The following is a 226,634-nucleotide window of genomic DNA, read 5'->3' on the forward strand; positions in this document are numbered from 1 at the left end:
ACCGACTACGCCAAGGAAACCGCTGAACTGACCCGCACGCAGATCCTGCAGCAGGCCGGTACCGCGATGCTGGCCCAGGCCAACCAGTCGCCGTCCAGCGTGATGAGCCTGCTGCAGGGCTGATCCCCCGCACCGGTTCAGGCAGTACAGAAAGGCCGCCTTCGGGCGGCCTTTCTGCGTCTGTGACCGCGGCCGGCGTCCAGCGCCCCCCCCGGCTGGCACAGGCCTTGCAGCGGCGCATGCATCGGCGCACGCATGTGCGCTCAAGCTTCCATTCCGGCGGCCGATAGCCATTGCAACGGCAGTGGCTTCGCCCGCCCACAGCACAAGGACTTCTCATGGCCATCGGCACCATCGGTACCGGTCTCGACATCCCCACCCTGGTTGCGCAGCTGGTTGCCAAGGAGCGCGAGCCGCAGGAAAACCAGATCAACGCGCTGGGCACGGCGGCGACCTCGAAGCTGTCGGCCATCAGCACCATCAAGAGTGGCCTGTCCAATCTGCAGACCGCGCTGGCCGCTTTGGTCAAGAGTGCCGACAACCCCGGCTACAAGACCACCCTGGGCACCGATGTCACCTTCACCGCCGCCGTCGATACCGGCGACAACGCCACCAGCCCGGTGGCCGGCACCCACCAGGTGCAGGTGCAGCAGCTGGCACAGAACCAGAAGCTCAGCTCCAAGGCATTCGACAAGGATGCGGCGATCGGCGGCGGTAAATTGACGATCGGCTACGGCGACACCAGCCTGGACGTGGACATTGCCGCCGACAGCAAGCTGGCCGACGTGGCCAAGGCGATCAACAAGGCCTCCGGCGGCAAGGGCGTGGTCGCCTCGGTGGTGACCGCCGACGATGGCCAGCACCTGGTACTGACCGCGGTGGATTCCGGCGAAGCCGGCGCGATCACGGTCACCCCGTCCGGCGGCAACGGCACCCTGGATGACCTGGCTTACGACGGCACCGCCTCCTCGAAGATGGAAGTGATGGTGGAAGCCAAGGACGCGATCGTGATCGTGGACGGCTTCACCCGTACCTCCAGCTCCAACACCATTTCCGACCTGGTGCCGGGCGTCACGCTCACGCTGACCAAGGCCAACCCGGACGTGAAGCAGACCCTGACCGTCGGCCGCGACAACAGCGCGCTGAAGGCCAACCTGACCGCCTTCGTGACTGCCTACAACGCGATCAACACGCAGCTGAAGTCCGCCACCGCCTACAACAGCACGACCAATACGGCCTCGGCACTGACTGGCGATGCCATGGTGCGTGGCCTGCAGCAGCAGCTACGCGGGCAGCTGAGCCCCAACGTGAATGAACTGAAGGCGCTGGGCATCACCCTGGCCACCGACGGCACCTTGACGCTGGACAGCACCAAACTGGACGCGGCCATCGCCAAGGACCCCGAATCGGTCGCCAACATGTTCGGCGCCGACGGCAAGGTCGGCAAGTCGATGACCGACATGCTGAAGAGCAACCTGGACGCCACCACCGGCACCATCACCCAGCGCACCAACACGCTGAACAAGCAGATCAAGGATCTGGAAAAGCGCCTGGACGATCTGGATGCGCGCATGGAACAGGTGTCCACCCGCTACACCAAGCAGTTCACCTCGATGGAGTCGCTGGTCAGCCAGATGCAGACCACCAGCGACTACCTGACCCAGCAGCTGGCCAAGAAGACCAGCAGCTGAACCCGCACGGCGGCGCTCAAGTTTGGCGCCGCCGGCGCCGATACAAACAGCAACACAATGCAGGGCCCGTGGCGGGCCCTGATGCCACCGACAGGCCATGCGCCGGGTGGCCAACCAGGAGACTCATTCAATGTACGGTTCCAGCCGTCAGTACGCAGAGCAGTACCGCAAGGTCGGGGTGAACACCGCCGTGTCCGACGCCGACCCGCACAAGTTGGTTGCACTGCTGCTGACCGGAGCGTGCGAACGCATCCGCCTGGCCGAAGCCTGCATCGAGCGCAACGACCAGGCGCGCAAGGGCAAGGCCATCGGCGAGGCCTGCGCCATCGTCGGCCACCTCAATGGTTCGCTGGACCATGAGGCCGGCGGCGAGATCGCCGGCAATCTGTCGGCGCTGTACGACTACGTGCAGCAGCGCCTGACCGAAGCCAACCTGCACAACGATGTGGTGGCCCTGCAGGAAGCCCTGCAGCTGCTGACCGAGATCGACGCGGCCTGGAATGCGATTCCGCAGGACCAGCGCCAGCGCGCCGCCGGGGCTCCTGCCTGATGGACGCCGTGCTTGCCCCGCTGCACGCCGAACTGGACGCCCTAGACGCTGCGCTGACCACCGTTTCGGGCGAAGACTGCGCCGCGCTGCTGGGCCAGTACGATGCCAACCTGCGCAAGGCCATGGACGTGCACGGTGCGATCCTGGGCGCCGATGCGCTGCAGGGCCTGCTGCAGCACCAGCACGACCTGAGCGCGCGCATGCGCCTGCTGCGCGATGAAGCGGCCAGCCACCTGCAGCAGGGCCGCACCTCCCTTCGCGCAGCCCATGCATACCTGCAGGCAGAATCGCTGGCATGACCCTGCTGCCGACCACCTCGCTGCACCACCCGGCCGAAAGCGAGCTGTTCGACGAAACGCTCAGCTGCGAACTGGCCCTGCCTGCCGAGTACCAGGCCGGCAGCGCGCTGGGCCGTACCGGCAATGCCGAAGCCCTGCTGCGCAGCCTGGCCCTGGTGGAAGACAGCAGAGTTGACGAGCACGAGGAGCGCAGCGAAGCCACCCTGCAGCTGCAGCGCCTGGAAGCCAAGCTGGACCTGACCATGGTGCTGCTGGGCCGGCTGGTGCGCCAGCAGGGCCACGACCTGCCCCTGCGCCCGGTACGCTGGTCGCGCCGCGGCATCCGCCTGCAGCTGGGCCCGCGCAGCGGCGCCAGCCCGGGCCAGGCCGGCGTCGTCCGCCTGCAGCCCAGCGACTGGCTGCCCGACCATATCGACCTGCCGGTGGAAGTGGTGGCCGAAGCCGCCGACGGCAGCGGCGGCCACTTCCTGTGGCTGCGCTTCAGTCATCTGGGCGATGGCCTGGAAATGGCCATGGAACGCCACCTTTTCCGTCTACACCGTCGACAGGTTGCCGAAGCGCGCCGGGCGCGCTGAACGCCGTCACCGTAGTGCGTGGCCGACGGGCCTTGGCGGGCCCGTTCAGCTAAGTTAAGGTGGACTCCCCTCACGGACCTGCTGCGTGCCTGTGCGAGTTCTCATCGTCGACGATCACACTCTGGTTCGCGCCGGCCTGGCGCGGCTGTTGCAGGGGTTTGCCGACGTGCAGCTGGTGGCCGAAGCGAGCAACGCCGAACAGGCGCTGCAACTGGCCCTGCAGCATGCACCTGACGTGGTGCTGATGGATCTTTCCCTGCCCGGCCGCACCGGCCTGGAAGCGCTGAGCGACATCCGCCTGCGCGCACCCGGCACCCGGGTGGTGATGATGACCATGCATGACGACGCCGCCCATGTGCGCGATGCACTGGACCGCGGCGCCGTGGGTTTCGTGGTGAAGGATGCCGCGCCGCAGGAACTGGAACTGGCCCTGCGTGCCGCCCATGCCGGCCAGGTGTTCCTGAGCCCGCAGATCTCGGCCAAGATGCTGGCGCCCATGCTGGGCCGCGAAAAGCCCACCGGCATTGCCGCGCTGTCGCCGCGCCAGCGCGAGATCCTGCGGCAGATCGGCAAGGGCGAAAGCAACAAGGAAATCGCCGCCGACCTGGGCATCAGCGTGAAGACGGTGGAGACCCATCGCGCGCGCATGATGGAATCGCTGGGCTGCCGCCGCGCCAACGATCTGCTGCTGCTGGCCGCCCGCCACCAGCACGAGTTGGAATGATCGTCCGCCGGAAACCCCGCGCATTGCGCGTTGGTCGACCAACGGTCGACCCTACCGACCCGGGCCCTGCATCGGCGACGACTTCCCGTCACCCCGACAGACCCTGACAGGTTTCCGTACAGCCCGACCCACCTTTGCCCGGCTTTGCTCACCAGCAATCAACGATTTAGCCGCGGCCATCGTCAACTTCCCGCGCTTTCGTAGGGATTTCCCCTACAGCGTGTCGGGAACTCAACCAAGCGCCTCAGGAACCCCCCGATTCCGGACCTGCCGGATCAAAAGCAAGATGTGTTCCACAAGGCGCCGGGGAGCGGTGCCGGGGAACCACGATGAAGGCTGCACTCTCGACCCAGCTGGGCCAACAACTACACCTGACGCCGCAGCTGCTGCAGTCGATCCGCCTGCTGCAGCTCGATGGCCTGCACCTGGAACAGGAAATCCAGCGCCTGCTCGATTCCAATCCGCTGCTGGAAATCGAAGAAGCCGAGGCACCCGTTGCCGACGCCAGCGATGCCACCGCCACCACCCTGGAAACGGCGGCCTTCGATGAGCTGCCCGAATCGTCCATGTGGGACGTGGCCGGCACCAGCTGGCAGGACGGCGACGATGACCGCATGGCGCGCATTGCCGCCGGCGAATCCAGCGACCCGCAGCTGCGCGTGCTGCAGCGCCTGGCACTGGACCTGGACGACCGTGGCCTGGCCATCGCCGCGTTCTGGCTGGAACACTGCGATGACGCCGGCTACCTGCAGGCCCCGCTGGCCCAGCTGCACCTGCTGGCCAGCGCCCAGTTCGATGTCGACGCCGCAGGCGTGGAAGCCATCCGCCAGCAGCTGCTGCACGGCGAACCGGCCGGCATGGCCGCGCAGGACCTGCGCGAATGCCTGCTGGCCCAGCTGTACAGCCTGCAGGGTCTGGTACCGGGCCGGCACCTGGCCGGGCGCATCCTGGAAGGTGCGCTCGACGCCCTGGCCGCCCACGACTACCTGGCCCTGGCCCGCCAGCACGACGCTGAAGTGGACGACGTGCGTGAAGCGGTGCGCCTGATCCTGTCCCTGCAGCCGCGCCCGGGCGACAGCCTGCAGACCGACAGCAACGTGGCCGTGGTACCGGACGTGGTGGCCTGGCATACCGACGAGCAGTGGAAGGTGGCGTTGAACCCGGCCACCAGCCGCCGCGTGTCGATCAACAGCCAGTACGAACAGGCCCTGGCCGATACCGCCGATGCCGCCCCTGCCCTGCGCGAAATGCTGCAGGAAGCCCGCTGGTTCAGCCGCGGCCTGTCCATGCGCTACGACACCCTGCTGCGCACCGCGCGGGTGATCGTCGAACGCCAGGCCGCCTTCCTGGTCCGTGGCGACGAAGCCATGGCACCGCTGACCCTGAAGGAAGTGGCCGAAGAAATTGGTATGCACGAATCCACCGTTTCGCGCATCACCACCGGCAAGTACCTGCAGACCCCGCGCGGCACCTTCGAATTGAAGCACTTCTTCGCCGTGCGCCTGGAAGGTGCCAGCGTGTCCGGGCAGGCCGTGAAAGCCATGGTGCGCCGCCTGATCGACGCCGAGCCGGCCGGCCGCCCGCTGGCCGACGAGGCCATCGCCGGCCTGCTGTCGCGACAGGGGGTGAACATTGCCCGCCGAACCGTCGCAAAATACCGCGAACAACTGGATATCGCTCCGGCCCGCGAACGGCGCCGGATCAGCGCCAGGCAACCCCAGCTGGCCCGGGTGGGCTGAAAAGGATGTTGGACATGAACAAGCTCACAGTGCTGCTGGTCGATGACCATGAAGGTTTCATCAACGCCGCCATGCGTCATTTCCGCAAGATCGACTGGCTGCAGATCGTTGGCAGCGCCGGCAACGGCCTGGAAGCGATCGAGCGCTCGGAAAGCCTGCGCCCGCAGGTGGTGCTGATGGATCTGGCCATGCCGGAAATGGGCGGCCTGCAGGCCACCCGCCTGATCAAATCGCAGGATGATGCCCCGTACATCGTGATTGCCAGCCACTTCGACGACGTCGAGCACCGCGAACACGCGCTGCGCGCCGGCGCCGACAACTTCGTCAGCAAGCTGTCCTATATCCAGGAAGTCATGCCGATCCTGGAAGGCCTCAGGGAGGATAGATCGTGAGCGAATCGCGCATCCTGGTACTGGACAACGATGCCGTGCGCGCCGAGCGCACCGTTGCCCTGCTGGAATTCATGGATTTCAACCCGCGCTGGGTCTCCGACGCGGCCGATTTCGACCTGGGCCGCCAGCGCCAGAACGACTGGATGGCGGTGATCGTCGGCAGCCTGGACGAAAGCCCGGCCAGCACCGCGCTGTACGCGTGGCTTGGTGGCAGCAGCCTGCCGCCGCCGGTGCTGCTGGCCGATGGCGATGCCGCCACGTTCGCCCACCAGCATGGCCTGCACGAAGCCAACATCTGGCCGCTGGAAGCACCGCTGCGCCACGCGCAGATGGAAGCCCTGCTGCGACGTGCCAGCCTGAAGCGGCTGGATGCCGAGCACCAGGCCGGCGCCGTGCAGGACCAGGGCCCGACCGGCACCGGCCCGGCAGTGACCACCCTGCGCACCATGATCGAACAGGTGGCCGCCTTCGACACCACCGTGCTGGTGCTGGGCGAATCGGGCACCGGCAAGGAAGTCGTCTCGCGCGCCATCCACCAGCGCTCGCCGCGCCGTGACGGCCCGTTCGTTGCGATCAACTGTGGCGCCATTCCGGCCGACCTGCTGGAAAGCGAACTATTCGGTCACGAAAAGGGCGCCTTCACCGGCGCACTGACCGCGCGCAAGGGCCGTTTCGAAATGGCCGAGGGCGGCACCCTGCTGCTGGACGAAATCGGCGACATGAGCCTGCCGATGCAGGTGAAGCTGCTGCGCGTGCTGCAGGAACGCAGCTTCGAACGCGTGGGCGGCAACCAGACCATCCGCTGCAACGTGCGCGTGGTCGCCGCGACCCATCGGGATCTGGAAAGCCGCATTGCCGAAGGCAAGTTCCGCGAGGATCTGTTCTACCGCCTGAACGTGTTCCCGATCGACGTACCGGCCCTGCGCGAACGCCGCGAAGACCTGCCCGCGCTGGTGGAAACCATCGCCGCGCAGCTGGCCCGCACCGGCCGTGGCGAAGTGCGCTTCACCCCCGAGGCCCTGCAGGCGCTGGCCGGCTACGAATGGCCGGGCAACGTGCGCGAACTGACCAACCTGGTCGAGCGCCTGGCCGTGCTGCACCCGGGTGGCTCGGTGCGCGTGCAGGACCTGCCGGCCCGCTACCGTGGCGACGCCGCGCTGGCCCCGGTGGCGCCCGCCCCTGCCCCTACGCCGGTGGCCAGCAGCGAAGACCGCCTGGACCTGCGCAGCTTCTCCTTCCACACCCCCGGCAGCGGCGGCCAGCCGGCGCTGGAACACGGCATCGCAGTGAACCGCGCCAACGCCCCGGCGGCCCTGCCCGACGACGGCCTGGACCTGCGCAACCACATGGCCAGCATCGAACTGGGCCTGATCAACGAAGCCCTGGAACGCACCCAGGGCGTGGTTGCCCACGCCGCCCAACTGCTGGGCCTGCGCCGCACCACCCTGGTGGAAAAGCTGCGCAAGTACGGCATCGAACGCGAGCAGGCCGAACTGGCCGGCTGAACCGCGCCACCAGCATGAAGGGGGCACGAACGCCTGGGCTCGCCCGGGCGTTGGTGTTTTGGGCCCCTGGGCTCACATCCCCTTGCTGCGGAGCGGGATCTGAGCCCATTGCTTTTGCACGTTTTCCTAGAGACAACACCGCCGCAGTGCGGAGCATGGCGAGGACACCCCCAAGGAGGTTCCACCATGCATCGCCTTGCCCTGCTCGCCACCCTGCTCTGCCCGGCCCTGGCCACCGCGGCCAACTGCACGCTACCTGTCACGCTGGACCAGCGCCACTTCACCAACCTCAGCGATCCGTTGTATGCGCCGGACAATCCGAACGCCGGACGCATGGTGCAGGTCAGCTTCACCGGCAACCAGTACGTGCTGGATATCCTCGGCACCGACCTGCGCATCGGCGGCAGCTACCGCTACCAGCGCCTGGCCCCGCATATCGCGGAGATCCAGATGAGCGAAAGCCACCCGGCCGGCCCCGCACGCTACACCCTGCTGCTGACCTGCCTGAGCGACCGCCAGGGCCGCTTCATCTACACCCAGCACGACGGCCCCATCGCGCCGCGCCAGCGCCAGAATTCCGGCCACTGGACCCTGCAGCCGTAGGCCAGAAAACCGACGCCGGTTAAATGGCGCCTTCAATGGGGTCAGAGCCCGTTGCGTTGCAACGGGATCCGACCCCGTGCCGACCAACGGTCGGCACCCACCATCAGTAGCAGGTTTCAACAGATCGCGGCCACCTGTCGCCGGACCCAGCCCGCCACGCCACGGATAGCCCGATTTTGACGTTGACGTTGACGTTGATTCGGCGGGTGCAGGGCGCAGCCCTGCCAGCACACACACACCAGACCCTCACGTCACTGAATCGAAAACCGGTTTCGGCACGGCACTTGCACCTGCTCCAGCAGACAACCCCATCCCTGTTTCTGGAACCGTTGCAGATGTCCCACTCCGTCACTTCGATCCTTTCGCAGATCCGCTCCTATCAGACCCAGATGGGACAGCCGGCGCTCAACCCGCTGGGCGAAACGCCGCGCAGCAACGCCCTGCCGGGCACGGTGCTGGACGCGCCGCAGGCCCAGCCGGCCAGCTTCACCGAAACCCTGCGTGGTGCGATTGCCGGCGTCAACGATGCGCAGCAGAAGTCCGGCGCCCTCGCCAAGGCCTTTGAAATGGGCGACCCCAGCGCCGACCTGGCCAAGGTGATGGTCGCCTCGCAGCAGTCCCAGATCGCCTTCCGCGCCACCGTGGAAGTCCGCAACCGTCTCGTCCAGGCCTACCAGGACGTGATGAACATGCCGCTGTAAGGAACATTGACGCATGGCACTGACGCTCTCCAAGGACAGCCTGAACGCCGAGAAGGCCGGGCAATGGTTCGACCGCCTGCAGAGTCTGCAGATCACCCGTCGGCTGGGCCTGATGGCGATGATCGCGGTGGCGGTGGCGGCAGGCCTGTCCGTGTTCTTCTGGTCACAGAAGCCGGGCATGGTCCCGCTGTACACCGGCCTGGACCAGAAGGCGACCGCTGAGGCGACCGACCTGCTGCGCGCCGCGCAGATTCCGTTCGCGCTCGATCCGGCCACCGGTGGCATCACCGTCCCGGAAAAGAACCTGCACGACGCCCGCCTGAAGCTGGCCGGCTCCGGCCTGACCGACAGTGGCAAGCTCGGCTTCGAGCTGATGGAACGCGACCCGGGCTTCGGCGTCAGCCAGTTCGTGGAAAGCGCGCGCTACCAGCACGCGCTGGAAACCGAGCTGTCGCGCACCATCAACACGCTGCGCCCGGTACGTGATTCACGCGTGCATCTGGCCATTCCCAAGCCCAGCGCCTTCACCCGCCAGCGTGACGTGGCCAGCGCCTCGGTCACCCTGGAACTGCGGGGCGGCCAGCAGCTGGAACGCAGCCAGGTGGACGCCATCGTGCACATGGTCGCGGCCAGCATTCCGGACCTGGCGCCGGAACGGGTGACCGTGGTCGACCAGAGCGGGCGCATGCTCAGCATCACCGACCCGAACAGCGAGGCGGCGGTCAACGCCGCGCAGTTCGAGCAGGTGCGGCGCCAGGAAACCTCGTTCAACCAGCGCATCCGCGAGCTGCTGGAGCCGATGACCGGCCCCGGCCGCGTCAACCCGGAAGTGAGCGTGGACATGGACTTCTCGGTGACCGAGGAAGCCCGTGAGCTCTACAACGGTGAACCGCAGAAGCTGCGCAGCGAGCAGATGAGCGAGAACACCAGCAGCACGCCGGGTCCGCAGGGCGTGCCGGGTGCCACCAGCAACAGTCCGCCGGGCCAGCAGGCCGCGCCGGCCACCGCGCAGACCCCGACCGAAAGCAGCAAGAACGCCACCCGCAACTACGAGCTGGACCGCACCCTGCAGCACACCCGCCAGCCGGCCGGCCGCATCAAGCGCGTGTCGGTGGCGGTGCTGGTGGACAACGTGCCGCGCGCCGGCGCCAACGGCAAGATGAGCCCGCAGCCGCTGTCGGCCGCCGAACTGACCCGCGTCGAGGCGCTGGTCAAGCAGGCCGTCGGCTTCAACGCCGAGCGTGGCGACACCGTGTCGGTGATGAATGCCCCGTTCGTGCGCGAGACCACGCCCGAACAAGGCCCGGCCTGGTGGGAGCTGCCGTGGGTGCACGATGCCGGCCGCATGCTGCTGGGCGCGGTGGTGGTGCTGGCGCTGCTGTTCGGCGTGCTGCGTCCGGCGCTGCGCGCGATCACCGGCCAGAGCAGGAAGGCAGACGAGCAGGCGCTGGAGCCGCATACGGCGGATGTGCAGCTGGTCGATGACGATGGCATTGCGCTGCCAGCGCTGGGCACCGACCGGGCAAGCCTGGGCGGACCGGATGCGCTCGCACTGCCGGTGGATTCATATGAGGAACGACTGCGGATGGCGCGTGAAGCCGTGAAGACCGACTCCAAGCGCGTGGCCCAGGTGGTCAAAGGCTGGGTGGCCAATGACTGAGGCACAACTGACCGGAGTACAGCGCGCGGCCGTGCTGCTGCTTTCGCTGGGTGAGCTGGATGCGGCCGAAGTGCTGCGCCACATGGAACCCAAGGAAGTACAGAAGATCGGCATCGCCATGGCCACCATGACCGACATCACCCGCGAGCAGGTGGAGCGGGTGATGGACCAGTTCGGCCAGGAACTGGGCTCGAAGACCTCGCTGGGCGTGGGCTCGGATGACTACATCCGCAACATGCTGGTGCAGGCGCTGGGCAGCGAGAAGGCCGGCAACCTGATCGACCGCATCCTGCTCGGCCGCAACACCACCGGCCTGGACGCGCTGAAGTGGATGGACCCGCGTGCAGTGGCCGACCTGGTGCGCAACGAGCACCCGCAGATCATCGCCATCGTGATGGCGCACCTGGAAACCGACCAGGCCGCCGACGCGCTGAAGCTGCTGCCGGACCGTACCCGCGTGGATGTGCTGCTGCGCATCGCCACCCTCGACGGTATTCCGCCGAACGCGCTCAATGAACTCAACGAGATCATGGAGCGCCAGTTCGCCGGCAACCAGAACCTGAAGTCGTCGAACATCGGCGGCGTGCAGTGCGCGGCCAACATCCTGAACTTCATGGACAGCGGCCAGGACCAGGCAATCCTGGGCGAAATCGCGCGCATCGATGCGCCGTTGAGCAACCGCATCCAGGACCTGATGTTCGTGTTCGACGACCTGGTCGACCTGGACGATCGCGAGATGCAGCTGGTGCTGCGCGAGGTGAGCGGCGAGCGCCTGGGCCTGGCCCTGCGCGGCGCCGACATCAAGGTGCGCGACAAGATCACCCGCAACATGTCGCAGCGCGCGGCCGAGATCCTGCTGGAGGACATGGAAGCCCGCGGCCCGGTGCGCCTGTCCGACGTGGAAGGCGCACAGCGCGAGATCCTGGCGATCGTCAAGCGCATGGCCGATGAAGGCACCGTCACCATCGGTGGCAGCGCGGAGGCCATGCTGTGAGCAACGTCGTGCGCTGGCTTGCCCCGGACCTGCTGGCCCAGCCCGAACCGGTACTGGAGCAGGAGGGTGCGTTCGAACTCACCGAGCCGGATCCGGAACACGATCCGGAGCCGCCGCTGCAGCTGCCGACCCTTGAAGAGATCCAGGCGATCCAGGACAGCGCCGAGAAGGAAGGGTTCGAACAGGGCCATGCCGACGGCTACGGCCAGGGCCAGGCCGAAGTACGTCGCCTCGCCGCGCAGATCGAAGGGATCCTGGACAACTTCAGCCGGCCGCTGGTGCGGCTGGAGAACGAAGTGGTCGGTGCACTCGGCGAACTGGCGGTGCGCATCGCCGGCGCACTGGTCGGCCGCGCCTACGAAGCCGAGCCGGCACTGCTGGCGCAGCTGGTCGGCGAAGCGATCGACGCCGTGGGCGGCAGCACCCGCGAGGTTGAAGTGCGGCTGCACCCGGATGACATCGCTGCCCTCGCCCCGCTGCTGAACCTTTCACCGGTGCAGCGCCTGGTACCGGATACCAGCCTCAGCCGTGGCGACCTGCGCGTGCACGCCGAAGCCGTGCGCATCGACGGCACCCTGGAAGCCCGCCTGCGCGGGGCCCTGGATGCGGTGATCCGCCAGACCGGAGCCACCGCATGAGCGTCGGACCGCAAACCACTCCGCCGCCGGCCGACTGGGCCGTAGCCCGCAACCTGCGCCTGGCGCGGCGCCTGGATGGCCTGCGCGTGGACACCGCGCATGGTCGTGGCCTGATCCGCGAGGGCGTGTTGCGCCGTGCGGTCGGGCTCACCCTGGAGGCGGTCGGCTGCGAAGCGCCGCTGGGTGCCAGCTGCAAGGTGGAAGTGGTCGATGGTGGCTGGGTCGACGCCGAAGTGGTCGGCTTCGCCGGCGAGCGCACCTACCTGATGCCCAGCGCCGAACTGCATGGCCTGCTGCCCAATGCCCGGGTGGTGCCATCGGCGCGCCGGGGCGGCGTGGAAGTGGGCGAAGGCCTGCTCGGCCGCGTCATCGACAGCGACGGCGTGCCGCTGGATGGCAAGGGCCCGATCCGCGCCGAAGGCCATGTTGGCATGGCCGGCGTGTCGATCAATCCGCTGGCGCGTGAACCGATCACCCAGCCGCTGGACGTGGGCGTGCGCGCGATCAACGCGCTGCTGCCGATCGGCCGCGGCCAGCGTGTCGGCCTGTTCGCCGGCTCCGGCGTCGGCAAGTCGACGCTGCTGGGCATGATGACCCGCTACACCGCCGCCGACGTGATCGTGGTCGGCCTGATCGGTGAACGCGGCCGCGAAGTGCGCGATTTCGTCGAGACCACGCTGGGCGAGGAAGGCCTGCGCCGCGCCGTGGTGGTCGCCAGCCCTGCCGACCGGCCGCCGCTGGCGCGTCTGCATGGTGCCTACCGCTCCACCGCCATTGCCGAGTGGTTCCGCGACCAGGGCCTGAACGTGCTGCTGCTGATGGACTCGCTGACCCGCTTCGCCCAGGCGCAGCGCGAGATCGGCCTGTCGGTCGGCGAACCGCCGACCACCCGCGGCTATCCGCCGTCGGTGTTCGCCAAGCTGCCGGCACTGGTCGAACGCGCCGGCAATGGCGCCAAGGGCCGTGGCTCGATCACCGCGTTCTACACGGTGCTGACCGAAGGCGATGATCCGCAGGATCCGATCGCCGATGCCGCGCGCGCGATCCTCGACGGCCACATCCTGCTCTCGCGCCGCGTGGCCGACAGCGGCTTGTACCCGGCCATCGACGTCGAGTCGTCGGTCAGCCGCGTGGTCACGGAAATCGCCGACGAACCGTGGCGCCTGCGCATCCGCAAGTTGAAGCGACTGGTCTCGGCCTATTCGGCCAACCGGGACCTGATCGCGATCGGTGCTTACCAGCGCGGCAACGACGCGGCCACCGACGAAGCCCTGGAACGCTGGCCGGAAATCATGGAGTTCCTCGGCCAGGACGTTGCCAAGGCCGCAGATCTCCCTCACAGCCAGGCGGCGCTGCAGCGCCTGGTGGAACAAGAGAGTTAAGCCATGAATCAGTCCAAGCGCATTGATCCCCTGCTCAAGCGGGCCCAGGAACACGAGGACGCGGTTGCCCGCGACCTGGCCGAACGCCAGCGCGTGCTCGATACCCATCTATCGCGACTGGACGAACTGCGCCGCTACGCCGAGGAGTACGCCAACGCTCAGATGGCCGCCACCAGCCCGGCGCAGCTGCTGAACCGACGCGCTTTCCTCGACCGGTTGGACAGTGCCGTTGAACAGCAGCAGGCCACGGTCAATGGCAACCGCGAAAAGGTGGAAGCCGAGCGCGCCCGGCTGATCCTGGCCAGCCGTGACAAGGCCGTGCTGGAACAGCTTGCCGCCAGCTACCGGGCGCAGGAAAAAGTGGTGACCGACCGCCGCGACCAGCGCGAGATGGACGATATCGGTGCGCGCCGCGCGCGCCTGGTCCAGGCCGAAGACCAGGACGGCACCGAGCAGGGAGGTCGCTCGTGATGCCCTCCCCACTCGCCGGCAGTGCCAACCCTGTCACGCCGGCCACCAGCAACAGTGCGGCGCGCGGCCCGCGCAGCGAAGGCGGAAAGGACTTCAGCCAGCTGCTGCAGGACGGCGCGCCCTCTGCACCCGCCCCTGCCGGCAGCGCCACCACGCCGTCGCCATCCACGTCGAGCCAGCCGTCGACCACAGACAGCAGTGGCCAGGCACCAGGCGAACGCAGCGACGCCGAAGCGGTAACCGCTGAAGCGCCGCCGCTGCCGCCCGTTGCCGTGACCCCGGCTGCACCCGCTACCGACAAGGACAAGCCCGCCGCGACCGAAGACGCCCCTTGGCCGCCGCTCGGTCTGGCCGGCCTGGTGCTGGCGATGCCGACGCCCGTGGATGCGGCCGCTGCCCTGCCGACCACCGCTGCACCGTCGCAGGCCAGCGACGGCAGCGCACTGCCCGTTGCCCCTGCCGCGAACCCGGCACTGCCTGCAACCGCGCCAGCAGCGGCCACCGCAGCCGCAGCGACGGCCGACGGCAAACCGGCGGCGACCAGCGCGGACGATGCCAGCGCGCTGCCACTGCCGGAGATGATCCTGCCCGGCAAGCGCAGCGAGCGCGGCGAAGGCAGCGACGTGGCTGTCCTCGGCGACCGCGCCAGTGCACCACTGCTGCATGCACCGGCGGGGGCCGCCGTACAGGACCTGAAGGCGGCGCTCGCCACCGGCAACGCGATCTTCAATGGCGAACCCACACCGAAGCCCGTGCTGGGTGACGACGGCTTCGACCAGGCCATCGGCGCACGCCTGGGCTGGCTGGCCGACCAGAAAATCGGCCACGCCCACATCCGCCTGAGCCCGGACGACATGGGCCCGGTGGATGTTCGCCTGCAGTTGAACGGCGACAAGGTGCATGCCAGCTTCAGCAGCCCGCACGTGGACGTGCGACAGGCTCTGGAAAGCAGCCTGCCGCGCCTGCGCGAGCTGCTGGGCGAACAGGGCTTCCAGCTGGCACACGCTGATGTTGGCCACCAGGCCCCGGGGGGCGACGGCAATGCGTCGGGAGCATCTGGCAACGGTGGGACCGCCGGTGACGGAGAACCGTCGCCGGGCGACACCAACGTGTCGTCCGCACAGCTGATCCGCCAGCGCGGGTTGCTGGACGCCTACGCCTGACAGGCGTGCCAACCAAGGTTGGCACCCACCAGAGCGGGGCGGTTGGCACCCACCAGGGCGATGCGGTTGGCACCGGCCAGTATCGCGTTGGTGGGTGCGGAGCTTGCTCCGCACGGCCCCACCGCCCCCCGACGGAATTCCGTCGCACCCCTCTGCCCCGCCTTCGGCACACCCCTTGCATATCCCGGTGAAGCAACCCTCAGGAGCTTCACCCCGTGGCCGCAGCCGCTGACAAAACCAAGAAGACCGCCGAGAAGGACAAGGCCGCCAAGCCGCGCAGTCCGATCCTGATCACCGCGCTGGTGGCCGTACTGGCCGCCGCTGCCGCCGGTGGCGGCGTCTGGTTCTTCACCCAGTCCAAGCACGAAGACAAGGCCGCGCAGGCCCCGAAGAAGACCACGACCCCGGCACCGGCCCAGTATTTCGCGCTGGACCCGGCCTTCGTGGTCAACCTCAACGGCCCGGTCGACGGCCCGCGCTACCTGCAGCTGGAAGTGCAGCTGATGACCCGCGACCCGGCTGCGCTGGAAGCGATCAAGACCCATGCACCCGCCATCCGCGCACGCCTGCTGATGCTGTTCTCGCAGGTCAGCCCGGACCAGATCGCCGATGTCGCCGGCAAGCAGAAGCTGCAGGCTGCGTCGCTGGCCGAAGTGCAGAAAGTGCTCAAGGCCGAGACCGGCAGCAATGGTGCCGACGACCTGCTGTTCACCAGCTTCGTGACCCAGTAAGGGCCCACCGATGAATGATCTGTTGTCCCAGGACGAGATCGATGCCCTGCTCCACGGCGTGGACAGTGGCGCGGTCGAAACCGATCCGGAACCGCCGTCAGGCGAAGCGCGCTCGTACGACTTCGCCAGCCAGGACCGCATCATCCGCGGTCGCATGCCGACCCTGGAAATGGTCCACGAGCGTTTCGCGCGCCTGTGGCGGATCGGCCTGTTCAACCTGATCCGCCGCTCGGCCGAGCTGTCGGTGCGCGGCATCGAGCTGATCAAGTTCAACGACTACATGCACTCGCTGTATGTGCCGACCAACCTGAACCTGATCCGCTTCAAACCGCTGCGCGGTACCGGCCTGATCGTGTTCGAGCCGACCCTGGTGTTCGCCATCGTCGACAACTTCTTCGGTGGCGACGGGCGCTACCCCACCCGCATCGAAGGCCGCGAGTTCACCGCCACCGAAATGCGGGTGATCCACCTGCTGCTGAAGCAGACCTTCGCCGACCTGCGCGAGGCCTGGGCACCGGTGATGGACGTCGACTTCGAGTACATCAACTCGGAGATCAACCCGCACTTCGCCAACATCGTGACGCCACGCGAATACGTCGTGGTGTGCCGCCTGCACGTCGAACTCGATGGCGGCGGTGGCGACATCCACGTCACCCTGCCGTATTCGATGCTGGAGCCGATCCGCGAGCTGCTCGACGCAGGCATCCAGAGCGACCGCAACGACCGCGACGAGAGCTGGGGCAAGACCCTGCGTGAACAGCTCAACATCGCCGAAGTCACCCTGTCCAGCGTACTGGCCAGCAAGCGCATGACCCTGCGTGACCTGACCCAGCTGAAGGTCGGCGACATCCTGCCGATCGAGCTGAGCCCGCAGGTGCCGGTGTGCGTGGAGAACATCCCGGTGTTCACCGGCGAGTTCGGCATCGCCAACGGCATGAACGCCGTGAAGATCACCGCTACCCATCCGCCGGGCACCCGCCCGCGCGTACCCGTCATCCAGGAAGACCCGCAATGAACGATATCGACGCCCTCGAACCCACTCCGGCCCAGTTCAGCAGCCTGCAGGCCGATGAGGCGAACGGCCCGGACCTGAACCTGGACGTGATCCTCGACGTACCGGTGACGCTGTCGCTGGAAGTCGGTCGCGCGCGCCTGCCGATCCGCAACCTGCTGCAGCTCAACCAGGGTTCGGTGGTGGAACTGGAACGTGGTGCCGGCGAGTCGCTGGATGTGTTCGTCAACGGCACCCTGATCGCCCATGGCGAAGTGGTGGTGATCAATGACCGCTTCGGCGTGCGCCTGACCGATGTGGTCAGCCCGAGCGAGCGGATCCGGAGACTGCGTTGAGCCTGCTGGCCTCCACCCTGCTGGCGGTCGGCAAGACCGCCGCTCCGGCCGGACCGCAGATCGGCCAGCACGCAGCCGCCGCACCGAGCCTGTTCGGCGCGGTGCTGGCGCTGCTGGCAGTGCTGGCGCTGGTCATCGGCCTCGGCTGGCTGCTCAAGCGCCTGCCCGGCAGTGGTTTCCGCCCGGCCGAAGGCATGAAGGTGGTGGCCAGCCTGAGTGTCGGTGCCAAGGAGCGCGTGGTGGTGGTCGAGGTCAACGGCCAGCAGCTGCTGCTGGGCGTCACCGCCGGCGGCATCAACACCCTGCACACCCTGCCCGAACCGCTGCCGCCGCCCGCGCCCGTGCGCGTGCCGGACTTCAAGAATCTTCCGAGTTTCGCCCAGCTGCTGCAGCAGCGGCTGCGCAAGGACCCCTGACATGCGTGTCACCCGTACCCGTCTTGCCACCCTGATGCCGTGGCTGCTGATGCTCGCCCTGTGCCTGTTGCCGGCACTGGCCTTCGCTGCACCCGGCGCACCGACCACGCCACTGCCGGACATCAACGTCGGCAAGATCGGTGGTGCGCCGGTCAGCCTGCCGCTGCAGACCCTGCTGCTGATGACGGCGATCACCCTGATCCCGTCGATGTTGCTGGTGCTGACCTCGTTCACCCGCATCATCATCGTGCTGGGCCTGCTGCGCCAGGCGCTGGGTACTGGGCAGACGCCGTCCAACCAGGTGCTGCTGGGCCTGGCCCTGTTCCTCACCGCGATGGTGATGATGCCGACCTGGGACAAGGCCTGGAGCACCGGCATGGCGCCGTACCTCAACGGCGAGATCGACTTCCAGACCGCCTGGACGCTGACCACCACGCCGTTGCGCGGCTTCATGCTGGCGCAGATCCGGGAGACCGACCTGATGACCTTCGCCGGCATCGCCGGGCACGGCACCTACGCCAGCCCCGACGCGATCCCGTTCCCGGTACTGGTCGCATCGTTCGTCACCAGCGAACTGAAGACCGCCTTCGAAATCGGCTTCCTGATCTTCATCCCGTTCGTGATCATCGACCTGGTCGTGGCCAGCGTGCTGATGTCGATGGGCATGATGATGCTGTCGCCGATGCTGGTGTCGGCACCGTTCAAGATCCTGCTGTTCGTGCTGGTGGATGGCTGGGTGCTGACCGTGGGTACGTTGGCGGCGAGCTTCAATCCGGCGTGATTGAGAGGTAGTCGGGCATGGCTCGGCTCTACAGAAGCACAGTCGAGCGCGGCTCGACTCCACACAAGCAGATGGACCCCGAATGTCTCCCGAACTTGCCTTGACCGAACTGCGTGGCGGCCTGATCACCGTGTTGTGGGTGGCCGGCCCTCTGCTGCTCACCGTGCTGGTGGTGGGCGTGGTGGTGGGCGTGGTGCAGGCCGCGACCCAGCTCAACGAACCGACCATCGCCTTCGTTGCCAAGGCGGCGGCACTGACCGCGGTGCTGTTCGCGCTGGGCAGCCTGCTGATCGGCCACCTGGTTGAATTCACCACGCTGCTGTTCCAGCGCATTCCACACCTGATCGGCTAGGACACGCGCCTCGATGGACGCCGCCACCCAGATGGCTGCCGACGGCCTGCAGGCCTTCGGCATGATCGGCACCGTGCTGTGGACCATGCTGCGCATCGGCGCGGTGGCCATGGCCATGCCCATGGTCGGCACCCGTGCGGTGCCGGCACGGATCCGCGTGATCCTGGCCGGTACCCTTGCCATCGCGTTGGCACCGCTGCTGCCGCCGGTTCCGGACTGGACCGGCTTCGATGCTGCCACCGTACTGACCATCGCCCGCGAGCTGGCCATCGGCGTGTCCATCGGCTTCCTGCTCCGGCTGGTGTTCGAGGCCGGCGCGATGGCCGGCGAACTGATCGCCCAGGGCACCGGCCTGGCCTTCGCGCAGATGAGCGACCCGCTTCGTGGTGGCACCTCCGGCGTGATCGGGCAGTGGTTCTACCTGCTGTTCGGCCTGCTGTTCTTCACCGCCAACGGCCATCTGGCGCTGATCTCGCTGGTGGTGGACAGCTACCGGGCGCTGCCGATCGGCGCCCCGCTGCCGGACCCGCACGCCTTCTTCAGCATCGCTCCGACCTTCCTGCTGACCGTGCTGCGCGGCGCACTGACCCTGGCCATTCCACTGACCGTGGCGATGCTGGCGGTGAACCTGGCCTTCGGCGTGCTGGCGCGTGCTGCCCCGGCACTGAATCCGATCCAGCTGGGCCTGCCGGTCTCACTGCTGCTGGGCCTGTTCCTGCTGGCCCTGCTGGCCGGGGAAATGGGTCCGCCGGTACAGCGCCTGTTCGATGCCGCCTTCCAGGCTGCGGACGCGGTCACACACTGACCCGATCATCACGTTTTACTGCTTGCCCTTCCCCCGGGTCTGCGCGCTAGAGTGAATGCGCGGCAACCGGGGGGATGCCGCACGTGGCCGCCGCCCTGCGTCGGCCTGCCTCATGCATGCCCCACCGTGGTTTCCGTCGACAGGCAGGTCCGGGAGACTGACGAATGCTGGTAGGCACGTACAACCCGTGGCTGGTGGCGATCTCGTTGCTGGTTGCCGTGATGGCGTCATACACCGCGCTGGCGATGGCCGGGCGCACGGTCACCGCACCCGGCAAGGGCGCGGCCTGGTGGTGGCGCCTCGGTGGTGGCTTCGCCATGGGCCTGGGTATCTGGTCGATGCACTTCATCGGCATGCTCGCCTTCGACCTGCCCATTCCGCTCGGCTACGACCTGCCGATCACCCTGCTCTCCCTGGCCCTGGCCATCGCCTCATCGGTGTTCGCGCTGTGGCTGGTTTCGCTGCGCACCCTGCCGCACCCACGCCTGGCCGGCGGGGCATTGCTGATGGGTACCGGCATTGCCGGCATGCACTACGTCGGCATGGCGGCGATGCGCATGCAACCCGGCATCGACTATGACCCGGGCTGGCTGCTGTTCTCGCTGATCGTGGCGGTCGCCGCCTCATGGACTGCGTTGTACGTAGCCTTCCGCCTGCGCGCGCAGCGCACCCGTGTCGGCGACCGGCTGGCAGCCGCTGGCCTGCTCGGGCTGGCCATCGTTGGCATGCACTACACCGGCATGGCCGCCGCACGCTTTCCGGAAGGCAGCATCTGCGGCGCGGCGGTCGGCGATGGCCTGCAGAACGAGTGGCTGGCGATGCTGGTAGTGGTGCTGACGGTCGCGATCCTCGCGGTGGTGCTGGTGGTGTCCTGGCTGGACCAGCGGGTGGAGGCGCAGCTGCTACGACTGCGCAATTCCATGCTGAGCACTTCGTTGACCGATGCGCAGCAGGAACTGACCCAGGCCGCACTGCATGATCCGCTCACCCGCCTGCCCAACCGCCTGCTGTTGCAGCGCCGCATCGTGCAGGCACTGGCCGAGGCCGAACAGGGCGGCAGCCGCTTCGCGGTGATGTTCATGGACCTGGACGGCTTCAAGCAGGTCAACGATGCCTATGGCCACCAGGCGGGTGACGCATTGCTGGTGGCGGTGGCCGAGCGCACCCGCCAGCTGCTGCGCCCGCATGACATGCTGGCGCGCCTGGGCGGCGATGAGTTCGTGCTGGTGGTGCGCATCGAGCACGATGAGGATCTGCCAACCCTCGCCCGGCGCATCCTGCAGGCGGTCGGCAGTGGACCGCTGCTGCCGGACAACGAACTGCAGGTAACCGCCAGCATCGGCGTGGCGATCTGCCCGGATCACGCCGCCAGCGAGCGGCAGCTGATGGCCTTTGCCGACGCGGCGATGTACCAGGCCAAGGAATCCGGGCGCAACGCCTTCGTGCTGTTCGCCGACTGGATGAATGACAGCGCCGAACAACAATTCCGGCTGCTGGCCGACCTGCGCCGGGCCATCGGCAGCGAGCAGCTGTTCCTGCACTACCAGCCCAAGATCCGCGTGGCCACGCAGAAGGTGGCCGGTGCCGAAGCATTGATCCGCTGGCACCACCCGGAGCATGGCCTGATTCCGCCCGATCGGTTCATCCGCCTGGCCGAGCGCAGCGGTGCCATCAACGATATCGGGCGCTGGGCACTGGACCAGGCCTGCCTGCAGCTGCGGCGCTGGCACGATGCCGGTCACGAAGGCTGGTCGATGTCCGTGAACCTGTCGCCGGTGCAGTTCAGTTCGCCGCACCTGCTGCAGGATGTGCGCGCGGTGATCGAACGCCACAACATCGCCCCGCGCCACCTGGTGCTGGAAATCACCGAAAGCACGGTGATGCGCGATACCGACACCAGCCTGCGCCTGCTGCAGGCGCTGTCGGCGCTGGGCGTAGGCATCTCCATCGATGACTTCGGCACCGGCTATTCCAGCCTGCTGTACCTGAAGCGGCTGCCAGCCACCGAGATCAAGATCGACCATGCGTTCGTGCGCGACCTGGAACACAGTGCAGAGGACGTGGTGATCGTCTCGGCGATCGTGGCGCTGGGCCATGCGCTGGACATGGACATCGTCGCCGAGGGCGTGGAGACCGCCGCCCAGCGCGCCTACCTGGAGCGCCTGGGCTGCGACTACCTGCAGGGCTACCTGCTGGGACGGCCGGTCGATGCGGCGCGCTTCATGCAGCTGCACGACCTGCCCCGGCCGCGGGTGGAACTGGCGCAGAGCCCGCCGCCCAGCGACAACGCGCCCCGGTAGCGCCGAGCCTGCGCTCGGCTCCCGCCGGACACGGCCCGGCGCTACCATTGGTTGGCCTTCGGTAGATCCACGCCATGCGTGGATGCGCCGTTCCACCCTCATCCAAGGAAGCGCCCGTGGCCCTACGCACCACTCTTGCTGGCCTGTTGCTGGCCCTTGCTGTCGGCCACGCCAACGCCGCTGATCTGCCGTGGTCATTGCCAGCCGATGCTTCCCCGGCCCAGGTCGACGCTGCCCTGCAGGCCCTTGGCAAGGGCATGCTGAAGTCGCCCAGCCTGACCGATGCACAGCGCGGCCACGCGTTGGTGGCGGCGGGCCAGACGGCCGAAGCGCGGCGATCGATCCAGCAGGCACGCGCATCGCTTGCAAGCGACGGTGATACCGCAGCAGTGCAACGCTGGGTACCGATGCTGCTGCTCGTCACCGCCGGCGAGCAGGACGCAGCGGAGTATGCGCGCGCCTTCCACGCCACCTTCGCCGCCCTCGACGACGTTGCCGCGGTGCAGGCCGGTGCCGCACTCTCGGTTGAGCCAGCCCCGGTGCGCGCCCAGCTGGAGCAGGCCGTCGCGGCACAGGCGGGGGCGACGACCATTGCCGAGGCTGTCGCCCTGGAACTGCTGCGCCTGCGGGCGGCACTGCGTGCGCAGACCCTGGCCGCTGCCCTGGCCCCTCCGCTGGTCGCGGCGGAAGAGCAGCGCCGCTTCGCCATCGACGACGCATTGCGCATCCCCGTTGGCGATGGCGTCGTGCTGTCGGCGCAGCTGGCCCGCCCTCGCGCCGCATCGGTGCCCCTGCCTGCGGCCATGCTGTTCACCATCTACACCGATCCACCCAAGAACCGGCAGAAGATGCTGCTGGCCGCCGCGCATGGCTACGCCGGCATCGTGGTCGATGCGCGCGGCAAGGGCCAGGGCAGCGGCACCATCGCCCCCTACGAGCATGACGGCGCGGACGCCAACGCGGCCATCGACTGGATCAGCCGCCAGCCATGGAGCGATGGCCGGGTGGCCATGTATGGCGGCAGCTACGAGGGCTTTACTGCCTGGGCGGCGGCGCGCCATCACCATCCCGCATTGAAGACCATCGTGCCCTACGTTGCCGCCATCCCCGGCCAGGGCCTGCCGATGGAGAACAACGTGTTCCTGAGTGCCAACTACGGTTGGGCGTTCTATGTGGCCAATGACCCGATGCTGGACAACGACACCTACAACCAGAACGAACGCTGGTCACAGCTGCCCCGCCGCTGGTATGCCTCCGGCCGCCCTTACCGGCAGATCGACCAGATCGACGGCACGCCCAACCCCTGGCTGCAGCGCTGGCTCGATCACCCGACGTACGATGCCTACTGGCAGTCGATGGTTCCCTATGGCGACCAGTTCGACGACATCCGCATCCCGGTGCTGACCATCACCGGGTACTACGACGACGGCCAGATCTCGGCACTGCAGTACTTCAAGGACCACCTGCGGCACCGCCCCGATGCCGACCATGCCCTGCTGATCGGCCCCTACGACCACCGCGGTGCGCAGTCGGCGCTCAAGCCGATGCAGCTACGTGGCCATGAGCTGGATCCTGTCGCGCAGTTCGACACGCCCGCACTGACCTTCCAGTGGCTGGACCATATGCTGCGCGGCGCCCCTCGCCCGGCGCTGGTGCCTGACCGCGTGAACTACCAGCTGATGGGCGCCAATCGCTGGGGGCATGCGGCAACACTGGACGCCGCCGCGGGTGCCCACCGCCGCTACCACCTGTCGGCTGCACCCGCTTCGCCCGATGGCTACCACCGCCTGCAGGAACAGCCGCCAGCGCCGGGCCAGCTGGGGCAGACCGTGAACATGGCCGACCGCAACGAAATGCGGCACGGCTACTACCCGTTCCCCATCGTCGCAGCACAGGATGAAGCCGACACCGCGCTGGCCTATGTCTCGGAACCCTTCACCGGCCCCATGGACCTGGTAGGCAGCTTCTCCGGAGACCTGAAGGTACGGATCAACAAGCGCGACTTCGATTTCACCGTCACCCTGTACGAGCTGATGGCCGATGGACACCGGATGCAGCTGTCCTATTACATGGGCCGGGCCAGCCACGTGCGTGACCCGGGTACGCGCCAGTTGCTGCAGCCCGGCCAATGGACCCACCTGCCCTTCGATCGCACGCGCATGGTCGCCCGCCGCCTGGCTGCCGGCAGCCGCCTGCTGGTGAAGGTGGATGTGCTGAAGGACGCCATGCACCAGGTCAACCACGGCAGCGGCCGCGATGTCAGCGACGAATCGGCCGCTGATGGGGGCACCCCGCTGCAGGTGGATTGGCACAGCGACAGTGTTCTGACGATTCCCCTGCGCCCCGCCAGCGACTCCCTACAGTAGATCCATACCATGCGTGGATAGGCAACGGCCCATCACGGAACACTTCTTGCACGCACCCCGGCATCCCCTGCCGCAGTGCCCGTGATGTCCGAGAACGAATCCGCCGGCGAAAAGACCGAACAACCTACCGAAAAACGCCTGCGCGACGCCCGTGAACAAGGCAACCTGCCGCGCTCGCGCGAACTTGGCACCGCCGCCGTGTTCGGTGCCGGCGTGCTGGCGGTGATGGCCATGAGCGGCTCGATCGGCCGTGGCGCCAGTGCCTGGATGAAGCACGCGCTCAGCCCGGAACAGGGCCTGCGGCAGAACCCGAAGGAACTGTTCGGCCACTTCGGCGACCTGCTGCTGCAGTTCATGCTGGTGATCGCACCGCTGGTGCTGGTCTGCCTGCTGGCCAGCTTCGTCGCCCCGTTGGTGATGGGCGGCCTGCGCTGGTCGCAGAAGGCGTTGCTGCCCGACATCAACCGCATGAACCCGATGAGCGGGCTCAAGCGCCTGTATGGCCCGGAGGCGATTGCCGAATTCACCAAATCGCTGCTGCGCGTGGCCTTCGTCGGCGTCGCCGCAGGGCTGGTGGTCTGGACCGGCTTCGACACCCTGCGCGGGCTGATCCACCACCCGCTGGAAACCGCCATCACCGATGGCCTGGGCTTCACCCTGCGCCTGCTGCTGGCCACCGCCGGCGCGATGCTGGTGCTGGCCGCCATCGATGCGCCCTACCAGCGCTGGAACTGGATGCGCAAGCTGAAGATGACCCGTGAAGAGCTGCGCCGGGAAATGAAGGAGAGCGAGGGCAGCCCCGAGGTGAAGGGCCGCATCCGCCAGCTGCAGCAGCAGATGGCCAACCGTCGGATGATGGAAGCGGTACCCACCGCCGACGTGGTGGTGGTCAACCCGACGCACTACGCGGTGGCCCTGAAGTACGAGGGTGGGACCATGAATGCTCCCACCGTGGTCGCCCTGGGCGTGGACGAAACCGCCCTGCGCATCCGTGAGGTCGCCGACGGCAACAAGGTCGCGATCGTCTCCGCCCCGCCTTTGGCACGCGCCTTGTATCGGGAAGGCCAACTCGGAAAGGAAATCCCCGTGAGACTGTATTCGGCCGTCGCCCAGGTCCTGTCCTACGTCTACCAGCTGCGCGCCTGGCGCACTGGCCCGATGCCGGACGCCCCGCACATCCAGGTGGATGAATTCGGCAAGGGGGGCCGCCCGTGAGCGCCCAGCCCTCCGCCGGCTTCAACACCCGCCGTGCCCTGGAAATGATCCGCCAGGGCCTTGGCGCGCCGCTGATCGTGCTGGCCCTGCTGGCCATGGTCGTGGTGCCGCTGGCCGCGCCGGTGCTCGATGCGCTGTTCACCTTCAACATCGCCATCTCGCTGATGGTGCTGCTGGCGGTGGTCTACGTGAAGCGCCCGCTGGACTTCACCATCTTCCCGATCGTGCTGCTGATCACCACCATGCTGCGGCTGGCGCTGAACGTGGCCTCCACCCGCGTGATCCTGCTCAACGGCCAGAACGGCCACGACGCCGCCGGCAAGGTCATCGCCGCCTTCGGCGAATTCGTGATCGGCGGCAACTATGCGGTCGGCATCGTGGTGTTCGCGATCCTGACCATCATCAACTTCGTGGTCATCACCAAGGGCGCCGGCCGCGTTTCGGAAGTGACCGCGCGCTTCATCCTCGACGCGATGCCCGGCAAGCAGATGGCGATCGACGCCGACCTCAACGCCGGTTTGCTGACGCGTGAAGAAGCCAAGCTGCGCCGCGAGGAAGTGCGCGAGGAAGCCGACTTCTACGGCGCGATGGACGGCGCCAGCAAGTTCATCCGCGGTGACGCCATCGCCGGCATCCTGATCCTGTTCATCAACATGCTCGGCGGCCTGGCCGTGGGCGTGTTGCAGCATGGCATGCCGTTCGGCGAAGCCGCTGCCACCTACACCCTGCTGTCCATCGGTGACGGCCTGGTGGCGCAGCTGCCGGCCCTGCTGGTCTCCAGCGCGGTGGCGATGCTGGTGACCCGCGCCTCGCGCTCGCAGGACATGGCCCAGGCGATGACCGGCCAGGTGTTCGGCCAGTACCGCGCGCTGGCGATCACCGCCGGCATCATCGGCGTGGTCGGCCTGGTGCCGGGCATGCCCAACGTCGCTTTCCTGACGCTGGCCGCTATCCTCGGCTTCATCGCCTGGAAGGTCTACCGCAAGGGCAAGGCCGCAGCCACCGACCCGGCAGCCGCCGGCAATGACGCGGCCGCACTCAACGCACTCGGCCGCCCGGCGGCACCTGCGCCGACCGCCGAACTGAGCTGGGACGAGCTGCGCCCGGTCGATCCGCTGGGCCTTGAGGTCGGCTACCGGCTGATCCCGCTGGTGGACAGCAACCAGGGCGGCGAACTGATGGCGCGCATCAAGGGCGTGCGCCGCAAGCTGACCCAGGACGTCGGCTTCCTGATTCCCTCGGTGCACATCCGCGACAACCTGGAACTGCCGGCCAACGGCTACCGCGTGCTGGTGCATGGCGTGCCAGTGGCCACCGCCGAGATCCACCCGGACCGCGAACTGGCGCTGGACCCGGGCAGCGCGCTGGGCACCCTGGAGGGCATTGCCGGCAAGGATCCCGCGTTCGGCCTGGATGCCACCTGGATCCAGCCGCACCAGCGTGCCCAGGCTGAAACGCTGGGCTACACCGTGGTCGACCCGGCCACCGTGGTGGCCACCCACCTCTCGCACCTGATCCGCGAACATGCGCCGGAACTGCTCGGCCACGAGGAAGTGCAGCACCTGCTGGCCAACCTGGCCAAGAGCGCGCCCAAGCTCGTCGAAGATCTGACGCCGAAGGCGCTGCCGCTGTCGGCAGTGGTGCGCGTGCTGCAGAACCTGCTGGTCGAGCGCATCCCGATCCGACAGCTGCGCAAGATCGCCGAAGCGCTGGTCGAACACGCGCCCAGCAGCCAGGACCCGGCGGTGCTGACCGCTGCCGTGCGCACCGCGCTGGGCCGCTTCATCGTGCAGGAGATCGCCGGAATGTCGGCGGAGCTGCCGGTGTTCACCCTCAACCCGCAATTGGAACGTGTCTTGCAGGAGTCCACGCAGGGCAACGGCGCCGCGCTGGAACCCGGACTCGCAGAGCGACTGCACCAGAGCCTGGCCGAATGTGTCAGCAAGCAGGAAGCGCGAAACGAGCCGGCGGTCGTGCTGGTACCGGGCCCGGTGCGCGCCGCGCTGGCGCGCCTGGTCCGCCACAGCGTTCCGTCGTTGTCGGTCCTGGCCTACAGCGAGGTGCCGGAGGACAAGCGCCTGAAGCTGGTCGGAACGATCAGCTGACGCCGCCCACCGATGCGCCAGAAAACAGACACCACCTTCGAACCAACGCAACAGACAGATACCAAGGGGAACCCGCACCGTGCAGACCACCGACCACCCGAGTTCTCCGACCGCCACCCCGCCGTCTTCGTCCCGTGACCACAGCATGAAAATCAAACGATTCGTCGCCGCCGACATGCGCTCGGCCATGAACCTGGTGCGCAAGGAACATGGTCCTGACGCCGTGATCCTGTCCAACCGCCGGATCGAGGAAGGCGTCGAGATCGTCGCCGCGGCCAACTACGACGAGAGCGCCGTGCAGCGTGCACTGGAAGCCTCGCGCCGTGATGTCGCACCGCCGCCGGCTCCCAAGCCGCGCACCGCTGCTGACGCGGTGATCGCCGCGGTCACCCGCCGCCGCAGCGCTGCCCCGGCGCCGGAGCCGGTGGCCGCCACCACCTCGGCCGTGGCCGCCCTCGCCCGTGCGGCCGTGGGTGCCACCGGCCGCACCTTGGACAGCGCCGACGAGATCGTGCCGACCCGCGGCAGCACCGGCTTCGCAGCCACCCTGGCGCGCGCCGCCGTCAACGAACCGGCGCTGCCCGAACAGATCTTCGCCCCGTTCGCCGAGGCCATCGTCGCACCGGGCCCGGCCGTCACCGCGCCGGCCAACCGCGCCCGCTTCCAGCTCGACCCGCCGCACGACACGCATCACGAAAGCGTGCCCCCCGCCGTGCAGCCGCCGCCGCTGCCGGGCGCTGCCATGGCCGATGTCCAGCCTGACATCGCCGCCAGCGAAACGGCAGCGCTCGAAGCCGCCGGCGAAGCCAGCCCGGCCCCCATGCTGGCCCCGGCACCGACGCTGACCGTGGTTGCCCAGGACGACGCCGAGATCCGCCAGCTGCGCCAGGAAGTGGCCGGCATGCGCCAGGTGATCGAGCGCGAGATGAACCGCTTCACCGACGAGCGCCTGCGTGGCAGCCCGGTGCGCGCCACCGCGCTGGACCTGATGGACGAGTACGGTTTCGACGCCGGGCTGGCCCGCGACGTGGCCATGCAGATCCCGCTGGAGACCGAAGCCCATCGTGGCCGCGGCCTGATGCTGGGGCTGATCTCGCGCAAGCTGCCGATCGCCCCGGTCGACCCGCTGGAAGAAGGCGGCGTGATCGCCCTGGTCGGCCCGACCGGCGCCGGCAAGACCACCACCATCGCCAAGCTGGCCTCGCGCTTCGCCGAGAAGCATGCGCCGCGCGATGTGGCCCTGGTGACCACCGACACCACCCGCATCGGCGCCCGCGAGCAGCTGTACGGCTACGGCCGCCAGCTCGGCATCGCGGTGCACGAGGCCAACAGCGGCACCGACCTGGACCAGCTGCTGGAACGCCTGAAGGACTACAAGCTGGTGCTGATCGACACCGCCGGCCTGGGCCCGCGCGACCGCGCGCTGGCCGCGCAGCTGCAGTGGCTGCGCGCCGCCCGCCAGGTACGCACCCTGCTGGTGCTGCCGGCCAACACCAGCTTCGGCGACATGGACGAGGTGGTCCGCCGCTTCGGCGCCGCCAACCTGCAGGGCCTGGTGCTGAGCAAGCTGGACGAGACCGGCCGCTTCGGCAACGCCCTGTCAGTGGCCGTGGACCACGCCCTCCCGATCAACTGGGTGACCGATGGCCAGGACGTTCCGGAGGACCTGCACCGGGCCAGTGCGGCCAATCTCGTACTTCGCCTTGAAGATTTGCGCCGCGCGGCCGATATGCCCTGCAACCCGGAGTTGAACCATGCCGTCGCGTGAGTACGCCAAGCTGACCAAGACCTTCCCGCTGTCGGCCACCCGCAGCGAGCCGCTCGGCCCTGTGCGCACCATTGCCGTCACTGGCGGCAAGGGCGGCGTGGGCAAGACGAATGTGTCCGCCAACCTGGCGGTGGCACTGGCCGGGATGGGCAAGCGCACGCTGCTGCTGGACGCCGACCTGGGCCTGGCCAACATCGACGTGATCCTGGGGCTGAACCCGACCTTCACGCTGGCCGACCTGGTCGCCGGCCGCTGCTCGCTGGACGACGTCATCGTCGAAGGCCCGAACGGCGTGCTGGTGGTGCCGGCCGCGTCCGGCCGCCGGCACATGGCCGAGCTGGCCCCGGCCGAGCACGTCGGCCTGGTCAACGTGTTCTCCGAGCTGGAACGCGAACTGGACATCATGGTGGTGGACACCGCCGCAGGCATCACCGACGGCGTGCTGACCTTCTGCCAGGCCGCGCAGGACACCGTGGTGGTGGTCTGTGACGAGCCGGCCTCGATCACCGACGCCTACGCGCTGATCAAGGTGCTGTCGCGCGAACGCGGCGTGGACCGCATCCAGGTAGTGGCCAACATGGTGCGCGACCCCAACGAGGGCCGCGTGCTGTACGAAAAGCTGACCCGCGTGTGCGAGAAGTTCCTCGCCGATGTCTCGCTGAACTACCTGGGCTGCGTGCCGCAGGACGACTGGCTGCGCCTGTCGGTGCAGCGCCAGCAGCCGGTGGTGAAGGCCTACCCGTCCAGCCCGGCCGCGCTGGCGATCACCGAGATCGCGCGTCGCACCGCACGCTGGCAGGCGCCGACCGAACCGCGTGGCGGCGTCGAGTTCTTCCTCGAGCGCATCCTCAAGCAGCGCGGGGTGGCCGCATGAAAGGCGCAGCCCAGTACAGGGAAGTCCAGCGCTCGGCGGCCAACGAGGTCATCGCCCAGCATTCGGACCTGGTGCGGCGCATCGCCCACCACCTGGCCGCCCGGTTGCCGGCCAGCGTTGAAGTGGACGACCTGATCCAGGCCGGCATGATGGGCCTGATCGAAGCGTCGCGCAGCTACGACGCCGACCAGGGCGCCTCGTTCGAGACCTATGCCTCGATCCGCATCCGCGGTTCGATGATCGACGAGATCCGCCGTGGCGACTGGGTGCCGCGCTCGGTGCACCGCCGTGCACGCGATGCCGCCGCCACCATCCGCCGCCTGGAACAGAGCAGCGGCCGCGCCGCCAGCGCCACCGAAGTGGCCGCAGCGATGGAGATGCCGCTGCCCGAATACCTGCGGTTGATGGAAGACGCCGCCCGTGGCCAGGTGCTGAGCCTGGAGTCGCGCATCGAGGACCAGGGCGAGCTGGACACCGTCGCCCAGGGCGGCCCGACCCCGCAGCAGGTACTGGAGCGTGGTGAGTTCGGCCGCGAGCTGGGCAAGGCCATCGGCCACCTGCCCGAGCGCGAACAGCTGGTGCTCTCGCTCTACTACGAGCAGGAACTGAACCTGAAGGAGATCGGCGCGGTGCTCGGCGTGAGCGAGTCGCGGGTCTGCCAGATCCACGGCCAGGCGGTGCTGCGCCTGCGTGGCCGGCTCAAGATTTTCGAGGCGGCGGACGCCGGCCTGGAAGAATGAACATGCCCGAGGCGGCTGCCCCCGGCCGCCCGGAATGAACAACAAAGGAACTCTGCTTTGAACAAGAACATGCGCATCCTGATCGTCGATGACTTCTCGACCATGCGTCGGATCGTCAAGAACCTGCTGGGCGATCTGGGCTTCACCAATACCGCCGAAGCCGAGGACGGGCATGCCGCGCTGTCGCTGCTGCAGAGCCAGCCGTTCGATTTCGTGGTCACCGACTGGAACATGCCGGTGATGACCGGCATCGAGCTGCTGAAGGCGATCCGTGCCGATGCCAAGCTGAAGACCCTGCCAGTGCTGATGGTCACCGCCGAAGCCAAGCGCGAACAGATCATCGAAGCCGCCCAGAACGGCGTGAACGGCTACATCATCAAGCCGTTCACTGCGCAGACGCTGGAAGAGAAGCTCGGCAAGATCTTCGAACGCCTGGCGGCCAGCGCCTGATGGATACCACGGTCGACAAGAGCGCCCTCTCCCTGCGCCTGCAGGAAGCCCTGGACGCACTCGAGTCCGGTGACGAGGCCGCCTGGCGGCAGCGCATCGACGGACTGGTCGCGCTGCGTACGCAGCCGATGATGAGCGGCCTCTCGCGGCTGGCCCGCGAGCTGGGGCAGGCACTGGGTGAGCTGCCGACCGTGCCCAGCGAGGCCGGTGAGCTGGACGACGCCTGCGCACGCCTGGACCACGTGGTGGCAATGACCGAACAGGCCACGCACCGCACCCTGGACCTGGCCGAGGAATGCCGCAGCCTGACCGAACAGCTGCGTGCTGAAGGCCTGCAGCCGGGCCAGGACGCGCAGCTCGAGCGCATCCGCCACAACCTGACCGAGATCGCCCTGACCCAGAGCTACCAGGACCTGACCGGGCAGATCATCCGTCGCGTGGTCGGCATCGTCCGCCGCGTGCACGAGGGCTTCGGCGCACTCGGCCTGCCGCCGGAACAGCATCGCACCGACCCGGAACTGGCCGGGCCGGCACTGAAGGGACTGGACCGCCACGCGGTCTCGCAGAACGACGCCGACGACCTGTTGTCGGATCTGGGGCTGTAAGCATGAGCGCGGTATCCGACGACATCACTGCCGATTTCATCATCGAGGCACAGGAAATCCTGGATCGCCTGGGCGAACAGCTGGTGTCGCTGGAGCAGGCACCGCAGGACACCGAGCAGCTCAACGCCGTGTTCCGTGGATACCACACGCTCAAGGGCGGTGCCGGCTTCCTTGGCGTTACCGCGATGGTCGAACTGTGCCACGCCGCTGAAGAGGCCCTGGGCATCGCGCGTGCCGGGCAGGCGGTGCTGCAGGCCCACCACTTCGACGCCGCCCAGCAATCGCTGGACTACCTGCAGTCGATGCTGGACGCCGTGTCCTCCGGCACCGAGCCAGGCTATGCGCCGCCGGACCTGATCGCGCAGTTCGACATGAACGGTGGCACTGCCGCGCCGGTCGCTGCGGCCGCCCCTGCGGCAGCTGGCAGCGACCTGATCACCGACGACGAATTCGAGGCCCTGCTCGACCAGCTGCATGGCGGCAACGCACCGACCGCGGTCGCGCCGGCCAGGAAGGCCGACGACGGCCTGATCAGCGAAGACGAGTTCGAAGCGCTGCTGGACCAGCTGCACGGCGGCGCTGCGCCAGGCGCGAAGCCTGCTGCCACCGTCGCGGCGGCACCTGCCGCTGCACCGCGCCCAGCGCCCGTACCGGCGCCCGCCGCCAAGCCGGCGCCCAAGCCGATGGCCGAGGCCGAGCACACCGTGCGCGTGGACACCAAGCGCCTGGATGCGATCGTCAACCTGATCGGCGAACTGGTGCTTTCCCGCAACCGCCTGAAGACCCTGCGTGCACGCCTGCGCGACGAGGAGCTGGACCGCGCCGTATCGACGCTGGACATCGCCACTGCCCGCCTGCAGTCGGCGGTGATGCGTACCCGCATGCAGCCGGTGGGCAAGGTGTTCTCGCGCTTCCCCAAGGTCGCCCGCGACGTCGCCCGCTCGCTGAAGAAGGAAGTGGACCTGGAGCTGGTCGGCGCCGAAACCGAACTCGACCGCAACCTGGTCGAAGCACTGGCCGATCCGCTGGTGCACCTGGTCCGCAACGCCATCGACCATGGCGTGGAAATGCCCGACCTGCGCGAAGCACAAGGCAAGCCGCGGATGGGCCATGTACGCCTGTCGGCGCAGCAGGAAGGCGACTACGTCAGCATCGAGGTGCAGGACGATGGCGCCGGCATCGACCCGGAGAAGCTGCGCGCGAAGGCGCGTGAGAAAGGCCTGATCGATCCGGAAGCCGCCGCCCGCCTGAGCAGCGAGGAATGCCTGCACCTGGTGTTCCTGCCCGGCTTCTCGACCAAGCAGCAGGTCACCGACATCTCCGGCCGTGGCGTCGGCATGGACGTGGTGCAGTCGCGCATCCGCGAACTGAGCGGCCAGATCCAGATCCAGTCGGAACTGGGTCGTGGCAGCCGCTTCCTGATCCGCGTGCCGCTCACCCTCGCGATCCTGCCGACCCTGCTGGTGCAGGCCGGCGAGGACGTCTACGCGCTACCGCTGGCACGCGTGATGGAAGTGCTGCACGCGCCGCGCACCTCGCTGGGCTGGTTCGATGGCCGCGCCGTGCTTGATCGCCGCTCGCACACCCTGCCGCTGGTCGACCTGCGCCAGTGGCTGGATGTGACGCCGGCCGCGTCAACCCTGCTGACCATCGTGGTGCTGCAGGCCGGCGAAGCGCGCTTCGGCCTGGTCGTGGACCAGGTGCGCGGGCGCGAGGAAGTGGTCATCAAGCCACTGCCAAAAGCCCTGCGCGGCCTGCGCGGTTATGCCGGTGCAACGTTGATCGGCGATGGTCGCATGGCACTGATCCTGGACGTGGACGGCATACGCTGAACGCCGCCGGGCATGGCCCGGCGACCCGAAAACTGTGACTACCGTCTGTACGCATTCTCCCGGTGTCTCAAGTCCCATTCATACAAGCCGATACCGGAACCATGGATAGACTCAGCCTCATTGGACTCTTTCTCGCCCTGGCCTCGCTGGTCGGTGGCAGCATCCTCAAGGGCGCTGGCCTGGCGTCGTTGTGGTCGCCTGCGGCGTTCGTGATCGTCATCGTCGGTACCGTTGCCGCGATCCTGCTTCACACCTCGCCGGCGGTGTTCAAGCATGCGTTCAAGATCGTGCGCTGGGTCGTGCGCCCGCCGCACAGCGATCGCCGCGAACTGATCCAGCAGATCGTCGAGTGGAGCAACATCGCCCGCCGCCAGGGCCTGCTGGGCCTGGAATCGCAGGTGGAAGCGCAGCAGGACCCGTTCCTGCGCAAGGGCCTGCAGCTGCTGGTGGACGGCGTTGAACCCGAATCGATGCGTCACATGCTGGAGATCGAACTGGGCAGCCAGGAGCACCAGGACCAGGCCGGCGCCAAGGTCTTCGAAGCGATGGGCATCTACGCGCCCACGCTCGGCATCATCGGTGCCGTTCTCGGCCTGATCGCGGTGATGAAGAACCTGGCCGACCCGAGCAAACTCGGCCACGGCATCGCCGCCGCGTTCACCGCCACCATCTACGGCATCGCCTCGGCCAACCTGCTGTTCCTGCCGATCGCCGCCAAGCTCAAGAGCGTGATCTCGCACAACACCCGCGACCGCGAAATGGTCATTGAAGGCCTGATTTCGATCGCCCAGGGCGAGAACCCGCGCAACATCGAAACCAACCTCTCCGGCTTCCTGCACTGACATGGCCCGCCGCAAGCACCACGAAGAGCACGCCAACCATGAAGCATGGGCGATCCCCTATGCCGACCTGATGACGTTGCTGCTCGCCTTCTTCGTGGTCATGTACGCGATCTCCTCGGTCAACGAGGGCAAGTACCGGATCATGGCCGACGCGCTCACCGATGCCTTCGGCGGCGCACCGCGCACCATCAATCCGGTGCAGGTGGGTAACAAGCAGGTGCAGGGTGGCGGCTGGGACAGCCCCTCGGTGATCAAGTCCGGCACCAAGATCGGCCCCTCCGCGCCCGCGCCGTCGCACGACCCGACCCTGCTGCCGTCGATGGCCTCGCAGATGCGCATGCCGGTCTCCGTGCACAACCAGGAACAGATCGCCCGTGCCGAGCGCCAGCTCAACAGCATCGCCGACCGCCTCACCGCCGCGCTGGCACCGCTGATCGACCGCGGCATGATCAGCGTGCGCCGCACCGAGTTGTGGATCGAAGTGGAGATCAACAGCGACATCCTGTTCCCCACCGGCTCGGCCGCGCTGGACGTGCATGCACGGCAGACGCTGGCCAGCCTGGCCGAGGTGCTGCGCGACGTGCCCAACAGCGTGCGCGTGGAAGGCCATACCGACAACGTGCCGATCGCCACCGCCACCTTCCCTTCGAACTGGGAACTGTCGGCCGGACGCGCCGCCAGCGTGGTGCACCTGTTCGCCGACCAGGGCGTGCAGCCATCACGGCTGGCGATGGTTGGCTATGGCCAGTTCCGTCCGCGCGAAGAGAACGACAGCGCGCAGGGGCGCAACCGCAACCGCCGGGTGATGGTCATCATTCTGGCCGACACCTCGCATTCGGTGGATCCGCTTGGCCAGCGCCTCAATGCGGCCACCGGCGCCGTCGACGACAACACCACCGAACAAGCCGCCGCAACTCCGGCTACCGCCCCCACCTCCCCCATCGCACCGGTGAAGTTGCCGCCGGTGCCGGCTGGCAGCCGCGTCGGCGCCGCCGTTCCCCCGGCAATGAAGGAGTAAACCGATGCGCATCTGGGCAGTCGCCAACCAGAAGGGCGGAGTCGGCAAGACCACCACCACCCTCGCCCTCGGCCGCGGCCTGGCCGCGCTTGGCCATCGCGTGCTGCTGATCGACCTCGATCCGCATGCCTCGCTCAGCCGCGCCTTCGGCGTGCCGGTGGATCCGCCGCCGGCGGGCGTGCTGGAACTGTTCGGCGCCCCGCCGGCCGATCTTTCCAGCCTGTGCCATGCCAGCAGCATCCACGGCCTGGACTACGTCTGCGCGCAGTCGGCGCTGGCCACGCTGGAGCGCCGCAGCGCCAACCAGCCCGGCCTCGGCCTGGCCCTGCAGAACGCACTGGCGCGTCACCAGGGCCAGCACGACTACATCCTGCTGGACTGTGCCCCCACCCTTGGCCTGTTGATGATCAACGCACTGGCCGCTGCCGACCGCCTGATCATTCCCACCCAGGCCGAGCCGCTGGCCCTGCATGGCCTGGACGGCATGGTCCGCACCGGCGAGATGGTCGAGCGCTCGCGCCGCCGCCCGCTGCCGATCTCGATCCTGCCGACCCTGTTCGACCGCCGCACCCGCGCCGGCAACGAGTCGCTGCGCACGATGCAGGATCGCCATGGCACCCGCGTGTGGGAAGACGCCATCCCGATCGACACCCGCATCAGCAATGCCGCAGGCCTGACCCTGCCCAGCGTTGGTGAGGACTACCCGGGCCGCGGCCTGGCCGCCTATCGCCGCGCACTGAACTGGATCCTCGTTGAGGATGCCCGTGCCCTGGAGCAGGCCGCATGAACAGCACCGGCGTACTGGACGACTACCTGGACGAACTGCTGGGCGAAGCGATCGCCCCGGCGGCCGTCGTGCTGCCAACGCCGGACAGCGCCGCCCCGGCTCCGGACAGCACATCGGAACCGGAACGCGAGCCGACCTGGGATGACCTGCCGGCCGAGGTGATCTACGAAACCGACACCGTTGCCGCGGGGCCTGCCGTGGACAACGCCGCGCTCGAAGCCGCCTTCGAGGCGGCCACAACGGCCGAGCGCGAACCCACCTGGGACGATCTGCCCGCCGAAGTGATCTATGAGACGGGCACTGTTGCCGCTGCCCCGGCACAGGACGAGGCAGCACTGGAAGCCGCCTTCGAGGCCGCCGCAATGCCGGTCGCCGCTCCCGAGCGCGAACCGACCTGGGATGACCTGCCTGACGAGGTGATCCACGAGACGACCCCGGCCCAGGCCGGCCCGGAGCCCACCTGGGACGACCTGCCCGACGAAGTGATCTACGAGACCGACGCGGCCGACAGCCATCAGCTCGCCCACACTGACAGCCCCGGTCTGCAGGCTGCGTTCGAAGCCGCTGCGGGTGGCGAGGATGTCCCCACGCCGCCACCGGCCGTGGTTCCGCCCCCGGCACCGCGCGCTGCACCCGCGCCCGCCCCGGTCGCGCGTGCTGCCGCCGCGCCGCCGCCCCGCGTTGCCCTGGATGCCCCGGCCACCAACCGTCCCGGTACCTGGCAGGAGCTGCAGGCGCAGGCGCACCAGCCCGCCAGCAGCCCGCACCCGCAGAACCGCCGCGCCGGCGAGCGCACCTCGCGCTGGCTGCGCCTGCGCTGCGGGACCCAGGCCTATGCGCTGGAACTGCTGAAAGTGCAGGAAGTGGTGTTGCCGGTGCCACTGCTGCCGTTGCGTGGCACGGCACCGGCGATGCTCGGGATCATGAACCTGCGTGGCCAGGTGGTGCCGGTGATGGACCTCGGCCTGCACCTCGGCGCCGCAGCGGCAGAAGACGATGCCCAGACCCGCATCGTGGTGCTGGAAGAGGACGGCGAGACCATCGGCCTGCGCGTGTCGGCAGTGGAAGATGTCGCCAACCTCACCGATTCACAGATCGAACCCCCGGATACCGCCCGCATCTGCCAGATCTCCAATGATCTGTTCCGCGGCGTCGCCCGGGTCAGCCAGCGCCCGATGATCCTGCTGGACGCCACACGGCTGCTGAGTTGATCTGGAAAAAAGGGGACGGAGGGGATTAAGTCGCAAGTGGCTCGGCGCTTTGCGCCGAAGCGGTGCCTGTCGGGGACGCAAGGAGTTGATCCGTTGGATCAACACCTTGCGTCCCCACTGCGCGGTCGCCGTTGCCGAGGGGGCTGCAGTAGAGCCAGGTCGCTTGCGACTTGATCCCCGCCGTCCCCTTTTCAGCTGCGACCGCATCGACGCACCGCGTCGATTCCTCTAAAGAACCCCGCCGGGGTGCCGTTATGGATCACGGAACCGTTTGTCCGGAGCAACGATGAGCACTGTCGAACTGGGTGAGGATCTCGGCATCGAGAGCAGCACCGAGCTCAAGAACCGCCTCGCCCCGCTGGTGGCGCAGGCAGGCGAGCTGACCCTGGATGCAAGCCAGGTCGCCCGCATCCACACGGCCGCCGTGCAGGTGCTGTGTGCATTCGTGCAGGCCCGCCGCGATGCAGGCCTGGGCACCGGCTTCCACGGTTGCACCGCAACCTTCCGTGACGCCGCACGCCTGCTGGGCGTCACCCAGGCCCTGGGCCTGGACGTAACCCATGACAACCTGAAATCTGTGGAGAACGCTGCATGAGCGCACGTATCTTGGTGGTGGACGATTCGGCGTCGATGCGCCAGATGGTTTCCTTCGCCCTCACCTCGGCCGGTTTTGCCGTCGAAGAAGCCGAAGACGGCGCGGTCGCGCTGGGTCGCGCCAAGGGCCAGCGCTTCAACGCGGTGGTCACCGACGTCAACATGCCGAACATGGACGGCATCGCGCTGATCCGCGAACTGCGCCAGCTGCCGGACTACAAGTTCACCCCGCTGCTGATGCTGACCACCGAATCGGCCGCCGACAAGAAGTCCGAAGGCAAGGCCGCCGGTGCCACCGGTTGGCTGGTCAAGCCGTTCAATCCGGAACAGCTGGTCGCCACCGTGCAGAAAGTGCTGGGCTGATCGCCCCGCACCGCTCCCCTTCTTCGCTTCCGGACCACCACTGCCATGAGCATGGACCTGCAACGCTTCCACGCCACCTTCTTCGAGGAGAGCCGCGAAGGCCTCGACGCGATGGAGGCTGGCCTGCTGGCCCTGGAATCGGGGCAGCAGGACGCGGAGATCATCAATTCGGTGTTCCGCGCCGCCCACTCGATCAAGGGCGGCGCCGGCACCTTCGGCTTCGATGCCATCGCCGGCCTGACCCACGTGCTGGAAACGCTGCTCGATGAGCTGCGTGCCGGCAAGCGGGCCCTGGAAGGCCATGCCGTCGATGCCATGCTGTCCTCGGTGGATGTACTGCGCGCCCTGCTGCGCGAAGCCGAACATGGCCAGGCCGCAGACCCCGCTGCGGTCGCCGCAGTGAAGGCGCGCCTCGAAGCCGTTCTCTCCGGCCAGGCCGCACCAAGCGCGCCGGCCGCTACCGCAGCCAAGGTGGACGATACGCCGGAAGCCTGGCAGATCGGGTTCACTCCGGCGCCCTCGCTGTTCATGAGCGGCAACGACCCGTTGCGCATCATCCGCGAACTGGAACACCTCGGCTCGCTGCAGGTGGCCGCGCGCATGGAACGCCTGCCGGGGTTCGCCCAGCTCGACCCGCTCGAGGCCCACCTGGCGTGGGACCTGGGCCTGGTCGGCAAGGTGCCGCGCAGCAAGATCGAAGACACCTTCGCCTGGGTACTGGACGACTGCGAGCTGGACATCCGTCCGGCAGCGCCGCCGAGCCTGGCAACCCAGGCGCCCGTTGCTGCATCCCCTTCCACACCTGCTGCCGTCGTGCCGGCAGCGCCTGCTGCGCCTGCCGCCGGCGGTGCTGCCACCCAGGAAGCCGAAACGTCGATCCGCGTCAGCGTCGACAAGGTCGATGCGCTGATCAACCTCGTCGGCGAACTGGTCATCACCCAGGCCATGCTCAAGCAGGTCTCGCACGCGCTGGACCCGGTCCACGCCGAGAGCCTGTTCGCCGGCCTGGACCAGCTGGAACGCAACACTCGCGATCTGCAGGAAGCGGTGATCGGCGTGCGCATGCTGCCGGTCGACGCGGTGTTCCGCCGCTTCCCGCGCCTGGTCCGCGACCTGTCCAGCCGCCTCGGCAAGCAGGTGCGCCTGCGCACCGTCGGCGAGGGCACCGAGCTGGACAAGGGGCTGATCGAGAAGATCGCCGATCCACTGGTGCACCTGGTGCGCAACTCGATCGACCACGGCCTGGAAATGCCCGACGTGCGTCGCGGCGCGGGCAAGGACGAAACCGGCACGATCACCCTGGCCGCTTCGCACCAGGGCGGCCATATCGTCATTGAAGTGAGCGACGACGGCCGCGGCCTGGATCGCGCCAAGATCCTGGCCAAGGCCACCGAACGCGGCCTGGCCGTACCGGACAACCCGACCGATTCGCAGGTCTGGGACCTGATCTTCCAGCCAGGCTTCTCCACTGCCGATGCGGTCACCGACCTGTCCGGGCGTGGCGTCGGCATGGACGTGGTTCGCCGCAACATCCAGGCACTGGGCGGTGAGGTCCAGATCGAAAGCAGCCTGGGTACTGGCACCCGCACGCTGATCCGCCTGCCGCTGACCCTGGCCATCCTCGACGGCATGACCGTGGCGGTTGCCGGCGAAACCCTGATCCTGCCGCTGGCCTATGTGCTTGAGGCGTTGCAGCCGCAGGCCGAGGACATCCGCAGCATGGCCGGCGAAGGCCGCGTGCTGCGCGTACGTGGCGAGTACCTGCCGATCCTCTCGCTGAGCGAGTACTACGGCTACGGCAACCGCGCGCCGGGCAGTGAATCGCTGGTGGTCGTGGTCGAAGGCGATGGCCAGAAGATCGCACTGGAAGTGGATGAACTGGTCGGCCAGCAGCAGGTGGTGGTGAAGAACATCGAGAACAACTACCGCCGTATCGGCGGGGTGTCCGGTGCCACCATCCTTGGCGACGGCCGCGTCGCGTTGATCGTCGACATCGGCGGACTGGTGCGCTCGTTGCGGATGCCGCAGGCCGCCTGATCCACGCTGCATGCGTGTACTGGACCGCCGCCCTTCGGGGCGGCGGTTTTTGTTTGTGCGCGCTCTGCCAAGGGGGGCGCATTCCTTTCCGCAGGAAAGAGCTCTGACCCCATCCCTTCTGTGAACTCCGTCGCCATGATGGTTGCGGGCGCAACTACTTCATCCAAGCGAAAGCACGCCGCTGCAACGCTTTCGCGCTGTCATCCCTACGCAACCGAATGTGATCTGCGTCCATAAAGTCCACGCGAACGGCGCCGTTATTTCGCAATGACGGTCGTCACCGAACCCCACCGGGCACCCCCGTTCGCTCTGCAACCACTCCCGAACCGGCGCACAGACGCCGGCACTCTGCCCACCTGGAGCACCCTGCATGAAGTGGTTCCAAGATCTGCCCATCGCCCGCAAGCTGGCCGTGGGGTTCACCCTCACCACCTTGATGACCCTGATCCTCGGCGCCTTCGCACTGCTGCGCCTGAGCGAAGCCAACGCGCAGTTGCGCGAGATGGCTGGCAACGACATCCCCTCGGTCCAGCACCTGGGCGAGGCGCGCTCGCAGCTGGGAGAATTCCGCACCTATGAACTTGCACAGCTGAGCATGCTCGACCAGCCGGAGAAGGTCGCCGACTACAACAAGCGCATGGACGACACCGCCAAGGCCGTGCATGACGAGCTGGCCGCGTACTCGGCGCTGCCGGCGCTGGCCAAGGAGCGTGAACTCTATCGCGCGGCCAGCGCACAGCTGGACCGCTACTTCGCCGCCAACAAGGCGATGCGCGACGCCGTGGCCGCCGGTGATGGCGCTCGGGCCCAGCAGATCTCCGACGAGCAGTCGCGCCCGGCGCGTCGCGACCTGTTCGCTGCGATGAAGGCCCTGGGCACCCACATCGCCGGCCAGATGGACGGCAAGATCGCCGACGCCAACGCCACCCATCGCAACAGCATGATCGCGATCATCAGCTGCATCGTGCTGCTTTCGTTGGTGGCCGCCGCACTGGCCACCGTCATCTCGCGCGCCGTCACTGGCCCGCTGGGCAAGGCCGTGCATGCCATCCAGGCGGTTGCCCGCGGCGACCTCAGCGTCAGCACCCAGGCCACCAGCAAGGACGAAGCCGGCAAGATGCTGGCCGCCACCGCCGAGATGACCGCAATGCTGCGCCGCTTCAGCGAGCAGACCCAGTTGATGGCACAGATGCACGCTGGGCCGGACATCAGCCACCGCATCCCGGAGGATTTCCCGGGTGTGTATGGCCAGCTGGCCAGCGGCATCAACACGGTGATCTTCGAACACCTCGATGCGATCGTCGATGCCATTGAAGTACTCAACCAGTACGCCACCGGCAACCTCGCCCCGGACGCCCGCCGCCTGCCCGGCAGCCGCGCGATCCTGCACGAGTCGATGGACGCGGCCAAGGCCAGCCTGCTGGCCATCAACACGCAGATCCAGCAGCTGGCCTCGGCCGCCGCCGCCGGCGACTTCAGCCAGCGCGGCGATGCGCAGCGTTTCGATCACGATTTCCGCGTGATGATCGAGCAGCTCAACAGCATGATGCAGGTGGCCGACGGCAACCTCGGCCAGCTCTCGCAGCTGCTGCAGTCGATCGCCGCCGGCGACCTGACCGCACGCATGGACGGCCAGTTCAACGGCGTGTTCGCGCGCATGCGTGACGACGCCAACACCACCGTCGCACAGCTGACCCAGATCGTCGGCCAGATCCAGGCCAGTGCCTCCAGCATCACCTTGGCCGCTGGCGAGATCGCGTCCGGCAACAGCGACCTGTCGCGCCGTACCGAGCAGCAGGCCGCCAACCTGGAAGAGACCGCCGCCTCGATGGAGGAACTGACCTCCACCGTGCGCCAGAACGCCGAGCACGCCCGCCAGGCCAACCAGCTCGCCATCGGCGCGCATGGCGTCGCTTCGCAGGGCGGCGAGGTGGTCGGCCAGGTGGTCACCACCATGTCGGCCATCGAAGCCTCGTCGAAGAAGATCGCCGAGATCATCTCTGTCATCGACGGCATCGCGTTCCAGACCAACATCCTGGCGCTGAACGCCGCAGTGGAAGCCGCGCGTGCCGGCGAGCAGGGCCGTGGTTTCGCCGTGGTCGCCAGCGAAGTGCGTACGCTCGCCCAGCGTTCGGCTGCGGCGGCCAAGGAAATCAAGGGCCTGATCGATGATTCGGTCGGCAAGGTCGCCGAAGGCTCCAGCCTGGTCCACCAGGCCGGCAGCACCATGGGCGAGATCGTCGCCTCGGTGCAGCGCGTGACCGACATCATGGCCGAGATCTCCGCCGCTTCGCAGGAACAGTCGGCCGGCATCGAGCAGGTCAACCAGACCGTGGTGCAGATGGACGAGACCACCCAGCAGAACGCCGCGCTGGTGGAGGAAGCGACTGCTGCGGCACGCGCCATGGAAGACCAGGCCGTGCAGCTGGGCGAAGCCGTCGCGCGCTTCCGGCTGGCATCGCAGGGCGTCGCCGCTGCGCCGGCACGGTTGGCCAATGCACCGCAGCCACGTCAGGTCGCGGCCGCCCTGCCCGTCACCAAGGCAGCACCGACACGGCCGCTGCGGGCGTCGGCCGCCCAGCCGGCGCTGGCTGCCGAGGGTGATTGGCAGGAGTTCTGACCCCACGCAGAAAGCATCCGCCCATGGGGTGGATGCACCAGCGTGGCGGGCCACGGGGTCAGATCCCTTTCCCACCGGAAAGGGATCTGACCCCTTATGCATGGAAAGTGATGCAAATCTCACTTCATAATCCAATGAAGAGGCCGATATCCCCATCGAGCCTGCGCCAACGCGTGCTGGCGCCCGCCCCTGATCACAGACTCCATGTCCGACGGCCACGACACTGAACTGCATGATGTCCACGCGGCCGACGCCGCGGACGAACGCTTCCTGGTCCGCAACCCCCGCCAGCTGCGGCAGCTGCTGCGCTCGCTGATCGACCAGCGATCACTGATCAACGCGCATATCGACGGCCGGGATCGTTCCTTCCCGACCGCCCTGCTTGATCTCGACGAGGACGAAGACTACCTGCTGCTCGACGGCAGCCCGCAGGAGGCATCGAACCGTGCCGCCGAGCAGGCCGACCACCTGCTCTGCTTCGCCCAGCTTGAACGTGTCCTTGTGCGGTTCCGCCTGCACGAACTGCAGCGCGTGGACAACGATGGCCACGTCGCCTTCCGCGCCCCGTTGCCGGACGAACTGGTGCATCTGCAGCGCCGTGAGCTGTACCGGCTGGAGACCCCGGTCACCGACTCGCCGCATCTGCTGCTGCCACCCGGCGAAGCACGTGCCGAAGCGCTGTCGATGCGGGTGGTGGACATCAGCGGTGGCGGCCTGGCCGTAGTGGTTCCCAACGACTGCGCCGTATTCGGCCTGCAGAAGCGCTACCCGGCGCAGCTGTCGCTGCCCGATGGCCCCGACCTGGACATCGAACTGGTGGTCTGCAACCTGCTGCCACAGCGACAGCCCAATGGCATCGAGGTCAAGCGCGTGGGAATGCGCTTTGACAGCCTGCCGCGCGGCGGCGACAGCGCCATCCAGCGCTACATCTTCCGCATCGACCGCCAGCGCAAGGCGCGCCGCAACGGCGAGCTCTGAGGCCCGTTCGACCGTTCGTGCCGGCCGGCGGCCGGCAACCCGCATGATGCCGTCGCCGGCCAGCGGCCGGCACTACCGATCTTCGGCGGATCCACGCCATATGCGCGTGCCGGCCGCGCCGCGGTAGATCCCCGCCATGCGTGGATGCCTCTCCCCCGGCACCTAAAGTCCCCCCACGCGGGGCCGATATCGAGCCTGACACCGGGACTTCCGGCAGAACCAGGACCCCTCGATGAACGACAAGACCAGCTCCGCCGCCAGCGCCGGTGGCGAATTCCTCAGCTTCACCCTCGGCGCCGAGCACTACGGCGTGGACATCCTCAAGGTGCAGGAGATCCGTGGCTACGATGCGGTCACCCGCGTGCCGGACGCCCCGGACTACATCAAGGGTGTGATCAACCTGCGCGGCACCATCGTGCCGGTCATCGACCTGCGCTTGAAGCTGCGCCTGGACAACGCCCGCTACGACGCTTTCACCGTGATGATCGTGCTCAACGTCGAAGACCGCGTGGTCGGCATCGTGGTCGACAGCGTGTCGGACGTGATCCCGCTGTCGGCCGAGCAGATCCGCCCGACCCCGGAGTTCGGCGCTGCAGTCGACACCCGCTTCATCTCCGGCATCGGCACCCACGACGACCGCATGCTGATCCTGCTGGACATCGAGACCCTGCTCGACAGCGCCGACATGGGCCAGGCCTCCCTCGCCGAAGACGCTGCCGCCTGATCCATCGGACCTGCTTCACGTTCTGGTCACAAAACCCTTCAGTTCCCCCCAGCAGTGCCGATAGGGGGACAGAAGCCGGTCGCGCAGGAGCGCGCGGAACCGGAACGACCATCACCATCCCCGGAGATACACCTCGATGAAGTCCCTGCTTGCGTTCGTTTCGGCCGCTGTCCTGGCCACCACCGCTTCCTCCGCGTTCGCCCAGGCGGCCGACATGATCCCGCCGGAACTGGCCCCGCGTTCGGTCGGCAAGGACGGCATGGTCTGTGGCAAGGTCGAAAAGGCCCGCTACGCCGAAGGTTCCGAAGGCCAGCCGACCTTCCTGTACATGGGCGGTGCCTTCCCGCGCCACACCTTCTCGGCCCGCATCGCCGGCGAGAACCGCGGCAAGTTCTCCTTCCCGCTGGAAACCCTGGAAGGCAAGACCGTGTGCGTGATCGGCAAGATCCAGCGCGACGCCTCGCGCGCGGAAATCGAAGTCAGCTCGCCGGCGGGCCTGAAGCTGGCCAACATCAAGTAATCCGCTGTCCGTCGAACCACGCCGGAGCTTGTGCCGGCGTGGTTTCTGCTGCAACCGGGCCCGACGCCCGGACGCGTCTGCCTTAGGAGATCGCAACGCCCATGCCGTGGATCAACAACCTGAAACTGATGCCGAAGCTGCTGTTGACCTTCGGCGTCCTCCTGCTGGTGATGCTGCTGCAGGGCATCGTCGCCTATCGCGGACTGCATTCGCTGAACAACGTCACCACCGAGTTGGCGGGTTCGCGCATGGAAAGCATCCGCATGGCCGGCGAGATGCGCGGCATGCTGGGCGAGTACCGCAATGCTGCCTACCAGCAGCTGATCCGCGCCAGCGATGACGTCAAGTCCGACGCGCGCAAGCAGGCCGTCGACCTGCGCACCAGCATGGACACGTCGATCAAGGAATACCCGAAGCTGGTCGACAACGCGCAGCAGAAGAAGCTGTTCGATACCTTCGCCAAGGAATGGAAGGACGCCCTGGCCTCCTACGACAGCGTCACCGAGATGCTGGAGCTGGACCTGCCGGACGATGCCATCGATACCTTCGTGGGCGAGACCCGCACCAAGCACCGCAAGGCTGCATCCGCGCTGGAAGCGCTGATCGCCGAAGACAACCGCCTCGCCCGCGCCTCGCGCGAAGAGGCCGCGTCCACCTATTCCGCCTCCGCCGTGCTGACCGTGATCGCCCTGCTGGGCGGCGCCGCGCTCGGCCTGGTGCTGGTCTGGCTGTTCGCGCGCGCCCTGGTCGGCAGCGTGCGTGGCGCCGTGTCGGTTGCCAACGACGTGGCCGGTGGCAAGCTCGATGGCCACATCGACGTCAGCCGCCAGGATGAAGTGGGCGAACTGATGCAGGCCATGCAGCGGATGCAGCGCGACCTGCGCGAACGCATCGAAACCGACCAGGCCGTTGCCCGCGAGAACCTGCGCATCCGCACCGCGCTGGACTACAGCTCGACCGGTGTCTACCTGACCGATACCAGCAACACCATCGTCTACAGCAACCGCGCCCTGCAGCAGACCCTCAGCCAGTACCAGGATGAAGTCCGCCGCGACCTGCCGGACTTCGACGCCCAGGCCTCGTTGATCGGCAAGCCGGTCACCGTGCTGGAACACCGCGGCGAGATGGACCAGACGCTGTTGGGCAACCTGAAGGCCCACGGCGTCGCCCGTCGCCCGATGCAGTACGGCGATGCCCAGTTCGCGCAGGTGGTGTCGACCATCCGCAACGAAGGCGGCGACACCGTCGGCTACGTGGTGGAATGGCGCGACCGCACCCAGGAAGCACTGGTCGAAGCCGAAGTGGCGCGCGTGATCGCCCAGGCCGCCGCCGGCGACCTGTCCGGCCGCATCGACGCCAGCGACAAGGAAGGCTTCTTCCTGCAGCTGGCCCAGCAGATCAACGGCCTGCTGGACGCCAACGCCGGCAGCATCGAACAGATCTCCGGCCTGCTTGCCGCGCTGTCGCAGGGTGACCTGACCGTGCGCATGCACGGCGACTACCAGGGCGTGTTCGCCCGCATGCGCGACGACGCCAACGCCACCGCCGCGCAGCTGAGTGAAATCGTCACCCGCATCAAGCAGTCCAGCCGCGCGATCAGCTCGGCCGCCGGTGAGATCGCCTCGGGCAACAGTGACCTGTCGCGCCGTACCGAGCAGCAGGCCGCCAACCTGGAAGAGACCGCCGCCTCGATGGAGGAACTGACCTCCACCGTGCGCCAGAACGCCGAGCACGCCCGCCAGGCCAACCAGCTCGCCATCGGCGCGCACGGCGTCGCTTCGCAGGGCGGCGAGGTGGTCGGCCAGGTGGTCACCACCATGTCCGCCATCGAAGCCTCGTCGAAGAAGATCGCCGAGATCATCAGCGTCATCGACGGCATCGCTTTCCAGACCAACATCCTGGCGCTGAACGCCGCAGTGGAAGCCGCGCGTGCCGGTGAACAGGGCCGTGGTTTCGCCGTGGTCGCCAGCGAAGTGCGTACCCTCGCCCAGCGTTCGGCCGCTGCCGCCAAGGAGATCAAGGGCCTGATCGACGATTCGGTCGGCAAGGTCAACGACGGCTCGGCGCTGGTGCACAAGGCCGGCGCGACCATGGGCGAGATCGTCGCCTCGGTGCAGCGCGTGACCGACATCATGGCCGAGATCTCCGCCGCTTCGCAGGAACAGAGCGCCGGCATCGAGCAGGTCAACCAGACCGTGGTGCAGATGGACGAAACCACCCAGCAGAATGCCGCGCTGGTGGAAGAAGCCACTGCTGCCGCGCGTGCGATGGAAGAACAGGCTGGTCAGCTCAGCGAAGCGGTGTCGATCTTCGTGGTGGACGAAGCCGAGGTCGTCGCCGCCCCGCGCGTCACCGCCCCGGCGCCGCGCGCCGCTGCACCGGCTGCCCCGTCCCCGGCTGCCCCGCCGGCCCGCCGCACGGCGGGTGGTCGCCCGATGGCCACCGAACTGGCCGACGGAGACTGGCAGGAGTTCTGAGGCCTGCCTGACCTGACGCACGAGAACGCCCTGGCCCTGCGCTGGGGCGTTTTTGTTTACGGGGTATCTGGATATCCAGCCAACGGCGAAGCCCCTCGGGATGGTCGGTCGAAGCGCTGGGTTACTGAGGGTTGGCCGCGAGGGTGGGCTGCGCAGGGGCCGCTGCAAGTACGTCCATGTAAGCTCGGTCGCCGCATCCATGCGGCTCACGCCCCTGCGCAACCCACCCTCCCGGCCACGGACAGTTTCCGTGCGCGTCCACCCCGGATTGAAGAAAGAAGAGCAAAAAACAAAAGCCAGGTCACTTCCGGGGTCAGATCCGTTTTCCGCAGGAAAACGGATCTGACCCCTCTTTCCACTTGGAAACCCAACGCTCTTTCCGTCCGACACCGAAATGCCGAGAGGGCTGGGCCGGGGTGGGTAGGCAGGACCGTTGGCGCCATGGATGGCGCCATCGAGCCCCCACGAACGGATTTACGGCGCGTCCTGCCTGCCCACCCCGGCCCAGCCACTTACTGACAATCCAGCGCCGACCCACCGCTGTTGCTGTTGCTGTTGCTGTTGCTGTTGCTGATGCTGTTGCCGTTGCCGTTGCCTCAGAAGCCTGCCGCAGGCAGCGCCGCAGCCGCCGCTGCAAGAAAACCTGAATACGTTCGGACACCGCACCTCAATCCCCCGCCCCAGCGGCCGATAACGGGGTTGTCACGGCGTATCCCGCCGCTGACCGGCTCGGCGCCGCCCGCCCGTTTCGACTTGGTCCTGCTCGATGAATCTCCTGCATCGCTGGCAACACTACTTCAGCAATCTCTCCGTCCGGCGCAAGCTCAACCTGCTGACGCTGCTCATCGCGCTCGGCGTGATCGCGCTCTCGGTGATCGCCGCCCGCATGCAGTACCTGGACCTCACCGAGACCCGCAAGACCGCGCTGAAGACCCAGGTCGAACTCAGCTACGGCATCCTCCAGCACTACCACCGCCTGGCCGGCACCGGCGAACTCAGCGAGGACGCCGCGAAGAGCGCCGCGTTGCAGGCCCTGGAAGTGATGCGCGCCGAGAACGATACGTACTACTTCAACATCTACGACACCGGCTACCGCCTGCTGATGCACCCGTTCCGCAAGGACCTGGTCGGCAAGGACATGAAGGACTTCCGCACCGACGACGGCGTGCGCATCTATTACGACCAGGTCGAAGCGGCCAAGGCCGGCGGTGGCTTCGTCAACTATCGATGGGCCAAGCCGGGCAGCAAGGGCGAGGTCGAGAAGGTCGCCTACGCCGGCCTGTTCGCGCCGTGGAACTGGGTGGTCAGCAGCGGCGTCTACATGGACGACGTGCAGCGGCAGGCGCTGGTGTTCACCGCCATCATGGCGATCTCCGGTGGTGTGCTGGTGCTGATCGTGCTGGCCCTGAGCTGGGTCATCGGCAACCGTATCGCGCGCCCGCTGAAGCAGGCTACTGCCGTCGCCGAAGGCATCGCCAATGGCAAGCTGGACAGCCATATCGGCCCGCAGCCGCATGACGAACCCGGTCGCCTGCTGGAGGCCATGTCCGGCATGCAGCAGCAGCTGCATGCGGTCATCGGCCGCCAGCGCGAAATGGCCCGCCGTCACGATGCCGGCGAACTGAGTTATCGCATCGACGCCAGTGTCTTCCCCGGCGAGTACGGGCTGATGGTGCAGGAGACCAACACCCTGGTCGGCAGCCATGTGCAGACCCTGCATGACGTGCTGGACGTGGTACAGCAGTACGCAGTCGGCGACCTGAGCCGCGACATCGCCCGCTACCCCGGCGAAAAGGCGGCGATGACCACCACCGTCGACACCGTCAAGGCCAACCTCGGCCGCATCAATGCCGAGATCAAGCAGCTGGCCAGTGCCGCTGCCGCCGGCGACTTCAGCCAGCGCGGTGATGCGCAGCGCTTTGATCACGATTTCCGCCTGATGCTGGAAAACCTCAACGCAATGATGGCGGTCAGCGATGACAACCTCGGCAAGCTCTCGCAGTTGCTGTCGGCCATCGCCGAAGGCGACCTGACCGCACGCATGCACGGCGACTATCAGGGCGTGTTCGCACGCATGCGCGACGACGCCAACACCACCGTTACGCAGCTGACCCAGATCGTTGGCCAGATCCAGGCCAGTGCCTCCAGCATCACCCTCGCCGCTGGCGAGATCGCGTCCGGCAACAGCGACCTGTCGCGCCGTACCGAGCAGCAGGCCGCCAACCTGGAAGAGACCGCCGCCTCGATGGAGGAACTGACCTCCACCGTGCGCCAGAACGCCGAGCACGCCCGCCAGGCCAACCAGCTCGCCATCGGCGCGCACGGTGTCGCTTCGCAGGGCGGCGAGGTGGTCGGCCAGGTGGTCACCACCATGTCGGCCATCGAAGCCTCGTCGAAGAAGATCGCCGAGATCATCAGCGTCATCGACGGCATCGCGTTCCAGACCAACATCCTGGCGCTGAACGCCGCAGTGGAAGCCGCGCGTGCCGGCGAGCAGGGCCGCGGTTTCGCCGTGGTCGCCAGCGAAGTGCGTACGCTCGCCCAGCGTTCGGCTGCGGCGGCCAAGGAGATCAAGGGCCTGATCGATGATTCGGTCGGCAAGGTCGCCGAAGGCTCCAGCCTGGTGCACCAGGCCGGCAGCACCATGGGCGAGATCGTCGCCTCGGTGCAGCGCGTGACCGACATCATGGCCGAGATCTCCGCCGCCTCGCAGGAACAGTCGGCCGGCATCGAGCAGGTCAACCAGACCGTGGTGCAGATGGACGAGACCACCCAGCAGAATGCTGCACTGGTGGAAGAAGCCACCGCCGCCGCACGTGCGATGGAAGACCAGGCCGCGCAGCTGGCCGACGCCGTGGCGATCTTCCGCCTCGACAACCAGGTCTCGGCCGCGGTGAAGGCTGTCGCCGAACGCGTGGAACCGGCGCGCATCACCACCGTGGCACGTCCGCAGCCGACCAGCACGCCCACGCCGGTACGTCGCAGCAGCAACGCCAGCACCTTCGCCGCCAGCGACAGCGACTGGCAGGAATTCTGAGACCCACCCGCGGCGGCTTCGGCCGCCGCCTCTGCCGATGGACACGTCCCCCGTGCAAAGTCCTACTCCCATCGTCACCGGCCCGCGCGAGTTCGAGTTCGCCGACCGTGATTTCCGCCGCGTCTGCGACCTGATCTACCAGCGCGTGGGCATCGCCCTCGCACCGGCCAAGCGCGACATGGTCTATGGCCGCCTGTCGCGCCGCCTGCGCACGCTGGGCATGCGCAGCTTCCAGCAGTACCTGGACCATCTTGAGCAGGAAGACGGTGACGAGTGGCAGGCCTTCACCAACGCACTGACCACCAACCTGACCTCGTTCTTCCGCGAGCCGCACCACTTCGACAAGCTGCGCGAAGAGCTGCAGCAGCGTTCCAGCCGTTCGCCGCTGCTGCTGTGGTCGTGCGCGGCGTCCACCGGTGAGGAACCCTATTCGATGGCGATCACCGCCTGCGAAGCCTTCGGTACGCTGAAGCCGCCGGTGCGCATCGTCGCTACCGACGTCGATACCCAGGTACTGGCCACCGCCGGCCGCGGCGTCTACAACATTGACCGTGTCGCCAATCTCGACCCGGACCTGCGCCGCCGCTACTTCCAGCGTGGCAGCGGTCCCAACGAGGGCCAGTGCCGCGTGCTGCCGGCGCTGCGCGAGCTGATCGAGTTCCGTCCACTGAACCTGCTCGCCCCGCGCTACGACGTCGGCGGCCCGTTCGACGCGCTGTTCTGCCGCAATGTGATGATCTACTTCGACAAGCCGACCCAGCGCGCCATCCTCGGCCGCCTGGTGCAGCACCTGGCCGACGATGGCCTGCTCTACACCGGACACTCGGAGAACTACCTGCACGCCGCCGACCTGATCCAGCCCTGCGGGCGCACCCTGTACCGCCGCGCGGCAAAGGCCGGCGCATGAACGCCTCACTGCGTACCGACGACGTGATGCGCTACCAGGATGCGCGCTTCCAGACCCTTGCCGCCAAGCTGCTGCCCACCCAGTACCTGGTGGTCGATGACACCACCGCGCTGACCACCACCCTGGGTTCGTGCGTGGCCGCCTGCCTGCGCGACCCGGTGCTGAAGATCGGCGGCATGAACCACTTCCTGCTGCCGGAGGGCAACGCTGGCGACGGCGCGCCCGCGCGTTACGGCAGCTATGCGATGGAACTGCTGATCAACGACATGCTCAAGCGCGGCGCGCACCGCAAGCGCATCGAGGCCAAGGTGTTCGGCGGCGCCAACGTACTGAAGGGCTTCACCAGCAATCCGGTCGGTACCCGTAACGCCGAGTTCGTGCGCCAGTACCTGCAGGCCGAGCATATTCCGATCATCGCCGAGGACCTGTGCGGCATCCATCCGCGCAAGATCTGGTTCTTCGCCGACACCGGCCGCGTGGTGGTGCAGCGCCTGCCGCATGCCCACGAAGCCGAAGTGGCTGCCACCGAATCGGCAGTGCGTGCGCGCCTGTCCAAGGCCCCGGTCACCGGTGGCGTGGAGTTGTTCGAATGACCCTGACCGGCAACGCCCCCTGCCGGGTCCTGATCGTCGACGACTCCGCCGTCGTGCGCCAGATGCTCACGGAAATCCTGTCCAGCGATCCGGCCATCGACGTGGTCGGCACCGCTGCCGACCCGCTGCTGGCGCGCGAGAAGATCAAGCGTCTGGCCCCGGACGTGATCACGCTGGACGTGGAAATGCCACGCATGGACGGCCTCGCCTTCCTGGAAAACCTGATGCGGCTGCACCCACTGCCTGTGGTGATGATTTCCTCGTTGACCGAGCGCGGCGCCGATACCACGCTGCAGGCACTGGCACTGGGCGCCGTGGACTTCGTCTCCAAGCCCAAGCTGGACGTCGCACGCGGCCTGCAGGGCTACGCCGACGAGATCATCGCCAAGGTGAAGATGGCGGCGCGCTCGCGGGTGCGCCCGCTGGTGCGTGCTGCCGCTCCGAAACTCCTGCTGGAAGCAGCTCCTGCAATGCGCCCGGCTGCACCGCAGTTCCGCACCACCGACCGCCTGATCGCGATTGGTTCTTCGGCCGGCGGCACCGAGGCGCTGCGCGTGGTGCTGGAAGGCATGCCGGCCGATGCGCCTGCCGTGGTGATGACCCAGCACCTGCCTGCCAGCTTCAGCAGCGCCTTCGCCGAACGCCTGGACCGGCATTCCGCGATGGCCGTGCGTGAGGCCAGCGACGGCGAGGCAGTGCTGCCTGGCCATGCCAACCTGCCACCGGGCGGCAAGCACCTGCGGATCATCCGCGACGGTGCGCGCTGGCGCTGCCGCGTCGATGATGGCCCTGCGGTGAACCGTCACAAGCCCGCGGTGGACGTGCTGTTCCGTTCGGTCGCGCAGAGCGCGGGCGGCAACGCCATCGGCGCCATCCTCACCGGCATGGGTGACGATGGCGCGCGCGGCCTGCTGGAAATGCGCCAGGCCGGCGCGCCGACGCTGGTCCAGGATGAAGCCACCAGCGTGGTCTGGGGCATGCCCGGCGCTGCCTTCAAACTGGGAGCGGCCGAAGAACAGGTGCCATTGGAACGGATCGCCGAACGACTGTTGGCGCTCGCCCGCGGCTGATCGTCCGCGGCATCGCACCGCCTGATTTCCTCTTTCAGATGCCGGCCCCGGAAGGGCCGGCACGGCTGTCGTGTTTTCCAAGGAGTTTGACCATGGCCCTGCGTCTCTTCCGTTACCAACCGTCACTGCTGGCGGCCGCTCTGCTGGCTCCGCTGGCAGCTACCGCTGCCGGCGTGCCGGCACCGCCGCAGGCCACCCCGGGCCTTCCCGCCGCCCCCGTCGCGAAGGGCACCGCCTGGACCGATCGCGTCCACATCCAGAGTGGTCCGGATACCGCATCGAAGCGCCTCCACGCACCCGACGTGGCGTTGCGCATCGTCACCCCCGATGACAGCGAGTCGCTCACGCCAAAGGGCCTCGCACTGCTCTTCAGCGGCAATGAGCCGGACTACTTCCGGCGCAACACCCTGCCCGGCAGCATCGTCGAGAGCCAGGCCAGCCCCGCCACCACGCTGATGCCCAACGTAGCCAGGGCGCTGGTGGGTGGCTACTTCAGCTATGCGCCTGACGCGCTGCCCAACCAGAGCAGCACCCTGCGTTTCAGTGCAGACACCTGGGCGCTGGTGCACCAGGGCAACACGCGGAAGGATCCCCTTTACCGCCTCAACCACGTCAGCACCATCGAGCAACGCCGTGCCGATGGCACCCTGGCTGAAATCATCAGATGCAGTGACAGCGACGACCGGGCGACCCTGGGCGAGTGGCAGGCCAATGACTACGCCAGGCTCAAGATTGCCGCCCAGGTGATCACGATGAAGTGCACCGAGCAGCTCATCAAGCGAATTCCGGCGATGTACCCTCGCCCGCTTGCTGCTGAAGATCTCACGGCCTACGCAGGCGGTGCCGTGCCGCCGGCACGGGTGCGCATCTATGCCAGCCTGGGGCGGACCACCACCCTGTACACCGACGCCGCCTGCCGCGAGGACTACCGCGACAGGATCGACGTCAAGTACAACAACGCCGGTGACAAGGGCGTGCTCGGCATCCCCGCCACGGAAACCCTGCGCAGCAAGGAGAACGAGCGGTTCTCCATGCTCAGCTACCAGGAGTACGAAGTCGCCGGCGGCAAGCCGCTGATCGTCGAAGCGCGCTTCGACGCATCAAGCCGCATGTACTGCGACGGGCAGTTGTCGGGTCAGTTCGTGGCCAGGCCCGGACAGGACTACGAAGTGGAAATGGAAGTGGCCGACAAGATGTGCCGCCTGCATCTGCGCCAGGTACACGCCGATGGCAGCACGACGCCACAGGTCGCACGCAAGACCCCCAGCACCTGTGAGGGCACGCGTGCGCCGGTGCGCATTGAACCGCGGCAGGACATGCAGGTCCTGCTGTTCAGCCCAGGCCAGCTGCAGATCCAGGATGCCCGTCAGGGCAGCGCACCGGAACGGTTGACCGACGACGCGGGCAGCACCGAGGCACTGCGGAAGATGCTGCAGCAGGCCAGCAGCAATCCCGGCACACGCCTGTGCGTGGTGGTACCGGCTACCGATTACAGCAGCGCCCTTCACGATGCCGTGCGCGAACGCGTACTGGACGCACCGCAGGTATTGCCCAGCCTGTGGGAAGAGGCGGCCACGGTGAACAGTCGCCGCAGTGCCGCCGCCGATGCTCCGGTCGACATCGCCGCTGCGATCGCCCATTGCAATGCGTTCCCGATCAGGGAGTTCGCGCCGCGCTGAGCAATCGCTCCCCTACCTTCGGCCTTCGCCGGGCATCAACCACCAGAGCGCGCACAGCGCCTCATTTTCGTTTCCCCAAGGAGTACTACCGTGGCATTACGCCCAACCTGCCTCACCGCCGCGATCGCGGCCACCCTGCTGCTGGCGCCGTCGGCCTACGCCAACGACGAAGCACCCACACCCACGCCTGCCGTGGATTCCGCAGTCACCAGCGGGTCAACGCTCGATCCAGCAACGGGTGCGGCGACCGCGCCAGACGCGGCGCACGCCCCCACCGCGGCCGATCCGGGCATCGGGAATGTCACAGCCGCCGTGGCACCTCCTGTTGACTACAGCAGCCTGCAGCACATCAAGGTCACTTCCGGACTGGGTGCAGGCCCCAACGGCAATCGCGTGGGCGATCACGTGCTGCGCCTGGTGATGCGTGCCGACACCGCTGCCGTCACCGCGGCCAAGGTCGGCCTGTCTGCTCTGGCGTTCGTCACTGGCGTGGGTGACATCGGCACCAGCAACAGCTTCAGCAAGAACAACGTCCGTGGCGAGGACATCAACTCTGTGCCCAGCCCGGCCTTCGGCGCATTGCCCGGCATGATCCGCGAGCAGCTGGCACTCTATTTCGCGGCCCACCCCGGCGCCATTCCCAGCGACGAGCGCACCGTGGAAGCCAGCGCCGGCCAGTGGTCGCTGGTGTACCAGAAGCTCAGCGATGCAGAGACCCCCTACGAGCTGCGCCACGATGTAACCATCGGCTTCCCGGTGGTGCGCAAGCTGTTCCGCAGCGCCAGTGGCGGCCAGGGCGTGCACTGCCGGGACGAAGCACGGATTGCCCCGCTGCAGGAATGGCAGGCGGACGACTATGCGAAGGCCAAGGCGGCGTCGCGTGAGTTCGCCGAGGCCTGCATCGCGCGTTTCGTGGCTGAGCTGCCCCGCCTGTTCCCCGACCATGGCGCTCTGCCGCAGCCTGCGGTGGAAGCCGAGCTTCCGGCGGAAACGCCGGCCGTGACCGAGGAAGCGGCGGCCGTTACCCAGGCCTGAACCTGGGTACGCCCCCAAACGAAGAACCCCCGGCTCTCACCGGGGGTTCTTCGTTTCAACGGCGTGCCGGCCAGCGGCCGGCACTACCGCATCAGGCAGCGACCGTGTTGGCCACGTCCTGGTATTCCTCGATCTGGTCGAAGTTCATGTAGCGGTAGATCTCCGCACCATTGGCGTTGATCACGCCGATGTCCGCCATGTACTCTTCCTTGGTCGGGATGCGGCCCAGACGCGAGCAGATCGCGGCCAGTTCGGCCGAACCCAGGTACACGTTGGTGTTGCGGCCCAGGCGGTTCGGGAAGTTGCGGGTCGAGGTCGACATCGCGGTGGAGCCTTCGCGGATCTGCGCCTGGTTGCCCATGCACAGCGAGCAGCCCGGCATTTCCATGCGGGCGCCGGTGGCGCCGAAGGTGCCGTACACGCCTTCCTTGGTCAGCTCCGAGGCGTCCATCTTGGTCGGCGGGGCCACCCACAGGCGGGTCGGCAGGTCACGCTTGCCTTCCAGCAGCTTGGCAGCGGCACGGAAGTGACCGATGTTGGTCATGCACGAACCGATGAACACTTCGTCGATCTTGGCGCCAGCGACTTCGGACAGGGTCTTCACGTCGTCCGGATCGTTCGGGCAGGCCACGATCGGCTCCTGGATGTCGGCCAGGTCGATCTCGATGACGGCGGCGTACTCGGCGTCGGCATCCGGCTCCAGCAGCTGCGGGTTGGCCAGCCACGCCTCCATCTTCTCGATGCGACGCTGCAGCGAACGCGGATCCTGGTAGCCCTCGGCAATCATCCACTTCAGCAGCGTGATGTTGCTGGTCAGGTACTCGATGATCGGTTCCTTGTTCAGGCGCACCGAGCAACCGGCCGCCGAACGCTCGGCCGAGGCGTCGGACAGTTCGAACGCCTGTTCGACCTTCAGCTCCGGCAGGCCTTCGATTTCCAGGATGCGGCCGGAGAAGATGTTCTTCTTGCCAGCCTTGGCCACGGTCAGCAGGCCCGACTTGATCGCGTACAGCGGGATTGCGTTGACCAGGTCACGCAGGGTCACGCCCGGCTGCATCTTGCCCTTGAAGCGCACCAGCACCGACTCCGGCATGTCCAGCGGCATCACGCCGGTGGCCGCAGCGAAGGCGACCAGGCCCGAACCGGCCGGGAACGAAATGCCCACCGGGAAGCGGGTGTGCGAGTCACCACCGGTACCCACGGTGTCAGGCAGCAGCATGCGGTTGAGCCAGCTATGGATCACGCCGTCGCCCGGGCGCAGCGAAACGCCGCCACGGGTGGAGATGAACTCCGGCAGGGTGTGGTGGGTCTTCACGTCCACCGGCTTCGGGTAGGCGGCGGTGTGGCAGAACGACTGCATCACCAGATCGGCCGAGAAGCCCAGGCAGGCCAGGTCCTTCAGCTCGTCACGGGTCATCGGGCCGGTGGTGTCCTGAGAGCCGACCGAGGTCATCTTCGGTTCGCAGTAGGTGCCCGGGCGCATGCCCTGGCCTTCCGGCAGGCCACAGGCGCGGCCGACCATCTTCTGTGCCAGCGAGAAGCCCTTGCCGGTGTCGGCCGGCTGCACCGGCAGGCGGAACAGGTTGGTCGGGGCCAGGCCCAGCGCTTCGCGCGCCTTGCCGGTCAGGCCACGGCCGATGATCAGCGGAATGCGGCCACCGGCACGCACTTCGTCGAACAGCACTTCGGACTTGACCTGGAACTCGGCGATCACTTCACCGTTCTTCAGCGCCTTGCCTTCGTACGGACGCAGCTCGACCACATCGCCGTGCTCCATCTTCGACACGTCCAGCTCGATCGGCAGTGCGCCGGCATCTTCCATGGTGTTGTAGAAGATCGGGGCGATCTTCGAACCCAGGCAGACGCCACCGGCGCGCTTGTTCGGGATGAACGGAATGTCATCACCGGTCCACCACAGCACGCTGTTGGTGGCCGACTTGCGCGAGGAGCCGGTACCGACCACGTCGCCGACATAGGCAACCAGGTGGCCCTTGTCCTTCAGGTCGAGGATCTGCTGGATCGGGCCGCGCTTGCCGTCTTCTTCCGGGGTGAACGGCGCGTCGTCGCGCTTGTTCTTCAGCATCGCCAGGGCGTGCATCGGGATGTCCGGGCGGGTGGTCGCATCCGGTGCCGGCGACAGGTCGTCGGTGTTGGTCTCGCCAGGCACCTTGAACACGGTGACGGTCAGGCTCTGCGGCACTTCCGGGTTGCTGGTGAACCACTCGGCATCGGCCCAGCTCTGCAGCACGGCCTGGGCGTTGGCGTTGCCGGCCTTGGCCTTTTCCTGCACGTCGTGGAACGCGTCGAACACCAGCAGGGTCTTCTTCAGGCCATTGGCAGCAATGGTGCCGACGCTGGTGTCGTCCAGCAGCTGCACCAGCGGCGCAACGTTGTAACCGCCGAGCATGGTGCCCAGCAGTTCGGTGGCGCGCTCGCGGCTGATCAGCGGGTTCTGCTCGCTGCCCAGCGCGATCGCGGCCAGGTACGAGGCCTTGACCTTGGCTGCGTCATCGACGCCGGCCGGCACGCGGTGGGTCAGCAGGTCGAGCAGGAACTCGGCCTCGCCCTGCGGCGGGTTCTTCAGCAGTTCGATGACATCGGCCGTCTGCTGCGCGCTCAGCGGCAGCGGCGGGATGCCAAGCGCAGCGCGCTCGGCGACGTGGTGGCGGTAGGCTTCCAACATGACAACTCCCGGGTAATGCGTAGGTTGAAATAACAAAGTGGGCTCAGGCTTGCGGCACGATCAGCTTCAGGCCCTTGAAGTAGTCGCGGTAAAACGTGTCGTTCCAGGTGATCAGGCCGTCGCACTGCAGCAGTGCGTGGGCGCCGACCATGAATTCGTCCAGGCTGCGGCGGCTGCCGCCGCGCTGGCGATGACGGCGGTGCATCTCGCCGGCGCGCAGTGCCGACTTGGCTTCCATCGGGTTGAAATGCACGCCCATCTCTTCCAGCGCTTCGAGCACTTCGGCACCGCCGCGCAGCGATGCGCAGACTTCGGCCAACGTTGCGCCACAGACCACCACGCGGCCGCCGACCAGGCTCTGCCGCAGGATGGCTTCCACCGCATCGGCCTGCGGACCATTGCTGAGCAGCTCGACCAGAACTGGTGAATCGACGGCGATCATCACCGCTTACTCCTCGTCACGCACCGCGCGCACCGCCGCGTCGGACGATTCGAAGCCGTCCAGCGCGAACTTGCCGCGCGCCCGTGAGATGGCATCGTCAACACTCTTGCGCAGGATGATGCGGCTGCCGTCCAGCTCGACCTTCAGCAGCGTGCCCTTGGTCAGGCCGAGGGCATCACGCACCGCCTTGGGCAGGGTGATCTGTCCGCGTTCAGCGACGGTGGCTTCCATGGGGGGTACGCCTCAAAAAGTATGCATGAATTATACATACTCGCGGCATCTGGAACAAACCCGCCCAATCCGTGACCGCGATCCTGCGCTGGTCGCATCCGGGGGTTAGACTGGCTCCGCAGCGACCTGCTGCGGCCCCGGGCTGGACGCACCGCGTGCCGCCCGCACCTACCCGCCATAAAAGGATGTTCCATGCGCGCCTTGACCCTTGCCCTGATGCTGGCTGCCCCGCTGGCCCTTTCGACGACGGCAGCCCACGCCAATCCGTTCGGCGCCTACACCACCGGCGTCGAGATCACCCAACAGCAGATGGACACCCTGGAAGTCGGCAAGACCAGCCAGGACCAGGTCCGTGAGAAGTTCGGCGCACCCGGCCGCCGCGAACAGCTGGGCGACACGCAGGTCTGGTACTACGACTACGTGAAGATCAAGACCTTCGGCAAGAACATCCAGGAAGCGACCGTCCTGGAATTCAACAAGCAGGGTGTGCTGACGGCCAAGTCCAAGAGCAACGCTGTTGGCAAGACCGGCAATCCGCTGCTGGATGCCGCCAACGGCAAGTAAGTCCTGCTCGACACGCACTTCCGGACGGGGCGCCCATGGGCGTCCCGTCTGCGTTCGGGCCAGCGGGCGACGACCGCACGCGCTGACACGAAGGCTACACACACCGCTGTAACCTTGCGTTCCAAGCCAGCCGGGTCATTGCCGGGCGCTGGATCGCCGATACTGGGCAGGATCCGGGGCCGGAATGCCACCGGCGACCGCAAGCAGGCCCCTGCACGCATGGGCCAGAGCAAGCCATCCGCAAGAAGGAGTTACCCCGCATGAGCGATTCGTTCTCCACCCGCAGCCAGCTGAACGTCGGCGGCAAGACCTACGACTACTTCAGCCTGCCCACGCTGGGCCAGCGCTTCGATATCTCCCACCTGCCCTACTCGATGAAGATCCTGCTGGAGAATCTGCTCCGGCACGAGGACGGCGGCATCACCGTCGGCAAGGACCACATCGAAGCCGTGGCCCGCTGGAATCCGGCGGCCGAACCGGATACCGAGATCGCCTTCATGCCGGCGCGCGTGGTCCTGCAGGATTTCACCGGCGTGCCCTGCGTGGTCGACCTGGCCGCGATGCGCGATGCGGTGGTCAAGCTCGGCGGCTCGCCGGAGCAGATCAACCCGCAGATTCCCTCCGAACTGGTCATCGACCACTCGGTGCAGGTCGATGTGTTCGGCAAGCCGGACGCACTGGACCTCAACGGCAAGATCGAATTCCAGCGCAACCAGGAACGCTACGGCTTCCTGCGCTGGGGCCAGAAGGCCTTCGACAACTTCAAGGTGGTGCCGCCGAACACCGGCATCGTCCACCAGGTGAACCTGGAGAACCTCGCCCGCGTGGTGATGACCGCGGACAAGGATGGCAAGGCCGTGGCCTACCCCGATACCGTGTTCGGTACCGACAGCCACACCACGATGATCAACGGCATCGGCGTGCTGGGCTGGGGCGTTGGCGGCATCGAAGCGGAGGCCGCCATGCTCGGCCAGCCATCGTCGATGCTGATCCCGCAGGTGGTCGGCTTCAAGCTGACCGGCAAGCTGCCCGAGGGTGCCACCGCCACCGACCTGGTGCTGACCGTCACCCAGATGCTGCGCAAGCTGGGCGTCGTCGGCAAGTTCGTCGAGTTCTACGGTGACGGCCTGCAGCACCTGCCGCTGGCCGACCGCGCCACCATCGGCAACATGGCCCCGGAATACGGCGCCACCTGTGGCATCTTCCCGATCGACGCCGAGTCGCTGAACTACCTGCGCCTGTCCGGCCGCAGCGAAGAGCAGATCAACCTGGTCGAGGCCTACGCCAAGGCGCAGGGCCTGTGGCACGAGCCGGGCAGCCCGCACGCCCAGTACAGCACCACGCTGGAACTGGACATGGGCACGGTGAAGCCGTCGCTGGCCGGCCCGAAGCGCCCGCAGGACCGCGTGCTTCTGGAAGACGTGCAGAAGAACTACCGTGAAGCCCTGGTCGGCATGACCGCCAACCGTGACAAGCGCAGCGACGACGTCTCCTCGTTCGTCAACGAAGGCGGCGGCGCCGCGGTCGGCAACGAGCAGCTGGCCAAGGGCTTCGCCGACATCGAGATCGAAGGCCGCAAGGTCCGCCTGAAGGACGGCGCGGTGGTCATCGCTGCCATCACTTCGTGTACCAATACCTCCAACCCGGCGGTGATGATCGGCGCCGGCCTGCTGGCCCGCAATGCGGCCGCCAAGGGCCTGAACCGCCAGCCGTGGGTGAAGACCTCGCTCGGGCCGGGCTCGCGTGTCGTCACCGACTACCTGGAAAAGGCCGGTGTGCTGAAGGAGCTGGAAAAGATCGGCTTCTACGTGGTCGGCTACGGCTGCACCACCTGCATCGGCAACTCCGGCCCGCTGCCGACCGAAGTCAGCGCCGGCATCGCCACCGGCGACCTGGTGGTCACCTCGGTGCTGTCGGGCAATCGCAACTTCGAGGGCCGCGTGCACCCCGAAGTGAAGATGAACTACCTGGCCAGCCCGCCGCTGGTGGTGGCCTACGCCATCGCCGGCACCACCGACATCGACCTGACCACCCAGCCGCTGGGTACCGGCAGCGATGGCCAGCCGGTGTTCCTGCGCGACATCTGGCCGAGCAACAAGGAAATCGGCGACGTCATCGCCGCCACCATCGGGCCGGAGATGTTCAAGCAGAACTACGCCGACGTGTTCAAGGGTGATACCCGCTGGAACACCATCGCCTCGCCGGACGGCAACCTGTACGCGTGGAGCGATGCCTCCACCTACATCAAGAACCCGCCCTACTTCGATGGCATGACCATGCAGACCGGCAGCATCGACGACGTGCATGGTGCGCGCGTGATGGGCCTGTTCGGCGATTCGATCACCACCGACCACATCTCCCCGGCCGGCAACATCAAGAAGGACTCGCCCGCGGGCCGCTTCCTGCAGGAACGTGGCGTGCAGCCGGCCGACTTCAACAGCTACGGCAGCCGCCGCGGCAATGATGACGTGATGGTGCGCGGCACCTTCGCCAACATCCGCATCAAGAACCTGATGTTCGGTGGCGAGGAAGGCGGCAACACCCTGTACTACCCGGCCGGTGGCGGCCAGCCGGAAAAGCTGGCGATCTACGATGCGGCCATGAAGTACAAGGCCGACAAGGTGCCGCTGGTGGTGCTGGCCGGCAAGGAATACGGTACCGGCTCGTCGCGTGACTGGGCTGCAAAGGGCACCCTGCTGTTGGGGGTGAAGGCGGTCATCGCCGAGAGCTTCGAGCGCATCCACCGCTCCAACCTGGTCGGCATGGGCGTGCTGCCGCTGCAGTTCCGCAATGGCGAGAACGCGCAGAGCCTGGGCCTGGACGGCTCGGAAGTGATCGACATCACCGGCCTGCAGGACGGTGCCAGCAAGCGCGCCACGGTCACCGCGACCAAGGCCGACGGCACCAAGAAGAGCTTCGAGGTTTCGGTGATGCTGCTGACCCCGAAGGAAGTCGAGTACTTCCGTCATGGCGGCCTGCTGCAGTACGTGCTGCGCCAGTTGGCCAGCAAGTAACGTTCCGCTCTCGGTAGAGTCGACTGCTGGTCGACTACCCAACAAAAGGGCCGGATCCTCGCGGATCCGGCCCTTCCTGTTTCTCTGCAGACAGGCATGGCCTGGCTCTACCGCATCTCCGGCGGCACCGGGATGGGCGCCAGGTGCGCGCTCAGCGGCGCGGCGCGTCCGGGTCGGTGCGCAGCGCCTTCAGCAGGCCCCACATGTAGAACGCCAGGGTGAACGAGAATGGCAGGCCGCACAGCACCACCGCCGTCTGCATTGCGCTGAAATTGCCGGCCAGCAGCAGCCCGACGCTGGCCACGGTGATGCCGACGGCCCAGAACACGCGCAGCCAGATCGGCGCGTCATGACCGTCTTCCACGCCATCGTCAACGCGACGGGTACACAGGTTGGCGATCATCAGCGTGCCCGAATCGACCGGGGTCAGGAACAGCACGAAGCCGATCACCACCGCGGCACCGGCCACGTACGGCGCGGCGGGCAGGTATTCCAGCAGCTTGAACAGCGTCATCGCCGCATCGTGCTGGGCCACGTCACCCAGGATCGCCTGGCCATGGTTGAGCACCAGGTCGATGGCGGTGTTGCCGAAGATCGACAGCCACGCCAGGGTGAAGCCGAGCGGGATCAGTAGCACGCCCATGATCACTTCGCGGATGGTGCGGCCACGCGAGATGCGTGCCACGAAAAGGCCGACGAACGGCGCCCAGGCGATCCACCAGGCCCAGTAGAACAGCGTCCACGAGCCCATCCACTCACGGCCCTTCGGGTCGTTGAGGTACATGTCGAAACTCTTGCGCACGAACGCACCGAGGTAATCGCCGGTGTTCTGGATCAGGCCATCGAACAGGTGCAGGGTCGGGCCGGTGACCAGCACGAACAGCAGCAGGCCGCACAGCAGGCGCACGTTGAGGTTGGACAACCAGGCAATGCCCTTCTCCACACCGGCGACCACGCCGATGGTGGCCACCACCATCATCACCAGCACGATCGCCACCAGCACCTGCGGCGTATCCGGGATGTGGAACAGGTAGACCAGGCCGGACTGCACCACCAGCGCGCCGATGCCGAGGTTGGTGACCATCGAGATCAGCGTGGCGAGGATGCCGAAGCCATCGACCATGTCGCCGATGCGACCATGGATGCGCTCACCGAAGATCGGGTACAGCGCCGAGCGCAGCGCCAGCGGCAGGTCACGGCGGTAGGCGAAATAGCCCAGTGCCACGCCGACCAGCGCATACAGCGCCCAGCCGTGCAGGCCCCAGTGCAGGAAGGTCAGCACCATCGCCTCGCGGCCGGCGGCCACGGTGCCGCCGGGTTGCCCGGGCGGATGCAGGAAGTGGTCCAGCGGCTCGTAGGCGCCGTAGTACAGCAGCGCGATGCCGATGCCGGCCGAGAACAGCATCGAGACCCAGGCGACGTAGCCGAAGGCCGGCGATTCCTCGTTGTGACCCAGGCGGATGCGGCCATACGGCGAGAACGCCAGCCACAGCACGAAGCCCAGGCACAGCACGATCAGCAGCATGTACCACCAGCCGAACGCGGCCGACACCTCGGCCTGCGCCCATTGCAGCCAGTGCTCGCTGCCTTCGGGATAGAGAACGGTGAGCAGCCCGAGGATGCCGATCGACACCGAGGAGCTGAAGAAGACAAAACGGTTCAAGCGCAGGGGCGAACGCTTGGGATGAGCCAGGGAAGACATGGGGTCGTCTCATCAAGTCCGAGGGAGCACATGGGCGGGGCCGGACCGGTAAACCGGGCCCATGGCGTGGGGCGCGAGCGCATCCTAGGGTTTATTGATTGAACGTTCAATCAATAAAAAGCATAATGGCGGGCAGCCCGATCCTTCGGGTCGCAATCCGTGGAGAGACAATGCCGAAGAAAGGCGTGGAACCGGTACGGCGCGAACAGCTGATCCGGGCCACTTTCCAGACCATCGACGAGATCGGCATGGCCGATGCGACCGTCGCCACCATCGCGAAGAAGGCAGGGCTGTCCAGCGGCATCGTCGCCCACTACTTCGGCGACAAGGACGGCCTGCTCAATGCTGCAATGCGGCAGATCCTGCGCGAGCTGAAGGACGCGGTCGCCCGCTACCGCGCCGACGCCAGCGACGACCCACGCGAGCAGCTGCGCGCCATCGTCGACGGCAACTTCGACGACAGCCAGATCAACGGCACCGCGATGCGCGTCTGGCTCACCTTCTGGGCCGCGAGCATGCACCAGCCGGAACTGGCCCGGCTGCAGCGCGCCAACGACCAGCGCCTGTTCTCCAACCTGTGCCACCAGTTCAACCGCCTGCTGCCCCACCCGCAGGCCCGCCTGGCCGCCCGCGGGCTGGCCGCGATGATCGATGGCCTGTGGCTGCGCGGCAGCCTGGTCGGCGGCCAGTTCAACGCCGAGAAGTCCCGGCGCATCGCTTACGGCTACATCGACTTCCAGTTGCAGGCTGTCGCGCTATAAGCGCTCCAGCACCCGCCCCCTTCCAAGGAGTACGCCCCATGACCACCCTGCCCGCCCAACAGCTCTACATCCACGGCCAGCGCGTCGATGCCACCAGCGGCAAGACCTTCAAGACCGTCAATCCGGCCACCGGTGAGGTGATCGCCGAAGTGCAGGTTGCCAGCCAGGCCGACGTCGAGCGTGCCGTGCAGAGCGCGTCCGAAGGCCAGAAGGTGTGGGCCGCGATGACCGCGATGGAGCGCTCGCGCATCCTGCGCCGCGCCGTTGAGATCCTGCGTGAGCGCAACGACGAGCTGGCCCACCTGGAAACCCTGGACACCGGCAAGGCGCTGGCCGAAACCACCACCGTGGACATCGTCACCGGCGCCGACGTGGTCGAGTACTACGCCGGCCTGGCCACCGCCATCGAAGGCATCCAGCTGCCGCTGCGCGAATCGAGCTTCTTCTACACCCGTCGCGAGCCGCTGGGCGTGGTCGCCGGCATCGGCGCCTGGAACTACCCGATCCAGATCGCCATGTGGAAGTCGGCCCCGGCGCTGGCTGCCGGCAACGCGATGGTGTTCAAGCCCTCCGAAGTGACCCCGCTGACCGCGATCCGGCTGGCCGAGATCTACACCGAAGCCGGCGTGCCGGCTGGCGTGTTCAACGTCGTGCAGGGCCCGGGCCGCGAGATCGGCCAGTGGCTGACCGAGCACCCGGTGATCGAGAAGATTTCCTTCACCGGCGGCGTCGCCACCGGCAAGAAGGTCATGGCCAGCGCCGCGTCCTCCTCACTGAAGGAAGTGACCATGGAGCTGGGCGGCAAGTCGCCGCTGGTGATCTGCGATGACGCCGACCTGGACCGCGCCGCCGACATCGCGGTGATGGCCAACTTCTTCAGCTCCGGCCAGGTCTGCACCAACGGCACCCGCGTGTTCGTGCCGCGCAGCATGCTCGCCGCGTTCGAGGCCGCCGTTGTCGAGCGCGTCAAGCGCATCCGCATCGGCGACCCGATGGCCGCCGAAACCAACTTCGGCCCGCTGACCAGCTTCCCGCACATGGAAAACGTGCTGCGCTACATCGAAAGCGGCAAGGCCGAAGGCGCCCGCCTGCTGACCGGCGGTGGCCGTGCCACCGAAGGCGCGCTGGCCAATGGCGCCTACGTTCTGCCGACCGTGTTCTCCGACTGCCGCGATGACATGACCATCGTCAAGGAAGAGATCTTCGGGCCGGTCATGAGCATCCTCGCCTACGACGACGAAGACGAAGTGGTGCGTCGCGCCAACGACACCACCTTCGGTCTGGCCGCCGGCGTGGTCAGCAAGGACATCAGCCGCGCCCACCGCATCATCCACCGCCTGGAAGCCGGCATCTGCTGGATCAATACGTGGGGTGAGTCTCCGGCCGAAATGCCGGTCGGTGGCTACAAGGAATCCGGCGTCGGCCGCGAGAACGGCATTTCCACCCTCGGCCACTACACCCGCATCAAGTCGGTGCAGGTGGAACTGGGCGACTACGCCAGCGTGTTCTGACCGGCGCGCCCCGAGCGCGCACCCTCGTCCGGCCACCGCGCCGATCCGACATTCCGCCGGGACGCCTGCACGCAGCGCGCCCCGGCCTGCAGGAGACACCCATGAGCACCCACAACGAGTACGACTACATCATCATCGGCGCCGGTTCGGCCGGCAACGTGCTGGCTACCCGCCTCACCGAAGATGCCGATGTCAGCGTGCTGCTGCTGGAAGCCGGTGGCCCGGACTACCGGCTCGACTTCCGTACCCAGATGCCGGCGGCACTGGCCTTCCCGCTGCAGGGCAAGCGCTACAACTGGGCGTACAAGACCGATCCCGAGCCCTTCATGAACAACCGCCGCATGGACTGCGGCCGCGGCAAGGGCCTGGGCGGCTCGTCGCTGATCAACGGCATGTGCTACATCCGCGGCAACGCGATGGATTACGACAACTGGGCCAGCATGCCGGGCCTGGAAGACTGGACCTACCTGGACTGCCTGCCATACTTCCGCAAGGCGGAAACCCGTGACATCGGCCCCAATGACTACCACGGTGGCGACGGCCCGCTGCGCGTGACCACGCCGAAGGCCGGTAACAACGAGCTGTTCGCTGCGATGGTCGAAGCCGGCGTACAGGCCGGCTACCCGCGCACCGACGACCTCAACGGCTACCAGCAGGAAGGCTTCGGCCCGATGGACCGCACGGTGACCCCGAAGGGCCGTCGCTCCAGCACCGCCCGTGGTTACCTGGACCTGGCCAAGCCGCGCCCGAACCTGACCATCGTCACCCACGCGCTTACCGACCGCATCCTGTTCTCGGGCAAGCGTGCGGTGGGCGTGCAGTGGCTGCGCAACGACCAGCCGCAGCGTGCCACCGCGCGCCGCGAAGTACTGCTGTGTGGCGGCGCCATCGCCTCGCCGCAGATCCTGCAGCGTTCGGGCGTCGGCCCGGCCGACCTGCTGCGCAGCCTGGACATCGACCTGGTGCACCACCTGCCGGGCGTCGGCGCCAACCTGCAGGACCACCTGGAGATGTACCTGCAGTACGAGTGCAAGAAGCCGGTCTCGCTGGCACCGGCACTGAAGCTGTACAACCAGCCGGCCATCGGCGCCGAGTGGCTGTTCCTGGGCACCGGCATCGGCGCCAGCAACCAGTTCGAGGCCGGCGGCTTCATCCGCAGCGACGCCGAATTCGACTGGCCGAACCTGCAGTACCACTTCCTGCCGGTGGCGATCAATTACAACGGCTCCAACCCGATCAAGGCGCACAGCTTCCAGATGCACGTCGGTTCGATGCGCTCGCCCAGCCGCGGCCGCATCCACGTGCGTTCGAAGGATCCGCGCGAACATCCGAGCATCCTCTTCAACTACATGTCGCATGAGCAGGACTGGCGCGAGTTCCGCGCGGCGATCCGCATCACCCGCGAGATCTTCGCGCAGCCGGCGCTGGCACCGTACAGCGGCCGCGAGATTTCCCCGGGCAGCGCGCTGCAGACCGATGCGCAGATCGATGCGTTCGTCCGCGAACATGCCGAGACCGCCTACCACCCGTCGTGCTCGAACAAGATGGGCCACGCCGATGACCCGATGGCGGTGGTCGACGGCCAGGGCCGCGTGCACGGGCTGGAAGGCCTGCGCATCGTCGATGCCTCGATCATGCCGCAGGTGGTGACCGGCAACCTCAACGCGCCGACCATCATGATGGCCGAGAAGCTGGCCGACGTGATCCGCGGCCGCACCCCGCTGGCCCGCAGCACCGCGCCGTACTACAAGGCCAACGGTGCACCGGTGCGCAAGCAGGACTGACGCAAGCGCCCCGCTTGGCGACACGGTCGTGCCGGCCGCTGGCCGGCATCCACCGGAATCCCGATCGAGCGCAGATGCCGGCCAGCGGCCGGCACGACCAAGCAAAGAGGCCCTTCGGGGCCTCTTCGCGTTTTCCCTACGGCGGGGTATGCTGCAATGAACGGCCATTGTCGCTACGCTCAGGGCCGGAACCTAATACATCACGATTCCTGGAGGGGGAATATGAGTCTGGATCGTCCCTGGCTGCAGAGCTATCCGAAAGGCGTTCCCGCCGAAATCGACATCAACGAGTTCCATTCGGTAGCTTCGGTCTTCGACGCTTCCGTCGCGAAATTCCGCGACCGTCCGGCCTACTCCAGCTTCGGCAAAGTGCTCACCTACGGTGAGACCGATGCGCTGGTCACCCAGTTCGCCGCCTACCTGCTGGGTGAGCTCAAGCTCAAGAAGGGTGACCGCGTCGCCCTGATGATGCCCAACTGCCTGCAGTACCCGGTGGCCACCTTCGGCGTGTTGCGCGCCGGACTGACCGTGGTCAACGTCAACCCGCTGTACACCGCGCGCGAACTCAAGCACCAGCTGGTCGACGCGGGCGTCAGTGCGCTGGTGGTGGTCGACAACTTCGGCGACACCGTCGAACAGGTCATCGCCGATACGCCGGTCAAGCACGTGGTCACCACCGGCCTGGGCGACCTGCTCGGCGCCAAGGGCGCGATCGTCAACTTCGTGCTGAAGTACGTCAAGAAGATGGTGCCCAACTACCACATCAAGGGCGCCGTCCGCTTCAGGCAGGCGCTCAAGCTGGGCAGCCGCCACGCGCTTCCGAAGGTCGAGATCGACCACGACGACATCGCTTTCCTGCAGTACACCGGCGGTACCACCGGCGTGGCCAAGGGCGCGATGCTGACCAACCGCAACCTGATTGCCAACATGCAGCAGGCGTCGGCGTGGCTGTCCACCTCGGGCATCGAGCCGGGCAAGGAAGTGATCATCACTGCCTTGCCGCTGTACCACATCTTCGCGTTGACCGCGAACGGCCTGGTCTTCATGAAGTTCGGTGGCTGCAACCACCTGATCACCAACCCGCGCGACATGAAGGGCTTCGTCAAGGAGCTCAAGGGCACCCGTTTCACCGCCATCACCGGCGTCAACACGCTGTTCAACGGCCTGCTCAACACGCCCGGCTTCGACGAGATCGACTTCTCTTCGGTCAAGTTCACCCTCGGCGGCGGCATGGCGGTACAACGTGCCGTGGCCGAACGCTGGAAGAAGGTTACCGGGGTGACCCTGGTCGAAGCCTATGGCCTGACCGAGACCTCGCCGGCGGCCTGCATCAACCCGCTCACCCTGCCCGAGTACAACGGCGCCATCGGCCTGCCGATCCCGTCCACCGATGCGTGCATCAAGGACGACAACGGCAACATCCTGGCGCTGGGCGAAGTGGGCGAGCTGTGCATCAAGGGCCCGCAGGTGATGAAGGGCTACTGGCAGCGCCCGGAGGAAACCGCCACAGCCATCGACGCCGACGGCTGGCTGCACACCGGCGACATGGCGAAGATGGACGAACAGGGCTTCTTCTACATCGTCGACCGCAAGAAGGACATGATCCTGGTGTCCGGCTTCAACGTGTACCCGAACGAGGTCGAGGACGTCATCGCGATGATGCCCGGCGTGTTGGAAGTGGCTGCGGTCGGTGTCCCGGACGAGAAGTCCGGCGAGGTCGTGAAGGTCGTGATCGTGAAGAAGGACCCGAACCTGACCGCGGAAATGGTCAAGGAACATGCCCGGGCCAACCTGACCGGTTACAAGCACCCCAGAATCGTAGAATTCCGAAAGGAGCTGCCGAAGACCAACGTCGGCAAGATTCTCCGTCGCGAGCTGCGTGATACGCCCGCCCAGTAAGGGTTTCCGGGCAACACGACAGTACAGGGGACCCCGCCGGAGACGGCGGGGTCTTTTTATTGCCGGAACATGGCCGGCCCGGCGCTTGCGGGCGGTTCACGACGGGTGCATAGAATCAGTCGCCGCCGCATGTTCAGCTCGCCCCCTCACTCCTCTCCGTCCGCTCTGCGGTTGGCCGGACGGTCATACGGAGAACTCCCATGTCTGCAGTACGCCCCATCATTACCCGCCCCTCGCAGCACCCTACCCTGCGTATCACCGAAGAACCCGAGCGGGATGTTTACTGGATCCATATGCACGCCAACCTGGTCAACCAGCCAGGCCGGCCGTGCTTCGCCTCGCGCCTGGTCGATGACATCGTCGACTACCAGCGCGAACTGGGCGATCGCCTCAGCGCCTCGCACGCTCTGTCACCCCATGTCGTACTTGCCTCGGACAGCGACGTGTTCAACCTGGGCGGCGATCTCGAACTGTTCTGCCGCCTGATCCGCGAAGGCGACCGTGCCCGCCTGCTCGACTATGCCCAGCGCTGCGTGCGCGGCGTGCATGCCTTCCATGCTGGCCTGGGCACCCGTGCCCACAGCATCGCCCTGGTCCAGGGAAACGCACTGGGGGGCGGCTTCGAGGCCGCACTGAGCTGCCACACCATCGTCGCCGAGGAAGGCGTGTTGATGGGCCTGCCGGAGGTGCTGTTCGACCTGTTCCCCGGCATGGGTGCCTACTCCTTCCTGTGCCAGCGGATCAGTCCGCGGCTGGCGGAGAAGATCATGCTGGAAGGCAACCTCTACACCGCCAGCCAGCTGAAGGAAATGGGCCTGGTCGACATCGTGGTGCCGGTGGGCGAAGGTGTTGCCGCAGTCGAACAGGTGATCAAGGAAAGCCGACGCATCCCACACGCCTGGGCGGCGATGCGTGAGGTCAACGAGATCGCCACCATGGTGCCGCTGCATGAAATGATGCGGATCACCGAGATCTGGGTAGACACTGCGATGCAGCTCGGCGAGAAGTCCCTGCGCACCATGGATCGGCTGGTACGGGCGCAGGCCCGGCGCAATGGCGACCCGGCCTGATCGTCTGGCGGGTCAGGACGGGCTGCGCTCGCTGTCGTCGCGGTGCGGTGCCCCCGCACTTCGGGCAGCCAACGCATTCCTGCCGTTGCGCAGAGCGGTCGCCAGGTTGCCGAGGCGGGAGCTCCATTCACCCTTCAGCTGCCAGTCCGCCATGCGCATGATTTCGCCACTGGAGGCGGCAACCTGGACAAGCCCCAGGTTGCTTGCCACGCCGCGCAGCGCGTGGGCGTGCTCGCGGAAATCCTCCCAGGCCTGGCGCTCGCCGCAGCCCTGGAGCTGGCCCATGCTCGCGTCGACGTCCGCCAGGCACTGGTCGATGAACTTGCGTTCGAAGCCATCGCCCATGCCCAGCGACGCCAGCTCGTCCAGCACCGCGGTATCGAGCACGCCATCGCCGACCGGCAATGCAGGCACCGACTGGATGCCGGGCTCGGCGCGGGTGTTGGCGGCGACATCGGCCAGCACTTCCAGCAGGCGGGTGGCCACCACGGGCTTGGCAAGGAAGGCGCGGGCGCCGGCCTGCTCGCAACGCAGGATGGACTCGGGGGTGACGTCTGCGCTCAGCACCATGACCGGAACGTAAGGCATGCCGCTGGCCTGCATCACCCGCAACTGCTTGAGCAGATCCAGTCCGCTCATGCCGGGCATGTGCAGGTCGACGATCGCTGCGTCGTAACTGGCCTGCTCCAACGCATCGAGCACTTCGGCGCCGCCGTTGACGCAGGTGACCTTGTGGCCGGCCTTCTCCAGCAGCCGCTGCAGCACCATGCGGTTGGCCTCGTGGTCGTCGGCGACCAGAACCCGCAGGCTCCGCACCCGTGCGCGATGGCGCAGGAAGGGATTGGAAAACGCGATGACATTGCCGGCTTCAGCCACCTCGGACGGAACCGCCGGGGCTGATGAGGTGTCTGCGACGTCCAGCGTGATCTCGACCCAGAACACGCTGCCGCGCGGGCTGTTCGGCGCATAGCCGACCTGCCCGCCCATCGACTCGACCAGGCCCTTGGCAATGGCGGTGCCCAGACCGGTGCCTTCATGGCGACGGGCCAGGCCGACATCGCCCTGCTCGAACGCATTGAACAGGCGTCCGCGCAACGCCACCGGCACGCCGATGCCGGTATCGACGATCTCGAATCGCAGGCGCATCCGCTCGCTGCCCAGCGCATCGGGGCTGGACACGCGCAGGTGCACGTAGCCACTGTCGGTGAACTTGACCGCGTTGCCCATCAGGTTCAGCAGGATCTGCTGCAGATGCCCGGCATCCCCGAGCAGGCGCGGCGGCACGTTGTCGTCCACCTGCACGCGATAATCCAGCGATTTGGAGCGGGTCTGCGGGGTCAGGATCAGGTTGATCGCCTGCAGCACGTCGGCCAGCGCGAACTCGTGCCACTCCACGCGCACCTTGCCAGCTTCGATCGCGGAGATGTCCAGCACCTCTTCCACCAGCGCCAGCAGGCTGCGGGTCGAGGCCTGGATGGTGTTCAGGCACTCGCGCTGTTCGTCGTCCAGGCGGGTGGTGGCCAGCACTTCGGTCATGCCGGCCAGCCCGTTCAACGGCGTGCGGAACTCATGGCTCATGTTGGCCAGGAAGCGGCTCTTGGCTTCGTTGGCCTGGCGCGCCTCGGCCACCGCCCGGGTCAAGGCATGCAGCAGCGAATCGAAGTACAGCGGAATCGCACCCAGGCCCAGCAACAGGCCCCAGCCCAGATAATCGTGGCCGCGCCAGTACGGCGACAGCATCACCGTGCACAGGAAGGCCAGGCAGCCCATGGCCGTGGCCACGCGCAGGTAGGTGCTGCCGTAGCGCATGCCGTTGCCGATCGTCACCCACAGCATCACCGCATACAGCGGTGCGGCCGGCTCGCCCTGGATGGTCATGATCCAGGCCATGCAGGTGTAATCGGTCAGCATGCCGATCACCCGGCGCACATGCGACACGCCCGGATTGACCAGGATCGCGGTCAGCAGGCCGGCGGAAATGGTCAGCTCGAAGGCGAGGATCAGCCACGTCGCCGTCAGCGCCTCACCGCCGCCGCTCAGCGAGCGCCAGCCGAGATAGCTGATGAACAGTGCCGTGATGATGATGCGGATCAGGTTCTGCGCGTGCTCGCTGTCCTCGCGCCCGGACAGGCGCTGCTTGAAGCGGGCCAACAGCGAGCGCTTGTCGGATCCAGCGGCGGGAATCGTATCCATGGTTGGATGTCGCATCCTTCGGCGCAGCAGGGAGGAGCAGCACAACGGTACTGCCAGCAACCCCAACCACAGGGAAATGGCCAGCCCCAGGTTGGCCTGCCAATAGGGAGTCAACAGCACGGTAGTGCCGAAACTGATCATCGCCAGCACGATGACAGCGGTCAGGTAACGCGGCCCGAAGCGCAGGCCGTTGCCCACCGTGACCCACATCACCACCGCATACACCCACGCCAGCGGCTCACCCATCTGGATCATGCCGATCGCGATCAGGCCGTAATCGGCCAGCATCCCGGCCACCCGCCGCGGGTCCGAGCGCTGCGGCTTCCACAGCAGCCAGCCGAACAACAGCAGCGACAGGCCCAGCCCGGTCAACGCCGTTGCCAGCGCGCCCTGGTACTGATCCAGCCGGTGCAGGCGGGCGCCGGACAACAGAACATAGACCAGGATCAGCGAGATCAGCACCACCCGCACGATCGCCTGGCCATGTTCCGAATCCGGACGCTGCGCCAGCCGACGCCTCACGCGTGCGAACAGGTCCTGCATGTCACCCACCCGGTCGCGTCGATGCCGTCGAGTGCTGGGCGCAGATATCCATCAACTGCTGGTGGCCGCGCATCAGCGCATCCACGCAACGCGGATCGAACAGTCGCCCACGCTGGGCGTACAGATAAGCCAGAGTGGCTTCCATGGTCCATGCTTCCTTGTACGGACGGGGCGAGATCAGCGCATCGAAGACGTCGGCGACAGCAACGATCCGCGCTTCCAGCGGGATCGCTTCGCCGACCAGGCCGTCGGGATAGCCGCTGCCGTCATAGCGCTCGTGATGGCGCAGCGCGATGAGCGCGCCCACCTGGATGAAACGGTTCTGGCTGCCACTGAGCAGCTCGTGGCCGATGCGTGGGTGCCGGCGCATGATCGCCAGCTCCTCGTCATTGAGCTTGCCCTGCTTGAGCAGCACCGCGTCGGGAATGGCGATCTTGCCCATGTCATGCAGCGGTGCCGCCATCTCGATCAGGCGCACGTCGTCTTCGGGCAGGCCAAGCTGCTCGGCGATCAGCCCCGCAACGCGCGCCATGCGTTCGAGATAGGCACTGGTGCCGGCATCACGGAACTCGATCGCCCGCGCCAATCGCGACAGGGTCTCGCGTTCGCGTTCCTCGACCTCGTGCATGCTGGCCAGCAGGCGCTGCTCCAGCGACAACGCCCGCTGCTTCACGTTCTCGGTCTGCTGGCGCAGCTGCAGCAGGTTGTAGCAGCGCGCGCGCAGTTCGCGCGGGCGGATCGGCTTGACCAGGAAGTCGATGACCCCCGCTTCCAGCGCCGCCTGGCGGATCGGCTCGTCGCCGACCACGGTGATCAGGATCACCGGGATATCGCGGTGCTTGGGCAGGCGCCGGAATCGACGGGCGAACTCCAGCCCGTCCATCTCCGGCATGCGGTAATCGAGCAGCAGCAGGTCGACCGGGTGCGCCTCGCACCAGGCCAATGCGGTCAGCGGATCACCGAAGTCATACACGCTCAGTTCCGGCGCGATGTCTTCGATGACGTGACGCAGCATCGTCCGCGCGGACGTCTGGTCGTCAACAATGACGATGTTCAACGCGTACTCCGCCTGGTTTCTCGACCATGCTGGATCATCAGCAGGCGAGGATACCCTGCTGCTGCGAACGCTCGCACCCTGCATCGGCCCGACTCCCGTGTCATGCGTCCCGGTTCATGATCGTCATCACATTGTGAAGCGGACTCTCCACAATGCGCACTCCCCCTGGCGCCGATCAAGCCATAACAGACGTCAAGGTAGTGCATTAACGATACGCCGAGCGCGGGAGGCGTCAATCGCGCCGTCTCATTTCGGGACGGCGCGCACAAACGGGAGTCAAAAAGACGACTTACTGCTCCGGACGCATGTACGGGAACAGCAGCACGTCACGGATCGAGCTGCTGCCGGTCAGAAGCATCACCAGGCGATCAACGCCGATGCCGAGGCCGCCGGTCGGGGCCATGCCGTACTCCAGCGCACGGATGTAGTCGGCGTCGTAATGCATCGCCTCGTCGTCGCCGCCTTCCTTCGCGGCCACCTGGGCCTGGAAACGCTGGGCCTGGTCTTCCGGGTCGTTCAGTTCGGAGAAGCCGTTGGCCAGCTCCTTGCCGTTGACGAACAGCTCGAAGCGATCCGTGTAGCCCGGGTCGTTGTCATTGGCACGGGCCAGCGGCGAGACCTCGACCGGATGGTCGGTGATGAAGGTCGGCTGGATCAGGGTGTGCTCGACCGTGGCCTCGAAGATCTCCAGCAACAGCTTGCCCCAGCCGTAGGACGGCTTGACGCGGATGTTCAAGCGCTCGCAATGGCGCAGCAGCGCATCGCGGTCAGTGCAATCAGCGGCCGAGATTTCCGGGTTGTGGTGGCGCACTGCCTCATCCATGCGCCAGCGGCGGAACGCCGGGCCCAGGTCGATCTTCGCGCCGTCCCATTCCACTTCGGTGCCACCGTTCACGGCCTTGGCCACATCACGGATCACACCCTCGGTCAGGTCCATGATTTCGTTGTACGTGGCATAGGCCTCGTACAGTTCCATCATGGTGAATTCCGGATTGTGGCGGGTGCTGACGCCTTCATTGCGGAAGTTGCGGTTGATCTCGTACACACGCTCCAGGCCACCCACGGTCAGGCGCTTGAGGTACAGCTCCGGCGCCACGCGCAGGTACAGGTCCAGGTCCAGCGCGTTGTGATGGGTGGTGAACGGCTTGGCCGCCGCGCCGCCGGGGATGTAATGCATCATCGGCGTCTCGACTTCCAGGAAGTCGCGGTTGTCCAGCCACGCGCGCATGGCGCGGATGATCTTCGAGCGCTTGATGAACACTGCGCGCGATTCCGGGGTCACGATCAGATCGACGTAACGCTGGCGGTAGCGCTGCTCGACGTCGGCCAGGCCGTGCCACTTGTCCGGCAGCGGGCGCAGCGACTTGGTCAGCAGGCGGATCGACTCGGCCTTGACCGACAGTTCGCCGGTCTTGGTACGGGTCAGGCCGCCTTCGACGGCGATGATGTCGCCCACGTCCCAGCCCTTGAAGGCCGTGTAGGCATCGCCCAGCACCGCGCCCTGCAGGAACAGCTGGATGCGGCCGGACTCGTCCTGGATCTGCGCGAAGCTGGCCTTGCCCATGATGCGCTTGGCCATCAGGCGGCCGGCCATCTTCACCTGGCGGCCGTTGCCTTCCAGCGCCTCGGCGGTCCAGGTCTCGGCATCGGCGAATTCTTCCTGCAGGCGGCCGGCGAAGTCCTCGCGACGGAAGTCGTTCGGGTACGCGATGCCCTGCCCACGCAGCGTTTTGAGTTTCTCGCGGCGCTCGGCGATCAACTTGTTTTCGTCAACGGGGGGGGTATCGGTAGCTTCGCTCATGGATCTGCGGGAATCGTGTAGTGAGGGGGGATGTTGCACCCGGCACAGCCGGTTGCCCAGCATACCAAAACCGCCCTGCCCCGGCCTTGGGCCGGGCCCGCCCAGATGGCCGCCAACCTTGGTTGGCGGTCCGTGTGTCGACCAAGGTCGACACCTACCGGATTCCGGGGAACGACGCCCCGGTAGTCGCCAACCTTGGTTGGCGCTCGTCCCGGCGTCAACCGTTCCCAGGGAACGCCTGCCGCAGCTCGTCCACCAGCACCCGCTGGTTCTCCGAATAGTCCACCGGCACCGACACCAGGTGCACCCCGCCCTCGTTGAAGGCCGCCTCCAGCGTCGGGATGAACTGCTCGATGGCGGGCACCTCGTGGCCCTTGCAGCCGTAGGCTTCCGCGTACTTCACGAAATCCGGGTTGCTGAAGGTCATGCCGTAGTCGGTGAAGCCATCTACCGCCTGCTTCCAGCGGATCATGCCGTAGGCGCCGTCGTTGAGGATCAGCACCACCAGGTTCAGGCCCAGCCGACGCGCGGTCTCCAGCTCCTGGCTGTTCATCATGAACCCGCCATCGCCGCACACCGCCAGCACCCGCCGCTGCGGGTACAGGATCGAAGCCATGATCGCCGACGGCAGGCCCGCGCCCATGGTCGCCAACGCATTGTCCAGCAGCAGCGTATTGGCCACCTGGGTGCGGTAATTGCGCGCGAACCAGATCTTGTACATGCCGTTGTCCAGCGCCACGATGCCGTCCGGCGGCATCACCTGGCGCACGTCGTGCACCAGCCGCTGAGGCGTGAATCCAGCCTCCTCGGCTCGGTCAGCCAGATGTTCCAGAATGGTCGCGCGCAGCGGCAGCAGCGCGTCAGCGTTCGGCACCGCGCCTTCGATACGATCGGCCAACTGGGTCAGCGAACGACCGATGTCACCGATCACTTCCACCTGGGGGAAGTACACCTGCTCCACGGCCGCCTGCGAGTAGCCGATATGGATCACGGTCGGCCCACCCGGGCGCATCACGAACGGCGGCTTCTCGGTGACCTCGTGGCCGATGGTCACGATCACGTCGGCCTGGTCGATCGCCATGTGCACGTAATCGCGCTCGGTCAGCGCCGCGGTGCCCATGTACAGGCCCGAACCACCGGCCACCGCGCCCTTGCCCATCTGCGTGGTGAAGAACGGAATGCCGGCGCGCAACACGAACGCCGACAGCGCTTCGCTGGACTGCGGCCGCGACGCCGCCGAGGCGATCATCAGCAGGGGGCGCTTGGCGTTGCGGATGATCTCCGCCGCCCGATCCAGCGCCTCCGGACTGGCAATGGGACGATCCACCGCGTGCGGCGGAATCAGCGCCACGCCCTCGACCTCATCGGCGGCGATATCTTCGGGCAGCTCCAGCAGCACCGGGCCCGGGCGCTCTTCCTGGGCGACACGGAACGCCTCGCGGACGATGGTCGGGATGGTGCGCGCCGAGACGATCTGACGCGCCAGCTTGGTCAGCGGCTTCATCGTGCTGACGATGTCGACGATCTGGAAGCGCGCCTGCTTGCTGGCGACGATGCCCTTCTGCCCGGTGATCATGATGACCGGCCATGCGCCAAGCAGCGCATACGCGGCGCCGGTGGTGAAATTCAGCGCGCCGGGGCCGAGCGTGGCCAGGCACACGCCCGGCTTGCCGGTCAGGCGGCCATAGGTGGCCGCCATGAACACCGCCGCCTGCTCGTGGCGGGTGATGACCAGCTCGATGCTGGAATGACGCAGCGACTCGACCACGTCGAGATTTTCTTCGCCGGGAATGCCGAAAATGCGCTCGACGCCTTCGTTCTCAAGTGCGGCGACAAGCAGATCTGAACCCTTGGACATTGGAATGCCGTCCTTTTCGCTGGACTGATGGTGGATCGTTGCAGGGAGGATGGAAGCTGCGCGTCAACGCTTGTCGAACCACACCGTCTGCGCGTTGACGAATTCGCGGATGCCGAAGTGCGAGAGCTCACGGCCGAAGCCGCTCTTCTTCACGCCGCCGATCGGCACGCGCGGATCGGACGCAGAGAAGCCGTTGACGAATACACCGCCGGTCTGCAGCCGGCGCGCCAGCTGCATCGCACGGGCGCGGTCGCCACTCCACAGGTTGCCGCTGAGGCCGAACTCGCTCTGGTTGGCCAGTTCCACCGCATGGTCGGCGTCGCGGGCGCGGCTGATCGAGGCCACCGGCCCGAACGTTTCGGTGTCGAAGGCCTGCATGCCCGGCTCAACCCCGGCCAGCACGGTGGGTGCATAGAACGCACCCGGACGATCCAGCTGGTGCCCGCCGACCAGCAGCTGCGCACCGGCGTCGACCGAAGCGCGTACCTGCGCGTCGAGCTGCTCCAGCAGATCCTGGCGCGCCATCGGGCCGATGCGGTTTGCCGGGTCACGGCCGTCGCCAATGGTCAGTGCCTGCACCTTCCGGCAGAACTGCGCCACGAAACGATCGTAGACCGCGTCTTCGACGATGATGCGCTTGCCGGCGATGCAGACCTGCCCGGTGTTCTGGAAGCGCGAGGCCACCGCCGCATCGACGGCCGCATCAAGATCGGCATCGGCCAGGACGATGAACGGATCGGAACCGCCCAGTTCCAGCACCACCTTCTTCAGCGCCTGCCCGGCCTGGGCAGCAATGCTGCGGCCGGCGGCCACACTTCCGGTCAGGGTCACCGCCGCGATGCGGTCATCGGCGATCGCGCGGCTGGTGCCCTCGCGGCTGATGTTGGCCGCGATGAAGGTGCCCTCCGGCAAGCCGGCATCGCGCCATGCGGCGTCGAGCAGCTGCGCGGTACCGACGATGTTCTCGGCCGGCTTCAGCAGGAAGCCGTTGCCGCCCATCAGGATCGGCACCGCCGCGCGCATCACCTGCCAGTACGGGAAGTTCCACGGCATGATGCCCAGCACCACGCCCAGCGGCAGGTAGGACACGTAAGCCTTGTCGTCGGGCACCTGGGTCGGTTCGTCGCGCAGGAACTGCGCACCGTTGTCGGCGTACCAGTCGCACAGCACAGCACACTTCTCGATTTCGGCCAGCGCTTCGGCCTGGACCTTGCCCATTTCGGCGGTAGCCAGCGCGGCCAGCTTTTCACGGTCACGGCGTAGTACCGCGGCCATCGCACGCAGTACGTCTGCGCGCTGTTCGAGGTTCTTGACGCTCCAGGCCGCAAAGCCGACCTGGCCGCGATCCAGGATTGTTTCCAGCTCGGCGTCGGTGGCGAAGGGATGGCTGGCGATCTGCTGGCCGGTGGCCGGATCGCGGGAAATGGCGGTGGTGGGGGCAGCGGACATGCAGGGCTCCTGTTGTCTCGACAACGGGCGGTGGCCCGTCTCCTGCACAGGAATGTGGACCCGAATGGCGGAGGCAACAAGGCGTCTGCTTATCCTGTGACCTGCACTTACCTGCCTGAATGGGGTTTTCGGCAGGGCTGCGCCCTGCACCCGCTACGATCCAGAGCAACAGCAACAGCAACAGCAACAGCAGAAGCTGGTTTCCTGAGGGATGGCGGGGTGGGTCCGGTTGCGGGAGACGCCGTAAACCCTTCCATGGGGGCTTGGCCGCGGCATCCATGCCGCGGACACTCCCGCAACCGGACCCATCCCGCCTTCGACAGAGTTCTGCGATCTGTCGGGACGGCGCTCTGCGTCGCTGTTGGTGGGTGTCGACCTTGGTCGACACAGTAGATCCACGCCATGCGTGGATGACTCATTCGATATCTGAGAGAAAAATCGTGTCGACCAAGGTCGACACCTACCAACAGCCGCGCGGAACAAAGCCGCAGTTGCCAACAACCGCGCGAAATCTGTCTGAGGTGGGGTGGTGTGGGTTGGCAGGACCGTTGGCGCCATGGATGGCGCCATCGAGCCCCCATGGACGGGTTTACGGCGTGTCCTGTCAACCCACACCACCCCGCCATCCCTCGGATAGTCCGCTGTTGCTGTTGCCGTTGCTGTCGCTTCGGCCTCTGCGGGTGCAGGGCGCAGCCCTGCCGAACACCCCCCTACTTCCGCGGCAGGTAGGTCACCAGGGAAAGGTCATGCCGGCTCTCCGGCACCAGCGCCACGTACTGCAGGTCCAGCAACCCGCGCGTAGGGTGGTTCAGCTTCTTCGCCCCTTCATCGAACCGGCGCACATCGTGCTCCGGCCACCACTGGCGGAACTCCTCGCTGTGCGCCGAGATGTCCTCGACCAGCGCCAGGAACGGCGCCTTGTCTGGCGCCTGCGCCATCGCCGCGCGGAAGCCTGCCAGCAGGCCGCGGGTCATTTCTTCCCAATTGAGGATCAGCGTGCGGTACGGCGGGTACAGGAACATCAGCCGCAGCGTATTGCGCTCGTGCGGCGCCAGCTGGCTGTAGTCCACGAACAGATCGGCGATGGCCGGGTTCCAGGCCAGGATGTCGAAGCGGGTGTTGCGCACGTACGCCGGGATCGGCTGCATCGCCTCCACCAGCTGGCGCAGGCCGTCGGTCACACTCTCGTCCGGTGATTCCAGCGGCACGCCGTAGCCGGACAGCGCGAAGGCATAGGCGCGTTCGTCGTCGCTCATGCGCAGCACCTGTGCCAGGCGCTCAAGCACTTCGGGAGAGGCGCGCACTTCACGACCCTGCTCGATCCAGGTGTACCAGCTCACGCTGACCCCGATCGCCAGCGCCACTTCCTCGCGCTTCAGGCCCGGGGTGCGCCGCCGCCCGGCCGGCAGGCCGAGCGTGGCGGGGTCGACACGGGCGCGGCACGCCTTGAGGAAGCCGCCGAGTTCCTTGCGTTCACTTTCGCTGCGCATCATCGCTACCGCCGTACCCGTTGTAGCGTCGAGCCATGCTCGACGCATCTGCTACTGCGCCAACAGCAGCCGAGCATGGGCTCGGCTCTACCGGAAGCGTGATCAGCCACCCTCGGCGTTGCGCACGAGGGTGACGACATCCGCGCAGGCGCGCCGATCAGGCATCGACGCGCTTGGAGCCCACGGCCAGGCCGGCCTTCAGGCTGGCCTCGACGAACTCGTCCAGATCGCCGTCCAGCACCTTCTGCGTATCCGAACGTTCGATGCCGGTACGCAGGTCCTTGATGCGGCTCTGGTCGAGCACGTAATTGCGGATCTGGCTGCCCCAGCCGATGTCGGACTTGGTCGCTTCCACGGCGTCCTTTTCGGCGTTGCGCTTCTGGATCTCCAGCTCGTACAGCTTGGCGGCCAGCATCTTCATCGCGTTGTCGCGGTTCTGGTGCTGGCTGCGGCCGGTCTGGCAGGCCACGACGATGTTGGTCGGGATGTGGGTGATGCGCACCGCCGACTCGGTCTTGTTGACGTGCTGGCCACCGGCACCCGACGAACGGTACACGTCGGTACGCAGGTCGGCCGGATTGATGGTGATGTCGATGTTGTCATCGATTTCCGGCGACACGAACACCGAGGTGAAGCTGGTGTGGCGGCGGTTGTCCGAGTCGAACGGCGACTTGCGCACCAGGCGGTGCACACCGGTCTCGGTCTTCAGCCAGCCATAGGCATAGTCGCCTTCCACGCGCAGCGTGGCCGACTTGATGCCAGCAACGTCGCCGCCGGAGACTTCCATCAGCTCGGTCTTCCACCCACGCGATTCACACCAGCGCAGGTACATGCGCAGCAGGATCTCGGCCCAGTCCTGGGCTTCGGTACCACCGGCACCGGCCTGGATGTCGACGAACGCGGCCGCATTGTCCATCTCGCCGGAGAACATGCGCTGGAACTCCAGCTTCTCCACGTGCGCCTGGTGCTTGTCGAGGTCGGCGACCACCGCCAGTGCGGTGTCCTCGTCCTGCTCGGACTCGGCCAGCTCGAGCAGTTCGGTGGCGTCGTTCAGGCCATCCAGCACCGAGGCGATGCCGCCCACGGTCTTTTCCAGGCTGGAACGTTCGCGGCCCAGGTTCTGGGCGTACTCGGCGTTGTTCCAGACGTCGGGGCTTTCCAGCTCCCGCGTTACTTCTTCAAGACGCTCTTTCTTGGCGTCGTAGTCAAAGATACCCCCGAAGCGACAGCACGCGATCGGTCAGATCGGTGATGCGCTGGCGGACAGGATTCAGTTCGATCATGTCGGCGGTTATGCATTCAAAAGATGACTGCCAATGATACCGCAGGCCGGGGGCGCCCGGAATGAGGGACCAGGCCTGCCGCTGGGAGCCAACCACTGGTAGACCCGCCTCTGTAGAGTCGACTGTCAGTCGACTGCTTTTCATTCAGGTTGCGGTGGAGCCCGCGCTGCGCGCGATAGTCGACCAACAGTCGACTCTACCCGCGCCCGCGCCGCCCAGCGCCTGCCGCAGGACCGGCAGCTGGCGCCGGCTGCAGGGCACTTTGGCTCCATCGGCCATGTGCAGCAGGGCCTCGCCGCCATCCAGCGGCTCGATCGAGCGCAACTGGCCGCGATTGATCAGCCAGCTGCGGTGCGGGCGCAGGAACTCGCCCGGGTCCAGCCGCTGCTCCAGCACCGCCATGGTGATGCGCAGCGGGTAGTCGTGGCCGCGTACCCGCAAGTTCACGTAGTTCCCCGCCGCCTGGGCGTACTCCACGTCTGCCGTGGCCACCAGGAACTCCTTGCCCAGCTTGCGCACCAGGAAGTGCTGGGGGCGCTCGACCGGTTCCACCGGCGGGCCGACGTCGGGCTCGGCCAGCAGGCGCGCCTCGCCCTGCCTGCGCCGGCCGAACCAGCTGGCGAAGTGCTCCAGCGCGACGAAAATCGCGAACGTGCGCACATCCTTCAGGTATTCATACGCAAAACGCTCCAACCAGCCGGCATCATCCTGGTAGCGGTAGCCCAGCGACGCGTAGGCCAGGTGCCGCAGCAGCATCATCCCCACCACATGCAGCAACGACCAGCCGACGCTGGCCAGCAGATACAGCGGCAACCGCCGCTTCCAGGTATCGGCATGCAGCGGCCAGCGCTCACAGCTCCACCACAGCAACGGCAGGGTCAACAGGATCAGGCCGAGGCTGCTGAACTCCCAGATCAAGGGTTCCCACAAGCCGAGATCAGCGCCGCGGCGACTGGCATCCATAACATCGACCAACGCGTTGGCCACCGCCGAGGCCGACAGGATTGCCGCCCATACCAGCAGTCGGGTTGAAATGCGCCAGCGCGGTGGTCGGCCCTGGGTCATTGCTGCATCCATGTCGTTGCGGTGCTCCAGCCTGCCTCAAGGGACCAAGGGTAGCGGCTCCATTGGTCCCACCACCCCCGCCATTGGTCACTGCGTCGGTTCCAGCGGCCCCTTGCCGGTCGCCGCACGGACCGGACGGCGTCACCTTGGCTCGACTCTCCGGCACACCACCACCATGACCCGACGCTACGACATCGACGCCCTGCGCGTGTTCGCCTTCGCCCTGCTGATCCTCTACCACACCGCCATGGCCTACGTGGACGACTGGGGCTTTCACCTCAAGAGCGTGCATACCGCCGAATGGCTGCAGTGGCCGATGCTGTTCGTCAACCGCTGGCGGATGTCGCTGCTGTTCCTGATCTCGGGTATCGCCATCGCGCTGATGCGGCCGGAAGGCAGGTTGCTGCGCTTCGCCGGCCTGCGCACCTGGCGGCTGCTGCTGCCGCTGCTGTTCGGCATGTTCGTGATCGTGCCGATCCAACCCTACTGCGAAGGCGTAGCCAACGGCCACGTGGCACCCGGCTTCGGCCACTTCCTGCTGCGCTATTGGCAGGTGCGGCCGTGGCCGGAAGGGAGCTTTGCCGGTTGGCAGTACGGCATCACCTGGAACCATCTGTGGTACCTGGCGTATCTCTGGAACTACACGCTGGCCCTGGCCCTTTTGATGCCGTTGCTGGGAACGGCGGTGGTGCGCCGCGCGGTGGCGTTCTGCGCAGCATCGCCGATGCTGCTGATCGGCCTTCCGTCCGCCCTGCTGCTGGCCTGGGTGATCTGGCTGGAGCCGATCTACCCGTCCACCAATGCCCTGCTCAGCGACTGGTACCAGCACGCGAAGTACGCAACCGTATTCCTGGCCGGCTACCTGCTGGGTCGTGAGCCGGTGTTCTGGCAGCGCGTGGTCGCCCTGCGCCGCACCACGCTGTGGCTGGCGCTTGCTGCCGTTGGCTGGTATCTGGGGTTGCGCATCCTCGGCCAGGTGCTGCCCGCCGACTCACCGCTGCGGCAATGGCCCGAACCGTTCTGGGACCTGCAGGGCCGGGCCAGCCAGTCGCTGTACGTCTGGACCGCGCTGCTGAGCATCCTCGGCTGGGGCAAAGTCTTCCTCGACCGCCCGTTCCGCTGGCTGCCGTACTGCACCGAGGCGATCTATCCCTGGTACATGCTGCACCAGAGCCTGATCATCGCCCTGCTGTTCTGGCTCAAGCCGTTGCAACTGGGTCCTTGGCTGGAGCCGTCGCTACTGCTGGGCGGCACCGTCGGCGGCTGCATGCTGATCCACGAACTGCTGATCCGACGCTCCCGCTGGCTGCGGCCCCTGTTCGGCCTGAAGGCCGATCCGCTATCGTCACCGGCGGTACGCGCCGCCACGGCGCGATGAGGACAACGGATGTTCCAGACCCACTGGCACCTGTGGCTGCAGCAGACCTTCGACGGCGGCTGGATGCTGGCGCTGATGCAGTTCATCAGCCTGCTCGGCTACGAAATGGCCTACACCGCGCTGATCCTGCTCTGCGCGTTCGGCGCACGATTGCGCGCCGGCCTGTGCGTGATGCTGGCGGTACTGATGATGGCCTGCGCCACCCACGCGATCAAGCAGGGTGCCGCCCTGCCCCGCCCATCGGACGTGGATGCACGCGTGCTGGACAAAGGGGTGCCGTCGCATCCGTTCGTGGTCGATGGCGGAGGGCACACGTTCTGGTCCCTGCCTGATTCCCGGGCCACCGCGATGCTGCGCGCGCAGCCCGATGCCGACTATGGCTTCAACAGTGGCCACGTCGGCGTAGCCACCGCCGCCGGCGTGGGCCTGCTGCTGGCGTTCGGCATCCGCCGCCGCTGGCTGCGCTGGGCATTGGCGTTCGGTTGGCCACTGCTGATGGCGGTGTCACGGATGTACCTGGGCCGGCATTTCCTGGCCGACGTGCTGGCCGGCTGGCTGGTCGGCATCGGTGTTGCGTTGCTGGCGTGGCAGTTGATGCCAGGCATGCGCTCAAACCAGCGTTGGCAGCTGCCGGTCCTGCCGGGGCTGGGCGTGCTGATGGCCTGGGCGGCGGTAACCACCCGCTTCGTTCCGGTGGGTGAAGCCGGTCGACTGCTCGCACTGGGCCTGCTGGTGGCGTGGCTGCAATGGCGTGGCTGGCCGAAGGACCCGCAGGGTATCGTGCAGCGGATATTGCGCGTGTTGGGCGTGGTGCTGATCTACCTGCTGGCGCGGCCGTTGATCGACTGGCTTGCCGGAACTGCGGCGCTGCCGGAGGTACCGGCGACCGAGCTGCTGTGGCAGACCGTGGGCACGCTGTTGATCCTCGGCGGCGGCGTGGCGCTGACGCGGTGGATTCCGCGCCAGCGCCTTCCAGCAGTCGAAGACGTGCGGTAGATCCACGCCATGCGCGGACAGGCCCTTCCCCGGCTGTGCAGCCGCCGGGCATGGCCCGGCACTACCGCACCTCGAATTCGCCCACCAGCACGGTTTCGGCGCGATCCTTCAACCGCATCGTGACCATCTGGTCCTTTTGCTTCGACGTGCCCCAGTGGGTGGTCAGGCGCAGCATCAGCGTCGTCGCCCCGGTCACCAGCTGCTGGCGGCTGCCGAAGTAGTTCGCCTCCACCTTGTACTTGCCCGGCTTGGCATTGCGTAGCGAGAACTGCTCGGGACCATAGCCGCCGGTGAAGTCCTGCGACATCTGCCCGCCCTGGTAGGTCAGGCGGTTGCCGTAGTAGGCGCGCTCGCCGTTCGGGTCGGTCACCCACAGGTCCATGTCGCTGTTGTCGGCGTCCCACGACAGCACCACGCGCAGGTCCAGTGGCATTGCCTGCAGCAGGCGCGGGTCGATGCTGGTGGTATCCAGCCGGGGCGTGCTGCGGGCCACCAGGTTGGTCAGTTCATCCAATGCGATCAGGGCGATGCCATCGAAGCGGCTGTCCCACGGCCGCACCACCACCTGGTACAGCGGCGCCAGCGCCTGCTGCGGCTTGCCGGCCGCTGCCAGTGCCAGGCCCAAGTCGCGGAAGCTCTGCGGCTCTTCCTGGCCCATCGCCAGCACCTGCTCGAACACCGGCACCGCCAGTGCGGGGGCATCAGCCTGCATCAGCCGGTAACCGAGCACGCGCAGCAGGTGCCGGTTGTCCAGGTCCATCTCGGCCAGGTTCGACAGCACACGCAGTGCCAGGTCGCGCTGACCCTGCTCCAGCAGCAGGTCGGCTACGTCGAGGAAGAACGCGCTGCTGTCGGCATGCGCATCGCGCTCGGCCAGGTAGCGGTCATACAGTTGCGACGCCGGGCCCTGGCGCAGGCGCCGGGCGATGGCCGAATCCGACTGCCAGGCCGCCAGCTGGATACCGAGCTCGCCCTCGTTGGCGGCAGCGGGCGCAGCGACACGACCACCAGTGACCGTGATTGAATCCAGGGCCTTGTTCGATGCAGGCGCCGAGCGACGTGCACGCGCGCTGCTGGCTTCCATGCGCTGCTCGGCGGCGGCGGCCAGCGGTGCCGGGGCGGGCGGTGCCGCAGGGGCCGGCGCGGCGAGCATTGCCACCGGCGCCGATTCCATCGCGTAGTCCGCCGAGGCCACTTCCAGCGCCCCGCCCTTCGCCTGCGGCGGCACACCCTTCGGCCAGCTGCGGCTCCACCACTGCTGGCGCTCCTTCCAGCGTGCCGCCACTTCATCCATGCGCTCGCGATCAGCAGCGGCGCGATCTCTTACCTGCACTGCAAACCTGGCGTCGTACCCGGCGCGCAGCGTGCCCGAAGGGCGGATCGCATAGCGCAGGTAGTCCTCCAACGTCTCCAGCACGATCAGCGAGGTGTCCGGGCCGACCAGGCCAAACTGCTGCGACAGCCGCTGCATCGCCTCGCGGTTGCCACGGCGGTCGGCGGCCAGCTGCTGCAGGCGCGCCTGCGCCCACAAGCCCGCCAGCAGTTCTCCGTCGTTGCTCTTCTGCGTGGCGGGCAGCGCCTGCCATTCGCCGCCACCCACGCGCACCCGCATCGGCACACTGTCGGCCGCCAGTCGTGCATGCAGCCACAACCAGCCCTGGGCTTCACTGCGACGATCGATCACCACGTCCTGCACGCCGCGCCCTGCATCGACCTGCACATCCAGCGGCGACGACAGCAGCTCGCGCGCCGCCGCATCAACATCCTCGCCCAGCGCAACGAAGCGGCCGCCACGCGCTTCGGTCCAACCACGCAGTCGCACGGCATCGGTGCGCGCACCGGCGCTGCTGACCGCAAACAGGCGTTGATCCGGCGCCATCGCCGGCAGCTGTTCCGGCCCGTAGGTCAACAGCCCATCGCTGACCAGCAGGTACTCCTTCACGCCCGGCTGCGACTGCCACTGCGCCAGCGCGCTGGCACCGTCCGGGCGCACCGCCTGCAGTGCTGCGCGCAGCTCGTTCCAGTTACCGGCGCGGATGCGGAAGCGACGCACCGGTTCAGCGCGATCACGCAGCACGGTCAAGGCCACGGTGCCGTCACCCAGCGCTGCGAAATAGCGATCCAGCAGGGCGAACTCACGCGTGCGATCGCGCTGCCCCGCCGAACCGGAGCCGTCCCAAAGCAGGCCGATCTCGCTGGGCAACGTGCGGGGTGTACTGCTGGCCGCCACCGGCAGCTGTGCCAACAGGTAGTGCCCATCCTGCCAGGGCGCCACCTGCACCTGTGCGTGGCGGGCTGCCGGCAGGTTCCACTGGAGTTGCTTCGGCAGCTGCGCACCCTTGCCCTGCCACTGCAGCTGGCCCGCGCTGATGCGGAATGGCGCAGTACCTGCGGTGGCCGCGTCGGGAGCATGCACCTTCAGTTCAACCGAGGCTGCACCGGCGGCGAACTGCAGCGGCAGCGTCCACTGCCAGCTTTGGCCGGCGAAGGCCAGCGGTTCGCGGATCACCAGCTGCACACGCCGACTGCCACCGGCCGGCAGCGGGTAGACGCGCAGGCGGAACTGGTTGCCGGCGGTCTGTTCCAGCAGGCCCGGATCGACACCACGGCGGGCGATTTCCTCGAACACCTGGCGGCCGCGGTCCTTGGCCACCGGCACCGCGTCACGCATCTCGCCGTTGATATCCAGCGCGAAGCCGGTGATCTGCTGGCCATCAGCCAGCGGGAACTGCAGCTCACCCTCCAGCACACGACGGTTCGGGTTGTGGAATTCCAAGGTGATCCGGGTCTGGGCAACGCCGGCCTGGACCTCGCCTTCGATGCGGGCGTGTCGCAGTTGGACCGCCTGCTCGGCAGCCGGGGCAATCAGCAACGGCGTGCTGGCCTGCGGCCGGGAGATCGGCGGCGACTGCGCGCCAGCGGGCCAGGCCGCAAGGGCCAGCAACAACACAGTGCAGCAACGGGCGAAGACCATGACAGGACTCCAGTGGGATCGTGGATCGTTGAACGCACCAGCAACCGTAACGGGGTTGGCGGGCCCCCAAAAAGGGGACGGAGGGGATTAAGTCGCAATTGGCAAACAAGGCAAAAGCGGCTTAATCCCCTCCGTCCCCTTTTTTTAGGCGGGCAGGCAGTGTTCGATGATCAGCTGGATGGCGCTGCCGCCACGGTAGTCATCGCAGGCCAGTCGGTAGGCCAGGTGGACGTGACGTGATGGCGCGTTGCCGTGCCAGCCGCCGAAATGAATGGCGTTGATCGTGCCGGGTACGCCCGGCAGGCGCAGTTCCAGCTTGAGGTGGCGTTCCTTCAGTACTCGCCAGTTGGCCACTTCGAAGTGGCCGTCGAACAGTGGCTCGGGGAAACCCTGGCCCCACGGCCCGGCCAGGCGCAGCGCATCGGCGTGGCGATGGTCCAGCTCATCCGCCGCCAGTTCGCCGTCACTGAGCACCTGCTGCTGCAGTGCGGCCGGATCGAGCATCTCCAGCACCACGGCGACGAAGGCGGCCTTGAAGTCATCGACGTGATCCAGCCGCATGCTCAGCCCGGCCGCCATGGCATGCCCACCGAAGCGCTCGATCAGGCCCGGATGGCGCGCATCGACCAACGCCAGCGCGTCACGGATGTGCAGGCCGGGAATGGAGCGCGCCGAGCCACGCAGGGTGTCGGCGCCCGGTTCGGCCGGGGCAAAGGCGATCACCGGGCGATGCAGGCGATCCTTCATCTTCGAAGCGACCAGGCCGACCACACCGGGATGCCAGTCGGCATCGAACAGGCAGGCCGCGACCGGTCGCTGACCGGCCATGTCCAGCACCACGCGGGTCAAGGCCTGCTCGGCGTCGTCAGTCATCGACTGCTGGACGGCGCGCCGTTCCGAGTTGATCTGCTCCAGCGTCTGCGCGATCTCCCGCGCCTGGCGCGGGTCTTCGGTCAGCAACAGCGCGATGCCCAGCGCCATGTCTTCCAGCCGGCCCGCCGCGTTCAGGCGTGGGCCGAGTGCGAAGCCGATGTCGGTGGCGGTCAGCCGCGCCGCGTCACGGCCGCTGGCTTCGATCAGCGCTCGCAGACCGACGCAGCCCTGCCCCGCGCGCAGACGGCGCAGGCCCGCGCTGACCAGTGCCCGGTTGTTCGGATCCAGCGCCACCAGGTCGGCGACGGTGCCGACCGCCACCAGGTCCAGCAGCGTGGTCAGGTCCGGCCCCTTGCCATCGGCGAAGACGCCGGCCTCGCGCATGTGACGGCGCAGCGCCATCAGCACGTAGAAGATCACACCGACGCCGGCCAGCGACTTGCTGGGGAACGCATCACCGTCGAGATTGGGATCGACGATGACATCGGCCGGCGGCAGCTGCGGCCCGGGAAGGTGATGGTCGGTGACCAGCACCTGCCAGCCCCGCGCCTTGGCCGCGATCACGCCCGCATGGCAGGCGATGCCGTGGTCGACCGTGACCAGCAGGTCCGGCTGCAGCGCGGCCAGCTCCTCCACCAGAGAAGGTGACAGGCCGTAGCCGTGCACCATGCGGTTCGGCACCGCGTGGAAGACGTGTTGCGCGCCGAGCATGCGCAGGCCACGCACGCCGACCGCACAGGCGGTGGCGCCATCGCAATCGAAATCGCCGACCACCAGGATGCGCTTGTCGTTGGCGATGGCCTCGATCAGCAGACCCACCGCATCATCGATGCCGGTCAGCAGCTCCGGCGCGTGGAGGCTGCCCAGCTTCGGCAGTGCCAGCTCTGGCGTACCGGCGCCGCGGCTGGCATAGAGTCGCGCCAGCAGTGGCAGCGTGCCGTCTGGCCAGCTGCCGGGTACGACCGCATCGCGGCGGCGGATCATCGGCGTATCAGAGGACGGCTGCGCAGCATCGGCGGCAAGGGACATCGGCATCGCCGGGTTGCGGAAGACATCCCCATGATAGCGCGGGGTCGGATCTCTCTGCCCGCAGGAGGCTCCACCCCGATCGCTGGCATTTGGAATCTGCCAGCCTATCTTCCATGCTTGTCGGCCCGGAAATGGACTTCAACGCATGCATCGTACGCTCCTTCCCGCGCTGCTGGGCCTCGCCCTGGCCCCGGCCACCCACGCCGCCACGCCCGAACCGAAGGCCGGCGTGCAGTTCCAACACAACGACTGGTCGCTGGCCTGTGACAACACCGGCACCTGCCGCGCCGCCGGCTACAGTCCGGAACAACCCGGCAATCTGCTCAGCCTGATGCTGGAACGCGTGGGCGGCCCGGGTACGAAGGTGCTCGCGCGGCTGCGCAACGGCGAGGATGGCGAAAGCGCGACGCCGACCGGGGCGCTGCGCCTGCGCCTGAACGGCAAGGACCTGGGCCCGGTGCGCGACACCGGCGACGGAGATCAAGTACTGCTGCAGCAGGGACAGACCGATGCGCTGGTCGCCGCGCTGCCGCGCCACGCACGCATCGACATCATCGACGGCAAGGGCAAGGCGTGGCCGATCTCCGACAGCGGTGCAGCGGCCGTACTGCTGAAGATGGACGAGGCCCAGGGCCGGCTGGGCACACCCGGTGCGCTGGTGCGGCGTGGCGACAAGCCCGAAGCGAGCGTGCCTGCGGCGTTGCCGGTGCCAGTGATCATGCGCGGCACGCTGATGGCACCGCGCGCCTCGGACGCGGCACTGGCGAACGCACCGGGCCTGCGCAAGGCACTGATCGCCAGCCTGCCGAAGCCGGATGAGTGCGGCCGCCTGAGCGAGGGTGGGACAGACGAGATCGAGATCCAGCGACTGGACGCCCAGCATGTACTGGCAAGCACCAGCTGCTTCATGGGTGCCTACAACTTCAGCAGCGGCTACTGGGTAGTGCAGGACAAGGCGCCGTACCAGGCGAAGTTCGTGACCTCCAACGCGGAGGACTTTGATCGCGATGACGCGACGCTGCGCGGGCGCTTCCGTGGGCGCGGCATCGGTGACTGCTTCTCCGGCCACGACTGGGCCTGGGATGGTGCGCGATTCGTGAAGAGCGGCGAGTTCACCACCGGGCAGTGCCGCGGCGTGGCGGGAGGGCATTGGCAGCTGCCGACCGTGGTCAGCACGGTGAGGTGATTGTTTGCAGGGCTGCGCCCTGCACCTGCCGAAGCAACATCCGAAGCAACAGCAACAGCGGGGAGTCCGTGGGTTGGCGGGGCGGTGTCGGATTGCGGGGACGCCGCAAGTACGTCCCTGTAGGCTTGGCAGCCGCATCCATGCGGCTGACACCCCGCAATCCGACACCGCCCCACCTTCGACAGGTTCACGCCGCTGCTGGTAGGTGTCGACCTTGGTCGACACATCTTTCAGATATCGATAGACAAAATGGGGTCAGAGCCGTTTTCCCTAGGAAAACGGATCCGACCCCGCTCGGCCGAGGCCCCGATCAGTCGTGAAGCTGGCGCGGCTTCTTCCAGAACTGCCAGCGCTGTCCGCGATCCAGCTGGAACTGCAGGCCGTCCTCGAAATCCAGCACCAGCCGCTGCAGCTCGCCGCGCTTCAGCGCGGCCAGCAGCGGACGGATCGCATCGTTGCCGAGCTGCTGCAGCGAGCGCAGCTGGCGCAGATCAACCAGTGCATCCACCGCCTGCTCGCCATCCACGGCTACGCCAGCCGCAAGAGCCAGGCCCTGCAGCAGCGCATCGCGGCTGCGCACCTGCGCATGCGGCGTGCTGACCGATACCGGCATCACGCCACCACCCCAGAACCACAGCGAATTGATCGGCTGTTGTCCCTGCGCGGCGCGCTGCTGGTTCCAGGAATGGTTGTGCAGCAGTACCTGCGCTTCGGTCATCAGCGCCCGCCAACGGCGGCCGACCTCGCCTTCCGGCAGGTGCGAGAACAGGTCATCGCCCAGCACCTCGTCCGGACTGTCGAAGTCCGGCAGGGCCAGGTCGATCGGCAGGCGCAGGTACCAGCGCGAAGGGTCCGGTGCGTCGAGCACGAATCCGGCATCGGCGAACAACGGCTGCAGCACCGGCAGCAGGGCCAGGCAGTCGGCCAGGGTCGGTCGCAGCGTTTCGCCGTAGGCCATCATCCGCGCGCCATGCATGTCCGGCACCATGCAGGCCGGATCGGCACGCAGCCAGCTGGCGCCAGCGGCATCGCCGACGTCGCGCTGGCGGGTCAACGCGGCCACCGGCCATTGCGGCGCGGCGACCGTGAAATGGCGCGTCAGCTGCGCGCGTTCACCCGGTGCGACCTGCACCGTCGTGGCGCGGCCAAGCGCGCGCGCCACATCGTCCGGCAGCGCAGCCGCGGCAAAGCGGCTGCGTGCCGGCAACAGCAGGGTCGCCGTTGCCACCGGGTCAGTCCACGTAGCTGACGCTGACGATCTCGTACTCGCGCTGGCCGGCCGGGGCGTCGATCACGATCGAATCACCTTCCAGCTTGCCGATCATCGCGCGCGCCACCGGCGAGGAAATCGCGATCAGGCCCTGCTTGATGTCCGCCTCCAGGTCACCGACGATCTGGTACTTCTTCTCTTCGTCGGTTTCCACGTCGGCCAGCGTCACGCTGGCGCCGAACACCACCTTGGAGCCGGCATTGAGCTTGCTCACGTCGATGATCTCGGCGTGCGACAGCTCGCCTTCGAGCTGCTTGATGCGGCCTTCGATGAAGCCCTGTTCCTCGCGCGCGGCGTGGTACTCGGCATTCTCCTTCAGGTCGCCATGCTCACGCGCTTCGGCGATGGCGGCGATCACCTTGGGGCGCTTGACCGACTTCAGGTGATCCAGTTCGTCGCGCAGCTTCTGCGCGCCCTTCATCGTGATGGGGGCTCTCATGCATTCAACTCCTTGTGCAGCTCCTGCAGCGACCAGACGGGGCCGGTGCCGCGGAATTCCAGTGAATCCACCAGCGCCTTGGCGCCGGCAATGGTGGTCGAGTAGGTGACGCGATGCTGCAGCGCCTCGCGACGGATCGAGAACGAGTCGTTGATCGCCGAACGACCTTCGGTCGTGTTGACGATGTAGACGATCTCGCCGTTCTTGATCGAGTCGACGATGTGCGGACGGCCTTCGACCACCTTGTTGATGATCTCGCAGTCCATGCCGTGCTGCTGCAGCCACGCGGCGGTGCCACGGGTCGCGACCAGGCTGTAGCCACGCGCCAGCAGCGCCTTGGCCACCGGCAGCACGCGCTTCTTGTCCGGATCGCGGACCGAAACGAAGGCCTTGCCGACCGGCGGTGCCTTGATGCCACCGGCTTCCTGCGCACGCGCGAAGGCGGCGTTGAAGCTGCGGCCCACGCCCATCACCTCACCGGTGGAGCGCATCTCCGGCCCGAGGATCGGGTCGACGCCCTGGAACTTGGCGAACGGGAAGATCGCTTCCTTCACCGAGTAATAGTCCGGCACGATTTCCTTGGTCGCGCCCTGCTCGGCCAGGCTCTTGCCGGCCATGCAGCGCGCCGCGATCTTGGCCAGCGGCATGCCGGTGGCCTTGGACACGAACGGCACGGTGCGCGAGGCACGCGGGTTCACTTCCAGCAGGTAGATGGTGTCGGCACCTTCATCGCTGGTCTGGATCGCGAACTGGGTGTTCATCAGGCCCACCACGTTCAGGGCCTTGGCCAGCTCCACCACCTGGCGGCGCAGTTCGGCCTGGGTTTCAGCCGACAGCGAGTACGGCGGCAGCGAGCAGGAGGAATCGCCCGAGTGCACGCCGGCTTCTTCGATGTGCTCCATCACGCCACCGATCAGGACGTTGCCCTCCTTGTCGGCGATGATGTCGACGTCGCACTCCACGGCGTTGTCGAGAAAGCGGTCCAGCAGCACCGGCGAATCGTTGGACACCTTCACCGCGTCGCGCACGTAGCGGGCCAGGTCGGCTTCGCCGTAGACGATTTCCATCGCACGGCCGCCCAGCACGTAGCTCGGGCGCACCACCAGCGGGTAGCCGATCTCGCGGGCCAGCAGCAGCGCTTCCTGGTCGTTGCGGGCGATGCGGTTCGGCGGCTGCTTCAGGCCCAGCTTGTCGACCAGCTGCTGGAAGCGCTCGCGGTCCTCGGCCAGGTCGATCGAATCCGGGCTGGTACCGATCACCGGCACGCCGTTGGCTTCCAGCGCGCGCGCCAGCTTCAGCGGGGTCTGGCCGCCGTACTGCACGATCACGCCCTTCGGCTGTTCCAGCTCGACGATTTCCAGCACGTCTTCCAGGGTCAGCGGTTCGAAGTACAGGCGATCGGAGGTGTCGTAGTCGGTCGACACGGTTTCCGGGTTGCAGTTGACCATGATGGTTTCATAGCCATCCTCGCGCAGCGCCAGTGCCGCGTGCACGCAGCAGTAGTCGAACTCGATGCCCTGGCCGATGCGGTTCGGGCCACCGCCCAGGATCATGATCTTGTCGCGGTTGCTCGGCGCGGCCTCGCACTCGTCCTCGTAGGTCGAGTAGAGGTAGGCGGTACCGGTGGAGAATTCACCGGCACAGGAGTCCACGCGCTTGTAGACCGGGCGCACCTTGTGCGCACGACGCAGCGCGCGGATGGCGGCTTCGTTGGTGCCGGTCAGCTGCGCCAGGCGGGCGTCGGAGAAGCCGGCGCGCTTCAGCTTGCGCAGGCGTGCAGCGTCCAGCGCGTCGATGCCACCCGCGGCGACGTCAGCTTCGGCAGCGATGATTTCCTCGATCTGGTCCAGGAACCAGTGATCGATGAACGACAGCGCGTAGATCTCTTCCACGCTCATGCCGGCGCGGAATGCATCGGCGACGAAGAACAGGCGCTCCGGACCCGGTGCCTTCAGTTCGCGGCGCAGGGTCTGCAGGTCGTCTTCGTTGCCCAGGTCCAGGCCGGTCGGGTCGAAGCCGACCTTGCCGGTTTCCAGGCCACGCAGGGCCTTCTGCACCGACTCCTGGAAGGTGCGGCCCATCGCCATCACCTCACCCACCGACTTCATCTGGGTGGTCAGGCGGGCGTCGGCGGCCGGGAACTTCTCGAAGGCGAAGCGCGGGATCTTGGTGACGACGTAATCGATGGACGGCTCGAACGAGGCCGGGGTCAGGCCGCCGGTGATCTCGTTCTTCAGTTCGTCCAGGGTGTAACCCACGGCGAGCTTGGCGGCGACCTTGGCGATCGGGAAGCCGGTGGCCTTGGAGGCCAGCGCCGAGGAACGCGACACGCGCGGATTCATCTCGATGACGACCACGCGGCCGGTCTTCGGGTTGATGCCGAACTGCACGTTCGAGCCACCGGTATCGACGCCGATCTTGCGCAGCACGGCGATGGAGGCATCGCGCAGGCGCTGGTATTCCTTGTCGGTCAGGGTCTGCGCCGGGGCCACGGTGATCGAGTCACCGGTGTGCACGCCCATCGGGTCGAGGTTTTCGATCGAGCAGACGATGATGCAGTTGTCCGCGGTATCGCGGACCACTTCCATCTCGAACTCCTTCCAGCCCAGCACCGACTCTTCCACCAGCACTTCGGTGGTCGGCGACAGTTCCAGGCCACGGCTGACGATCTCGACCAGCTCTTCGCGGTTGTACGCGATGCCGCCACCGCTGCCGCCCAGGGTGAAGCTGGGGCGGATGATGGTCGGGTAGCCAACGCGGGTCTGGATCTCCAGCGCTTCGTCCAGGGTGTGGGCGACGGCGGCGGTCGGGCATTCCAGGCCGATCTCACCCATGGCCACGCGGAACAGCTCGCGGTCTTCGGCCATGCGGATCGCTTCGCGCTTGGCGCCGATCAGTTCGACGTTGTACTTCTCCAGCACGCCGTTGTCGGCCAGGTCCAGCGCGCAGTTCAGCGCGGTCTGGCCACCCATGGTCGGCAGCAGCGCATCGGGCTTTTCCTTGGCGATGATCTTCTCGACCGTCTGCCAGTTGATCGGCTCGATGTAGACGGCGTCGGCCATCTCCGGGTCGGTCATGATCGTGGCCGGGTTGCTGTTGACCAGCACCACGCGGTAACCCTCGTCACGCAGGGCCTTGCAGGCCTGGGCGCCGGAGTAGTCGAACTCGCAGGCCTGGCCGATGACGATCGGGCCAGCACCGATGATGAGGATGGTCTTGAGGTCAGTGCGCTTGGGCATTTTCTTCTCTAAGTCAGTACAGCGTGACAAGGGGGAGTGATCGCACGCTGTCGATCAGGAATCTTGAACCGCAGCGCCGCGCCAGGGGCAGCAGCGATGCGGGGTTTACGGTCCATCGCGACGCCACCGGGGGGCCGGCGGCGTACTGATCACGCCTTGGCCTGCTCCATCAGCACCACGAAGCGGTCGAACAGCGGGCCGACATCGGTCGGGCCCGGCGACGCTTCCGGATGGCCCTGGAACGAGAACGCCGGCACGTCGGTGCGGGCCACGCCCTGGTTGGTGCCATCGAACAGCGAGCGGTGGGTCACGCGCAGGGTCGGCGGCAGGGTCGCTTCATCGATCGCGAAGCCGTGGTTCTGCGAGGTGATCATCACCCGGCCGCTGTCCAGGTCCTGCACCGGGTGGTTGGCACCGTGGTGGCCGTGGCCCATCTTCATGGTCTGCGCGCCCGAGGCCAGGCCCAGCAGCTGGTGGCCAAGGCAGATGCCGAAGGTCGGGATCTTCACGTCGATGAAGGTCTTGATCGCTTCGATGGCGTAGTCGCACGGTTCCGGGTCACCCGGGCCGTTGGACAGGAACACGCCATCCGGCTTCAGCGCCAGCACTTCGGCGGCCGGGGTCTGTGCCGGCACCACGGTCACTTCGCAGCCGCGCTCGGCCAGCATGCGCAGGATGTTGGTCTTCACGCCGAAATCGTAGGCCACGACCTTGTACTTGGCCGGCACGCTGACGAAGGCATTGGCATCCAGGTCCAGCTGGCCCTCGGTCCAGGTGTAGGTCTTCTCGGTAGTGACGACCTTGGCCAGATCCATGCCCTTCAGCCCCGGGAACTTGCGGGCGGCTTCCAGTGCCTTTTCCACGTCGATGTCGCCGGCCATCAGCGCACCGTTCTGCGCGCCCTTCTCGCGCAGGATGCGGGTCAGCTTGCGGGTGTCGATGCCGGCGATGGCAACCACGCCACGCTGGATCAGCCAGTCCTGCAGCGACACCTGGCTGCGCCAGTTGCTGGGGCGACGCGGAACATCGCGCACGATCAGGCCGGCCGACCACACCTTGGACGCTTCATTGTCCTGGTCGGTCATGCCGGTGTTGCCGATATGCGGATAGGTCAGCGTGACCATCTGCCGGGCGTAGGACGGGTCGGTCAGCACTTCCTGGTAGCCGGTCATGGCGGTGTTGAACACCACCTCACCGACGGACAGGCCGGGCGCGCCTACGGATTCGCCCTCGAATACGGTGCCGTCTTCGAGGACGAGGATTGCGGCTTGGGTCACGGGAATCTCACTTTGGCTACCGAGGGGGCTGCCGAAGTCACGCCTGCGCTTCACGGAAATCCGGTTGCAAAAAAGCGCGGACGTGCGGTCTGGGACCGGTCCGGCTTTCGTGATTCGGCGAGTGCGAATTGTAGCGCTGCCGGGGCGCTCGCGCCAGCGGTTATCGCGCTTCATGAACGGGCGATTGCGCATTCATTTCAATCCGGCGGCGTATGCGGGCCGGAGGTGGGGTCGGATCCTTTCCCGAATCGGAAAGGCTCTGACCCCAGGCGCCCTCGGATGGGGTCAGAGCCCTTTCCGCAGGAAAGGGATCCGACCCCAGGAATCAGCCCGCCTTACTGCAGCAGGTCCCGTACCCGGTAGCTGCCCGGGGCGCGGCCCTGCAGCTGGCGGGCGGCGAACAGGGCGCCGCGGGCGAAAATGTCGCGGTTGGTGGCCCGATGCACCAGCTCGATGCGCTCGCCCAGACCGGTGAACTGCACCAGGTGCTCGCCCACGATGTCACCGGCACGCAGGCTGGCGTAGTGCGGCTCTGCCCCGCCCCGCTGCGCGGCCGCGCCCAGGGTCAGTGCAGTGCCCGACGGCGCGTCCTTCTTCTGGGTGTGGTGCGATTCGACGATGTCACAGTCCCAGCCGGCCAGCGCCTGCGCCGCGCGCTCGACCAGCTCGTCCAGCACCGCCACGCCCAGGCTGAAGTTCGAGGCCCAGACCAGCGGGATCCTCGCCGCCGCCGCCTCCAGCGCCTGGCGCTGCGTGCTGGAGATGCCGGTAGTGCCCGAGACCAGCCCCGCACCACGTTCCACGCACAGTGCCAGCATCGGGTCGAAACCCTCCGGCAGGCTGAAGTCGATCGCCACGTCGAATGCCGGCGCACCGGGCAGCTCGCTGGCCGCGAAGAACGGTACGCCATCGACCACGCGCTGGGCCGGCGCACGACCCGTCACCGCAGCGGCGATCTGCAGGGTTTCGGGATGTTCGGCGGCCAGCCGCAGCAGGGCCTGGCCCATGCGCCCGGAGGCACCGTGGATGAGCAATCGCAGGGGAGTCTGGTTCATGCCTGCAGGCTAGCGGCAGCACGCCCGCTCCGGCAAGCGCCATCGCTGCTACGCTGCATGCCCTTTCATGCAATGGATGGCAGTTCCCTCATGCAGATCAGTGAACAGCTGGTGCTTGTCACCGGTGCCGGGCGCGGACTTGGCCAGCACATCGCCCGCGCCTTCGCCGCGCAGGGCGCGCGCGTCATCATCAACTACCACCGAAGCGAAGGCGCTGCACGTGCTCTGGCTGCCGAGCTGGGCGGACAGGCGATCGCGCTGCCGGCCGATGTCACTGAGCGCGCCGAGGTCGATGCAATGCTGCAGCACGCCCTCGCCCACTTCGGCCAGGGCGTCACCACCGTAGTCAACAACGCACTGGCAGCGTTCTCGTTCAATGGTGATGCCCGCGACGGCGCCGCCGACATCGGCTGGCCGGCGTTCCAGGCGCAGTTCGAGGGCAGCGTGCGCGGCGCGCTGAACACCGTGCAGGCCGCCCTGCCCGGCATGCAGGCCCGTCGCTTCGGTCGGGTGATCAACATCGGCACCAACCTGTTCCAGAATCCGGTGGTGCCCTATCACGACTACACCGCCGCCAAGGCCGCACTGCTGTCGCTGACCCGTACCCTGGCCGGCGACCTCGGCCCGCATGGCATCACCGTGAACATGTTGTCGGGCGGCCTGCTGCGCACCACCGATGCCAGCGCCGCCACCCCGGAAGCAGTGTTCGACTACATCGCCGCCAACACGCCACTGCGCAGCGTCACCACGCCGGCCGAGTTCGCCGATGCCGCGCTGTTCTTCGCCAGCCCCTGGTCGCGCGCGGTGACCGGTCAGAACCTGGTGGTCGATGGCGGGCTGGTGCGGGACTGAGTCGATGCGCATCTCCGAAGTCAGCCGCCTGACCGGCGCCAGTGCCAAGGCCATCCGCCTGTACGAGGCGCGCGGACTGCTGCCGCCGGTGCCACGCCTGAACCGCTATCGCGACTACAGCGAACAGGACGTGGCCTGGGTGCAGCTGATCCGCCAGGCACTGGGGCTGGGCATCACCCTGGCCGCGATCTCACGCCTGCAGGGCCGCGATGGACGGCTCGACTGGCCAGCGGTACTGGCCTTGCTGGAGGAGCAGCGCGGCCGCATTGCCGACGAGCGGATGCGGCTGGCACAGGTCGAGCGCGACCTGCAGCTGGTCAGCGACGAACTGCAGCAGTGGCTGCACTCCGGCAGCGGCGACTGCATCCTGGAACCCAGCGGCTGCACCACCCCGGTTTGACTCTGCCCCTGGGGCAGACCCCAACCTCGCGCACTTTCCATTGCGCGAGGTTGCCGTGTCCCGTTCCATCCTGATCCTGCTGGGCCATCCTGACCGTGACAGCCTGTGCGGCGCCCTCGCCCAGCGCTATGCCACCGCCGCCGAGAATGCTGGCCACCGGGTGCGCCTGATCGCGCTGGGTGACCTCCAGTTCGACCCGGTACTGCGCCACGGCTACCGTCAGATCCAGCCGCTGGAAGCCGACCTGCAGGACGCCGCGGAAGCGATCGAGGCCTGCGATCACCTGGTGCTGGTCTACCCCACCTGGTGGGGCGCGATGCCGGCACTGCTGAAGGGCTTCTTCGATCGCGTGCTGCTGCCGGGGTACGCCTTCCGCTACCGGCGCGATTCGGTGTGGTGGGACCGGCTGCTGGCCGGGCGCAGCGCGCGGGTGATCACCACGCTGGATACGCCGCCCTGGTACTACCGCTGGATCTACCGCGACCCGGGCGTCGCCCAGATCCGCGCCACCATCCTGCAGTTCTGCGGCATCCACCCGGTGCGTGTCAGCCGCCTTGGCGCCGTACGCAGCAGTACACCGGCACAACGCAGCAAGTGGCTGGCGCTGGCGGCGGACCTGGGCTCACGCGCCTGGTAGATCCACGCCATGCGTGGATGAAATGCTGGCCAGTGTTCCGCGTGTCGCGTTTGCCAATTGACCGCCAGGCACCGCACCTCAAGGCTGTGGCCCCCTGTTCCGGCCCGGGCAAAGCCCATGAAATCCTCGACTGTCTTCAGCAAGTGCGCCAGGAAGACCGGCTTTGCCGGGACCACGACTACCCGCTACCGCTTGCTGGATGACGCCCTCCTTGTCGTGAATCACCAGCGTGCCAGCGAAAGCCGGGGTTTCTATGTGAATGCTGGACTCTACTTTCCAGAGCTGCTCAAGCATCCCCTCGCACCTGACGATCTTGAAACGGCTTTCAGGTACCGCTCCAGCATTCCCACGCCCCACGTCGACTGGCGGATTGAAGAGACACCAGGCCTGCGCCGGGCCTTCATCCAGCAGGATCTTGAAGACCTGCTGCAGGCTGGTAACCGCGACGGACTGAAAGGCCTGCTGCTCGATGCCCTTGCCGACGTGGCCGGCTTCGCGGCAACCCATGGGAACCGGGAATCGGTGCGGCGATTGAATCGGGATGGACGCTTCCGGGCGATCATCCGCAGAGAGGTCTGAACCCCGGAAGCGTGCGAACCAAGGTTCGCACCCACCAGCGCAGGAGAAGCAGCGTCAGTGCCGCTTCGGCGGAGTCGGCCCGCAACTGTCGCAACCGCCACAGGCACCGCCACTTCCGCTCGCCGGTGGCGCGACCTTCCGCCCCAGCGCCTGCAGCCAGGCGGCGCGACCGGGCTTCAGCAGGGCCAGCGCCAACGCCCCGCGCAGCTTGCGCACGGTACCGGGGAACTGCTTCTTCAGCACCACCCAGGCACTGACCAGCACGGCCACCGCGATGATCAGGTACTGGATCAGCAGCCCGGCATCCATCAGCCGCCTCCCAGCGCCCTGGTCACCTGGTAGGTGATCAGCGCGGCCACGTAGGCCGCCGCGAACAGGTAGAACGCAGCGAAGCCCATCTGTTTCCATGAGTTGGTCTCGCGCTTGATGGTGGCCAGCGTCGAGATGCACATCGGGGCGTAGATGTACCAGACCAGCAGCGACAGTGCGGTGGCCAGCGACCAGCCATCGCTGATCAGCGGGGTCAGTGCCTGGCTGGCGGCATCGTCATCGGCTGCCGACAGCGCATACACGGTGGCCAGCGAAGACACCGCCACCTCACGCGCGGCCAGGCCCGGGATCAGCGCGATGCAGATCTGCCAGTTGAAGCCCAGCGGCGCGAAGAACACAGCCATTGCATGGCCGATCTGGCCGGCGTAGCTGTAATCGATCGCGGGCATGGTGGCCCCCGCCGGTGCTGCCGGGAACGACAACAGCACCCACAGCAGGATGGTCAGCGCCAGGATGATGCCGCCAACGCGCTTGAGGAAGATCATGCCGCGCTCGTACAGGCCGACCGCCAGGTCACGCACGTGCGGCAGGCGGTACGACGGCAGTTCCAGCATCAGCGGATGCTCGCTCTTGTCGCGGCGCCACTTCTTCATGATCCACGACATCGCCAGCGCGCTGAGGATGCCGGCCGCGTACAGGCCGAACAGCACCAGGCCCTGCTGGTTGAACACGCCCCATACCGTCTTCTGCGGAATGAACGCACCGATCAGCAGCGCGTACACCGGCAGGCGTGCGGAACAGGTCATCAGCGGCGCCACCAGGATCGTGGCCAGGCGGTCACGCGGGTCCTGGATGCTGCGCGTGGACATGATGCCCGGCACCGCGCAGGCGAAGCTGGACAGCAGCGGGATGAACGAGCGGCCGGACAGCCCGGCGGCGGCCATCATGCGGTCGAGCAGGAACGCCGCACGCGGCAGGTAGCCGGATTCCTCCAGCACCAGGATGAAGAAGAACAGGATCAGGATCTGCGGCAGGAACACCACCACGCCACCGACACCGGCGATGATGCCGTCGGTCAGCAGGCTGGCCAGCGGGCCTTCCGGCAGCACGCTGCCGACGAAGGCGCCGAGCCAGGCGAAACCGGCCTCGATGGCGTCCATCAGCGGCGTCGCCCAGGCGTACACCGCCTGGAAGATCAGGAACATCACCACCGCCAGGCTGATCAGCCCGAACACCGGGTGCAGCAGCCAGCGGTCCAGCGCGTCGTCGATCTTCGCGGTCCGCGCCGGCATGCGCACGGCCACCGACAGGATCTCGCGCACCTTGGCGTGGTAATCGAGCCCACCTTCCGGGCCCGGCACCGGTGCATCCAGGTGCGGGACCATCGCATCCAGGCGTTCGACCAGAGCCTTGGCGCCCTGCTTGCGCACCGCCACGGTCTCCACTACCGGCACGCCCAGCTCGCGCTCCAGCGCGGCCACGTCCACCTGGATGCCACGGCGCTGGGCCGCATCAACCATGTTCAGCGCCACCACCATCGGCTTGCCCAGCTCGCGCAGTTCCAGCGCGAAGCGCAGGTGCAGGCGCAGGTTGGTGGCGTCGATCACGCACAGCAGCACATCCGGCGCAGCTTCGCCCGGGTAGAAGCCCCGGCACAGGTCACGGGTGATCGCCTCGTCCAGGCTGGCCGGATGCAGGCTGTAGGCGCCCGGAAGGTCGAGTACCGCGAACTCGCGGCCGGACGGCGCACGCAGACGGCCTTCCTTGCGCTCGACGGTGACGCCGGTGTAGTTGGCAACCTTCTGCCGGCTGCCGGTCAGCTGGTTGAACAGTGCGGTCTTGCCGCTGTTGGGGTTACCAACCAGCGCAACGCGCAGGGGGGCGGTAGTGGCAGTAGCAGTCATGCGCGTCGTTCCTGGCTGGCGGCGTCGACCACGACCCGCTTGGCTTCACTGATCCGCAGCGCGAAACGGGTGAACCCGACCTGCACCAGCAGCGGCTCTCCCCCCACCGGACCCTTGGCCACCAGGCGCACTTCCTCGCCCTTCACGAAACCCAGCTCGCGCAGGCGACGGGCGATGGCATCGTTGGCATGCAGGTCCTGCACGGACTCGACCACGGCCGAGGTGTGCAGCGGCAGTTCGGACAGCGTCATCTAGCGTGTTCTCTGCTGGATGTAAATGGTTCTCGATTCTAACATTCCCGCGTCGCGTCATGGCCCATGACCAATGGCCCGCTATGATCCATACAGGTATGGAGTGACCCTGGAATCCCATGAACGATGCTTTGCAGATCGAGCGCAGCGGCGCCGTCCTCACCCTCTGGCTGAACCGGCCGGAGCTGCACAACGCCTTTGACGCCGGGCTGATCGCCCGGCTGACCGCCGCACTGGAGGCCGCCGGCCACGATGCTTCGGTGCGCGCGGTGGTGCTGGCCGGCCACGGCGCCTCCTTCTCGGCCGGTGCCGACATGCAGTGGATGCGCGGCATGGCGGCGGCCAGCGAAGCCGATAACCGCGAGGACTCGCTGGCCCTGGCCCGGCTGATGCGCACCCTGGACGAGCTGCCCAAGCCGACCCTGGCCCGGGTCCATGGCGCGGCCTTCGGCGGCGGCGTCGGCCTGGTCGCCTGCTGCGACATCGCCATCGCCAGCACCTCGGCCCGCTTCGGCTTGACCGAAAGCCGCCTCGGCCTGCTGCCGGCGGTGATCTCGCCCTATGTGATCGAAGCCATCGGCCCGCGCCAGGCCCGTCGCTGGTTCGCCACCGGCGAGCATTTCGACGCCGACACCGCGCTGCGCATCGGCCTGGTCCACCAGCTGGTCGAGCCCGAACGCCTGGACGAGGCCGTGCAACGCCAGCTGGCCCTGCTCGACAAGGCCGGCCCGATCGCCTCGTCCACCGCCAAGCAACTGGTCCGCCAGGTCCGCGACAGCCATGACCGCGACACCCTGGATCGCGATAATGCCGCCCTGATCGCGCGCCTGCGGGTGTCGGCCGAGGGCCAGGAAGGCCTGGGCGCCTTCCTCGACAAGCGCGCCCCCCATTGGGTCACGGAAGCCTGAACATGCTCGATCATCTTGGTTTGACCAGCGCCGACCTGGCGCGCAGCAAGGCCTTCTTCCTGCAGGCACTGGCGCCACTGCAGATCGGCGTGGTGATGGAAGTGACCGCCGAACAGACCGGCGCGCATGACCACATCGGCTTCGGCAGCGACGGCAAGCCGTTCTTCTGGCTTGGCAATGGCGGCACCGCCAGCCATGGCGTGCATGTGGCCTTCGCCTGCGCCAGCCGCGACCAGGTGGACGCCTTCCATGCCGCCGCCCTCGCCGCCGGTGGCCGCGACAACGGCGCCCCGGGCCTGCGCTCGTGGTATCACCCGGACTACTACGGCGCCTTCGTGCTGGACCCGGATGGCAACAACATCGAGGCGGTCTGCCACCGCCCTGCCAATGGGGCAACCGCATGAGCGACTACGTCCGCATCGTCGAGGTCGGGCCGCGTGACGGCCTGCAGAACGAGAAGCAGTCGGTCTCCACCGGCGACAAGATCGAACTGATCAACCGTCTGTCGGCCACCGGGCTGCGCAGCATCGAGGCGACCAGCTTCGTCAGCCCGAAGTGGATCCCGCAGCTGGCCGATGCCGCCGAGGTCTACGCCGGCATCCAGCGCCGGCCCGGCATCCACTACCCGGTACTGGTGCCGAACGAACAAGGCTACGACCACGCCCGTGCGGTGGGCGCGGAGGAAGTGGCGGTGTTCACCGCCGCGTCCGAGGCGTTCAACCGCACCAATACCAATGCCGGCATCGATGAATCGCTGGCGCGCTTCGAGCCGATCCTGCGCCGTGCCGCCGCCGATGGCGTGCGCGTGCGCGGCTACGTCTCCACCGTGCTCGGCTGCCCCTACCAGGGCGAAGTGCCGCTGGCTGATGTGGTGCGCGTTGCACGCGCCCTGCACCAGATGGGCTGTTACGAAATCTCGCTGGGCGACACCATCGGCGTCGGCACCCCACGCAAGGCACGGGCGATGCTGCAGGCGGTCGCTGCCGAGATTCCGATGGAAGCACTGGCCGTGCACTTCCACGACACCTACGGCCAGGCCATCGCCAACATCGCCACCTGCCTGGAAGCAGGCGTGCGCGTGGTCGACAGTGCGGTGTCGGGTGCCGGTGGCTGCCCGTATGCCAAGGGCGCCAGCGGCAACGTCGCCAGCGAAGACGTGGTCTACCTGCTGCAGGGCCTCGGCCTGGACAGCGGCGTGGACCTGCCGGCACTGGCCGAGACCGGCCGCTGGCTGGCCGGCCTGCTCGGCCGCGCCACCGCCAGCCGCACCGGGCAGGCGCTGGCCGCCGCCGGTTGACCGCCGCGCTGCGCCGCCCCGCAAAGGCGGCGCAGTGCACAACAGCGGCGGTCGCGGCTTCCGTTAGAATCGGCGGTTCTCGAACCTGCAGGACCGTTCAATGCAGCTGTCTTCCGTACGTGCCGTGATCACTGGCGGCGTCTCCGGCCTCGGCCTGGCCGTGGCCCAGCACCTCGTCGCCCAGGGCGGCAAGGTGGCCCTGTTCGACCTCAACGACGACAAGGGCGCTGCCGCCATTGCCGGGCTGGGTGCCGACAAGGCCCGCTATTTCAACGTCAACGTCAGCGATGAGGCGGCGGTGACCGCGGCCATCGACCAGGCCCACGATTTCCTCGGCGGCCTGAACGTGGCGATGAACTGCGCCGGCATCCTGGGCGCCGGCCGCGTGCTGGGCAAGGAAGGCCCGATGCCGCTGGCCGGCTTCCAGGGCACGGTGATGGTGAACCTGGTCGGCAGCTTCAACGTGGCCAAGGCCGCGGCCAACCGCATGCAGCACAACGAAGCGGGCACTGACGGCGAGCGCGGCGTGATCATCAACACCGCCAGCATCGCCGCCTATGAAGGCCAGATCGGCCAGGCCGCGTATGCCGCCAGCAAGGGTGGCGTGGTCTCGATGACGCTGCCGATGGCACGCGAACTGTCGCGCTTCGGCATCCGCGTCAATACGATTGCTCCGGGCGTGTTCTGGACGCCGATGGTCGACGGCATGCCCGAAGCCGTGCAGCAGTCGCTGGCCGCCTCGATTCCGTTCCCGTCGCGCCTGGGCAAGCCGGAAGACTTCGCCAGCCTGGTCGGCTTCATCCTCGGCAACACCTACCTCAACGGCGAGACCATCCGCCTGGACGGCGCTACCCGCCTCGCTCCGAAGTGATTCCCCCCGGGCGCCGGGACGGCGCCCTCCCCCAACGACCTAGATCACCATGAAAGCCAACGACATCAAGAAGGGCAACGTCGTCGAGTACAACAACGGCGTGTACCAGATCCGCGACATCGAGCGCAGCTCGCCGCAGGGTCGCGGCGGCAACGTCCGCTTCCGCTTCATCATGTACAGCGTGCCGGGCGGCAACAAGCTCGATGCCAGCTTCGATGCCGACGACAACCTGGTCGAGGTCGAACTGCTGCGCCGCCAGTCCACCTATTCGTACAAGGACGGCGACGCGTTCGTGTTCCTCGATGACGAGGACTACACCCCCTACACCCTGGACGCGGACGTGATCGGCGACGACGCTGGCTACATCACCGATGGCCTGACCGGCATCTACGTGCAGGTGATCGACGAGCAGCCGGTGGCGATCCAGCTGCCGGCCTCGGTGGTGCTGGAAGTGATCGAGACGCCGCCGGAACTGAAGGGTGGCACCGCCACCAAGCGCCCGAAGCCGGCCAAGCTCAACACCGGCATCGAGATCATGGTGCCGGAGTACATCGTCAACGGCGAACGCGTGCTGGTGAACACCGCCACCGGCGAATTCGCGGGCCGTGCCGACTAATCGCCTCGCGCTGATCGGCTGCCTGTCCCTGCCTGCGGCGCATTCGCCGCAGGCAGGCCATCGGATGTAGCAGTCGTGTAGCACCGAGCCCACGCTCGGCTGCTGTGCGTTGGACAGGGACTGCAGCCGAGCGTGGCTCGGCTCTACAGGTAGCTTACGGCTGCTTCGCGCCGAAATTGCCGCAGCCGTGGTACTGGCGGGTGCCGATGGTCAGGTTCACCTTGGCATCGAACGCCTCGCCACTCATGTCGTCCTGGCAGGTCATGCGCTGGAAGCTGAGCTTGACGTCGGTGCCATCGGACGCCTTGCCACTCCAGCCGTCAGCACCTGCGGTGGGCTGGGCGACATCGAAACGACGCTCACCGTAATCCACTTCCACCTGCAGGCCCGGCGTGTCGCCGTCGACAACCGCCAGCCAGCCCGGCTCATTGCCGGTGGCACGGAACGCGGCATTGCCGGCGCTGCCATCGCCTTCAGTGGCTTCGACCGCATGGCACTCGCGATCGGCTTCGCCCTTCAGGCTCAACAGGCCGTCATCGCTGCCCTTGGTCCAGAAGCTGTTGCCCTTGCCATCGCCGTACTTGGCACCCGACGCCGCACGCTCGGAGCTCATGGCGAAGGTGCGTTCGCCGATCACCACCGTGGCCGCATCCTCGCCATTGAAGGTCGCGCGCACGCTCAGATCACCACACTGGTACGTGGTCTCGCTGCCACCTTCGGTGCTGGCGCTCGGCTGCGGCGCGGCAGGCGGGGCGTCATTGCCGCCTGCGGCGGGCGGCTGGGCCGGCTGGCACGCGGCCAGCACCAACCCGAGGGAGGCTGCCAACAGACTGGGAACTACACGCATGGCTCGACTCCTTGTCGACACTACAGAGAGGCTCGACCCTACCACCTGTCGGTGAGCGGGGCCTGAAAGCGGCCTGACCGCACTCATGCGGCCAGTACCGCCATCGACAACAGCTGCGCGCCGCTTTCGCCGGAACTGCAGGTCCACACCCGCAGCAGGCGCAGTTTCAGCTCGCGCTCCCGGCCCTGCCCGCGCACCGACAAGCGCACGTCGCTGGACAACAATGCCAGGCGTCCGCACAGCAGCGTTTCCACCGCGTACGACTGCAGGCTGCGCACCTGCAGGTTTCCGGCCAGCCAGTCGCCCAGCCAAGGCAGGTCGAGCAAGCGCCCGCCCTGCCCGTCCATCATGAACAATGCCGGCGATACCAGCGCAGTCAGCGCATCGTGGTCGTCATCCAGCAATGCCTGCCGCAGGCGCTGTTCCAGCGCTGCCAACTGCCGCTCATGCAGGTCTTCAACGATGTCCCGTTCCATCCACGGATCCTTCCGGCATCGGCCGGCGCCTGCGCAGGCGTTGCGCGATCCACTGCCGCGTGCCCTGCACCACTACATAGAAGACCGGCACGAAGAACACCGCCAGCACCGTCGCACTGACCATGCCGCCGAACACACCGGTTCCAATCGCCTGCTGGGTTTCCTTCGACGCGCCCTGCGCCAGCATCAGTGGCACCACGCCCAGCGCGAATGCCAACGAGGTCATCACGATCGGCCGCAGGCGCAGCCGCGCCGCCTCCAACGCCGCTTCAACCAGGCCGCGACCCTGCTGCTGCAGCTGGCGCGCGAACTCGACGATGAGGATCGCGTTCTTCGCCGACAGCCCGATCACGGTGATCATGCCGACCTTGAAGAACACGTCGTTGGGCATGCCCCGCAACAGCACCGCAGCAACCGCACCGAGCAGGCCCAGCGGCACCACCAGCATCACCGCCAGCGGGATCGACCAGCTCTCGTACAGTGCCGCCAGCACCAGGAACACCACCAGCATCGACAACAGCAGCAACCACGGCGCCTGCGCACCGGACTCCCGCTCCTGCAGCGACTGGCTGGTCCACTGCAGGGCAAAACCGGACGGCAGCTTCTCCGCCAACCGCTCCATCTCCGCCATGGCCTGGCCGGTCGACACGCCGGAGGCCGGTGCGCCGGACAGGTTCAGCGCCGGGAAGCCGAGATAGCGCTGCAGCTGCAGCGGCGCCTCGGTCCAGTGCGGCGTCACCAGCTCCGACAACGCCACCATGCCGCCTTCGCTGTTGCGCACGTACAGCTTCAGCACGTCCTCCAGCTCCATCCGGTGGGGTGCATCGGCCTGCAGGATCACCTGCTGCAGCCGCCCCTTGTTGGGGAAGTCGTTGACGTACTGCGAGCCCATCGCCGCCGACAGCGTGCTGCTGATCTGCTCGAACCCCACGCCCATCGCCTCGGCCTTGGCGCGATCGATGTCCAGCCGCACGCTGGTACCTGCCGGCAGGCCATCGGCATGCACCTCCGACAGCAGCGGACTGGCCTCGGCCAGCTTCAGCAGCTGCTGCAGGGCCGCACGCAGTTCGGCCTGGCTCTGCCCGGTGCGCGCCTGCAGCGCCAGCGAGAAGCCGGACGAACGGCCCAGGCTGTCGATCGCCGGCGGCATCACGCTCATCACCTCGCCCTCGGCAATCGTCGCCATCGCCTTCTGCGCGGCCTCCACTTCGCCGGCCGCGGTGGCCCCTGCACGCTCGCCCCAGTCCTTCAGCATCGTGTAGGTCAGCGCCGCGCTCGGGCCGGAACCGGAGAAGCTGTAGCCGAGGATCGACTGGTTGGAGCCGATGCCCGGGCGTGACGCCACGTGCCGTTCGTAGGCTTCGACCACGGCCAGCGTGCGTTCGGCGGTGGCTTCGGCCGGCAGCTGGATCGAGGTCATGAAGTAGCCCTGGTCCTCTTCCGGCAGGAAGGCGCCCGGCAGCCAGTGCAGGCCCAGCAGCAGCGCCGCCACCAGCGCGGCGAACACGCCCATCACCCGCCCGCTCCGCTGCAGCACCGACGCCACGCCACGCTGGTAGCGCCCGGTCATCTTCTCGAAGCCACGATTGAAGGCGCCGAACAGACCGCCCCGACCATGGTGGCCATGGGTGTTCGGGCGCAGCAGGGTCGCGCACAGCGCCGGCGTCAGGCTCAATGCCAGCAGCGCCGAGAACAGGATCGACACCGCCATCGCCACGGTGAACTGGCGGTAGATCGCGCCCACCGAGCCGCTGGCCAGCGCCATCGGAATGAACACCGCAGTCAGCACCAGGGTGATGCCGATCACCGCACCGGTCAGTTCGCGCATCGCCTTGATGGTGGCCTCGCGCGGCGGCAGGTCTTCCTCGGCCATGATCCGTTCCACGCCCTCGACCACCACGATGGCGTCGTCGACGATGATGCCGATTGCCAGCACCATGCCGAACATGGTCAGCACATTGATCGAGAAGCCCAGCGCCAGCATCACCGCGAAGGTGCCCAGCAACGCGATCGGTGCGACCAGTGCCGGAATCAGCGTGTAGCGCCAGTTCTGCAGAAACAGGTACATCACTGCGAACACCAGCAGCATCGCCTCCAGCAGCGTCTGCACCACCTTCTGGATCGAGATCTTGACGAACGGTGCGGTGTCGAACGGAATGCTCGCCTCCACGCCGCGCGGCAGCAGCGGCGCCAGTTCGGCCATGCGCTCACGCACCGCCGACGCGGTACGCACCGCGTTCGCGCCAGGACGCAGCTGCACGCCGGCGGCGGTGGCCGGATGGCCATCCTCGCGGGTGCCCCAAGCATAGCTCTGCGCGCCCAGTTCAACGCGGGCGACATCGCCCAGCACCACCCGCGAGCCGTCGGCCCCGGCGCGCAGCACGATGGCAGCGAACTGCTCCGGCGTGGACAGCTGGCCATCGGCACTCAGCGGCACGGTGATGCGCTGGCCCGGAACACCCGGAGAATCGCCGATGCGCCCCGGCGAGATCTCCAGGTTCTGCTGCTCGATGGCAGCGGCCACGTCACCCATGGTCAGCCCATAGCCGGTCAACCGGGTCGGGTCCAGCCACACGCGCATCGCCTGCTCGGCACCGAACAGCTGCACGCGGCCGACGCCATCGATGCGGCGCAGCTCCTCGATGATGTTGCGCGCCATGAAGTCGCCCAGTGCGGCCTCGCTGACGCTGGCATCCGGCGAACGCAGGCCGACCAGCATCAGGAAGCCGGAATCGGCGGCCTCCACGAACAGGCCGTTCTGGCGCACGCTGCGCGGCAGGCGCGGCTCGATCGCCTTGATCCGGTTCTGCACGTCCACCTGCGCCAGCTCCGGGTTGGTGCCCGGCTTGAAGGTGGCGGTGATCGAGGCTTCGCCGGACGTGTCCACCGAAGACTCGAAGTACAGCAGGTGCTTGACGCTGGACAGCTCGCGCTCGATCAGGCCGACCACCGCGTCATTCAGCGTCTGCGGGCTCGCACCCGGGTAACTGGCGTAGATGCTGACGCTGGGCGGGGCAACCGCCGGATAGCGCTCCACCGCCAGCCGCGGGATCGCCAGCACACCGGCCAGGATGATGAAGATCGCCAGCACCCAGGCGAACACCGGGCGATCGATGAAGAAACGTGCCATGTTGGATTTTCCTGGAGGGACCGGCCCGGTAGAGGCTCAGCCCTTGCTGCCGGCCTGCACCGCGCCGGCGCTGGCGACCGGCATCTGCCAATCGCGCGCATCGACCACCACGCCTTCCTGCAGGCGTTCCTGGCCTTCGACCACCACCTTTTCGCCCGCCTTCAGGCCGGTGCGCACCAGCCATTGGCGATCGACACTACCGTCCACTTCCAGCGTGCGGATCACCGCCTTGCCATCGCCACCGATCACCCAGGCATAGGCCTGGCCACCGGCACTGCGCAGCACGGCCTGCTGTGGCACGGTCAGTGCGCTGGCCGGCGCACCCCGCGGCACCTTCGCGCGCACGTACATGCCGGGCAGCAGCTGGCGCTGCGGGTTGTCGACCAGGATGCGCAGGATCACATCACCGGTGCGCGCATCGACATTGATACCGGAGAACAGCATCTGGCCACGTTCGGGCAGCGGCTTGCCGGCCGCACCGATGATCGTCACCGGCAGCTCGCCGCCACCGGCACTGCGTTGCAGCGACTCGAGCTGCGCCGCTGGCTGGCGCACATCGACGTAGACCTGGTCGATCTGCTGCACCACCGCCATCGGCTCGGCATCGGCCACGCCGACCAGTGCACCTTCGGTCACCAGCGCCTGGTCGATGCGGCCGGCAATCGGCGCGCTGACCGTGGCATAGCGCAGATCGAGCTGGCGACGCGCCAGGATCGCGCGCGCTTCGTTCACCGCGGCACGGGCCTGTTCGTACTCGGCACTGGCATCGTCGCGGTGCTGCTGGCTGACCGCCTGCGCGGCCGCCAGCGCATGCAGGCGCTGCGACTGCACGCGGCTGCGGCCCAGGGCTGCCTCACTGCGCTGCAGCGCGGCCAGTGCCGAGTCGACATCGGCACGGAACGCCGCCGGATCGATCTGGAACAGGGCCTGGCCGGCGCGCACTTCCGCACCCTGCTCAAACAGCCGGCGCTGCACGATGCCGCCCACCTGGGCACGGATCTGTGCGGTGCGTACGGCGGCCACGCGGCCGGGCAGTTCGTCATCGCGCTGCACGACCTGCGGGCCGACAGTGACCACGCTGACGCGCGGTGCCGCTTCGGGCGTGGCTTCGGGGGCGGAGCAGGCCGTCATGGCCAGGGCGAGGGCCGCGATCAACGCGACCGGAGTCCTGAAGGTTCTCATTGCTGTGCACAATGCCGCGCGGGCGGCTGATAGGTTCTGAAGCGTGCAGTCTGCGGGGCGATGATGGGGTTTCGATGGAGGAACTGTGGAGATACGATGGAGGCAAGCACCTTAAGGCCCCGCCCCTGCATGCATGCCTCCCCTGCCCTCGCCGCCCTCGTCCTGATCGTCGAGGATGAGGCCGAGATCGCCGATATTCTTACCGCCTACCTGGAACGCGAAGGACTACGCACCCTGCGTGCCGCCGATGGCCACAGTGCACTGGACCTGCACCGCAGCGCCCGCCCCGACCTGGTCCTGCTCGACGTACAACTGCCGCGGCTGGATGGCTGGAGCGTACTGACCCAGCTACGCCAGCGCGGCGAAACGCCGGTGATCATGCTGACCGCGCTGGACCAGGACCTGGACAAGCTGACTGCGCTGCGCATGGGCGCCGACGACTACGTGGTCAAGCCGTTCAATCCAGCCGAAGTGGCAGCGCGCGCGCGCGCCGTGCTGCGGCGTACGCTGCGTGGCTCGCGCGTGGACGCACCGACCGCACTGCGCGCGGGCCCGTTGCTGATCGACTCGGCCACCCATGCCGTGCATGTGGAAGGCGACGGCTACAGCCACGAAGTGCTGCTCACCCTCACCGAGTTCAAGCTGCTGCACTGCATGGCGCTGGCGCCGACCCGCATCTTCAGCCGCAGCGAACTGATGCACGAATGCCTGCCGGAAAGCGAGGCGCTGGAGCGCACGGTCGACAGCCATGTCAGCAAGCTGCGCCGCAAGCTGGATGAAGTGGGCATGGTCAATGTTCCGGCCAGCGTGCGCGGTGTCGGCTACCGGTTGATGGCCGACCGCTGATGGCCCGCCTGCGCCGCTCCGGGCTCAGTCGCCACATCATCGTCTCGATGTCGCTGATGGTGATCGGCGTCATCGTGATGATGATCCTGTCATCGTGGCTGCTGTACGCGGTGCTGGTCGAGTTCTTCCCCGGCAGTGCCGAAGAGCCGGAAAGCTGGCTGCCGACCGGGCCGGAGCTGGCATGGATGGTCGGGGTGATCCTGACCGGCCTGGCACTGGCCATCGCCGCCTCGTTCCGCCTTGCCCACCGCATCCTGTCGCCCTTGAATTCGCTGGTCGACAGCGTGCGCGCGCTTGCCGGCGGCGACCTCGGTGCGCGCGCCAGCGCCCAGGAAAACTCGCCCGGCGAAGTGGCCACCCTGGTCGAGGATTTCAATGCGATGGCGCGCCGCCTGCAGCACATGGAGAGCGAGCGCGCGATGTGGCATGCGGCCATTGCCCATGAACTGCGGACTCCGGTGACGATCCTGCGTGGTCGCCTGCAGGGGCTGGCCGAGGGCGTGTTCCAGCCAGACGAATCCCAGTTCCGCAGCCTGCTGGCACAGGTCGAAGGCCTCTCACGCCTGATCGAGGATCTGCGCGTGTTGAGCCTGTCCGACAACGCGCGGTTGGACGTACGCCGCGCGCGCACCGACGTGGTGGCCGAAGTGCATTCGGTGATGACCCTGGTCGACCCGCAGTTCCGCGCCGCCGGCTTCGTGCTGGAGCTGGAAACCAGCCGCGAGGAACACAACGCGCACTGTGACCCGACACGCTTGCGCCAGGCCCTGCTGGCACTGCTGGAGAATGCGCGCCGCTACGCCAGCCCGGGCAAGGTGCGGATTGCCGTGCACGACACGCCCGGACACGTGCAGGTGGCGATCGAGGACGAAGGCCCGGGCATCGACCCGGAACTTCACACCGACATCTTCACTCCGTTCATGCGCGCCGACGGCTCGCGCTCCCGCCAGGGCGGCGGCAGCGGGCTGGGCCTGGCGGTGGTCAAGGCCATCGCCGATGCACATGGCGGCCGCGTCTACTGCACGCCCGGCAGCGCCGGCGGCAGCCGCTTCGTCATCGAGCTTCCGCGCCAGTAGCGGGCGTGGCTGCCTGTTCCCGCAGGCGTGCGCCGAGCGCGGCGAGGTTGGCATCGATCGCATCCATCTCGTTGCGCTGGCCCGCCGGCAACTGCTGGCGCAGCTGCACGCGCAGCGCCTGCCACGCCGGCACCGCCTGCGCACTGGCGGTGGCCACGACCTCGGACAACAGCGCCTGCTCATCGGCAAGCGGCAACCCGTAGCCATCGTCGACCAGCAGCGTACCCGGGCGCAGCCATTGCCCACCCTGCTCCAGCAGCTGGCGCAGGCCGCGCGTCTCGGCACTGTCCGGTGCCGCCAGCAGGCGCCGTTTCAGCACATCGCGCGCGCGCAGTTCGGCGCGGCGTTGCGCAGCCTGTTCCAGCAGCAGCAGCCCGGCGCTGGCACGCAGGTCACCCTGCAGCAGCCAGGGCGCACGCTGCTGTGCGGGCAGCTTCAGCCAGGCGCGCACATCGCGCACCGGCAGCCCCAGCTGTGAGCTCGCCACCGCGAACAACTGCTGATAGTGATCGCGCGCCGAGGCAAAGTAGTAGCCCTGCGCCTGCGCTGCATTGCGGTCCGTCAGCACCTGCTCGTCCAGCACATGCAGCCGGGACAGCCGACGCTTCAACCCGCGCGGACTCAGCTGGGCCAGCCCGGCCTCCCCCAGGCGCGGCACGCCCGCCTGCAGCAGCTTTGCGGTTTCCACCGCGCAGTTGTTGCTGACGAAGTAATAGCGCCCGTCGTAGCTCCAGTGCACCTGTGCAGTGCGCTCGAGCAGGCCGGCGATCTCGCCGGGCGACAACTGCAACGGCAGCGACTGCAACCCACGCAGTTCCACCTTGGTGTACTCGTCCACCACCTGCTGCAGCGGCAGCACGAACAGCCGCGAGGGATAGCCGCCGGTCAGGCCACGCCAGTTGGAAATCTGCACATCACCCACGAATGCGCGGAACGACAGCACGCGGTGGTGCTCCAGGTCCAGGCGGCAGTCCGGCCCCGGCGCACGGCCCGGCCGGCAGATCACCAGCCGCAGCATGCTGTGCCCCCAGCGGCTCATCAGCTGCGCACTGCCTTCGGCGAACAGGTAGTCCACGGCGTAGACGCGCGAAGGATCGAGCTGCAGCAGCGATGCCGCACCCTCTTCCGATTCGGCCTGCAGCAATGGCAACGTGGCCGCGCAGTGCGACTGCGGCAGCGATGGCGGGGTTCCGAAATGGGCCTGGTACCACTGCGCCAGCGCCGGGCGCCGGCAGGCAAACTCGCTGTCGAGCACGAAATGCTCGGCGTTCACTGCCAGGTACTCGGCCGGATCCTTCAGTTCATAGGCATCCGGACTACGGTCACGGAAGTCGTTGCCACCACGGCCGAGATGCCAGGGCTTGCGCTGCCATCCGGCCAGGTCGCGCCAGCGCGCACTGCGCGACCAGTTCGCGCCGCTACGGTCTGCAACATGGGTCAGTTCATGCACCAGCGCGCTGCGTCGTGCACGGCGTGCGCCGGGCACGGCATCATCCAGCAGCTCGCGACGCAGGTCGATGCGGCCGGCGAAAGCGCGACCGTGCACATCGGCCGGCAGGTGGTCGCTCCAGCGCACCTGCACGTGTGCTGGCAGTGAGCGCAGCAGGCCATCTGGCAGCAGGGACTGCACGTCGGCCAGGGTCTGCATCGCCACCTGCTGCTGTGCAGGGCTCAGCCCTTCCGGATCCAGGCGCAGGTCGCTGCTGGCATGTGCGGCCGGAACGGCCAGCAGTAGAGCCAGGCCATGCCTGGCTGCGTTCCGTGCAGATGTCATGGCGTTGCCAGCCAGCGGCCGGCACTACCCGGGATCAACGCGCCAGCAGCGCGCGGGCCAGTTCCAGGTCGCTCTGCTGCTGCGCGGCAGCGCTCTGCTCACGCAGGTGGACCAGCGCGGCCTGCAGGCGGGCGCCACGGATCTGGCCGTCGCTGGCGATGAACGCGGCGGCATCGTCGCGTGCGGCCTGCACCACCTTGTCGTCGCCCGAGCTGCTGGCCGAAGAGCCCGACGATGCACCGGTGGCGGAACCGGCCGAGGTGCCGGCGAAGCTGGAAGCGAAGCCGGCCAGCGGCAGGGACAGCAGGGCGAGCAGCAGAAGCGGACGGGTCATCGGTTCGAAGCCGGTTGTGAGGATGCGTGGAGCGTAACGGGTGCGTGAAGGATTTGCCCGGCTCAAACGTCGAACAGCTTGCCGGGATTCAGCCGCGCTTGGGGATCGAACGCACGTTTGACCGCCTTCATCAGGGCGATCTCGGCCGGGCCGCGGGTGCTGTCCAGGTAGCCCTTCTTGACCAGGCCGATGCCGTGTTCAGCCGAGATGCTGCCATCGAACCGGGCCAGCACCTGCGCCAGCAGCTTGGTCACATGCTCGCACTGCGCCACGAAATCGGCGTCGCTGGTGTCATCGGGCTTGAGCACGTTGATGTGCAGGTTGCCGTCACCGATATGACCGAACCACACCACATCGAAGTGCGGGTAGGCCTGCCCGATCAATGCCTGGGTCTCGGCCAGGAACGCCGGCATCGCCGAGATCCGCACCGAGACGTCGTTCTTGTAGGGCTTGTAGCGCGCCAGCGATTCGGTGATGCCTTCGCGCAGGCGCCACAACTGGGCGGCCTGGGCATCGCTGGCACTGATCACGCCGTCGCTGACCCAGCCGTTGCCCATGCAGTCCTCGAAGGCCGCCATCGCCGCCGCTTCCTGCGCTTCGTCGTTGGCGGCGAACTCGGTGACCACGTAATACGGGTGCACCTCGTCGAACGGTGCCTGCGCACCATGCGCCAGCACGTGCTCCAGCGCGCGATCAGTGAAGAATTCGAAGGCCTGCAGCTGCAGCCGTGCGCGGAACGCGGCGAATACCTGCATCAGCACTTCGAAGCTGGGCAGCGCCAGCAGCATCACGTTGCTGGCCGGCGGCGGATCGGTCAGCTTCACCGTCGCTTCGACGATCACGCCCAGCGTGCCTTCCGAACCGATCAGCAGCTGGCGGAAGTCATAGCCGCTGGAGTTCTTGATCAGGCCCTTGTTGAGCTCCAGCAACTCGCCACTGGCGGTGACCACCTTCAGCCCGGCGATCCACTCGCGGGTGTTGCCGTAACGGATCACGCGGATGCCACCGGCATTGGTGGCGATGTTGCCGCCGATCGTGCAGGAACCACGCGCGGCGAAATCCACCGGGTAGATCAGGCCGTGGTCCAGCGCGGCGTTGTGCACGGCTTCCAGCGGCATGCCGGCCTGCACCACCAGGGTGCGATCGACCGCGTCGTAGGCCAGCGCCTTGTTCATCCGTTCCAGGCTGAGCACCAGCTCGCCGTTGGCAGCCACCGCGCCACCGGAGAGGCCGGTACGGCCGCCGGACGGCACCACGGCCACGCCCTCGCCTGCACTCCAGCGCATCACCGCCTGCACTTCCTCGACCGTGGCCGGCAGTGCGATCGCCAGCGGCGCCGGCGTCCAGCGCCGGGTCCAGTCGCGCCCGTAGTGCTCCAGGTCGGCCGGGTCGGTCTTCAGCTTCAGGCCGGGACAGGCCTGCTGCAGCGAGGCAATGCGGGAATCGGTCATGACGGTCCAGCGCGGGGCGTGAAGAACGGGCAAGCGTGCCAGCGGCACGCGCCAGCGTCCAGCCCCGCCGCGCTGCAGATAGCTACGGATGCAACCAATTGCGCACTGCACCATGGGCGCTTCGATCTGGCATAGTGGTCAGCCCCTGTCCCACTGGCCGTGTCGCCCCATGTCGCCGAAGAAGACCTCGTTCCCCAAGCAGGATATCCGCGTGCTGTTGCTGGAGGGGGTCAGCCAGACCGCCGTGGAGGTGTTCAGCGCCGCCGGCTACAGCCAGATCGAGGCGCACACCAAGGCGCTGCCCGAGGACGAACTGAAGGCGCGCATCGCCGAGGCGCACATCGTCGGCATCCGCTCGCGCACCCAGCTCAGCGCCGAGGTGCTGGCCGAGGCCAAGCGCCTGATCGCGGTGGGCTGCTTCTGCATCGGCACCAACCAGGTCGACCTGGACGCGGCCGAGCTGGCCGGCATCCCGGTGTTCAACGCGCCCTATTCCAACACCCGCAGCGTGGCCGAGCTGGTCATTGCCGAGGCGATCATGCTGACCCGTGGCATTCCGCAGAAGAATGCCGAGTGCCATCGCGGCGGCTGGTCGAAGTCGGCCAGCGGCAGCCATGAGGTGCGTGGCAAGACCCTGGGCATCATCGGCTATGGCCACATCGGCACCCAGGTCGGCGTGCTGGCCGAATCGCTGGGCATGCAGGTGATCTTCCACGACGTGGAAACCAAGCTGGCGCTGGGCAATGCGCGTGCTGCGGCCAGCCTGGACGACCTGCTGGCCCGCGCCGACATCGTCACCCTGCATGTGCCGGAGACCCCGGCCACGCAGTGGATGATCGGCAGCACCGAGCTGGCGAAGATGCGCAAGGGCGCGCACCTGATCAACGCCGCGCGCGGCACCGTGGTCGACATCGATGCGCTGGACGCGGCGCTGGCCAGCGGCCACGTCGGTGGCGCCGCGCTGGACGTGTTCCCGGTCGAGCCGAAGGGCAATGGCGATATCTTCGAATCGCCGCTGACCCGCCACGACAATGTGATCCTGACCCCGCACGTGGGCGGCAGCACGCTGGAGGCGCAGGACAACATCGGCGTGGAGGTGGCGGCCAAGCTGGTGCGCTACAGCGACAACGGCAGCACCCTGTCGGCGGTCAACTTCCCGGAAGTGACCCTGCCCGAACACGAAGACAGCCTGCGCCTGCTGCACATCCACCAGAACGTGCCGGGCGTGCTGTCCAAGGTCAACGAGATCTTCTCGCGACACAACGTCAACATCGACGGCCAGTTCCTGCGCACCGACCCGAAGGTGGGCTACGTGGTGATCGACATCACCGCCAGCGAGGCACAGGCCGCCGCCGTGCGCGACGAACTGGCCGCGATTCCGGGCACGCTGCGGACGCGCATCCTGTATTGAAAAAAGGGGACGGAGGGGATTAAGTCGTTTGCGGCACATGCGCTATAAACGACTTAATCCCCTCCGTCCCCTTTTTACCTCAACGTGCCAGCCAGCGTCGCGCCATGCGCTGCATGGACTCGTCCGATTCCGGATCGGACACGACTTCGGTCACCGGCCGCCATGCCAGGTCAAGTGACTCCTCGCTGAGCACGAAGGCTTCGCCACCCAGCGCGCGGATTACGAAACGCACGTCGTAGTGCCAGTGCCCCGGCACGTCCTTGCGCTCCGGGATCCAGTGCTTGTCCAGATCGAAGATCGCCGGGTCTTCCAGCACCAGGCCGCTCAGGCCCGACTCCTCTTCGGCCTCCTTCAGCGCCACCTGGGCCAGGTCACGGTCGCCGTCGGCGTGGCCGCCCAGCTGCAGCCAGCGTTGCAGCTTGCGGTGGTGGGTCAGCAGCAGGCGCTGGCCATCGGCACTGACCAGCCAGCAGCTGGCGGTGAAGTGGCCGGCCAGGCGCTCGCGGCGGAACGGATCTTCCGGATCGTCCAGCAATGTGCCGAATTCGGCAGCCAGTGCGTCGTGGGCAGGCTCACGGCGGGCATAGTCCCGCAGCAGGCCACGCAAGCGATCGTCAAGCACGGCAAGGGTTTCGGCGGTCTGGCGCATGAATGGGGGCGGTCTGGAAAAATACTGCTCATTATCGCCGTTCATTGTTGCGATTGCGCTTGTGCGTTGGCTTCAGCTTTGGCTAAGGTACAGCGGGCCGTTCGCGCGGCCTTCACCATTCCAGGGTTGCCGGCAACGTATCGGCGGCCCACCCCATCCGATCACTAGGAAGTACTGCATGCTGAAAGCTCTGTTGAGGGTCAAGCCGGTTGAACCGGCCGGGCACGTCGATGCCGGCGAACCCATCGAAGGCAGCCTGGACGGCGAAGCCACGCTGAAACGGACCCTCACGGCTAAACACCTCATCCTGCTTGGCGTGGGTGCGGTGATCGGCGCTGGTATCTTCGTGCTGACCGGCCAGGCCGCGGCCAACCATGCCGGCCCGGCGGTGATGCTTTCGTTCGTGCTGGCCGGTTTCGCCTGTGCCCTGGCGGGCCTGTGCTACGCCGAGTTCGCGGCGATGATGCCGGTCTCCGGCAGTGCCTACTCGTACTCCTACGCCACCCTGGGCGAAGGCATGGCCTGGTTCATCGGCTGGTGCCTGGTGCTGGAGTACCTGTTCGCCTCGGCCTCGGTCGCGGTGGGCTGGTCGGCGTACCTGATCAGCTTCATCACCACCACCTTGCACATGCCGTTCCCGGACCTGCTCAGCGCCGCGCCCATCGCCTGGACCGGCAGCGAGTTCGTCTCCTCCGGCAAGCTGTTCAACCTGCCGGCGGTGCTGATCGTGGCGGCGGTGTCCGGCCTGCTGTACGTGGGCGTGACCCAGTCGGCCTTCGTCAACGCGATCATCGTGGCGATCAAGGTCACCGTCATCTGCCTGTTCATCGGCATCGGCGCGGCCCATATCGACCCGGCCAACTGGCAGCCGTTCATCCCGGAAAACACCGGCGTGCCGGGTGAGTTCGGCTGGAGCGGCATCTTCCGCGCGGCCACCATCGTGTTCTTCGCCTACATCGGTTTCGACGCGGTCTCCACCGCCGCCGGTGAAACCAAGGACCCACAGCGCAACATGCCGATCGGCCTGCTCGGCTCGCTGGCGGTGTGCACCATCGTCTACATCATCGTCTGTGCGGTGCTGACCGGCATGATGCCGTACCACCTGCTGGGCACCGACAAGCCGGTGGCCACCGCGCTGGAGCCCTACCCGACCCTGTCCTGGCTTAAGACGTTCGTGGAAATCGGCGCCATCGCCGGCCTGTCCTCGGTGGTGCTGGTGATGATGATGGGCCAGACCCGCATCGCTTACACCATCTCCCGCGACGGCCTGTTGCCGAAGTTCTTCGGCAAGGTCCACGCCCGCTTCCGCACCCCGTACGTCGCCACCATCGTGGTCGGCGTGATCGCTGCCGCGCTGGCCGGCCTGGTGCCGCTGAACGTGCTCGGCGAACTCGTCTCGATGGGCACCCTGCTGGCCTTCGCCACCGTCTGCGTCGGCGTGCTGGTGCTGCGCTATACCAAGCCGGACCTGCACCGCCCGTTCCGCGTGCCGATGGTGTGGATCATCTGCCCGCTCGGCGCGGCCACCTGCCTGTTCCTGTTCTGGCAGGCGTTCGTCGTGCATTGGCACCTGTTCGTTGGCTGGACCCTGCTCGGCCTGCTGATCTACCTGGGCTACGGCATCCGCAACAGCAAGCTGGCCAAGTCGCCCTGATCCGCCTACGGGCCGGCCTCGCGCCGGCCCGTCCGTTTTCCCCGCGCGCCGCCCGTGGCGCGCTTCGACAAGACCACCACACATGTTCAAGCAACTGTGGGCCACCAAGCACCCGCATGCCGCCCATGAAGACGCCAACGGCCTGAGCCTGCGCCGCCACCTCGGCCCCTGGGGCCTGACCGCCCTCGGTATCGGCGCGGTGATCGGCGGCGGCATCTTCGTCATCACCGGCCAGGCCGCCGCCAACCACGCTGGCCCGGCCATCATGCTGTCCTTCGTGCTGGCCGCGATCTGCTGCGCCTTCTGCGCACTGGCCTATGCCGAGTTCGCCTCGATGGTGCCGGTCTCCGGCAGCGCCTACACCTACACCTACGCCACCTTCGGCGAGCTCTCGGCCTGGTTCATCGGCTGGATGCTGGTGCTCGAGTACGGCGTCTCCGCCTCGGCGGTCGCGGTCAGCTGGACCGGCTATTTCCTCAGCCTGCTCAGCCAGTTCGACATCCATCTACCGGCGGCGCTGGTCAGCGCCCCACTCGATGCACAGCTGCGCCCCACCGGCGCGATCGCCAACCTGCCGGCCGCTGCGCTGGTACTGCTGCTGACCTGGCTGTGCTACGTCGGCATCAGCAAGTCCTCGGCGATGAACATGGCAATGGTCGTGCTGAAGACCGGCCTGATCCTGCTGGTCATCGTGGTCGGCTGGAAGTACGTGGACACCAGCAACTGGACGCCGTTCATTCCCGCCAACGAAGGGCCTGGCAAGTACGGCATGGAAGGCGTGCTGCGTGGCGCGGCGATGGTGTTCTTCGCCTACATCGGTTTCGAAGCGGTGTCGGTGGCGGCGCAGGAATCGAAGAATCCGCAGCGTGACATGCCGTTCGGCATGATGCTGTCGCTGGTGATCTGCACCGTGCTGTACATCGCGATGGCTGCGGTGATGACCGGCCTGGTGCCGTTCCAGCTGCTCGGCACCGACGAGCCGGTGGTGACTGCCGTGGCCGCGCATCCGCAGCTGGGCTGGCTGCGCTGGGTGGTCGAGGTCGGCGCGCTGGTCGGCCTGTCCTCGGTGGTGCTGGTGATGATCATCGGCCAGCCGCGCATCTTCATGATCATGGGCCGCGATGGCCTGCTGCCGCCGGTGTTCACCAGGATCCACCCGAAGTACCGCACTCCGCACATCAACACCGTGATCACCGGCATCGGCATCGCGCTGCTGGCGGCGCTGTTCCCGCTGGACATCCTCGGCGAGCTGACCTCGATGGGCACGCTGATCGCGTTCGCCGCAGTCTGCGCCGGCGTGCTGATCCTGCGCCGTACCCAGCCGGACCTGCCGCGCCCGTTCCGCATGCCGATGGCGTGGCTGATCTGCAGCCTGGGCGTGTTGAGCTGCCTTGCCCTGCTGTCGGCGATGACGATGCACAACTGGATGCTGATGGGGGTGTGGACGTTCGTCGGTTTCGTGATCTATTTCTGCTACGGGTTCCGGCACAGCCGCCTGCGCGCGAAATAAAGGGATTGCAGGGCCTGCGGCCCTGCACCCGCCGGAGCCGGAGCAACTTCCAGAGCAACAGCTGGGTTGAGGGTTTCGCGGGGAGGCATGGGTTAGCGGGGGACGCCGTGAATCCATCCCTGGAGGCTTGGCCGCGGCATCCATGCCGCGGACACCCCCGCGAACCCATGCCTCCCCGCCCCTGACACTTTCCCGGCACGTCCGGTAGATCCACGCCATGTGTGGATGATGGTCATTCCCAGCGACCAAGGCGCCCGACGATGATCATCTGCGGCCAAACCAGATGGTCTTCTGTATCCAGCCTGCGCCGCCCATGCAACCCATGAAGTACTCATGGTTACCGTTGACGTTGACGTCCACGGTGTAGCGCTCGGTCTTTGGCATCAGCATCGCTCTGCCCTGCAGCGCCACCGCGACTCATCCAGCGGATCAGCATGATCACTGAAGCGGGCCCATTCGGTCGCACAACCGCCGGTCAACAGCGCAAGCCCCGCAGCAACGGCCATTCGCATACACGTAGCCATCTCCATCATCACTTCTCGATTTCCGGTCGCAGCACGCGCTCGTACTTTCCGTCCACGTCGTACGTGTTCTTGTCCTGCCCCCTGCTCGTCTCCAGCCTCAACGCCTAAACGGTTCGCAGAGCCAGATCATTCTCCGCTGGCCCCTGTTGCCTCGACTCCGTTGAGCAGCAACCGGTCGAGCCCCTGTCGTCCGCTGCGCCGGCCCCGCCTAGCGGCGATTGAACCAGATGAGCTGCTGCTGCCAGCCGGCACCGGCCATGCAGGCATTGAACTCGCTGCTGCGGTCGGACGCGTTGACGTCCACGATGTAACTCTCCTCTTTCGGCATGGGTACCATGTTGTACTTGCCGTCAATGGCGCAGACTTCATCAAGCCTGCAGGGCACCTTGCGGTCTTCGTAGACGGTGCGCGTGGCCACTTCATTCCTGACCGGCCAGTGATCGTCGGCCTGCGCCCTGCAACTCGAATGGGCGGGGCCGAATGACCGCGCACCCGCATCCATCTTCACCCATTCCATCGTGCAGCCACTGCTGGCAAGCATGATGCCAATCGCCCCCATCATCCCCATCGCGCGCGCGATCATCGAAGTACTCCTTTCCTTGGCGCTCGCCGGAACTTCTGCGGCAATCCGATGATGTTTCGCGGCAAGAGGGCTGTCCACGACCGGAATCGCTTCCAGCGGGAGCGCTGCCCTCCCCATTCAGCCAGCGCTGTGCTTGCCTCGATCCAACCCCTGCGCGCCGCCTGCCAGCACACCGCTTCGCGTTGCCCACGCAACAGGCAGGAGGTCGCCGCGCGGGCCCAGCATCGGGCCGGATCACGTAAAATGCCGTCCATGGACACCACCACCTTCCCCTACGACACCGCCCGCCTGGGCGAACTGGCCCAGCTGCTGATCGACAACGTCCGCGAACTGGCCCAGGCCGGCTGGACCCCGGCCACCAGCAGCAACTTCTCCCACCGCCTGGATGACCGCCACGCCGCGATCACCGTCTCGGGCAAGGACAAGGGCCGCCTGATCGAGGACGACATCATGGTGGTGGACTTCGATGGCAAGGCCGTCGGCCGCCCGCTGCGCCCCTCCGCCGAAACCCTGCTGCACACCCAGCTGTACCGCCGCTTCCCGGAAATCGGCTGCGTACTGCACACCCATTCGCCGGTGCAGACCATTGCCTCGCGCCTGTACGCGCCGCAGGGTCATGTGCACCTGGAAGGCTACGAACTGCTGAAGGCCTTCGCCGGCAACAGCACCCACGAGATGGCCATCGACGTACCGGTGTTCGCCAACACCCAAGACATGAACGTGCTTTCGAAGCAGGTCGATGATCTGCTCGACCGCCAGAACCTGTGGGGCTACCTGATCGACGGCCACGGCCTGTACGCCTGGGGCCGTGACATGGCCGAGGCGCGGCGCCACCTGGAAGCCTTCGAATTCCTGTTCCACTGCGAACTGGAACTGCGCAGGCTGCGCGGCTGAACCCGTGCGCAGGTGCAGATGCCGATCCGGAATCTGCGCCCCGCCCCCGCCCTGCTACCCTGTCTTCCCCCCGAGACGTTCAAGCTGCCGCCATGAGCCGACTGCGCATCTACGACGACACCCGCCCCGAATCGCCGCTGCTGGACACCCAGGACGGCGCGGTCATCGCTGCCGAACTGCAGAAGATCGGCGTCACCTTCGAGCGCTGGCAGGCCACCGCGCCAGTCGCGCCGGGCGCCAGCCAGGAGGAAGTGTTCGCTGCCTACCGTGCGGACATCGACCGCCTGGTCGCCGAGCGCGGCTTCAAGAGCGTGGACGTGGCCTCGATCGCCCCGGACAACCCCAACCGCGCCGAGCTGCGGAAGAAGTTCCTCGACGAACACTTCCACAAGGAAGACGAGGTGCGCTTCTTCGTCGCAGGCTCCGGCCTGTTCACCCTGCACGTGGGCGACAAGGTCTACGAGATCGAGTGCGTGAAGGACGACCTGATCGCCGTGCCCGATGGCACCACCCACTGGTTCGACATGGGCGATGAACCGAGCTTCGTGGCGATCCGCTTCTTCACCGAGCCGGACGGCTGGGTGGGTCATTTCACCGGCACCGACATCGCGCAGAAGTTCCCCCGTTACGTACCTACCCAGGCGTCCTGATCCATGCAGCCCCGCGTCATCCTGACCGACATCGAAGGCACCACCAGCAGCATCTCGTTCGTCAAGAACGTGCTGTTCCCCTATGCCCGCAAGGCCTTGCCGGCGTTCGTCGCCGAACATGGCCAGCAGCCAGAGGTCCGCCGCTGGCTGGACGCGGTGGCTACCGAGATCGGCGGCGCCTGCCAGGACAGCCTGGTGGCCGAGACGCTGCAGGGCTGGATCGACCAGGACCGCAAGCACACCGCGCTGAAGGCGCTGCAGGGCCTGATCTGGGATGAAGGCTACCGCCGCGGCGACTACACCGCGCACTTCTACCCGGAAGTGGCGCCGGTGCTGAAGGGCTGGCACGCTGCCGGCCTGCCGCTGTACGTGTACTCCTCCGGCTCGGTGCCGGCGCAGAAGCTGTTCTTCGGTTTCAGCGATGCCGGTGACCTCAGCCCGCTGGTGTCGGGCTGGTTCGATACCGAGATCGGTGGCAAGCGCGAGGCCGACAGCTACCGCCGCATCGTGCAGGCGATCGGCGTGCCGGCCGGCGAGATCCTGTTCCTGTCGGATGTGGTGGAGGAATTGGACGCCGCCCGCGAAGCCGGCCTGCAGACCCGCCTGATCGATCGCCTGGACGATTACCCGATGCCGCGCATCGGCCAGGCCGCCAACGGCCACGAGCGGGTCGAGAACTTCCAGCAGATCCAGCTGTAAAGAAGAGAGGTGTGCGGACCAACGGTCCGCACCTACCCGTCTCCGCGTCTGGTAGATGCCAACCTTGGTTGGCATGTTCGGGGTGTGCCAACCAAGGTTGGCACCTACCAAAACAGGATGTGCCGCCCTCAACGATCAAGGTGTGCGGACCAACGGTCCACACCTGCCCGGCTCCGCGTCTGGTGGATGCCAACCTTGGTTGGCATGTTCCGGGTGTGCCAACCAAGGTTGGCACCTGCCAATGCGGGCTACGCCGCCCTCAACGATCGTTGAGGGTCTTCAGCTTCATTGCTTCGTGCAGGGCAGTCAGGTCCACCGGGCCGCGCACCGCAATGTCCCGGGTCTCGCCCGGCAGCAGGTCCAGCAGGTTGTCTTCGACCTGCACATCCAGCGAGCCGAAATCGATCCACGTCGCGCGCACGTAAGCCGCGCTTTCCAGGCGTAGACGATAGTGATCGCCTTCGATGGACAAGGTGGCCTTCAGCTTCTGCCGCGGCAACACCTGGTCTTTGGCTTCGACGAATCCGACGACCTGGCGGGCACTGACCGCCCCGTTCTGCAGCAGCTCGAACACGGCCACCGTGCGCTTCGGATCGGCACCGGCCAGCAGCTCGGCATCGCGGAAATCACCAATCGAGGTGACGCCCGCCGCCGTCAACGCCACCGCGTCCTCGCGACGACGCAGCACCTTGCCATCCACATCCATCACCCGCAGCCGCCAACGTGCGTCTGCGGCAGCGCCATCATTGATCAGGCGCACCCGCGTACTGCCCTCATCACGCAATGCCGCCAGCGTGACCGGCGCGAAGAAGCGCCGCGCGGCGTAGTGCAGCGCCTTCCAGCGACCGAAGTAGTCCACGCTGGACCATGAAGCACCCGGCCAGACGTCGTTGAGCTGCCAGTACAGCGAGCCCATCGTGTACGGCCGCGAGGCGCGATGGTGCAGCGCGGCCAGCGCGATGCCATCGGCCTGCATCACCTGGCTGAGGTAGACGAAGTCCTCGAAGTCCTTCGGCGTGCCGTAGCCCAGTTCGATGTAGTGCAGCAGGCGGCTGTTGCCCTCGCCGGCCATGAATTTCTGGTGCGCGCGGATCACCGGGCTGTCGATGCGCTGCTCGGCGCGGGTGGCAATCTGGTCCACGGTGGCCACCGACGGCCATGCCTGCAGGCCGTACTCGGACATGAAGCGCGGCGTCTCGCGCAGGTAAGCCTGCACCGGCAGCGCCGGATTGCCCCAGACCTGCCAGTAGTGCTTGTCGCCACGGGTCGAGTCGTTCGCCTTTTCGTCCAGGTCGTTACTGGGCGAGCTGGACCAGTACGGCACGCCCAGCCCCTCCTCACCCACTACCTGGCGCAGGTCATTGCCGAACAGGTCGACATAGCCCTGCCAGACCTTCTCGGCAAACGCCGGGTCGGCCGCCTTCAGGTCGCGGCCGTGGCCCCAGTCCTTCCAGGCGGTTTCTTCCTCGTTGTTGCCACACCACAGCACGATGCTGGGGTGATGGCGCAGCCGGCGCACATTGTCGCGTGCCTCGGCCACCACGCTGGCACGGAAGGCCGGATCGTAGCCCGGCTGCATGCCACCACCGAACATGAAGTCCTGCCAGACCAGCAGGCCCAGTTCGTCGGCGATGTCGAAGAAGGCATCGTCCTCGTAGTAGCCGCCCCCCCAGTTGCGCAGCATGTTCATGTTGGCGTCGCGTGCGGCGGTCAGCACCTGGCGCAGGCGCGCGGCGTCGACCCGTGCGGGGAAGGCATCGAACGGAATGACGTTGGCGCCCTTTGCGAAGATCTCCACGCCGTTGATGACGAAAGCGAAGCCCTGCCCGCCCTTGCCGTCTTCCTCGCGGCGCAGTTCAACCGTGCGCAGGCCGATACGCTGCTCGCGCACCAGCGCTGCATCGACACCATCATCCAGGCGGACCTGCACGGTGTAGCGGTCCTGTGCACCGTGGCCGGCCGGCCACCAGCGCTGCGGCTTGACCAGTTCGACCGGTACTTCGACGGCGTTCTGGCCGGGCTTCAGCAGCACCGTGCGCTGCACCTGGGCCACGCTGCGACCCTGCGGATCGCGCACATCGACATGGACCACCGCAGAACCGGCCGCCGCGCCCTGCTCCATCTCCAGCAGCACGGCCAGCTTCGCCTGCTCCGCGCTCAATGCATCGGTACGCACGGCAAGATCGGTCAGGCGGTGCGCATCCCAGGCCTGCAGGTCGACCCCGCGCCACACGCCGGCGGTGACATAGCGCGGGCCCCAGTCCCAGCCGAAGTGATAGGCCGGCTTGCGCGCGAAGTTGCCGACCATCGCGTCCTTGGGCTCATCGCCATAGGGCGAAGGATAGTTGCCGGCGATCTTGTGCGGCATCGCCTGTACACCGGGAAGCAGTGTGCGGATTGGTGAACGGAACACGATCTGCAGTTCATTGCCATTCGCGCGCAGGCGCCCGTCCACGCGCGCACGCCAGGTGCGGTGCGCGTTGTCCGCGCTCAGCAGCGGCCTGCCGTTGAGGCTGACTTCGGCATAGGTATCCAGCCCGTCGAAGCGCAGCTCGGCATTGGGCTTGGCCAGTGTCGCCGCATCCACGTCGAAGCGGGCGCGGTATTCCCAGGCAGCCAGCCCGATCCATTGCAGCTCTGCCTCAGGCGCACCGACGTACGGATCGCGGATCAGCGCGTGGGCGAGCAGGTCGGTGTGCACGCTGCCCGGCACCTTCGCCGCACGCCATTGCTGCAGGCCCGGGTGGGCTGCACCCTGCGCATCACCGGGCAGCATGCGGAATTCCCACTGTGCCTGCAGCGGGGCTGCAGTTGCCGGGAAGGCGGAGGCTGCGATCAGCAGCAGGAGCAGACGGACAACGAGGGAAAGGCGATGCACGCGGAGCTCCTGTTTTTCCGCCGGGCGTCGCCCGGCGCTACCGATTCCGGATTGCCAGGCATGGCCTGGCATTACTGCATTCAAACGATCTTCAGCGCACCACGTTCAACACTTCGTAGCACGCGCCCATGGTGTGGTAATCCACCTTGCCGGCCGGGCTCTTCTCGTCGCTGTACTTGCGGTTGTCCGCATCAAGGATGCGGAACCAGGCACCGTACTGGTGGTCGACGAAATGCTCCCACGAGTACGCCCAGATGCGCTCGTACCACTGCCAGTAGCGGTCATCACCGGTGCGCTTGGCCATCAGTGCGGCGGTGGCCAGCGTTTCGGCCTGCACCCAGAAATACTTGTCGTCGTCGCAGACGAAGCTGTCGCCACCGATCGGCGCACCGTCCATGCCCGGCTGTCGGCGCGTTTCCGGTGCGAAACCGTAGTACAAACCACCGCGCGCTTCGTCCCAGCTGCGCGCCACGGCCACATCGAACAGGTGCTGCGCGGTCGGCACCAGCCAGTCGGCCTGCACGTGGCGATCGAGGATCAGCAACAGCTTGGCCCATTCGGTCTGGTGGCCGGGCTGGAAGCCCCATGGGCGGAACAGGTGCTTGGGGTCGTCCAGGTTGTAGTCCCAGTCGATCTCCCAGTTCTCATCGTAGTGCTCCCAGACCAGCCCGCCGGCCTTGGCCGCCTGGCGGCGGGTCATGTTGTCGGCCAGCTGTAGCGCACGCTGGACATAGCGCTGCTCGCCACTGGCCTCGAACGCCGCCAGCATCGCCTCGCACATGTGCATGTTGGCGTTCTGGCCGCGATAGCCGGTGAAGTTCCACTGGCCATCGGCCTCGTCCTTGTACAGGCCGTGCTGTGGCTCCCAGAAGCGCGCTTCCAGCAGCTTCCAGGTTTCGTCCATCCACACACGCGCCTGTTCGATACCGGCCTTCAGCGCGCAACTGTAGGCCAGCAGCACGAACGCCACGCCGTAGCAGTGGTTCATGTCGTCCTCGACCTTGCCATCACGCAGGGTCCAGGCGTAGCCACCGGTGGCCGGGTTGCGGTGCACGTCCCGCAGGTAGCGCACGCCGTGCTCGACCGCCTCGCGGTACTCGGCATTGCCGAATTCGCGGTAGGCCATCGCGTAGTTGAAGACGAAGCGCGTGCTGCTCACCAGGTGGCGGTGGCTGGCATCGTAGACGCTGCCGTCATCCCGGAAGTAGTGGAAGAAGCCGCCGTCCGGATCGATGCAGCGCGGATGGTAGAACGCCATGGTATCGGCGATGTGCGCGCGCAGGAACGCGGGCGAACGGAAATCGGGCAAGGTGCTCATGCGGTAATGTCCTGGGCCTGCAGCAGCTGCTGCACTTCATCGAGCGAGGGCATCGCGGCGAACGCGCCCTTGCGGGTAACAGCCAGCGCCCCCACGGCGGCGCCGAAGCGCAGCGTGGCGGTGATCGCCTCCGGATCCTGGCAGAACGCAGCGAAACCAGCACCCGCCCCACCGCGCTCCAGCAGGCCGACCAGCACGCCACCGACGAAGGCATCGCCGGCGGCCGTGGTATCGACCGTGGCCACGCGGAAGCTGGTGACCGTGCCGTGGTTGTCGCGGGTGTACCAGTGCAGCGTGGCCGCACCATCGGTGACGATCACCCAGCGCGCCTGCGCGGCCAGCAGGCGCCGCAGCACCGTCGCCTCGCCGTCACTGCCCAGCGGCGCGGCCAGGTAGTCCAGTTCCTCGCGCGACAGCTTGACCAGATCGGCGCGTTCCAGCGCCTGCCACAGGCGCGGCGTCGGATCCTCGTTCGCCGGCCACAGCGCGGGACGCAGGTTCAGATCGAGGCTGACCACCGCTCCGGCCGCACGTGCACGGTCCATGCCGGCAAAGGTCGCCTCGGCGATGCCCGGCTCGGTCAGGCTGTTGGAGCAGACGTGGAAGCACTGCGCGCTGTCGAAGCAGGCGGCCTGGAAATCGCTGTCACGGAACAGCAGGTCGGCGGCCGGCGGGCGGTAGAAGCTGAAGCTGCGCTCGCCACTGGCGTCGAGGGCGACGAAGGCCAGCGCGGTCTTCGCCGCATCGGTACGCACGATGTAATCCGTGCCCACGCCGTGCTCGACCAGGCTGTCGGCCAGGAAGTCACCGAACATGTCACGGCCGAGCATGCCGACGAACTGGGTCTTCGCGCCCAGCCGCGCAGCGGCCACGGCAACGTTGGCCGGCGCACCGCCGGCGTACTGCAGGAACGCCCGCGGCGTATCGGCCGAGGCCGGCGGCTGCGCTAGTAGATCGATCAAAATTTCGCCGAAGCAAACGATGGAACCCATTCCGGACTCAGCCTCCCTGCGTTGCGGAAGCCGGCGTACGTGCGCCGACCAGTCCGTAGAAAATGATGTAGCCGTAGCACAGCAGCGGCAGGATGAAGCTGGCCTGCACACCGATGTGGTCGGCCAGCACGCCCTGCAGGTACGGCACCACCGCACCGCCGACGATGGCCATGATCAGCAGGCTGGAACCCTTGTTGGTCAGCGGGCCCAGGCGCTCGATGCTCAGCGCGAAGATGGTCGGGAACATGATCGAATTGAACAGGCCGATCGCCACCACCGAGTACAGCGCGATGTTGCCGGAGGTCAGCATGGTCGTGACCAGCAGCCCCACGTTGACCAGCGCGAAGATCGCCAGCAGGCGGCTGGGCGAGAAGCGCGCCAGCAGCGCCGAGCCGGCGAAGCGGCCGATCATCGCCATCGTCCAGTAGGCCGACACGTAATGCGTGGCTTCCTGCTCGCTGAAGCCGCCGATGTTGGGCATCGACAGGTAGTTGACCAGGAAGCTGCCGATCGAAACTTCGGCACCGACGTAGAAGAAGATGCCCAGCACACCCAGCAGCAGGTGGCGCTTGCGCAGCGCATCCAGGTAGCTGTGGTGGTGGCCCTGGTCGGCCTGCTCGGTGGCGTCGCTCAGTGCCGGCAGGCGGAACAGGTATACGAACAGCGCCAGCAGCACCAGCGCAACGGCCAGCCCCACGTACGGGCCCTGCACGGCCTGCGCCTCGGCGGCACGGTAGGCCAGCTGTTCGGCGGCCGGCAGTGCCGCGATGTCATCGGCACTCTTCACCGTGTTGGACAGGATCAGCATGCCGCCGAAGATCGGGGCGATGGCCGTGCCCAGCGAGTTCAGTGCCTGCGCCAGGGTCAGGCGACTGGAGCTGGTCTGCTCCGGGCCCAGCAGCGCGACGTAGGGGTTCGCAGCAACCTGCAGCACGGTGATGCCGGTGGCCAGAACGAACAGTGCGCCCAGGAAGGCGCCATACACGCGCAGCTCGGCCGCCGGCCAGAAGCCCAGCGCACCGATACCGGCAATCACCAGGCCGGCCACGATGCCCTTCTTGTAGCCCAGCGCCGCCACCAGCCGACCCGCCGGCAGCGACATCAGGAAATAGGTGCCGAAGAAGGTGAACTGCACCAGCATCGCCTTGGCGTAGTTCAGCTCGAACACCGCCTTCAGGTGCGGGATCAGGATGTCATTGAGGCAGGTCAGGAAGCCCCACATGAAGAAGATCGTGGTGACCACGGCCAGCGCCTTGCCGTTGGTGACGGCAGGTGCGTTGCCCGAAGATCCCGTTGGACGGGGCGTTGCGGAGATCGGCATGCGGTACGCGCCTCGATGCGCGGAAGGTCGTTGTTGCGTGGAAGGGGTGTATGGAATAAATCAGTTCGGTCGTGCGGCACTGCTTTCGCGGATGCGCAACTGCACCGGCGCGACCGTGCGCCGTGGCGGCGCGTCCGGTTCGTCCAGTCGTTGCAGCAGCAGCGCCGCAGCTTGCCGGCCCCGCTCGCGCGGATCGGCGGTGAGCGTGGTCAACGGCGGCACCGCCACCGCAGCCTCGGAAATATCGTCGAAGCCGGTAACGGCAAAGTCACCTCCCGGACGGATGCCCCGTGAATTCAAGCCCAGCATCAGGCCCAGCGCGACGGTGTCGTTGTAGCAGACCGCCGCACTCGGCCGATGGCCATCGGCAAACAGCTCATCGGTGCGCGCTGCGGCTTCCAGGCGGTTCGGTGCCGACTCGATCATCCAGCCCGGCGGCAGCGGCAGACCGGCCTCGGCCAGCGCCTGCTGGAAACCGGCACGGCGCTGGTGGCACGAGCTCGATGCGGCGTGGCCGCCGAAGAAGGCGATCTGGCGATGTCCGCGCTCGATCAGGTGGCGCGTGGCCAGATAGGCACCGTGCTGGTTGTCCAAGGTGAGGAAATCCCAGTCGGCCCCTTCCAGCTCGCGGTTGAACAGCAGCACGTTGGCATTGGCACCCAGTGCCTGTCGCAACTGCACGGTATCGCTGCCCTCGGCCGGCGACAGGATCAGGCCGGCGGGGGTGTGCTCCATCAACGTGGACAGCACGGCCTGCTGGCGCTCCGGCGATTCGCCAGTGCTGCCGAGCAGGGTCACGTAACCGCGTCCGCCCAGCGCCTCGTCCACGCCGGACGCGAATTCGGCGAAGAACGGGTTGGAAAGATCGTTGATCACCAGCGCGATGCTCGACGAGGTACGTCGACGCAGGTTGGCGGCAGCGCGGTTGTAGACATAGCGCTGCCGGCGCAGCTCGGCCTCGACCTTGGCACGGGTATCGACGTTGACCAGCGGGCTGCCGCGCAACACCAGCGACACGGTCGCCCGTGACACGCCGATGGCACGCGCGATGTCGGTCACCGTCACTGCCTTGCCGGCGCGCTTGCTGGGACTGCTGCCGTTGTCGTTCATCGTCTTCCCGGACTCCGCTGGAGGCTCAAGCCTAATGGATCAGGGCCGTGTCGTGCCGTGCCGTTCGCTGGGTCACCGCGAACGGCACAGTCCGGCTCAGCGCAGCTGGCTGCCCGGTGCCGCGCACCAGGACACCGGCAGGTCCTTCACCGCCGTACCCCAGCCCTGCTCCGGCGCCTTCGCGTCAAGCGCGAACTGCAGGCGCGGGCCCTGCTGCAGCTGGTTCCAGTCCAGCCAGACCGGCGCATGCGCCTGGCCATCGACCTGCACGCCCTGAACGTACTGCAGGCGGCGGCCATCGGCACCCGGCGCGTCGATGCGCAGCGTCCGGCCATTGCCCATGTCCAGTTCCACCTTGCTGAAGCGCGGGGTGTGCAGCAGGAACTGGCCGCTGCCCGGCACCGCCGGATACACGCCGATGGCGCTGAAGAGATACCAGGCCGACATCGTGCCGAGGTCGTCGTTGCCGGTCACGCCATTGGGCGCATTGGTGAACAGCTGCTGCGCGGCACGCACCACGGCCGCGGTCTTCCACGGCTGGCCGATCAGCGTGTACAGCCACGGCGAGTGCAGGTCAGGCTCGTTGTTCGGGTTGTAGCGGAACTGGTTGTAGTAGCTGTACGGCCCGACCACCCACTCCTTGCGGGCGGCATTGAGCGGATCGGCCTGCAGCGCGTCCATGGCGAAGAACGCGTCGAGGCGGCGGCCGGCCTGTTCGCGGCCCTGCATCGCTTCGACCAGCCCCGGCACGTCCTGCTGCGCCAGCCACTGGTACTGCCACGCCGTGCCCTCATGGAAACCGTGGTGCGAACGCGGACTGTAGTGGCCATCGGCCGGGGTGTACCACTGGCCATCCTCGGTGCGCGGGCGCGGGAAACCGGTGAAGCCGGTCTCGGCGTCGCGCACCTGCGGGTCCCACACCTTGCGCCAGTTGCGGCCGCGCTCACGCAGCGTCGCCGCGTCCTGCGCATGGCCGAGGCCATCGGCCATCTGCGAAAGCGCACAGTCGGCCAGTGCGTATTCCAAGGTAGCCGAACCGCCGTGGTGCGGATCGACGTCCATGCCCTTGGACGGGAACGCGCGGTCGTAGACCACATAGCCCTTGTCCAGGTAGGTCGGGTTGCCGGAACGGCCGGCCATGCGTGAGTTCAGCGGCGGCGTGCCGAAGGCATTGCGGCGCAGCGCATCCCAGGCCTGCGATTCACGGCCCTTGAGCGCACCGAAGCGCCACAGGTCGACCATGAACGGGGTGACCGGATCGCCGGTCATGATGTTGGTCTCGAAGTTGGCATAGCCCCAGCGCGGCAGCCAGCCGCCCTGCTCGTCGATCGCCAGCAGGGTACGGCCGATGTCGCGCGCCACGTCCGGGCGGGTCAGTGCCAGCCACTGGTTCTGCGCGCGGTAGGTATCCCACAGCGAGAAGTACTCGTAGTAGGTCCAGCCATCGGCACGGTGGATGCCATCGTCATAGCCGCGGTAGCGGCCGTCGGCGTCGTTGCCGGTCATCGGCTGCAGCAGCGCGTGGTAGACCGCGCTGTAGAACACGGCGCGGTCGTCGGCGGTGCCGCCCTGCACGCGCACCCGGCCCAGCTGCTCGCGCCACGACTGCTGGGACAGCGCCCGCATCCGATCGAAACCGAGCAGCGCGCCGCCCTGCATGCCTTCCGCGCGCAGGTTGGTACGCGCGCCTTCGGCATCCACATGCGATATCGCGCTGATCGCCGTTACCGACTGGCCCTTGGCGAGGTCGAAGCTGAGCCAGGCACCATTCGGCTTCTGTTCGCCTTCCATGCTGTGGCGCGCACCCGGCAGGCCGCCGCCCTCGCCCCAGGTGCCATGCGCCTTGAACGGGCGGTCGAACTCGATGCGGAACCAGGTGGTGTACTGATGGCCGCCGCAGAAACTCTTGGTCACCAGCTTGCCCTCGACCACGCGGTCGCCGACCACATCGACCACGCTGCCGATCACCGAATGGCGCTCATTGGCTTGGCCAACATTGACCAGCACGTGGCCCTCGCCCTGGCGCTGGCTGAAGGTGTAGCGCTCGGCCGCGGCACGTGTACGCGCGGTGGCCTCGGCATCGATGCCGCCGTAGCTGGTCAGGCGCACCTTGTAATAGCCGGCCTGGCCGATCTCGCCGTCATGCGTGTACGAAGCGGCATAGGTCTTGTGGTTGAAGTTCTTGGCGTCAGCAGTATCGAAATCGCCGCCCGGACCGATGCTGCCGGTGACCGGCAGGATCGACACCTGCCCGCCCTGCTCCCAGCAACCGGCGCCAGAGATGAAGGAGTGGCCGAAACCGCGGATCTTCTCGTCGTCGTAGCGCCAGCCGGAATAGTGGCTGCCGATCGGGCTGACCTGGATCAGCCCGAACGGTGCCGATGCGCCGGGGAAGGTATTGCCGTCGTCCTTGCTGCCGATGAAGGTGTTGACCTCGCGCTCCAGCGCCGCCGGAGCGGCCTGCAGCAGCATCGGCATGGCCGAAAGCGCCAGCAGACAGGCCAGGCGCGCCAGCGGGCGGGAGGACAATGGGACGGCGGGAGCGGACGGCACTGGACGCATGTCGGGTTCCTGTAGTCGATGACGCGGAGGCAGACGGCCGGGGCCGTCCGGCACCGTTCCGCTGAGCCCTGCCCTGACCTGCAGAGAGCTCCCCCTGGAATGACGCCCGACCCACCAGACCGTGGATTTAGATCGATTCAAGTAGAGCATGCGGCTTCAGCCGAATGCATTCTGCGGCGCAGCATGAGAGGGGGTGTTCGGCAGGGCTGCGCCCTGCACCTGCCGAAGCCGAAGCAACAGCAAAAGCCGACTATCCGTGGGATGGCGGGGTGGGTCCGGTTGCGGGGGACGCCGTAAACCCGTCCCTGGGGGCTTGGCCGCGGCATCCATGCCGCGGACACCCCCGCAACCGGACCCACCCCACCTTCGACAGTTTCCTGCGATCTGTCGGTAGATCCACGCCCTGCGTGGATAGCGTGGAAATGATCGAATTGTTCGTGTAGAGCCGAGCCATGCTCGGCTCAGAGCGAAGCGACCCGCTTTTGCTTTTGATCCTTTGATTCCTTTCCGTGGCTGGCACGCGCAAGGAATTATCAGGGGCCGGTCGGGATGGGCTGCGCAGGACCGTTGGCGCCATGGATGGCGCCATCGAGCCCCCAGGGATGGGTTTACGGCGTGTCCTGCGCAGCCCATCCCGACCGGCCCACTCCGATAAAGCTGCTTTTGACGACCCCCCCAGCCACGAGGGGCTCCGCCGTTGGCTGGAACCCATCATTCCACGACGGAATTGGCGCGCTGGCCCCGCTGGGCCTACCATCGGCGGTCCCCACCCCCCACCGCCCCTTCCATGTCCGCTCCCGCTTCCGCCGCACCGCGTCGCTGGTTCGTCGCCGGCGACTTCAACGGCTTCTTCGGCCTGGTCGTCGACAACCTCTCCATCCTCGGCTTCATCGCCATGGCCCTGGTCGGGATCTTCCAGTTCCCCGCCGACGTGGTGTTCGGCCGCATGTTCCCCGGCACCGCCTTCGGCGTGCTGGTCGGCAACCTGCTGTACACCCTGATGGCGCGCCGGCTGGCCGCGCGTACCGGCCGCGACGACGTCACCGCCATGCCGCTGGGCCTGGATGCACCGACCAGCATCGGCATGGCGCTGCTGGTGCTCGGCCCGGCCTTCCTCGCGTTCAAGCAGCAGGGCATGGACCCGCACGCTGCGGGCATCGCCACCTGGCAGCTTGGCATGGCCGCGCTGGTCATCATGGGCGTGCTCAAGTTCGTGCTGTCGTTCTTCGGCGAAGCGGTCACCCGCGCGCTGCCGCGAGCCGCGCTGCTGGGTTCCATCGCCGGCATCGCGCTGGTGCTGATGGGCCTGCTGCCGCTGCTGGAAACGCTGCGCTCGCCGCTGGTCGGCTTCACCACGCTGGGCCTGCTGCTGTACGTGCTGATCGCCAAGGGCAAGCTGCCGGTGCGTGGCCCGGGCGTGCTGCTGGCCTTCGTGTTCGGCACCGTGCTGTATTACGGCCTCGGCCTGGCCGGGCTGGGCGCGCCGGGCTTCCATGTACCGGAGTGGGTGCCGCCGCAGGTGGTGCTGCCGCTGCCGACACTGGGCTTCCTCGACGGCCTGCCCACCGCGATGACCTACCTGCCGCTGCTGCTGCCGTTCGGTCTGCTGATGGTGGTCGGCGGCATCAACGTGTCTGAAAGCGCGCGCGCAGCCGGCGACGACTATCGCACCCGCGACATCCTGCTGGTGGAAGCGGTAGCCACGCTGGTGGCCGGTGTCTGTGGCGGCGTGGCGCAGACCACGCCGTACATCGGCCAGCCGGCGTACAAGCACATGGGTGCGCGCAGCGGCTACACGCTGCTGACCGGCCTGTTCGTCGGCATCGGCGGCATGCTCGGCATCATCTCCGGGCTGGTGCAGTGGCTGCCGCTGGCGGTGCTGGCACCGATCATCGTGTACGTGGCCATCGATATCACCACCCAGGCCTTCCAGGCCACGCCGCGTCACCACACCGGTGCGATGGTGTTCGGTTTCCTGCCGTCGGTGGCCTACCTGCTGGCGATCAAGGCACCTGGCTGGATCGCGCCGGACCAGCTGCCGCAGCTGCTGACCAAACTGGATGGCCACGGCCTGCCCGAGCTGGCGGTGATCTTTACCCTCGGCAACGGCTTCATCATCACCTCGATGCTGTGGATTTCGGCGGTGGCGGCGATGGTCGATGGCCGCCTGCGCCGTGCCTGCGGCTTCCTGCTGGTGGCTGCGGTGCTGACCCTGTTCGGCCTGATCCACTCGGTGGATCCGCGTGGTGGCATCTATCTCCCGTGGGAGCTGGACGGCCTGGCGCGCATCATCAGCTGGCAGTTCGCTGGTGCCTACGTGGCACTGGCGTTGTTGCTGGGGTTGCTTTCGCTGCAGAAGCAGCCGGTGCAGCCGCTGGGTGAAAACAACTGACCCAACGCTAGTGCCGGCCGCTGGCCGGCATCCTCATGGGCTTCGGTCGGATCGTGCAGCTGCCGGCCAGCGGCCGGCACTACCGTTCGGCGTCCAGTTCCGGGTAGTGGCGGAAGATACCGTTGGTGTTGAACGGCAACCGCCGCTCCGAGGCCAGATAGGCGGCGATGTTCGGCCGCTTTGCCACCCGCTCCTGCAGCGCGCGCAGCAGGGGCAGGGTCGGCGCCAGTGCCTGCATCCGGCGCGGGAACATGTAGTCCAGCCCGCTCAGCAGCTGGAACAGCGACAGATCCACATAGGAATGCTCGCGCAGTGCGTGGCGGCCACCATTGGCGGCCAGCACCTGCTCGAAGTAGCCGAGGAACTTCGGCAGCCGTTCGCCACGCAGGGAGGCGGCCCGTGCCTTGGCTTCGGTCTTCTGCTCTTCGTAGTACTTCGATGCGGCAATTGGATGGTGGGTGTCGTGCACCTCGGCTACCAGATCAGCGATGGTCAGCTGCAAGTGCAGCGCCTGCACCCGCCGCGAGGCCGCCTGCGGCACCAGGTCCAGCGGCGGGCCGAGAAAATCCAGGATCGCGGCGACCTGTGCAATGACCTGGCGGCCCGCCTTCAGGAACGGCGGCGCGAAGGGCTGCGCACCTTCACTGCTGCCATCGAGAAACGGCTGCATCACCGTATCGCCGTGCACCCGCGCCATGTCGATGTAATCGACACCGGCATCCTCCAGCGCAAGCCGCACGAACTCGCCACGGCCCTGGATGCCGGTCCAGTAATACAGCGCGTACTGCATGGTGGTGCCTCCACAGTGCAAGGCGTACAGCCTCGCGCGAAGCATGCAAAGCAGGCGTGAGCGCGACACGGGTGCAGGCGAACCCCAACGGCAGCGGAACAGGCGGGGAACCCGTTGCAACCGTGGGGGTCACACCCTTTCCATGCGTGTAATACGAGGTGCTGCATCATGCAGAGCGGAAAGGCGGTCTGGCCCTGGGTGTTGGGTGTGGTGGTGATCGGTGGTGCGGGCGGCTGGTTGTTCCGCGATCAGCTGAAGCGCCTGGCAGACGGTGTTTCCGTGCCGGTGCAATCAACCCCCGCCAGTACCAGCGCGCCGCCGCAACCGCATGCGGCCGCAGAACCCGCGCCAGCACCGCCCGCGATCAAGCATCCGCTGGATACCGAGGCCGCAGCCGATCCGGCGCTGCCGAAGCTGGCTGACAGCGATACGGCCGCCTGGGGTGCATTGACCCAGTTGTTCCAGGGCGAGGGGCCACTGACCCTGCTGCTGCGCGATCATCTGATCCAGCGCCTGGTCACCCAGGTCGACAACCTGGACAAGCCCAGCGTGCCGCCGACTGCGCTGGCCGCGCGGCCGCTGCCGGGCAACCTGCAGGTCGAGCCGGGCGAGGGTGGCGAACGCATCGCCGCCAGCAACGCGGCGCGCTATGCACCCTACGTGCAGGCCTTCACCGCGCTGGACCCGGCGGCAACGTCTACCGCCTACAAGCGCTTCTATCCGCTGATCCAGCAGGCCTATGTGGACCTGGGCCGGCCCGACGGGTACTTCAACGACCGCCTGGTCGCGGTGATCGACAACCTGCTGGACACCCCGGAACTGGCCCAGTCCCCAGTGGTGCAGCGCGATGAACGCGGCCGCTACCGCTTTGTCGATCCCACCCTGCAGTCGCGCTCGATCGGGCAGAAGGCGCTGCTGCGGATGGATGCCGCCCAGGCGCGGGCGGTCAAGCAGCAGCTGCGGGCGATCCGCAGCGCGATCACCCGCTGAGCCCGTTCACCGCGTAGAACTGATCGGGATCAACGCGCCGACCACACCGGTTCCGGCATGCTGGCCGGAGCCTGACTGGCCTCGGGGTGCAGTCGCAGCCACCCTTGAAACCGGGTGGGGCAACCGCATCTTTCCAGCATCGCCGGCGCGGGCCGGCCCTGATGACCGATGAGGATTCGCAATGCGGATGGACAAGCTCACCTCGCGTTTCCAGCAGGCGCTGGCAGACGCACAGTCGTTGGCCGTGGGCCGCGACAACAGCATCATCGAACCGGTTCACCTGTTCAGCGCGTTGCTGGACCAGCAGGGTGGCAGCACGCGCCCGCTGCTGGCCCAGGCCGGGGTGAACGTGCCGGTGCTGCGCGAGCGCCTGACCGAGGCGCTGGATGCGCTGCCGAAGGTGTCCGGCCAGGCCGGCAACGTCTCGATGGGCAACGATCTGGGGCGCCTGCTGAACCAGACCGACAAGCTGGCGCAGCAGCACGGGGACGCCTTCATTGCCAGCGAGTGGTTCGTGCTGGCGGCGCTGGACGACGGCGGCACGCTGGGCATGGCGCTGCGCGCCGCCGGTGCCGACAAGACCCGCCTGCAGGCGGCCATCGACAAGCTGCGCGGCGGCGAGAACGTGCAGTCGGAGAATGCCGAGGAACAGCGCCAGGCGCTGGAGAAATACACCATCGACCTGACCGCGCGTGCCGAGAGCGGCAAGCTCGACCCGGTGATCGGCCGTGACGAGGAAATCCGCCGCACCATCCAGGTGCTGCAGCGCCGGACCAAGAACAACCCGGTGCTGATCGGCGAACCCGGCGTGGGCAAGACCGCGATCGTCGAAGGGCTGGCCCAGCGCATCATCAACGACGAAGTGCCCGAAGGCCTGCGCGGCAAGCGCGTGCTGTCGCTGGACATGGGCGCGCTGATTGCCGGGGCCAAGTTCCGCGGCGAATTCGAGGAGCGCCTGAAGGGCGTGCTCAACGACCTGGCCAAGAACGAGGGCCAGATCATCCTGTTCATCGACGAACTGCACACCATGGTCGGCGCCGGCAAGGCCGATGGCGCGATGGATGCCGGCAACATGCTGAAGCCAGCGCTGGCACGCGGCGAGCTGCACTGCATCGGCGCCACCACGCTGGACGAATACCGCAAGTACATCGAGAAGGATGCTGCGCTGGAGCGTCGCTTCCAGAAGGTGTTCGTGGGCGAGCCGTCGGTGGAGGACACCATCGCGATCCTGCGCGGCCTGAAGGAAAAGTACGCCGTGCACCACGGCGTGGAGATCACCGATCCGGCCATCGTCGCGGCTGCGACGTTGTCCAACCGCTACATCACCGACCGCCAGCTGCCGGACAAGGCCATCGACCTGATGGACGAAGCCGCCTCGCGACTGCGCATGGAGATCGACTCCAAGCCGGAAGAGCTGGACCGCCTTGAGCGCCGGGTGATCCAGCTGAAGATCCAGCGCGAGATGCTGAAGAAGGAGAAGGACGAAGCCTCGCGGCAGCGCCTGGCCGATCTGGAAAACGACATCGACGGGCTGGAGCGCGAGTTCTCCGACCTCAATGAAATCTGGAAGTCGGAGAAGGCCGCGCTGCAGGGCGCGACCAAGATCAAGGAACAGGTCGAGCAGGCCAAGCTGGAGCTGGAGGCCGCGCAGCGCCGCCAGGATTTCGCCAAGATGAGCGAGATCCAGTACGGGCTGTTGCCGCAGCTGGAAAAGCAGCTGGCCGCGGCCCAGGAGGCCGAGCACAAGGACTTCAAGCTGGTGCAGGACCGCGTGACCGACGAGGAGATTGCCGAAGTCGTATCGCGCTGGACCGGCATCCCGGTCAACAAGATGCTCGAAGGCGAGCGCGACAAGCTGTTGCGCATGGAAGAGGTGCTGCACAACCGCGTGGTCGGCCAGGAAGAAGCGATCAAGGTCGTCTCCGATGCCGTGCGCCGTTCGCGTGCGGGCCTGTCCGATCCGAATCGCCCGGCCGGCTCGTTCCTGTTCCTCGGCCCGACCGGTGTCGGCAAGACCGAGCTGTGCAAGTCGCTGGCCGAATTCCTGTTCGACAGTGCCGACGCGATGATCCGCATCGACATGAGCGAATTCATGGAGAAGCACAGCGTGGCCCGCCTGATCGGCGCGCCTCCGGGCTACGTCGGCTACGAGGAAGGTGGCTACCTGACCGAGGCCGTGCGTCGCCGTCCGTACTCGCTGATCCTGCTGGACGAAGTGGAGAAGGCGCATCCGGATGTGTTCAACATCCTGCTGCAGGTGCTGGACGATGGCCGCCTGACCGATGGACAGGGCCGCACCGTGGACTTCCGCAACACCGTCATCGTGATGACCTCGAACCTGGGCTCGCACCAGATCCAGGACATGAGCGCCGACGACAGTCCGGAGGCCTACACGCAGATGAAGGCGGCGGTGATGGGCGTGGTACAGGCGCACTTCCGTCCGGAGTTCATCAACCGCCTGGACGACATCGTGGTGTTCCACCCGCTGGACAAGCAGCAGATCAAGCAGATCGCGCGCATCCAGATGCGCGGGCTGGAGAAGCGGCTGGCCGAGCGCGGGTTGAAGCTGGCGGTCTCCGATGCGGCGTTCGACCTGCTCGGCAACGTCGGCTTCGATCCGGTCTATGGCGCGCGCCCGTTGAAGCGTGCAATCCAGTCGCAGCTGGAGAATCCGCTGGCGCAGCAGATCCTGTCCGGTGCTTTCGTCAACGGCGATACCATCGAAGTCGGAAACGACGGCGGCCGCCTGGTGTTCGCCAAAGCGTGATTCACACGGGGCGCTGCTTGGCCGCAGCGCCCCGTTTCCTGCGAAGTGGGTCGGGCCATGCCCGGCGCTCACTCAGAAGCGGTGCGTATAGCCGCTCATCAAGCCGAACTGGTTCGCCTTCTGCACGATCGGGCTGTCGGCGGCATCACCGAGCAGGCGCGTGCCTTCGGCCGAGATGTACCAGTTGCCGTTGCGGCCCACGCGGTGGCTCCACTTCAGACCGACACCGGCACTGACCAGGCCGGCCTTTGGCTTGTGCTCGGCAAAGCCGGTGCGCGCCGCCTGTTCCGGGCTGACGCCGTACCAGGTCTGCATGTAGCCGCGGTTGCCGTAGTCGGTGGACACGCTGCCGCTGACCACGCCACCGGCCAGGTCGAACAGCGGCATGCTCAGGTTCAGATGGATCTGCTGGGTGGCCAGGCCGTTCTCGGCCTTGTCCTCGTCCTTGCGGGTGAACTGCCAGGAGCCGCTCAGCACGGCTTCGCCCAGCGTATAACCAGCCGAGATGCCGACCAGGGGACGGGCATCGATATCACCCATGCCGCGCAGGAAGTCGGAACCGCCGAGCAGCGAGTCCTTTTCCTTGCGGATGCCGCTGGCGCCGACATACGCGCGCACGCGGGTGTGCTCGCCGATGGAGGTGCCCCAGCCAATGCCACTGGTGCCCAGAAACCATCCACCCGGCGAGGTGACATCAAAGGACAACGACGGCGTCGCACGATACTCCTCGCTGCCGCTGTAGCGCGGCGCCACGCCACCGCCGGCAGCGACCTCGAAGGTCCAGTGGTCATCCTTGGCGTGGGCGATCGGTGCGGCGAACAGCGGCAACAGGGCCAAGCAGAGCAGGGCGGGGGAACGGCGAAGCTGGGACATGGAAACTCTCGACAATGGGAGGAAGGCAGCACGCGCATCCGGCGAGTGCTGCAGGGTCGCTAGCGTGGCGATACGCCGGCGACCGATCCGTCCGCAGTTGTGCGGGAGTTGTAATCAACTGTAATTGCGCCCAAGGGCGTTCAGCTGGCAGCCAGCGGCCAGTGCATTTCCATGCGCGCGCCGCCCAACGTGGCGCGGCTGATGCGAAGCTCGCCGCCGTGGCGGACGGCAATGCGGCTGACGATGGCCAGCCCCAGGCCGAAGCCCCCGGTATCGCGGCTGCGGCTGTCATCCAGGCGGGTGAACGGGCGCATCACCTTCTCGCGATCGGCTTCGGCAATGCCGGGACCGTCGTCATCCACACGCAGGCAGGCGCGGCCGCTGACACCGACCAGCGAGACTTCCACCTGCGAACGCGCATGGCGCAGCGCATTGCCCACCAGATTGCTGAGTGCCAGCTGCAGCAGGCGTGGTTCGGCATCCACCCGCGGCAACGCACTGGGCTGCACGCGCAGTACCACCCCGGCACGTTCGGCATCACGGCGCGCATCGGCCAGGCAGGCCTGCAGCCAGTCATTGGCTTCGATGCGCTGCATCGGCTCGCCCTCGCTGGGATGCTCCAGCCGTTCGTAAGCCAGCAGTTCGCTGACCAGCCGGTTGAGCTCGGCCAGGTCACCGTGCAGGCCCTGCGCCAGCCGTTCGCGGCGTTCGCGGTCATCGCTGTCCTGCATCAGGTCCAGGCCGAAGGCCACGCGCGCGATCGGCGTGCGCAGCTCGTGCGAGATCGCATGGGTCAGGTCGCGCTGGCGCTGCACCAGTTCGGCCACGCGTGCCGCCATGCGGTTGGAGTGGTCGACGATGACCCGGATCTGCGAGCGTGGCGAGACCTGTGCACGTGCCTGCAGATCGCCCGAACCGATGCGGTCGGCATGCCGGCGCAGCGCTTCCAGGTCGCGCCAGAGCAGGCGCACCCACGCGTACAGGCTGGCGCCCACCAGCAGCAGGATGCTGAGGTAGGCGGCGATGGTCATGTACGTCGTCATCTGCACCGCGCCAGGCAGGCGCAGGTGCAGCCAGCGGCCATCGCTGCCCTCGATGGGCAGCAGGACCTGCTGGTATTGATCGCGCACGATGAAACCATCGGCCTTCACGGCCACCTGTTCCTGCGCGTCGAGTGCGGGAGGTTTGTCGAGCAGGGTCAGGGCGATGCCGTAGTGTGGCTGCCACTGCTGCAGGCGCTCACGCTGCTGGTCGGCATCCAGGCCGGCCAGGCCACTGCGCAGGGCGTACACCTGACCACGCACCTGCTGGACGAAGACGCGATCCTGCACGGGCGTGTAGATGCCGTCCAGGATGTGGTTGAGGAAGAACACCGACACCAGGAAGCAGGCACCCGTGATAAACCACAACCACAGGAACAGCCGCTTCATGCCGTCCAGGCCGACGGATTGAACTGGTAGCCACGGCCCCACACGGTCTTGATCCGCCGCGGTTCGCGCGCATCATCGCCGAGCTTGCGGCGCAGCTTGCCGACGCTGACATCGACACTGCGGTCCAGGCCGTCAAAGCCGATGCCGCGCACCGCCTGCAGGATCTGGTCGCGCGACAGGATCTGCCCCGGCTGGCTGGCCAGCAGCCACAGGATCTCGAATTCCGTGGTGCCCAGCTCGACCGGCTGACCGTGCAGGTGCACTTCGCGCTGCATGCGGTCGATCAGCAGTTCGCCATGCATCAGACGGCTGGGTGTGCCGGTGTTGCTGCTGCCATGGCGGCGGCGCAGCAGGGCGCGCAGGCGGGCCAGCAGCAGGCGCGGCTCGATCGGTTTGTGCACATAGTCATCGGCGCCCGATTCCAGGCCCAGCACCTGCTCGATGTCGTCTTCGCAGGCGGTCAGCATCAGGATCGGCACGTCGGAGAAACTGCGGATCTGCCGGCACACATCGATGCCGCCGAGGCCGGGCAGCATCAGGTCCAGTAGCACCAGCTCGGGCGCATGCTGGCGGCAGGCCGCGCCGGCAAGGTCACCGCGCGCCACATGCTGCACGGCGAAACCATGTTCGTGGAGATAGTCGCTGACCAGTTCGGCCAGGCGACGGTCGTCCTCCACCAACAAGACCTGGGTCGGGGTGCCGTTGGCGGTGGGTGTCCAGGGGGATGGCTGCATGCGCGTGGGGCCTCCGTGCCCGGGCAGGAGCGCCCGGCGGCGAAGCCTATCAACGCCCCGTGACCGCTGCCTGAATCGCGGCCAACCTGATAACCCCCGGTATGGACGTCATCGCCAGCAGCTTTCAGCGGCCGGCGACGGCTGGCCTATGGTGGCGGTTTCCCCGGATGGAGCCTGGCGCAATGAGCGACCCGCAGTGGCAACTGGAAACCCTGGCCGTGCACGGCGGCTACCGTCCCGACCCGACTACCCGCGCGGTGGCGGTGCCGATCTACCAGACGGTGGCGTATGCCTTCGATGACACCCAGCACGGCGCCGACCTGTTCGACCTGAAGGTACCGGGCAATATCTATACGCGCATCATGAACCCCACCACCGACGTGCTGGAGCAGCGCCTGGCCGCGCTGGAAGGCGGCATCGGTGCGCTGGCGCTGGCCTCGGGGCAGGCCGCGATCACCTATGCCATCCAGACCATTGCAGAGGCCGGCGACAACATCGTCGCCTCCAGCGCGCTGTATGGCGGCAGCCTCAACCTGCTGGCGCACACCCTGCCGCAGTACGGCATCCAGGCGCGCTTCGCCGACCCCGCCGATCCAGCGGCGTTCGCCGCGCTGATCGACGAGCGCACCAAGGCGGTGTTCGTCGAATCGATCGGCAACCCGCGTGGCAACGTCACCGACATTGCCGCCATCGCCGAGGTCGCGCATGCCGCCGGCGTGCCGCTGATCGTGGACAACACGGTGGCCACACCGTTCCTGCTGCGCCCGTTCGAGCACGGTGCCGACATTGTCGTGCACTCGCTGACCAAATACCTGGGCGGCCACGGCAACAGCCTCGGCGGCGCGATCATCGACTCCGGCCGCTTCGACTGGGCCGCGCAGCCGAAGCGTTTCGCCCGACTCAACCAGCCCGACCCCAGCTACCACGGCGTGGTCTACACCGAAGCGCTGGGGCCGGCGGCCTATATCGGCCGCGCGCGCGTGGTGCCGCTGCGCAATACCGGCGCCGCGTTGTCGCCGTTCAACGCGTTCCTGATCCTGCAGGGCATCGAGACCCTGGCCCTGCGCATGGAGCGCATCAATGCCAATGCACTGGCCGTCGCGCAGTACCTGAAGGCGCACGACAAGGTGGCCTGGGTACGCTACGCCGGGTTGGCCGACGACCCGGAGCACGCCGCCGCGCAGCGCTACCTGGGGGGACACGGCTCGGGCGTACTGACCTTCGGCCTGCCCGGCGGCCGTGAGGCGGGTGCACGTTTCCTCGATGCGCTGAAGCTGTTCACCCGCCTGGTCAACCTGGGCGATGCGAAGTCGCTGGCCACCCATCCCGCCTCGACCACCCACCGCCAGCTGGATGCAGCGGAGCTGGCCAAGGCCGGCGTCAGCGAAGACACCGTGCGGCTGTCGATCGGCATCGAGCACATCGGCGACCTGCGCGCCGACCTGGAACAGGCCCTGGCCGGCGCCTGATAGCTACGCGCTTGGTCGTCATCGCTACTGGCGATCACCACCGGCACCGCGATGCGCTACGGTGGAACTGCCTCTCCAAGGCATGGCAAGGTGGCGATCCAGATCCCCGGTCGATGCGGGTCGACCGGGGATCTTTTTTGTTTCCGGGGTCAGATCCGTTTTCCTGTGGAAAACGGATCTGACCCATGCGCCGACGTGTCGACCCAGGGCGACACCTACCAGAGCAGAACGCCGTTCCGGCAGATCGCAGGAATCTGTCGAAGGCGGGGTGGGTCCGGTTGCAGGGGCGTGAGCGCCATGGATGGCGCGACCGAGCCTCCATGGACGGATTCACGGCGTCCCCTGCAACCGGACCTACCCCGCCATCCCACGGATAGTCAGCTTTTGCCTTTGCCTTTGCTGTTGCCTTGGCAGGTGCAGGGCTGCAAGCCCTGCCGCACCCACACCCCTCACACCACCGGAATGCTGTGCTGCCCCAGATTCCGGTACGGCGGCGTGGACATGATCATCTCCGCCAGCGAATACGCCAGCTCACGTTCGGCCATCACCGTGCCATCGGCACCGTGTTCCAGCAGATGCTTCACTTCCGCATCGCTGTGTGCGCGCGCCAGCAGGGTCAGGTCCGGGTTGATCGCCCGCAGCTTGGCCAGCGCCTCACCGGCTTCCAGCGGTTGCGGAATCGCCAGCACCGCAATCTTCGCGCGCTCCGGATGGGCCTCGGCCAGCACCCGGTCGGCAGCGGCACTGCCGCGGATCGCCGCCAGGCCCTTGGCGTGCGCCTGCTCGACGTGTTCCTTGTTGTCATCGATCACCAGCACCGGCACGCCACGGTCGCGCAGCACCTGCGCCAGTTCGCTGCCCACCCGGCCATAGCCGATCACGATGGCGTGGTCATGCAGGTCGCGCGACGGGCCGATCGCTTCGGGCGGCTCGGGTACCTGCGGAGACTGCTCCTGCTTGGCCTGCCAACGGTCGAGCAGGCCGAACACCAGCGGGTTGAGCATGATTGACACCAGTGCCCCGGCCAGCACCAGCGACTGGCCTTCCTTCGGCAGGATCTGCAGCGCCACGCCTAGGCCGGCGATGATGAAGGCGAACTCGCCGATCTGCGCCAGGCTGGCCGAGATGGTCAGCGCGGTGCTGGTCGGGTGGCCGAACGCACGCACGATGAAGAACGCGGCGGCCGACTTGCCGAACATGATGATCAGCACCGTGGCCAGCACCTGCCACGGGTGCTGCACGATGATGTTGGGGTCGAACAGCATGCCGACCGACACAAAGAACAACACCGCGAACGCATCGCGCAGCGGCAGCGAATCATGCGCGGCCTTGTGGCTCAGCTCCGATTCGTTGAGCAGCATGCCGGCAAAGAACGCGCCCAGCGCGAACGAGACGCCGAACAGCATCGCCGAGCCGAACGCCACGCCCAGCGCGATCGCCAGCACGGACAGGGTGAACAGCTCACGCGAACCGGTACCGGCGATGCGTTCCAGGATCCACGGGATGACCCGGCGCCCGACCACCAGCATCACCGCCACGAACAGGCCCAGCTGCACGAAGGTCCAGCCGATGTCGGCCAGCACGCTGCCCAGCGAGTGCGATTCCTTGGCCGCGTCGGGGCCGAACACGCCGGCCATCACCGGCATCATCACCAGTGCCAGCACGCAGGCCAGGTCTTCCACGATCAGCCAGCCGACCGCGATCTTGCCGCGCATCGTCTCCAGCAGGCGGCGTTCCTCCATCGCCCGCAGCAGCACGACGGTACTTGCGGTGGCCAGCGAGAAGCCGAAGATGACGCCATGGATGGCGGGCCAGCCCATCAGCGAGGCCACGCCCCAGCCGAGCAGGGTGGCCACTGCGATCTGCCCAATGGCACCGGGAATGGCGATGGCCTTGACCGCCATCAGGTCCTTCAGCGAGAAGTGCAGGCCGACACCGAACATCAGCAGCATCACGCCCAGTTCGGCCAGCTGGTTGGCCAGCGCCTGGTCGGCGACGAAGCCGGGGGTGAACGGACCTACGCAGATGCCAGCAACCAGGTAACCGACCAGGGGAGACAAGCGGAGCTTGTTGGCCAGCGCGCCGAAGATGAAGGCGAGCCCCAGGCCAACGGCAACGATGTTGATCAGGTCGGTGTCATGGTGCATCGGCACTCGCAGAAAGCAGGGGGATACCCCGATTTTCACCGAAGCGGCCAGATACGGCAAACCCGCCGTCCACGTGCCGTGGCCGGCGGGTTTGCCCACGCATTTCTCTTCTACCCCCGCCTTCGGAGCGCCCCTTCAACAAGAAGGGGCGCTCCTCCAGACGCGGCCCGGGGTTGCCGGCCAGCGGCCGGCTCTACCCCTTACCAGGTGTACTTGATCCGCCCGTACACGTACGCGCCGTTGAAGCCGAACGGCGAGTAGTTGCTGTACGGCAGCATGCCGAAGGTCGAGTTCTGCAGGTCTTCGGTGCGGTCCGGGTACTTGTCCAGCAGGTTGTCGGCGCCCACGGTCAGGGTCCAGTTGCTGCTCGGCTTGTAGCTGGCCGAGGCATCCACCACCCATGCATCGCCGTAGGTCTGGTCGCGCAGCGCGGTGGCCGAGTTGCGCACAGTGAATTTGCCGTAGCGGGTGGCGGCCAGGCCCAGTTCCCAGTGGTCCGAACGCCAGGTGCCGCTCAGGATCGCCTTGTCGCGCGGGTAGCTGTCCTCGATGCGGCCAATTTCATCGCGACCGATCAGCGACTGGGTCAGGCCCAGCGTGCCGAACACCGGCGGGGTGCCACCGACGCGGCGCACTTCGGTGTCGTTGTAGCTGTACGCAGCGGTCAGCTCCAGGCTGCTGGCGCCGAACGGCACCGTATAGCTGGACACGAAGTCGACGCCACGTGTGCGCGTATCCAGGCCGTTGGTGAAGTAGGAGAACGCGGTCACCTGCGGCAGGCCCAGGGTGCCCAGCAGCGCGCTGGTGGCCGCGTTGGTGGTGATGCTGGACGACAATGCGATGCGGTCATCGATGTCGATCTGGTAGGCGTCGACGGTGATGTACAGGCGGTCGGCCGGCTGCAGCACCAGGCCCAGGCTGTAGGAGGTGGAGGTTTCGGCCTTCAGCGGCGAGGCGCCCAGCGCCTGCGCGGCCGGGCTGGTGGTCGGGAAGGTGCCACGCTCGACGAATACGCCATTGAGGAACTGGCTGGTGACTGCCTGGTAGCCCTGCTGCGCCAGCGACGGTGCACGGAAGCCACTGGAGGCGGTGGCCCGCAGCGCGACCTTGTCGGTGAATGCATAGCGCGCCGACAGCTTGCCGGAGAAGCGGTCGCCGAAGTCCGAGTAGTCCTCGTAGCGGCCGGTGATGCCGGCCGAGAACTTCTCGGTCAGGTCCGCTTCCAGGCCAGCATAGACCGCGTAGTTGTGGCGGTCCGCATGCACTTCATTGGTCGGGGTGAAGCCCGCGAAGCCCTGCGCGCCGCTGCCGGTGTACGAGTTCAGCTCGCCCGGGTTCTGGTCCCACTTTTCCTTGCGGTACTCACCACCGAAGGACAGCGTGACCGGGTAGGCCAGGCCCCAGTCCAGTGACTTGGTCAGGTCGGCATTGAAGATGTCCTGCTGGTACTTCAGCGTGCCGTCGTAGAACGAGCGCGGGCTGGTTGCGCCGAGGCTGTAGTTGATGCTGTTGCGGGTGTGGAAGTCGAGGGTGTTCTCGCCGTGGTTCAGGCTCAGGTCCCAGGTCCAGCCGTTGTCGGTGTTGCCCTTGACCCCGGCCACCAGCGAGCGGTCCTTCGAATACTGGTTGATCTCCGGCACGAAGCCGTCGGGGTAGGTCTGCGCCAGCAGCGCGCTCTGCCCGCTGTGGTTGCGCGAACGGTAGAACGCGAACGAGGTGATGTCGCGGTTGCTGAGCAGCGCGCTGGCGTAGCCGGTCACGTGGTCGCTGAAGTCGAAGCTGGCGTTGGCCGACGCGGCGGTGGCATCCACGCGCGGGTCGCCGACGATGAAGGTCTTCTGGCCGATGCTGGGGAAGTTGCCGGTGTTCGGGGTGGTGCCGCGGTACGGGCCGGCGCGGTTGCTCTCGTCCTGCTGGCTGATCTGGCCAGCCACGTGCACGCGACCACGGCCGTTGCCGAACTCGACGCCGGTATCGCCGGAGAGCTGGTACTTGTTGCCGTCACCGGCCGAGTACTGGCCGTAGTCCACGGCCAGGCTGCCGCCACGGCCGCTGCCCTTGAGCACGATGTTGATGACGCCTGCAATGGCGTCCGAGCCGTACTGTGCCGACGCACCGTCGCGCAGCACTTCCACGCGCTCGATGGCGGCAATCGGGATCGCATTGATGTCCACTGCCGACGAGCCACGGCCGATGCTGCCGTTGACGTTGATCATCGCCGAGGTGTGGCGGCGCTTGCCGTTGACCAGCACCAGCACCTGGTCCGGCGACAGGCCGCGCAGCTGCGCCGGGCGCACGCCACTGGTGCCGTCGGTCAAGGCCGGGCGCGGGAAGTTCAGCGAGGGCAGGGCGCGCGACAGTGCGGTGGCCAGTTCACTGGTGCCGGTGGACTGCAGCACTTCAGGGGTGATGATGTCGATCGGCGACTGCGATTCGGCGACGGTGCGGTCGGCCACGCGGGTGCCGGTGACGATCACCGTGTCCAGGGTGTTGGCGGCGGTGCCGGCCTGCTGGGCAGCGGCAACGAACGGAGAGCCACCGAGTGCGACAGCGACGGCGGCGGCGATCAGGCTGGTCTTGCGGGTCATCGGGATGGGGCTCCGGTTGGCGGGGGTGGCACCGGAATCGACATCACGGGGGTGAGGCGGACGGCGGTTGTTGCGGTGCGCAAGGCAGGAATTAACGGGATATTCAGTGCGTGTCAAATGGTTGCAACAGGAAAAAACGTTGCAGCAGCAACCATTTAGCGGCAGAGGGCAGCGGCGGGAGGTGGGGCCCGGGGGCTGCGCGGGGCCGACGAGGGAGAGAGTTGGCCTGCCGCCGCGCATCCCGGGGCGCGTCAAGTATTCGTTAACGCTAGAATTACGTCGCAGGAACAGTGCTCACCAGCACATTCCATCCGGTTATATGGACCCCTCCCCCGATGATCTCCCTTCGTAATTTCGCCTTGCGCCGCGGCGAGCGGCTGCTGTTGTCCAATGTCGACCTGACCCTGCACGCCGGTTACCGGGTGGGCGTGGTCGGCCGCAACGGTGCTGGCAAGTCCAGCCTGTTCGCGGCGGTGAAGGGCGAGCTGGAGGCCGACAAGGGTGACGTCGACCTGCCCGGCAAGGTCCGTATCGCCAGCGTGGCCCAGGAAACCCCGTCGCTGCCGGACCCGGCGCTGAGCTTTGTGCTGGGTGGGGATACCGATGTGGCTGCGGTGCTGGCTGAAGAGGCTGAAGCAACCGCGCGCGAAGACTGGGAGGCGGTGGCCAACGCGCACACGAAGATGGCCGAGATGGGGGCCTACGACGCCGAAGCGCGCGCCGGCAAGCTGCTGCACGGCCTCGGTTTCCCGGCCGAGACCCACCACCGCGCGGTGTCCTCGTTCTCCGGCGGCTGGCGCGTACGCCTGAACCTGGCCCGCGCGCTGATGATGCCCAGTGACCTGCTGCTGCTGGACGAACCGACCAACCACCTGGACCTGGACGCGGTGTACTGGCTGGAGCAGTGGCTGCTGAAGTACCCCGGCACCCTGCTGTTGATCTCGCATGACCGCGAGTTCCTCGACAACGTGGCCACCCACACCCTGCACCTGCACGGCGGCGGCGCCAAGCTCTACCCGGGCGGTTATACCGATTTCGAGCGCCAGCGCGCCGAACAGCTGCGCCAGCAACAGATCGCGCACGAGAAGGAACAGGCCGAGCGCGCCCACCTGCAGAGCTTCATCGACCGCTTCAAGGCACAGGCCAGCAAGGCCGCGCAGGCGCAGAGCCGCATGAAGCGCCTGGCCAAGCTGGCCGGCACCGAAGCAGTGCGCGCCGAGCGCGAGTTTCGCATCGAGTTCGCGCCGCCGGCCAAGCTGCCGTTCTCGCTGATCCGCCTGAACCATGTCGAGGCCGGCTACGGCAAGGACGCAGTGATCCTGCACAACGTCGGCTTCGGTCTGGAAGCGGGCCAGCGCATTGGCCTGCTCGGCCCGAACGGTGCCGGCAAGACCACCCTGGTGAAGACCCTGGTGGGCGAGCTGGCGCCGATCGTCGGCGAGCGCATGGCGCACCCGGACCTGAAGATCGGCTACTTCGCCCAGCACACGGTGGAGTCGCTGCACGAAGGCCAGTCGCCGATGGAGCACTTCCGCGAGATCGCCCCGGACGCACCGAACCAGTCGTTCCGCGACTTCCTCGGCAAGTGGAACTTCCCGGGTGACCGCGCGTTCGAGCCGGTCGATGGCTTCTCCGGTGGCGAGCGCGCACGCCTGGCGCTGGCGCTGATCGCCTGGCAGCAGCCGAACGTGCTGCTGCTGGACGAACCGACCAACCACCTTGACCTGGAAATGCGCGAAGCGCTGGCCGAAGCATTGGCCACCTTCGAAGGCGCGATCGTGATGGTCTCTCACGACCGCCATTTGATCGGCCTGGTCTGCGATACCTACTGGCGCGTGGCCGATGGCGTGGTCGAGCCGTTCGATGGCGACCTGGATGCCTACGCCGCGTGGCTGCGTACCCGCCCGCAGGCGCAGGGCACCAAGGCGCGCATGGAACAGGTGGAAGAGCCGGTGGTGGTCAAGACCGCCCCGGTGGCGCAGGTGGTGCAGAAGAAGCCGGTGAACCCGCACAAGCTGGCCGCCGCTGAAGCCAAGGTGGCCGAGCTGGAAGGTGCCCTTGCCGAGCTGGACCGCCAGCTGGCGGACCCGGCCAACTACGCCGATGCCACGCGCATGGCCGTGCTTGGCCGCGATCGCGAAACCGCCGCCGCGCAGCTGGAAAAGGCCGAAGCCGCTTGGATGGAACTGCTCGAGTCCTGACCGGTAGTGCCGGCCGCTGGCCGGCAGCGCGATGCGCCCACAACGATCAAGGGATGGCCGGCCAGCGGCCGGCACTGCCTACGCGCCCTGTGCCTGCAGCCATTCGCGGAAGCGCCTGGCCGGCTCACGTTCGGCACGCGATCGCAGCCGCGTCAGCCAGTAGCGCCCCAGCTCCAGCGTGGTGCTGAACGGCTGCAGCAGGCGACCCTCGGCCAGTTCCTGCTCGAACATGCGCAGCGGCAGCAAGGCCACACCGGCGCCACCGGCGGCCGCCATCGCGACCGTCAACGAGGAATCGAATACCGGCCCGCGCGCTTCCACGCCGCTGACCCCGGCCGCCTGCAGCCAGCGCGGCCATTCGTCGCTGCGGTAGGAACGAAGCAGCGGCAGCGTGCCCAGGTCGCGTGGCTGTTTCAGGCGCCGCGCCAGCGCCGGTGCGCACAGCGGTGCAAACGGCGCGTCGAGGATCGCCGTGCACGCCTGGCCCTGCCAGTCGCCATCACCAAAGCGGATCGCCAGGTCCAGCCCTTCTCCGGCCAGGTCGATGCGGTTGTTGTGGGTCTGCAGGCGCAGCTCGATGTCCGGGTGCGCTGCCTCGAACGCGGCCAGCCGTGGCAGCAGCCAGCCGGTGGCGAAGGTGCCGACCACGCCCAGGGTCAGCACTTCACGCTCAGGTCCGCCGGTGTAACGCGCGATGCTGGCGGAGATGCGCTCGAACGATTCGTTGAGCACCGGATACAGGGCCGCGCCTTCATCGGTGAGTGCCACGCCGCGCGGGAGGCGATGGAACAGGCGGATGCCGAGCCGGTCCTCCAGCCCACGGATCTGGTGGCTCAGTGCGGCCTGGCTGACACACAGCTCCAGCGCGGCACGGGTGAAGTTCTGGTGGCGGGCGGCGGCCTCGAAGGCGCGCAGCGCGTTCAGTGGCAGGGTAGGGTGCAGCATCGTCGAGTCGTGAGCTGGAGTGATGGATGATCCTAACCCTTCAACGGAAAATTTCGGAAAATTAAGGGGTTGAATGCGTCAGGCATTAATTTAACTAATGTCTCTCGCAGATTTTTTGCGCTGGTCGCCCCCGGTCTAGGCTTCAATAATCGAGCGGTCCCCCAGGAGAACCCGCATGCTCGCCCGTCGCCGATTCCTGCAGTTCAGTGGTGCCGCCGTGGCTTCCTCGCTTGCCTTGCCGCTGCTGGCACGTGCAGCGGGCAAGGCCACCGCCAACGCACCCACCGATGCCGCCATCACCGCCGCCAGTGATTTCGCCGCGCTGGAAAAGGCCTGCGCCGGACGCCTCGGCGTGACCCTGCTGGACACTGCCAGCGGTCGCCGCATCGGTCATCGCCAGGACGAGCGCTTCCCGATGTGCAGCACCTTCAAGAGCATGCTGGCGGCCACCGTGCTCAGCCAGGCCGAACGCATGCCGGCATTGCTGGACAGGCGCGTGCCGGTGGGCGAGGCCGATCTGCTCTCGCATGCACCGGTCACCCGCCGCCACGCCGGCAAGGACATGACCGTGCGCGACCTGTGCCGTACCACGATCATCACCAGCGACAACACCGCCGCCAACCTGCTGTTCGGCGTGGTCGGTGGCCCGCCCGCAGTGACCGCGTTCCTGCGCGCCAGCGGCGACACGGTGAGCCGCAGTGACCGGCTGGAGCCGGAGCTGAACAGCTTTGCCAAGGGCGATCCACGCGATACCACCACGCCGGCGGCGATGGCCGCGACCCTGCAGCGCGTGGTGTTGGGCGAGGTACTGCAACCGGCTTCGCGGCAGCAGCTGGCCGACTGGCTGATCGACAACGAAACCGGCGACGCCTGCCTGCGCGCGGGCCTGGGCAAGCGCTGGCGCGTGGGTGACAAGACCGGCAGCAATGGTGAAGACGCGCGCAACGACATCGCCGTGCTGTGGCCCGTAGCCGGGGGCGCCCCGTGGGTGTTGACGGCTTATCTGCAGGCACGTGCGATCAGCTACGAGCAACGCGCTAGCGTGCTGGCACAGGTGGGGCGGATTGCCGACCGGTTGATCGGATGAGGTAACCGGGGTCATTCAAACGTGGCTTGCCGGATCGGTTCGGCGCGCGCATCCTGCGCGCGTTCGAACCACACGGAAGTCCCCCATGAGCCATGAACTGATCTACCTGCTGCTGATCTTCGCGCTGCTGGTGATCCCGCGCGCGCTGCAGCGTTTCAGCCTGCCCGCGCCGCTGACCTGCCTGCTGTTCGGCATCATCGGCATGCTCTGGCTGGGCGACCAGGCCCACGATGCGGTGATCGGCCTGCTGGCCACGCTGGGCATTTCCTCGCTGTTCCTGTTCGCCGGCCTGGAAGTGGACCTGCAGGCGCTGCGCCGTGGCATGTGGCCGCTGCTGGCGCACCTGGTGATCCGTACCGGCACGCTGTTCGGCGTGGGCTGGCTGGCCTGGCGCTATGCGGGGCTGCCGTGGCAGGCCGCCGGGCTGTTGGCGCTGGCGCTGCTGACGCCGTCCACGGGCTTCATCATGGACTCGCTGTCGCGGCTGGGCCTCAGCGAAGACGAGCGGTTCTGGGTGACCAGCAAGGCCATCGCCGGTGAACTGCTGGCGCTGGCGGCGTTGTTCATCGTGCTGCAGGCCGGTGACCCAGGGCACATGGCGTTGTCCAGCCTGGCACTGCTGGCGATGATGATCGGCCTGCCGCTGCTGTTCATCGCGCTGGGCCGCTGGGTGGCACCGCACGCGCCGGGCTCGGAATTCTCGCTGCTGGTGATGGTCGGCATGGTGGCGGCCTACATCACCTACCTGCTGGGCGTGTACTACCTGGTTGGCGCGTTCATCGCCGGCCTGGTCGCGCGCCTGCTGCACCAGCGCATGCCGCTGCTGGCCTCGCACGAGAACCTGCACGCGCTGCGCCTGTTCGCCTCGTTCTTCGTGCCGTTCTACTTCTTCAACGCCGGCACCAAGGTGCCCGCCGAAGCGCTGAGCTTCGAGGCGCTGGGGCTGGGCATCGTGATCACCCTGGTGGTGCTGCCGCTGCGCATCGGCGTGGTCTGGCTGCAGCGCCGGGTGATGTTCGGCGAGAGCTTCCGCAGCAGCCTGCGGGTCTCGCTGGCGCTGGCACCGACGCTGATCTTCACCCTGGTGCTGGCGGCGATCATGCGTGAGCGCTTCCAGATTCCGGCGGTGCTGTTCGGTGCGCTGCTGCTGTACGCGGCGCTGACCACGCTGTTGCCGTCGCTGGTGTTCCGTACACCGTTTGACGTTGATCCGGTGGAGCAGGAGCCGGCCGGCGAGGGCGAGGCCGCACCGGTGGCGGCGACCGAAGCACTGCCGGCAGCACCGTCTGCCGAGCGCTGAGCGGGACTGGCGCGCGGTTTGCGCCCATCGTCCATGGCCGTTAGGGTTGGGGCATGAGACCGATTGCCGTTGCCACTACCGCCGCCCTCCTGCTCAGCCTCGCTGCGTGCACGCAGCGCTCCGATACGGTCGCCCATGACCTGGCGACCGCACCGGCCGATGCGTTCATGGCCGCCATCGCCGCACATTGCGGCCAGGCCTACGTCGGCAAGGTGGTGGAGGACACGCCTGCACCGACCGCCAAGGATCCGTTCGCCGGGCAGCGCCTGGTCATGCATGTGCGCGGCTGCGCCGACCCGGCGCATGAGCTGCGCATTCCGTTCCATGTCGGTGATGACCACTCGCGAACCTGGGTGCTGACCCGCACGCCGAACGGGCTGCGCCTGAAACACGACCATCGCCACGAAGACGGCAGCCCCGACGCAATCACCCTGTACGGTGGCGACAGCACGCCGCCGGGCACCGCCGAGCGCCAGCAGTTCCCGGCCGATGCCGATTCGGTGGCGATGTTCCGCCGTGCCGACATGCTGGCTTCCACGCACAACACCTGGGCGATGGAGATCGATCCGGACCAGACGTTCGTCTACGAACTGACGCGCCCGGACGGCCGCCGCTTCCGCGTGCAGTTCGACCTGAGCAAGCCGGTCGACCTGCCACCGCCACCGTGGGGCGACGACACAGCACCCGCGCCGTGATCCCGGGGTCGGATCCCTCCTGCGGAGGGCTCTGACCCCGACCCTGCACTCATCGCGTGCCGAAGCGCGCCCGGCAGCCGTTGCTCACCCACACCTGACCACGCGAGTAACCCCAGCTGCGGCCTTCCTGGCAGGCGCTGCCCGACAGCTGCTGCTGCAGCACCGGCCGGCCCTGGCGCTCATCCCAGTCGCAGGTCTGCGAGCGGTTGTTGTTGCTGCTGCAGGTGACGGAATAGTTGCTGTTGCCACCGCCCCAGCCGCCACCGCCCCAGCCGCGGGCCTCGGCGAATTCGGCGCGGCAGCCATTGCTGACCCATACCGCGCCGTTGCGCACACCCCAGGTACGGCCCTCGTCGCAAGGGCTGCCGGACAACTGGCGGACCAGGCGGGCATTGCGCCAGCCGACCGGGCAGCTGCGCTCGCGGTTGTTCTGGCTTTCGCAGCGGATGGTCTCGCCGGGCCGACCGTTGTTGCCTCCCCAGCCACCGCCATTGCCGCCGCCCCAGCCACCACGGGCCTCGACGAACTCGGCGCGGCAACCATTGGTGACCCAGATGCTGCCATTGCGGCTGCCCCAGGAGCGCCCTTCCTCGCAGGGGCTGCCAGACAACTGACGGACCAGCTGCGCGCCGCGCCAGCCGGTGTTGCAGACCCGTTCGCGGTTGCTCTGGCTTTCGCAGCGGATCACCCCGTTCTGCGCAGAGACGGACGGAGCGGGCAGGGCAAGGGTGCCCAGCGCACCCAGGCTGAGGGTTACGGCCAGGCTGGCCAGGGACAGCGGTTTCATGGCGGCATCCCATACGGTGGCAGGTGCCCGACTATAGGGAGGGGGACGATCAAGCCGGTGTGACTGGCCGGATTTGCCCCAGCCGGGGCCTCGGCCGCAGAATACGAGGCTTTCCGGCCCCCATCCGGTGCCGGCGTTCTCCAGCGGAGCTTCCCCCCATGCGTACCCACTTCTGCGGCCTGGTCGACGAGACCCTGATTGGCCAGACTGTCACCCTCGCCGGCTGGACCGACGTGGCCCGTAACCAGGGCGGCGTCTGCTTCATCGATCTCCGCGATCATGAAGGCATCGTGCAGGTGACGGTGGAGATCGACAATGCCGAAGTGTTTGCGGTGGCCGCGTCGCTGGGCTACGAGGATGTGCTGCAGGTGGAAGGCGTCGTGCGTGCCCGCCACGCGGTGAACGACAAGATGCGCACCGGCAAGGTGGAAGTGATCGCCACCGCCATCACCGTGCTGAACAAGGCTGCGCCGCTGCCGTTCCACGCCCATGAGAACCCGGGCGAGGAAACCCGCCTGAAGTACCGCTACCTGGACCTGCGCCGCCCGGAAATGCAGCGCATGCAGCGCACCCGCATCAAGCTGGTGCAGGCGCTGCGCCGCCACCTGGACGAAAAGGGCTTCCAGGACATCGAAACCCCTATCCTGACCAAGGCCACCCCGGAAGGCGCACGCGACTTCCTGGTGCCGGCGCGCATGCACCCAGGCGAGTTCTACGCACTGCCGCAGAGCCCGCAGCTGTTCAAGCAGATCCTGATGGTGGCCGGCTTCGACCGCTACTACCAGATCGCGCGCTGCTTCCGCGACGAGGCCCTGCGTGCCGATCGCCAGCTGGAGTTCACCCAGCTGGACATGGAATTCGCCTTCGTCCGCGAGCGCGACGTGCAGGATTTCGTCGAGGACATGATCCGCGCCATCTTCAAGGAAGTGGTGGACGTGCAGCTGGATGCCAGCTTCCCGCGCATGACCTGGGCCGAGGCCATGCGCCGCTACGGCTCGGACAAGCCGGACCTGCGCATCGCGCTGGAGCTGGTGGACGTGGCCGAACTGGTCAAGGACAGCGAGTTCCCGGTGTTCACCGGCCCGGCCAATGATGCCGAAGGCCGCGTTGCCGCGCTGCGCATCCCGGGCGGTGCGTCGCTGTCGCGCAAGCAGATCGACGAATACGCCGCGCATGCCGCCAAGTACGGCGCCAAGGGCCTGGCCTACATCAAGATCGCCGACAACGGCGAAATCAGCTCGCCGATCCAGAAGTTCTTCAGCGAGGAATCCTTCGCCGCGCTGGTGGCCCACGTCGGCGCCGGCAACGGCGACATCGTGTTCTTCGGCGCCGGTGGCTACAACAAGGTCTCCGACTTCATGGGCGCGCTGCGGCTGAAGGCCGGCAAGGACTTCGGCCTGGTCGCCGACGGCTGGGCGCCGCTGTGGGTCACCGACTTCCCGATGTTCGAGTGGGACGAGGAAGAACAGCGCTACGTCGCCCTGCATCACCCCTTCACCGCACCGGCCGTGGACGACATCGCCGACCTGCGCGCCAATGCCCGTACCGCCGTTTCGCGCGGCTACGACATGGTGCTCAACGGCAATGAGATCGGCGGCGGTTCGATCCGTATCCACCGTCCGGACATGCAGAGCGCGGTGTTCGAGCTGCTGGGCATCGGTGCCGAAGAAGCCCGTGCCAAGTTCGGCTTCCTGCTCGACGCGCTGAACTACGGCGCGCCGCCGCACGGTGGCATCGCCTTCGGCATCGACCGCATCGCCGCGCTGATGGCCGGCACCGAGTCGATCCGCGACGTCATCCCGTTCCCGAAGACCACGGGTGCACAGGATCTGATGACCGACGCGCCGTCGCCGATCGTCGACGCGCAGCTGGCCGAAGTACACATCCAGGTTCGCCCCAAGACCAACTGATCAGGAGATCCAGGCAATGACCGAGTTTGCGTTTTCGCTGGAGTGGGAAAAGCTGGGCAATGAAGGCTCCGAGGCCAACCTGGTCACCGAGCGTGCACGCGTGTTCGGCGGTTGGCTGGTCCGCGTCGGTACCAACCCGGCCGCGATGGCCCTGACCTTCGTCGCCGACGGTGAAGGCCGTTGGGATGGAGAAGACTTCGGCGTCGAGGATTACGAGGACGACGAAGAGGAAGAGTACGACGAGGACGAGGAAGGCGAAGAAGACGAGGACGAAGAGGAATACGAGGAAGAGGACGAGGAAGACGAAGAAGCGGAATCGTCGGAAAAGGCTTGACCGCCCCTTCGCGCTGACGTCAACTTCCTGCATGTATTCCATCCGCCGCGCCACCGTGGACGACGCGCCGACCCTGTCGGCGCTGGCCGCCCGCACGTTCACCGAAACCTTCGGCCATCTGTATCCGCCGCAGGACCTGCAGGCCTTCCTTGAGGAGGCCTACACGGTCGAGCGCCAGCGCGTGATCCTGGCCCACCCGGATTACGCGGTGTGGCTGCTGGAGCTGGACGGGGAGGCGGTCGGCCATGCCGCCGCCGGCCCCTGTGGCCTGCCGCACCCGGACGTGAAGCCCGGTGACGGCGAACTCAAGCGCCTGTACCTGATCAAGACGCAGCAAAGCTGCGGCTGGGGCAGCCGCCTGCTGGAAACCGCGCTGGCCTGGCTGGAATACGAGGGCCCGCGCACCCTGTGGTTGGGCGTGTGGTCGGAGAACTTCGGCGCACAGCGCTTCTACGCCCGCTACGGGTTCGAGAAGGCCGGCGAATACCTGTTCCCGGTGGGCGACACGAACGATCTCGAATTCATCCTGCGCCGCGCACCGCGCGCGGCCTGATGTTCACTGCCGCTTGCTGCGCGCGCGTGTTCAATCACCGTACGTTCCTGCCCCGCTGACCGCCAGGCTGTTTGCATGACTCCCCCCGTATTGCTGCTGCATGGCATCTGGAATGCCCGCGCCTGGGTCGGGCCGCTGGCCTGGCGCCTGCGCGCGCGCGGCTTCCAGGTGCACGCGTTTGGTTATTCCTCGGTGTTCGGTGGGCCGGACGTGGCCGTACCGCAGCTGCTGGAGCGGCTGGCCGACGCCGGCCCACTGAGTTTGGTCGGCCACAGCCTGGGCGGGCTGCTGGCGCTGGAAGCGCTGCGGCGCAATCCGCAGCTGCCGGTGCAGCGCGTGGTCTGCCTGGGTTCACCGCTGCGCGGCAGTGGCACCGCGCGCTCGTTGTCCGATCATGGTTGGGGGCTGGCGCTGGGGCGCAGCAGCGAGCTGCTGCTGGACGGCCTGCCGGACTGGCAGGGCAAGGCCGAGGTCGGGCTGATCGCCGGTTCGGTGCCGCATGGTCTGGGCAGCCTGCTGGGCGCGATGGACGACGCCTCCGATGGCACTGTGGCCCTGGCCGAAACCCGCCTGCCGGGCCTGACCGATCATTGCGTGGTGCGCACCAGCCACAGCGGCCTCGTGGTGTCGCCGGATGCCGCGCGGCAGACCGCGCATTTCCTGCGCCACGGCCAGTTCGACCACAGCCGCGACGCCGCCGCCGCGTAATCTGGTAGGGGCGACCGCCCTGGCTCGGTGGGTGCGGACCGTCCTGCCTTGGTGGATGCGAACCGTTGGTTCGCACGCGCTTCGCCGGGCCATGCGCGACGGCATCTCCGCCCTAGACACGGTTGCCGCCCCCGATCAGGTAGAATCCGCGCCTTGATCCTGAAGCAGCCAGACGGTAGCACCCATGGGTAGAGGCCCCTCCATCGAAGCCCGCAAGAACGCGTCCGACGCGAAGCGCGGCAAGATTTTCACCAAGATCATCCGCGAGATCGGCGTTGCCGCGCGGGGCGGTGGAGGCGACCCCAACAACAACCCGCGCCTGCGCGTTGCGGTGGACAAGGGCCTGGCCGTGAACATGTCCAAGGACGTGATCGAGCGCGCCATCAAGAAGGCCACCGGTGAACTGGAAGGCGTCGACTACGAGGAAATCCGCTACGAAGGCTACGCTCCGGGTGGCGTGGCCGTGATCGTCGACTGCCTGACCGACAACCGCGTGCGCACCGTGGCCGATGTCCGCCATGCGTTCAGCAAGTGCGGCGGCAACATGGGCACCGAAGGCTCGGTGGCCTTCATGTTCAAGCGCCTGGGCGTGCTCAGCTTCGCCCCGGGTGCCGACGAGGAAGCCATCACCGAGGCGGCCATCGAGGCCGGCGCTGATGACATCGTGGTCTATCCGGACGATGGCTCGATCGATGTGGTCACCAGCCCTGACGCGTTCAGCGCAGTCAAGGACGCGATGGCCGCCGCTGGCCATGTCGCCGACCACGCCGAGATCACCTTCCGCGCCGACAACGACATCAAGGTCGAGGGCGAGGTCGCCCTGCAGGTCAAGAAGCTGCTGGACATGCTGGAAGACCTGGACGACGTGCAGGAGGTGTATTCCAACGCCGAACTCGGCGCCGACGCCTACGCCTGAGCCGTCTTCGACGGCCTGGGCGCGGGCCGTTGAACGGTCACCGCGGACAGTCATGAGCCCATACGCCTGCCAGCGCATTCCGTTCCGCCCCGCCAGGAGTGCAGCATGACCCGCATCCTCGGCATCGACCCCGGTTCGCAGCGGACCGGGGTCGGCATCATTGATGTCGATGCCACCGGCCGCGTCAGCTACGTGCACCACCAGCCGCTGGTGCTGCTGGGCGCTGACGACTTCCCGCAGCGCATGAAGCTGCTGGTGCTGGGCCTGGCCGACCTGTGCCGCGAGTATGAGCCGCAGGAAGTGGCCATCGAACGCGTGTTCATGGCCCGCAACCCCGATTCGGCATTGAAGCTGGGCCAGGCCCGTGGCGCGGCGATCTCGGCGGTGGTGCTGCGCGACCTGCCGGTGCACGAATATGCTGCCAGCGAGATCAAGCTGGCGGTTGTCGGGCGCGGTGGCGCCGAAAAGCAACAGGTTCAACACATGGTCGGGCTCATGCTCAACCTGAAAATCAAGCTGCAGGCCGACGCGGCCGACGCGTTGGCGGTGGCGATCACCCATGCCCACGTAAGGGCGACGGCCAACCGCCTGGGGCTCAGTGCCCGCCAGGCATGGGGCCGCAAATGAGGAGCTGCACGCAATGATCGGTCGACTGCGCGGCATCGTCGCCTACAAGGCGCCGCCGTGGCTGGTGGTGGACGTGAACGGAGTGGGCTACGAACTGGAGGCGCCGATGAGCACCTTCTACGACCTGCCCGAGCTCGGCCGCGAGGTCACCCTGTATACCCACTACTCGCAGAAGGAAGACAGCGTCTCGCTGTACGGCTTCCTGCGCGAGGGCGAGCGGCGCCTGTTCCGCGACGTGCAGAAGGTCAGCGGCATCGGCGCGAAGATCGCGCTGGCCGTGCTGTCCGGCGTCACCGTCGAAGAGTTCGCGCGCATGGTCCAGGCCGGTGACATCACCGCGCTGACCCGCATTCCGGGCATCGGCAAGAAGACCGCCGAGCGCATGGTGCTGGAGCTGCGTGACCGCGCGGCCCAGTTCGGTGCCGGCGGCGCGCTGCCCACCGGCAGTGGCCCGGCCCCGGCCGACCCGCTGTCCGATGCCACCGTGGCGCTGCAGCAGCTGGGCTACAAGCCGGCTGAAGCCGCCCGCATGGCCCGGGACGCCTTCAATGAAGGCGACGAAGTGGCCACCGTGATCCGCAAGGCGCTGCAGTCGGCGCTGCGTTGATCCGCCTTCCTTTCCTTCAACAAACCGCCTGAGCTTCGCCAGGAGTCCCATGTCCAGCAGTCAAACCCCGCACGCAGCCGCCCCCGGCGGCCATGGCCACGCCCCCTCCGCTGGAGGACTGGCGCTGGTCATCGGTGCGATCGGCGTGGTCTTCGGCGATATCGGTACCAGCCCGCTGTACACCCTGAAGGAGGCGTTCTCGCCGCACTACGGGCTCAACAGCGACCACGATACCGTGCTGGGCGTGCTGTCGCTGGCGTTCTGGGCGCTGAACCTGGTGGTGACGCTGAAGTACGTCACCATCATCATGCGCGCCGACAATGATGGCGAGGGCGGCATCATGGCGCTGATGGCGTTGACCCAGCGCACGCTGCGCAATGGCTCGCGCTCGGCTTATGTAGTGGGCATCCTCGGCATCTTCGGCGCCTCGCTGTTCTTCGGCGACGGCGTGATCACCCCGGCCATGTCCGTGCTCAGTGCGGTCGAAGGCCTGGAGGTGGCCGCGCCCGGACTGCATGTCTTCATCGTGCCGGTCACCCTGGTGGTGCTGCTGGCAGTGTTCGCCGCGCAACGCTTCGGTACCGAGAAGATCGGCAAGGCGTTCGGCCCGATCATGGCGATCTGGTTCGTATCGCTGGCGGCGATCGGCATCTACAACATTGTCGATGCGCCCGAGGTGCTGAAGGCCTTCAACCCATGGTGGGGCATCCGCTTCTTCATGGAGCACGGCTGGCACGGCATCTTCATTCTCGGTGCAGTGGTGCTGGCGGTGACCGGCGGCGAAGCGCTGTATGCGGACATGGGCCACTTCGGCCTGCGACCGATCCGCCACGCCTGGTACTTCTTCGTGCTGCCGTGCCTGGTGCTGAACTACCTGGGGCAGGGCGCACTGGTGCTCAACCACCCCGAGGCCCTGAAGAACCCATTCTTCGAGGCGGTGCCCTCGTGGGCGCTGTACCCGATGATCATCCTGGCCACCATGGCGGCGGTGATCGCCTCGCAGTCGGTCATCACCGGCGCGTTCTCGGTCTCGCGCCAGGCCATGCAGCTGGGCTACATCCCGCGCATGCGCATCAAGCACACCTCGCACGACACCATCGGCCAGATCTACATCCCGGGCATCAACTGGGGCATCGCGGTGATGGTGTTCGGCCTGGTGCTGGCGTTCCGCAGCTCGTCCAACCTGGCCGTGGCCTACGGCATCTCGGTGTCGGCCACGATGCTGATCGACACCCTGCTGCTGGCCGTGGTGGCACGTTCGCTGTGGCCGAAGTCGCGTGGCTGGCTGCTGCCGCTGTGCGTGGTGTTCTTCATCATCGACCTCGGCTTTGTCATCGCCAACGGCGCCAAGCTGCTGCAGGGCGCCTGGTTCCCGGTGGTGCTGGGCATCTTCCTGTTCACCATGATGCGCACCTGGCGGCGTGGCCGCGAGCTGCTGCGTGATGAGATCCGCAAGGACGGCATCCGCCTGGACACCTTCCTGCCGGGCCTGATGCTGGCACCGCCGGTACGCGTGCCGGGCACCGCGGTGTTCCTCACCGCCGACCCGACCGTGGCCCCGCACGCGCTGATGCACAACCTCAAGCACAACAAGGTGCTGCACGAGCGCAACGTGTTCCTGCACGTGGAAACCCTGCCCATTCCCTATGCGATGGAAGGGCAGCGGCTGAAGATCGAGTCGGTGGGCGACGAGTTCTACCGGGTCTATGTGCGCTTCGGTTTCATGGAAACCCCGGACGTGCCGCTGGCGCTGATGCGCTCGTGTGACCACGGTGGCATCTACTTCGACCCGATGGACACCACCTTCTTCGCCAGCCGCGAAACCATTGTGGCCACCGCCAACCGCGGCATGCCGATCTGGCGCGACAAGCTGTTCGCGCTGATGCACCGGAATGCCGCGCCCGCGACCGGCTTCTTCCGGATTCCGGGCAACCGCCTGGTGGAACTCGGCGCGCAGGTGGAGATCTGACCGCGCGGGGTCGGATCCCTTTTCCGCAGGAAAAGGGCTCTGACCCCATGTCTTGAGCCATCCACACATCCATCCACGCATGGCGTGGATCTACCGTGTCGACCAAGGTCGACACCCACCAAGAGTAGGCAGAGCAGGCCACGCCATCCAGGCAGATCGCAGAAACCTGTCGAAGGCGGGGTGGGTCCGGTTGCGGGGGCGTGAGCCGCATGGATGCGGCGACCGAGCTTACATGGACGTACTTGCAGCGTCCCCCGCAAGCGGACCCACCCCGCCATTCCCCAGGAAGCCCGCTTCGGCTGTTGCTCTGGATGTTGCCGTTGCTGTTGCCTCTGCGGGTGCCGGGCGCAGCCCGGCCGAAACCCGCACTTTTGCCGCATAATCAGCACATGACCGACGACCGCATCATCGGCGCCGGCGCCACCCGCGAGGATGACGCCGCCGACGCCAGCATCCGCCCAAAGCGCCTTGCCGACTACCTCGGCCAGGTGCCGGTGCGCGAGCAGATGGAAATCTACATCCAGGCGGCCAAGGGGCGTGGCGACGCGCTCGACCACGTACTGATCTTCGGGCCGCCGGGCCTGGGCAAGACCACCCTCAGCCATGTCATTGCCAACGAACTGGGCGTGGCCCTGCGGGTGACCTCCGGCCCGGTGATCGAAAAGGCCGGCGACCTGGCTGCGCTGCTGACCAACCTGCAGCCGCACGACGTGCTGTTCATCGACGAGATCCATCGCCTGTCGCCGGTGGTCGAGGAAGTGCTGTACCCGGCGATGGAAGATTTCCAGATCGACATCATGATCGGCGAGGGCCCCGCCGCCCGCTCGATCAAGATCGACCTGCCGCCGTTCACCCTGATCGGCGCCACCACCCGCGCTGGCCTGCTGACCGCGCCGCTGCGCGACCGCTTCGGCATCGTCCAGCGCCTGGAGTTCTACAGCGTCGAGGAACTGACCCGTATCGTGCGCCGCTCCGCCAGCATCCTCGGCATCGACTGCACCGCCGATGGGGCAGGGGAGATCGCGCGCCGCGCGCGTGGTACCCCGCGTATCGCCAACCGCCTGCTCCGACGCGTGCGCGACTATGCGCAGGTCAAGGCCGGTGGCCACATCGACGAGCCCGTGGCCCAGGCCGCGATGAAGATGCTCAAGGTCGACCCGGAAGGCTTCGACGAGCTTGACCGGCGCCTGCTGAAAACGATGGTGGACTACTTCGACGGTGGCCCGGTCGGCATCGAATCGCTGGCCGCGGCGCTGTCCGAAGAGCGTGGCACGCTGGAAGACGTGGTCGAGCCGTACCTGATCCAGCAGGGCTTCCTGGTGCGTACCGCGCGTGGCCGCATGGCCACCCACAAAGCCTACCGGCACATGGGTCTGAAGCCGAAGAACCCGCCGCAGGACCTGTTCGCGGAGGTTCCCGATGTCGGTTGAGCCACTATTCAGTTGGCCGACACGCATTTACTGGGAAGATACCGACGCTGGCGGCGTGGTCTACCACGCCCGCTACGTGGCCTTCATGGAACGGGCCCGGACCGAATGGATGCGCGCGCTCGGCTACGGCCAGGAGCGCATGCGCGCCGAGCACGGGATGGTCTTCGCGGTGCGCTCGATGCAGATGGATTTCGTCAGGCCGGCACGGCTGGATGACACCCTGCAGGTGACTGCCCGCCTGGTCCAGCTGAAGAAGGCCAGCATGGTCTTCGACCAGCAGATCCTGCGCGACGGCGAGCTGCTGCTGTCGGCCCAGGTCCGCATCGCCGCACTGGACGCGGCCAGTTTCCGCCCGCGTGGCATGGACGAGGCCGTCCTTGCCGTGCTGCAACCCCACCTCCACCCCGAATCCGAACACTGAGGAACAACGGATGATCGCAACGCTCCTGGCCCTGCAGGCCACGGTCACCGAGGCACTGCCGGCCGACGTCAGCAACGCCGCGACACAGACCCTTGCCCAGGCCACCACCGGCGGCGGCATCAACTACCTCGAACTGATGGCCAAGGCCAGCCTGCCGGTGAAGATCATCGTGCTGCTGCTGCTGGTCGGCTCGTTCGTCAGCTGGGTGATCATTTTCCGCAAGGCCCGCGTGTTCAAGCAGGCCACCCGCGAAGCCGACGAGTTCGAGAACCGCTTCTGGTCCGGCGCGGACCTGGGCAAGCTGTACAGTGCGGCCACCGACCGCAGCCGCAGCGTGACCGGCCTGGAAGCCATCTTCGAAGCAGGGTTCCGCGAATACACCCGCCTGCGTGACAAGCGCCGCCTGGATGGCCGCGCACAGCTGGAAGGCGCGCAGCGCGCGATGCGCACCACCTATACCCGCGAAGTGGACCAGCTCGAGCGCAACCTGGAACTGCTGGCCAACATCGGTTCGACCGCGCCGTACGTGGGCCTGGTCGGCACCGTGTTCGGCATCATGGTGACCATGCACGACATGATCAGCAGTGGGGCGCAGGCCGGCATCGCCGCCGTCGCGCCGGGCATCTCCGAGGCACTGTTCGCTACCGCCATCGGCCTGTTCGTGGCGATCCCGGCGGTGTGGGCCTACAACCGCTTCACCACGCGCGTTGAGCGCATGTCGGTGCGGTTCGAGACCTTTGCCGAAGAGTTCAGCTCCATCCTGCAGCGCCAGAGCGCTGGCGACGAGTAAGCGCCTGACCCGGGAGTCCAAGCCATGTCCGCTGCCATCGGTCGCCGCAAGCGCCGCAAGCTGAAATCGGAAATCAACGTCGTTCCCTACATCGACGTCATGCTGGTGCTGCTGATCATCTTCATGGTCACCGCGCCGCTGCTCACCCTGAGCTTCGACGTCGACCTGCCGCAGTCCAACGCCAAGGCGCTGGAGAGCAAGCAGGACCCGGTGATCGTCTCGGTGCGGCAGGACGGCCAGCTCAGCCTGAAGCTGCCCGATGCCAAGGAACCGACCGCCGTGTCGGCCGAGGAACTGGAAGGCCGCCTGGCCGGCATCGCCGCCCAGGACAAGGGCGTGCGCGTGATCGTCGCCGCCGACCGTGCCGTGGCCTATGAAAAGGTCATTGCCGCGATGGATGTGATCAAGCGCGCCAAGGTAGACAAGGTAGGCCTGGCCACCGATGCACGCTGACGCCCTGCCACCCCCGCATCAGCGCGAACCCGGCTGGGGCCTGCCCCTGGCGTTGGCGTTGCTGGTGCACCTGCTGGTCGCGCTGGTCTTCATCGTGGCCTGGTTCTGGTCGCCCGAGCGCAACACCGACGCCGCCGCCGGTGATCCGTCGGTCGAGGCCAGCCTGGCGCTGTCCGCGTCGGAGGCCTCCGCTGCGCGCCAGGCCCTGCGCCAGTCGGAAAAGCTGGAAGACCTGCCGCCGCCGGTGGCCGAGCCCATCCCGGTGCCGGAAGACACCATTCCGCCGCCGCAGCCGATCCCGGAACCGCGCCCACAGGACGCCCCCACGCCGCAGCAGCAACAGGCGCAGGAGCGTGTCGCGCAGCCGGATACCAAGGATCAGGAAGCGGTGAGTGCGCTGGCCATCTCCCAGGAGAAGGCCAAGCAGGAACAGGAAGCCAAGCGCCGCCAGGAACAGATCGACCTGACCGAACGCAAGCGCCAGGAAGAAGCCGAGCAGAAGCTGCGCCTGGCCAAGCAGCAGGAAGCGGACGAGAAGAAGAAGCAGGCCGAGCAGGAGCGCGTGGCCGCTGACAAGGCCGAGGCCGAGAAGCAGAAGAAGATCGCCGAGCTCCGTGCCCGCCGCGAGCAGGCCGAGAAGGAAGCCAAGCTGGCCGAGCAGAAGCTGCGCCAGGTGGCCGCCGCGCGCAATGCCGCAGGCAGTGCCGCTGCCGGTTCCAGTGGTGCCTCGCAGCCGGCCGCCGGTGGCGGTGGCAACAGCGACGACCTTTCGGCCAAGTACGCAGCCGCCATCCAGGCCAAGGTGCTGTCGCAGTGGGTGCGCCCGGATACGGTGCCGTTGGGCCAGCGCTGCCAGATCACCATCACCCAGATTCCGGGTGGTACGGTGATGCAGGCCAAGGTCAGCCCGAACTGCCCGTACGACGAGGCCGGCAAGCGCTCGATCGAGGCCGCCGTGCTCAACGCGCAGCCGCTGCCGTACCGCGGCTTCGAGTCGGTGTTCGCACGCACGCTCAACTTCACCTTCACCGCCCAGGATCGCTGAGGCGGGCAGGGCAGGGTGGCTCTCCGCTGCCCGCGTCCACGGATGTCGCGCTTGCCTCTGGCAGGCCAGGTCTCGACCGGGCAGGCTGTCGGCTGCTGTCGAACACCGCCCCGCAGGGCGGTGTGACGGGGCAGACGGGCGCGATGTTAGCCACGACGTTAACGGTGCGTGAGAGGACGGGCTGGAACTGACCCGGAATTCACGTACCCTTGGTTCATGATTGCGAAGCGGTTCACTGCCGCTTTGTTATCCCTCGTTCCGGTTTCCCCCTATTGAGCGCTCCATGAAAAAGATGCCTCGCTGGCTTGCCGTGTTTGCGGCCCTGTTGCTGCCCTTTGCTGCCGTCGCGCAGCAGAAGGGGCTGGATATCGACATCATCGGCGGCAATGCTTCCGCGCTGCCGATCACCATCGTGCCGATGCCTTACCAGGGGTCGTCGGCTGCACCGCAGACCGACGTCGCCGGCGTGGTCCGTGCCGACCTGGAGCGCTCGGGCCAGTTCCGTACGCTGCCCGAAGCGCAGATCGTCGAGAAGCCGGTGCGCGGCGGCGACATCCAGTTCGCCACCTGGCGCGCGCTGAAGCAGAACTACATCGTGGTCGGCCGCGTGCTCGACGCCGGTGCCGGCGCCTACCGCGTCGAGTACGAACTGTTCGACGTACCCAAGGGCGAGCGCCTGCTGGGCCTGGCGATGACCGCCCGTGGCAACGCCATGCGCGACGTTGCCCACCAGATGGCCGACGCCATCTACGAAAAGATCACCGGCGTGCGCGGCGCCTTCTGGACCCGCATCGCCTACGTGACCGCCAGCGGCAAGGGCGACGCCATGCGCTACGCGCTGATGGTGGCCGACTCCGATGGCTTCAATCCGCAGACCATCGTGCGTTCGGCCGAGCCGCTGCTGTCGCCGTCGTGGAGCCCGGATGGCAGCAAGCTGGCCTACGTCAGCTTCGAGCGTGGCAATTCGGCCATCTACATCCAGAACATCGGTACCGGCGCGCGTGAGCTCGTCACCAGCTTCCGCGGCATCAACAGCGCCCCGGCGTTCTCGCCGGACGGCCGCAAGCTGGCCCTGACCCTGTCGCGTTCGGGCAACCCGGAAATCTACGTGATGGACCTGGGCAGCAAGCAGCTGACGCAGCTGACCAACCACTTCGCCATCGATACCGAGCCGACCTGGGCGCCGGACGGCAGCGCGGTGTACTTCACCTCCGACCGCGGCGGCCGTCCGCAGGTCTACAAGGTCGGCGCGGGCGGCGGCAGCGCCGAGCGCGTGACCTTCCAGGGCAACTACAATGCCAAGCCCTCGGTGTCCTACGACGGCAAGAAGATCGCCGTCGCCCAGGGCTCGGGCAACAGCTACAAGATCGCGGTGATGGACAGCTCGCTGGGTTCGCCGCGCTGGAGCACGCTGTCCCCGGGCTCGCTGGATGAATCGCCGAGCTTTGCGCCCAACGCGAGCATGGTGTTGTACGCCGCCCGCGAAGGTGGCCGTGGTGTGTTGTATGCCGTCTCGGCCGATGCGCGGGTTCGCCAGCGCCTGGTCCTGGCCGATGGTGATGTGCGCGAGCCGGCATGGTCCCCATACCGTACCCAGCGCTAAAAGAGTGTTAATATTTTCGTTGTCTTGAACCCCTCATCGGCCTAGGAGCCACAAAGGTATCGCCATGAACAAGTCCACCCGCGTTCTGCTTGTTTCCCTGCTGTCTGTGGCCGTCCTGGCCGGTTGCTCGAAGAAGGTGAAGGAAGAGCCGGCAGCCCCGGTCGACACCGGCACCTCGACCACCACCCCGACCGGTCCGTCGACCTCGGGCCTGTACGGCCCGGGCGACCTGGATACCGACGCTTGCCTGCGCCAGCGCGTTGTCTACTTCGACCTGGACAAGGAAGACGTGAAGCCGGAATTCCAGGCCATCATGGCGTGCCATGCCAAGTACCTGCGTGACCGTCCGTCCTCGCGCATCACCCTGCAGGGTCACACCGACGAGCGCGGTTCGCGCGCCTACAACCAGGCCCTGGGTGAGCGTCGTGGCAACGGCGTCAACTCGGCCCTGCAGGCCAACGGTGGCTCGGCTTCGCAGCTGACCGTCGTTTCCTACGGTGAAGAGCGTCCGGTCTGCACCGAGTCGAACGAGTCCTGCTGGTCGCAGAACCGTCGCGTCGAAATCGTCTACACCGCGCAGTAATCCATGCGCATTGGCATCAAACTGATGCTGGTCGTTGCGGCAGCCCTCGTGGCTGCCGCACCGGCGCATGCACAGCGACAGAGCCTGGCTGACCGTGTCGGCGCGCTCGAGCAGCAGATGTACAACAACAGTGCCAACCAGGACCTGTTGAACCAGATCAACCAGCTGCGGCAGCAGGTCACCAGCCTGCAGGCCTCGATCGAGCAGTTGCAGCACGACAACGCCCAGCTCAAGCAGTCCGCCCAGGACCAGTACCTGGATCTGGACAGCCGCCTGAACCGGTTGGAAGGGGGCAATGCGGCCCCGGCCCTGCCGCCCGTTCCGGCGAGCGCGCCGAAGGCCGCACCGGCCCCGGCAAAACCCGCAGCGGCGGCCACTTCCGAGCGGCCGCCTTCCGTCCATGGTGATGCCGGCAGCCTTGCCGCCACCGGCGACGAGCGCACCTCCTACAACGTCGCCTTCGATTCGCTGAAGGCCGGCAAGTACGATGATTCGGCGCAGCTTTTCCTGAGCTTCCTGCAGCTGTACCCGAACGGCGTCTACGCGCCGAACGCGCTGTACTGGCTGGGCGAGAGCTACTACGCCACCCGCAATTTCCCGATGGCCGAGACCCAGTTCCGTGAACTGCTCGCGCGCTATCCGACCCACGACAAGGCCGCTGGCGGCCTGCTCAAGGTTGGCCTCTCGCAGTATGGCGAGGGCAAGGTCGACCAGGCCCAGCAGACGCTGGAGAGCGTCGTGGCGCAGTACCCGGGCTCGGACGCCGCGCGCACCGCCCAGGATCGGCTGCAGTCCATCCGCCTCGGCAAGCAGATCCGTTGATCCGCTGACCGGGCGTACAATGCGTACCCTGGCGCCGGGCTGATTTCCGGCAGCCTCCTGTAGAGCCGAGCCCATGCTCGGCTGCTTTCGTTTCCGGCGCCGATAAATCGGTCGCCCGTCCCATGAAGAATTGTTTGCCATGACCGCCGTTACTCCGTCCAACGCCGTCGCCACCCCCAGCGACATCGTGCAGTCGCCGCTGCCGCGCCTGAAGATCACCGAGATCTTCACCTCGCTGCAGGGCGAAGCCGATACCGCCGGCTGGCCGACCGTGTTCGTGCGCCTGACCGGCTGCCCGCTGCGCTGCCAGTACTGCGATACGGCCTATGCCTTCCATGGCGGCACTTGGTGGGACATCGACGACATCGTGGCCGAGGTGTTGGCCCAGGGCGTGCGCCACGTCTGCGTGACCGGCGGCGAGCCGCTGGCGCAGAAACGCTGCCTGGTGCTGCTGCAGAAGCTGTGCGACGCCGGCATGGACGTCTCGCTGGAAACCTCCGGCGCGCTGGACGTCAGCGCGGTGGACCCGCGTGTATCGCGCGTGGTCGACATCAAGACCCCGGGGTCGGCCGAAGTGGCGCGCAACCGCTGGGAAAACCTGCCGCTGCTGACCGCACGCGACCAGATCAAGTTCGTCATCTGCAGCCGCGAGGACTACGACTGGGCCAAGGCCTTGGTCGCCGAGCACGAGCTGGTGAAGCGCTGCACCGTGTTCTTCTCGCCCAGCAAGGGCGAGGTCACCGCGCGGCAGCTGGCCGACTGGATCGTCGAAGACCGCCTGCCGGTGCGCTTCCAGATGCAGTTGCATAAAATCCTGTGGAACGACGAGCCGGGCCGATGAGCCCGCGCGGCGTTCCCTGATGTAGCTCCGGCGCGGGACAGCGTGCTGGCTTTCCCCTCCCAACCGGATGTTTTACCCATGAAGAAGGCAGTCGTGCTTCTCTCCGGCGGCATGGATTCAGCCGCCGTCATCGCCATGGCCCAGGAACAGGGCTTTGCCGTGCATGCCCTGAGCGTGCGCTATGGCCAGCGCCATACCTCCGAACTGGATGCCGCCGCCCGCGTGGCCAAGGCCCAGGGCGTGGTCGCGCACAAGACCGTGGACGTGGACCTGCGCAGCATCGGTGGCTCGGCGCTCACCGATGACATCGACGTGCCCGAGGCCGGCGGTGCCGGCATTCCGGTCACCTACGTACCGGCGCGCAACACCATCATGCTGTCGCTGGCCCTGGGCTGGGCCGAAGTGCTCGGCGCCAACGACATCTTCTGCGGCGTCAACGCGGTGGATTATTCCGGCTATCCGGACTGCCGCCCCGAGTTCGTGGCCGCGTTCCAGGCGCTGGCCAACCTGGCCACCAAGTCAGGGGTGGAGGGCGCGGGCATCAAGGTGCACGCACCGCTGCAGTTCCTCAGCAAGGGCCAGATCGTCAGCGAAGGCGTGCGCCTGGGCGTGGACTTCGGCCTGACCGTGTCCTGCTACAACGCCGACGCCAACGGCGCCGCCTGCGGCCACTGCGATGCGTGCCTCCTGCGCGCGCAGGGTTTCGCCGAAGCCGGCGTGCCCGACCCGACGCTGTACGCCTGATCGCCCCTGGTAGTGCCGGCCGCTGGCCGGCTTCCCTGATGGGTGTGAATTCCCAGATGGTGGGGGCGAACTGCTCCTCGGTGGGTGCGAACCTTGGTTCGCACTCCCTGACCCGCCAGGCATGGCCCGGCGCTACCGTTGCCGCAGCCACCCCGACGCTTCAATAAACGCCCGCACCGCCTTCGGATCGGCATAGTTCAGCTCGATCATCCGCGCGACACCGGCTTTCTCGTCGGCTTGCTGGCGCATGTACTCCTGCGCGATGCGGTAGCCGGCGTAGTACCCCACATCACTTACCCCGAACGGATTACCGGCGCTGTTGTACAGCCAGTTGTCCAGATCCCCGCCGTCCATTTCAGCGACGAAACGCGCGCGGATTTCCGCTTCGTGCGCGGGCCCGTAGCTGTACAGCGGCAACGCTGGCCGACGCCCGCTCAGCCGTTCGGCCACATACTCCGCCACGCCTTCGCGCACCGCGTACTGCGCCAGGCTGCCGGTAGTTTCGCGCTGCTGGGTATGCACATACTCGTGCAGGTTGTTCTGCGCGTTGTTCGCCCCCGGACGGCTGTCGTAGAAGATCCGCAGGCGGCTGCGCATCGGCTCCGGCAGCTCGCTCACGTCCACGCGCTCATCGCCCAGCGCCATCTCCGCACCGATCAGTACCTTGTCACCCAGCGTGGTGCCACCGGTGCGAAGCACGCCCACGGCATAGGTGATGGTGGCCGGGCGCAGGGCGGGGTAGAGCGTGCGGAAGGCGGCCAGGTCCCGTTCCAGTGTGGCGCTGGCCTGCTGCGCGTTGGTGGTCAATGGGCGTACCGACGTCCAGAAGCGCGGCCACGCACGCATGGCCTCGGCGTATTCGCGGGCGGTGTAGTTGCGGACCTGCATCAGCGCATGCAGGCCAGGGCTGCCTGGATCGATGTAGCGCTCCTGCACCAGTGCGACCTGGCGTTCAACGTCCGGCTCGGCGCGCACCGCGTCATAGGTGGCCCAGAAGCGGCCGATGTCGTCGGTGGCGACCTGGGATGGGGCGGACAGTGCCGTACAGGGCAGCAATAGGGCGGCAATGAGGCAGAAGGGCAGGCGCATCCGTGGCTCCGGGCAGGAATCACAGCTGGGATGCGCGTGAGGCCCAGAAGGTTTAAGCGGGCTCACCAGATCGGGTAGTGCCGGCCGCTGGCCGGCAACCTCGACGCACCAGGGTTTCACCCGGCCCGGCAAAGTAGGGTAGAATGCCCACCCCGCCGAAAGGCTGGGGCAGTGCAATGGGCCGTTAGCTCAGTCGGTAGAGCAGAAGACTTTTAATCTTTTGGTCGAAGGTTCGAATCCTTCACGGCCCACCATTGCTACATAAGGGTTTCGGAGCGATCCGGAGCCCTTTTTGTTTTTCCGCAATCGCCCATCTTTTCCGCAAAACTACTTCGTCGGGGTTACGCGGTCGCCCTTGCGCTTTCGTGTGTAGGTCTCGGTCATTACCACCGACGAGTGACCGAGCTGGCGCTGCGCCTGGCGAATATCTGCGGATGCATCGGCCTTGTCGGTGCCGGCCTTGGCTCGCAGATCGCGGAACTGGAAGGCCGACTTTTCGACGCCAGCGCGGGCGCGCGCTGCATCGAACCTGCTCCGTAGCTGCCCCTTGCTCAAGGGCTGGCCATGCTCATCCAGTAGCAGCGCGGTGTGCACGATGACGGCTCCCGTGTGCTTGCCGCGGCGCTTGAACGTCCTGGCGGCAAACCGCGCCAGAAGCGCTGCCAGCTCACCTTCGATGGCAATGCGCAGCTTGTGCTTGGTCTTGCTCTGGCTGATGTGCAGGAACCCATCGCGCACGTCACGCCGGTCCATGCTGAGCGCATCGGACGGCCGCTGGCCAGTCAGATAGGCCAGATCCAATGCATCACGCAGCGGTTGATCTGCTGCATCCCACACTGCCCGGTACACGTCGTCTTCCACGTACACATCGCGGCCCACTTCACCGTAACCTCGCACGCCCTTGCAAGGGTTCTCCGCGTCGGTGAAGCCCCATTCCCTACACTTGTTCCACATGTGGCTCAGCAGAGCCTTTTCGCGGTTTGCGCTGACCGTGGCCACCGTTCCGTGCTTCGTTCGCCAGTCCATGTACTGGCGAACGTGCAGCGGCCTAATCTTGGCCAGCGGGGCAGGCGGATTGCAGAAGAATTCCTCCAGCTTGGCCAGCTCGGCCAGGTTGACCTTCGCCGTCGATGCGCGCTTCTTCGGGATGACCAGCTGCGCGTAACGCGTGGCTGCATCCTTGAAGGTCACGATCTCCGGCACCTGGGCCTCGGTCGCCATCAACTCCGCCCACTTCCGAACCGCCTCCGGGTAGCTTTTACCCAGCGGAGTTTCGCGCCTCGGCTTGCCGCCGTGGTCGAAGAAGTAATAGACGGTCTTCCCCCGCTTTCGCGGACGCAAGTGGGGTATCGAACCCGGATCCTTTGAGCGTCTTCCCATTACGCCGCCGACCTCAGTGCGTTGCTCGTCCAACCGCCCTCGACCTCTGGCGGCTTCTTCGCTGACCCATCAACGGCCGCCCACATCACGACCGGCCAGCCCGCAGCGTTGATCGTATGCGGGATGCCGTTGCGAGCGAGGTTCTGGATCTGCCTGCGCTTTGTGTGCGCCCCGGTCAGATCGGCCACATCGCCGTGTGCGCCAGGACGCATGATCTTGTCAGCCGCCGACACGGCGCACCTCCCGATGCGAGGCCAAGAGCGGCAGCTGCAGCACGTTCTCTGGCAGTTTCGGCTCCGCCCTGCGCGCGCTGCGAGCCGGACGGTTCAGTCGGCGCCACGCCTCGATGGCCTTGTCGGGATTGGCATGCTTGCTAGTCGCCCGGCAGGCGCACTCCACCAGGTGGCCACCGCCGGCGGACGCGCAGCGCTTGTCGTGGATGTGGCGCGCGCGGTGGCCGGCGTCGCAGTTCGGCAACCCTTCCGGGTGGCTTATATGTTCCTGGGTCATGGCTTGTTGCACTCCTCGATGTGGGCTTCGAGCTTTTCAATCAGGAAGGTGGCTTCGGTGGCCCTGCGGCGGCGCTCGTGCGTGCTGACCGGCGCCGGGCCGGCGTCCCGGATCCACTTCAGCGGCTCAAGGAACCAGCTCGGGTCGACAGGCAGCAGCTTGCGCGGGTCGGGCTTGTTGTCGGGTGGGAAGCAATCCGGCCCTGCCCAGTCCTGGCTCATACCGCAGCGTGTGCACTCGTTGCGCTGGAAGTCGTGGACCTTCTCGGGCTGGATTACGCGAGGGGTTTCGAACAGGGCGCGGACAACCAGGCCGCGCTGCTGTGCGCCGTACACGTGCCCTGCGTCGGCGTGCATCCAGCAGCCGGGCCGGTGATCGTCCTTGTTGCGGTACTCCCAGCGCACTGGCTGAGCGGTGTAGAGCGCTTTCAGTAGGGTGTCAGCCCAAGCGCGCACCTCCCGGCCGTCAACAGCGGTGGCTGGATCGACACGCCGCATGGCAGAGACAACCGCGGCGACAGGCGACGATGCCTTGGTGGCCTCGACAGCCGTGGCCGGGGAAATGGGCAGTGGTGCGGTCATGCGAACAGGTCCAGTTGGGCAGCCTGCGCCGGAGCGCGCAGCTGTGCAGGCGGCGATGCGGGGGTAGCGGCGCGGAGGCGCGCGCGCTGTGCAGCGTTGAAGGCGAACCAGAAGCCGAGGCCGTGTCGGCGTGCCCGGCATTCGGTCAGCAGTACGCGCGCTGTGTGCTTGGCCTGTGCAGCGGTGAGCAGCTGGTCAGTCATTGAACGACGCGCTCCACGCCGGCGAGGTCTTGTATGCTGAGGAATGGGTTGGTTGTGACAGGGCAATTAAGTGGTCGAGCGAGCGCGATGGCACGAGGACTGGAACTTCAAGATCAGGGGAAGAGACGTGACGGTCCGTGTAGCTACCGATGGCCCCGGCAGGGGCGAGGTGACTGCTATCCACGTGATCTATGGACCCAGTCAGACCGGCTTGGCCATTCCGGTGACTTCGCAGAAGGACGCCATGGAGAAAGCCGAAGCTCTGCTTAGCGATCTGATGGGCTCGAGCTGGTACTGACATAGCGCTCGCCGGCGCCGCAATCTTGTTGGCATCGCTCATGCCTGCATGTCCTTGCTGTTGGTGGAGCGCGCGCCGCGCGCCCTGGCTTCAAGTTGTTCGGCAACGCCGAGGTAGTAGGCGTGCCGTTCCAGACGGATCGATTCGGGGAACTGGAAGTGCCTCAGCGACTCTTCCGCCTGCACGCGCCAGGCGGCTGCCTCGCGCGCTGGGTCGTCGTCGAAAATGTCCATCTGGACCGGCTTGGCCATGGGTCAGTGCTTATCGACGGCGCGATGGCGGCTGTAGCCGACGCCTTCGATGGGGATGCCGCACCAGGTCATGCCATCCAGAGCAACGGGCTCGGGCTTGGCGTCGCGCCAGCGCTCTTTCGACCCGGCTTTGCGACGCTCTTGCCACTCGGCCTTTGCCTGGTCGCGATAAGGCTTCTGCATGCGAGCCCGGACCCGCCGCTGGCAGTGCATGAGGTCATGGGCCTGCAGAACGATGCGTGCTGGCTTGTGCCCCTTGGCCACGGTGTAGCCCTCGACGTAGCTGGCGACCTGTTCGCGGATCAGTTCGATCCTCGGGCGCTCGCCGTTGTCCAGCTTGGGGAACTCGGGTTCGGTGTGGAAATCGACAACGACAGAAGTGGTCATGGCAGATCTCGATGTGGAATGGGTTGCCGGCTGTTGGAACCCGGCCGGCGCGGGTTCCCTGCGCTACAGGGGGAGAGCGCAGGGCAGGGGATCAGTGGGTGTCGTCGGCGGGCAGCGGTGTGCGCGCTCGCTCTGCCGAGCGCTGCCGCATCTCGTCGCGGAACGCGGGCCAGTTGCGCCGCAGGTCGCGCACGCCGCACCAGGTGAAGAAGACAACGCCAGCACCAAAGGGCGGGAGTAGCGAGCCGGCATCGGTGTAGATGGCGCGCGCGAGCAGCGCCAGCAGCAGGCCGACGACGACGGCGCAGTAGATGGGCAGGGCAAGGTGGCGCATCAGCGATGCCCCTTGACCGTCGCACGGACAGCGGTCCTTAAGCGATTCAGCTGTTGGCTTGCCCTGGCCTCGGCAGCCTGTTGCTTCACGCGAATTTGACAGTACGATTGCCTGCTGATCGTCTCCTGAGGAGCTTGGATGTACGTCGAGGTGTACCGCCGCTCAGGGTTATGGGCCCAACTGACGGGCACTGTTGGCTGGCGATGGCGCCTGCGAACATTCGACGGCGTGACGTTAATCGACGCACAAGAGACTTTCTCGGACCGGCGCAGTTGCCTTGCACTGGTGGCCCTGTTGATTTCAGGGCTCAATGCTCGTGTCGTGGACTCGCAGGTCAAGCGTGTCCTGCGCCGGAGTGGTGAAGACTGGCTCGAGGGTGAAGAGTTCAACCCAGCCATGCTTTGAAAGGTAGGGGGAGCGTTCATCTTGTTGGCTCTCATGCAGCACCTGCCTGTGCGCGTGCTGCGCTCCGCACGGCGGCGACGGCGCCTGCAGCGCTCTGGCCGTGCCGCAGGACGGCATTGGCGGCGATGCTGGCGGCGACGACGACCTGGTAGGGGAGGAGGCCCCAGCGGCGCCCGGCGCGGGCGACGATGCCGGCGGCAGCTGCGGCGCGCTGAGCGTTGGAGTGGTGGGCGAGGGCGGCGCTCATGCGGCGGCGTCCTGGCTTTCGCCGCTCAGCTGATGCGCAGCGTGCTGGATCTCCACCGAGAGGCGATCGGCCTCTGCCACTTCAATGTAGAGGCTGGCGGCGCCCACCTTGATGGCGACCACGCCGAGGGATGGAATCGCTACGACGGTGGGTGGCGCCTTGCTGACGCCCAGGGAAAGGGTGGCCATGCGTGATCTCCTGCGCCCGGCCCCGGGATGGGGTGGTGTTGGGCGACTGGAGGCAACGTTAGCTGCACGCTAATCGTTAGTCAACAGCTATAAGCTAACAATTTTATGAATGGGGCTGCTTGGCCTGCCGACCACCCCTGCAAGTGATACGGCTGAGCCAGGCTGGGACACTGGACTGAAGTAGTAGGGATACTAATGACGTGGAGCAGAGTCGCGGCTATGATCCGCCTGCGCAGGAAGGGCTCACAGGGGAAAGGCAGTGGCACAGACGACCGTAAAGCACATTCAAAGCAACGCGTACACGAGCGCGATGGCTAGTGGCTTGATCATCAACGGGCCCAGCCCAGATGGGTTCATCCACGTTACTTTCTGGCGCGAAGGGATGCGCCTGACGGAGGAGCAATTTGAACAAGAACTCTTCCATCACGAAGGCGTTCAGGTTGCCAAGATGACGCCTCAGGGGAACACCGTGGAGCATTTCCGAGAAGACGTGTCCACGATGATCATTCCCGTCCCAAAGCTGAGCGAGTTTTGCGACGCGCTATGCAAAATGCGAGATGCTCTGGGCAAGGCCGAACAGGCCCGGGATTTGTTCATGGCCCAAGACCTTCACGTTGCAGCGGCTGATCCTGCGGCAAGCTGACCATGGCGGACATTGATAAGGCAGGTGGGTCGACATTTGTCGTTCAGCCGCCGGTCGCCGTCGTGTCGTCTTCTCCAGAGGGGCTGAGAACGGTAGTTGTTAGAGTAAGCCCGTCAGCCCCAACTCTGAAGACGTTGGAAACCCCTGTGTCGAGTTCGGGTCCGCAACCTATGACTGATTTTTCGAAGTTCGATGACCGGCTCCGCGCGGTCGAAATCGATGTTGCGACGATCAAGGAGCGCATCACTCATATGCCTACTACCGTGAAGATGTGGGTGGCGATAGCCTCCATCACGATTCCGGTGGGAGCGGCCGTTGTGGGAATCTTGAGTTGGGTTCTTCAGAACATGCTGGAGCCGCTACTGAAGACCGCGACGTAATCCCCTTTTGCCTCTATAGAAAAGCCCCGCCGAGCAGCGGGGCTTTCTTGTTGTCCCAAATTGGGACGGTAGTAGAAATTTTCTCGCTACTTAGAACTTTCTCAGGCCTGCATGGATCAGCGCCTTCCCCAGGATGCTCACGTCGCCCGGATCCGGGCGGTAGGCCGGGAAGTCAGTGTTGACGCTCACGACGTAGAGACCGTCGCCGCGCTTCTGCAGCATCTTGATCTGCGTCTCGCCACCGATGTTGATCAGGTAGTAGTCGTCGCCGTCGAAGTAGTCGCAGCTGGTGTCGATCCAGACAATGTCGCCGTCTTCGAGCTTAGGTTTCATCGACGGCCCGCGGCCGGTGATGATCTGGATCCTGCCTGGCTTGGGTAGGTAACCGAGCTTCCTGCGGACTTCCCATTCTGCGACCTCGATGGTCTTCACCACCTCTGGGTAGTCCTGGTTGACCATCCCTGCGCCCATTCCCGCACCCCCTTCGAACAAGTCGAAGCGAACATAGCCGGGTGGCGTCTCATTCTCCGGGATTGGTGAGACAGAAACCTCTCCGTCTTCACTCCACTGGGGCCGGTCCATCCAGCCGTGGTCCTTCCCCAATGCGATGCTGATCTTCTTGGCCACATCGTCGCCGATGTACTTCCCGCCGAGCAGCTGGGAGACGTAGGACGCAGACAAGAACCCGCCCAACTGGGCGCCTTGGTCCCGGCGTCCCTTGATCCCCTTCAGTTCAAGGGCCTCGATCAGGTGGCGAAAGTTGCGGCTGCGGATCTCTCGAATGTCCATCGCGGCAGGTTAGCTGGTAACTAATCGAATTCGTGCAGCTGTCAGCTTGCAATAAGCTGTTAGCTGTGGACTAATAGCTGCCATGAACATGTCAGCACTCGATAGAGCAGTTCAGTCGGCAGGGAGCCAGCAGGCTCTTGCTCAGCTTCTCGGCATCAAGCCGCCGTCGGTATCCGGCTGGTACGACCGCTGTCGCGTTCCCGCAGAACGTTGCATCGCAATCGAGCTGGCCACCGGCGTCTCCCGCCACCAGCTTCGCCCTGACGTCTTTGGGCCAGATCCTGCGGAATCCCAGACCGAGGCAGTCGCGCAGCTGCGCGCAGAAATCGATAGCCGTATGAGCAAGCGCGCGCTGCGCGCCAAGCTCGGTATGGATAGCGACAAGCACCTGGCCATCCTGCTGCAGCTGCCCGTGGAAGAGGTAGAGGCGTGGCCGGAAGAGGGCGTCCTGCCCGCGCTGCCGCAGATCCAGCGCCTGCTCGGTGTTGAGGCAGAGGCCGCTGCTGAGCCCGCGAACGAGGATCCCGACGCGAATCGCATCGCCCCGGTCGACACCGCTTGAAAGGCCGTCCCTGGCCGTCGTCCCTGACTTGTTGATCTCCATGGCGCCCATCGTGCGCCACCCGGGCCCAGCCCGAAACCTTGAAACACAGCCTTTCCCAAGGTGACCCATGACCTGCCGTACATCCGCACTCAACTGGCTCGACGTTCTCTACAACTCCGTGCGCAAGACGCCCGGTGGTGTCGTGGACGCGGCCGCATTCCTGGCCGACCGACGCGGCAAGTCCATGCACCCGGAAACGCTGCGCGCAAAGCTGCGCGGGCTGGAAGGTGAGTCTGTGACGATGGAAATCGCCGAACTGCTGACCGAGTGGATGCAGGAGAAGGCCGGCGGCAGCGATTACGCCCTGGACTGGATGCAGGCGCTGGCCGGGCAGTTCGGCATGGCGGTGGCCACCGTTCCGCCGCCGCCGGAGGGCGGCTGGTCGGACGAGATTGGCGCCATCCAGACGAAGCTGCTGGAGATCACGACGCGGGTGGGGCGCTTGTCCGGCACTGCAGTGGAGGCGATGGCCGACCGCCAGATCGACAGCGACGAAGCACGCCTGATGGTGGAAGAGGCCAACTCGCTGATCACGATGGCGCATCGCCTCATCCGCAACGTGTCGCGCGCTGCAGCGAAGGGGAGGGCGCGCCGATGAGCCATCTTGCTCGCTCCTCCGATCCGCACACCAGCCACGCCGCTGCTGCTGACCTTGTCGCCAGCGGCGCGTTGCGTGTCCAGCATGCCAAGACCGAAGCGGCGGTGATCCGCCACCCGGGCCAGAGCAGCCTGCACCTGTCGACGCTGACTGGCCTTGACCGCCACATGCTCGGCCGTCGCTTGCCGGAGCTGGCTCGAGAGGGCCGCATCTGGCGCGGCCCGTCGGCGCCGTGCGCTACGACCGGTAAGCCGGCCTGCACCTGGTGGCCGGTTGCCCCGGGCCAGAACATGCCGCTGGGGCTCTGACATGTCGACCATCATCATGTCGCAGTGCTGGCCGCTGCAGGGCCTGAGCGTCACGCAGAAGGCTGTGCTGATCTCGCTGGCTGATCAGGCCAACGACGACGGTGTGTGCTGGCCGGCGGTGGGCACCATCGCCGCGCGCTGCTGCATGTCGGCGCGCGCTGTGCGCACGGCAATGGATCATCTGGAGGCCGTTGGCCTGCTGACCCGTGACCGCCGGTTCAACAGCAGCACGGTCTACAAGGTTACCCCGGCCAACTTCGACAAGGCCGTTGCGCCGTCGAAGGCTGGCCGCAAGGCAGGAAAAGCTGGTACTGCACCGGGCGCAGGTGCTGCGCCCCATGCAGGGGGTGCGCCCGGTGCAGGAGGGGATGCGCCCCATGCAGGGGGGGATGCACCGGGCGCAGGTCTGGGGGTGCGCCCCGTGCCGCCTAACCGTCATATAACCCTCAATGAACCGTCAGGTGAACCGTCATTTCCGGCGGGCCTGCCGGCCGCGCCGCTGGCGGTGGATTCCGAGACCGACCTGCAGGCTGCGTGCCGTGCTACCTGGACGGCCTACGCCAGTGCCTACCGTGACCGCCACGGTGTGGCACCGGTGCGCAACGCGAAGGTCAACGCCAACGTCCGGCAGATCGTGCAGCGGCTCGGGCACAGCGAGGCGCCCTTGGTCGCCGCGTGGTTCCTGACGGTCAACGAGCGCTACGTGGTGCAGAACATGCACGACCTGGGCGCGCTGTTGGCGAAGTGCGAGGCATACCGCACGCAGTGGGCCACCGGCCGGCAGGTTACCGAAGAGGCCGCGCGGCAGACCGACAAGACGCAAACCAACCTGGGCGCCGCTGACGCGGCCAAGGCCCTGCTGGCACAGCGGAGGGCGGCACATGCTGGGTAATCAGGAGCAGGATCGGCTGGTCGATCTGCTGGTGGCCACCGCCGAGGTGATTGGCGACCAGCTCAGCCCGAACGCCGCGGCCTACATGGTTTCGGATCTGGCGCAGTACCCGCTGCCGATGCTGGAGCGCGCGCTGGCGTCGTGCCGCCGGGAGCTGAAGGCGCGGCTTTCGCTGGCGGCGATCCTCGAACGCATCGAGGACGGCCACCCGGCACCGAATGAGGCATGGGCCAACGCGATCCGTGCCGCCGACGAAGGTGCGACCGTGGTGTGGACGGAGCAGACCCGCGATGCGTGGGCGGCGGCGTTGCCGCTGGTGCAGGCGGGCGACAAGATCGCGGCCCGGCCGGCTTTCTTGGAGGTCTACACCCGGCTGGTGAAGGAAGCGCGCGCTGCACACCGCACGGCCGCGTACCAGCTGTCTCTGGGAGCCGATGTGTCGGGAAGGGATAGCGTGCTGCAGCAGGCCGTCGCCGCCGGCCAGCTGACGCACGAGCGGGTGGCGGAACACCTTGCACTGCCTCCGGCAACGCCCGCCTTCAACCCGGTGGCGCTGTTGGCTGGCACCGTTGAGGCCTCGCCGACCGCCAATGCCCGAACCCGTCAGCGCCTGGCAGAAATCGCGGAGCTGCTGGGAGACAAGGCGGCATGAGCCCCGATCACTTCAATGTCGAGGTGCGCCCGGTGAGCGAGCCGGTGGCCGAGGCAGGCTGGTATCTGGCCTACGGCTACGGGATCAAGCCGATGGTGGTCTACGCGACGCGCGGGATGACTGTCTGGCGCGACGGCATGCGGCGGATCCCGATCACCCGCTACGCCGGCCCGATCCCGGAGCTGCGCTGATGTGGTCGAAGGCACCGCGGCCGACGAAGGAAGAAGCGGCCCGGATCGAGCTGGCCAAGACGGGTCCGTGTATGGCCTGCCTGGTGCGTTACTCGCAAGGGCTGATGGCGCAGCGCTATGTGGTCTACGGCTGCGAGTACAACCACGCCAAATCGGGCGACCGGCGGCGCGGCCACTTCTTCGGCTACGCGCTGTGTCAGTGGCACCACCAGCGCCATTTGAGAGAGGGCATGACCGAGCAGCAGATGGTGGAGCGCTGGGGCCCGCCGTTGCATTACTCGAAGAAGTTCCACGAGGCGTTTGGGTCGGACGACGACCTGATCGCACAGCAGACCTACATCAACGAACTGAGGGCGGCAGCATGAAGAAGACGAAGGCCATGGCGCCGAAGATCAACCCCCAGCGTGCGCCCCGCGAGCGGCGGATGGACCACAACACGGTGTCCCGGCCCAAGCGAGCCAAGGCACGTGTGCTCGCCGATGGCCCGGCCGAGACGGTGGAGGAGTTCATGGCCCGTGGCGGCAAGGTCCAGCGCCTGACAGCCAGCTGGGAGCGCGCAGCATGACGGTCCTCGACCTGAAGCCATGCCCGTTCTGTGGTGGCTCGGCCAGCGTTAAAGCCTTCTCGCAGGAGCACTTTATCTACGGTGACGTTCCTTGGCGGAGGATCCATTGCCAGTGCATTTCCGCGTTGGAACAACTTGCTGAGGAATGTGAGGCAGACATTGTTGCGGCATGGAATCAACGCGCCCAGGTCGTAGAGAAATGGCTGCCCATCGCGGAAGCGCCGCAGGACGGGACGCGGCTGATGCTGTGGGACTCGGTGAGCAAGCGGCCGGTGTTCGGGAGCTGGCGGGGCGACAACCCCAAGATCACGCACTTTGCGGCCGAGCCGGCCGGCCCGGAGGTGCCTTCTTGACGGGCCACAACCGGGCAGAGAAAGAGGCCCTCAAAAGGCCCGCACTGAATGACCACGATGCGCGATCGCGCGCTGCACGAGCAAACCACCAAGGGGAAGGCGCATGGAAATGAGCAGGGCACGCGAGCTGCTGGCAAGCCGCATGGGGCCGAAAACGCAGCGGTTTGACGCATGCGGCGGCGGTGGACGCCCCGAGCTGACGACGCAGGACATTGCCGCCGCCATGGCGTACGTGCAGGACGGGCTCGGTCGGGAGCTGATGGAGGCGCTGTGGTGGCCTGAGAGCGCTTCTCGCCGCCGCGATCATCTGCGCAAAGCGGTAATCGGGCTGGTAGCCCCGGAGTTCATCCGGCAGATGCACGACCTCGCTACCGCACGAACGGAGTTCGGTATCGCCAAGGCGTGCATGGGGTGGGGTGGCAGCCAGGTAACGGATGCGCAGCGGCGCGAACTACAGAGGACCGAGAACGCGCTTGATGAGGCGCGCGCTGCAGCCTGGCCGAACAACACCATGGAGCAGCTTGGGGTACTGGCCGGCGCAGTGATTGCGGAAATGGCCAGCTGTGGCTGTTGCAAGACGTGCCAAGGCACGCGGGTTCAGGCCGCGCCGACGGGGAGCGGAGTCGTTGAGTGCGAAGCATGCGGCGGCATGGGGCTGGAGCAGCTCAGCGGCCGCAAGCGTGGGGCGGCGATCGGTGCCGACGACGCGGCGTATCGACGGTTCTGGCGTCCGGTGTACGAGTGGATGCTGGAGCGCATGCGAAGTGCGGAGCATGTTGCTGCCGAGCAGTTCTCCCGGGCACTGAATCGCGCTGCGTAGTGAGGACTTGCAGGGTCCGCAGATTGGCGGTCAAATTGACCACCATCCAAACGCAAGCCCCGGCCCAGCCGGGGCTTTTTCTTTGCCCGCGTCCCAGCCGGACAAACTCTCGTGCCCAGCCGGCGCTAGGGGCGGGCACCAATCAACCGGGAGGGGCATATGCCGAACCGGACGAGCTACGGGGCCACCATGAAGGACGAAATCATTGGCACTGCCGCTGGTGCTGTAGCGAAGGCTGCTCCACCGGTGACGGTAGCCGGCGCGGTCGCCGCAGGAGCGAACCTCGATCGCGTGGTGGTGGTCCTGACGATCATCTACCTGGTGGGTCAGATCAGCTATCTGGGCTGGCGCTGGGTTCGCGAATGGCGGCAGAGGGCGCGAGCATGAAGGCCAAGATCATCGGTAGCAGCGCCGCCGCAGTCATTGCTTTGGCCGCGGCCGCGCTGGTTAAGCCATGGGAAGGCTACTCGCCGACTCCCTACGTCGACATGGTCGGCGTAGCCACCTACTGCTACGGCGATACCAGCCGCCCGGAAAAGGCGGTCTACACCGAGCAGGAGTGCGCCGAGAGGTTGAACAGCCGGCTTGGGCAGTACCTGACCGGTATTCAGGCATGTATCCGCGTCCCACTACAGCCCCACGAGGCTGCGGCTCTGCTCAGCTGGACCTACAACGTGGGCGTAGGCGCTGCTTGCCGCTCAACACTGGTGGGGCGTATCAACGCTGGCCAGCCCGCCGCGAGCTGGTGCCCGGAGCTGGACCGCTGGGTGTACGCCGGTGGCAAGCGCGTGCAGGGCCTGGTGAACCGCCGGGCCGCTGAGCGCCGGATGTGTGAGGGCCGGCCGTGAAGCGCGTTGCCATCACAGTCGCCGCGTTCGTCCTGTGGTCCGGCGCCATGGTCGGAGTTGGCTGGGCCTGGCGCGGTGACCGGGCAGAGGGCAGAGAGGCCACCCAGCGCGCCGCCGGTGCCGAGGCAGCTGCAGCCCAGGTCAACCAGACCCGTGCCACCGAGCACGCTCAGGCCGAGACACTGGCCGCCATTGGAGCGAAGCATGAAGAAGACCGCGCTGCGGCCGAGACCGTCCCTGCTGCTGTTGTGGCTGACCTGCGCGCTGGTCGTCTCCAGTTGCGCGACGACCTCGCCACCTGCAATACCGCTCGCCTGTCCGAAGCGGTCGCCGGCGCCGTCGAACGTGACCAGGCAGCCCAACTACGAGCAGAGGTCGCGGGCGCTCTTGTTCAAATCGGACGAGACGCCGACGACCATGTCCGGGCCTGCCAGGCCGTGATCGCAGCTGACCGTCAACCGGTGACGCCATGAACCGGCGGCTGCTGGCACTGGGCCGGTTGAAGACCGGCGAGATGAACAAGACCGAGGCTGCGTATGCCGAGCGGCTGCGCGCGCTGCAGGCTGCGGGCGAGGTCCAATGGCACCGGTTCGAGGGCATGAAGCTGCGCCTGGCGGACAACACGTTCTACACCCCGGACTTTGCAGTCATGGCTGCCGACGGCGTCATGGAGTGCCACGAGGTGAAAGGGCACTGGCAGGACGACGCCCGGGCCAAGATCAAGATCGCAGCAGCCATGTACCCGTTCCGCTTCATTGCGGTGAAGGTCAGGCGCAAGCGCGACGGCGGTGGCTGGGAAGTGGAGGAGTTCTGATGCGGGCGACAGTGACTGCATCGGTCCGCTTGCGCTGGTGGTTGCGGTGGTATCTGGCTGCCGTGGTGTGGTTTGCCCGGGTCACGGGCATGGAGCCGGACTGGGAGCGGGTCGAGTGGTGGATACGCCGCGGCCTGGTACTGAGAACGACGAGGGTTGGTGATGGACGCTGCACGGATTGAAGAGGTTGCGCGCGCTGCTGCTGTCTCTGCCTTAGCGGGCCTGATTGAGGGCAGCACCGACAGCCGCATCGACCGACTGGTCGGGATCGTCGAGCAGCAGGGCAAGCAGATCGCCGAGCTGGCCATGCACGTGGGGCTGCTGGTGCAAGCGGTGGCGCAGCTGCTGGGCGAGGAGGCTGGCGCACCGGTGCAGGACGATGGTGCCGAGCCTGCGCGCGCCGACCTGGACGGGAAGCCGTACTGATGGCGGCGGGCCCGACCCAGCGCCGTGGCAGGACTCGGCAGACAGGCGGCAGCGCCTTCGCACACCTGTATGGCACCGCGCGCTGGCAACGCACGCGTAAGGCGCAGTTAGAGCGCGAACCGCTGTGCTGCAGGTGCAAGGCAAGAGGCCATGTCACCGTCGCCACCGTGTGCAACCACACGAACGGACACCCCGCCGGTGAAACGGAGGAGATGTTCTGGACTGGTCCCTTCGACAGCCAGTGCGCCAACTGCCATAGCAGCGACCAGGCCCGACTCGAGCGAGGCGCCGCGCAGGTCCGTGGGTGTGACACCGACGGTTGGCCGATCGGTCACTGACGGTTCCACGGTTCATCGTTCCACGCCAACGGGGTAGGGGGGGCGAATTTATGGCGTTGGCCGGCTCCTAGACCGTGCGCCCCCCTAAATTCGCGTATCCACAATTCACGGGACGACCCTCGAACGGGCGCTCCCAGTTAAGAAATCCCGCATTTTCCCGAGGAATTCATGCCAAGGCCCCGATTGCCCGTCGCAAAGGCTGCGACAAGCGGCGCCGCCATCAAGAATCCCGGCCGGCACGCTGGCCGGAAGAAGCCGGCGGGCACACGAAGCTTGGGCGAGCCGTACAAGGCCATGACTGCGGCGGAGAAGCGGGCGTGGAAGGAATTCGCGACGGAAATGCCCTGGCTCAACGCAAGCCACCGAGTACTGCTCCGCCTTGCCTGCCTCTGGACGGCCCGGATGGATGACCCGAAAGCCGAGTTCGGCGTGTCAGCAACCCAGGCGCTCAGCTCGATTCTTTCGAAGCTGGGCGCCACACCTGTGGATGAATCGAAGGTCTCGCATGGCGGTGACGAAGAAGACCAGGGCGAAGAATTCTTCGGTGGCCCCAGCTCCGGCCGACCGCACTAAGGCGTATGCGCTGGATGTGGTGGCTGGCCGGATAGTTGCCGGCCCTCATGTCCGAAACGCCTGCCGGCGCCACCTGCAGGATCTGATCGAAGGCCCCGAACGGGGCCTTTACTTTGACCACGGGGCTGCCGAGTACGCGTTCCGCTACTTCGAGAACGTCCTGATGCTCTCCGAGGGTCAGTTCGAGGGCCGGAAGTTCGAGCTGCACCCTTCGCAGGCGTTCATCATCGGCTCGCTCTTTGGCTGGAAGGGCGCAGACGGGCTTCGCAGGTTCCGCCGCGCGTACATCGAGCAGGGGAAGGGCAACGGCAAAAGCCCACTGGCCGGTGGGCTCGGCCTGCTGGGGATGACGGCTGCAGGCGAGGCTGGCGCACAGATCTACTCGGCGGCGGCGAAGAAGGACCAGGCTGGCATCCTGTTCGCCGACGCGGTGAAGATGGTTAAGAAGTCGCCGCTCCTGGCCAAGCGCATCGAGTTCGCTGGCGGTGAGGGGCGGGAGTTCAGCATGGCGCACCACGCCAGCGCGAGCTTCTTCCGGCCGGTGTCGCGCGATACGGGCCGTACCGGCTCCGGTCCTCGACCGTTCTTCGTGCTGGTCGATGAGGTGCACGAGCTTCCCGACCGGCGAATCATCGAAATGCTGGAGCGCGGCTTCAAGTTCCGCCGCGAGCCGCTGCTCTTCATGATCACAAACTCCGGCAGCGACCGGACCTCGGTGTGTTGGGAGGAGCACGAGCATGCCGTCAAGGTCGCCGCCGGCCATACCGAGGCGGTGAACGATCCGACCTTCGTCGGCGGCGTTATCGATGACCGCACCTTCAGCTACGTGTGCAGCCTGGACGACGGCGACGACCCGCTTGAGGACCCCAGCTGCTGGGCAAAGGCCAATCCCCTGCTGGGGGTAACTATCACCGAGCAGTACCTGGCGGACGTGGTGGCGCAAGCCAAAGCGATCCCCGGGTCACTGAACGGCATTCTTCGTCTGCACTTCTGCGTGTGGACCGATGCGGAGACCGCCTGGATGACGCGCCCAACGCTGGAACCGGCGCTGGCCGACTTCGACCCGCGCATGCATGAGGGGCGCAAGGTCTACCTGGGCCTCGACCTGTCGCAGGTTCGCGATATCACCGCGATGGCTGCGGTCGTGGAAACCGGCACTGTACCGGTGGAGGTGGAGGTCGAGGGCGAGAAGCTGATCATCGAGAAGCCGACGTTCGACGCCTGGATCGAGGCTTGGACGCCCGGCGACACGTTGGATCAACGGCAACTGCAGGACAAGCTGCCCTATCGCACGTGGGTCAACGGTGGACACCTGCACGCGCCACAAGGGCAGGCCATCAACTTCCGGCACGTGGCCCAGGTTATGGCCGAGTACGACAGCCGCTATGACGTGCAGCTGGTCGCGTACGACCGCTACGCGTTCCGCCGCTTCGAAGAGGAGGTCAACGACATTGGCCTATCTGTGACCTTCGCGGAGCACCCGCAGGGCGGTTGCAAAAAGGGCAAGCCACTGGAAGCGGCGGTGGAAGCCGCCGAGCAGTCGGGGCAGCCCGTACCTGAAGGCATGTGGATGCCCGGATCGCTGCGCCTGCTGGAAGAGGCGCTGCTGGAGGGTCGCCTGCGCCTGCGCCGCAACCCCGTTCTGGTGTCCGCAATCATGTCCGCCGTCATCGAATCGGACCGCTGGGGCAACAGCTGGCTGTCGAAGGCCAGGTCGGCAAACAAGATCGACGCGGCGGTGGCCCTTTGCATGGCCATCGGCGCGGCACACGCCATGCCACCGGATGCCGGCGGCATAGACGACTACCTGGAAAACGGCTTCTTTGGACTGATCGGATGACTACCTTTCGCTGGTACAACCCGCTGAGCTGGCGGTTCTTCGGATACGACGACCCTGCCACCGGCAACTACGTGGAGGTCGACCTGTCCACCGGTGGCCGAGGCACCAAGGCGGGCGTCCGGGTGACGCCCAAGAAGGCGCTGACGGTCAGCATCGTCTGGTCGTGCGTGAAGGTGCTGTCCGAGTCCGCCGCGGGGCTGCCTTGGAAGCTGTATGAGGACGCGGGCGGCCTCCGCCAGCTGGTCAGGGGGAGCAGCCCGCAGAGGCGCCGTCTGCTTCGCCTGCTGAGCAAGCCGAATCCGTTCATCAAGTGGCTGGACCTGATCAAGGCGGTCGTGGTGAACATGGCGCTGCGCGGCAATGCCTTCGCCATCATCCAACGTGACGACGACGGTGGATGGATCGGCCTGATTCCCGTGCCGGTGGATAGCGTCCGCATCGACACCGACGACGGCCTGATCTACTGGGCGACGATCAACGGCAGCGAAACGCCGGTCTCGCCGCAGAACATGCTGCACTTCAAGCTGTTCAGCCCAGATGGCATCACTGGCCTGTCGCCAGTCGAGTATCAAGCCGAAACCATCGGCCTCGCGCGCGCTGCGCAGGACTGGTCCGCCCGGTTCATGCGCAAGGGTGGCTTCACCGGTGGATACATCATTTATCCCGGCTTCCTGACCAAGGAGCAGCAGGCGCAAATCAAGGCGAAGCTGCCGGATATCCGCCAGGGCGATGTGGACGACCTCGGCAAGATGGCAATCCTGCAGGGCGGGCCGACGATCACGCCGGCGGGCCTAACCCAGAAAGACAGCCAATTCATCGAATCGCAGCAGTTTCAGGAGGAGGCGCTCGCCGGCATCTGGGGCGTTCCGCTGTACCTGACCAACCGCGCTCGCTCCACGTCCGTACTGGGCTCCAATTTGGAGCAGCAAACCAGCGGCTTCGTCACCTTTGGCCTGAAGCCTTACCTCGACGCGATCGAGAGCGAGATCAACGACAAGCTGTTCGCTGATGGCGACATGTTTGTGGAGGCTGTCGTGGAGGGCCTCCTGCGGGCCGACAGCGGCGCCCGTTCTACCTACTACAAGACGGCCCTAGGCGGCTCCGGCGGCTCTGGCTGGATGACGATCAACGAGGTTCGGGTGAAGGAGAACCTGCCTGTGCTGGAAGGCGAGCAATACAACCAGGTCACACGGTGGACCAGCAACAAGCCCGATTCCAGTAACGACGACCCAACGGGAGATCCCGCCAATGCTTAGCAAGTATTCCTGCCCGTTCGAGGTAAAGGCGGCAGACGATGCCGGCAACTTCGAGGGCTATGCCTCGGTGTTCAACAACGTGGATCTCGGCGAGGACCTGATCCTCCCGGGTGCCTTCGTCAAGGTGAAGACGACTCGGACTGGCCGACTGCGCCTGGCGCTGTACCACAACCTGACCCGGCTGATCGGCGATGCCGAGTTCAAACAGGACGGCAACGGCCTGCACTTGAAGGGCAAGGTCAACCTCAACGTCAGCTACGCCAAGGACGCCTACGAGCTGATGAAGGCCGGCACCCTGGACGAAATGTCAGTCGGCTTCAACACGTTGGAGGACGCGATCGAGAACCGCGAGGGGCGGCGGGTGCGCGTCATCAAGAAGGCCGAACTGTGGGAGGCATCGGTCGTTCCATTTGGCATGAACCCGGAAGCACAGGTGATGAGCGTCAAGTCCGACGTTCGCGCTTTCGAATCGGCCCTGCGCGAACGCATGGGGCTGTCCCAGAAAGAGGCGGCGGCCGTCGCCTCGCTCGGCTTTCCCGCGATCCACCGTGACGGTGGCATTGGGGACACGGAGACCGTGAAGCAGCTGAAGCAACTCGGCACATCCATCGAATCCATTTTCAAAGGTATGAACCAATGAGCGAGAACATCAGTGATATCCGCGAGGGCCTAGAAAAGCAGCTGAAGGACGGCTTCGCCGGCCTGCAGAAGAAGTACGACAGCGCCTCGGCCGAGATCGAAAAGGGCAACCAGGTCACCACTGACCTGAAGAAGCAGATCCAGTCCGCCACCGACGAGATCCAGAAGGTCGTCGACAAGGTCCTGAAGCTGGAAGAAAAGGGCATCGGCCTGGGCAACCAGCCCGGCACGAAGAAAGGCTTCATCGACTTCATCAAGGGCAACGACGAATACAAGGCGTTGCAGGGCCGTGAGAAGTCGGCCGCCGAGATCGAGGTCAAGAAGGACGATCTGGCGTCCATGCAGGAGACCAAGGCGGTCACCAGCGCAGGCATCGTCGTGCCGAACTTCGATCCGACGATCCAGCCGGGCATCCGCCAGGAACTGCGCATTCGCGACCTGATCCCGTCGATCTCCGTCACCGGCCAGAGCTACACCTACTTCCGCGAGAAGCTGCACACCCGCGGCGCCGGCCCGGTCGGCGAAGGCGGGGCCAAGCCGCAGAGCAACGTTACCTTCGAGCAGAAGACCGACCTGGTGAAGAAGCTGGCGGTCTGGATCCCGGTCACCGACGAAACGCTGGACGACGTGCCGCAGATGTACGGCTACCTGCAGCAGCTGCTGCGCTACGACCTGAAGCTGGAAGAAGAAGTCCAGATCCTGAAGGGCGACGGTCTGGGCAACAACCTGCCCGGCCTGATGACTGACGCCACGCTGTTCGATGACGCCCTTTCGAAGGCGAGCGACACCTCGATCGACACTGTCCGCCGCGCCATCTACCAGGTGCGCAAGCAGTCGAAGCTGTCGGCCGACGCCACGGTGATGACCGAGCTGGACTGGATGAACATCGAGCTGGAGAAGGACAGCCAGAACCGCTACCTGTTCGCCAACCTGCAGGGCTTCGTTACCCCGATCCTGTGGGGCCGGCCGGTGGTCGCGTCGGACAGCATGGACGAAGGCGACGGCACCACCACCGGTGGCGAGTTCCTGGTCGCCAACTTCCAGCGCGGCGCCACCATCTACGACCGCATGAGCTTCCTGTTCAAGGTCGGCCTGATCAACGACGACTTCGTGAAGAACCAGCGCGTGTTGCTGGTGGAAGAGCGCCTGGGTCTGGCTAAGCGCCGCGTCGAGGCATTCGTGAAGGGCCGCTTCAAGCCGCAGGCGTGATAGCGAGCTGATCCCGAACGAGGCCGGCGGCGCGCCGGCCTCTCTCTTCTATACGGAGCAGGAACATGAAGATCAAAGCCGAATGGGGCTTCCGCGGCGACGCCCCGAAGCTCAACGCCGAGACCGCCGATGTGAAGGCTGGCGACGTGTTCGACGGCGTGGATCCGGAATACGGACACGCGCTGGTCGGCAAGGGCCTGGTGGTACAGGTCCACGAAGGTGCCGCACCCCAGGAGACGAAGCCGGCCAAGCCCAGCGAACTGAAGGCGGGCGAGGGCGACGGTGTGGACGGAACTACCAGCACCGACGCAGTCCCAAGCACAGCCGCACCGGTGGTCGATGGTGCTGCGTCCGGTGAAGCTGTCACGGCCGGCGCTGTTGCCGACGCCGCCGCAGGGAGCCCGGCAACCGATCAGGTCGGCGCTGATGAAAGGGCGCTCCTGATCCAGCAGCTGGAGGCCGCTGGCGTCGAGTTCGATCGCCGCTGGGGCGCTGCTCGTCTGGCGGCGGTGTTGGCCGAAGCCCAGAACAAGGATCCCGAGTAATGGCAATCACCCTCGACCTCGCGCTTGTGCGCGAGCAGTGCCGCGTTGTCGATGAGATCAGCGATGCGCTCCTGCAGACGTACGTCGACGCGGCCCTCGTGCACGTGGAGATGCACTGCGATCGCCGCCTGGTTGAGGGTGAGCCGTCCGGCGAAGAAGAGATGGTGCTCACGGCGGATGTGCACCAGGCGGTTCTGTTGATGGTCGGCAGCTGGGCGGAGAACCGGAGTGCCCTGGGTGAGCTGACCTCGGAGATTGCCCTCGGGGTGTCACGACTTCTTTGGTACAGGAAGCGCTTCTGATGGCTACTTCAGCAGGCCAGCGCCGGCACCTGATCCGCTTCGAGCGCGCAGTCGACGTCCGCGATCCGCTTGGTGGGCCGCCCAAGAAGGAATGGCAGCTCGTCGCCGCGGCGTGGGCAAAGAAGACGAACCAACTTAGCGCGACGGCCGAGGCGGTCGCCGCAGGGGCGGAGCGATACCGCGAGCAGGTCCGGTGGGACATGCTCCCGCGACATGTCGAGCCCACTTGGCGCATTGTCGAGCGGGGCAAGCCTTATGCGATCAAGAGCATTGCACCGAGCAACGACGGTAGTGAGATGGCGATCATCGCCGTAGCGGGGTTGGGCAATGGCTGAGCAAGTGTCAATTCAAGGGCTGGATGGCCTGTTGCGCTCGCTGCGGGAGGCTCCCAAGGCCATCCAGGGCAGGGCAGTCCAGGCCGGCATGCGCAAGGGCGGCAATGTCATCCGGGACGACGCCAGACGCCGGGCGCCGAAAGCAACGGGCTTCATGGCGTCTCAGATCGTCACCCGCCGGGCCAACTCCAAGAGCAGACAGCGCGCAGGTGTAGGCCGAAGCGGCGAGTACTTCACTGTAGGCGTTAAGACGGGGCGCCGCCGCAAGTACGCCAACACCAAGCGCAATCAACGGCGTGGGCGGACCGGTAGAACCTATGTCGATAGAGGCTGGGCCTACTACTGGCGGTTCGTCGAGTTCGGCACCAAGAACATGCGGGCGTCCCCGTTCCTCACGCCAGCAGGCGAGGCCAAGGGACCGGAAGCGGCCCAAGTGGTCATCGATGAGACCTGGGCGGCGCTCGACAAGCAGCTGAAAAAGGATGGCTGGCGATGATGGTTCCTTTGATCCAATCCCTTCTCGAAAGCGATGCGGTCGTTCGGCAAGTGCTCGGCGACCCTGTCCGACTGTTCCTGGGTAGCGCGCCTCAGAACACGCCGCTCCCCTACGCGACTTGGGAGGTGGTCAACGGCTCGCCAACCGCGATGCTGTCCGAACCGTCGCCGGCTGACGGCTGGCGGGTCCGAATGACCGTATGGGGCGAGGTCCTCAGCCAAGCCAACGCCGTTGGCGTTGCTATCCGCGACGTGGTGGAGCGCGTGGGCGGCATCGAGTCGTACAACCCTAGCCCCGACAGCGACGGCACGGATTCGGTGGGCATTTCATTCGACGTGCGGCTCCTGCAGCTGCGCTGATCTACACAACGGCAACCCGCTGGCCCCGCAAGGGGCCTTTTTCATGCCCGGCGACGGGCGCAATACAAGGAAATCCCTATGGGACAGGTAATCAAGTCGAAGCACTCCCAGCTGTTCGTCGCCACCGGCGCGGCCGAGGTCATCAAGGTGACCCGCCTGCGTTCGGTCGGCTTCCCCGATGGCCAGGCATCGGAGATCGATATCTCCGACTACGACGACGACTGGGACCAGTTCGTCGCCGGCCGCAAGCAGACCGGCAGCACCAGCATCGAGATCATCTACGACAGCGTCGACCACGAGAAGCTGGAAGAGCTGCATGAGACCGGTGCCGTCGTGAACTGGCTGGTGACCGCGCCGCTGTCGGAAACCGAAGGCGTGGCCAAGCCGACGGCCGTTGCCGGCAAGATCACCCCGCCGGACACCGTGCTGTCCAAGCAGTTCGACGGCTTCGTGCAGAACTTCGCAGTGACCAGCCAGGACAACGACGTCTGGAAGGCGACCATCACCATCCGCGGCTCCGGCGCCGTCACCACGCACCGCCCGACGCCGTAAGGCTGCGGGAACGGCGCACACCCAGGCCCGCTCCGGCGGGCCATCTCTCTGACAGGGCGCGCGGATCCTCCGCGTGTTAGCCGTGCGGGGCCCGCGCGCCCTGTCGCCATTCAAGGAAACGGCCAATGAGCAAGACCAGCGAAACCACCCAAACCCAGCCGCAGCAGCCCGTGAGCATCCTGCAGTCGTTCACCAACCTGGGCATGTTCGCCTCCAAGGACGTTCGCGCCGACACGATCACCTTGCCCAACGGTGCCAAGGCACAGTTCCATGTGCGCGAGCTGCCGGACGCGGAGTTCCGCAAGCTGTGGGGCGAAGGCGATCGCGCCAAGCTGATCGCAGCGACCATCTGCGACGAGGACGGTAAGCCCGTCATGAACGTGGAGCAGGCCGCCCAGCTCAAGCCCTTGGTGGCCGCTGAGCTGCAGCGCGTGGCCATGAAGCATTCCGGCTTCGGCGAGGATGCTGCCCAAGCCCAGGCTGACGCGGGAAACGGCTAAGGCAGCGCGGCGAGGACTGGTTCTGGAAGGTCCTCGCCGGCCACCTGCATCGCACGGTGCCGGAGCTGCAGGCGAGCATGTCGCGTCGGGAGTTCCTGGAATGGTGGGAGTTCCACAAGCGGAACCCCATCGACCCTGTGAGCCTGTACATCAAGCCCGCTGCCTTCGCCGCGTATATAACCGCCTCGCACAGCCAGGGCGGGACAAAGCGCTCCTTTCAGCACTACCTCGACGCTCTCGTGCCACGGTCCGATGAGGACGAGGCGCAGGATTGGTTCGATGGACTGGGATGACCATGACCGACACTTTCGGGCGGTTCGCCGCCACGCCCATTGGTCCGTTGCTCGCTGCGCGAGATGGCGGGCTTACCCTGGCCACCACCGGCGCCACCACGTTGGCGAGCCACGCGCGCTCCGACTTCGGCCTTGATGCCGGGACGGTGGGCGTGGAGTTTGCGGTGTGGGGCGATGACGCCCTTGCAGCCCTCGTAGGCTTCGCCACGGGCCCGACAGCGCTGAACAAGGCGCTGGGTGCGGATCTCGCCAGCATCGGCTGGGACCTCGCCGCCGGGCGCCTGCTGCAGGCTGGAGGAGCGATCGGCACTGGCCTGCCGGCGGTGACCCACGGCGATATTGTCGGGCTGCAGGTCGTGTTCTCGACCCCTCGCCAGCTGCGGCTCTACCTCAACGGCGCGCAGATCCTGGTGCGCGAGCTGCAGCTGTCTGGGCCGCTGTTCTTCGCCGCGTCACTGGCCGCAACCAAGGCGGGCGGGCTGTGCCTCGCGGTCAACGCAGGGCAGTGGGGGCCGCGAAGCGAGGCGGCGGCGGCTGGCTGGCGGTTGCCCGCTGCATCCGTCAGCCCGACCCGGCTGGCCGACGTGGACTGGCTGTCTGCGCCCGGCGATAGCCCGGCGAACGTTCGCTATGAGGGGTTGGTGGCCGAGGGCGTCAACCTGATCCAGGAGCTGGCGTTCTGGCCGTGGGGCGGTGACCCGGTGTCCCAGGCCGCGGCCGCCGAGTGCGTCGTGGTCGATGCGGAAGGTTTGCTGGACGGGATGGCGGGCACTGGTGCCTCTGGCAGCTCGGTGCAGGTCCTGCTGGCGCCCAAAAACGGGATGCGGGCCGACGCGGTCCCGGCCTTCCGTTGCGCGATCGAGCAGATCGAGATCAACGACGACGGCACCAAGACGCTGCACCTGCGTGATGCGCACGACTATCTGGATGAAACCATCAACCAGGGTGTGTTCCTGCCAAATGTGGCGTCACTGGCATGGAAGCCGCAGCCGGTAGTGATTGGGGCAGTGGCCAGCGTCCCGGCAATGGGCGCCAACTCGGATGCGACTTCAATGTTCGTGGCCGACAGCCGGGTCTACATCGATGCGGTGATGGATCGCGGTGACCTGATGGAGGACGGCACCTACAGCGAGGCTCCGGACGGGCAGCAGCTGCTGTTGAAGTCCCCCCCCGTGACGCCGGTTGTCGTGGACGCATCGAGCATCGGACCGAGCATGATGCCGGCGCGGTTGGAACAGGCGGTGGGTGATGTGATGGCCCGGTTGGGCCGAGCGGCGTGGTCGGCCAGCGACTGTGCGGATATCGACCACGCCACGGGGTATATGGGCATCGGCTACTACGCAGGAACAGCCATGACCGGTCGCGCTGCGCTGAATGCGCTACTACCCAGCTACGGCGCCGGCTGCTATCAGGATCCATCTGGGGTGCTGCGCTTCGTCCGCGTGACCGCGCCCGAGGATCATGCCGGCGCGGTCGCCTTCGATCTGTCGGAGGATGATCTGGCCGCTGACCTGGTCATGGTGCCCGATGATGCTCCGAACCTGACTCGACGCATGGCCTACCGACCCAACGGCCAAGCGCTGGGCGCGTCAGACCTGGTCACCGACGTTGTCGATGTGCCGCAGTCCAGGCGCGACGAACTGACCGGCCTTTACCGGGGGCAGGTGTATGGCGCTGGTCCGCTGCACGCCCACTACCAGCGGGCAGAGGCTGCTGACCCGGTCATCTCAGTGTTCTGGCATGCGGCCGACGCGCAGCAGGAGATTGATCGCGTCCTCGGCCTGTACCGGGTGCAGCGCCACTTCTACCAGCTGGCGGTGCGTGGTGATCAGGACCTGGCGCCACTGCCGGGACAGATTGGCCGGCTCACCTACGGACGATATGGCCTTGAAGACGGCAAGCCGGTGCTGGTGCGCCGTGTTGAGCGCAACCCTGCCACGGGGGACGTGGTACTGACGGTGTGGGGATGATGACGTGTTGATTGGATATGGCATGCCGGCAGTCGCGACGGTGACCCTCACCGGTGGCACGTGGCTCAGTGCGGACCAGGGCTCGGCGCTCTTCGACGGGAAGCCGGGCCGCGCGTCGCGGATCCGGCGAACTGGCTCGCTGGCGATCACGATCACCCTGGCCGACGCTGTGTTCCCGGGGATCATTGCGATTCTCGGCCTCAACATTCCGCCCGGTGTGCAGGTCAGCGCCGCCGGCGCGACCGGGACCACCGTGCGCCTGCCAGACGGCAGTGTCTGCGCCTGGCTGTTCCCGCAGGCCAGCGCCTTGGTATCGACGGTGTCCGTCGAGATCGACACAACTGCCACGAACGTCGACGTGGGCGAGATCGCGATCTTTCGGGCAGTCGAGGTGGGTATCAGCGACGGTTGGGCGGTGGCCACAACCGACACCAGCGTGCACACCCGCACCAAGGGCGGCCAGGTCAACACGGTTCCCGGGCCTCTGTACCGCCGGCTCACCTGCACCTTGTCCGGCCGGGCGACAGCTGCCGTGCGCGGCGGTGGGCTGGGCGGGACCGATTGGGAGACGGTGGCGGCTGCGATCGCGGGACGCCGGCGCTCTTGCGTTGTGCCGCAGTACCGGGACATGGTCAGCAAGGCGTTCGACCCGTTACTGGCGGCGCGGTCGGCGCTCTACGGCTACCCGACACAGCTGCCATCGGCGGAGAACATCAGCCGGCAGTACTTCAAGGGGTACATGGAATTTGAGGAAATCCCGACGTAGCTGGCATGATCCCCGCAGATATCGGGAGGTTCTATGAAGCATCTAATCAGGTTGGCGCCGGTGCTGCTGCTCTCGCTTGCAGCTGGCTGTTCGACGGCACAGGACGATGGAGCCAAGCGCGGGTTGCTGAACTGCATGAGCGCGATTCAAGCGGCGTCAGCGGACCCCAGCCGCACCAAGGTGCCGTACGTAAAGGACATGGGATCCGCCAACGAACACTATTTCGCCTGGCCCGCCGGGGCCGGGCTGGTCCTTTCCGAAACAGGCGGTTCCACGAAGCCTGCATCCGCGTCGTGTGTCACGAACGCTGAGGGAACCGTGACACATATGACCATCAACGGGTCGGAAATCCCGATTCCGTAGAACATCTTTCCATCAGCCCCAAGCCCGCCATGTGCGGGCTTTTTTTTTGGAAGCGCGATGAGCCTCTACACCCTTACCGTCGACCTGCTGCTGAAGTCGGGATCGTTCGAGCGCGACAGCGGGAAGGCCGCGCGCGTCGTGCAGCGCGACATGGCTACGATCCAATCGTCTATGTCAGACGCCGCACGCCGCGGCGCCGATGAGGTCGCGGCCGGATTTCGTCGGGTAGCGACTGAGGCGGTGGGTCTTACATCAGCCTTGGTGGCCGTAAAAGCCGCAATTGGCAAGGCCGACGAATGGACGAACCTCAACAACAGGCTGCGACTGGTCACGCAGGGCCAGGCGCAGTTCGCTGCCGCGCAGGCTGACGTGATCCGGATTGCCGGCGCAGCGCGACAGCCTCTGGGTGCGACTGCGGAGCTGTACCAGCGAATCGCGATGAACCAGGAGGCCCTCGGTCTGTCTGGGAGAGACTTGGCACGCGTTGTCGAGACCATCAGCAAAACGATGGTGATCAGCGGCACGTCCGCGGCGGGTGCCGATGCCGCCCTCGTGCAGTTGGGTCAGGCGTTTGCCTCTGGCACCCTTCGAGGTGAAGAGCTGAACTCGGTACTCGAGCAGGCGCCAGCCCTGGCACAGGCCATCGCCAAGGGCCTGAACGTACCGATCGGGAAACTGCGTGAACTGGGCGCCGCGGGCAAGTTGTCGTCACAGCAGGTGATCAACGCGTTGCAGAGCCAGGCTGGCGCTGTGGACGAGGCGTTCGGCAAGATGGATTCCACCGTTGGGCAGGCAATGACGCTGTTCAACAACAACCTGCAGGTCATGATTGGCCGTGCCGACGAGGCTACCGGCGCATCCAAGGCGCTTGCAGCCGGCATCGGTGCCCTCGGCAGCAATCTGGAGATGGTAGCTGTCGCCGGAGCCGCAGTCGCATCTGGACCGCTGCTGAAAGCCCTACTGGCGCGGGTCGCTGCGGCCAACGCTGGTATGGCGGCAGATCGGGCCGCAGCGGCTCAGAACTTGGCCGCTGCGCAGCAGCTCGAGCTGCGGACCCGTGCCGCAATGCTCGATGCGGAGGCGGAGGTGCGCCGCACGGCTGCGATCGGCGGTAGCGTGTCCGTGAGCAGCAAAGCCGCTGCAGCGACCCTTGAGCATCGACAGGCCACGCTGCTGCTGGCTCAGGCGCAAACGCAGGCTGCAGCGGCCAACGCCGGCTGGCTTGCGCGTGCTGGATCAGCGACGCTTGCCATGCTGGGAGGCCCGGCGGGCATTGTGACCATGTTGGCCACTGCCGCCGCGGGCTGGTTGATCTTCCGCGACAACACGAAGATTGCGTCGGCTGCGCTGATCGATTTTGGTGGTGCGGCTGACACTGCCATCGAGAAGTTCAAGACCCTCAACGCCCAGATGCAGGCCGGCGAGATCCTTCGACTGCAGAAGGAGATCGACGAGAACTACCGGACCATCACCAGCTCGATTACGGAGATGGTCGCTGCGGCGACGAACTTTGCCACAGCGAGCCAGGCTTCAGAGTTCATCCAGGAGACGCAGCGGCTGGATGCCGCATTTAAGGCCGGCAAGATTGGCGCCGATGAGTTCTCCAATGGTCTGGAGGCGGCATGGCGAGCAATGATCGCTGGCTCGCCAGCTGCTGCCACCGTGGCCAAGAGCCTCACGGAAGAGACCGCTGCCGCGGCGACTGCTGGCAGGGAGGTCGATCGTAAGCGTGCGATCCTCGACGCCTTCACAGGCAGCAGTACTCAGGCGAAGAGCGCAACTGACGCCCTGTCGGGTTCGTTCAACGTTCTGGGAGACTCGGCAGGCGCGGCTGGCAAGCGCATCGCGTCGGCAATGCAGTCGCTGCCGGGCCAGCTCGCCCGCGTGGGCAAAAGTGCTGCCGAAATTGCAAAGCTGGACGTGAATGACTGGTTCAAGGAGGCCCAAGCCAGCGGCGTCGACTTCTCCAAGCGCGATGACCCCAAGGTCAAGCAGTACATCGAGCAGGGCGCACAGTACATCCGGCTCCAGACGGAGCTGGCCGCTGCGCAGAAGAACTTCACGGAGTCGCGCAAGGCGTCGGCAGCCGCTGAGCGCGCAGGCGCCAAGGATCGCAAGGCAGACGCGGAAGCGATCAAGCGCTACAACGAGCAGGCTGCAATGGCCGCGGCAACGATGGCCGGGTCACTGGCCGAGGCCACCGAGCGACAGAAGCAGCTCGAGGACAAGCTGAAGGAGGCGCTGAAGGAAGGGCGCATCGAGCGGGCCGCGTACAACACGCTGATCCTGGAGTCGCAGAAGGCGTTGGAGCAGTCCAGCGCGGAGATCAAGAAGGCCCTAGCCAGCCCCGAGGCGCTCCTTGCGACGATGGATGCCGAGGTCGCCATGCTGGGCAAGGTCGGCCGTGCGCGTGAGCTGTCGCGGCGCGAGATGATGAACGAGCGCGACATGCGGCAGGAGCTGCAAAAGGCGGTGGAGGCCGCTGGCGGCAAGGAGGCGCTGGCGCTGTCCAAGGGGGCGGCGAGCTACGAGCAGTACGAGCAGTCCATGCTTGGCGCCGCCCGGGCATCGGCCGATCTGTCGCTGCGTGCGGAGGAGGCTGCTGCCAACGTTGAGGCGTGGGCCGGCGTGGTTATCAACGGCGTGGGCGATGCCGCCGACGCCATGGCCGACTTCGTTGCCGGCGGCATGCGGGACTTCGACAACCTGTGGGACGACCTGAAGGATGCCGCCATGCGCGGGCTGCGTGACCTGGCGCGTGAGTTCCTGCAGCAGAAGATCGTGATCCCGATCCAGACGCAGATCCTCAACGGGATGAACGGGCAGGGCGGTGGCTTGAACCTGCAGAGTCTGATGGGGTTGTTCGGCGGCAATGGCTCTGCGGCCGGCGGCCAGAACGTGAGCACGGTGGCCGGGCTGCTTTCCAAGGGCCAGGGACTGTTCGGGTTCGGCCGTTCCGCCGGGGCCGCAGCCGGAACCCTGACAGGCTTCGGCGACGTGACCAGCATGGCCGGGATGACCGGTTCCAGCTTCTCCGGGTTGATCGGGGGTGGCAGTGCAGGAGCCGGCGCAGGTGCGGCGGGTGCAGGCGCTGCTGGCTCGGCAGCGGCGGCGGTCCCCATCATCGGCTGGATTGTCGCCGGCATGATGAAGAACGCCCAGTTGTTCGACCAGGGCTGGAACATCGCCAATGGTGAGAGCTGGGCCGGCAAAATCGCCACCGCCGGGGCTGTCGGCTTGGCCGACAAGGGATTCCGCGCCTTGGGCTTCAACGACAAAGTCGCGTCGATCCTGTCCGGCTCCAGCATCCACGCGAAGCTGTTCGGTCGGCAGGCTCCCAAGGTCACCGGGCAGGGCATCACGGGCAGCTATGGCTTCGGCGGATTCGATGGTCAGAGCTATGCCGATATCAAGGCCAAGGGCGGTCTGTTCCGCAGCGACAAGAAGTGGACGCAGTTCGGCGCGCTGGACCCCGGCATCGATCGCACGTTCGATATGGCCGCGCGCCAGGTCCGGGGTGCTGCAACCGATCTGGCCAAGCAGCTGGGTGTGGATCTGACCCAGAAGCTCGGCAGCGTGAAGGTGGACCTGGGGAAGCTCCAGTTGTCGGCCGACTCCACTGAGGCCAAGGCGCAGCTGGAGGCATACCTCAGCGACATGACCAATCGGTTGTACACCGAGGCGGTCAAGGCGGCAGGGTTCGGTGGCCAACTCGACGGCTACTTCGAATCGGCGGACGTCTTCACCGCGCTCAGTGCGTCGATCGCGCTGGCCGTTGGCAACGCCGATGAGTTGGGCCGGGCGCTCAATGGCCTGGAGGTCGACAAGGTCAACAAGGCGGTCGACTACTTCCAGGATCTAGCCGCCGTCGCCGGCACGGACCTGGCCACCCAGGTGCAGAAGGTGACCGGGCTGCTCGGGAACTACGCCAGCCTCATGGCCGACGTGAGCACTCAGCTGATGACGGCCAACCTGACGCAGTACCAGTCGCAGGCACTGTCGATCGAGCGCACGTATCGGCAGCAGGTGAAGTCGGCCAACGACTATGCCAAGGCGCTCGGCTTGTCTGGCGCTCGGGCGGAGGACCTGGCCAAGATCGAGGCGCTGCGTGCCACCAACATGGGCAAGCTGCAGGCGCAGATCGACAAGGACAAGAAGGCCATGCAGTACGGCCTGTCGATCAGTGACCTGTCGCCGCTGACGGACCAGGAGAAGCTGGGCGAAGCGATGAAGGAGCTGGAGCGGGCGGTGTCCGGTGGCGACACCAGCGCCGCGCAGGCGGCCGCTCAGGCCGCACTGGGCTTCGGACGGAACCTGTACGCCAGCGGGCAGGACTACAACAGCCTGTATGGCCGGGTCACCGGCCTCATCGATGGCATGAAGGTCGGAGATCTCAATCAGCCTGACGGAACCAGCATGGGTGCGCTGGCCGACGCCATCGAGGCGTTGCCGGACAACTTCAGCCGGGCCGTGTTCGACCTGGTCGTGAACAACGACGCTCAGACGCAAACCACCGCCGCCATACAGCAGAGCAACGCTCTGCTCGCCGAACAGAACCAGCTGCTCCGCCAGCTCGTGTCTACCACTACCCAGGGCGTACGCAACGCCAGCAGTTCAGCGCTGCGCGAAGCACTCAACGCGAGGTAATCAGCAATGCAAGCAAGGAAACTCACGCTGGTAGAAATCGGCGTGGGCGGGCTGCCGTCTGCGTCTCCGGTGGCGCCGCGCTTTTCCACGTGGTTCCCGGTGCCCTTCAAGGCGTCGGACGTGCCGCCGGCGAATGGGGTCAATCCTACGCCGGTGGCCGACGGCGTCGTGCTCGAATGGGACGCCGTCGATCTGGAGGGCGTGATCTACGTCATATCGCGCAGCGAGAGCCAAGACGGCCCTTGGACGGAGATCCACCGCACCACCGAGACGCGCTACGTCTATAGCGACGGCAGCGGCAAGACGTGGTGGTTCCAGATCACCCCGACCGTTCGCGGCAAGACAGGCACTGGAACCGTGGTGGGCGCTGTTCCGCCCACAACTTCGAAGGACCTGGCCGAACAGCAGGCCAAGCTGGCGGCGGAGATCAGTGCCCGCATCCAAGCGATCGCAGACGAGGCGGCTGCTCGCGCCGCCGGCTTGGCGCAGGCGGCACAGGACTTGGTCGCCGAGGCCCTGCTTCGGCAGCAGGGCGTGACCGAAGCCATGCAGGCGATCAGCGCCGAGACCCAGGCCCGGATCGATGCACTGCTGAACGAGAAGATGGCGCGCGAGGCGGCGATCAGCCGCGAGGAGCAGCTGCGGCAAAGCGCCGATGAATCGTTGGCGCGCGCGGTGTCGGAGGTCGCGGCCGGCAGCGGGACGCAATTCGACAGCATCAAGCTCTGGCCGTTCAATCAGACCATTGAAGGGTGGACGGGCAACGGTGCGCCCACCCTCGTGGATGGCTGGCTGCGGCCCGCCAACCATGCCACCGCGCCATGGGTGCAGTCGCCGGTGGCGCTGGCCGTGGACGGCAGCGCCTATCGCTTTGTGAAGCTGCGTCTAAAGCGCGTGGGCTCGCCGACATGGAAAGGCCTCCTGCAATGGATCACCACCGTTGATCAGGATTGGAACGCGGCGAAGAGCGCCAGTGCTCGAGAGCCTGTATGGGACGGTGATGGCGTGGCCACGATCGACGTGCAGGACGTTGCCTGGTGGCCGGCAACCATCGACGCAATCCGCCTTCAAGTCGGGGATGCTCAGGCCGTCGCGGACTACTACCTTATCGACTACGTTGCGGTGGGGCGTCCGCAACCCGGCGCGTCGGTCGCCCTGGTGCAGGAGGAGACCCTAGCTCGAATCGCCGCGGACTCAGCCGAGGCGCTCCAGCGATCATCGCTTGCCGTGCAAATGCGAGGTGATTACGAAGGAAGCGACGTGACGGGCGTGCGCTCGGGCCTGGTGGCCAGTGAGCGTGATGCACGTATCAACGGCGACGGGGTCAATGCCCAGGCAATTCAGCTGATCAACGCTCGTATGCCGGATGGAAATGGCAAGACAGCAAGTGAGGCGAGCGTCCAGCAGCTGGCACAAGCGAATGCGGCCGAGCACGCCGCGATGGGACAACAGATCGATCAGATCGGTGTGAGCCTTGGTGAAAAGGCTGATAGTGCGGTTGTGGCTCTGCTTCGGTCAGAGGTGAATACGATCGACGGGCAGGTACGGGCAAATTCGCAGAGCCTCACCAGCCTTACCGATCGAGTAGCCCTCACGGAGGGCGGCGTCGCCGCCAATTCGTCGGCTATCAGCGGGCTTGCGTCTACGGTAAGCCAGCACGGCGATACGATCTCCGCCCACACACAGCAACTCACTCAGATAGGCGGGAAGGTCACGGATCTGGAAGGCAAGGAACTTGCCAATTCCTCGGCTATCCGTGGGCTCACCACCCAGGTGACACAGCAAGGTGGGCGACTTGACAGTCAGGCTGAGCAGCTCATGCAGTTGTCGTCGCGTGTTGGCGATGTGGATGGCAAGACCAACGCCAACGCATCGGCGATTGGCGGGTTGACCACGCGCGTCACACAGACTGAACAGGGCCTCGCCGCGCAGGCGACGCATACAGGCCGGCTTGAGGCAAGGTTGGACTCGTCCAGCCCGAACCTGCTCCAGAACCCGAAGTGGTCGGACGGTCTGACGAATTGGGCAGGTACTGATGGGATTATTGTTAGCTACACCGATTGGAGCGGTACATTTCTGCAACTCCTCGCTCGCCCTGGTGACTACCGCTACCTGTTCCAAGCAGTCCCCTTCGATGGAGCTTCCTACACTCCGTTCACCGGAAGCGTAGACATGTACCGCAACAACGTTCGCGGTGCAGTGTTTGCGCAGATGGAGTTCTTCGACTCTGCCAATAACCGCATCGGAACGACTCCCCGTGCAGACGCAACCCATACTCTGGGCACCTGGAAGCGCTACGAGTTCACTGGCGAAACTCCCCCGGGTTGCGCCAAGGTGCAGATCGCAGTCTATAGCTACGACACCGACTCCAACGCGTCATTCCGTCGTGCCAAGTTGGAGACGGGTCGATACGCTACTACCTTCGACGAAGGCCGTAACGTAGATGCACTTGCTAGCGGCTTTAGTACCCTAAACGCGACCGCTACGCGCCATGATGGTCAGATCACGGCCAACGCCATCGCGGTGCAGGGTGTGCAGGCACAGCTTGGTGGCAAAGCCGATTCGGCGGTTGTAGTGACGATGGACGCCACTATGAAATCGCTGGGTGCGTCTGGCAACCTACTGCCTAATTCCACCTTCCCAATGTGGAATCGCAACGGTTGGAGCTGGTGGGGCAACGCGGGTGACTGGTTCAACGAGCTTGGGAATCCGACCGGCGGCAACGCCTGGAACCAGCCGGGTGTCACTGGTTTGGGTTCGGTAGCCAAGGGCGGCACGGCAGTTGGTGAAATTCGAGTGTTCGGTATGGATACCGACGTTGCAATCGAGCCCGGCAGAACCTACACCGTTTCGGCATACATGCAGCTTCACCGCTGCGACTCGCAGCTGGCGTTGTTCTTCTATGATTCTGCGGGCAACCAGTTGGCATCGCCGTCCAGCACCTGGGTGCCGTCGAATTTGGGCAACTCCGCCACCAGTGGCCTTACTAGCCTCCCGCGCCCCTTCGTGATCTCCAAGGCTCCGCCGGGCGCCCGTCGTGCGCGCATGGCGGTCTACATCCGCGCAGCGGCAGGTGCAGATACGTCTGCTCCCTACTTCTGGATGTTCCGTCCGATGTTCAGTCAGGTCCTTGACGGAGCATCCACCGCGCCAGCGTGGACAGCAGGCGGCCAGGAGGCATCCGCACAGTGGGGAGTGAACGTGCGTGCTGACAAGAAGATCGGTGGCGTGCAGCTATCCGCTACGGGTGAGATATCTGCCTTCGACGTGCTGGCTGACATGTTCCGTGTGTCATCTCCAAGCGCCGGTATGCGCACTGAGTTCAGCGACGGAAACTGGCGTGTTTACGACCAGAACGGGCGTCTGCGTATGCGATGGGGGGTTGTGCCGTGATCAACCAAGAAGGGCTGGGAACCCGGCTCTCTGCAACCGACAGGAGGCGGCATGCAGATTGTGATGGAAGTGAACGATGAGAACGGCAATCGGCTATGGGACCTCGCCAGCCGGTTGGGCCTGCTGTGCGGTGTGGCGTGGTCGGATACAACGCCTGGCAATGGCTTTGCTGCCAATCTGCCGCCTGGGGAGTTCTTCTATATCCCCATCATTCCCTCCGACTCGCTTGGCTACGTTCCCGTGGTTGGTTACGCGAATGGCCGTGTGTACTGGGCACTGAACAAGAATGGCAGCGGTCAGTTCGTCGGGACAATCAAGCCGGTGAAGTTCTACTACGGGATACGATGATGGCAAAGGCAGCAGTAGAGATTCTGAGCGATGCCGGGACTACGCTGATCAGCGAGGACACCCCATCGCTGGTGCTGAAACAAAAAATACGCATCGATGTTTCGCCGGTGACCTACCCAGGAAACAACCCGGGGGGCAACTGGAAGTATGCGGAGATGATAATCAATGCCGAGGCCCCGATGGTGGCATTCATCGGTGACCCGTATCCGTTCTTCCCACAGCTTCAGGAGATCGGTCCGAATCAGTTCCGGCTGACGCTGTGGACGAATACGCCCGCGCGCCTGCAAGGTTGGGCGTACGTGTTCGATCGCCCCGCCAACGAAGATGCGCAGTACCTCGCGTTGTGGGATGCGAACGGGCGGCTGACGTACGCGCTGGGTGCAAAGCCCATGCGGATCATCGGTGTAGGCGGCGTCTTTCCCAATGGCGGTATGGAAGAGGACAGGTTCCCTGACTTCACCGGCAAGACGGTCGCCGGGGTGATCTGCGCCCCGGCCACCAGTACGTTCCAGAACAGCTTCACTGTGATGGGGATCGGCAACGGGCAGGGCGTTAGCGGGAAGCACGGCCTGTTCGGTAACGCCATCACCATTCCGAAGATCGGGACAGGTGGCTCGCCAAACCAGGCCGTGGTCGGGATCGTGATGGCGGTGGACGTGACGAACTACTGACCGGTTGCACCGGACCGAGATGCCGCGGGGGGGTCGGTTGAAGCGCGCCTATGCGACCTGCTGCAGCAGGTCTTCGACGTTGTTCCGCGGCGTGTTCACCGCGCGGCTGACGCGGTAGGCCTCCATCGCCGGCGGCTCGCTGGCCAGCAGCATGGCCATGGCGTCGTCGGTGCTGGCGGCCATCCACTCATCGATCTGTCCGGCCTGCAGCCACACCGGCATGCGGTCGTGAATGTCGGCCGAGACGCCGCTGCTATCACCGGTGATGATTGTGAAGGTGCCCAGGTTTCCGTCGGGCAGCAGCGGGCTGGTGTCCTCCCACAGGCCAGCGGCCAGCAGTGGCCCGGTGGCGTGGATGAACCATGGATCCTTCTTGCCGTCCTCGGGGTTCACCGACCACTCGTAGTAGCCGGCCATGGGGATCACGCAGCGGCGCTTTTTGAACGCTGACCGGAAGGCAGGTTTGGTGGCCACGGTCTCGATGCGCGCATTGATGGTCGAGCCCTGCAGGCCCTTGGCCTTGGCCCAGAAGGGCAGCAGGCCCCACGCCAGCCGGGTCACCTGCCGGCCTTCGCCGCGGTCCAGGATCACCGATGCACGCTGCGTCGGTGCCAGGTTGTAGCTGGGCTGGATCTCGGCCAGGCCGGGGGCAAGGTCAGCCAGCCCCGGCTGGCCGAAGTCGATCACGGGGAGCTGGACGAATCGGCCGCACATGGCCGGGTCAGGCCGGCATTGCTCGGGGTAGCGTGTGCCCCAGCACGTGGTCACATTCGACCAGCCGGGCGTTGCTGACGGCCTGGCGCTCGCCGCATCCCGCGCATGCGAGTAGGGCGCCGCCTGGCATGGTCTCCAGTTCAGGCGCCTTGGCATGGGTGATGTGCTTGCAGTGGTTGCAGCGGACGCTGATCGCGGTCACGCGTTCGAGGTTGCCAGCGCGGTCACGTACTGCATCAAGATCTAGAACGTAGAAAAGGCCTGTATCGGGCATTGCGGAGTACCGAGAATTTTCGGGCATGCTGCCTTGGTCGCTGCCTCCATCTTGTGACGATCGTCCGCATTCAGCATCACGGTTTCCTGAATCGTTGTGCAAGCTGCCGCTACCTCACGTAAACGTTCTCATACCTCTGCTAGGGTCGTGCCTCATCAAGGAGGTGCGCCATGCCCATCAGGGCGGTTGTATACGTGAGCAGCGCCGGCGAGGAAATTGCTGGCGACAAGCTGGGCCTGTCCAACGGAAAGCTGGATCAGATTGTGGACGACGCGGCCCGGTTCAACCGTAATGCTGGAGTTACGGGGGTGCTCCTCTTCGATGGCGAACGCTTCCTCCAATACCTGGAGGGGCCGGAAGACGGATTGTCGGTGGCGTACTCCCGCGTGCTGGGCGCGAGCAGCCACAACGGAATCGTGGAACTGCAGCGGGGCCGGGTGGGGCAACGCCGCCTCCCGTTCTGGCCGATGAAATGGCTTCCGGTAGAACCGGTAGAGCTGAAGCGGTTGGCACATGCCGACTGGACCCGGTTCAATCAGCGTGGCGACGCAGACGATGCCAACGCAACGGCCATGGACCTACTGACTTCGCTGGTCGAACCATACGCCATCGCCGCATAGCGAACGGCGGTAGACCGAACTATTCAGGCGGTGGGCCGGCGTGTTCGCAGGATCTGCGACCGCCGGTCGTATCCTCCCGGCCATGCCGCTCCCCGCCGACTTCAACTGGACGACTAGGTCCGCCAGCCGCCCGGATGAACCCCTGACCGTGATCGCCTGCCACGGGGTGTGGGTGGTGGCTATGGCCCAACGGGTGAACGACGGCATCTGGATTGCCTCGCTTGATCGGCACCGGCATGGCCCTGGCGGCCCGTTCCGCTGGTGCAGCAGCTACGAGCAGGGCCAGGCGGGAGCCGAGCTGTGGGTGGCCAGGCACGAGGTCCGGCTGCGCGAGGACGTGGCCAAGATCCGGGAGTACCGGGAGGCGATCGCGGGGAACCGCCTGCTGAAGGACAGCCTGAAGCCGCCTTTCGACTGGATGGGCTAGGACTCGCCGAAGCCTGCTGGAGGGTTGGAAATCCGTTCCGCAAAATTCCCGCGCCCTTTGTGGCCCAAGGCTTTCAAGTGGCAGCCTCGAAGATTGAAGCGGAACGGATAGAGACGCAACACATTGAAAATAATGAAGTTGCCCAGTGACTTTTAATCTTTTGGTCGAAGGTTCGAATCCTTCACGGCCCACCATTGCATCCAATGACCCAGGTCATTCAGAAAGGCACCGCAATGCGGTGCCTTTTTTGTTGCCCTGGTCCGTGGCCTCTACTTCGCCCGCATTCCCTTGGCTTTTGCGGCCGCCGCGTCGGCAGCTTGCTGTGCGGCCGTCGCTGCCGCATTCGCGGAACGCACGGCTTCCGCTTGAGCCGCGTCAAAGTCAGCCCGGCGCTGCGCGCTGATCCGGCGTTCCAGTTCTGAATATGCGACGTAGCTCTCCGGATACTTCGCGACGCAGGCCTGCTGCAGCAGCGGGATCGCGTGGTCGGACAATCCCGGTTGGAGGTGGGCGAGCAGGCAGTCCGCATACGCTGCGGATGCTGGCGGAGTGCTGCTGGACTGCGGTGAGGCGGCGGCAAGGGTGGTGGCGATCAATACACTCAACATGGGAACCTCCTTGTGGATATGAGCGTGGCGGCGACCAGTCCTTGAGCCAAGGTGCCCGTTGCATGACCATCACCGGCTCCATGGTGCTCCAGTTCCGGCAGATCGGCAAAGTGCCGCGAACGACAGTGCCTCCGGCGGTCTATGCTCGGCATCTTTCCCAGGATGGGCCGTCCCATGCGTCTGATCGTGCTGTCGCTGTTGTTGTCCGTCGTCTCCGCCGCGCCGCTGATGGCCGCCGAATCCGCGTCGCCCGCCGCCGCCACGCCGCTGGTCATCGGCGAGACCTTCACCGTCGAGTCGAAGGCGCTGGGCGAGACCCGTCGTATCAACGTCTACCGCCCGCAGCCGTGGGGGCTGGACCCGAAGGCACCGCTACCGGTGCTCTACATGCCCGACGGCGGCATCGGCGAGGACTTCCTGCATGTGGCCGGGCTGGTGCAGGTGCTCAGCGGCAACGGCAGCATGCGTCCGTTCCTGCTGATTGGCATCGAGAACACCGAGCGCCGCCGCGACATGACCGGCCCCAGCAAGGACCCGCAGGACCAGAAGATCGCGCCGCGCATCGGTGGCTCGGCGGCCTACCGCGCGTTCCTGCGCGATGAACTGATGCCGCAGGTACGCAAGCGCTACCCGATCACCGACGAGCGGGCGCTGATCGGCGAGTCGCTGGCCGGCCTGTTCGTGGTCGAGACGCTGCTGCAGGAGCCGACGCTGTTCAACAGCTATATCGCGCTGGACCCCAGCCTGTGGTGGAACCGTGGTGCAATGCTGGCCGGGGCGGCCAGACAGCTGCCGGCGGTGACGCGCACACGGCCGCGCGTGTTCCTGGCCAGCAGTGGGCAGCCGGAGCTGGCAGCCTCTGCCGCACAGCTGGCAACGCTGCTGGAGCAATCATCGCCATCTGCGCTGGTGAAGTACCTGCCGCTGCCGGAGGAAACCCACGCCACGATCTATCACCCGGCCGCATTGCAGGCGCTGCGCACGCTGTTCCCGGCGCCGCCGCCGGCCTCGCCCTGACCGCACTGGTACCCGGCTGCACACCATGCAACGATGCGGCAGCGGCGCCATCGGGTGCGCCGCCCGCAACGGGAGCGTGTGGATGCAGCGTGTGCGTGGATGGAGTATGGCGGCCTGCCTGGCCGTGAGTGGCTGTGCGATGTCGGTCGCGCCGCCCGCAGTGCAGAGTGAAGCGAAGGACAGTGCGCCGACTGCCACGCCGGGTGTGGTGCTGCCGGACACCGAAGTGCTGCGCGTGCACGACCCTGTCGGCCGCGACTATCCGGTCTGGGTGGCGCTGCCGGCCGACTATGCGGCGCGTCCGGAAAAGCACTACCCGGTGCTGTACGTGACCGATGCGCTGTACAGCTTCCCGCTGGTGCGCAGCGTGCGCAACATGGTCGGGCAGAAGGGCGTCAACATCGAGGATTTCATCCTGGTCGGGCTGCCGCCGCAGGAAGGCCTGACCTCCAAGCAGAGCCGCTCGCGCGATTACACACCCAGCGACCCAGCGCGTACCGATCCGCGTGATTACAGCGATGATGTCAGCTACGGCGGCGCGGCGCACTACCGCGATTTCCTCGCTGGGCAGGTACTGCCGATGATCGATGCGCGCTACCGCACCGATCCGGCGCGGCGTGCCTATGCGGGGCATTCCTATGGTGGCCTGTTCGGCGCCTATGTGCTGACCACGCGCCCGGACATGTTCCGCACCTACATCCTGTCCAGCCCATCGCTGTGGTTCGACGACCATCGGGTGCCGCGCATGCAGGCCGAAGCCAAGGCGCCGGCGCAGCCGACCACGGTGGTGCTGTCGGTGGGCAGCTTTGAAACGGTCAAGCCCGAACCGCGCTACTTCACCCGCAACGACATGCTGCGCCACAACGCCGAGTTCGCCGAGCAGCTGCGCAGCAGCGGGCGATCGTTGAAGGTGGAGAACATGGTGATCGATGACGAGGATCACTTCACCGTCTACCCGGACATGATCACCCGCGCACTGCTGAAGGTGTTCCCGGGTACCGGACCGTACAGCAGCGGTTGATGAATGCCTCAGGCCGCCTGTGCATCCGGCCCGGTCAACACGCCCACATCGGCGTGCCGGAAGCACAGCCGGATGGCGTCGAGCAGCTCGCTCATGTTGTACGGCTTGGGCAGGAAATGGATGCCGTCGCGCAGCTGCGGCAGCACCTGGTGCTGGTCCATGCCCGACGTCACCAGGATCGGCAGCTGGGGATAGAGGCCGCGGACCCGGTTGGCGGCTTCAATGCCACTGATCGCTCCCAGATTCACGTCGGTGAACAGCAGGTCGAAACGCTCACCGGCGGCCAGCAGGCCCAGCGCCGCTTCGGCAGAGCTCACGCCCACTACGTGGCAGGCCTGGCTTTCCAGCGCCAGCCGGCTCAGTTCGCGGGTTTCCTCGGCGTCCTCGATGAGCAGGACGCGGGGTTCAACGTGGCGCTTGGACAGCAACATGACGCGACAACTCCGGACAGCAACGGTGAAAAGGCGCGCAAGTATGCGCAAGCCGGTAGTGATCCCGACGTGCACGGCAAGCTAAGCGGGCGTTACAGGCTTCTCTGGCGCCGGAGCCGCACGTGCCAGGCCAGCACCGCGACCGCGAGCAGGGCGGTGCCGATGCGCAGGCTGGTGGCCTGCCAGCCCAATGCGAGGGCGTCATCGAGGCTGAACACATTCCAGGCCAGGTTCATCGAAACATGCAGGACCAGGCCGCACCAGAGCGTGTTGCCGTCAAGGTGGTCGAGCCAGGCGAAGATGAAGCCGCCCAGGCCGATCACCGCGCCGACGAACAGCGCGATGCCGCCACCGTCGAACCCGCCGAAGCCGAACCAGTGCACCATGCCGAACAACAGCGCCTGCGGCAGTGCAAGCCATGGCCAGGGGCCGCGCACGATCTTCACCAGCAGCACGAAGCCCAGGCCGCGGAAGAGCACTTCCTCGGCCAGCGGGAACAGCACCGCCAGCATCGTGGCATCCAAGACGGTCAGCGCGGTGTTCGGCGTGCCGAGCAGCGCCAGGCCGAGCCAGCAGGGCAGGCTGGCCAGCAACACCCACATTGGACCGCTCCAGCCGTTTGTGCGCAGCCCGAGGCTGGCCAGCAGGCTCATGCCACGGGGCCGCAGCAACGCGGCCAGCAGCAGTGCCACCAGTACCGCCAGCGCGTTGTCCAACAGGCTGCCGCCATAGGGGATGGGCAGTGCGGGAATTGTGCCGATGGCCGTGGCGATATCGCGCAGGTTCAGGCCAAGGCCGACACCCAGCAGCACCAGCAACAGGCGTGCGGTGGTGGGCAGGCGGGACAACACGGTCATGTACGCATTCCCTGCGGAACAAGGACGCAGCGTGCCACGCGGTATGCATGTGGACACGCGCCGGAAGTCCCTGTGCCATCGGTCACGCGTTGCCGCACAGTCATCGCGGTGCAGGTACAGTCGAAACCAGACCGACAGGAGCAATGCCGATGCTGTGCCCCGTGTGCAAGACCCAGACGCTGCAGATGGCCGAACGCCATGGCATCGAGATTGATTACTGCCCGAGTTGCCGCGGTGTGTGGCTGGATCGTGGCGAGCTGGACAAGATCATCGAGCGCGCGGGTTCCGGTGCGGCCGTGTCGCCGCCTGCGCCCGTGCAGGCTCAGCCGGCGCCCGCGCCGCCGCCGGTGATGCATCGTGACACCCGCCACCTCGGCCAGCGCTACGAGGACAACCGCGGACACGGCTACAGGAAAAAGAAGAAGGACAGCTTCCTGTCGGAGTTGTTCGATTTCTAACGTGTAGAGTCGAGCCATGCCCGACTGGCTGTTGCTGCCAATAGTCGAGCATGGCTCGACTCTACAGGGCGCGCATGGTCACGGCCGCCGCAGGATGAACTCGCGGTCGCGCGTGTCACCGACGATGAAGTCGTACTCGCCAACCTTGCTGCAGCCATAGCGCGCGTAGAAGCGCTGCGCGCCGAAATTCTCTTCCCACACGCCCACCCACAGGGTGCGGCGCTGCGGCTGGTCCAGCCACGCCATGAACGCGTCCATCATGCGTGCACCATGTCCGCCGTTCTGGTGTCCGGCCAGGATGTAGAACCGCTTCAGTTCGATGTCACCCTCGCATGCATCCGTGTGCGGCAAGGTGTTGGCACCGGCGGCCAGGTAGCCGACCACGGCGTCACCGTCCAGCAACAGCCAGATGGCACTGCGTGGGTCGGACAGTTCGATGCGCTGCGGTTCGCTGCTGTAGTGCGCCTGCAGGAAATCGTGCAGCTCCTGCGGCGGATAGGAATCGCCCCAGGTTTCGTTGTAGGTGGCAATCGCGATGGCCGACAGGGCGTCGACATCGGCCAGGGTGGCGCGGCGGATCTGCAACGACATGGCGGTGCCTGCATTGGAACGTGGCGCAGTGTAGCCGGCCCCGGCGGCTGCCGGAGCTGGCCATTGCTCACGATCCGCTGCTCAGAACCAAATGCGCACGCCGGCCACCCAGCGCGTGTCGCGCGCGTGGTCACCGGCATAGTCGGCGGTGTCGCCAAAACTGCGTTCGTGACTGATGCCGATGTAAGGCGCGAAGCGACGGCTGAACTCGTAGCGCAGGCGCAGGCCGGCCTCTATCTTGTTCAGGCCACGGCCGATGCCGTGCTCCTGCTCGTCCTTGGCCGCAACGGTAGCTTCCAGCAGCGGCTGCAGGATCAATCGGTTGGTCAACAGCACGTCGTACTCGACCTCGGCCTTGGCCAGCACCTGGCCGCCGGAGCCCATGTACAGCGTGGCCGAGCTTTCGAACTTGTACGGCGCCAGACCCTGGATGCCGATGGCCGCCCATGTGCGCGAGTCGGACGGGCGGAAGTCCTGGCGCACGCCCACCAGCACATCCCACCACGGCGACACGCTGCGGCCATACAGTGCTTCCAGTGACGACGATTCGGTGCGGCCGCGGCTGCGTTCGCCATCGGTGCGCAGCCACAGGCGGTTGATGTTGCCGCCGACCCAGCCGGTGGCTTCCCATGCCTGGCCGTTGCTGCTCTTGCCATCCCAATGCTCAAGCCGGTCGATCAGCAGCAGGCTGTTGATCTCCGGCGCGTGTTCCATCGCGCCATGCGCGATCGGCGGGAAGGCGGCGGCGCGGTCGGCATCGGTCGGGACCGGGATCGGTTCGCGCGGTTCGGTGGGTGCAGGCGTGCCGTGGCCCATCGCCCCGTGGTCCATCTGCGAATGGTCCATCGCCGCTGGCTGCATCGTGCCATGGTCCATCGTGGAGTGGTCCATGCCGGCCTGATCCGCCGCACCCATGTCCATCTCCGAATGATCCATCTTTGAATGATCGACCGGTTCGGCCGGGGTCTTCGCGCTCTTCGCAGGCGCGTTCATCGCGCCCATGTCATGGCCGGCGTGCGACTGCGCGAACACCGGCAACGCGGCGGCGAGGCCCAGGGCCAGCAGGGTGGGGGAAAGCAGTGAGCGGCTCATTCTTCGATCCTCACTTCGCGCATCATGCCCGCTTCCATGTGGTACAGCAGATGGCAGTGGTAGGCCCAGCGGCCGAGTGCATCGGCGCGCACGCGATAGCTGCGGCGGGTGCCCGGCGGCATGTCGATGGTGTGCTTGCGGACCTGGAACTCACCTTGCGCGTTTTCCAGATCGCTCCACACGCCGTGCAGGTGGATCGGGTGCTGCATCATGGTGTCGTTGACCAGCACGATGCGCATGCGCTCGCCGTAGTTCAGCCGCAGCGGCTCGGCGCTGGCGAACGGGACGCCATCGAACGACCAGGAGAACTTCTCCATGTGGCCGGTCAGGTGCAGCTCGATCTCGCGGCTCGGCTCGCGGCCATCCGGGTCTTCGAACAGGCTGCGCATCGCGCCGTAGGTCAGCACCTGGCGGCCGTTGCCGCGCAGGCCGATGCCAGGGTCGTCCAGCTTCGGCTCGGTGGCCGAACTCTGCATGTCCACCAGCGGGTTGTTGCGCTCGCTGGCCGGATGCTTCGGTACCTTGCTGGCGGCACCGCCGCCGTGCGCACCGTGGCCCATGCTGGCGCCGCAGCTACCTTCCGTGCCCTTCATCGCGGCCATGTCGTGGCCACCATGGCCACCACTGCTCATGTCGTGCCCCATGTCGCTCATCGTCAGCAACGGGCGTGGGTCGCGCGCGGGAATCGGTGCCTGCAGCCCGTGGCGTACCGCCAGCGTGCCGGCGGCGTAGCCGGTGCGACCCATGTCCTGGCAGAAAATGGTGAACGCATCCTGGCCGGTGGGTTCGACCAGCACGTCGTAGGTTTCGGCGGGAGCGATGCGGAATTCGTCGATGCTGACCGGGTGGATGTACTGGCCGTCAGCGGCCACCACGGTCATCTTCAAACCGGGGATGCGCACGTCGAAGTAGGTCATCGACCCGCCGTTGATGAAGCGCAGCAGCACCTTTTCGCCACTGCGGAACAGGCCGGTCCAGTTGCCGGCCGGGGCGGTGCCGTTCATCAGGTAGGTGTAGGTATGCGCGTTGATATCGGAGATATCGGTGGGCGTCATCCGCATCCGGCCCCACATGCCACGGTCGGACAGCGCCGTGGACCAACCGTCGCGTTTCGCGTCGCGCAGGAAGTCGGGCAGGGTGCGCTTGTAGTAGTTGTCGTGCTCGGCCAGCTTCTTCATGCGCCGGAACAGCGCGCCCGGATCCATGTCGGTCCAGTCCGACAGCATGATCACGTGCTCGCGGTCGTGGTGGTACGGCGCCGGTTCGGCCGGGTCGATGATCAGCGCGCCGTACAGGCCGGCCTGTTCCTGGAACATCGAGTGGCTGTGGTACCAGTAGGTGCCCGACTGCTTCAGCTGGAAGTGGTAGTGGTAGGTTTCGCCGGGGCCGATGCCGTTGAAGCTCAGGCCCGGCACGCCGTCCATGTTGGCCGGCAGCAGGATGCCGTGCCAGTGGATGGAGGTCGGGTGGCGTTCCAGCGTGTTGCGCACGAACAGGTCCACGGTCTGGCCTTCGCGCCAGCGCAGGATCGGGGCCGGCAACGAGCCGTTGACGGTGATCGCCGGGCGGGTGCGGCCGGTGAAATTGGCCAGCGATTCGCCGATGGCCAGTTCGATGCGGGTGTCGTTGAGCACGGCGGGGGCACCGGCAAGCCGTGGGGCGGCAGTGGCGGCGGCGAGCGCGCGCTGCGGCACGCCGACAGCGGCGATGCCGGCGACCACGCCACCGGCGGCCAGGCCCTGCACGAACAGGCGGCGCGACGGCATGGGCACAACGCCCGGACCGGGGGGATTGCGGGTATTCATGGTGGAGACTCCAGACACGGAAAGACGCCGGCAGGCCGCCGGCTCCGGTGCGCAGGGCGCACAGTGCGTGTGGAATCAGCCGATGGGAGGGCGTGAGATCGGCGGCAGCGGCGGCGACGGGCGGCCGGTGGCCGGCATCGGCTGCGGTGCCAGCGACAACGCCGGGCCGGCCATGAACGGCAACGCCTGCACCACCAGCAGCGGGTGCTGGGCGCAGCTGCGCACGCAGTCCTTGATCTGGCAGTGGGCGTCGTGGGCGGGGGCCTTGGCCTGCGGGGCCTGATCGGCGTGCATGGCGGCGTGGTGGTGGCAGTCGGCATTGCCGCCTTCAAGGTCGGCTGCCGCGTGGGCCATCCGGCCCATTTCCTCGTGACCGCTGGCCATGGCCGCGTTCAGCCCGTTGAGCAGCAGGCTGAGCATGAGCACGACACGGAGCAGGGTCGAGGCGAGGGACATGGCGCTAATCTAGCCGCAAGCGGCCGTGGATGCACTTCCGGCTGAATGGCCGGTTCAAGGTTGGACCTGCACCAATGTAGAGCCGAACCCGCGCTCGGCTGCTTCTGCGGCCACGGCAGCCGAGCGTGGGCTCGGCGCTACAGGGAGCCCGGCGTTACCCTTCTTCGCGCACGATCTCGACCAGGCGCGGGCCGTAGCGGCTCAGCTTGGTGCCGCCGATGCCGCCGACCCGGGCCAGTTCATCCAGGCTGGTCGGGCGCTGCTCGGCGATGTTGCGCAGGGTGCTGTCGTGGAAGATCACGAAGGCAGGCACGTTCTGTTCGCGCGCCAGTTCGGCACGCAGGCCGCGCAGGGCGTTGAACAGTGCCAGGTCCTGCGGCAGTACCGACAAGCCGGTGCGCTGCGCACTGCGCTCGCGTCCGCTGGTGCTGCTGGCCGGGTCGCGGCGCATGCTGATCTGGCGGCGGCCGGTCAGCACGTCACGGCTGGCATCGGTCAGGCGCAGGCCACCGTGGCCCTCGCTGTCCACTTCCAGCAGGCTGGCGGCGACCAGCTGGCGGAACACACTGCGCCAGGTGCGCGCATCCAGATCGCGGCCGATGGCGTAGGTGCTGAGCTTGTCGTGGCCCTGCTGCTTCACTTTCTCGTTCTCGCTGCCACGCAGGACGTCGATCAGGTGGCCGACGCCGAAGCGCTGGCCGGTGCGGTAGACACAGCTCAGTGCCTTCTGCGCCGGAATGGTCGCGTCCCACGAGGCCGGCGGCGTCAGGCAGTTGTCGCAGTTGCCGCACGGCTGGGGATAGGTCTCGCCGAAACCGGCCAGCAGCACCTGGCGGCGGCACTGCATGGATTCGCAGTAGCCCAGCAGGTGATCGAGCTTGCCCCGCTCCAGCTGCTTGCGTTCTTCGCCGGCCTCGGATTGTTCGATCATCTGCTTGAGCAGTACCACGTCGCCCAGGCCGTAGCACAGCCAGGCCTCGGCAGCTTCGCCATCACGACCAGCGCGGCCGGTTTCCTGGTAGTAGCCTTCCATCGACTTGGGCAGGTCGGTATGCGCCACGAAGCGCACGTCCGGCTTGTCGATGCCCATGCCGAAGGCAATGGTGGCGCACATGACGATGCCGTCCTCGCGCAGGAAGCGGCGCTGGTTGTTCGCGCGCACTTCCGGCGGCAGGCCGGCGTGGTAGGCCAGGGCGTTGAAGCCCTGGCCGCAGAGGAATTCAGCGGTCTCCTCGACCTTGCGCCGCGACATGCAGTAGACGATGCCGGCCTCGCCACGGTGGCCGCGCAGGAAATCGGTCAGCTGCTTGCGCGCGTTGTCCTTCTGCACCACGGTGTAGCGGATGTTGGGGCGGTCGAAGGAGCTGACGAAGTGGCGTGCTTCCTGCAGGTCGAGGCGCTCGGCGATCTCGCGCTGGGTCGGCGGGTCGGCGGTGGCGGTGAGCGCGATCCGCGGAATCTGCGGCCAGCGCTCGTGCAGTACGGTCAGCTGGCGGTATTCCGGGCGGAAGTCGTGGCCCCACTGCGACACGCAGTGGGCTTCGTCGATGGCGAACAGGGCGATCTGGCTGCGCGACAACAGCGACAGGAAGCGGCCGGTCAGCAGCCGCTCGGGAGCGACATAGAGCATGTCCAGCTCACCCGCGAGCAGTTCGCGCTCGACGCGGCCGGCGGTCTCGGCATCCAGGGTTGAATTCAGGTACTCGGCACGCACGCCGAGCTG

General features: G+C 66.8%; 215 protein-coding genes and 1 tRNA gene (1 of these 216 running past the window's edge). 149 read left to right on the forward strand and 67 right to left on the reverse strand.

Features of this window, described 5'->3' with window-relative positions; translation table 11 throughout:
• The 52 genes from H4O10_RS06775 to H4O10_RS07030 form a co-directional block, all read left to right on the forward strand.
• On the forward strand, positions 1 to 123 hold a 123-nt coding region (locus H4O10_RS06775), incomplete at its 5' end, for a flagellin (RefSeq protein WP_253189396.1).
• 215 nt (positions 124 to 338) lie between these two features.
• Positions 339 to 1,691, forward strand: coding sequence for a flagellar filament capping protein FliD (gene fliD / locus H4O10_RS06780; RefSeq protein WP_049460612.1), 1,353 nt, complete (start codon positions 339 to 341; stop codon positions 1,689 to 1,691).
• A gap of 130 nt (positions 1,692 to 1,821) precedes the next feature.
• On the forward strand, positions 1,822 to 2,241 hold the full coding sequence (gene fliS, locus H4O10_RS06785; RefSeq protein ID WP_049460610.1) for a flagellar export chaperone FliS: 420 nt from the start codon (positions 1,822 to 1,824) through the stop codon (positions 2,239 to 2,241).
• On the forward strand, positions 2,241 to 2,540 hold the full coding sequence (locus H4O10_RS06790; protein ID WP_049461874.1) for a hypothetical protein: 300 nt from the start codon (positions 2,241 to 2,243) through the stop codon (positions 2,538 to 2,540). Before fliS ends, H4O10_RS06790 begins: the two co-directional genes overlap by 1 nt.
• Positions 2,537 to 3,115, forward strand: coding sequence for a PilZ domain-containing protein (locus H4O10_RS06795; protein ID WP_049460606.1), 579 nt, complete (start codon positions 2,537 to 2,539; stop codon positions 3,113 to 3,115). Before H4O10_RS06790 ends, H4O10_RS06795 begins: the two co-directional genes overlap by 4 nt.
• 91 nt (positions 3,116 to 3,206) lie before the next feature.
• Positions 3,207 to 3,839 carry a response regulator transcription factor gene (locus H4O10_RS06800; protein WP_049460605.1) on the forward strand — a complete coding sequence of 211 codons (633 nt, stop codon included), beginning with the start codon at positions 3,207 to 3,209 and terminating at the stop codon, positions 3,837 to 3,839.
• A 329-nt stretch (positions 3,840 to 4,168) separates the two neighbouring features.
• Complete coding sequence (gene rpoN, locus H4O10_RS06805) at positions 4,169 to 5,578, forward strand: RNA polymerase factor sigma-54 (protein ID WP_049460602.1); 1,410 nt, start codon at positions 4,169 to 4,171, stop codon at positions 5,576 to 5,578.
• 14 nt (positions 5,579 to 5,592) lie between these two features.
• On the forward strand, positions 5,593 to 5,970 hold the full coding sequence (locus H4O10_RS06810) for a response regulator transcription factor (RefSeq protein ID WP_049460600.1): 378 nt from the start codon (positions 5,593 to 5,595) through the stop codon (positions 5,968 to 5,970).
• Positions 5,967 to 7,475 (forward strand): sigma-54 dependent transcriptional regulator, encoded by a 1,509-nt coding sequence (locus H4O10_RS06815; RefSeq protein ID WP_049460598.1) that lies wholly within the window; start codon positions 5,967 to 5,969, stop codon positions 7,473 to 7,475. The genes H4O10_RS06810 and H4O10_RS06815 overlap by 4 nt, the downstream gene beginning before the upstream one ends.
• Positions 7,476 to 7,661: 186 nt before the next feature.
• Entirely contained in the window at positions 7,662 to 8,078 is a 417-nt protein-coding gene (locus H4O10_RS06820; RefSeq protein ID WP_049460596.1) for a hypothetical protein, read from the forward strand.
• Positions 8,079 to 8,413: 335 nt separating this feature from the next.
• Positions 8,414 to 8,779, forward strand: coding sequence for a flagellar hook-basal body complex protein FliE (gene fliE / locus H4O10_RS06825; RefSeq protein ID WP_005409552.1), 366 nt, complete (start codon positions 8,414 to 8,416; stop codon positions 8,777 to 8,779).
• 13 nt (positions 8,780 to 8,792) lie between these two features.
• The gene (fliF, locus tag H4O10_RS06830) at positions 8,793 to 10,439 is read left to right on the forward strand and encodes a flagellar basal-body MS-ring/collar protein FliF (RefSeq protein WP_049460594.1); all 1,647 of its coding nucleotides are present in this window, start codon (positions 8,793 to 8,795) and stop codon (positions 10,437 to 10,439) included.
• A gap of 7 nt (positions 10,440 to 10,446) precedes the next feature.
• Positions 10,447 to 11,433: a flagellar motor switch protein FliG gene (gene fliG, locus H4O10_RS06835; RefSeq protein WP_024958226.1), complete on the forward strand. Its 987-nt coding sequence runs from the start codon at positions 10,447 to 10,449 to the stop codon at positions 11,431 to 11,433.
• On the forward strand, positions 11,430 to 12,071 hold the full coding sequence (locus H4O10_RS06840) for a FliH/SctL family protein (protein ID WP_049460592.1): 642 nt from the start codon (positions 11,430 to 11,432) through the stop codon (positions 12,069 to 12,071). Before fliG ends, H4O10_RS06840 begins: the two co-directional genes overlap by 4 nt.
• Complete coding sequence (locus H4O10_RS06845) at positions 12,068 to 13,453, forward strand: FliI/YscN family ATPase (protein ID WP_049460591.1); 1,386 nt, start codon at positions 12,068 to 12,070, stop codon at positions 13,451 to 13,453. The genes H4O10_RS06840 and H4O10_RS06845 overlap by 4 nt, the downstream gene beginning before the upstream one ends.
• Positions 13,454 to 13,456: 3 nt before the next feature.
• Positions 13,457 to 13,924, forward strand: coding sequence for a flagellar export protein FliJ (gene fliJ / locus H4O10_RS06850; protein ID WP_005413256.1), 468 nt, complete (start codon positions 13,457 to 13,459; stop codon positions 13,922 to 13,924).
• On the forward strand, positions 13,924 to 15,087 hold the full coding sequence (locus H4O10_RS06855; RefSeq protein WP_012480108.1) for a flagellar hook-length control protein FliK: 1,164 nt from the start codon (positions 13,924 to 13,926) through the stop codon (positions 15,085 to 15,087). Before fliJ ends, H4O10_RS06855 begins: the two co-directional genes overlap by 1 nt.
• 215 nt (positions 15,088 to 15,302) lie before the next feature.
• On the forward strand, positions 15,303 to 15,818 hold the full coding sequence (locus H4O10_RS06860) for a flagellar basal body-associated FliL family protein (RefSeq protein ID WP_012480107.1): 516 nt from the start codon (positions 15,303 to 15,305) through the stop codon (positions 15,816 to 15,818).
• 10 nt (positions 15,819 to 15,828) lie between these two features.
• Complete coding sequence (gene fliM / locus H4O10_RS06865; protein ID WP_005409544.1) at positions 15,829 to 16,833, forward strand: flagellar motor switch protein FliM; 1,005 nt, start codon at positions 15,829 to 15,831, stop codon at positions 16,831 to 16,833.
• Positions 16,830 to 17,165, forward strand: coding sequence for a flagellar motor switch protein FliN (fliN, locus tag H4O10_RS06870; RefSeq protein ID WP_005409543.1), 336 nt, complete (start codon positions 16,830 to 16,832; stop codon positions 17,163 to 17,165). The genes fliM and fliN overlap by 4 nt, the downstream gene beginning before the upstream one ends.
• Positions 17,162 to 17,581 carry a flagellar biosynthetic protein FliO gene (gene fliO, locus H4O10_RS06875; protein WP_012480106.1) on the forward strand — a complete coding sequence of 140 codons (420 nt, stop codon included), beginning with the start codon at positions 17,162 to 17,164 and terminating at the stop codon, positions 17,579 to 17,581. The genes fliN and fliO overlap by 4 nt, the downstream gene beginning before the upstream one ends.
• Position 17,582: 1 nt before the next feature.
• Positions 17,583 to 18,362: a flagellar type III secretion system pore protein FliP gene (gene fliP, locus H4O10_RS06880; protein ID WP_005409541.1), complete on the forward strand. Its 780-nt coding sequence runs from the start codon at positions 17,583 to 17,585 to the stop codon at positions 18,360 to 18,362.
• An 82-nt stretch (positions 18,363 to 18,444) separates the two neighbouring features.
• The gene (locus tag H4O10_RS06885; protein ID WP_005413254.1) at positions 18,445 to 18,714 is read left to right on the forward strand and encodes a flagellar biosynthetic protein FliQ; all 270 of its coding nucleotides are present in this window, start codon (positions 18,445 to 18,447) and stop codon (positions 18,712 to 18,714) included.
• A 13-nt stretch (positions 18,715 to 18,727) separates the two neighbouring features.
• The gene (gene fliR, locus H4O10_RS06890) at positions 18,728 to 19,519 is read left to right on the forward strand and encodes a flagellar biosynthetic protein FliR (RefSeq protein WP_005409539.1); all 792 of its coding nucleotides are present in this window, start codon (positions 18,728 to 18,730) and stop codon (positions 19,517 to 19,519) included.
• A 164-nt stretch (positions 19,520 to 19,683) separates the two neighbouring features.
• Positions 19,684 to 21,819 (forward strand): bifunctional diguanylate cyclase/phosphodiesterase, encoded by a 2,136-nt coding sequence (locus tag H4O10_RS06895; RefSeq protein WP_099596034.1) that lies wholly within the window; start codon positions 19,684 to 19,686, stop codon positions 21,817 to 21,819.
• A 116-nt stretch (positions 21,820 to 21,935) separates the two neighbouring features.
• On the forward strand, positions 21,936 to 24,185 hold the full coding sequence (locus H4O10_RS06900; protein WP_099596033.1) for a CocE/NonD family hydrolase: 2,250 nt from the start codon (positions 21,936 to 21,938) through the stop codon (positions 24,183 to 24,185).
• Between the two features lie 84 nt (positions 24,186 to 24,269).
• On the forward strand, positions 24,270 to 25,400 hold the full coding sequence (gene flhB, locus H4O10_RS06905) for a flagellar biosynthesis protein FlhB (protein ID WP_012480102.1): 1,131 nt from the start codon (positions 24,270 to 24,272) through the stop codon (positions 25,398 to 25,400).
• Positions 25,401 to 25,444: 44 nt separating this feature from the next.
• Positions 25,445 to 27,505 (forward strand): flagellar biosynthesis protein FlhA, encoded by a 2,061-nt coding sequence (gene flhA, locus H4O10_RS06910; RefSeq protein ID WP_169449112.1) that lies wholly within the window; start codon positions 25,445 to 25,447, stop codon positions 27,503 to 27,505.
• A gap of 145 nt (positions 27,506 to 27,650) precedes the next feature.
• On the forward strand, positions 27,651 to 29,273 hold the full coding sequence (flhF, locus tag H4O10_RS06915; protein ID WP_012480100.1) for a flagellar biosynthesis protein FlhF: 1,623 nt from the start codon (positions 27,651 to 27,653) through the stop codon (positions 29,271 to 29,273).
• Positions 29,260 to 30,147, forward strand: a complete 888-nt coding sequence (locus H4O10_RS06920; RefSeq protein WP_005409532.1) for a P-loop NTPase — start codon at positions 29,260 to 29,262, stop codon at positions 30,145 to 30,147. The genes flhF and H4O10_RS06920 overlap by 14 nt, the downstream gene beginning before the upstream one ends.
• On the forward strand, positions 30,144 to 30,887 hold the full coding sequence (locus H4O10_RS06925; protein WP_005413248.1) for an RNA polymerase sigma factor FliA: 744 nt from the start codon (positions 30,144 to 30,146) through the stop codon (positions 30,885 to 30,887). Before H4O10_RS06920 ends, H4O10_RS06925 begins: the two co-directional genes overlap by 4 nt.
• A 57-nt stretch (positions 30,888 to 30,944) precedes the next feature.
• Entirely contained in the window at positions 30,945 to 31,337 is a 393-nt protein-coding gene (gene cheY / locus H4O10_RS06930; RefSeq protein WP_005413247.1) for a chemotaxis response regulator CheY, read from the forward strand.
• Positions 31,337 to 31,942 carry a protein phosphatase CheZ gene (locus H4O10_RS06935; protein ID WP_012480099.1) on the forward strand — a complete coding sequence of 202 codons (606 nt, stop codon included), beginning with the start codon at positions 31,337 to 31,339 and terminating at the stop codon, positions 31,940 to 31,942. Before cheY ends, H4O10_RS06935 begins: the two co-directional genes overlap by 1 nt.
• A gap of 2 nt (positions 31,943 to 31,944) precedes the next feature.
• Entirely contained in the window at positions 31,945 to 33,774 is a 1,830-nt protein-coding gene (locus tag H4O10_RS06940) for a chemotaxis protein CheA (RefSeq protein ID WP_012480098.1), read from the forward strand.
• A gap of 101 nt (positions 33,775 to 33,875) precedes the next feature.
• Entirely contained in the window at positions 33,876 to 34,616 is a 741-nt protein-coding gene (locus tag H4O10_RS06945) for a flagellar motor protein (RefSeq protein WP_005409527.1), read from the forward strand.
• A 1-nt stretch (position 34,617) separates the two neighbouring features.
• Positions 34,618 to 35,634, forward strand: a complete 1,017-nt coding sequence (gene motD, locus H4O10_RS06950; RefSeq protein WP_012480097.1) for a flagellar motor protein MotD — start codon at positions 34,618 to 34,620, stop codon at positions 35,632 to 35,634.
• Between the two features lie 4 nt (positions 35,635 to 35,638).
• Positions 35,639 to 36,421: a ParA family protein gene (locus tag H4O10_RS06955; protein WP_012480096.1), complete on the forward strand. Its 783-nt coding sequence runs from the start codon at positions 35,639 to 35,641 to the stop codon at positions 36,419 to 36,421.
• Positions 36,418 to 37,632, forward strand: a complete 1,215-nt coding sequence (locus H4O10_RS06960; protein ID WP_182680964.1) for a chemotaxis protein CheW — start codon at positions 36,418 to 36,420, stop codon at positions 37,630 to 37,632. The genes H4O10_RS06955 and H4O10_RS06960 overlap by 4 nt, the downstream gene beginning before the upstream one ends.
• A gap of 286 nt (positions 37,633 to 37,918) precedes the next feature.
• A complete protein-coding gene (locus H4O10_RS06965) occupies positions 37,919 to 38,227 on the forward strand; it encodes an STAS domain-containing protein (RefSeq protein ID WP_012480094.1) in 309 nt (102 codons plus the stop codon).
• Complete coding sequence (locus H4O10_RS06970) at positions 38,224 to 38,589, forward strand: response regulator (RefSeq protein ID WP_005409521.1); 366 nt, start codon at positions 38,224 to 38,226, stop codon at positions 38,587 to 38,589. Before H4O10_RS06965 ends, H4O10_RS06970 begins: the two co-directional genes overlap by 4 nt.
• A 45-nt stretch (positions 38,590 to 38,634) precedes the next feature.
• The gene (locus tag H4O10_RS06975) at positions 38,635 to 40,626 is read left to right on the forward strand and encodes a chemotaxis protein CheA (RefSeq protein ID WP_012480093.1); all 1,992 of its coding nucleotides are present in this window, start codon (positions 38,635 to 38,637) and stop codon (positions 40,624 to 40,626) included.
• 370 nt (positions 40,627 to 40,996) lie between these two features.
• Positions 40,997 to 43,246 carry a methyl-accepting chemotaxis protein gene (locus H4O10_RS06980; RefSeq protein WP_005413240.1) on the forward strand — a complete coding sequence of 750 codons (2,250 nt, stop codon included), beginning with the start codon at positions 40,997 to 40,999 and terminating at the stop codon, positions 43,244 to 43,246.
• 204 nt (positions 43,247 to 43,450) lie between these two features.
• The gene (locus H4O10_RS06985; RefSeq protein WP_005413239.1) at positions 43,451 to 44,224 is read left to right on the forward strand and encodes a flagellar brake protein; all 774 of its coding nucleotides are present in this window, start codon (positions 43,451 to 43,453) and stop codon (positions 44,222 to 44,224) included.
• Between the two features lie 232 nt (positions 44,225 to 44,456).
• Entirely contained in the window at positions 44,457 to 44,948 is a 492-nt protein-coding gene (locus H4O10_RS06990) for a chemotaxis protein CheW (RefSeq protein ID WP_005409516.1), read from the forward strand.
• Positions 44,949 to 45,084: 136 nt separating this feature from the next.
• On the forward strand, positions 45,085 to 45,468 hold the full coding sequence (locus H4O10_RS06995; RefSeq protein WP_005409515.1) for a hypothetical protein: 384 nt from the start codon (positions 45,085 to 45,087) through the stop codon (positions 45,466 to 45,468).
• Positions 45,469 to 45,569: 101 nt separating this feature from the next.
• The gene (locus H4O10_RS07000) at positions 45,570 to 47,945 is read left to right on the forward strand and encodes a methyl-accepting chemotaxis protein (RefSeq protein WP_024957771.1); all 2,376 of its coding nucleotides are present in this window, start codon (positions 45,570 to 45,572) and stop codon (positions 47,943 to 47,945) included.
• Positions 47,946 to 48,711: 766 nt separating this feature from the next.
• Positions 48,712 to 50,982, forward strand: a complete 2,271-nt coding sequence (locus H4O10_RS07005) for a methyl-accepting chemotaxis protein (RefSeq protein ID WP_005409513.1) — start codon at positions 48,712 to 48,714, stop codon at positions 50,980 to 50,982.
• A gap of 37 nt (positions 50,983 to 51,019) precedes the next feature.
• Complete coding sequence (locus tag H4O10_RS07010; RefSeq protein WP_005409512.1) at positions 51,020 to 51,889, forward strand: CheR family methyltransferase; 870 nt, start codon at positions 51,020 to 51,022, stop codon at positions 51,887 to 51,889.
• Positions 51,886 to 52,482, forward strand: coding sequence for a chemoreceptor glutamine deamidase CheD (gene cheD / locus H4O10_RS07015; protein ID WP_005409511.1), 597 nt, complete (start codon positions 51,886 to 51,888; stop codon positions 52,480 to 52,482). Before H4O10_RS07010 ends, cheD begins: the two co-directional genes overlap by 4 nt.
• Complete coding sequence (locus H4O10_RS07020) at positions 52,479 to 53,552, forward strand: chemotaxis response regulator protein-glutamate methylesterase (protein WP_182680965.1); 1,074 nt, start codon at positions 52,479 to 52,481, stop codon at positions 53,550 to 53,552. Before cheD ends, H4O10_RS07020 begins: the two co-directional genes overlap by 4 nt.
• A gap of 92 nt (positions 53,553 to 53,644) precedes the next feature.
• A complete protein-coding gene (locus H4O10_RS07025) occupies positions 53,645 to 55,231 on the forward strand; it encodes a hypothetical protein (protein ID WP_005409509.1) in 1,587 nt (528 codons plus the stop codon).
• Positions 55,232 to 55,321: 90 nt separating this feature from the next.
• Positions 55,322 to 56,266 carry a hypothetical protein gene (locus tag H4O10_RS07030; RefSeq protein ID WP_076739011.1) on the forward strand — a complete coding sequence of 315 codons (945 nt, stop codon included), beginning with the start codon at positions 55,322 to 55,324 and terminating at the stop codon, positions 56,264 to 56,266.
• Between the two features lie 91 nt (positions 56,267 to 56,357).
• Here the strand turns inward: H4O10_RS07030 and acnB are convergent, their stop codons facing one another.
• The 3 genes from acnB to H4O10_RS07045 are packed head-to-tail and all read right to left on the reverse strand — an operon-like array spanning position 56,358 to position 59,622.
• Positions 56,358 to 58,949: a bifunctional aconitate hydratase 2/2-methylisocitrate dehydratase gene (acnB, locus tag H4O10_RS07035; protein WP_076739010.1), complete on the reverse strand. Its 2,592-nt coding sequence runs from the start codon at positions 58,947 to 58,949 to the stop codon at positions 56,358 to 56,360.
• A 43-nt stretch (positions 58,950 to 58,992) separates the two neighbouring features.
• The gene (locus H4O10_RS07040; RefSeq protein ID WP_005409506.1) at positions 58,993 to 59,391 is read right to left on the reverse strand and encodes a type II toxin-antitoxin system VapC family toxin; all 399 of its coding nucleotides are present in this window, start codon (positions 59,389 to 59,391) and stop codon (positions 58,993 to 58,995) included.
• Positions 59,392 to 59,397: 6 nt separating this feature from the next.
• Positions 59,398 to 59,622 carry an AbrB/MazE/SpoVT family DNA-binding domain-containing protein gene (locus H4O10_RS07045; protein ID WP_005409505.1) on the reverse strand — a complete coding sequence of 75 codons (225 nt, stop codon included), beginning with the start codon at positions 59,620 to 59,622 and terminating at the stop codon, positions 59,398 to 59,400.
• A 192-nt stretch (positions 59,623 to 59,814) separates the two neighbouring features.
• Here H4O10_RS07045 and bamE point away from each other — a divergent pair, with 192 nt between their 5' ends.
• Together bamE and acnA are read left to right on the forward strand one after the other, a co-directional pair.
• Positions 59,815 to 60,186 carry an outer membrane protein assembly factor BamE gene (gene bamE, locus H4O10_RS07050; protein WP_005409504.1) on the forward strand — a complete coding sequence of 124 codons (372 nt, stop codon included), beginning with the start codon at positions 59,815 to 59,817 and terminating at the stop codon, positions 60,184 to 60,186.
• Positions 60,187 to 60,446: 260 nt separating this feature from the next.
• Positions 60,447 to 63,200, forward strand: a complete 2,754-nt coding sequence (acnA, locus tag H4O10_RS07055) for an aconitate hydratase AcnA (RefSeq protein WP_099562502.1) — start codon at positions 60,447 to 60,449, stop codon at positions 63,198 to 63,200.
• 151 nt (positions 63,201 to 63,351) lie between these two features.
• On the opposite strand, the gene H4O10_RS07060 is transcribed toward acnA, so the two are convergent.
• Positions 63,352 to 64,902, reverse strand: a complete 1,551-nt coding sequence (locus H4O10_RS07060) for a BCCT family transporter (RefSeq protein ID WP_005409502.1) — start codon at positions 64,900 to 64,902, stop codon at positions 63,352 to 63,354.
• Between the two features lie 170 nt (positions 64,903 to 65,072).
• Here H4O10_RS07060 and betI point away from each other — a divergent pair, with 170 nt between their 5' ends.
• The 5 genes from betI to H4O10_RS07085 all read left to right on the forward strand — a co-directional run bounded on the left by betI (position 65,073) and on the right by H4O10_RS07085 (position 71,927).
• Positions 65,073 to 65,663 (forward strand): transcriptional regulator BetI, encoded by a 591-nt coding sequence (betI, locus tag H4O10_RS07065; RefSeq protein ID WP_005409501.1) that lies wholly within the window; start codon positions 65,073 to 65,075, stop codon positions 65,661 to 65,663.
• A 38-nt stretch (positions 65,664 to 65,701) separates the two neighbouring features.
• On the forward strand, positions 65,702 to 67,174 hold the full coding sequence (gene betB, locus H4O10_RS07070) for a betaine-aldehyde dehydrogenase (protein WP_076739008.1): 1,473 nt from the start codon (positions 65,702 to 65,704) through the stop codon (positions 67,172 to 67,174).
• Between the two features lie 101 nt (positions 67,175 to 67,275).
• A complete protein-coding gene (gene betA, locus H4O10_RS07075) occupies positions 67,276 to 68,958 on the forward strand; it encodes a choline dehydrogenase (protein WP_012480082.1) in 1,683 nt (560 codons plus the stop codon).
• A 222-nt stretch (positions 68,959 to 69,180) separates the two neighbouring features.
• Positions 69,181 to 70,857 carry a long-chain fatty acid--CoA ligase gene (locus H4O10_RS07080; protein WP_076739006.1) on the forward strand — a complete coding sequence of 559 codons (1,677 nt, stop codon included), beginning with the start codon at positions 69,181 to 69,183 and terminating at the stop codon, positions 70,855 to 70,857.
• A gap of 200 nt (positions 70,858 to 71,057) precedes the next feature.
• A complete protein-coding gene (locus tag H4O10_RS07085) occupies positions 71,058 to 71,927 on the forward strand; it encodes a crotonase/enoyl-CoA hydratase family protein (protein WP_012480080.1) in 870 nt (289 codons plus the stop codon).
• Positions 71,928 to 71,939: 12 nt separating this feature from the next.
• Here H4O10_RS07085 and H4O10_RS07090 read toward each other — a convergent pair whose 3' ends face one another.
• The 8 genes from H4O10_RS07090 to H4O10_RS07130 form a co-directional block, all read right to left on the reverse strand.
• Complete coding sequence (locus H4O10_RS07090) at positions 71,940 to 74,663, reverse strand: response regulator (protein ID WP_083714068.1); 2,724 nt, start codon at positions 74,661 to 74,663, stop codon at positions 71,940 to 71,942.
• Between the two features lies 1 nt (position 74,664).
• Positions 74,665 to 75,804: a two-component system response regulator gene (locus H4O10_RS07100; protein WP_005409495.1), complete on the reverse strand. Its 1,140-nt coding sequence runs from the start codon at positions 75,802 to 75,804 to the stop codon at positions 74,665 to 74,667.
• A gap of 205 nt (positions 75,805 to 76,009) precedes the next feature.
• Positions 76,010 to 77,521, reverse strand: a complete 1,512-nt coding sequence (gene lysS, locus H4O10_RS07105; protein WP_005409494.1) for a lysine--tRNA ligase — start codon at positions 77,519 to 77,521, stop codon at positions 76,010 to 76,012.
• Between the two features lie 217 nt (positions 77,522 to 77,738).
• Positions 77,739 to 79,379, reverse strand: a complete 1,641-nt coding sequence (locus H4O10_RS07110) for an acetolactate synthase large subunit (protein WP_076739005.1) — start codon at positions 79,377 to 79,379, stop codon at positions 77,739 to 77,741.
• 63 nt (positions 79,380 to 79,442) lie between these two features.
• On the reverse strand, positions 79,443 to 80,828 hold the full coding sequence (locus H4O10_RS07115; RefSeq protein WP_076739004.1) for an NAD-dependent succinate-semialdehyde dehydrogenase: 1,386 nt from the start codon (positions 80,826 to 80,828) through the stop codon (positions 79,443 to 79,445).
• Positions 80,829 to 81,538: 710 nt separating this feature from the next.
• On the reverse strand, positions 81,539 to 82,321 hold the full coding sequence (locus H4O10_RS07120) for a helix-turn-helix transcriptional regulator (protein WP_005409491.1): 783 nt from the start codon (positions 82,319 to 82,321) through the stop codon (positions 81,539 to 81,541).
• Positions 82,322 to 82,475: 154 nt separating this feature from the next.
• A protein-coding gene (gene prfB / locus H4O10_RS07125; protein WP_014037064.1) for a peptide chain release factor 2 occupies positions 82,476 to 83,601 on the reverse strand; the annotation gives its coding sequence in 2 pieces (ribosomal slippage) (positions 82,476 to 83,525 and positions 83,527 to 83,601; 1,125 coding nt in all).
• Positions 83,602 to 83,745: 144 nt separating this feature from the next.
• Positions 83,746 to 84,666, reverse strand: a complete 921-nt coding sequence (locus tag H4O10_RS07130) for a LytTR family DNA-binding domain-containing protein (RefSeq protein WP_032966701.1) — start codon at positions 84,664 to 84,666, stop codon at positions 83,746 to 83,748.
• A gap of 175 nt (positions 84,667 to 84,841) precedes the next feature.
• On the opposite strand from H4O10_RS07130, the gene H4O10_RS07135 reads away from it, so the two are divergent.
• Positions 84,842 to 86,044 carry an acyltransferase family protein gene (locus H4O10_RS07135; RefSeq protein WP_049475981.1) on the forward strand — a complete coding sequence of 401 codons (1,203 nt, stop codon included), beginning with the start codon at positions 84,842 to 84,844 and terminating at the stop codon, positions 86,042 to 86,044.
• 9 nt (positions 86,045 to 86,053) lie between these two features.
• Positions 86,054 to 87,040 (forward strand): phosphatase PAP2 family protein, encoded by a 987-nt coding sequence (locus H4O10_RS07140; protein ID WP_049460697.1) that lies wholly within the window; start codon positions 86,054 to 86,056, stop codon positions 87,038 to 87,040.
• 61 nt (positions 87,041 to 87,101) lie between these two features.
• On the opposite strand, the gene H4O10_RS07145 is transcribed toward H4O10_RS07140, so the two are convergent.
• The gene (locus H4O10_RS07145) at positions 87,102 to 90,014 is read right to left on the reverse strand and encodes a VIT domain-containing protein (protein ID WP_099562501.1); all 2,913 of its coding nucleotides are present in this window, start codon (positions 90,012 to 90,014) and stop codon (positions 87,102 to 87,104) included.
• Positions 90,015 to 90,158: 144 nt separating this feature from the next.
• On the reverse strand, positions 90,159 to 91,916 hold the full coding sequence (gene recJ, locus H4O10_RS07150; protein ID WP_062605963.1) for a single-stranded-DNA-specific exonuclease RecJ: 1,758 nt from the start codon (positions 91,914 to 91,916) through the stop codon (positions 90,159 to 90,161).
• 145 nt (positions 91,917 to 92,061) lie between these two features.
• Here recJ and H4O10_RS07155 point away from each other — a divergent pair, with 145 nt between their 5' ends.
• Complete coding sequence (locus H4O10_RS07155) at positions 92,062 to 93,102, forward strand: DUF1176 domain-containing protein (protein WP_043035391.1); 1,041 nt, start codon at positions 92,062 to 92,064, stop codon at positions 93,100 to 93,102.
• A gap of 310 nt (positions 93,103 to 93,412) precedes the next feature.
• On the opposite strand, the gene H4O10_RS07160 is transcribed toward H4O10_RS07155, so the two are convergent.
• The 5 genes from H4O10_RS07160 to H4O10_RS07180 form a co-directional block, all read right to left on the reverse strand.
• Positions 93,413 to 94,330: a hypothetical protein gene (locus H4O10_RS07160; protein ID WP_012480070.1), complete on the reverse strand. Its 918-nt coding sequence runs from the start codon at positions 94,328 to 94,330 to the stop codon at positions 93,413 to 93,415.
• A 4-nt stretch (positions 94,331 to 94,334) separates the two neighbouring features.
• Complete coding sequence (gene greA, locus H4O10_RS07165) at positions 94,335 to 94,811, reverse strand: transcription elongation factor GreA (protein ID WP_005409483.1); 477 nt, start codon at positions 94,809 to 94,811, stop codon at positions 94,335 to 94,337.
• Positions 94,808 to 98,050 (reverse strand): carbamoyl-phosphate synthase large subunit, encoded by a 3,243-nt coding sequence (gene carB, locus H4O10_RS07170; RefSeq protein ID WP_049448962.1) that lies wholly within the window; start codon positions 98,048 to 98,050, stop codon positions 94,808 to 94,810. Before carB ends, greA begins: the two co-directional genes overlap by 4 nt.
• Before the next feature lie 149 nt (positions 98,051 to 98,199).
• Positions 98,200 to 99,327: a glutamine-hydrolyzing carbamoyl-phosphate synthase small subunit gene (gene carA / locus H4O10_RS07175; RefSeq protein ID WP_005413213.1), complete on the reverse strand. Its 1,128-nt coding sequence runs from the start codon at positions 99,325 to 99,327 to the stop codon at positions 98,200 to 98,202.
• A gap of 335 nt (positions 99,328 to 99,662) precedes the next feature.
• Positions 99,663 to 100,334: a dihydrodipicolinate reductase C-terminal domain-containing protein gene (locus H4O10_RS07180; protein ID WP_032966043.1), complete on the reverse strand. Its 672-nt coding sequence runs from the start codon at positions 100,332 to 100,334 to the stop codon at positions 99,663 to 99,665.
• 120 nt (positions 100,335 to 100,454) lie between these two features.
• Between H4O10_RS07180 and H4O10_RS07185 the strand changes: the two genes are divergently transcribed.
• The 4 genes from H4O10_RS07185 to H4O10_RS07200 all read left to right on the forward strand — a co-directional run bounded on the left by H4O10_RS07185 (position 100,455) and on the right by H4O10_RS07200 (position 102,850).
• Positions 100,455 to 101,234: a 3-oxoacyl-ACP reductase gene (locus H4O10_RS07185; RefSeq protein WP_005409479.1), complete on the forward strand. Its 780-nt coding sequence runs from the start codon at positions 100,455 to 100,457 to the stop codon at positions 101,232 to 101,234.
• A gap of 4 nt (positions 101,235 to 101,238) precedes the next feature.
• Positions 101,239 to 101,634: a MerR family transcriptional regulator gene (locus H4O10_RS07190; protein ID WP_049459818.1), complete on the forward strand. Its 396-nt coding sequence runs from the start codon at positions 101,239 to 101,241 to the stop codon at positions 101,632 to 101,634.
• 55 nt (positions 101,635 to 101,689) lie between these two features.
• On the forward strand, positions 101,690 to 102,271 hold the full coding sequence (locus H4O10_RS07195) for an NAD(P)H-dependent oxidoreductase (RefSeq protein ID WP_005413208.1): 582 nt from the start codon (positions 101,690 to 101,692) through the stop codon (positions 102,269 to 102,271).
• A 117-nt stretch (positions 102,272 to 102,388) separates the two neighbouring features.
• Positions 102,389 to 102,850, forward strand: a complete 462-nt coding sequence (locus H4O10_RS07200; RefSeq protein WP_049459817.1) for a DUF4304 domain-containing protein — start codon at positions 102,389 to 102,391, stop codon at positions 102,848 to 102,850.
• 54 nt (positions 102,851 to 102,904) lie between these two features.
• Here H4O10_RS07200 and H4O10_RS07205 read toward each other — a convergent pair whose 3' ends face one another.
• From H4O10_RS07205 to H4O10_RS07215, 3 genes are read right to left on the reverse strand one after another with little or no spacing between them, the layout of a single operon-like run.
• The gene (locus H4O10_RS07205; protein WP_005409475.1) at positions 102,905 to 103,159 is read right to left on the reverse strand and encodes a DUF6587 family protein; all 255 of its coding nucleotides are present in this window, start codon (positions 103,157 to 103,159) and stop codon (positions 102,905 to 102,907) included.
• Positions 103,159 to 105,024: a ferrous iron transport protein B gene (gene feoB, locus H4O10_RS07210; RefSeq protein ID WP_049459816.1), complete on the reverse strand. Its 1,866-nt coding sequence runs from the start codon at positions 105,022 to 105,024 to the stop codon at positions 103,159 to 103,161. Before feoB ends, H4O10_RS07205 begins: the two co-directional genes overlap by 1 nt.
• Positions 105,021 to 105,275 carry a FeoA family protein gene (locus H4O10_RS07215; protein ID WP_005409473.1) on the reverse strand — a complete coding sequence of 85 codons (255 nt, stop codon included), beginning with the start codon at positions 105,273 to 105,275 and terminating at the stop codon, positions 105,021 to 105,023. The genes feoB and H4O10_RS07215 overlap by 4 nt, the downstream gene beginning before the upstream one ends.
• Before the next feature lie 119 nt (positions 105,276 to 105,394).
• On the opposite strand from H4O10_RS07215, the gene H4O10_RS07220 reads away from it, so the two are divergent.
• The 5 genes from H4O10_RS07220 (at position 105,395) to yeiP (ending at position 108,967) form a co-directional block, all read left to right on the forward strand.
• Positions 105,395 to 106,183: an enoyl-CoA hydratase/isomerase family protein gene (locus H4O10_RS07220; RefSeq protein ID WP_005409472.1), complete on the forward strand. Its 789-nt coding sequence runs from the start codon at positions 105,395 to 105,397 to the stop codon at positions 106,181 to 106,183.
• Positions 106,184 to 106,185: 2 nt separating this feature from the next.
• Complete coding sequence (locus H4O10_RS07225) at positions 106,186 to 106,587, forward strand: VOC family protein (RefSeq protein WP_043035388.1); 402 nt, start codon at positions 106,186 to 106,188, stop codon at positions 106,585 to 106,587.
• The gene (locus H4O10_RS07230; protein WP_076739001.1) at positions 106,584 to 107,480 is read left to right on the forward strand and encodes a hydroxymethylglutaryl-CoA lyase; all 897 of its coding nucleotides are present in this window, start codon (positions 106,584 to 106,586) and stop codon (positions 107,478 to 107,480) included. Before H4O10_RS07225 ends, H4O10_RS07230 begins: the two co-directional genes overlap by 4 nt.
• 100 nt (positions 107,481 to 107,580) lie before the next feature.
• The gene (locus tag H4O10_RS07235; RefSeq protein WP_005409469.1) at positions 107,581 to 108,351 is read left to right on the forward strand and encodes an SDR family NAD(P)-dependent oxidoreductase; all 771 of its coding nucleotides are present in this window, start codon (positions 107,581 to 107,583) and stop codon (positions 108,349 to 108,351) included.
• A gap of 49 nt (positions 108,352 to 108,400) precedes the next feature.
• Complete coding sequence (gene yeiP / locus H4O10_RS07240; protein WP_005409468.1) at positions 108,401 to 108,967, forward strand: elongation factor P-like protein YeiP; 567 nt, start codon at positions 108,401 to 108,403, stop codon at positions 108,965 to 108,967.
• Positions 108,968 to 109,121: 154 nt separating this feature from the next.
• Here the strand turns inward: yeiP and H4O10_RS07245 are convergent, their stop codons facing one another.
• From H4O10_RS07245 to H4O10_RS07260, 4 genes are all read right to left on the reverse strand, one after another.
• Positions 109,122 to 109,814, reverse strand: coding sequence for an MliC family protein (locus tag H4O10_RS07245; protein WP_076739000.1), 693 nt, complete (start codon positions 109,812 to 109,814; stop codon positions 109,122 to 109,124).
• 83 nt (positions 109,815 to 109,897) lie between these two features.
• The gene (locus H4O10_RS07250; protein WP_005409466.1) at positions 109,898 to 110,290 is read right to left on the reverse strand and encodes a nuclear transport factor 2 family protein; all 393 of its coding nucleotides are present in this window, start codon (positions 110,288 to 110,290) and stop codon (positions 109,898 to 109,900) included.
• On the reverse strand, positions 110,271 to 113,420 hold the full coding sequence (locus H4O10_RS07255; protein ID WP_076738999.1) for a multidrug efflux RND transporter permease subunit: 3,150 nt from the start codon (positions 113,418 to 113,420) through the stop codon (positions 110,271 to 110,273). The genes H4O10_RS07250 and H4O10_RS07255 overlap by 20 nt, the downstream gene beginning before the upstream one ends.
• Before the next feature lie 36 nt (positions 113,421 to 113,456).
• Positions 113,457 to 114,602: an efflux RND transporter periplasmic adaptor subunit gene (locus H4O10_RS07260; RefSeq protein ID WP_024958332.1), complete on the reverse strand. Its 1,146-nt coding sequence runs from the start codon at positions 114,600 to 114,602 to the stop codon at positions 113,457 to 113,459.
• 129 nt (positions 114,603 to 114,731) lie between these two features.
• On the opposite strand from H4O10_RS07260, the gene H4O10_RS07265 reads away from it, so the two are divergent.
• Both H4O10_RS07265 and H4O10_RS07270 read left to right on the forward strand, forming a co-directional pair.
• Positions 114,732 to 115,448, forward strand: coding sequence for a response regulator (locus H4O10_RS07265; RefSeq protein WP_182680966.1), 717 nt, complete (start codon positions 114,732 to 114,734; stop codon positions 115,446 to 115,448).
• On the forward strand, positions 115,448 to 116,524 hold the full coding sequence (locus tag H4O10_RS07270) for an ATP-binding protein (RefSeq protein ID WP_005409462.1): 1,077 nt from the start codon (positions 115,448 to 115,450) through the stop codon (positions 116,522 to 116,524). The genes H4O10_RS07265 and H4O10_RS07270 overlap by 1 nt, the downstream gene beginning before the upstream one ends.
• On the opposite strand, the gene H4O10_RS07275 is transcribed toward H4O10_RS07270, so the two are convergent.
• The 3 genes from H4O10_RS07275 to H4O10_RS07285 form a co-directional block, all read right to left on the reverse strand.
• Positions 116,502 to 118,298, reverse strand: a complete 1,797-nt coding sequence (locus H4O10_RS07275) for a DUF4105 domain-containing protein (RefSeq protein WP_076738998.1) — start codon at positions 118,296 to 118,298, stop codon at positions 116,502 to 116,504. The genes H4O10_RS07270 and H4O10_RS07275 overlap by 23 nt on opposite strands.
• A 34-nt stretch (positions 118,299 to 118,332) precedes the next feature.
• Positions 118,333 to 118,632: a DUF2388 domain-containing protein gene (locus H4O10_RS07280; protein WP_005409460.1), complete on the reverse strand. Its 300-nt coding sequence runs from the start codon at positions 118,630 to 118,632 to the stop codon at positions 118,333 to 118,335.
• Between the two features lie 62 nt (positions 118,633 to 118,694).
• A complete protein-coding gene (locus H4O10_RS07285; RefSeq protein ID WP_024958330.1) occupies positions 118,695 to 120,083 on the reverse strand; it encodes an FAD-binding oxidoreductase in 1,389 nt (462 codons plus the stop codon).
• A gap of 169 nt (positions 120,084 to 120,252) precedes the next feature.
• Between H4O10_RS07285 and serA the strand changes: the two genes are divergently transcribed.
• Entirely contained in the window at positions 120,253 to 121,494 is a 1,242-nt protein-coding gene (serA, locus tag H4O10_RS07290; protein WP_005409458.1) for a phosphoglycerate dehydrogenase, read from the forward strand.
• Positions 121,495 to 121,573: 79 nt separating this feature from the next.
• On the opposite strand, the gene H4O10_RS07295 is transcribed toward serA, so the two are convergent.
• Positions 121,574 to 122,188 carry an NUDIX hydrolase gene (locus tag H4O10_RS07295; RefSeq protein WP_012480055.1) on the reverse strand — a complete coding sequence of 205 codons (615 nt, stop codon included), beginning with the start codon at positions 122,186 to 122,188 and terminating at the stop codon, positions 121,574 to 121,576.
• Between the two features lie 133 nt (positions 122,189 to 122,321).
• Between H4O10_RS07295 and H4O10_RS07300 the strand changes: the two genes are divergently transcribed.
• Positions 122,322 to 123,797 (forward strand): amino acid permease, encoded by a 1,476-nt coding sequence (locus H4O10_RS07300; protein ID WP_005409456.1) that lies wholly within the window; start codon positions 122,322 to 122,324, stop codon positions 123,795 to 123,797.
• An 82-nt stretch (positions 123,798 to 123,879) separates the two neighbouring features.
• A complete protein-coding gene (locus H4O10_RS07305) occupies positions 123,880 to 125,307 on the forward strand; it encodes an amino acid permease (RefSeq protein WP_012480054.1) in 1,428 nt (475 codons plus the stop codon).
• Between the two features lie 264 nt (positions 125,308 to 125,571).
• Here the strand turns inward: H4O10_RS07305 and H4O10_RS22255 are convergent, their stop codons facing one another.
• Together H4O10_RS22255 and H4O10_RS07315 are read right to left on the reverse strand one after the other, a co-directional pair.
• Positions 125,572 to 125,697: a hypothetical protein gene (locus H4O10_RS22255; protein WP_254913578.1), complete on the reverse strand. Its 126-nt coding sequence runs from the start codon at positions 125,695 to 125,697 to the stop codon at positions 125,572 to 125,574.
• A gap of 342 nt (positions 125,698 to 126,039) precedes the next feature.
• Positions 126,040 to 126,414: a hypothetical protein gene (locus H4O10_RS07315; RefSeq protein ID WP_032957971.1), complete on the reverse strand. Its 375-nt coding sequence runs from the start codon at positions 126,412 to 126,414 to the stop codon at positions 126,040 to 126,042.
• A gap of 252 nt (positions 126,415 to 126,666) precedes the next feature.
• Between H4O10_RS07315 and H4O10_RS07320 the strand changes: the two genes are divergently transcribed.
• The 3 genes from H4O10_RS07320 to mtnC all read left to right on the forward strand — a co-directional run bounded on the left by H4O10_RS07320 (position 126,667) and on the right by mtnC (position 128,657).
• Complete coding sequence (locus tag H4O10_RS07320) at positions 126,667 to 127,308, forward strand: methylthioribulose 1-phosphate dehydratase (RefSeq protein ID WP_043035629.1); 642 nt, start codon at positions 126,667 to 126,669, stop codon at positions 127,306 to 127,308.
• 92 nt (positions 127,309 to 127,400) lie between these two features.
• Positions 127,401 to 127,958, forward strand: coding sequence for an acireductone dioxygenase (locus H4O10_RS07325; protein ID WP_005409451.1), 558 nt, complete (start codon positions 127,401 to 127,403; stop codon positions 127,956 to 127,958).
• A gap of 3 nt (positions 127,959 to 127,961) precedes the next feature.
• Positions 127,962 to 128,657: an acireductone synthase gene (mtnC, locus tag H4O10_RS07330; RefSeq protein WP_033833463.1), complete on the forward strand. Its 696-nt coding sequence runs from the start codon at positions 127,962 to 127,964 to the stop codon at positions 128,655 to 128,657.
• A gap of 259 nt (positions 128,658 to 128,916) precedes the next feature.
• On the opposite strand, the gene H4O10_RS07335 is transcribed toward mtnC, so the two are convergent.
• From H4O10_RS07335 to H4O10_RS07360, 6 genes are all read right to left on the reverse strand, one after another.
• A complete protein-coding gene (locus H4O10_RS07335; RefSeq protein ID WP_076738997.1) occupies positions 128,917 to 131,535 on the reverse strand; it encodes a glycoside hydrolase family 2 protein in 2,619 nt (872 codons plus the stop codon).
• A gap of 91 nt (positions 131,536 to 131,626) precedes the next feature.
• Positions 131,627 to 132,853 carry an AGE family epimerase/isomerase gene (locus H4O10_RS07340; protein ID WP_049459807.1) on the reverse strand — a complete coding sequence of 409 codons (1,227 nt, stop codon included), beginning with the start codon at positions 132,851 to 132,853 and terminating at the stop codon, positions 131,627 to 131,629.
• Entirely contained in the window at positions 132,850 to 133,845 is a 996-nt protein-coding gene (locus H4O10_RS07345; protein ID WP_043035615.1) for a carbohydrate kinase, read from the reverse strand. The genes H4O10_RS07340 and H4O10_RS07345 overlap by 4 nt, the downstream gene beginning before the upstream one ends.
• A gap of 7 nt (positions 133,846 to 133,852) precedes the next feature.
• Positions 133,853 to 135,166 carry an L-fucose:H+ symporter permease gene (gene fucP / locus H4O10_RS07350; protein ID WP_005409446.1) on the reverse strand — a complete coding sequence of 438 codons (1,314 nt, stop codon included), beginning with the start codon at positions 135,164 to 135,166 and terminating at the stop codon, positions 133,853 to 133,855.
• A gap of 60 nt (positions 135,167 to 135,226) precedes the next feature.
• Positions 135,227 to 136,276, reverse strand: a complete 1,050-nt coding sequence (locus tag H4O10_RS07355) for a LacI family DNA-binding transcriptional regulator (RefSeq protein ID WP_005409445.1) — start codon at positions 136,274 to 136,276, stop codon at positions 135,227 to 135,229.
• A gap of 96 nt (positions 136,277 to 136,372) precedes the next feature.
• On the reverse strand, positions 136,373 to 138,754 hold the full coding sequence (locus H4O10_RS07360) for a GH92 family glycosyl hydrolase (protein ID WP_223846492.1): 2,382 nt from the start codon (positions 138,752 to 138,754) through the stop codon (positions 136,373 to 136,375).
• Positions 138,755 to 139,625: 871 nt separating this feature from the next.
• On the opposite strand from H4O10_RS07360, the gene H4O10_RS07365 reads away from it, so the two are divergent.
• Entirely contained in the window at positions 139,626 to 141,230 is a 1,605-nt protein-coding gene (locus tag H4O10_RS07365) for a membrane protein (RefSeq protein ID WP_033833007.1), read from the forward strand.
• Positions 141,231 to 141,309: 79 nt separating this feature from the next.
• Here H4O10_RS07365 and H4O10_RS07370 read toward each other — a convergent pair whose 3' ends face one another.
• A complete protein-coding gene (locus H4O10_RS07370; RefSeq protein WP_033833006.1) occupies positions 141,310 to 142,020 on the reverse strand; it encodes a glutathione S-transferase in 711 nt (236 codons plus the stop codon).
• A gap of 168 nt (positions 142,021 to 142,188) precedes the next feature.
• Here H4O10_RS07370 and H4O10_RS07375 point away from each other — a divergent pair, with 168 nt between their 5' ends.
• The gene (locus H4O10_RS07375) at positions 142,189 to 143,010 is read left to right on the forward strand and encodes a DUF3014 domain-containing protein (RefSeq protein ID WP_049431239.1); all 822 of its coding nucleotides are present in this window, start codon (positions 142,189 to 142,191) and stop codon (positions 143,008 to 143,010) included.
• A gap of 181 nt (positions 143,011 to 143,191) precedes the next feature.
• The gene (gene clpB, locus H4O10_RS07380) at positions 143,192 to 145,777 is read left to right on the forward strand and encodes an ATP-dependent chaperone ClpB (RefSeq protein WP_012481080.1); all 2,586 of its coding nucleotides are present in this window, start codon (positions 143,192 to 143,194) and stop codon (positions 145,775 to 145,777) included.
• Positions 145,778 to 145,849: 72 nt separating this feature from the next.
• Here the strand turns inward: clpB and H4O10_RS07385 are convergent, their stop codons facing one another.
• The 3 genes from H4O10_RS07385 to H4O10_RS07395 form a co-directional block, all read right to left on the reverse strand.
• A complete protein-coding gene (locus H4O10_RS07385) occupies positions 145,850 to 146,650 on the reverse strand; it encodes a MipA/OmpV family protein (RefSeq protein WP_049451218.1) in 801 nt (266 codons plus the stop codon).
• A 140-nt stretch (positions 146,651 to 146,790) separates the two neighbouring features.
• Positions 146,791 to 148,080 carry an ATP-binding protein gene (locus tag H4O10_RS07390; RefSeq protein WP_049403882.1) on the reverse strand — a complete coding sequence of 430 codons (1,290 nt, stop codon included), beginning with the start codon at positions 148,078 to 148,080 and terminating at the stop codon, positions 146,791 to 146,793.
• On the reverse strand, positions 148,077 to 148,814 hold the full coding sequence (locus tag H4O10_RS07395) for a response regulator transcription factor (RefSeq protein ID WP_049403880.1): 738 nt from the start codon (positions 148,812 to 148,814) through the stop codon (positions 148,077 to 148,079). Before H4O10_RS07395 ends, H4O10_RS07390 begins: the two co-directional genes overlap by 4 nt.
• Positions 148,815 to 148,996: 182 nt before the next feature.
• Here H4O10_RS07395 and H4O10_RS07400 point away from each other — a divergent pair, with 182 nt between their 5' ends.
• On the forward strand, positions 148,997 to 150,283 hold the full coding sequence (locus tag H4O10_RS07400; protein ID WP_049454259.1) for an aminotransferase class V-fold PLP-dependent enzyme: 1,287 nt from the start codon (positions 148,997 to 148,999) through the stop codon (positions 150,281 to 150,283).
• Positions 150,284 to 150,732: 449 nt separating this feature from the next.
• On the opposite strand, the gene ybaL is transcribed toward H4O10_RS07400, so the two are convergent.
• Both ybaL and H4O10_RS07410 read right to left on the reverse strand, forming a co-directional pair.
• The gene (gene ybaL, locus H4O10_RS07405) at positions 150,733 to 152,430 is read right to left on the reverse strand and encodes a YbaL family putative K(+) efflux transporter (RefSeq protein WP_032958934.1); all 1,698 of its coding nucleotides are present in this window, start codon (positions 152,428 to 152,430) and stop codon (positions 150,733 to 150,735) included.
• Between the two features lie 200 nt (positions 152,431 to 152,630).
• Positions 152,631 to 155,018 carry a TonB-dependent receptor gene (locus H4O10_RS07410; RefSeq protein ID WP_049403876.1) on the reverse strand — a complete coding sequence of 796 codons (2,388 nt, stop codon included), beginning with the start codon at positions 155,016 to 155,018 and terminating at the stop codon, positions 152,631 to 152,633.
• Positions 155,019 to 155,353: 335 nt separating this feature from the next.
• On the opposite strand from H4O10_RS07410, the gene H4O10_RS07415 reads away from it, so the two are divergent.
• Positions 155,354 to 157,219 (forward strand): ABC-F family ATP-binding cassette domain-containing protein, encoded by a 1,866-nt coding sequence (locus H4O10_RS07415; RefSeq protein WP_005414284.1) that lies wholly within the window; start codon positions 155,354 to 155,356, stop codon positions 157,217 to 157,219.
• A 78-nt stretch (positions 157,220 to 157,297) separates the two neighbouring features.
• Here H4O10_RS07415 and ampR read toward each other — a convergent pair whose 3' ends face one another.
• Positions 157,298 to 158,164, reverse strand: a complete 867-nt coding sequence (ampR, locus tag H4O10_RS07420) for a LysR family transcriptional regulator AmpR (RefSeq protein WP_049403874.1) — start codon at positions 158,162 to 158,164, stop codon at positions 157,298 to 157,300.
• Positions 158,165 to 158,339: 175 nt separating this feature from the next.
• On the opposite strand from ampR, the gene blaL2 reads away from it, so the two are divergent.
• The 3 genes from blaL2 (at position 158,340) to H4O10_RS07435 (ending at position 161,246) form a co-directional block, all read left to right on the forward strand.
• Positions 158,340 to 159,251, forward strand: coding sequence for a L2 family extended-spectrum class A beta-lactamase (gene blaL2, locus H4O10_RS07425; protein ID WP_049452307.1), 912 nt, complete (start codon positions 158,340 to 158,342; stop codon positions 159,249 to 159,251).
• 85 nt (positions 159,252 to 159,336) lie between these two features.
• Positions 159,337 to 160,551, forward strand: a complete 1,215-nt coding sequence (locus H4O10_RS07430) for a cation:proton antiporter (protein WP_005410765.1) — start codon at positions 159,337 to 159,339, stop codon at positions 160,549 to 160,551.
• 53 nt (positions 160,552 to 160,604) lie between these two features.
• Positions 160,605 to 161,246, forward strand: coding sequence for a hypothetical protein (locus tag H4O10_RS07435; protein ID WP_005410764.1), 642 nt, complete (start codon positions 160,605 to 160,607; stop codon positions 161,244 to 161,246).
• Positions 161,247 to 161,295: 49 nt separating this feature from the next.
• Here the strand turns inward: H4O10_RS07435 and H4O10_RS07440 are convergent, their stop codons facing one another.
• Complete coding sequence (locus tag H4O10_RS07440) at positions 161,296 to 162,033, reverse strand: DUF3011 domain-containing protein (RefSeq protein WP_049452308.1); 738 nt, start codon at positions 162,031 to 162,033, stop codon at positions 161,296 to 161,298.
• 158 nt (positions 162,034 to 162,191) lie between these two features.
• Here H4O10_RS07440 and aspS point away from each other — a divergent pair, with 158 nt between their 5' ends.
• The 18 genes from aspS (at position 162,192) to queC (ending at position 178,389) form a co-directional block, all read left to right on the forward strand.
• Positions 162,192 to 163,943, forward strand: a complete 1,752-nt coding sequence (gene aspS, locus H4O10_RS07445) for an aspartate--tRNA ligase (protein WP_049452309.1) — start codon at positions 162,192 to 162,194, stop codon at positions 163,941 to 163,943.
• A 16-nt stretch (positions 163,944 to 163,959) separates the two neighbouring features.
• A complete protein-coding gene (locus H4O10_RS07450; protein WP_005410761.1) occupies positions 163,960 to 164,277 on the forward strand; it encodes a hypothetical protein in 318 nt (105 codons plus the stop codon).
• Between the two features lie 31 nt (positions 164,278 to 164,308).
• On the forward strand, positions 164,309 to 164,830 hold the full coding sequence (locus tag H4O10_RS07455; protein WP_049452310.1) for a GNAT family N-acetyltransferase: 522 nt from the start codon (positions 164,309 to 164,311) through the stop codon (positions 164,828 to 164,830).
• A 75-nt stretch (positions 164,831 to 164,905) separates the two neighbouring features.
• Positions 164,906 to 165,538, forward strand: coding sequence for an alpha/beta fold hydrolase (locus H4O10_RS07460; RefSeq protein ID WP_005410759.1), 633 nt, complete (start codon positions 164,906 to 164,908; stop codon positions 165,536 to 165,538).
• A gap of 184 nt (positions 165,539 to 165,722) precedes the next feature.
• Entirely contained in the window at positions 165,723 to 166,454 is a 732-nt protein-coding gene (locus H4O10_RS07465; RefSeq protein ID WP_049452311.1) for a YebC/PmpR family DNA-binding transcriptional regulator, read from the forward strand.
• Positions 166,455 to 166,559: 105 nt separating this feature from the next.
• A complete protein-coding gene (gene ruvC / locus H4O10_RS07470; protein WP_005410757.1) occupies positions 166,560 to 167,081 on the forward strand; it encodes a crossover junction endodeoxyribonuclease RuvC in 522 nt (173 codons plus the stop codon).
• Positions 167,082 to 167,094: 13 nt separating this feature from the next.
• Positions 167,095 to 167,688 (forward strand): Holliday junction branch migration protein RuvA, encoded by a 594-nt coding sequence (gene ruvA, locus H4O10_RS07475; RefSeq protein WP_005410756.1) that lies wholly within the window; start codon positions 167,095 to 167,097, stop codon positions 167,686 to 167,688.
• Positions 167,689 to 167,737: 49 nt separating this feature from the next.
• Complete coding sequence (locus H4O10_RS07480) at positions 167,738 to 169,657, forward strand: potassium transporter Kup (protein WP_005410755.1); 1,920 nt, start codon at positions 167,738 to 167,740, stop codon at positions 169,655 to 169,657.
• Between the two features lie 389 nt (positions 169,658 to 170,046).
• Positions 170,047 to 171,087 (forward strand): Holliday junction branch migration DNA helicase RuvB, encoded by a 1,041-nt coding sequence (ruvB, locus tag H4O10_RS07485; protein ID WP_005410754.1) that lies wholly within the window; start codon positions 170,047 to 170,049, stop codon positions 171,085 to 171,087.
• Positions 171,077 to 171,508, forward strand: coding sequence for a tol-pal system-associated acyl-CoA thioesterase (gene ybgC, locus H4O10_RS07490; protein ID WP_033832981.1), 432 nt, complete (start codon positions 171,077 to 171,079; stop codon positions 171,506 to 171,508). The genes ruvB and ybgC overlap by 11 nt, the downstream gene beginning before the upstream one ends.
• A gap of 10 nt (positions 171,509 to 171,518) precedes the next feature.
• A complete protein-coding gene (gene tolQ / locus H4O10_RS07495) occupies positions 171,519 to 172,298 on the forward strand; it encodes a protein TolQ (RefSeq protein ID WP_005410752.1) in 780 nt (259 codons plus the stop codon).
• A gap of 24 nt (positions 172,299 to 172,322) precedes the next feature.
• Entirely contained in the window at positions 172,323 to 172,751 is a 429-nt protein-coding gene (tolR, locus tag H4O10_RS07500; RefSeq protein WP_005410751.1) for a protein TolR, read from the forward strand.
• The gene (gene tolA, locus H4O10_RS07505; RefSeq protein ID WP_049454748.1) at positions 172,741 to 173,796 is read left to right on the forward strand and encodes a cell envelope integrity protein TolA; all 1,056 of its coding nucleotides are present in this window, start codon (positions 172,741 to 172,743) and stop codon (positions 173,794 to 173,796) included. Before tolR ends, tolA begins: the two co-directional genes overlap by 11 nt.
• Before the next feature lie 283 nt (positions 173,797 to 174,079).
• Entirely contained in the window at positions 174,080 to 175,399 is a 1,320-nt protein-coding gene (tolB, locus tag H4O10_RS07510) for a Tol-Pal system beta propeller repeat protein TolB (protein ID WP_005410749.1), read from the forward strand.
• Positions 175,400 to 175,463: 64 nt separating this feature from the next.
• Positions 175,464 to 175,982 (forward strand): peptidoglycan-associated lipoprotein Pal, encoded by a 519-nt coding sequence (pal, locus tag H4O10_RS07515; protein WP_005410748.1) that lies wholly within the window; start codon positions 175,464 to 175,466, stop codon positions 175,980 to 175,982.
• Positions 175,983 to 175,985: 3 nt separating this feature from the next.
• Positions 175,986 to 176,804, forward strand: coding sequence for a tol-pal system protein YbgF (ybgF, locus tag H4O10_RS07520; RefSeq protein ID WP_005414274.1), 819 nt, complete (start codon positions 175,986 to 175,988; stop codon positions 176,802 to 176,804).
• Between the two features lie 139 nt (positions 176,805 to 176,943).
• Positions 176,944 to 177,645 (forward strand): 7-carboxy-7-deazaguanine synthase QueE, encoded by a 702-nt coding sequence (gene queE, locus H4O10_RS07525; protein ID WP_033832979.1) that lies wholly within the window; start codon positions 176,944 to 176,946, stop codon positions 177,643 to 177,645.
• A 78-nt stretch (positions 177,646 to 177,723) separates the two neighbouring features.
• Complete coding sequence (queC, locus tag H4O10_RS07530; RefSeq protein WP_049454750.1) at positions 177,724 to 178,389, forward strand: 7-cyano-7-deazaguanine synthase QueC; 666 nt, start codon at positions 177,724 to 177,726, stop codon at positions 178,387 to 178,389.
• A 132-nt stretch (positions 178,390 to 178,521) separates the two neighbouring features.
• On the opposite strand, the gene H4O10_RS07535 is transcribed toward queC, so the two are convergent.
• Positions 178,522 to 179,478: a DUF2268 domain-containing putative Zn-dependent protease gene (locus tag H4O10_RS07535; RefSeq protein WP_049404671.1), complete on the reverse strand. Its 957-nt coding sequence runs from the start codon at positions 179,476 to 179,478 to the stop codon at positions 178,522 to 178,524.
• Positions 179,479 to 179,656: 178 nt separating this feature from the next.
• On the opposite strand from H4O10_RS07535, the gene H4O10_RS07540 reads away from it, so the two are divergent.
• Positions 179,657 to 179,732, forward strand: a tRNA-Lys gene (locus tag H4O10_RS07540).
• A 73-nt stretch (positions 179,733 to 179,805) separates the two neighbouring features.
• Here H4O10_RS07540 and H4O10_RS07545 read toward each other — a convergent pair.
• The 8 genes from H4O10_RS07545 to H4O10_RS07580 all read right to left on the reverse strand — a co-directional run bounded on the left by H4O10_RS07545 (position 179,806) and on the right by H4O10_RS07580 (position 183,422).
• A complete protein-coding gene (locus H4O10_RS07545) occupies positions 179,806 to 180,858 on the reverse strand; it encodes a tyrosine-type recombinase/integrase (RefSeq protein WP_111118592.1) in 1,053 nt (350 codons plus the stop codon).
• Entirely contained in the window at positions 180,858 to 181,091 is a 234-nt protein-coding gene (locus H4O10_RS07550; RefSeq protein WP_204304110.1) for a DUF4224 domain-containing protein, read from the reverse strand. The genes H4O10_RS07545 and H4O10_RS07550 overlap by 1 nt, the downstream gene beginning before the upstream one ends.
• Positions 181,078 to 181,368 (reverse strand): hypothetical protein, encoded by a 291-nt coding sequence (locus H4O10_RS07555; protein ID WP_182680967.1) that lies wholly within the window; start codon positions 181,366 to 181,368, stop codon positions 181,078 to 181,080. Before H4O10_RS07555 ends, H4O10_RS07550 begins: the two co-directional genes overlap by 14 nt.
• Positions 181,365 to 181,949 (reverse strand): hypothetical protein, encoded by a 585-nt coding sequence (locus H4O10_RS07560; RefSeq protein WP_182680968.1) that lies wholly within the window; start codon positions 181,947 to 181,949, stop codon positions 181,365 to 181,367. The genes H4O10_RS07555 and H4O10_RS07560 overlap by 4 nt, the downstream gene beginning before the upstream one ends.
• Entirely contained in the window at positions 181,946 to 182,152 is a 207-nt protein-coding gene (locus H4O10_RS07565; protein ID WP_182680969.1) for a hypothetical protein, read from the reverse strand. Before H4O10_RS07565 ends, H4O10_RS07560 begins: the two co-directional genes overlap by 4 nt.
• 336 nt (positions 182,153 to 182,488) lie before the next feature.
• A complete protein-coding gene (locus tag H4O10_RS07570; protein WP_161771697.1) occupies positions 182,489 to 182,701 on the reverse strand; it encodes a hypothetical protein in 213 nt (70 codons plus the stop codon).
• 3 nt (positions 182,702 to 182,704) lie between these two features.
• A complete protein-coding gene (locus H4O10_RS07575; protein WP_182680970.1) occupies positions 182,705 to 183,088 on the reverse strand; it encodes a hypothetical protein in 384 nt (127 codons plus the stop codon).
• Positions 183,089 to 183,179: 91 nt separating this feature from the next.
• Positions 183,180 to 183,422 carry a hypothetical protein gene (locus H4O10_RS07580; protein WP_182680971.1) on the reverse strand — a complete coding sequence of 81 codons (243 nt, stop codon included), beginning with the start codon at positions 183,420 to 183,422 and terminating at the stop codon, positions 183,180 to 183,182.
• Between the two features lie 138 nt (positions 183,423 to 183,560).
• Between H4O10_RS07580 and H4O10_RS07585 the strand changes: the two genes are divergently transcribed.
• Positions 183,561 to 183,827: a hypothetical protein gene (locus H4O10_RS07585; protein WP_134709539.1), complete on the forward strand. Its 267-nt coding sequence runs from the start codon at positions 183,561 to 183,563 to the stop codon at positions 183,825 to 183,827.
• Positions 183,828 to 183,858: 31 nt separating this feature from the next.
• Here H4O10_RS07585 and H4O10_RS07590 read toward each other — a convergent pair whose 3' ends face one another.
• Complete coding sequence (locus H4O10_RS07590) at positions 183,859 to 184,074, reverse strand: hypothetical protein (protein WP_182680972.1); 216 nt, start codon at positions 184,072 to 184,074, stop codon at positions 183,859 to 183,861.
• A complete protein-coding gene (locus H4O10_RS07595) occupies positions 184,071 to 184,262 on the reverse strand; it encodes a hypothetical protein (protein WP_058982046.1) in 192 nt (63 codons plus the stop codon). The genes H4O10_RS07590 and H4O10_RS07595 overlap by 4 nt, the downstream gene beginning before the upstream one ends.
• Before the next feature lie 259 nt (positions 184,263 to 184,521).
• Between H4O10_RS07595 and H4O10_RS07600 the strand changes: the two genes are divergently transcribed.
• The gene (locus H4O10_RS07600; protein ID WP_182680973.1) at positions 184,522 to 184,905 is read left to right on the forward strand and encodes a hypothetical protein; all 384 of its coding nucleotides are present in this window, start codon (positions 184,522 to 184,524) and stop codon (positions 184,903 to 184,905) included.
• A gap of 170 nt (positions 184,906 to 185,075) precedes the next feature.
• Positions 185,076 to 185,285, forward strand: a complete 210-nt coding sequence (locus tag H4O10_RS07605) for a hypothetical protein (RefSeq protein ID WP_182680974.1) — start codon at positions 185,076 to 185,078, stop codon at positions 185,283 to 185,285.
• Between the two features lie 90 nt (positions 185,286 to 185,375).
• Here the strand turns inward: H4O10_RS07605 and H4O10_RS07610 are convergent, their stop codons facing one another.
• Entirely contained in the window at positions 185,376 to 186,074 is a 699-nt protein-coding gene (locus tag H4O10_RS07610; protein ID WP_182680975.1) for a helix-turn-helix transcriptional regulator, read from the reverse strand.
• Positions 186,075 to 186,156: 82 nt separating this feature from the next.
• On the opposite strand from H4O10_RS07610, the gene H4O10_RS07615 reads away from it, so the two are divergent.
• The 35 genes from H4O10_RS07615 to H4O10_RS07785 all read left to right on the forward strand — a co-directional run bounded on the left by H4O10_RS07615 (position 186,157) and on the right by H4O10_RS07785 (position 214,540).
• The gene (locus H4O10_RS07615; RefSeq protein ID WP_182680976.1) at positions 186,157 to 186,636 is read left to right on the forward strand and encodes a YdaS family helix-turn-helix protein; all 480 of its coding nucleotides are present in this window, start codon (positions 186,157 to 186,159) and stop codon (positions 186,634 to 186,636) included.
• A gap of 109 nt (positions 186,637 to 186,745) precedes the next feature.
• Positions 186,746 to 187,276, forward strand: a complete 531-nt coding sequence (locus H4O10_RS07620) for a phage regulatory CII family protein (protein ID WP_182680977.1) — start codon at positions 186,746 to 186,748, stop codon at positions 187,274 to 187,276.
• The gene (locus H4O10_RS07625) at positions 187,273 to 187,584 is read left to right on the forward strand and encodes a winged helix-turn-helix domain-containing protein (RefSeq protein ID WP_182680978.1); all 312 of its coding nucleotides are present in this window, start codon (positions 187,273 to 187,275) and stop codon (positions 187,582 to 187,584) included. Before H4O10_RS07620 ends, H4O10_RS07625 begins: the two co-directional genes overlap by 4 nt.
• Before the next feature lies 1 nt (position 187,585).
• Complete coding sequence (locus H4O10_RS07630) at positions 187,586 to 188,476, forward strand: helix-turn-helix domain-containing protein (protein ID WP_182680979.1); 891 nt, start codon at positions 187,586 to 187,588, stop codon at positions 188,474 to 188,476.
• A complete protein-coding gene (locus tag H4O10_RS07635; protein ID WP_182680980.1) occupies positions 188,466 to 189,128 on the forward strand; it encodes a hypothetical protein in 663 nt (220 codons plus the stop codon). The genes H4O10_RS07630 and H4O10_RS07635 overlap by 11 nt, the downstream gene beginning before the upstream one ends.
• Positions 189,125 to 189,319: a hypothetical protein gene (locus H4O10_RS07640; protein ID WP_065200530.1), complete on the forward strand. Its 195-nt coding sequence runs from the start codon at positions 189,125 to 189,127 to the stop codon at positions 189,317 to 189,319. The genes H4O10_RS07635 and H4O10_RS07640 overlap by 4 nt, the downstream gene beginning before the upstream one ends.
• Positions 189,319 to 189,684, forward strand: coding sequence for a Ref family recombination enhancement nuclease (locus H4O10_RS07645; RefSeq protein WP_182680981.1), 366 nt, complete (start codon positions 189,319 to 189,321; stop codon positions 189,682 to 189,684). The genes H4O10_RS07640 and H4O10_RS07645 overlap by 1 nt, the downstream gene beginning before the upstream one ends.
• Entirely contained in the window at positions 189,681 to 189,884 is a 204-nt protein-coding gene (locus tag H4O10_RS07650) for a hypothetical protein (protein WP_182680982.1), read from the forward strand. Before H4O10_RS07645 ends, H4O10_RS07650 begins: the two co-directional genes overlap by 4 nt.
• Positions 189,881 to 190,237, forward strand: a complete 357-nt coding sequence (locus H4O10_RS07655; RefSeq protein WP_182680983.1) for a Lar family restriction alleviation protein — start codon at positions 189,881 to 189,883, stop codon at positions 190,235 to 190,237. The genes H4O10_RS07650 and H4O10_RS07655 overlap by 4 nt, the downstream gene beginning before the upstream one ends.
• Positions 190,238 to 190,346: 109 nt before the next feature.
• A complete protein-coding gene (locus H4O10_RS07660; protein WP_182680984.1) occupies positions 190,347 to 191,057 on the forward strand; it encodes a hypothetical protein in 711 nt (236 codons plus the stop codon).
• 189 nt (positions 191,058 to 191,246) lie between these two features.
• The gene (locus tag H4O10_RS07665) at positions 191,247 to 191,444 is read left to right on the forward strand and encodes a hypothetical protein (RefSeq protein WP_032954460.1); all 198 of its coding nucleotides are present in this window, start codon (positions 191,247 to 191,249) and stop codon (positions 191,442 to 191,444) included.
• Positions 191,441 to 191,905, forward strand: a complete 465-nt coding sequence (locus tag H4O10_RS07670) for a lysozyme (RefSeq protein WP_182680985.1) — start codon at positions 191,441 to 191,443, stop codon at positions 191,903 to 191,905. Before H4O10_RS07665 ends, H4O10_RS07670 begins: the two co-directional genes overlap by 4 nt.
• The gene (locus H4O10_RS07675; RefSeq protein ID WP_182680986.1) at positions 191,902 to 192,378 is read left to right on the forward strand and encodes a lysis system i-spanin subunit Rz; all 477 of its coding nucleotides are present in this window, start codon (positions 191,902 to 191,904) and stop codon (positions 192,376 to 192,378) included. The genes H4O10_RS07670 and H4O10_RS07675 overlap by 4 nt, the downstream gene beginning before the upstream one ends.
• Positions 192,375 to 192,719: a DUF1064 domain-containing protein gene (locus H4O10_RS07680; protein ID WP_182680987.1), complete on the forward strand. Its 345-nt coding sequence runs from the start codon at positions 192,375 to 192,377 to the stop codon at positions 192,717 to 192,719. The genes H4O10_RS07675 and H4O10_RS07680 overlap by 4 nt, the downstream gene beginning before the upstream one ends.
• 162 nt (positions 192,720 to 192,881) lie before the next feature.
• The gene (locus tag H4O10_RS07685; protein WP_182680988.1) at positions 192,882 to 193,145 is read left to right on the forward strand and encodes a hypothetical protein; all 264 of its coding nucleotides are present in this window, start codon (positions 192,882 to 192,884) and stop codon (positions 193,143 to 193,145) included.
• A gap of 740 nt (positions 193,146 to 193,885) precedes the next feature.
• The gene (locus H4O10_RS22260) at positions 193,886 to 194,056 is read left to right on the forward strand and encodes a hypothetical protein (RefSeq protein WP_021203799.1); all 171 of its coding nucleotides are present in this window, start codon (positions 193,886 to 193,888) and stop codon (positions 194,054 to 194,056) included.
• Positions 193,989 to 195,896, forward strand: a complete 1,908-nt coding sequence (locus H4O10_RS07695) for a terminase TerL endonuclease subunit (protein WP_237826720.1) — start codon at positions 193,989 to 193,991, stop codon at positions 195,894 to 195,896. The genes H4O10_RS22260 and H4O10_RS07695 overlap by 68 nt, the downstream gene beginning before the upstream one ends.
• Positions 195,893 to 197,152 carry a phage portal protein gene (locus H4O10_RS07700; RefSeq protein ID WP_182680989.1) on the forward strand — a complete coding sequence of 420 codons (1,260 nt, stop codon included), beginning with the start codon at positions 195,893 to 195,895 and terminating at the stop codon, positions 197,150 to 197,152. The genes H4O10_RS07695 and H4O10_RS07700 overlap by 4 nt, the downstream gene beginning before the upstream one ends.
• A complete protein-coding gene (locus H4O10_RS07705) occupies positions 197,145 to 197,792 on the forward strand; it encodes an HK97 family phage prohead protease (RefSeq protein WP_134945719.1) in 648 nt (215 codons plus the stop codon). Before H4O10_RS07700 ends, H4O10_RS07705 begins: the two co-directional genes overlap by 8 nt.
• Complete coding sequence (locus H4O10_RS07710) at positions 197,789 to 199,000, forward strand: phage major capsid protein (RefSeq protein ID WP_182680990.1); 1,212 nt, start codon at positions 197,789 to 197,791, stop codon at positions 198,998 to 199,000. The genes H4O10_RS07705 and H4O10_RS07710 overlap by 4 nt, the downstream gene beginning before the upstream one ends.
• A 65-nt stretch (positions 199,001 to 199,065) precedes the next feature.
• Positions 199,066 to 199,545, forward strand: a complete 480-nt coding sequence (locus H4O10_RS22165) for a hypothetical protein (protein ID WP_220487009.1) — start codon at positions 199,066 to 199,068, stop codon at positions 199,543 to 199,545.
• Positions 199,545 to 199,847 carry a head-tail connector protein gene (locus tag H4O10_RS07720; RefSeq protein ID WP_060381232.1) on the forward strand — a complete coding sequence of 101 codons (303 nt, stop codon included), beginning with the start codon at positions 199,545 to 199,547 and terminating at the stop codon, positions 199,845 to 199,847. The genes H4O10_RS22165 and H4O10_RS07720 overlap by 1 nt, the downstream gene beginning before the upstream one ends.
• Positions 199,847 to 200,182 (forward strand): head-tail adaptor protein, encoded by a 336-nt coding sequence (locus H4O10_RS07725; protein ID WP_182680991.1) that lies wholly within the window; start codon positions 199,847 to 199,849, stop codon positions 200,180 to 200,182. Before H4O10_RS07720 ends, H4O10_RS07725 begins: the two co-directional genes overlap by 1 nt.
• A complete protein-coding gene (locus H4O10_RS07730; protein ID WP_182680992.1) occupies positions 200,175 to 200,678 on the forward strand; it encodes an HK97-gp10 family putative phage morphogenesis protein in 504 nt (167 codons plus the stop codon). The genes H4O10_RS07725 and H4O10_RS07730 overlap by 8 nt, the downstream gene beginning before the upstream one ends.
• On the forward strand, positions 200,675 to 201,037 hold the full coding sequence (locus H4O10_RS07735) for a DUF3168 domain-containing protein (protein WP_049432445.1): 363 nt from the start codon (positions 200,675 to 200,677) through the stop codon (positions 201,035 to 201,037). Before H4O10_RS07730 ends, H4O10_RS07735 begins: the two co-directional genes overlap by 4 nt.
• A gap of 78 nt (positions 201,038 to 201,115) precedes the next feature.
• Complete coding sequence (locus H4O10_RS07740; RefSeq protein WP_182680993.1) at positions 201,116 to 201,589, forward strand: phage tail tube protein; 474 nt, start codon at positions 201,116 to 201,118, stop codon at positions 201,587 to 201,589.
• Between the two features lie 125 nt (positions 201,590 to 201,714).
• A complete protein-coding gene (locus H4O10_RS07745; protein WP_053497214.1) occupies positions 201,715 to 202,089 on the forward strand; it encodes a hypothetical protein in 375 nt (124 codons plus the stop codon).
• 56 nt (positions 202,090 to 202,145) lie between these two features.
• On the forward strand, positions 202,146 to 202,382 hold the full coding sequence (locus tag H4O10_RS07750) for a hypothetical protein (protein ID WP_237826717.1): 237 nt from the start codon (positions 202,146 to 202,148) through the stop codon (positions 202,380 to 202,382).
• A 2-nt stretch (positions 202,383 to 202,384) separates the two neighbouring features.
• A complete protein-coding gene (locus H4O10_RS07755; RefSeq protein WP_259394414.1) occupies positions 202,385 to 204,352 on the forward strand; it encodes a hypothetical protein in 1,968 nt (655 codons plus the stop codon).
• 22 nt (positions 204,353 to 204,374) lie between these two features.
• Positions 204,375 to 205,118 (forward strand): hypothetical protein, encoded by a 744-nt coding sequence (locus H4O10_RS07760; RefSeq protein WP_182680995.1) that lies wholly within the window; start codon positions 204,375 to 204,377, stop codon positions 205,116 to 205,118.
• Between the two features lie 33 nt (positions 205,119 to 205,151).
• Positions 205,152 to 205,481, forward strand: coding sequence for a hypothetical protein (locus H4O10_RS07765; RefSeq protein ID WP_182680996.1), 330 nt, complete (start codon positions 205,152 to 205,154; stop codon positions 205,479 to 205,481).
• Between the two features lie 57 nt (positions 205,482 to 205,538).
• Positions 205,539 to 210,128, forward strand: a complete 4,590-nt coding sequence (locus H4O10_RS07770; protein WP_182680997.1) for a tape measure protein — start codon at positions 205,539 to 205,541, stop codon at positions 210,126 to 210,128.
• 6 nt (positions 210,129 to 210,134) lie between these two features.
• Entirely contained in the window at positions 210,135 to 213,521 is a 3,387-nt protein-coding gene (locus H4O10_RS07775; RefSeq protein ID WP_182680998.1) for a hypothetical protein, read from the forward strand.
• 51 nt (positions 213,522 to 213,572) lie between these two features.
• Positions 213,573 to 213,869, forward strand: coding sequence for a hypothetical protein (locus tag H4O10_RS07780; RefSeq protein WP_149501203.1), 297 nt, complete (start codon positions 213,573 to 213,575; stop codon positions 213,867 to 213,869).
• Positions 213,869 to 214,540: a hypothetical protein gene (locus H4O10_RS07785; RefSeq protein ID WP_111118829.1), complete on the forward strand. Its 672-nt coding sequence runs from the start codon at positions 213,869 to 213,871 to the stop codon at positions 214,538 to 214,540. The genes H4O10_RS07780 and H4O10_RS07785 overlap by 1 nt, the downstream gene beginning before the upstream one ends.
• Before the next feature lie 48 nt (positions 214,541 to 214,588).
• Here H4O10_RS07785 and H4O10_RS07790 read toward each other — a convergent pair whose 3' ends face one another.
• On the reverse strand, positions 214,589 to 215,254 hold the full coding sequence (locus H4O10_RS07790) for an SOS response-associated peptidase (RefSeq protein ID WP_149501202.1): 666 nt from the start codon (positions 215,252 to 215,254) through the stop codon (positions 214,589 to 214,591).
• Between the two features lie 444 nt (positions 215,255 to 215,698).
• Between H4O10_RS07790 and H4O10_RS07795 the strand changes: the two genes are divergently transcribed.
• Positions 215,699 to 216,148: a BLUF domain-containing protein gene (locus tag H4O10_RS07795; RefSeq protein WP_182680999.1), complete on the forward strand. Its 450-nt coding sequence runs from the start codon at positions 215,699 to 215,701 to the stop codon at positions 216,146 to 216,148.
• Between the two features lie 82 nt (positions 216,149 to 216,230).
• A complete protein-coding gene (locus tag H4O10_RS07800) occupies positions 216,231 to 216,575 on the forward strand; it encodes a hypothetical protein (protein ID WP_182681000.1) in 345 nt (114 codons plus the stop codon).
• 269 nt (positions 216,576 to 216,844) lie between these two features.
• Here the strand turns inward: H4O10_RS07800 and H4O10_RS07805 are convergent, their stop codons facing one another.
• The gene (locus tag H4O10_RS07805) at positions 216,845 to 217,183 is read right to left on the reverse strand and encodes a hypothetical protein (protein ID WP_005410743.1); all 339 of its coding nucleotides are present in this window, start codon (positions 217,181 to 217,183) and stop codon (positions 216,845 to 216,847) included.
• Between the two features lie 174 nt (positions 217,184 to 217,357).
• Here H4O10_RS07805 and H4O10_RS07810 point away from each other — a divergent pair, with 174 nt between their 5' ends.
• Positions 217,358 to 218,200, forward strand: coding sequence for an alpha/beta hydrolase-fold protein (locus H4O10_RS07810; protein WP_033832976.1), 843 nt, complete (start codon positions 217,358 to 217,360; stop codon positions 218,198 to 218,200).
• 82 nt (positions 218,201 to 218,282) lie between these two features.
• Positions 218,283 to 219,221: an alpha/beta hydrolase-fold protein gene (locus tag H4O10_RS07815; protein ID WP_049404673.1), complete on the forward strand. Its 939-nt coding sequence runs from the start codon at positions 218,283 to 218,285 to the stop codon at positions 219,219 to 219,221.
• Between the two features lie 8 nt (positions 219,222 to 219,229).
• On the opposite strand, the gene H4O10_RS07820 is transcribed toward H4O10_RS07815, so the two are convergent.
• Both H4O10_RS07820 and H4O10_RS07825 read right to left on the reverse strand, forming a co-directional pair.
• The gene (locus H4O10_RS07820) at positions 219,230 to 219,652 is read right to left on the reverse strand and encodes a response regulator (protein WP_005414268.1); all 423 of its coding nucleotides are present in this window, start codon (positions 219,650 to 219,652) and stop codon (positions 219,230 to 219,232) included.
• A 92-nt stretch (positions 219,653 to 219,744) separates the two neighbouring features.
• Positions 219,745 to 220,509, reverse strand: a complete 765-nt coding sequence (locus tag H4O10_RS07825; protein WP_180845697.1) for a CPBP family glutamic-type intramembrane protease — start codon at positions 220,507 to 220,509, stop codon at positions 219,745 to 219,747.
• 149 nt (positions 220,510 to 220,658) lie between these two features.
• Between H4O10_RS07825 and H4O10_RS07830 the strand changes: the two genes are divergently transcribed.
• Entirely contained in the window at positions 220,659 to 220,967 is a 309-nt protein-coding gene (locus H4O10_RS07830) for a zf-TFIIB domain-containing protein (protein WP_024958169.1), read from the forward strand.
• Between the two features lie 78 nt (positions 220,968 to 221,045).
• Here H4O10_RS07830 and H4O10_RS07835 read toward each other — a convergent pair whose 3' ends face one another.
• From H4O10_RS07835 to recQ, 5 genes are all read right to left on the reverse strand, one after another.
• Positions 221,046 to 221,558 (reverse strand): GNAT family N-acetyltransferase, encoded by a 513-nt coding sequence (locus H4O10_RS07835; RefSeq protein WP_049404676.1) that lies wholly within the window; start codon positions 221,556 to 221,558, stop codon positions 221,046 to 221,048.
• Positions 221,559 to 221,639: 81 nt separating this feature from the next.
• Positions 221,640 to 222,650, reverse strand: coding sequence for a copper resistance protein B (locus H4O10_RS07840; protein ID WP_088470262.1), 1,011 nt, complete (start codon positions 222,648 to 222,650; stop codon positions 221,640 to 221,642).
• Positions 222,647 to 224,455, reverse strand: coding sequence for a copper resistance system multicopper oxidase (locus tag H4O10_RS07845; RefSeq protein ID WP_049454758.1), 1,809 nt, complete (start codon positions 224,453 to 224,455; stop codon positions 222,647 to 222,649). Before H4O10_RS07845 ends, H4O10_RS07840 begins: the two co-directional genes overlap by 4 nt.
• A gap of 75 nt (positions 224,456 to 224,530) precedes the next feature.
• Positions 224,531 to 224,911 (reverse strand): CopL family metal-binding regulatory protein, encoded by a 381-nt coding sequence (locus H4O10_RS07850; RefSeq protein WP_049454760.1) that lies wholly within the window; start codon positions 224,909 to 224,911, stop codon positions 224,531 to 224,533.
• A 154-nt stretch (positions 224,912 to 225,065) separates the two neighbouring features.
• On the reverse strand, positions 225,066 to 226,634 hold the 3' portion of the coding sequence (recQ, locus tag H4O10_RS07855; RefSeq protein WP_049454762.1) for a DNA helicase RecQ. Its footprint extends 237 nt past the window's final position; 1,569 of the gene's 1,806 nt are visible here — the last part of the coding sequence; its start codon lies beyond the right edge, outside the window; it ends in the stop codon at positions 225,066 to 225,068.

Source organism: Stenotrophomonas sp. I18B00994 (assembly GCF_014145825.1).
Classification (GTDB): Bacteria; Pseudomonadota; Gammaproteobacteria; order Xanthomonadales; family Xanthomonadaceae; genus Stenotrophomonas; species Stenotrophomonas maltophilia.

Coding starts and splice junctions, on each gene's coding strand:
- H4O10_RS07560 (WP_182680968.1), bottom strand. CDS start 181,949: ATGACCGCACCACTGCCCATTTCCCCGGCCACGGCTGTCGAGGCCACC.
- H4O10_RS07245 (WP_076739000.1), bottom strand. CDS start 109,814: ATGCGTGTAGTTCCCAGTCTGTTGGCAGCCTCCCTCGGGTTGGTGCTG.
- H4O10_RS07655 (WP_182680983.1), top strand. CDS start 189,881: ATGACGGTCCTCGACCTGAAGCCATGCCCGTTCTGTGGTGGCTCGGCC.
- ruvB (WP_005410754.1), top strand. CDS start 170,047: ATGACCGACGACCGCATCATCGGCGCCGGCGCCACCCGCGAGGATGAC.
- H4O10_RS07325 (WP_005409451.1), top strand. CDS start 127,401: ATGAGCCGACTGCGCATCTACGACGACACCCGCCCCGAATCGCCGCTG.
- clpB (WP_012481080.1), top strand. CDS start 143,192: ATGCGGATGGACAAGCTCACCTCGCGTTTCCAGCAGGCGCTGGCAGAC.
- H4O10_RS07840 (WP_088470262.1), bottom strand. CDS start 222,650: ATGAGCCGCTCACTGCTTTCCCCCACCCTGCTGGCCCTGGGCCTCGCC.
- H4O10_RS07815 (WP_049404673.1), top strand. CDS start 218,283: ATGCAGCGTGTGCGTGGATGGAGTATGGCGGCCTGCCTGGCCGTGAGT.
- H4O10_RS07115 (WP_076739004.1), bottom strand. CDS start 80,828: ATGTCCGCTGCCCCCACCACCGCCATTTCCCGCGATCCGGCCACCGGC.
- fliP (WP_005409541.1), top strand. CDS start 17,583: ATGCGTGTCACCCGTACCCGTCTTGCCACCCTGATGCCGTGGCTGCTG.
- H4O10_RS07465 (WP_049452311.1), top strand. CDS start 165,723: ATGGGTAGAGGCCCCTCCATCGAAGCCCGCAAGAACGCGTCCGACGCG.
- bamE (WP_005409504.1), top strand. CDS start 59,815: ATGCGCGCCTTGACCCTTGCCCTGATGCTGGCTGCCCCGCTGGCCCTT.
- H4O10_RS07450 (WP_005410761.1), top strand. CDS start 163,960: ATGACCGAGTTTGCGTTTTCGCTGGAGTGGGAAAAGCTGGGCAATGAA.
- H4O10_RS07580 (WP_182680971.1), bottom strand. CDS start 183,422: ATGCGCCACCTTGCCCTGCCCATCTACTGCGCCGTCGTCGTCGGCCTG.
- H4O10_RS07110 (WP_076739005.1), bottom strand. CDS start 79,379: ATGTCCAAGGGTTCAGATCTGCTTGTCGCCGCACTTGAGAACGAAGGC.
- fliR (WP_005409539.1), top strand. CDS start 18,728: ATGGACGCCGCCACCCAGATGGCTGCCGACGGCCTGCAGGCCTTCGGC.
- H4O10_RS07320 (WP_043035629.1), top strand. CDS start 126,667: ATGGACACCACCACCTTCCCCTACGACACCGCCCGCCTGGGCGAACTG.
- H4O10_RS07545 (WP_111118592.1), bottom strand. CDS start 180,858: ATGGGAAGACGCTCAAAGGATCCGGGTTCGATACCCCACTTGCGTCCG.
- cheD (WP_005409511.1), top strand. CDS start 51,886: ATGAACGCCTCACTGCGTACCGACGACGTGATGCGCTACCAGGATGCG.
- H4O10_RS07665 (WP_032954460.1), top strand. CDS start 191,247: ATGAAGGACGAAATCATTGGCACTGCCGCTGGTGCTGTAGCGAAGGCT.
- H4O10_RS06995 (WP_005409515.1), top strand. CDS start 45,085: ATGAAGTCCCTGCTTGCGTTCGTTTCGGCCGCTGTCCTGGCCACCACC.
- queC (WP_049454750.1), top strand. CDS start 177,724: ATGAAGAAGGCAGTCGTGCTTCTCTCCGGCGGCATGGATTCAGCCGCC.
- H4O10_RS07140 (WP_049460697.1), top strand. CDS start 86,054: ATGTTCCAGACCCACTGGCACCTGTGGCTGCAGCAGACCTTCGACGGC.
- H4O10_RS07670 (WP_182680985.1), top strand. CDS start 191,441: ATGAAGGCCAAGATCATCGGTAGCAGCGCCGCCGCAGTCATTGCTTTG.
- H4O10_RS07270 (WP_005409462.1), top strand. CDS start 115,448: ATGGCCCGCCTGCGCCGCTCCGGGCTCAGTCGCCACATCATCGTCTCG.
- fliE (WP_005409552.1), top strand. CDS start 8,414: ATGTCCCACTCCGTCACTTCGATCCTTTCGCAGATCCGCTCCTATCAG.
- H4O10_RS07760 (WP_182680995.1), top strand. CDS start 204,375: ATGCCGGCAGTCGCGACGGTGACCCTCACCGGTGGCACGTGGCTCAGT.
- H4O10_RS07135 (WP_049475981.1), top strand. CDS start 84,842: ATGACCCGACGCTACGACATCGACGCCCTGCGCGTGTTCGCCTTCGCC.
- H4O10_RS07200 (WP_049459817.1), top strand. CDS start 102,389: ATGAAATCCTCGACTGTCTTCAGCAAGTGCGCCAGGAAGACCGGCTTT.
- H4O10_RS22260 (WP_021203799.1), top strand. CDS start 193,886: ATGGATGACCCGAAAGCCGAGTTCGGCGTGTCAGCAACCCAGGCGCTC.
- H4O10_RS07790 (WP_149501202.1), bottom strand. CDS start 215,254: ATGTGCGGCCGATTCGTCCAGCTCCCCGTGATCGACTTCGGCCAGCCG.
- H4O10_RS07315 (WP_032957971.1), bottom strand. CDS start 126,414: ATGATCGCGCGCGCGATGGGGATGATGGGGGCGATTGGCATCATGCTT.
- H4O10_RS06980 (WP_005413240.1), top strand. CDS start 40,997: ATGAAGTGGTTCCAAGATCTGCCCATCGCCCGCAAGCTGGCCGTGGGG.
- H4O10_RS06990 (WP_005409516.1), top strand. CDS start 44,457: ATGAACGACAAGACCAGCTCCGCCGCCAGCGCCGGTGGCGAATTCCTC.
- H4O10_RS07045 (WP_005409505.1), bottom strand. CDS start 59,622: ATGGAAGCCACCGTCGCTGAACGCGGACAGATCACCCTGCCCAAGGCG.
- H4O10_RS06975 (WP_012480093.1), top strand. CDS start 38,635: ATGAGCATGGACCTGCAACGCTTCCACGCCACCTTCTTCGAGGAGAGC.
- H4O10_RS07025 (WP_005409509.1), top strand. CDS start 53,645: ATGGCCCTGCGTCTCTTCCGTTACCAACCGTCACTGCTGGCGGCCGCT.
- H4O10_RS07455 (WP_049452310.1), top strand. CDS start 164,309: ATGTATTCCATCCGCCGCGCCACCGTGGACGACGCGCCGACCCTGTCG.
- H4O10_RS07645 (WP_182680981.1), top strand. CDS start 189,319: ATGTGGTCGAAGGCACCGCGGCCGACGAAGGAAGAAGCGGCCCGGATC.
- motD (WP_012480097.1), top strand. CDS start 34,618: ATGGCCCGCCGCAAGCACCACGAAGAGCACGCCAACCATGAAGCATGG.
- H4O10_RS07340 (WP_049459807.1), bottom strand. CDS start 132,853: ATGAGCACCTTGCCCGATTTCCGTTCGCCCGCGTTCCTGCGCGCGCAC.
- H4O10_RS06845 (WP_049460591.1), top strand. CDS start 12,068: ATGAGCGTCGGACCGCAAACCACTCCGCCGCCGGCCGACTGGGCCGTA.
- H4O10_RS07610 (WP_182680975.1), bottom strand. CDS start 186,074: ATGGACATTCGAGAGATCCGCAGCCGCAACTTTCGCCACCTGATCGAG.
- H4O10_RS07460 (WP_005410759.1), top strand. CDS start 164,906: ATGACTCCCCCCGTATTGCTGCTGCATGGCATCTGGAATGCCCGCGCC.
- H4O10_RS07555 (WP_182680967.1), bottom strand. CDS start 181,368: ATGACCCAGGAACATATAAGCCACCCGGAAGGGTTGCCGAACTGCGAC.
- H4O10_RS06960 (WP_182680964.1), top strand. CDS start 36,418: ATGAACAGCACCGGCGTACTGGACGACTACCTGGACGAACTGCTGGGC.
- H4O10_RS07850 (WP_049454760.1), bottom strand. CDS start 224,911: ATGTCCCTCGCCTCGACCCTGCTCCGTGTCGTGCTCATGCTCAGCCTG.
- H4O10_RS06965 (WP_012480094.1), top strand. CDS start 37,919: ATGAGCACTGTCGAACTGGGTGAGGATCTCGGCATCGAGAGCAGCACC.
- H4O10_RS06955 (WP_012480096.1), top strand. CDS start 35,639: ATGCGCATCTGGGCAGTCGCCAACCAGAAGGGCGGAGTCGGCAAGACC.
- fliN (WP_005409543.1), top strand. CDS start 16,830: ATGAACGATATCGACGCCCTCGAACCCACTCCGGCCCAGTTCAGCAGC.
- H4O10_RS07060 (WP_005409502.1), bottom strand. CDS start 64,902: ATGTCTTCCCTGGCTCATCCCAAGCGTTCGCCCCTGCGCTTGAACCGT.
- H4O10_RS07020 (WP_182680965.1), top strand. CDS start 52,479: ATGACCCTGACCGGCAACGCCCCCTGCCGGGTCCTGATCGTCGACGAC.
- H4O10_RS07185 (WP_005409479.1), top strand. CDS start 100,455: ATGGATGGCAGTTCCCTCATGCAGATCAGTGAACAGCTGGTGCTTGTC.
- flhA (WP_169449112.1), top strand. CDS start 25,445: ATGATCCGCCAGGGCCTTGGCGCGCCGCTGATCGTGCTGGCCCTGCTG.
- H4O10_RS06920 (WP_005409532.1), top strand. CDS start 29,260: ATGCCGTCGCGTGAGTACGCCAAGCTGACCAAGACCTTCCCGCTGTCG.
- H4O10_RS07680 (WP_182680987.1), top strand. CDS start 192,375: ATGAACCGGCGGCTGCTGGCACTGGGCCGGTTGAAGACCGGCGAGATG.
- H4O10_RS07440 (WP_049452308.1), bottom strand. CDS start 162,033: ATGAAACCGCTGTCCCTGGCCAGCCTGGCCGTAACCCTCAGCCTGGGT.
- blaL2 (WP_049452307.1), top strand. CDS start 158,340: ATGCTCGCCCGTCGCCGATTCCTGCAGTTCAGTGGTGCCGCCGTGGCT.
- H4O10_RS07305 (WP_012480054.1), top strand. CDS start 123,880: ATGTTCAAGCAACTGTGGGCCACCAAGCACCCGCATGCCGCCCATGAA.
- H4O10_RS07775 (WP_182680998.1), top strand. CDS start 210,135: ATGCAAGCAAGGAAACTCACGCTGGTAGAAATCGGCGTGGGCGGGCTG.
- H4O10_RS07180 (WP_032966043.1), bottom strand. CDS start 100,334: ATGGGCCAGGCCCTGCTGCGGCTGGCCGCCGAACATCCCGAAACCCTG.
- H4O10_RS07375 (WP_049431239.1), top strand. CDS start 142,189: ATGCAGAGCGGAAAGGCGGTCTGGCCCTGGGTGTTGGGTGTGGTGGTG.
- H4O10_RS07360 (WP_223846492.1), bottom strand. CDS start 138,754: ATGCCGATGCTGCTGCAGGCCGCTCCGGCGGCGCTGGAGCGCGAGGTC.
- H4O10_RS07755 (WP_259394414.1), top strand. CDS start 202,385: ATGACCGACACTTTCGGGCGGTTCGCCGCCACGCCCATTGGTCCGTTG.
- ybgF (WP_005414274.1), top strand. CDS start 175,986: ATGCGCATTGGCATCAAACTGATGCTGGTCGTTGCGGCAGCCCTCGTG.
- H4O10_RS07685 (WP_182680988.1), top strand. CDS start 192,882: ATGGACGCTGCACGGATTGAAGAGGTTGCGCGCGCTGCTGCTGTCTCT.
- fliJ (WP_005413256.1), top strand. CDS start 13,457: ATGAATCAGTCCAAGCGCATTGATCCCCTGCTCAAGCGGGCCCAGGAA.
- H4O10_RS07005 (WP_005409513.1), top strand. CDS start 48,712: ATGAATCTCCTGCATCGCTGGCAACACTACTTCAGCAATCTCTCCGTC.
- H4O10_RS07215 (WP_005409473.1), bottom strand. CDS start 105,275: ATGACGCTGTCCGAACTGCCGCTGCACACCTCGGCCGTGGTCGAGTCC.
- H4O10_RS07575 (WP_182680970.1), bottom strand. CDS start 183,088: ATGACCACTTCTGTCGTTGTCGATTTCCACACCGAACCCGAGTTCCCC.
- H4O10_RS07395 (WP_049403880.1), bottom strand. CDS start 148,814: ATGCAGCCATCCCCCTGGACACCCACCGCCAACGGCACCCCGACCCAG.
- H4O10_RS07010 (WP_005409512.1), top strand. CDS start 51,020: ATGGACACGTCCCCCGTGCAAAGTCCTACTCCCATCGTCACCGGCCCG.
- pal (WP_005410748.1), top strand. CDS start 175,464: ATGAACAAGTCCACCCGCGTTCTGCTTGTTTCCCTGCTGTCTGTGGCC.
- H4O10_RS07765 (WP_182680996.1), top strand. CDS start 205,152: ATGAAGCATCTAATCAGGTTGGCGCCGGTGCTGCTGCTCTCGCTTGCA.
- H4O10_RS06970 (WP_005409521.1), top strand. CDS start 38,224: ATGAGCGCACGTATCTTGGTGGTGGACGATTCGGCGTCGATGCGCCAG.
- H4O10_RS06940 (WP_012480098.1), top strand. CDS start 31,945: ATGAGCGCGGTATCCGACGACATCACTGCCGATTTCATCATCGAGGCA.
- fliS (WP_049460610.1), top strand. CDS start 1,822: ATGTACGGTTCCAGCCGTCAGTACGCAGAGCAGTACCGCAAGGTCGGG.
- H4O10_RS07730 (WP_182680992.1), top strand. CDS start 200,175: ATGGCTGAGCAAGTGTCAATTCAAGGGCTGGATGGCCTGTTGCGCTCG.
- H4O10_RS07260 (WP_024958332.1), bottom strand. CDS start 114,602: ATGAGAACCTTCAGGACTCCGGTCGCGTTGATCGCGGCCCTCGCCCTG.
- recJ (WP_062605963.1), bottom strand. CDS start 91,916: ATGTCCCTTGCCGCCGATGCTGCGCAGCCGTCCTCTGATACGCCGATG.
- H4O10_RS07700 (WP_182680989.1), top strand. CDS start 195,893: ATGACTACCTTTCGCTGGTACAACCCGCTGAGCTGGCGGTTCTTCGGA.
- H4O10_RS06925 (WP_005413248.1), top strand. CDS start 30,144: ATGAAAGGCGCAGCCCAGTACAGGGAAGTCCAGCGCTCGGCGGCCAAC.
- H4O10_RS07355 (WP_005409445.1), bottom strand. CDS start 136,276: ATGAACGACAACGGCAGCAGTCCCAGCAAGCGCGCCGGCAAGGCAGTG.
- H4O10_RS07205 (WP_005409475.1), bottom strand. CDS start 103,159: ATGGATGCCGGGCTGCTGATCCAGTACCTGATCATCGCGGTGGCCGTG.
- H4O10_RS07615 (WP_182680976.1), top strand. CDS start 186,157: ATGAACATGTCAGCACTCGATAGAGCAGTTCAGTCGGCAGGGAGCCAG.
- H4O10_RS06885 (WP_005413254.1), top strand. CDS start 18,445: ATGTCTCCCGAACTTGCCTTGACCGAACTGCGTGGCGGCCTGATCACC.
- betA (WP_012480082.1), top strand. CDS start 67,276: ATGAGCACCCACAACGAGTACGACTACATCATCATCGGCGCCGGTTCG.
- H4O10_RS07565 (WP_182680969.1), bottom strand. CDS start 182,152: ATGACTGACCAGCTGCTCACCGCTGCACAGGCCAAGCACACAGCGCGC.
- serA (WP_005409458.1), top strand. CDS start 120,253: ATGTCGCCGAAGAAGACCTCGTTCCCCAAGCAGGATATCCGCGTGCTG.
- H4O10_RS07800 (WP_182681000.1), top strand. CDS start 216,231: ATGCCGCTCCCCGCCGACTTCAACTGGACGACTAGGTCCGCCAGCCGC.
- H4O10_RS07230 (WP_076739001.1), top strand. CDS start 106,584: ATGAGCGACTACGTCCGCATCGTCGAGGTCGGGCCGCGTGACGGCCTG.
- H4O10_RS07100 (WP_005409495.1), bottom strand. CDS start 75,804: ATGCAGGGTGCGAGCGTTCGCAGCAGCAGGGTATCCTCGCCTGCTGAT.
- H4O10_RS07590 (WP_182680972.1), bottom strand. CDS start 184,074: ATGAGCGCCGCCCTCGCCCACCACTCCAACGCTCAGCGCGCCGCAGCT.
- H4O10_RS07745 (WP_053497214.1), top strand. CDS start 201,715: ATGAGCAAGACCAGCGAAACCACCCAAACCCAGCCGCAGCAGCCCGTG.
- tolQ (WP_005410752.1), top strand. CDS start 171,519: ATGATCGCAACGCTCCTGGCCCTGCAGGCCACGGTCACCGAGGCACTG.
- H4O10_RS07630 (WP_182680979.1), top strand. CDS start 187,586: ATGTCGACCATCATCATGTCGCAGTGCTGGCCGCTGCAGGGCCTGAGC.
- mtnC (WP_033833463.1), top strand. CDS start 127,962: ATGCAGCCCCGCGTCATCCTGACCGACATCGAAGGCACCACCAGCAGC.
- H4O10_RS07830 (WP_024958169.1), top strand. CDS start 220,659: ATGCTGTGCCCCGTGTGCAAGACCCAGACGCTGCAGATGGCCGAACGC.
- fliD (WP_049460612.1), top strand. CDS start 339: ATGGCCATCGGCACCATCGGTACCGGTCTCGACATCCCCACCCTGGTT.
- H4O10_RS07080 (WP_076739006.1), top strand. CDS start 69,181: ATGAGTCTGGATCGTCCCTGGCTGCAGAGCTATCCGAAAGGCGTTCCC.
- H4O10_RS07410 (WP_049403876.1), bottom strand. CDS start 155,018: ATGACCCGCAAGACCAGCCTGATCGCCGCCGCCGTCGCTGTCGCACTC.
- H4O10_RS06820 (WP_049460596.1), top strand. CDS start 7,662: ATGCATCGCCTTGCCCTGCTCGCCACCCTGCTCTGCCCGGCCCTGGCC.
- H4O10_RS07605 (WP_182680974.1), top strand. CDS start 185,076: ATGACTGATTTTTCGAAGTTCGATGACCGGCTCCGCGCGGTCGAAATC.
- H4O10_RS07720 (WP_060381232.1), top strand. CDS start 199,545: ATGGCAATCACCCTCGACCTCGCGCTTGTGCGCGAGCAGTGCCGCGTT.
- H4O10_RS07090 (WP_083714068.1), bottom strand. CDS start 74,663: ATGCAGGACCTGTTCGCACGCGTGAGGCGTCGGCTGGCGCAGCGTCCG.
- H4O10_RS07635 (WP_182680980.1), top strand. CDS start 188,466: ATGCTGGGTAATCAGGAGCAGGATCGGCTGGTCGATCTGCTGGTGGCC.
- queE (WP_033832979.1), top strand. CDS start 176,944: ATGACCGCCGTTACTCCGTCCAACGCCGTCGCCACCCCCAGCGACATC.
- H4O10_RS07040 (WP_005409506.1), bottom strand. CDS start 59,391: ATGATCGCCGTCGATTCACCAGTTCTGGTCGAGCTGCTCAGCAATGGT.
- H4O10_RS07430 (WP_005410765.1), top strand. CDS start 159,337: ATGAGCCATGAACTGATCTACCTGCTGCTGATCTTCGCGCTGCTGGTG.
- betB (WP_076739008.1), top strand. CDS start 65,702: ATGACCACCCTGCCCGCCCAACAGCTCTACATCCACGGCCAGCGCGTC.
- H4O10_RS07250 (WP_005409466.1), bottom strand. CDS start 110,290: ATGGAACGGGACATCGTTGAAGACCTGCATGAGCGGCAGTTGGCAGCG.
- H4O10_RS07400 (WP_049454259.1), top strand. CDS start 148,997: ATGAGCGACCCGCAGTGGCAACTGGAAACCCTGGCCGTGCACGGCGGC.
- H4O10_RS07695 (WP_237826720.1), top strand. CDS start 193,989: ATGGCGGTGACGAAGAAGACCAGGGCGAAGAATTCTTCGGTGGCCCCA.
- H4O10_RS07370 (WP_033833006.1), bottom strand. CDS start 142,020: ATGCAGTACGCGCTGTATTACTGGACCGGCATCCAGGGCCGTGGCGAG.
- fliF (WP_049460594.1), top strand. CDS start 8,793: ATGGCACTGACGCTCTCCAAGGACAGCCTGAACGCCGAGAAGGCCGGG.
- H4O10_RS07085 (WP_012480080.1), top strand. CDS start 71,058: ATGTCTGCAGTACGCCCCATCATTACCCGCCCCTCGCAGCACCCTACC.
- H4O10_RS07780 (WP_149501203.1), top strand. CDS start 213,573: ATGCAGATTGTGATGGAAGTGAACGATGAGAACGGCAATCGGCTATGG.
- H4O10_RS07835 (WP_049404676.1), bottom strand. CDS start 221,558: ATGTCGTTGCAGATCCGCCGCGCCACCCTGGCCGATGTCGACGCCCTG.
- flhF (WP_012480100.1), top strand. CDS start 27,651: ATGAAAATCAAACGATTCGTCGCCGCCGACATGCGCTCGGCCATGAAC.
- H4O10_RS07740 (WP_182680993.1), top strand. CDS start 201,116: ATGGGACAGGTAATCAAGTCGAAGCACTCCCAGCTGTTCGTCGCCACC.
- rpoN (WP_049460602.1), top strand. CDS start 4,169: ATGAAGGCTGCACTCTCGACCCAGCTGGGCCAACAACTACACCTGACG.
- H4O10_RS07255 (WP_076738999.1), bottom strand. CDS start 113,420: ATGGCACGTTTCTTCATCGATCGCCCGGTGTTCGCCTGGGTGCTGGCG.
- fliM (WP_005409544.1), top strand. CDS start 15,829: ATGAATGATCTGTTGTCCCAGGACGAGATCGATGCCCTGCTCCACGGC.
- H4O10_RS07295 (WP_012480055.1), bottom strand. CDS start 122,188: ATGAACGGCGATAATGAGCAGTATTTTTCCAGACCGCCCCCATTCATG.
- ybgC (WP_033832981.1), top strand. CDS start 171,077: ATGTCGGTTGAGCCACTATTCAGTTGGCCGACACGCATTTACTGGGAA.
- carB (WP_049448962.1), bottom strand. CDS start 98,050: ATGCCCAAGCGCACTGACCTCAAGACCATCCTCATCATCGGTGCTGGC.
- H4O10_RS07705 (WP_134945719.1), top strand. CDS start 197,145: ATGCTTAGCAAGTATTCCTGCCCGTTCGAGGTAAAGGCGGCAGACGAT.
- ampR (WP_049403874.1), bottom strand. CDS start 158,164: ATGCTGCACCCTACCCTGCCACTGAACGCGCTGCGCGCCTTCGAGGCC.
- H4O10_RS07275 (WP_076738998.1), bottom strand. CDS start 118,298: ATGACATCTGCACGGAACGCAGCCAGGCATGGCCTGGCTCTACTGCTG.
- H4O10_RS07825 (WP_180845697.1), bottom strand. CDS start 220,509: ATGACCGTGTTGTCCCGCCTGCCCACCACCGCACGCCTGTTGCTGGTG.
- H4O10_RS07300 (WP_005409456.1), top strand. CDS start 122,322: ATGCTGAAAGCTCTGTTGAGGGTCAAGCCGGTTGAACCGGCCGGGCAC.
- H4O10_RS07220 (WP_005409472.1), top strand. CDS start 105,395: ATGAACGATGCTTTGCAGATCGAGCGCAGCGGCGCCGTCCTCACCCTC.
- H4O10_RS07650 (WP_182680982.1), top strand. CDS start 189,681: ATGAAGAAGACGAAGGCCATGGCGCCGAAGATCAACCCCCAGCGTGCG.
- H4O10_RS07480 (WP_005410755.1), top strand. CDS start 167,738: ATGTCCAGCAGTCAAACCCCGCACGCAGCCGCCCCCGGCGGCCATGGC.
- H4O10_RS06855 (WP_012480108.1), top strand. CDS start 13,924: ATGCCCTCCCCACTCGCCGGCAGTGCCAACCCTGTCACGCCGGCCACC.
- H4O10_RS07265 (WP_182680966.1), top strand. CDS start 114,732: ATGCATGCCTCCCCTGCCCTCGCCGCCCTCGTCCTGATCGTCGAGGAT.
- H4O10_RS06790 (WP_049461874.1), top strand. CDS start 2,241: ATGGACGCCGTGCTTGCCCCGCTGCACGCCGAACTGGACGCCCTAGAC.
- H4O10_RS06795 (WP_049460606.1), top strand. CDS start 2,537: ATGACCCTGCTGCCGACCACCTCGCTGCACCACCCGGCCGAAAGCGAG.
- H4O10_RS07130 (WP_032966701.1), bottom strand. CDS start 84,666: ATGACCCAGGGCCGACCACCGCGCTGGCGCATTTCAACCCGACTGCTG.
- H4O10_RS07000 (WP_024957771.1), top strand. CDS start 45,570: ATGCCGTGGATCAACAACCTGAAACTGATGCCGAAGCTGCTGTTGACC.
- H4O10_RS06810 (WP_049460600.1), top strand. CDS start 5,593: ATGAACAAGCTCACAGTGCTGCTGGTCGATGACCATGAAGGTTTCATC.
- H4O10_RS07235 (WP_005409469.1), top strand. CDS start 107,581: ATGCAGCTGTCTTCCGTACGTGCCGTGATCACTGGCGGCGTCTCCGGC.
- H4O10_RS07280 (WP_005409460.1), bottom strand. CDS start 118,632: ATGACCCGTCCGCTTCTGCTGCTCGCCCTGCTGTCCCTGCCGCTGGCC.
- H4O10_RS06935 (WP_012480099.1), top strand. CDS start 31,337: ATGGATACCACGGTCGACAAGAGCGCCCTCTCCCTGCGCCTGCAGGAA.
- lysS (WP_005409494.1), bottom strand. CDS start 77,521: ATGAGCGAAGCTACCGATACCCCCCCCGTTGACGAAAACAAGTTGATC.
- tolB (WP_005410749.1), top strand. CDS start 174,080: ATGAAAAAGATGCCTCGCTGGCTTGCCGTGTTTGCGGCCCTGTTGCTG.
- greA (WP_005409483.1), bottom strand. CDS start 94,811: ATGAGAGCCCCCATCACGATGAAGGGCGCGCAGAAGCTGCGCGACGAA.
- H4O10_RS07640 (WP_065200530.1), top strand. CDS start 189,125: ATGAGCCCCGATCACTTCAATGTCGAGGTGCGCCCGGTGAGCGAGCCG.
- H4O10_RS07415 (WP_005414284.1), top strand. CDS start 155,354: ATGATCTCCCTTCGTAATTTCGCCTTGCGCCGCGGCGAGCGGCTGCTG.
- H4O10_RS07620 (WP_182680977.1), top strand. CDS start 186,746: ATGACCTGCCGTACATCCGCACTCAACTGGCTCGACGTTCTCTACAAC.
- fucP (WP_005409446.1), bottom strand. CDS start 135,166: ATGCCGATCTCCGCAACGCCCCGTCCAACGGGATCTTCGGGCAACGCA.
- betI (WP_005409501.1), top strand. CDS start 65,073: ATGCCGAAGAAAGGCGTGGAACCGGTACGGCGCGAACAGCTGATCCGG.
- H4O10_RS07145 (WP_099562501.1), bottom strand. CDS start 90,014: ATGGTCTTCGCCCGTTGCTGCACTGTGTTGTTGCTGGCCCTTGCGGCC.
- H4O10_RS07365 (WP_033833007.1), top strand. CDS start 139,626: ATGTCCGCTCCCGCTTCCGCCGCACCGCGTCGCTGGTTCGTCGCCGGC.
- H4O10_RS22165 (WP_220487009.1), top strand. CDS start 199,066: ATGAAGATCAAAGCCGAATGGGGCTTCCGCGGCGACGCCCCGAAGCTC.
- H4O10_RS07595 (WP_058982046.1), bottom strand. CDS start 184,262: ATGGCCACCCTTTCCCTGGGCGTCAGCAAGGCGCCACCCACCGTCGTA.
- H4O10_RS07535 (WP_049404671.1), bottom strand. CDS start 179,478: ATGCGCCTGCCCTTCTGCCTCATTGCCGCCCTATTGCTGCCCTGTACG.
- ruvC (WP_005410757.1), top strand. CDS start 166,560: ATGACCCGCATCCTCGGCATCGACCCCGGTTCGCAGCGGACCGGGGTC.
- H4O10_RS07155 (WP_043035391.1), top strand. CDS start 92,062: ATGCATCGTACGCTCCTTCCCGCGCTGCTGGGCCTCGCCCTGGCCCCG.
- H4O10_RS07805 (WP_005410743.1), bottom strand. CDS start 217,183: ATGTTGAGTGTATTGATCGCCACCACCCTTGCCGCCGCCTCACCGCAG.
- H4O10_RS07660 (WP_182680984.1), top strand. CDS start 190,347: ATGAGCAGGGCACGCGAGCTGCTGGCAAGCCGCATGGGGCCGAAAACG.
- H4O10_RS07585 (WP_134709539.1), top strand. CDS start 183,561: ATGTACGTCGAGGTGTACCGCCGCTCAGGGTTATGGGCCCAACTGACG.
- H4O10_RS07385 (WP_049451218.1), bottom strand. CDS start 146,650: ATGTCCCAGCTTCGCCGTTCCCCCGCCCTGCTCTGCTTGGCCCTGTTG.
- H4O10_RS07285 (WP_024958330.1), bottom strand. CDS start 120,083: ATGACCGATTCCCGCATTGCCTCGCTGCAGCAGGCCTGTCCCGGCCTG.
- H4O10_RS07570 (WP_161771697.1), bottom strand. CDS start 182,701: ATGGCCAAGCCGGTCCAGATGGACATTTTCGACGACGACCCAGCGCGC.
- H4O10_RS07225 (WP_043035388.1), top strand. CDS start 106,186: ATGCTCGATCATCTTGGTTTGACCAGCGCCGACCTGGCGCGCAGCAAG.
- H4O10_RS07735 (WP_049432445.1), top strand. CDS start 200,675: ATGATGGTTCCTTTGATCCAATCCCTTCTCGAAAGCGATGCGGTCGTT.
- H4O10_RS07710 (WP_182680990.1), top strand. CDS start 197,789: ATGAGCGAGAACATCAGTGATATCCGCGAGGGCCTAGAAAAGCAGCTG.
- tolR (WP_005410751.1), top strand. CDS start 172,323: ATGTCCGCTGCCATCGGTCGCCGCAAGCGCCGCAAGCTGAAATCGGAA.
- acnA (WP_099562502.1), top strand. CDS start 60,447: ATGAGCGATTCGTTCTCCACCCGCAGCCAGCTGAACGTCGGCGGCAAG.
- H4O10_RS22255 (WP_254913578.1), bottom strand. CDS start 125,697: ATGCTGATGCCAAAGACCGAGCGCTACACCGTGGACGTCAACGTCAAC.
- H4O10_RS07770 (WP_182680997.1), top strand. CDS start 205,539: ATGAGCCTCTACACCCTTACCGTCGACCTGCTGCTGAAGTCGGGATCG.
- H4O10_RS07120 (WP_005409491.1), bottom strand. CDS start 82,321: ATGATGCGCAGCGAAAGTGAACGCAAGGAACTCGGCGGCTTCCTCAAG.
- H4O10_RS07625 (WP_182680978.1), top strand. CDS start 187,273: ATGAGCCATCTTGCTCGCTCCTCCGATCCGCACACCAGCCACGCCGCT.
- H4O10_RS07345 (WP_043035615.1), bottom strand. CDS start 133,845: ATGGGTTCCATCGTTTGCTTCGGCGAAATTTTGATCGATCTACTAGCG.
- H4O10_RS07390 (WP_049403882.1), bottom strand. CDS start 148,080: ATGAAGCGGCTGTTCCTGTGGTTGTGGTTTATCACGGGTGCCTGCTTC.
- H4O10_RS07435 (WP_005410764.1), top strand. CDS start 160,605: ATGAGACCGATTGCCGTTGCCACTACCGCCGCCCTCCTGCTCAGCCTC.
- H4O10_RS07845 (WP_049454758.1), bottom strand. CDS start 224,455: ATGAATACCCGCAATCCCCCCGGTCCGGGCGTTGTGCCCATGCCGTCG.
- H4O10_RS06945 (WP_005409527.1), top strand. CDS start 33,876: ATGGATAGACTCAGCCTCATTGGACTCTTTCTCGCCCTGGCCTCGCTG.
- H4O10_RS07725 (WP_182680991.1), top strand. CDS start 199,847: ATGGCTACTTCAGCAGGCCAGCGCCGGCACCTGATCCGCTTCGAGCGC.
- H4O10_RS07190 (WP_049459818.1), top strand. CDS start 101,239: ATGCGCATCTCCGAAGTCAGCCGCCTGACCGGCGCCAGTGCCAAGGCC.
- flhB (WP_012480102.1), top strand. CDS start 24,270: ATGTCCGAGAACGAATCCGCCGGCGAAAAGACCGAACAACCTACCGAA.
- H4O10_RS06985 (WP_005413239.1), top strand. CDS start 43,451: ATGTCCGACGGCCACGACACTGAACTGCATGATGTCCACGCGGCCGAC.
- ruvA (WP_005410756.1), top strand. CDS start 167,095: ATGATCGGTCGACTGCGCGGCATCGTCGCCTACAAGGCGCCGCCGTGG.
- H4O10_RS07785 (WP_111118829.1), top strand. CDS start 213,869: ATGGCAAAGGCAGCAGTAGAGATTCTGAGCGATGCCGGGACTACGCTG.
- H4O10_RS07810 (WP_033832976.1), top strand. CDS start 217,358: ATGCGTCTGATCGTGCTGTCGCTGTTGTTGTCCGTCGTCTCCGCCGCG.
- H4O10_RS07795 (WP_182680999.1), top strand. CDS start 215,699: ATGCCCATCAGGGCGGTTGTATACGTGAGCAGCGCCGGCGAGGAAATT.
- H4O10_RS07820 (WP_005414268.1), bottom strand. CDS start 219,652: ATGTTGCTGTCCAAGCGCCACGTTGAACCCCGCGTCCTGCTCATCGAG.
- yeiP (WP_005409468.1), top strand. CDS start 108,401: ATGAAAGCCAACGACATCAAGAAGGGCAACGTCGTCGAGTACAACAAC.
- tolA (WP_049454748.1), top strand. CDS start 172,741: ATGCACGCTGACGCCCTGCCACCCCCGCATCAGCGCGAACCCGGCTGG.
- H4O10_RS06895 (WP_099596034.1), top strand. CDS start 19,684: ATGCTGGTAGGCACGTACAACCCGTGGCTGGTGGCGATCTCGTTGCTG.
- aspS (WP_049452309.1), top strand. CDS start 162,192: ATGCGTACCCACTTCTGCGGCCTGGTCGACGAGACCCTGATTGGCCAG.
- ybaL (WP_032958934.1), bottom strand. CDS start 152,430: ATGCACCATGACACCGACCTGATCAACATCGTTGCCGTTGGCCTGGGG.
- acnB (WP_076739010.1), bottom strand. CDS start 58,949: ATGTTGGAAGCCTACCGCCACCACGTCGCCGAGCGCGCTGCGCTTGGC.
- feoB (WP_049459816.1), bottom strand. CDS start 105,024: ATGACTGCTACTGCCACTACCGCCCCCCTGCGCGTTGCGCTGGTTGGT.